Below are 230,686 nucleotides of genomic sequence, written 5' to 3' on the forward strand. Positions count from 1 at the left end.
AATAAGCAGCAATTTAAACTAACTACGCCTGAGATTAATCCACAGCGCACGGTGGCTTGGAGCGGCGCGTATGTTAACGAGGTAGATCAGGGCCTGCTAACCACTTTAGGTATTCCAGTTTATTTAGAAGATGACTTTATCGGCTCAATTAATCTGGATATGAAGCTGTCGTCTCTGGCGAAACAAATTCGTACCTACTTTAGAATGCCGGGTACAGTAATTTTGCTCGATCAACGCAATAATATTGTGTCTCACAGTGACTTTGATTCAAGCGAAATGAACCGTGTATACCACATTAGCCAGCGCATTCCATCTGAGCTGCACTCATTGTCCGAGCAGGAGCTGTTTGAAGCTAACGAAGGCATCTTACGTAACGGTTATTATATTCACGCGATTGCGCTGCATAACGCGCCTTGGCGCTTACTGTATTTGCAAGAAAAAGACGAGCTATTTAAAGACTCTTGGGAAAAGCTGCAGCTTACCTTCTTGATGGTTGTTTTAGCGCTATCTGTTCTGGTTACCATTGTGCACTGGCAAACTCGCCGCGCATTCGTTAGCCCTGCATCGCGACTACTGTCGCACCTTGATGCTTGCTCACAATCACCAATAAAACCACCGCAGCAAATTACTCCCGGTTGGGAGCCGTGGTTTGCCTTGGTTAGCCGCATTTTTGATGAGAACGAGCAATACACCAAAAACCTTGCTGAGCAGAACAAGCGCCTTGATAACTTGGTTGCCCGCCGTACTCAACGTCTACGTGAATCGACCGAGCGTCGAGAGCGCGAATTTGCATTGCTGCGATCCTTAATTGACTCAATTCCAGAGGCGATTATCTTTAAAGACAAAGAAGGTAAATACCTAGGCTGTAATAAGTCTGCTGAGCGCATGCTAGGTTTTACCGAGTCTGAAATTATCGGTTTGACTTCGGTTGAGCTTGATAGCCCAGAGCAAGGTCAGCGCGGTCTTAATGAAGATAAGCGCGTACTGCAGGATAAAAAACCATTCCGCTATCAAGAGAAGATTGATATCTCTGGTAAGCCAATCTTATTCGACACTCTGAAACTGCCGTTTTATAACCGCCGTGGCGACCTGCTTGGTTTGATTTCGGTATGGCGTGACATTACCCACGAGTATGAGTCTGCTGAGCAGTTGCGCTTGTCTGAAGAGCGTTACCATTTGGCGATGGATGCGGTAGAGGACGGCCTGTGGGATTGGTATTTAGACTCAGAGCAGATCATTTGCAACCCGGCGTTTTACTCTATGCTTGGCTATCAGCCAAATGAGTTCCCGGCGCTAATGAGTTCTATTGATAAGCTGATTTCGCCTGATGATTTAGACCGAGTGCAAGAAATGCGCGGTAAGTACTTAAACGACCCACAAGGGGCGTATGAAGTAGAGTTTCGTATGCGCGGTAAAGATGGCAGCTACTTGTGGATCTTATCTCGTGGTCGTGCGGTCGAGTTTTACGAGACTGGCGCAGTCAAACGTATGGTCGGTACTCACAAAGACATTACCCGCCAGAAGAGTAACGAGGTGGCACTGCTTGAAGCTAAGCAGGATGCAGAATCGGCCAACATGTATAAGAGTGAATTCCTGGCGAACATGAGTCACGAAATTCGCACGCCGATGAACGCCATTATTGGTATGTTGCAGCTGGCGCAGCGCACTCAGCTAACGTCGCAGCAGCAAGATTACCTTGATAAAGCTGGCTTCTCGGCGCAATCGCTACTGCGCATTATTAATGACATTCTCGACTTTTCGAAAATTGAGGCGGGTAAGCTGGAGCTTGAAAGAGTATCGTTCCCGCTCGATAAAGTGCTTGATCATGTTATCGACATGAACGCCATTAAGGCGCAAGAAAAAGGCGTTGAGCTGCTGCTTTATGCACCGGTCACTGCTGGTCTGATTCTTAATGGTGACCCGCTGCGTTTAGGTCAGGTATTGATTAACTTGCTATCTAACGCAGTTAAATTTACCCAGGAAGGTGAGATTGAGCTGGGCTGCGAAGATGTGGGCGAGCGCGATCACCGCATCACCATGAAATTCTGGATCCGCGATACTGGTATCGGTATCAGCAAAGAGCAGCAAGCCAGTCTGTTTGATGCTTTCTCGCAAGCGGATGGCTCTACAACACGTAAATACGGTGGTACAGGCCTAGGTCTATCAATTAGTAAACATCTGGTTTCTATGATGGGCGGCACTATGGAAGTAGAGTCTGAGTTAGGTGTCGGCTCAACCTTTAGCTTTACCATTAGCTTTGAAATCGCTGAAGAAAATACTGCTGCGCCGCTAGTGGTGCCAGAGCAGCTTAATAATCTCACCACGCTTGTGGTAGACGATAACCCAAGTGCGCTGCAGATTTACTCGTCGGTAATGGAAGACTTTAGCTTTGATGTCGCCACTGCTAGCAGTGGCCAGCGCGCATTGGATATCTTGCAAAAGCAACATATCGACTTGCTATTACTTGACTGGATGATGCCAGAAATGTCAGGCCGTGATGTGCTAGATGCCTTAGATGCCATGGTGGCAGATGGCCGCATTGCTAAGCGCCCTGTGGTGTTCTTAATGACAGCTTATACTTCTGAACCACTAGAAGAAGAGGTCGAGCAAGACTCAATTCACGCCGTGTTGCAAAAGCCATTTAAAGCATCTGCTCTGTTTGATGAAATCATCACTGCCTTTGCTAAAGAGCCTAAGCTTAATGCGATACCGGTAAGGGAAGAGCCTACTGAGGCGACTGACTCAGGTTTAGTACTGCTGGTGGAAGATAACTTTATTAACCAGCAAGTGGCTTCAGAGTTGTTGAAGAGTGCAGGTTATGAAGTCGTGCTGGCGGATAATGGTCAAATCGCCCTTGATTTGATTGATACCCGCCCATTTGATGCCGTGTTAATGGATATTCAAATGCCAGTGATGGATGGTTTAACTGCGGCGGCTGAGCTGCGTAAGCGCTACTCGCCAGAGGAAATGCCGATTATTGCTATGACAGCGCATGCGATGTCAGGCGATAGAGAAAAGAGCTTAGCTGCGGGAATGAATGCCCATATTACTAAGCCAATTGTATTGACTGAGCTGTTCGAAACCCTCACCCACTGGATTGAGTATAAGAACAACGCCAAGGGTTAAGGCCAGCTGTTAACATTTGGGTCTCAGTAACAATTGGGTCAGAGTAAAATGTTAACTGCAAATATTAACAAAGGGGTTGTAGCCAAGCTACAACCCCTTTTGCTATCTATGACATTGCGGATCTATCTCGCTATCAATAATAAACTGCCAATAACTAACCGCCGACAACGAGCGACACCGCAATCACTGACATCATTACGCCTACAAGAAATTCCAGTATTTGCCATGATCTTGGCTGCTTAAATAACGGCGCGAGAAAGCGCGCGCCATAAGCTAGTGAGAAAAAGAATACCAAAGATGCCAATACAGCTCCGGCGCCAAACAAGAATTCATCTGGCTGATATTGAGTCGAGATAGAGCCAAGCAACACCATGGTATCGAGGTACACATGCGGGTTGAGCCAGGTAAAAGCGAGGCACATTAAAATGGCTTGCATTGGCGAGCTAGCCGACTTGTCATCAGCAACCAGCGCATGCTTGCTGGTAAATGCAGATTTAAAGCTCAGTAAGGCATAAACACTGAGAAACAGCGCGCCGCCATAGCGGGCAAAGACTTCAATTTGCGGAAACTGGTTCACGATAGCGCCAAAACCTGCCACCCCTAAGCTAATCAGAATTGCATCAGAAATTGCACACACCAATGCGACAGCAAACACATGTTGTCGTTTTAATCCTTGCTTTAATACGAATGCATTTTGCGAACCAATAGCGAAAATAAGTGACAGGCTAAGGGTAAAGCCGGCGAGAAATGTGGTCATAAATAATGTCAGTTGGGTTTGTTGGTTAACTGATTAACTATTAAATTAAGCGCGTTAGTTTAGCTTTGATGAATGTTGTGAGCAATGTAAGGCTTATAGTGAAGGTTTGAATTTTGATACTCTTTATATCAAAGTTGTAATATCCCGCCTTACATCAGCCAAATGAGGGGTTTACTCTGACCCAACTTAAGCGCCTTATGATGATAAACCCCTGTGAGATTGCTAAAATACGCGGCAGATTTATTTATGAGTGTTAATTATGTCAGCCGATCAAACGCGAGCAAGTGCCATAGCGGCGCCAAAAGCCACAGCGACGAAAAAGGCCACAGCTATGCAAGAAACAGCGCAGGAAATCCAAGATGTATCGTTTGCTCAATTAGACTTGCAGCTGCAACTGATGGCGCGTTTGAGTGATATTAATTACCTCAAGCCGACACCTATTCAAATAAAGGCCATCCCAGAAGTGTTATCTGGTAAAGATTTACTTGCTGGCGCGCAAACCGGAACTGGCAAAACTGCAGCCTTTGCTTTGCCGATAATTAGCCGTTTGCTTGAGGCCGGCGAGTTAACTATTGCTGAGCAGGCTGACGAAGTTAATGGTAGCAGCGCTACGATAACCGCCATTGAGACAAATGCTCCCAAAGCCTTAGTACTTGCACCTACAAGGGAGTTGGCTGTGCAGGTTCAGCAAGCATTTGAGCAGTTTACACTAAACCTTGACGTGAATGGTCACTCACTAAAAACCGTGGTGGTTTATGGTGGTGTCAGCAGCGATAAACAAAAACAACAGCTTGCTGGTGGGGTTGATATTGTGGTGGCAACGCCCGGGCGTTTGTTAGACCTTAATCGTCAGCGTTTAGTTGATTTGCGTAAAGTGCAAACCCTAGTGCTTGATGAAGCTGACCGTATGTTGGATATGGGATTTCGCGATGAAATCATTGAGGTTTTAAAGCGTTTGCCAAAACAAAGGCAGACCTTGTTGTTCTCCGCCACACTTGATGATCGCATCTATAAATTCAGTCGCCGTCTGGTGCAATCGCCGAAAGTGGTTGAAGTGGCAAGTCGTAATCAAACCGCAGCCAAAATTACCGAGCGAGTGTTCAATGTCGATGCTGCTAAAAAGCAGCATTTACTCAATAAACTGCTTAAAGTTAACGATTGGTCGCAAGTGTTGGTGTTTAATCGCAAAAAACAGGACGTTGATGCAACGGTGAGCTTTTTAAATCAGCTCGGTACAAGTGCTGCCGCGTTTCATGCCGACTTGTCACAAGCTAAGCGCGAGCATGTACTGGCAGAATTCAAAGCGGGTGAAGTTAGAGTTTTGGTGGCGACCGATGTAGCTGCCCGTGGACTCGATATTGAGCAGCTTCCAGCTGTGATTAATATGGAGCTGCCATTTCAAAGTGCTGATTACGTTCATCGAATTGGTCGCACAGGCCGAGCGGGGCAAGCGGGCGAGGCGATCACCCTATTAAGTGTCGATGATGAGCCATTACTGATTAAGCTAGAGGCTTTGCTTGATAGACGTTTGCCGCAGCAATGGTATCCAGGTTTTGAGCCTGATTTAACCCAGGTTGCACCAGTAACCCGTAAGACTAAAAAGGGTTCGCTAAAACAACAAGCGAGAAAGGCCGCGCTTGCTCGCTCAGCTAAAAAACGCTAGTCGTGCTATCGACAAAGGGCATTGAGATACCTGCTATCTGACAGATTAAACTGAGTTTGATAATCCAGTTCAAGGAAGAGAAATGCGAAACAACGAGACATCTATTTTTGCAGATAATCAACTACTAGGCATTCATCATGCCGCGATTATTTGCAGTGACTATGCTGTTTCGAAAGCCTTTTATACCCAGATATTAGGGCTTGAGGTAATTGCAGAGAACTACCGCGCTGAGCGTGATTCATACAAGCTTGATTTACGCCTGCCTGATGGCTCGCAAATTGAGCTGTTCTCTATGCCAAAGGCTCCCGCGAGGCCAAGTTATCCTGAAGCACAGGGATTGAGGCATCTAGCGTTTAAGGTAAAGGATATTCACGCCTTTGTGGATTATCTCACTCAGCAAAATATCGCTGTCGAGCCAGTCCGCACTGACCCATACACCAATAAACTCTTCACCTTTTTTGCTGATCCAGATGATTTGCCGCTGGAGTTGTACGAGATAGAGTAATATTGAGCGCCTTAATGAAAGGCTTAAACTCAACTTTTAACCCACCCTTTAACCCAATAGATGAAGAAACGCTAATCAAGTGATAGCTTCTTTCACAAGCGTGAAAACGTTATTATAGCGACGTTTTTAATCCTGCTAATTTTGGAGACCAGGTACATCATGCAAGCATCGGGCTTTCTTCCCATTCTAAAGCGCATTGATCAAAGTAAAATCTTTCAAGGCTTCGTCATTTTTGTGATTGTCGTATCCGCATTATCTATTGGTGCGCATACCTACCAACTACCTTTGTGGCTTGAAAAAAGCTTATATATTCTCGATTTTGCCATTACTGGTTTTTTCTTATTTGAGCTGGTGATCCGCTATATGGCATCAGACAGCAATAAAGCGTTTTTCTCCAAAGGTTGGAATATCTTCGATACAGTGATCGTGATTGGTAGCCTGCTACCCGTTGGTGGCTCAACCATCTTGCTTGCACGTCTGCTACGAATATTTAGGGTGCTGCGTTTAGTGTCTATGGTGCCTGAGCTTAGAATGTTGATTAATGCGTTAATTAAAGCCATTCCACGTATGGCTTATATTGGCCTATTGATGTTCGTCATTTTCTATATTTATGGCGCAATGGGCAGTATGTTCTTTGCTGAGATAAACGACTTCCTATGGGGGGATGTCTCCATTGCCATGTTGACATTATTTAGGGTGTCGACCTTTGAGTCTTGGACTTCCATCATGTATGAGACCATGGAAGTTTACCCACTGAGTTGGATTTACTATTTAACCTTTATCTTCCTTACCACGTTCACTTTCTTAAACATGATGGTTGGCGCGGTGCTGGATGTTATGAGTGAAGAAACCCAGTTAATGCGTGAACAAAAACAAGCCGCGTTTGAAAAGCAGCAAGCCGAAGCTGGGATTGTTGTTGAGCCCAAGCCTGCTGTCGCTACAGAGGCAGATATTGTTAAGCTTAACGCTAAGATTGATGAGTTGACTGAGCTGTTGAAAGCGCAGCAGAAGTAGGTTTGTTTTTTCAAACTTGATTTGGATAGCATGTATTAGCACTCACCTGGGGGGATTAACATGTTGATTAGGCAATTGCTGCCAGCCGATTTTCAAGCTGTGATCACCTTGGGTAATTTGATTCATGGGGCTGGCTATTTGAATCAGGCGGAGCTGGAAAAAATATACCAGCAGGGCATTAAATGTGGCGTAAACGCCCATTTCGTGGCACTAGACAGTCAAACAGAAGAGCTCGTGGGATTCCGCTTAACTTATGCGCCGGGACAGTGGCCAAAAGATAGATGGTGCAGTATTGCTCAATGGGGCGTTGAGTTTGAAGATGTCTGTTATTTTAAATCTAACACCATCGCAGAGCATGCCAGAGGTAAAGGGCTGGGTGGTAAGTTGTTAGCCGCGTCAATTGAGGCAGTCAAAGCACAAGGCGCTAAAGCGGGTGTGAGTCATTTATGGCAACAAAGTCCAAACAACGCTGCAGTAAAATACTTCACTAAAGCGGGCGGGAAACTCATTAAGGTTCACCCCGAGCGTTGGAATCAGCGTTATGTAGGCGAAGATTATCACTGTGTGTTATGTGGAAATGACTGCCATTGTGATGCCTGTGAAATGCTCCTTAAATTCTAATTGGGGCACAGTAATTAACCTGATAGAGTGAATGGATAATCACCAAAACGGGCGACTTATGTCATATTATGATCCGTTAATCAGTTCATCTCCACAAGGGCAGCCTAATGCAAATAGCTACTGGGCTGACTCTATTTCATTAGGCCAATCTCAACCTAAATTAACCCAAACTCAGCAGTGTGATGTGGCCATTATTGGTGGCGGCTATACGGGATTGCTCACTGCATATTATCTGGCGACCGAGCATCATCTTGATTGCCATGTGTTAGAAGCTAATCAAGTAGGGTTTGGTGCCAGTGCTCGTAATGCTGGTTTTGTGCTGAAAGGCTCGGGGCGCTTAGGTTACGCTGCCATGGCTAAGCGCTGGGATTTAGCCACCACGCAAGGTATTTATCAAGAGTTTACTGAAGCGGTTGAGCGAGTTGAGTCCTTGATTGCGCAGCATAAAATTGAATGTGATGCCCAAGCCAATGGTTACATTAAAATGGCACATAATGCCAGGGCTATGCAGCAGCTGGTTCAGGCAAATGAGTTCATTAATCGTTTTCTAGGGCAAGATGCACATACACTCACGCAGCAACAATTGCATGATAAATACATGCGTAATCAGCAAGCCTTTGGTGCGTTAAGGGTCAAGCATAGCTTTGGTGTTAACCCGTTGAAATTACTCTTGGGCTATAAACAAGTTGCGCTAAATGCCAAGGTGACACTGTCTGAGCATAGTTGCGTCATTGATTGGCAACAACAAGGTGGGCTGAATAGATTAATCACAGCGCAAGGGGAGTTACTTGCCAACAAGGTTGTTTGTGCTGGCAATGGTTATAGCTCGAAGCAACTTTCCCCGATCATCGATAATAAGTTTTTACCTATAATGAGTAATATTATTGTCACCGAGCCACTCACAACAGCGGAGCTCAATCAAGCAGGATTGCAAACCCACCAAGTGACCATGGATACTCGGATCCTGAAGTACTATTACCGTTTGTTACCTGATAATCGCATCTTGTTTGGTGGGCGAGGGGCAGTTTGGGGCAAAAATGCGAATGATGATGTCTATGCCAAGCGCCTTAAACTCGCGTTAGATAAGTGCTTTCCTATTTGTGCCCATAAAAAAGTTGATTATAAATGGCACGGGTGGATTGCAGCCTCTATGGATGACATGCCTCATGTTTATTTGGATGGTGATACAGCCTACAGTTTAGGCTACTGTGGAGCTGGTGTGTCATTTAGTGCCCAAGCGGCGTATCGTTTAGCGCAACAAGTAGCTGGTAAACAAGTGCCTGATCTGCCGCTTTATCAGCAGCCATTACCTGCAATGCCATTTGCTAACTTACGCAGAGTGGGTCAATGGGGGTATTATCATTATGGTTGGCTAAGAGATAGGTTGGGGTGAAGGTGAGCCTAGTGCTTTGAGCGCGGACTGACATGTTATTCCGGAATGTTCAATTGCATAGTCTTTCCCGCAACGCTTATTTCCACAGTCATTCCTGCAATGCTTTTGAGCGGGAATCTATGCACGCCACTTGTGATCGACAAGCAAAACTTGAATACAAAAAGCCCTTTAGTCTTGCAACTAAAGGGCTTTTGACAAGTTAAAACTAAGCTTTAACTCACTAACAAATAGCTACTAACAAACTAACCTTGACCATTCTCACGGGCAATCGCGCGGTAGGCGATATCGGTGCGGAAGTACACGTCATCCCAGTGAATAGCATCAACTAGCTTGTAAGCGCCAGCTTGTGCTTCAGTGACCGTATTGCCTAGTGCAGTTGCACATAATACGCGGCCGCCAGCGGTAACGATATGGCCATCTTTACTTGCAGTACCAGCGTGGAAGACTTTAGCGTCGTTGTTACCTAGGTCTAAACCTTCAATCACATCACCTTTGTTGTAGGCTTCTGGGTAACCGCCTGCTGCCATAACCACACCAACAGCAGCGCGTGAGTCGAACTCTGCAGTTACTGTGTTTAGCTCGCCGCGTGTTGCCGCTAGGCAAAGCTCAACTAGGTCTGATTTTAGGCGCATCATAATTGGCTGAGTTTCTGGGTCACCAAAGCGGCAGTTGTACTCAAGTACTTTAGCGCTGCCATCTGGCGCAATCATCAAGCCTGCGTATAGGAAACCTGTGTAAACATTACCTTCAGCTGCCATGCCATCAACCGTTGGGCGGATAACATTGTCAATGGTCCAATCGTGAACGGTTTGAGTTACCACTGGTGCTGGTGAGTAAGCACCCATGCCACCTGTGTTAGGGCCGTTGTCGCCGTTGTCACGTGCTTTATGGTCTTGGCTTGATGCCATTGCCAAAATGTTTTTGCCGTCAACCATCACGATGAAGCTTGCTTCTTCACCTTTTAGGAATTCTTCGATAACAACGCGTGAGCCCGCTTCGCCAAACTTGTTGCCTGCTAGCATGTCTTCAATGGCAGCGTCAGCTTCAGCTTGATCTTGGGCGATAATTACGCCTTTACCTGCTGCAAGGCCGTCAGCTTTGATCACGATAGGGAAGCCAGTGCTTGCCGTAACTTCAGTGACATACGCTTTTGCTGGTTCAATTTCAGTGAAATTTGAGTAAGCGGCTGTCGGGATGTTGTGACGAGCTAAGAAGTCTTTAGTGAAGGCTTTAGATGACTCAAGCTGCGCTGCGCCTTGTGTTGGGCCAAAAATAGCAAGACCTGCGTCGTTGAATGCATCAACCACACCTAATGACAGTGGTACTTCTGGGCCAACAATGGTTAGCTCGATTTTATTGTCTTTGGCAAACGCCACTAACTCAGAAATAGCTTCAACTTTAATGCTGACATTTTCTAGCTTTGGTTCTAGTTCAGTACCCGCGTTACCTGGAGCGACAAATACTTTGGAGACTTGCTGTGATTGGGCGGCTTTCCACGCTAGTGCGTGCTCACGTCCGCCGCTGCCTATAACCAATACCTGCATGTTAATTCCCCTTGAAGGCTTAATTTTATTGAATTCTATAAACGAAAAAAGCAGACCCTGAGGTCTGCTCTAGTCTTGCTTTATTAGTGACGGAAGTGACGCATGCCGGTGAATACCATCGCCATGCCGTGCTCGTCTGCCGCGGCAATGATTTCTTCATCGCGGATTGAACCTCCTGGTTGGATGATGCAGCTAATGCCTGCTGCTGCCGCTGCGTCGATACCATCGCGGAATGGGAAGAAGGCATCAGATGCCATTACTGAGTTCTCAACCACTAGACCTTCGTCAGCTGCTTTAATGCCGGCAATTTTCGCTGAGTAAACGCGGCTCATTTGGCCTGCGCCTACACCGATTGTCATGCCATCTTTGGCGTAAACGATAGCGTTAGATTTAACGAACTTAGCCACTTTCCAGCAGAACATTAAGTCTTTTAGCTCTTCAGCGGTAGGCTGACGCTTAGATACCACTTTAACGTCGTCTAAACCAACCATGCCTTGGTCGCGATCTTGTACTAGCATGCCGCCGTTAACGCGCTTGTAGTCTTGGCTTACTGTTTTGGTGTCCCACTGACCGCACTCAAGTAAACGTACATTAGCTTTTGCTGCAACTACGTCACGAGCGCCTTGGCTGACGACAGGTGCGATGATGACTTCAACAAACTGGCGATCAACAATCGCTTTAGCAGTTTCAGCGTCTAACTCTTGGTTAAAGGCGATTATGCCACCAAATGCTGAAGTTGGGTCAGTTTTGAATGCGCGGTCATAGGCTTCAAGAATGTTGTCGCCTAGTGCTACACCACATGGGTTAGCGTGCTTAACGATCACACAAGCTGGTGCGTCGAATTCTTTCACACACTCAAGTGCTGCGTCTGTGTCAGCAATGTTGTTGTAAGACAGTGCTTTACCCTGCAGTTGTACTGCGCTGGCAACAGAGGCTTCGTCAATGTTGCTGTCAACATAAAACGCGGCTTTTTGGTGGCTGTTTTCACCGTAACGCAGGTCTTGCTTTTTAACTAACTGAGTGTTGAAAGTGCGTGGGAAGCTAGAGTCTTCATGACACTCGTCTTTTGAGTGTGCTGGCACCATAGTACCGAAGTAGTTAGCAATCATGCCGTCATAAGCGGCAGTGTGTTCAAATGCTGCAATTGCTAGGTCGAAACGCGTTTCTAGCGTCGTGCTACCTTGGTTTGCTTGCATTTCTGCAATCACGCGATCGTAATCTTTCGCGTTAACAACGATAGTGGTGTCTTTGTGGTTTTTCGCAGTAGAGCGAACCATAGTAGGACCACCGATGTCGATGTTCTCAACTGCGTCTTCTAAAGTACAACCTTCTTTGGCAACAGTTTGCGCAAATGGGTATAGGTTAACTGCCACTAGATCGATAGGTTTGATGGCGTTTTGCTCCATCACAACTTCATCGATACCGCGACGACCTAAGATACCACCGTGTACTTTAGGGTGCAGAGTTTTAACACGACCGTCCATGATCTCCGGGTGACCTGTGTAGTCAGAAACTTCAGTCACAGGAATGTTGTTGTCGGCTAGCAGTTTAGCTGTGCCGCCAGTTGAAAGTAGTTCAACACCTTGAGCGTGCAGCGCTTGTGCAAACTCAACGATTCCAGTTTTATCAGATACGCTTAACAGCGCGCGACGAATAGGTCTGGCATTATTCATGTAGGTACAGGGTCCACTATTGGTAGTTTAAAGTTTGTTTTAGCTTAAAGATCTTTCGCAAAACTCAGTTGAGACTCAGTAGAGTAAATAAGTGAGCTTTGCCAAAGATCTTCTCTATGCCCAGATTTCGTTTTCGTTGTTATGAGGTGAGCCTTCATTTAACCGTCATCTAAGGTGGCTATTGTCAGGCGCGCGTATTTTATCTCAATCTTCACAGTTCCAGTGAATTTATGCGTGATTTCACAATATTGAAATCAGAACAACAAATATGATGTTATGTCGCAGTTCAACCCTTGACCTTAGATTAAACTCCAAGGTTTATACTGGCGTAAATTCGAGTGGTTTTGCTCGGAGAATTGAGGCGTTTAAGCGCTTAACTAAACAGAGGGTGAGTACATCATGTATCGCATTGGTGAACTAGCAAAAGCTTGTGACATTAAAACGGATACGCTGCGCTTTTATGAAAAGCATGGTTTGTTGACGCCATCGCATCGTTCAAGTTCTGGCTATCGTATGTATACCAAAGACGATGAAGCCAGGCTCAAGTTTATTCTGCGTGCCAAAGCGGTGGGCTTTACCTTAAACGAAATCGCTGAGCTGTTGTCGATTGAGCTAGATAAATCTAACTGGGCCTGCGCCGATGTAAAAGGTTTAGTCGATATTAAGCTTGCTCAGGTTCAAGCTAAGATTGCTGAACTCACGCATTTTTCTACCTCATTACAAAGTTTGTCAGATGCCTGTTGTGGCGGACCTGAAAGCGCCGAGCATTGCTCAATTCTTGAAGCGCTAGAGTCTTGCGACAACATGCAGTTATCGCCAGCAGCAGCCGCAGAGCTGTCGGAGAAGTAATATGTTAGTGACTAATTTTATCAATTTGTTTTTAGAGTCTGCGCCCTGGTTGCTATTGGGCTTAGTGTTAGCCGGGCTGTTAAAGGTGTTTGTGCCAATGGCATGGATGCAAAAGCAGTTAGGTGGTCATGGATTTAAAACCGTGATTAAAGCGGCGATTTTAGGTGCGCCGCTACCATTGTGTTCATGCGGGGTTATTCCTGCCGCAGTGGGGCTACGCCGCTCTGGTGCGTCGAAAGCTGCAACTACTTCATTTTTAGTGGCTACCCCTGAAACTGGCGTAGATTCGGTGTCGGTATCTTATGTGTTACTTGGACCATTTATGGCGATAGTGCGTCCGATTGCTGCGGTGACCAGTGCCGTAGTAGCTGGCTTGCTAGTCGGGCGCGATGATCGTGAGGAGCAAGATGATCGCAAAGTACAAGATGACCGTGATGAGCAAGCCAAAGCCGACTCAAGCCAAAGCGCTTCGTCAGTAGTGAATAGCCAGCCTGCCAAGTCATGCTGTGCCAGTACAAAGCAATCTGCAAATGTGATGCGTATGACCAAGGCTGAAGATTCACCGCTGTTAACACCTGTGACTGCAGATGGGCAATCAACCGCCGCAGCACAATCACAAGCAAAGGCTTCATCATGTTGTGGCAGCAAACAACAACAGGCAAAGACTTCATCATGTTGTGCTAGCAATTCAGCGAAAGTCGCGACTGACGAGCAGCTACAAGCACAGTCAACGAGCAGCTGTTGTAGCACCAAAAGTGATGTAGCAAACAACGAGCAAACAGATAGCTGCTGCGCCTCAACTCAGGATGTTGCAACTGAGCTTAAAGGTGAGTCGATAATTAGCCGTATTGGTAAAGGTTTGCATTATGCGGCGACAGATCTTGTTCGCGATACAACCATTTGGCTGTTGATTGGTTTGTTCTTCGCCGCATTAGTACAAACCTACGTACCTGCAGACTTCTTGGCCAAATGGGGCGACGGCATTCTTGCTATGTTAGTCATGGTGCTTGTGTCGATCCCTATGTATATCTGCGCGACGGCATCAACGCCAATTGCAGCGGGTTTACTGTTAGCTGGCGTGTCGCCAGGTGCTGTGCTGGTGTTCATGATGGCAGGGCCAGCAACGAATATCGCTACATTAGGTGTAGTGACGAACGAGCTAGGTAAACGTGCATTATTTGGCTATTTAGGTGGCGTATTAGGCGTGGCGTTAGCAGCTGGTATGTTAGTTAATTACCTTGTTGCCAGCTTTGGATTTGAGGTGATGCCGCAAATTGGTCATGAACATGAATTATTGCCTCAAGGCGTGGTGATGCTGTCAGGCGTGGTGTTAGCTGCACTCATGCTAAAAGTGCTATGGGACAAGCTGCCGCGCAAGCAAAAAACAGACAGCTGCTGCTCATCGTAAATGCCAAGGTTGAGTACTTATGTTAGCCGTTGGAGTGAGTGTTGTTAATAACTTGCTTACTCATTGTTCGACCTAAGCATATTTTGTAAGCAATAATCTAATCCTTTGAAAACCCCTAACTTAAAATTTTAAGTTAGGGGTTTTATGTTTAAGCGTCATCTAAACCAGCCTCCCTTTGTCGAACTTTTACTCTAATTTTATTCGCTATATTTTTAAGTTGCTAATAAATAAGCACTTTAAGTATCTTTCAGCAATTGAAATATTAGCTTTCGATTATTGAAATTTCGTTTTATGCACTGTGTAAATAATTGTGCTTTAACTGAAATTTAAGGTTCGCTTAAGGTTTGGTGTGGGCTTGAAACGTAAGTGTATGAAATTATAGGTTTAGTTTTCTTAAGGTTTTTGGGTTAACAAATGGTTTAATTTTTGTTTGTGGGTGGTAATTCATGTTTCTGGCATAAACAATCATTCACAACTTCGTCACGTGACTCTTATCGCAACCCTATTTGGGCAAGTTTTATAGAATTGTCATTGGGAGATACTCATAAAGAGGTATTAAGAGGATGAAAACGATGAAAAGATTTAGCCAACACAGAATCGCCTTTGTGGTTGCTTCGGCACTCGCTCTGGCGGCTTGTAGTGGTGAAGATGGTAAAGACGGCAAAGATGGTGAAAATGGTGAAGATGGTGTGAGCCCGACTCCACCTGTTGTCGAGGTTTCTGAAGTTACTGAGCTTAATTATGTGAGTCACATGATTGAAGAAGGGCAGGTAACTGTGGAGTTCAACGCTACTGATGAAGCAGGCCTAGTCATTAACGGTTTAGAGCAAGTGGGTGTATCTGTATATCTTGCCGCGGTTACTGACAATGGTATCCAGCGCAGTCGTGATGGCACTGTAGGTGGCTCAGCTGATTTAGAAACTGAAGGCGCAAGCTTAACCCTGTTAGACAATGGTAACTACGAGTTTGTTGCACCTATGTCGGCTGTTCAAGCGGATACAGACGGTATTGTTCGCTTAACTGTTGGTGATTTAAGACGTGACCCAGGTCCGATTGCTGCAGCAGGTATGCTGGTTCATAAGCCTGAAGAAACGATTCACACTACAACAACAGAAACATGTTACTCATGTCACGTTGACTTTGCGACGTCTGACATCCGCCATAACTATTATGTTGTTCAAGATGTTGATGGCAATACAGACTTCGTGGGTAGCTGTTTAGTTTGTCACAACAACGTAGCACGTGATGTTGCTGAAGACGGTTCATCTCTCGACACTGGTGGTTATGCTAAGTTAACGATGCAAGCCATGGGTCATATCAATCACCAGAAGTTTGAAATGGACTTCCAGGTGACTAACTGTTTCACCTGTCACGCAACTGAAGTCATGAATACCAATATTACTGGTAACGGTTGTAGCGACTGTCACGGTACTAATACTGAATCTGTAATGGCAATGGCTAAGAGCTCGCCTGCATACACTAGTGACACAAGCAGCTTTGACGTTCGCCAAATGCACGCAGATATCTCAGCGTTAAATGAGCGTAAAGCTATCCGTGCTCAGTACAGTACTACAGCGAGTGCACCATACTATGACGATACCTATACCTATGATGATGGCAATGGCTATGCTGGTACCGGTGGTTATTGTATTGACCTTAAGCTTTGGGATAACGCTACTGACACACCAGTACAAGTAAACATTAAGAACCTTTACGATGCTGGCGAGCTAGCCTATACCGGTGCTTACATTGATGGATATGATCTAGAAACTGGTTCAATCGTTGCACGTGCGATTAGCCGTTATGACACTGGCCTAGGCTACTATGATCGTGAAGATGGAACCCGCTCAGTTTGTTACACCTTCATCGACTTTGGCGACCAATCTGGCTTTGCTCACCTAGCAGGTAGCACGCGTCTAACCTTTAAAGATGCAGGTTGGATTGACTCAGACAGTGAATACGGTGTGTCATTCACTAGCTTTGCTGGTATTTCAGAGCTAACTGTATCGGCGGACCCTGCAGTGCCGCATACGCTAGTTGATATCAATGAAGCTCATGGTCGTCGTTTCATCATTGACAATGAAGCATGTACTACTTGTCACAACAATGAGACTAACTATCATAAGAATGGTTCGTACAATGCTGGTGGTCAGGACTGTGTAGCATGTCATAACAATGGTTACGACCGCAATGCTGCTAAGTCTGCTCCAGGCTTTGGCCCTATGATTCACAGCATGCACTGGGGTGTGGGTAACGCACTATCAGGCAACAAGGGTCAAGACGAAGATGGCAACAACATTCAAAACTCAGCGGCGAGCTTAAATGCTGATAACTGTGTGTCTTGTCATAGCAATGGTATCGACATGGACGCAATTCCAAATCGTTACATGCTGTCTAAGTCGCTTAATGATGGTACTTCTGGCGTGATGACAAGCCCTGTATTAGCAAACTGCTCTGCATGTCATGACTCAGAGGCTGCGTTAAACCACATGATGCAAAATGGCGGCGAGCTAAACACAGTGAAAGGCGATGGCTGGTACACAGTACCTACCGCTGAGTCTTGTGCTACTTGTCACGCGACCGGTAAATCATTCGGCATCGATAAGTACCACGTGTTTGAGCGTTAACTTAGCGTAGAACTTAACTCCTGCGGCGCTTCTCTACTAACCCATGCCGCAGTGAGTTAGGCAATATCTAGAGAACCTTACCTTGTGATTTTATAGGGAGCTTTTGCTCCCTTTTTTTGTTTAAGGCGCATTACTGAACTGCTCAATTTTTGTTAGTCAATTGATGCTCATCAAGTTAACTAATGGTAAAACTGGCTTTTGGGGTGGATTTTTAAGTTAAGTTTAATCTTAATATTATTTTAACCAAATAAGCTATTGAAATTTATATACATATTATTCCTCGCTGCAGCCTTAAGTCTCAATTAATCTTGCTAGTTTGCAACCTGTCTCATTATTCCCATAGAAAGCTGATAACAGTTTGTTATATGGCTGTTTTCACGTGATTTTGCTCGCAAATCCATCCCCTTTGCTTATTTAGACTTATTCGCGGGAGATACTCACTAAGTAGTAATAAGAGGATGAAACGATGAGAGAGTTTAACAAGTGCAAAGTCGCATTTGTCATAGCTTCGGCAATGGCAATTGTTGGCTGTAGCGGGGAAGACGGTAAGGATGGTATTACGCCTCCGCCACCATCGTCTGGCACCTCGTTAGAAACCAGTATTAACATGATTTCCCATAGCCTTGATGAGGGTATGGCGACATTTGAATTTGAAGTCACTAACGAAGATGACAAGCTCGTTTCTGGTCTGCAAAAAGCCAATGTTGAAATAGCTGAGCTGACTGAAAAGGGTATTGCCCGCAGCCGCGATGACTTTGAAGGTGAGCGTGCTGGTGGTAATGCTAGTGAATCGACAGCAGGCGCTAGCTTGACTGAGATTGAGACTGGTCGGTATGAGTTTATTGCACCAATGGAAAACATTAACGCGGCTACTGAGGGCATTATTCGTCTTGCGGTAGGTGGTAGTGAAGCCATTGCTAAATCGCGTTATACCATTGTTGCTAAGTCTGAGAATGTGCACACCACAACTACTGAGACTTGTCAGGGCTGTCACGTTGACTTCCACGCATCTGATATTAAGCACTCTAGCTATACAGCCATTAACGCCGACGGTGAAACTGATTTAGTTGCCGGTTGTTTGGTATGCCATAACAATGTTGAGCGTGACCACGGTGGTTATGCCCGCAATACTATGCAAAAGCTAGGTCATATTAATCACCAGAAGTTTGAAAAAGACTTCACTCCAACCAACTGTTATACCTGTCACGCTGAGCCTGTGATTAACACGAGTATTGCTGGCAATGGTTGTAGTGATTGTCACACAAGTGAGGTGTCAGACAATGCTATGGCGATGATGGCAAGCGGTGAGTTTGATGCACGTGAGTTCCATGCTAAGTCGCAGCATATTGGCTTAGATGAGCGCATTACTATCCGCGCTGAGCATACCACTGAGCTTTCAGCTATCTACATGAGCATTGAAGGTGAGTACTGTACTGATCTTAGCTTATTCAAAGGTGAAGAGCTGCTTGATATTGAAGCGCTATACGCTGATGGCACCCTAAGCTATGCCAGCACATACATCCATGGTTACCATAATGAGTCTCTAGTGGGTCGTGAGTCACGCACTTACAATGAGTCTTACAAAGGTGATGGTACCAAGACTTTCTGTCACCCTGTGCTTGACCTAAATACACCGCAAATTATGGCAAGCTCGCGCTTGACCTTTAAAGGTGGTAACTGGGTTGATGAAGATGGAAAGCATGGTGTGTCATTCACGGCTTATTCACCTGTTAGCTCTTTGAGCGATTTAGGTAATGTGATGGACTATGACCGCCGTCATTCTGTGACTGCAGATAGTTGTACTACCTGTCACAACAACGAGACTAACTACCATAAAAACGGTAGCTATGCGGAAGGCGGTTTAGACTGTGTGGCTTGTCATAATAATGGTCAAGACCGCAGCGCCAAAAACTCAGCTCCTGGCTTTGGCCCTATGATTCACTCAATGCACTGGGGTGTAGGTTCATCAGCTGTTACTGGCGAGCCAAACTCTGCAACTGAGCTGGCAGCTGAAAATTGCGTAGCGTGTCATGCTGATGGTATTGAGCTTGAGGCTATTCCTGATCAATACATCCGTGCTAAAGCTTTCCACAACGGTGACAATACCAAGATGGCAAGCCCAATCATGGCTAACTGTGTTGCCTGTCATGACTCTGCACAAGCTATCAACCACATGGAGCAAAACGGTGGTGAGATTGATGCTGAAGTTACGCCAGACTGGTACACACAGCCTACTGGTGAGTCTTGTGTAACCTGTCACGCTGAAGGTAAGTCTTTCGGTATTGATAAGTTCCATGTGTTTGAGCGTGACTAAACCAAACACAGATTTGCATTTGGGTTATTAGGCTCAAATCAGCAACAGCCTAAAAGGGAGCGATTGCTCCCTTTTTTACGTTGTTTGCGGTACAGCTCTTAGTACACCTTTTACTTGCGTTATGCTTGGCTAATGTTTCGTTAGCTACTACTATGGTCGCCAGCGCAAAAGCGGAATGACATTGGAGGGTGTAAATGTCCTTAACCTGGCATAATCTTGCCTTTAACCAGTTATCACTCGATAACCTTTATGACCTGTTAAAACTGCGCGTGGATGTATTTGTGGTTGAGCAGAATTGCCCTTATCCAGAGTTAGATGATAAAGACAGAGACAGCCAAACTCGGCACCTATTTGCCACCAATGAGCTGGGTAAAATTGCCTGTTATAGCCGCGTGTTAGCGCCGGGTATGAGCTATGTGCAGGCCAGTATTGGGCGAGTCATTGTCGCGCAAGACTTTCGCGGCGCTAAGCTTGGTGTACCCTTAATGCAAAAATCAATTGCTATTGCGTTAGATGCTTGGCCCGATGCTGGGATTCAAATTGGTGCGCAGCATGCGATTGAAAGCTTTTATCAAGAGCTAGGCTTTGTGGCGGCATCTGAGATGTACCTAGAAGATGACATTCCGCATATCGATATGATTTATCAAGGCGACAACTGCCCTGGTACAGGGCGCTCAAGTTAAGCTGATGTTTTGACTAAAACTCAATACATTAAGGTTGCGATCATTATCTGAAATTATAAATAAAGGACTTACTAGGATGGACTATAAGATCAATACGTTGCAGCTTGTTTGCGTTGCACAGTTTACTGCTAAAGCTGGTAAGCGAGAAGAGTTAGTGGCGGCATTAGCGGCGCTTATTCCTGATACTCGCCGCGAAAGTGGTTGTATTCGTTATGAGCTAAATGTCAGTCTCGATGACGATAACAAGGTTGCTTTTGTTGAGAAGTTTGTTGACCGTGAAGCGTTTGATAAACATTGCGCCAAAGATGCCATTCAAGATTATTTCCACAATGTGATGCCTGAATTGGTCGAGTCACATCATGTTGAGGTATTTAACCAGGTTATAGCTTAACGCTCTAAAGTGATTAGTTGTGGTGAGAGTCCAATAAAAATGCGTGTTGCTTTAAGCTTCACGCATTTTTTGTATCTGATCGGCATAGTAGCCTGTGGCGATCAGCATTAGTGCTGCCTAGTGCTCGCGGATAGTAATTTTTGGTCTTAGGTCGACTTCGCCATCAGCATGGATCACCGCAATATCTTCTTGCTGCTTAACGACAGCTAACGGGCCTTTACGGGTTTGGCGCACAAATAGTAAACGGTAACCGAAGCGGTGCAGATCGTAGAGAGCGACTTTCTGATCTGCCGTGGTTAACTCCCAAAACTCTTCGTTTGTAAACGAGGTGTCGCGACGTTCGTTTAACTGGTAAGCGACTTGGTTCATAATAGCTGTTACCTGTGTTCTTATAGTTGTTAATTAAAGGTTAACGCCAGCTAATATAGCAATAATTACTAGCTTGTGTAGTATTTTTAAGCAAAAAGTATGAGTTTGTCATGCAAATAACACATATATTTAATCAGTATGCGCGCCAGTTAACAGCAAAGGGAAAATTGTGATCCAGTACATTGAGCCAGTATTCCGTCCGCCGTCGGAGTGGAAGTCACTTATTCTGCAAGTCACTAATGGCTGCAGTTGGAATAACTGCAGTTTTTGCGACATGTATACCCAGCCACAAAAGCAATTTCGAGCGCAAAAACTCGATAAGATAGAAGCTGACATCATCGCTGCCGCGCAATCTGACGCGCCTATATCTAGGGTATTCCTTGCCGATGGCGATGCCATGACGCTGCCATTTAATCGCCTAAAGGCCATTTGTGAGCTAATCAACAAACATCTGCCTAGTGTTACCCGAATTAGCAGCTATTGCTTGCCGCGTAATCTAACCAACAAAACCGTTGAGCAATTAATACAGCTTAGAGAAATGGGGCTGTCGCTGATGTATGTTGGCTGTGAAAGCGGTGATGATGAAGTGCTTAAACGTATTCAAAAAGGTGAAGACTTTACTTCATCATTGGCGGCGCTAGATAAAATCAAGCAAGCTGGAATGAAGTCGTCCGTGATGATCTTAATGGGGCTAGGCGGCACAGAATTATCTAAGCAACATGCTATTGCCTCTGCGCAGCTAATGAACGCTGCTCAACCTGAATACTTATCTACCTTAGTGGTTACCTTGCCGTTAGGCACAGTGAAAATGGATGCCGCCTATGATGGCGAGTTTACCCTGCCTGATCAGCGCGGCTTGTTAGAAGAGATGCAATTGCTGCTCAGTCATCTTGAGCTTGATAAAACCATATTCCGCTCAGACCATGCCTCTAACTATCTAGTATTAAAAGGTGTGTTAGGCAAAGACAAAACTGCCTTGCTCGGTCAGGTAGAGCAAGCGTTACATGGCATGGTGCCATTAAGGCAAGAGTGGCAGCGAGGGCTGTAGCCTAGTTGATGTTGTTGAAACAGTCGGTGTCTTTGATGCGGTTGAGGCCGAGATGAATACAGTGCATTTGAGTCTCAAGAAACGTCAGCCAATGTAAAACCATGTAAAAGCGCTGCAAACTTGGCGATGCTGGGTTAATTTAAACATAATGCTAACAATGTAAAGGGCGTCTCGTAATCTTTATTCAGGTGCCTTTATTTTAGGAGTCGTTATGTCTGTACATGGGGTGATTGCGGTTAATCGCTTTGGTTATGGCGCTAAGCCTGGCGAGCTTGCTAAAGCGATAAGCAATCCACAAGGGTTTCTAAAACAGCAGCTAAAGCAGCCTGAATTTAACCGCGTGTTGCCATCAGCATCTGAGTTAATGCAAAAGCTTTATCAGCAGCGTCAGCAAGCGAAAATGCTAGAGTCAAAAAAGCAAGAGTCTCAGAAACAACAGACACAAAATAAAGAGTCAGCCACATCACCTTCAAATAATAACCAAACTAAAAAGCCGCCTAAGGTGCAGCAACAGGCTTATCGCGACTTTTGCCAGGATAGCTTTAAGGCTGCGGTTAAATCCGATAATAGCTTGAGCTGGCGATTGTTAGACTTCTTTTCAAATCATTTTAGCGTAACTGCCCAAGGCCCTGTGATGACGGCGCTCGCGCCCACGCTAGAGCGGGAAGCGATTGCGCCAAATCTGTTCGGCAGCTTTGCCGACATGCTTGATGCGGTCGTGCATCACCCCGCAATGTTGGTTTACCTCAATAATCAACAATCATTTGGCGTTAATTCAAAAATTGGTAAACGCAAGGGCAAGGGCTTAAACGAAAATCTCGCTCGTGAAATTCTCGAGCTGCATACTCTTGGCGTTGACGGCCCTTACAACCAGACTGATGTTATCGCGCTGGCTAAGGGGATTTCTGGTTGGAGCGTGTCAAATAAGTCTAAACACAGTGGTCGTAATGGTTTTTTCTATCGCGATGCAGGGCATGAGCCTGGCAGCCAGCAATTAGTCGGTAAACGTTTTGGCCAGTCTGGTGAGGCTCAGGGTAGAGCAATGTTGAAGCACCTTGCCTTACACCCAAGTACGGCAAAATTTGTTAGTTATAAGCTTGCCAAACACTTTATTAGTGACGAGCCCGAGCAAGAGTTAGTTAATGCTTTAGTTGCTCGCTGGCAACAGACACAGGGTAATTTGAAGCAAGTGGTTGAAGCGCTAATTGAGCATCCACTTGCTTGGCAAAGTGAGCGGGCTAAATTTATAACACCAAGAGAGCATTTGATTTTTGCTCACCGAGTTACTGCAGCTCCCTTACCAAAAACACGCAATCTGATTGGATTATTAAATCAGCTTGGGCAGAGACCATTTAAAGCCGGCTCACCTGCAGGTTATGGCGACACTGAAGGTGACTGGTTAAGCGATAAAGTGATGATTGACCGTATTACCTGGTCACGCATGCTCGCCGCCAAAGTGAGTAAACTTGATGTAAAACAGCTTATTGAACAAGTTTGGGATGAGCAGTTAAGTCAACGCTCTTATCTCAGTATTACTCGTGCTGAAAGTCGTGTTGATGCCATTACCTTACTGCTAATGAGCCCTGAAACACTGAGAAGGTAAGCGGAGATGACGATGAATAGACGCGATTTACTGAAGCTGTTTGGTGGTAGCTTAGTGGTTATGCAAAGCCCGCAATTACTCATTAGCTCTGCAAATGCAACAAGCTATAGCAAAACTGAGCAGCCATTATTTATCTGGGTGATGCTCCGAGGGGCGCTGGATAGTTTGCACACAGTAATTCCTGAGTTTGATGAAAACTATATCAAGCATCGCCCTAAGCTCGCTAAGCAGCTCGGCACAGGGTTGCCGTTAGAGAAGGGGTTTAGCTTAAACCCAGCATTAGCTGAGCTGCATAGCTGGTATCAAAATAGTGAGTTGCTGCCGATTGTGGCGGTAGGTAGTGGTTATCATGGTCGCTCACATTTTGACGGTCAGGATTTTTTAGAAAGCGGGCAATCGAAAGTAAACTCTAACGCCATAGATACCCATTCAGGGTGGTTGGGGCGCACCTTGCAGATGTCTGCCTATCATCGTAAAGCCATTGCGATCGATCAAACCGTGCCGATTAGTTTACGTGGTAGTGATGACGTCAATGCCTGGTATCCGTCAAACGCAAAAGACGTGGGCGATGATATTTATAGTGCGTTGATGAACATGTATCAGGATTCACCCAAATTAAGTATGAGTTTGCAAAAGGGTTTAGAGCTGCAAAAAAATGCTATGGCTCAGCAGTCCGGCAAACAGCGAACCAAGTTTGCCAATCTAACTAAGGCCTGCGCTAATCTTTTGCTTGCTGACAACAAGTTAAGCTGCGCCGTGTTAGAGCTAGGTGGTTGGGATACACACAATAATCAGCATGGGCGTTTAGCAAGACAACTCAAAGAACTAGATGATGGACTGGCATCTCTTAAGGCTCAGTTAGGTGAGCGTTGGCAACATACGGTTGTAGCCGTTGCCACAGAGTTTGGCCGCACAGTTAAAGAAAACGGCACCGGCGGCAGCGATCATGGCAGTGCAGCTTGTATGCTACTAGCTGGCGGCGCAATAAAAGGCGGCCGGATACTCGGTGATTGGCCAGGGCTTGCCAAAAGCGAGTTGTTTGAAGGACGTGATTTGATGCCTACATCAAATTCTCTGCAATGGTTGGCAACCGTACTAGCCCAGCATTGGCAAATTAAACCTGCGCATATGCCAGCGTTATTTGGTGGTTTGCAGACTTACAGTGAGCAGCTAGTGTGAAGCTTTCGTGGTCTAAAAGGCTTACTGCAACAAGCAGCAAGCCTTATTTGATATGACGCAATAATCGAATCTCAATACCGAACACTACGGTTGTTCTTTGGCAGTTAGCAGCAGGCACTTAGCAGCAGGCAGTTAGCAGTCGCCACCACCTCCGCCACCGCAGTCTCCTCCTGAGCTACCGTCACCATAGCTAGTGTAACTTGCCCCATAGGTGCCAGTGCCACTTCCTAGTGAACCGCGCCTGTTAACTTTGCTATTAGATGACTTGAGGTGAATGATAAAAGCACAAATCAGTGCGACAACGGCAATGAGCAGTATGCCCCAGGCGCTAACATCGTTAATGTCTGCGATCGCTAATTTGGTACCTGCAAAAGCCAGTGCTGCTCCTAAGATTAATAATGCATACTTCATGTCTTCTCCTTGACCTGAATGAGTGATGGTCTTCAGTCTACACTATTTATCACAAGCTCAAGCTGCTTATCCTGAACTCAGGCTGTTTACCCGAGCGACTAACTTTCGCTATTTGCCACATATTTGAGCGGACAAGGAATGGTGATGTTAGCTGCTTGCAAGGCATTAATAATCGCTAGGTTAGTTTGGTATTTAGCTTCAAAATACTGCGGCGTTGGCACCCAGTAACGAATGCCAATTTCAATACCTATGCTATTAAATCCGTTTACACCAACCAATGGCTTTTGCTGTTGGTTTACTAGCTCTGCATTAGCTAATTGCTGCTCAATAATACTGATAGCCTGATTGGTATCAGCTTGATATTCGACATTTAGCTTAGTTTCAACCAGCTTGTATTCAAATGAGTTGTGTAAAATTTCGCCAACAATATGCTTGTTAGGAATACTGATACATTCACCTTCTTCATTGGTCAGTATGGTCAGCCCGAGTTTAATTTCTTTAACCACGCCAGCAACGCCCTTAATTTCAATGGTGTTGCCCACGACAAAAGGGCGAGTCACGATAATAGTGATACCCGCTGCATAGTTGGCTAGCATACCTTGCAGTGCTAAACCTGCACCTAATGATGCTGCACCAATCGCTGCCACCATTGGGGTAACGCTAATGCCCAGTTTACCTAAGCAAATGACCCCGACCATTACAATAATCACAATGCGAATTAGGTTGGAGGTGAAGGTGGTTAAGGTGACATCGATATTGTGTTTGGTCAGCAAGTTGGTGACCAGATTGGAAACTTTGTTGGCGACCCAAAGGCCGATAAGAAAGATAAGTACAGCGCCAACAAGCTGGAAACTGTATTGCACCAAAAATTCTAAAATGAAGTCGTAAGCATTCTGTAATTGTTGAATTTCTTGGTTTAGGCTTGGCTGATCCATTCGATGTTCCTTTATCGCAATCAAGCGGAAAATATGCCTGTGATGATAGCAAGCTTTAAAGCTAGGATCTAAATCTAGCTTGAGTATTTACCCTAGCTTTGGTTTGGGTTGGATCAAGTCTGACCTATTATGAATGTAGACTTAAAACGAGCACTCAATAATCATTGCTGTGAGTTGCTTCAAGCTCTATTCTAAGCGCGCTGTTATGGGGCTGAAATTAGGTTATATTGAGCGTTTAGGTCTATTGTCTAGCAGCAATACCGCATTTGCTGCTTATTACGGAAATAGTAAAATTAGTGAAACTCAATTTCGCGAATTAATTAAGGGTTAGCCATGTTGAAAACTGTGAGTCATTGTTTGGTTGCTTTAGCGCTTTTTGTCGGCGTTGCCGGTAAGGCCATTGCATTAGAAGCGGGTGAGAAGTTAGCTGCGTTAGCGCTTAATGATCAATTTGAGAAACCTTTGCAGCTAGAAGAGCAAACCCAATACTTGTTGTTCAGTAAAGACATGGCTGGCGGTGAAGTCGTGCAAGAGGCGTTAACTGAAAACCCAGTGGCGGCAAGTGGCAAGCTAGTCTACTTCGCCGATATTAGCGGTATGCCATCGCTAATCGCGCGTTTTGTGGCTATCCCTAAGATGCAGGATTATGACTTTGTACTTGGGCTTGATAGAGAAGGTGAGGTGACAGCAAGTCTACCTGTAGAGGAGAAAGCCGCGACCTTAATTGAGCTTGATAACTTCAAAGTGAAAAGTGTTAGCTTTTTTGAAAGCGCTGATGAACTTAAACAAGCATTGAAATAGGCTTCGAAGCCTTAGTGCTAGTCAACTTAGTTTGACTTAACTTAATTTTACTCAGAATAGAAAAGGACGCTTATGCGTCCTTTTTTGTTTTAACTTGCGCTGTGTTTTCACTAGTTTTGATGCTTCAGCAAGATGGCGTAAATCTCTTCTTTAAGGTGTAACTTTTTAGACTTTAGTAATTTCACATCTGGCGTAGTGTCACTACTCGCATGAGCCTCTTGCTTTTTGATTTCTTCATCTAGACGATTGTGTTCGTCGAATACTTTAAGGAAGTGGGCGTCAGTGGTTTTTAGTTTAGTGATCAGCTCGCGATGCTCTGGAAACATAGGCAACTCCTGTTAGGTTATAGATCAAAGTTAAAGCGAAGACTGTTAACTTCAGACTATGCTTATCCAGTCAGGTTTAGCTTGATTTACATCAAAATTTTGTTTGTTTTTTGTTAATGGATTTGGCGTGTTACTTACTCGTGTTCGCCTTAGTACACAAAACCTTTAGTGAATGATTAGCAAGTGAAAAATGCGAGTGGGATAGTTATCTTTTGAGCCTATAACTGTCATTAGCTTGTCATGATATATCGCGAACATTCAAACTAGCTAAGTCAACTTGTGTGATCCAGTTAACCTTTTTATGGTGTAGACTAAGTTAAAGTTTCGTGAACGGTCGTTTCAAAAATAAGATAATAGGGGTTCAACATGTCTGATGTATTTCACTTAGGATTAACAAAAAGCATGTTAGATGGTGCCACTTTGGCAATTGTGCCGGGTGATCCTGAGCGGGTTAAACGCATCGCAGAGCTGATGGAAAATGCCACTTTTCTTGCCAGCCACCGTGAATACACCTCATACCTAGCTTACATAGATGGTAAGCCTGTGGTTGTGTGTTCAACAGGTATTGGTGGGCCTTCAACGTCGATTGCTGTTGAAGAGCTAGCCCAGCTAGGAGTTAATACTTTCCTTCGTGTAGGCACAACAGGTGCAATTCAACCACATGTTAACGTGGGTGATGTGATTGTGACTCAAGCATCGGTGCGCCTTGATGGTGCCAGCTTGCACTTTGCGCCGCTAGAATTCCCTGCTGCAGCAGACTTTGACTGTACTACTGCCATGGTTGCAGCGAGTCGTGATGCTGGTCTTGAGCCTCATATTGGTATCACAGCCTCATCAGATACTTTCTACCCAGGACAAGAGCGTTATGACACAGTGTCTGGTCGCGTAACTCAGCGTTTTGTAGGGTCGATGAAAGAATGGCAAGCCATGGGCGTACTTAACTATGAGATGGAGTCAGCTACGTTATTTACCATGTGTGCGTCGCAAGGTTGGCGCGCAGCTTGTGTTGCTGGTGTCATTGTAAACCGTACCCAGCAAGAAATTCCTGATGAAGTGACCATGAAGCAAACCGAGACCAGTGCGGTGTCGATTGTTGTTGCTGCGGCGAAGAAACTACTTAGTTAAGTTTTCATAAGTCAGCGTCATAACCAAAATCAATGTTATGACTAAAGTTAGCGTTACAAATAAAAGGTGCCTCGGCACCTTTTTTGTTTTGACCCCTAAACCATCTACTTCAGTCGGTGGTTATCATCAATTAGGCTTTGCCTATAACTTTTAGTGTGCTTCAGATCTGGCTAACACAAAGCCACGTTCGTCATAAGGTTTTAATACCCTAGATGTTTTCCCCTGAATAACTTCATCTATGGTTTGCAGATAAAACTTTGCTTAAAGAGTTGCTATAAGGGCATCCTTTTATAGAAAAGATATTTATTTAGCAAATAGCTCATTATTAGTTATACTGTATAAATATACAGGTATTTGTGATGACTAATTTAATTGAGCTACTTCAACATCAGCACCTTGTGTGGCAGGGCTCAGCTCAGGTTGCTCCTAAGGCAACAACGACTGGGTTTACTGAGCTAGATGAGCATTTGGCTGGTGGTTTTCATACGACAGGTGTGACTGAAATTCAGAGTGAGTCAGGTGTTGGCGAGCTGCGTTTGCTTATGCCTGTTTTGGTTGAGGCAAAAGTGCAGCAACGGTTAATTGTGTTTATTGCTCCTCAAGGGCTGATTTCGGCGCAGGCGCTTGCGGCTCAAGGTATTGAGCTAGATAAGGTGCTGACCATCTATCCAAAAGATCAGCAGCAGGCACTGTGGACTGCGGAGCAGTGTTTGCGAAGTGGTGCTTGCCATAGCGTGTTGATGTGGAGTTATCAAGCGCTTGAAATTCATCATGTTAAGCGTTTGCAGGTGGCAAGTGAGACCGGTAATTGCCGGCAGTTTATTCTACGTGAGGGTAAGGCTGAGTCGTTATCGCTACCTTTTGATTTAAGCCTATCTTTACAAACCCATGCTAAGGGCGTGACGGTAAAAATTAATAAGCGTAAGTGCGGTTGGCCGTCTGAGGCATTTCACATCAATATGGTTGATCGCTGGCCAAGCTTAACTCAGCAAGCACTGCCAGATAATTTAATCCCATTTCCGCAAGTGCAAACTGGTTAGTATTGCGAGAGTATTATGGCTTTGTGGTTGTATCTTCACTTTCCTTCTTTGCAGCGCGACACCTTGTATCATGATTGCGAGCTGCCGTTGATCATTGTTGATGGCAGACAAAATGAGGTGGTGCAGTTAACGAGCGCGGCTAAGCAAGAGGGCATACAGCTGGGTATGGGTTTAGGTAGCGCGGCATCCTTATGCACTAGTTTACAAGTCTTACCTTATGATGAAGCCACCGAAGCTAAAACGCTTAAGCAAATCGCCCGTTGGCTGTATTTGGTAACGGCCGATATTGCCCTTTATCCACCAAATGGTTTGCTAGTTAAAGTCAGTAATATGCTGACCTTGTATAAAGACTTAGGTCAGTACTGGCAAAAGTTGCAGAGCCATTTAAAGCACTTTGCGGTGGAGTTTCACTACTGCACTGGTTTATCGCCTTATGGCGCACGTATGTTGGCGCGAAAGGGGATTAATCAGGTCAGTGACAATAAAGACTGGCTTAACGCTCAGGTAGCTAAATGCGCCTTGATTGAGTCCGATCTTGAGCCTAAAGCCATTACCAGTTTGCAAAAGGTTGGAGTGCAGCAATTTAGTGACTTGTTGCGCTTACCGCTGGCTGATTTATCCAAGCGTTTTAATCTTAATGTGGTTAATTATATTACTCGGCTTACAGGCACGGTTGAGCACAAGGTTGAGTTTTACATTCCTGCCGAGGCTTTTGAGCAATATCTTGAGCTTTATTATGAAGTGTCGAATTTACAGTTTCTAGAAAAGCCCATCACCAAGCTTTATAAGCGACTCGAAACCTATTTAAAACTAAGGGACAAGCTAGCTTGTGAGTTATTAATTACTCTGCATCAGCGTGATAAAGATGATCTGCAATTAACAGTAGCTGCGGCGCAAGGTGAGTACAAAGCCAGTAAGTGGTGGCAGCTAACTAATTTGTGCCTGGAGTCGGTTGATCTAGCCGCGCCTGTGATTGGCGTTAGCGTTAAGGCAAGTCGGGTGGTGAATCAATACGCTGAGCGTAATGATTTATTTCAAGGCTCTCAAGGCAGCCTTAGCGCCACTGAGTTAGTATCGATTTTAACTGCTAAATTAGGCGAAGATAGAGTGCAAGGACTTAGCATAGGTCAAGACCATCGCCCTGAGCTGGCAAATCAGCTATGCCCACCTTTTACGGTATCGAATGAGTTAAATGGTGATATTCCCCTACGCCCCAGCGTTATGTTGGCAACGCCTGTTGCGCTCAATGAACATGTGACCTTACAGCCTTATCCTGAGCGAATTGTCACCGGCTGGTGGGATAGCCAGCAAGCTGTGAGAGATTACTTTATTGGCCGCAGTGATTCTGGTCGCTGGCTGTGGTTATTTCGTAATGCAGATAAACAGTGGTTTGTGCATGGAGTTTTTAGCTAATGCACTATCCCACTTCTCCTTTAGCGCACTATGCCGAGCTGTTTTGTCAGACTAACTTTTCTTTTTTACGAGGGGCTTCTCACCCTGAGGAGTTAGTGATCCAGGCACACTTTTTAGGCTATCAAGCACTCGCCATAACCGATGAATGCTCGGTTGCGGGTGTCGTGCGGGCGTACAGTGCAATTAAAGAGCATCAACTAGATATTGAGTTAATTGTCGGCAGCATGTTGTGGCTTGATAACGACTTACAAGTGGTGCTGCTGTGCCCTAATCGTCAGGCCTATGGCGAGCTGTGTCGGGTGATCACCAATGCCAGGCGACGCAGTGACAAGGGCAGTTACGACCTACAAAAGTGGGATTTGATGTCGTTGAAGCACTGTTTGGTGTTATGGCTGCCCACTGGCAAAAAGGCCGATCTTGAATGGGGACAATGGCTTGCTAAGTATCATGATGGTCGCTTATGGCTTGGGCTGCAGCGGCGTTTACTTAATAATGACCAAAGCTATACCGAGCACAGTCTGAGTTTAGCTAAAGAGCTAGCGTTACCAGTTACTGCCTGTGGCGGCGTGCTATTTCATAATGCCAGTCGCTTACCACTGCAGCACACACTCGCGGCAATTAAGGCCAGTTGCAGTGTTAGCGAGCTTGCCCATACTCGCTTGCCTAATGCAGAGCGGGCGCTGCGCTCTATTTCTAAAATATCCAAACTGTTTAAGCCGCAGTGGTTGGCTGAGTCTTGCGACATTGCCAGATTGTGTGAGTTTAAGCTCACTGAGCTGCGTTACGAGTACCCAGCAGAGTTAGTTCCGCAAGGAGCAAGCGCCATTGAGCATCTTAAAGAGTTAGTGGCGAAAGGCATTGCACTGCGCTTTCCTGAAGGGGTCGATGCCGATATACAAGCCACCATAGATAAAGAGCTCAAGCTAATTGAAGAGCTGGATTATCCGTTTTACTTTTTGACTATTCATGATGTGGTGATGTTTGCCAAGAGTCAGGGCATTTTGTATCAAGGGCGCGGCTCAGCGGCGAATTCTGTGGTGTGTTACTGCCTAGAGATCACCTCGGTTGACCCAAGGCAGATTGATGTATTGTTTGAGCGCTTTATTAGTAAAGAGCGCGACGAGCCGCCAGATATTGATGTCGACTTTGAGCATGAGCGACGTGAAGAAGTGATTCAATATATTTATCAAAAATATGGCCGCGAGCGCACAGCACTGGCTGCAACCGTGATCAGCTATCGCCTTAAAAGCGCTATTCGTGAAGTGGGTAAAGCGCTAGGTATTAGTCTGACTCAGCTTGAGTTTTTTATTAAAAACATTAACCGCCGAGACAGCTCCCTTGACTGGCAAACCCAGGTGTCCGAGTTAGGGCTTAACCCTGAGTCGACTAAGGGAAAGCTGTTTATTCAATTGGTGAATGAAGTTCGCGGTTTTCCGCGCCATTTATCTCAACATGTGGGCGGCTTTGTGATTTCGGCTGGCCCCTTGTATGAGTTAGTGCCAGTTGAAAATGCCAGCATGCAAGACCGCACTGTGATCCAATGGGATAAGGATGATTTAGAAACGCTAGGCTTGCTTAAGGTCGATGTGTTAGCGCTGGGCATGTTGAGTGCTATTCGTAAGTGCTTTCAGCTAGTTAAGCAGCACTATCAGCGAGAACTGTCCATTGCGGGGATTACCCGGATGCAAGATGATGCCAACGTGTACCGGATGATCCAGCAAGCCGATACCGTAGGCGTGTTTCAAATTGAGTCGCGGGCACAAATGAGCATGCTGCCAAGGTTAAAGCCTGCTAACTATTATGACTTAGTGATTCAAATTGCCATTGTCCGCCCCGGCCCAATTCAAGGGGACATGGTGCACCCGTTTTTAAAGCGACGTGACGGCATTGAGCCTATTGAATACCCGACAACTGAGGTCAAAGCCGTGTTGGCGCGCACTATGGGAGTACCGATATTTCAAGAGCAGGTGATCAAGCTGGCAATGGTGGCAGCAGGGTTTAGTGGTGGTGAGGCTGATCAACTACGCCGCGCCATGGCTAGCTGGAAGAAAAACGGCAAATTAATGCAGTTTAAAACCAAGTTGATTGACGGCATGCGCGAGCGGGGTTACTCACCTGAGTTTGCCAATCGTTTGTTTGATCAAATACTTGGCTTTGGTGAATATGGTTTTCCCGAAAGCCATTCAGCCTCATTTGCTGTGCTAGCTTACGTGTCGTCCTGGCTTAAATATTATTATCCTGAGGTGTTTTACACCTCTTTGCTCAATAGTCTGCCCATGGGGTTTTACTCGGCATCCCAACTTGTACAAGATGCTAAGCGCCATAATATTCAGATACTTCCTGTGTGTGTAAATGCTTCCTTATATGAGCATCAAGTGGTGGATTATCAAGGCGATAAAGCCATGCGTTTGGGCTTTCGCATTATTAATGGCTTTTCAAAGCAGGCGGCACAATGCCTAGTTGAATATCGCCCAGCACAAGGCTATCAATACGCAAGTGATATCAAAAAGCTGGGTATTAAACGTGATGCCATTGCACAGCTTGCTAGCGCTGATGCTTTTCATGGTATATCCGGCAATCGTTATCAAACGCGCTGGCAATTGATGGATAGCGAAGATGAAATGCCGCTGTTTACACAAATCAGCAATCAAGATGAGTTTGATTTTGGCCCAAGTGAGTTTGATACCCTTAATGAAGACTACGCCGCCACTGGGTTAACTCTCAATAAACACCCCATTTTGTTAATGGAACAAGCTGGGTTATTGGATAAGTTTACCCGTATGAGCGAGCTTAAAACGAAGCCGCATAAATCACTGGTGACCATAGTGGGTTTGGTCACGGGTAAGCAAGCGCCGGGCACGGCGGGCGGGATTACCTTTATGACCCTTGAAGATGACACGGGGAACATTAATGTAGTGGTGTGGTCAGCAACATCGCGCGCGCAGAAACAGCCGTATATGACCGCAAAAATCCTTAAAGTAAAAGGAATATTAGAGCGCGAAGGCGAGGTGGTGCATGTTATTGCGGGTAAGTTGATTGATTTGACCCATGAGTTGCAATCTCTAAAAACGAAATCGCGCGACTTTCATTAGTATTTATCATTATCCATTAGCACTTATTATTAGCCATCAGCACTTATCATTAGCAGCGCTTGCGATAGTAGGAGTACAGCAGACATGTATAACAGGCAAAAGAGCAGTCGCCGCAATCGGCCTTACAGCATAAAAAAGACCAGCATTAAAGATGAGAATATCGATAGGCAAATTATTGTTATTCACCGTGCTATTGCGCATAAACTGTTGCAACAGCCTGAGCTAGCAGAGCAGGTAAAGGCGCGTTTAGAAGCGCAACGTGAAGAGGGTAAGCTAGGTTATAGCCATTATATTACTTGGGTATCCACGCTGGAGTTAATCGACCAAAGTGAAGTGTTCATTAACGCACTAACAGAAGATTCACCTAAGATGCGCAAATTAAGACGCAGAACCCCATTTACCGGTATATTAACTGAAGCAGAGCGCGTCGCCGCGTTAGAGCAAGATGCTATTGGCGTGATAGCGACTCGGGATTTGTCAGGGTTGTTTTAGTTTTAACTTTTGTCTTTGTACGAAAGCTCTTGTTCCGCTAACTGTTACCAGTGTGCGCTATCGTATAATGACAATAATGCTAACAAAAACGGGCTTGTCATTGCTGACAAGCCCGTTTTCTGCAAGCTAAGAATTGCTTCTTAGTTCATGCCGTATTTCTTTAGCTTTTTGCGTAGAGTACCACGGTTGATACCTAGCATGTTCGCTGCGCGAGTTTGGTTACCGCGAGTGTGCTGCATGATGATGTCTAGTAATGGTGCTTCAACTTCGCATAAAACCATTTCGTAAACTTCAGAAGCTTCCTGACCGTCTAATTGAGAGAAGAAGTTGGTAACTGCACGCTTAACTGCGTCACGTAATAATTGTGGTTTGATAGTACCGTTTGCGGTTTCGATTTTACCTACGGTAAGTTGGTGAACTTCTGTGTTAGTAGTCTGATCAAACATTCTATTCTGCTCTTTATTTTCTAAACTAATTCATCAAAATAACGTTCTATAAGAGAACGTTGCGCAGCGGCATCTTCTAACCGATTAAACTCGGCGCGAATTTGGCGCTGATCTTCATTATTTAGGTACCATCCGATGTGCTTTCTAGCAAAACGGACACCCTTAAATTCGCCATACAAGTCGTATAATTTATCCAGATGTTCAAGCATCACAGTGCGCTGCTCTTGCATCTCGATTGGCGACAAATGGTTACCTGTTTCCAAGTAGTGCTGGATTTCTCTAAAAATCCAGGGCCTTCCTTGAGCACCTCTTCCAATCATGACGGCATCAGCACCCGTATAATCCAGCACATATTTGGCTTTCTCTGGGGTGTCGATATCACCGTTGGCAACAACTGGAATCGAGATATTCTGTTTTATTGCTTTGATTGTGTCGTACTCGGCATGGCCTTTGTACATGCACTTGCGCGTTCGACCGTGAACTGCCAGTGACTGAATGCCACAATCTTGGGCAATCTGGGCTATTTGAAGACCATTACGGTTTTCTGGATCCCACCCGGTGCGAATCTTCAAGGTTACTGGTACATCAACTGCAGCGACCACAGCTTGTAAAATGTCTTTTACTAGCTCTGGACTTTGCATCAATGCAGAACCAGCAAGCTTTTTATTCACTTTCTTAGCAGGACAGCCCATGTTGATATCAATAATGTGCGCGCCTTGCTCAACGTTTAATTGAGCGGCGTTAGCCATTAACTCAGGATCTGCACCCGCGATTTGAACTGAGCGAATACCTTCTTCACCAGAATGCATCATGCGCTGGCGGCTTTTATCTGTATCCCAAACATCAGGATTAGATGAAAGCATTTCTGATACTGCTAAGGCTGCACCATAGCGTAAACAGAGGTTTCGAAAGGCTTGATCGGTGACACCTGCCATTGGTGCCACGATCAACTGATTGCTCAATTGATAAGGGCCAATTTGCATTGTGAAGCTCACCTTGCTCGTCAAAGGGGCGCTATATTATCCGTTTTTATCCAGCTTGAAAAGGTTAATAAATGACCTAAATTAAACTTTTTTGCTTGACTTTTAACTGAGGACGAAATTAGACGAGCAATTTGTGAAATATGTTGGCTTTTGAGGGCTGGCGGGCGTTGCAGAGTGAATTTTTTGTTGAATTTGTTACTCAAATCGCCCAAATCACCAGCAAAACTTTTTATTCACCAAAGTTGAAATTTGCGTGCTTGGTCAAAATTTAATCTTTTATACCTAGGCGCCAAGCTGTTGGATGGAACGCTAAACGGTTAGTTTACTAAGTGAGGTAGCATATTGAAGTCGCAGAACAAGCAAACCGGCGTTATTTTTTGTTGAGTCACTCAAATTAGTGAGTAACAGGTATGCGGCAGCAAAATTAAAGAGTAATGGCTGATAAGTTGAAAGGCGTGAGGATCATAAAGGGCACGGAATGTGCCCTTTGTTTTACTCTGGACTTAGCTAACTAATTATTATGCTTTACGCACACCGTTGAGTCGGCTCCAGTCATCTTTGTGAGTGGCTGGCTCCATCTCAAACCATTGGCTATAGAACTCTGATACTTCGTCTGCTTGTTCTCTCAATAAACCTGATAGTGCCAGCAGTCCACCAGGTTTAACTTTTTCGGCAATAAGCGGCGCTAAATCTTTTAGCGGGCCCGCAAGAATATTGGCAACTAATACATCTGCTTGTAAGTTCTCTGGCTGATCTTCTGGAAGATATAGCGCAAGTTGGTCGACAACATCGTTGCGCTCAGCATTTGCTTTAGAGGCTTCAATCGCCTGATGGTCGATATCAACCCCTGTGACTTTTTTAGCGCCTAATTTAATTGCCGCAATAGCCAGAATACCCGAGCCACAACCAAAATCGATGACTTCTTGTTGGCTTAAATCAACACTATCTAACCACTCTAAACACAGTGCGGTAGTTGGGTGAGTGCCTGTACCAAAAGCAAGACCTGGATCGAGAATAACGTTGACTGCGTTTTCATCAGGGATTTCTCGCCAGCTTGGGCAAATCCATAAACGTTCACCAAACTGAATTGGGTGGAAGCTGTCCATCCATTCGCGAACCCAGTCTTTGTCTTCGACTTGTTCAACCTTGTGCTCGAAGTCTTTACCTAAAAACGGCATAGATTCTAAAAACTCAATCGTTGGCGCTAAATCTGTGCCCGCATCAAATAGCGCGATGACAACAGTGTCTTGCCACAGTGGGGTTTCGCCAAGCTTAGGCTCAAAGATAGGCTCATCTTGCCCGTCTTCATAAGTGATTGCGACCGAGCCTTGGTCCATTAGTAAGTCGCCAAGCATGTCAGCGTGATCTCTGTGGGTGTGAATGCGAAGTTGGATCCAGGCCATGGTTTTTCCTACTAGTGATTAGCGTTAGCAATTTAGGTTTTGCAACTAAGGTTTTGCGATAAAGGCGGCATTATAGCGCCATTTTGGCTTAGCGCCTAAAAACGATATGCGCCTTAAAGCGATAAAGCTTTCGAATAACTGTAAGCTAGCCCAGTCATAAACCTAGAAGAGCAAGACACTTCACTGAGTATATAAAGTGTGAACTGCATGTTAAGTGTTCTGTAGCATATATATTCATTTTGGGTGAATAATAAGCGATAAGATGCGGATTTTCATGGGTAATTGGTTAAACCAAAGCAGATTTGTCTGTGATCCATGTCTTGTTGTCTAAGTTGCACTGGTGAAGTTGATCACGCTTTAACTAAGGCTGCCCTAATTAAGTATGCTGAATTGTTATGCTCTTACCCCCTAAAATTCAAACACGTTGAGCATGCAGCTATGGAAGTGAGGCATAAGCACAATCAATTTGCACCCTTATATAACGGAATGTTTTCACATCCGGTGTGGGCTGCAAGAGCAGACAGGGCGCAAAGTATCACTGGGTTACTACTCGGACTATTTATTATTGTGCACCTGCATTTTGAGTCTAGCATTATGCTAGGTAAACAAGCGTTTTATACAGTAGTTCAATTTTTGGAAGGTGGTATATTTAGCGAATCGGGTCATGGATTTCCTATTCTGACTCAGGTGTTCTCTGTATTCATGCTGTTGATTGTGATGCTGCATGCCTTATTTGCCTTGAGACGCTTCCCCACGCAAATCAAGCAATGGTTCAAGCTGCGTGAGCAGATGAATGTTATTCCTCATCAAGACACCAAAATCTGGTTTTGGCAGATGCTAACCGGGTTCATCTTGTTCTTTTTAGTGCCTGTACACCTCTTTACGCTTATCGCTACACCAGATATTGGGCCGCACTTATCGGCCGAGCGAGTGTACCACGACAACGCCTGGTTATTGTATCTGGTGTTATTACCTGCAGTGGTCATTCACGCCATGTTTGGCTTGTACCGTGTTGTCATCAAGTGGGGCATTTTTAGCAATCGTGTAGGTCTGCTAAAACTTGCCAAAGTGATGGTGGTGTATTTGATTGCGTTAGGCATTGCCAGCCTAGTGACCTATTTAGTCATTGGTCATGGCTTAGCGTTACCCGTTGTGCCTTACTCTGGCGTTTAATACAAGGACATAGTAATGAAGATTATATATACAGATGCCCTGGTTGTTGGCGCTGGACTTGCTGGGCTTAGGGTTGCTATTGCTGCAAAAGAGCGTGGACAAGACACACTTGTATTGTCGCTGATCCCAGCTAAACGGTCTCACTCTGCAGCTGCCCAAGGTGGTATGCAGGCAAGCCTTGGTAACACAGTTAAAGGCATGGGTGATAATGAAGACGTACACTTTCAAGATACAGTAAAAGGCTCTGACTGGGGCTGCGATCAAAATGTAGCTCGTATGTTTGCCCACTGCGCACCAAAAGCTGTGCGTGAGTTAGCCAACTGGGGGGTGCCATGGACGCGCATCACTAAGGGCGACCGTCAGGTGATTGTTAACGCTGAGAAGGTAACGATTACTGAAGCCGAGCAGGCTCATGGCTTAATTAATGCCCGTGATTTTGGTGGTACCAAAAAATGGCGCACCTGCTATACCGCAGACGGTACAGGGCACTCGTTACTATACGCGGTGGATAATAAAGCGATATCAATGGGCATTCCCGTTCATGAGCGAGTAGAAGCGCTTAAGATTATCCATGATGGTGAGCGCTGTCATGGGGTGATTGCTCGCTGCCTGATCACTGGTGAGCTGCGAGCCTATATTGGCAAATCAACCACTATAGCAACTGGTGGCTACGGACGAATTTATGAAGTATCGACTAATGCAATTATTTGTGAAGGTATTGGCCAAGCATTGGCGCTAGATACTGGCGTTGCCACCCTAGGTAATATGGAGGCGGTGCAGTTCCACCCTACTGCCATCGTGCCTGTTGGCATCTTGACCACAGAGGGCTGCCGCGGTGATGGCGGTATTTTGCGAGATAAAGACGGTTATCGCTTTATGCCTGACTATGAGCCAGAAAAGAAAGAGCTGGCATCGCGTGATGTGGTGTCACGCCGCATGACCGAGCACATGCGCAAAGGCAAAGGGGTTGATAGCCCTTACGGACCGCATTTATGGCTCGATATTACCTTGCTTGGTCGTGAGCACATAGAAACCAATCTGCGTGAAGTCAAAGAGATCTGCGAGAACTTCTTAGGCATTGATCCTGCCGTTGATTGGATCCCTGTGCGCCCAACTCAGCACTATTCTATGGGCGGCATTCGTACCACTCCTGAAGGGCAAAGCCCGCAACTTAAAGGCTTATTCAGTGTTGGGGAAGCAGCCTGCTGGGATATGCACGGCTTTAATCGCCTAGGTGGCAATTCATTGGCTGAAACCGTGGTTGCAGGGATGATCATTGGTAAGTATGTAGCAGATTTTTGCGAGCAAACGCCGCTTGAAATCAACACCAATCTAGTCGATAAATTTGCTGCAGAAGTGGATCAGGAAATCACTGAGCTATTGACCCATGAAGAAGGCGAGTCTGCATTTGCCCTTAAACAGCAAATGCAGCGCATTATGATGGACAGTGTTGGGATTTTCCGTAATGGTCCTGAGCTTGAGCAAGCTGTATCTGGGCTGAGTGAGTTACTTAAGCGCGCAAGTAAAATTACCCTCAAATGCAAGAAACGTCATGCAAACCCTGAGCTGGTAGAAGCCCTGCGGGTTAAGCGAATGATAAAAGTTGCGTTAACAGTTGCCTGTGGTGCGAAGGCTCGCACCGAAAGCCGCGGTGCTCATTCCCGTGAAGACTACCCACAACGTAACGACAAAGACTGGTTATGCCGTACATTGGCATCCTGGCCAGATGCTAACGCGCTTGAACCAACGCTTAGCTATGAGCAGCTTGATGTAATGCAAATGGAGCTACCGCCAGGATATCGTGGCTATGGCGTTGATAATGCCATTGCCCATCCTGATACCGCTAAGCGGGAAGCACAGATTGCAGAAATTGTCGCCCAGCTGGGTGAAGAGGCCGACAAATACCAAAAGCAGGCGGCATTAATGTCATTTGACCTGCCAGAGGCGCTGCGCCCAGGTAATCAACGTTTGTCTGATAACGAGCTAGCAGAGGGATAACTATGACTCAAGCAAATCAAACCCAGGCGTTAGCTCAGGGACGTAAACTGCGTTTTGAGATCTTTCGCTACGATCCGCAAGATAAAAATGACAAGCCGAAAATGGTGACTTATGAGCTTACTGAAGCGCCAGGTATGACAGTATTTATCGCGCTTAATCTACTGCGTGAGCAACAAGACCCGTCGCTGCAATTCGACTTTGTTTGCCGCGCGGGTATTTGCGGGAGTTGCGCTATGGTGATCAATGGCAAACCAACATTAGCGTGCCGTACCTTAACCGCTAACTATGGCGATGGCGTAATTAAACTCATGCCGCTGCCCGGTTTTGAGTTAATTGGTGACTTGTCGGTTAACACGGGTAAGTTTATGCGTGAACTTGCTGAGCGCTTGCAGTTATGGCTACAACCTTTGCAAGATGAAGCCAATATTCATCGCCTAGAAAAACCAATGGCACCAGAAGAAGCAGCAAAATTGTATGAGCTTGAACGTTGCGTAGAATGTGGCGTGTGCGTGTCAGCATGTGCAACCAAGCAAATGCGCGATACCTTTGTCGGCGCGGTAGGCATGATGAAGCTAGCCCGCTTTGAGCTTGATAGTCGCGATGCTCGCAGTGCAGAGGATTTTTATCATGTTATTGGTAATCAAGATGGTGTATTTGGCTGCATGACGTTATTAGGTTGCCAAGACAACTGCCCGAAAGATTTACCCCACATGCAACAAATTGCTTATTTACGCCGTAAAATGGCAACCACATTGGTTGAGCATGAACGCATTGCGGTGGTTAATCAGTAATTCATTAATAACTTATCAGTAATTCGTTAGGGCTTCGTTTTGAAGCCCTAAATATTTCTGTAGTTGAGCGCGGACTAAGCAAGCTTAGAAAGTTGCATCAGCTCAGCAAGGTTACTGACGTTAAGCTTGAGCATTAACTTCGCGCGATGGACTTCAATGGTGCGTACGGCGACACACAGTTCGTTGGCCATTTCTTTGTTAGTTTTGCCCGCTACAATTAGCGAAAAAATCTGTTTTTCTCGTTTTGATAACCCTTCAATCAGCGCTTTTTGAGCTAGCTGATCATATTGCTGCTGGCTGTATGTTAATCCTTTAGCAATCGCGCTTGCTAACGCTTGCCCGTCGACAGGTTTTTGAAAAAACTCAAACGCGCCGCTCTTAAGGGCTTCGACAGCCATAGGCACGTCACCGTGAGCGGTGAGAAAGATAACCGCTAACGGGCTTTGTGCTTGAGTGAGGCGTTTGTGCACTTCTGGGCCGCTAAATCCTGGCATTCTGGCATCTAAAATCACGCAACCAACTTGAGCTAAATCTATCTGCTCAAGGAATTGCTCGCCACTGCTAAAGCAAGTTAGTTGGTAGTCAAAACCCTCCATTAGGAAGCTAATTGAGTCCAAAATGGCTTCATCATCATCGACAAGGTAAACAGCTTGGTTATTCATAGGTTCGCCAAACACTTCATGAGAGGTAATTGATAAGTATCGCAAATAAAACAAATACGCGACTTCATGTGGTAAAAGTTGGAGGCGAGTCACGTAGGTGTGCTTGAGAACGCAGTAAGCTGATTTGGGGTACTTAATTAAACTTGAGGGATTAAACAGTGGTTCGCGCCTTGATTGGGTTGTTGATGCTTTTAATGGCATTGCCGGTGTTTGCTGATAAGCGAGATCTATACGTAGGTGTGCTTGGCAATTGGGGATATCAGCAGGCTATTGAGCGTTGGTCACCGCTAATGCAATACCTGAGCGAGCAAGTGCCAGGCACGCAGTTTCATGTCTACCCTGGTGAGTTTGAAGAGCTTAACCGCGCGATGGCGTCGGGCAAAATTCAGTTTATTGTCACCAATCCGGGGCAGTATCTATTCTTATCAAATCAATACCCTTTATCCTGGTTGGCCACTATGCGCTCAAGGCGTCATAACGGCGCAACATCAGCCATTGGCTCAGCCATTATTGTTCGTGCAGACAGTGATTACCGCACGCTTTACGACCTCAAAGGTAAATCGATCGTCGCCAGTGGGCCGCACGCATTAGGCGGGTATCAAGCAACCGTGGGGTTAATGCAAAAACGTGGCATGGACCCACAACACTTTTTCAAACAGATTAAGTTTTTAGGCTTTCCGCTAGACCCTTTGTTATATCAAGTACGTGACGGCAACGTTGATGCCGCCATTACCCCTTTATGTACCCTTGAAGATATGGTTGCAAAAGGGGTGATCAATGAAAAGGACTTTAGGGTATTAAACCCGAGTAGGCCTGCAGGTTTTGATTGCCAGTGCAGCACTAAGCTGTATCCAAACTGGTCATTTGCCGTAATTGAGGGGGTCGATACCCAAATCACTAAGCAGGTTACACAAGCTTTAATGGGCATATCGGCTGAGCACCCCGCAGCGATAAAAGCGCAGTTTATGGGTTGGACATCACCAGTTAGTCAACTTGGTGTTATTCAGCTCTTCAGTGAGTTGCAAGTAGAGTCAAGTAAACCCAATTATTGGTCGGTAATTCTGGGGTGGCTTGGTGAAAACCGCTACTGGGGCGTGTTTGCTATTTTGCTGTTTGTCGTGGCGACGATATATCACTTGTGGATTGAGTATCGCTTTCATCAAAAGAGTGAGTCATTAGTCGAATCCGAGCGACAGCTAAAGCGGCAGGAAGTCGCCCTAGAAAAGTTACAAAGTACAGCCATTATTGGTGAAATTGGTGCTGGCCTTGCTCACGAGATTAACCAGCCAATTGCTGCTATCACCAGTTACAGTGAAGGAGCAAAGATGCGTTTGCAACGCCAGCAGCAGTTAGATATCCCGGATATTTTGCTGTTGCTCGATAAAATTCACAGCCAGTCAAAGCGAGCAGGGGAAGTTGTGCACCGCATTCGTAGTTTGCTTAAACGCAGAGAAGCAGTGATGGAAGACGTCAATATCCTAACCTTAGTGGATGAGAGTTTATCTTTGTTGAAACTTGAGCTTGAGCAGCGAGATATTCAGATAAAAACTCATTTTAAAGGCGAGCCGTTTTTCATCACCGGTGACAGAGTTGGTTTATTGCAGGTACTAATAAACCTGATTAAAAACAGTGTAGATGCTCTGAGTGATGCTGAGTTTAAAGGCAAGGGAATGATTGAGATTGGTATGCATTTTAAAGCCGAGCAGGTTGACCTTAGCATTAAAGATAATGGCCCAGGGCTAAGTGAGGAATTTGCCACCCTGCTTGCTACCTTTTATACCACTAAAGCAAATGGATTAGGACTTGGCCTAGCAATTTGTCAAGAGGTGGTCAATGAACATGAGGGTGTTCTCTTACTTGCAAATAACACGGATGAACGCGGCTGTAAGGCTCAGATTTCATTGAAAAAGCGCGGCAGCCACTCTCCTGTTGTAGCCTAGTTTCCCTTCAATAAGTAACGCGTTTGTGAATGAAGTCACAAACGCGATAATACGACGTACGAAATGTGGTTTACCACAATATTCAAGTTCTCATACCTCATTGACAATGAGTTAAGCCTAGAAGTTAACCATAGCTTGGTGTGCTTCTAGAGATTTATGTCAATGGGGAGAGAAAGTATGAAACTTGATCGGCGAACCTTTATTAAAGGAGCTGGAGCGAGCACAGCAGGTTGCATGTTAGCAAGTTTGCCTGGCTCAATTGCGGCATTAGGTGCGGGGCCTGTAAGCGGCAGCGCTAAGCATGTTGCCAGTATTTGCGAGATGTGCTCGACGCGCTGTCCTATTTCTGCGCGAGTTGTTAACGGGCAAAACGTATCGATTCTTGGTAACGACAAAGCAAAATCATATGGCGGTGCAGTATGTGCCCGCGGCGGTGCTGGCCATAGTTTGCTGTATGACAAGCAGCGCATTGTAAAACCATTAAAGCGAGTCGGTGAGCGCGGCGAAGGCAAATGGCAAGAAATTGATTGGCAAGAAGCCTATGAAACCATTGCTAAGAATCTTAATCGCATTAAACAGCAACACGGTGCTGAGTCGGTTGCTTTCTCGTCAAAATCAGGCTCGTTGTCAAATCACTTCTTTCATCTAGCAAAAGCATTTGGTAGTCCAAATACCTTTACCCATGCAACGACTTGCCCTGGTGGTTATGTGGTTGCTGCCAAGGCCATGTTCGGCTCTAAAGCCAAGCGTGATTTAGGTAACTCAAAATACATTATCAATTTTGGTCATAACCTGTATGAAGGTATCAATATGACCGAAACCCGCGGTTTAATGAAAGCGCAGAGCGACAAGGGTGCCAAGTTAGTGGTATTTGAGCCAAGATTCTCTATTGTTGCCGATAAGGCTGATGAGTGGCATGCAATTAAGCCAGGCACTGATATCGCCGTAGCTCTGTCAATCTGTCATGTACTTATTCGAGACAATTTGTATGACCGCGAGTTTGTGGAGCAATACGTTGAGGGGTTTGACGATTTTGCCAAGGAAGTCGAAGCCTACACACCACAATGGGCTGAAGCGATTTGTGATGTGCCAGCTGAAGATATTCGCCGCATTACTCATGAATTAGCGGCCGCTGCGCCGCATGCGGTTGTCGACTTTGGCCACCGCGCGACATTTACCACCGAAGAGTTTGAGCTGCGCAGAGCGCTGTTTGCGGCCAATGTCCTTATAGGCAATATTGAGCGTAAAGGTGGTCTGTACTTTGGTAAGAAAGCTAAAAAATACAACGAGTTTGCTGGTGAAATGGCAGCACCTGTATTAGTAAAACCTGGGGTGAAAAACTTACCTAAGATTGAAGCTAAGCGCATCGATATGGTCGATGAACAGTACGCATTGATATGGTCATCTGGCGGTATTTATCAGTCCATTTTAACCGCAGCATTAGAAGCACAGCCTTATCAGCTGCGAGCATGGGTAATGAGTCGTACCAACCCAATGCAAACCATGACAGACAGAGCCAAAGTCGTTGAAGCGCTTAAGGCGATGGAATTTGTGGTTGCCTGTGATGTTTATGTAAGTGAGAGCGCAGCCTATGCCGATATCATCTTGCCTGAGTCAACCTATCTTGAGCGTGATGAAGAAATCGCAGATAAATCGGGTAAGAATCCTGCTTACTACGTGAGGCAGCAAGTGGTTGATACCATTGGCGATACCAAGCCAAGTTGGCTGATCTGGCAGGAGTTAGGTCATCAGCTAGGCTTATCGCAATATTTCCCTTGGGAGAACATGCAAACATTGCAGTTGTTCCAAGTTGGTAAAGACGCGGCCTTGCTTTCTAAAGTCAAGCAAGATGGTTGGGTAAGCTTTGGTAAGCCGCTGATGCTGCGTGAACCTAGCATGGTTAAAGCATTTACAGCGCAATATCCGAATGCAAAACCCGTTGATGCCGATGGCACCTATGCCAGTCAATTATCGTTTAAAACTCCAAGCGGCAAGATTGAGTTGAGCTCAAGTAAAGTGGAGAAAATGGCGCCAGGGCGTGGCGTGATCAAATATCGCGAAGTCACCATGAAAAAAGCTGATGAGTTGTTTTTCATTCAAGGTAAAGTCGCCGTGCATACCAATTCTGCTACTCATAACGTCCCTATGTTGGCGAATTTAATGTCTAACAACGGCGTATGGATCCACCCTGTGACAGCCGGACACTTAAAAATCGCCTCTGGCGATAAAGTCCGCATATACAACGACACTGGTAGCGAAGAAGGTCATGCGCTAGTGACTCCGGGCATTCGTCCTGACACGGTTTTTGCCTATATGGGCTTTGGTTCTAAAAACAAAGAGCTGTCTCGTGCTACTGGGCGTGGCGTACATTGCGGCAACTTACTGCCTCATGTTATCTCACCTGTGACAGGTATGAATTTACACACAACCGGCGTCAAAATTGCCAAGCTTTAATCGGAGTTCATTATGACTAAACGTTATGTTCTTGTGCACGATGAAAACAAGTGCATTGGCTGCCAGGCTTGTAATGTAGCCTGTCGAAGCGAAAACAATGTACCTGAGTCGGTGACCCGAATTCAGGTGCGTATTGAAGGGCCTCACGGCAACTTCCCTAACTTACATTTTAAATATAATCGCGTTTCTTGCGAGCAATGTGAAAACGCACCATGCGTTAAAGTATGTCCAACAGGTGCAGCCTATGTGGCGGATGACGGCATAGTTTCGATTAACGAGAAAAAGTGCGTCGGCTGTCTGTATTGCGTGGCTGCATGCCCTTATAAAGTACGCTTTATTAACCCGGATACTAAGGTGCCGGATAAGTGCGATTTTTGTAAGAAAACGCGTCTTGCTCGTGGCGAGTCTCCAGCATGCGTTAGTGTGTGTCCAACCGATGCCCTTTGTTTTGGCGATGCTAACGATCCTCAATCAGAAGTCAGCCAGCTATTGGATACCAAAACCAATTATCAGCAAAAGGCTAATCTGGGCACTCAACCAAGGGTTTACCGTATTCCTAGCCGCAAAGGAGGGATCAAAGCATGAACAATATTTGGGGCTCAATGGAGCAATATGATCCAGTCGTCTGGAACTGGATAATCGCGGTCTATTTATTTATGGCAGGTTTGTCAGCTGGTTCTATGCTGGTGGCGATCGGACTTAAATGGTACAAGCAAAGCCGCGGCTTACCCACAGAAGGTTTACCTGTGGTAAAGGCTGCAGCGGTGATAGCACCGGTCAGTATCTGTTTAGGTATGGCGTTATTAGTGCTGGATTTAACTAAGCCATTTGAGTTTTATCATATCTTGCTCAATTACAATTTAACCTCGGTAATGGCATGGGGGGTGATAGCGCTTTTGGTCTACATTCCATTAGTGTTTGTATTCGCAGGTTTAGTATTTGAGGAGCCCATTCGTCGCTGCGTGCCGGCACTAAACGGTGTGCTCAAGGTTTGTCGCTCGCTAGAAGGAAGTCTAAATAAGCTCATTTTTGCATTAGCGCTATGTGTTGGTGTGTATACCGGTTTCCTATTGTCGGCGATGATCAGTTATCCAATCCTCAATACCGCGGTGCTGCCAGCGCTGTTTTTAGCTTCGGCGCTATCAGCAGGCTCTGCAGGTAATATTCTGGTTGCTACCTTGTTCTTTAGTAAGAAAGAGTCAGACTGTATTGAGCAGGTGCATCGCATTGAATATCCGGTTGCCTTTAACGAAGCGCTTTGTCTAGTGCTGTTGTTTGTCGGTTTGAATTTTTCTGGCCCTGCAGCACAAGCGGCGACATCAGCAATCACTTCGGGTGCTTGGGCGAGCGTATTTTGGCTAGGAGTGGTTGGTTTGGGGTTAGTGGTTCCTTTAAGTGCGAGTTTATTCGCGCCGCAAAGCTGGAAGCACTCAAAAGGCTTTTTGGTTACGGTATCGTGCAGCACTATTCTAGGGGTATTAGCCCTGAGACACTTTGTAGTGTATGCCGGTCAAAGTTACATCAGCTAGAAGGTTCTGTACGATTAATTGACTTATCGCAGTAAGTGATTACTAACGTAGAACGCTAGGTAATATTGACACCAGCCAACAGAGTAAGGATTAAAACAAAAGCCGCTGTTAGTTTGACTAACAGCGGCTTTTTAGTGTTCAGTGCTTAAAGCTGCGCAAGCGGATAACGCTTTGCAAATATTAAGATTTAGCGCGTTTCATTGCTGTGAAGAACTCATCGTTAGTTTTGGTCATTGCCAATTTATCGATAAGGAATTCCATTGCGCCCACTTCATCCATTGGATTAAGGATCTTACGCAGAATCCACATCTTCTGTAGCTCGTCGTTAGTTGTTAGTTTTTCTTCACGGCGAGTACCAGAGCGGTTAAAGTCAATCGCTGGGAATACACGTTTTTCAGCAGCTTTACGAGATAAGTGCAGTTCTTGGTTACCTGTACCTTTAAATTCTTCGTAAATCACTTCATCCATCTTAGAGCCAGTGTCGACTAGCGCGGTGGCGATGATGGTTAAGCTACCGCCATTTTCAATGTTACGAGCCGCACCAAAGAAACGCTTAGGACGGTGCAGTGCGTTAGCGTCAACACCACCGGTAAGTACTTTACCTGATGATGGGATAACAGTGTTGTAAGCACGTGCTAAACGGGTAATTGAGTCAAGTAGGATGACTACATCTTTCTTGTGTTCAACTAGGCGTTTGGCTTTCTCAATTACCATTTCAGCAACTTGAACGTGGCGAGACGCTGGTTCATCGAACGTTGACGCAATTACTTCACCGTTAACGAGGCGTTGCATCTCAGTCACTTCCTCAGGACGTTCGTCAATTAGCAGTACCATTAATACAACTTCTGGATTGTTGTAGGTAATGCTTTGAGCAATGTTCTGTAGTAGTAGCGTTTTACCCGCTTTAGGCGGTGCCACAATTAGACCACGCTGACCTTTACCGACTGGAGAACATAAGTCCAGAATACGTGCAGTAATATCCTCAGTTGAACCATTACCACGCTCCATACGCAAACGGTCTTCTGCATGCAGTGGGGTTAAGTTTTCAAAGAGGATTTTAGTGCGAGAGTTTTCAGGCTTGTCGAAGTTAACTTCTGAGACTTTTAGTAGCGCGAAGTAACGCTCACCATCTTTCGGAGGACGGATTTTACCGAAAATGGTATCACCGGTACGCATGTTGAAGCGGCGGATTTGGCTTGGCGATACGTAAATATCGTCAGGACCTGCTAGATATGAACCGTCGGCACTTCTCAAGAACCCGAAACCGTCTTGGAGGATTTCTAGAACGCCGCCACCGAAGATGTCTTCACCGCTTTTAGCATGAGCTTTTAGGATTGAGAAAATAATGTCCTGCTTGCGAGAACGGCCCATGTTTTCAAGTTTCATGCTTTCGGCTAATGAAACCAGGTCAGATATCGAGGTGTTTTTTAATTCTGTTAAATTCATGAGTAGGAGGTCTTGTGTTACGCGACAAAGCTTACCGCGATCAATCAGTAAGATTTAATAGAACAGTTTTGTGATTGATGTGCGGAGAAATGGGTTAGTTGGAAAATCTGCTGAATAAATTAGCACTATCTGGGTAGTACGTCCAGATTTTTAAAGACAAAGTAGCACAAATTGTTCACAACTTGCGCTACTTATCACTTTAACTTGTCGTTGAGACAGGGATTAGACTTGAGCGTCTACAAACTCTTTAAGTTGAGTTTTTGAAAGTGCGCCAACTTTAGTTGCGACTAGCTCACCGCCTTTGAACATAAGCAGTGTAGGGATACCACGTACACCGTACTTAGCTGGAGAAACGTTGTTTTGGTCAACATTTAACTTAGCTACAGTTAGTTTACCTTCGTACTCTTGAGCTACGTCGTCTAGGATTGGGGCAATCATTTTACAAGGACCACACCACTCAGCCCAGAAGTCTACCAGCACTGGTAGTTCTGATTTGATGACGTCGTTTTCAAAGCTATCGTCGCTCAAGGTTACAATTTTATCGCTCATGTTGTTCTCCAGAATTGGTACCATTGCTAGTTTATTAATGGCTTACCATGTATATTGGGTCAGTTAAATCGCTTTTCAAGTGACCAAGTGAAATATCCGTTTATAAATGACCGGAACAATGTTTAAAAATATTCCGATTAGTGCAACAAAGTTGTTGCAATTTAATAGCACGGATGAACAATGACGCTATTTCAAACGAAAGTTTCTTTTTTTGCAACCCTAAATAGGGGGCAAGGCTCATAACGAAAGGTTATGAGCCATAATGCTACGAGCTAGGTGCCATGAGCCAAAAACATTTATCGACACAGAAGTTTGCTGAATTTCCACTTAATCCTAAAGTGCAAGCAGCATTGAACGAGAACGGCTTTGAATTTTGCACGCCAATTCAGGCGTTATCTTTACCAGTTTTATTGCAAGGCAAAGATATTGCCGGTCAGGCGCAAACGGGTACCGGTAAAACTATGGCCTTTTTGGTCGCCACCTTTAACCACTTGCTTACGGTTGACGCGCCTGAAGGTCGAGCGCCTACTCAGCCTCGCGCAATCATTATGGCGCCCACTCGTGAGTTGGCGATTCAAATTGCTAAAGATGGCAAGTTGCTAGCGAAACATACAGGTTTAAAAGTCGGCATCGTTTACGGCGGTGAAAGTTATGAGACTCAACGTGAAGTGCTTGATAAAGGCGTTGATATTCTTATTGGTACGACTGGCCGTATTATCGATTACGTTCGCCAAGGCGTAATTAGCCTTAATCATATCCAAGCTGTGGTGCTTGATGAAGCTGACCGCATGTTTGACCTTGGCTTTATTAAAGATATCCGCTTCTTGTTCCGTCGCATGCCTGACGCTAATGCGCGCTTGAACATGTTGTTCTCTGCGACGCTTTCAATGAAGGTACAAGAACTGGCGTACGATCACATGAACGATCCTGAAAAGGTTGAAATTGCGCCACTTGAAAAGACGTCTAAGAATATTAAAGAAGAGCTGTTCTATCCGTCGATGGAAGACAAGATGCGCTTGCTACTGAGTTTGATTGAAGAAGACTGGCCTGAAAAAGCTATTGTCTTTTCAAATACCAAACACAGCTGTGAGAAAGTCTGGTCATGGCTTGAGGGTGACGGTCACCGAGTCGGTTTGCTTACCGGAGATGTGCCGCAGAAAAAGCGTATTCGCATTCTAGAGCAGTTCACTAAAGGCCAATTAGATTTATTGGTTGCCACCGACGTTGCAGCCCGCGGCCTGCATATCTCTGATGTGTCGCACGTTTATAACTATGACTTACCAGATGACTGCGAAGATTATGTACACCGTATTGGTCGTACAGGCCGCGCTGGTGCTAAAGGTGTGTCGGTGAGTTTTGCCTGTGAAGAGTATGCGCTTAATTTGCCTGCTATTGAGCAGTACATTGACCATGCGATCCCAGTGAGTAATTACGATCACGAAGCTTTACTTGATGATATTCCACCGCCAGTGCGTATTCATCGCAAACATCCAACCACGCGTACTCGCGATGGTGCAGGTAGCCAAGGTGCTCATCGTAGCGGCGCTAAACGCCCACAACGTCACCGCAGTCGCCGCCAAGCATAATTAGCTCATAACACTGACTCTCGCCTCGCTAGAGTCAGTGTTTTTTTATATCCGTAAAAAATTTGTTTCATACCAATTGGGATAAATACGTGAGCAGAGATTACGCAGGAAAAATCGCGTAGAACAAGGTAGAAATTGCAGCTAGCTAGTTGCTCTACCTACAAAATTTCTAACGACGTTATACGTGATTTTCACCAGTAAGAATGTTCACATACTTGTGCTGATTGGTATCAAGGGTAAGAGAACAAGAATACGCCATGTCATCAGAACTCTATGCAGCAATTACGTTAGGCTCTAACAGCTTTAATATGTTGGTAGCGCAGACCATAGATGCTAAGCCAACCATCATTGCTAAGTATAAGCAAAAGGTGCGTCTGGCTGAGGGGATCAACGCTGATGGTGCGTTGTCAGCCGATGTCATGCAGCGCGGTTTAGATTGCCTTGCCATGTTTACCCAAAAGGCAAATGAGCATCAAATTAAGGCGGCTAATGTTGCTGTGCTGGCAACAGCAACGCTGCGCAGTATCAACAATGCTGACGAGTTCGATACTAAGGCTAAACCGATATTCCCATTTGCCATTGAGATCATTACAGGCCAACGTGAAGCTGAGCTAATTTATCAGGGCATGACGGCAACAACCAAGGTTCAGGGGCGGTGTTTAGTCATCGACATTGGTGGTGCCAGCACTGAGTTTATTGTTGGCGAAGATAAACACGTGCTTTTTAAAACCAGTGTTGCCATGGGTGGTGTGCGCTTTAATCAAAGCATTTTTACCGAGCAGCCCTATGCACTTGCGCACTTTGAGCAAGCAAAAGAGGCTGTGAGGCTTGCGCTTGGTGATGAGCTCAGCGCGATACGAGAGCTTGGCTGGCAGCAGGTACTTGGCGCATCTGGTGCAGTGCAGACCTTGATGACGCTGCAGCGAAATCGCGGTAATGCAGAGCTAATTGATTCAGCATTACTTGAGCAAGTCCGTGATGAAGTGATTGCTCAGGGTAAGCATGATATAGCGCAAATAGAAGGCGTTGATGCTGAGCAAGCACCGACATTAGCCGCTGGCGTTGCCATCTTGCTTGCCTTATTTGAATTGCTTGATATCAAGCAACTCGACCTTGCTGGCGGTGCACTACGTGAAGGTGTGTTGCAGATGTTGGCTGATAGAGTCTCATAACATCTGCCAACGAATTACTCGTTTTTCAAGTGGCAGTTTTGCCAAAACCTATGTTCGCCCTAAAAATCGAAAAGCCTGACATAAGTCAGGCTTTTTTCTTTTTCGGCTACTTTGCCTTACGCTACAGCTTTAGTCAGCTAAAATCTGGTACAAATCACCTTCTAAAGAGTCCGTTGGGCTCTCGACAATAGTGCCAATTTTCTTATCGTCTTGATGGACAATAAAGGTTGGAATTCGGGTGAATTCATATTCTGCGGCTAAACCTTCTGGGTCTTTTTTGCTGCGATCGATGCCAATGTATTTTACCGTGATGTTCGGGTTGTTTACCTCGTTTAGAATGCGCATGAAGCGCGGCGTCTCACGGTGGCAATCTGGGCACCAAGTACCAATAATTACCACGATGTCCGTTGGTTTATCGATATTCTTTAGCTTAGCAATAATTGCCTGATCAGCTTGGTATTGCTGATATTCCTCAGCATAGCCTGGTAGCTGCTGCTCAATTTGTTGTTGGCTAACAATTCCTGTGATAATCACTTCTTCAGTCTCCTCACTACAAGTGGCAATAAAGCCTTTGTTGGTTTCTGCGTCGAATGCACAGCCGCTGCCAGCAAAACTTGGTACAGCGAATAGTGTGGATGATAAAAGTAAAGCGCTGGAAACGAAAACAGTTTTAGTGATTTTTTGCATAAGTTCTACAACTTCTTTAAAAGAAACTTTACCTATTATTCAATCACTGTACATGCTAATTAAGAAGTAATCGATGAACGATTTGTAAGCTGTATCACTAAAAAAAGGGAAGCATCAGCTTCCCTTAATTTTGATTTCATTTTGTTATCACACTATTTAAAAAACTGTGATATCAATGGTTTCTCTTTGAGTTTGCGTCCTAGCGTGCTTAACCTTGGTCTTCTTTTAACCACTGTGCAGCTTGCTTAGCAAAGTAAGTTAAAATGCCGTCAGCGCCAGCGCGCTTAAAGCAAAGTAGTGATTCCATTACAATTGCTTTTTCGGCTAACCAACCGTTTTGAATTGCTGCCATGTGCATTGCGTACTCACCACTTACCTGGTAAGCAAACGTTGGTACAGCTAGTTCAGTTTTCACACGGCGAACGATATCAAGATATGGCATACCAGGTTTAACCATTACCATGTCAGCGCCTTCTTGGATATCTAAAGCCACTTCGTGAAGTGCTTCATCGCTGTTAGCTGGGTCCATTTGGTAGCTATGTTTGTTGCCACCTTTTAAGTTGCCCGCTGAGCCAACTGCATCGCGAAATGGACCATAGTAGTTTGATGAATACTTAGCTGAGTAAGCCATGATTTGGGTATTAACGTGTCCAGCTTCTTCTAGCGCTTGGCGAATAGCGCCAATGCGGCCGTCCATCATATCTGATGGCGCTACCATATCAGCACCTGCTTCTGCGTGTGAAAGCGCTTGCTTGACTAGAATCTCAGTGGTGACATCGTTAAGAATATAGCCGGTATCGTCGATGATGCCGTCTTGACCGTGAGTAGTAAAAGGGTCAAGTGCAACGTCGGTCATCACACCTAGTTCTGGGAAGGCATGTTTTAGCTCACGCACCGCACGTTGTACTAGTCCTTCTGGGTTGTAGGCTTCTTCGGCCATTAATGACTTTTTCTCACCTGGTGTTACCGGGAATAAAGCAATTAAGGGAATACCTAGCTCAACTAGCTCTGCAGCTTCTTTTAACAGTAAATCAATAGAGTAACGCTGCACGCCCGGCATAGAGGCAACTTGCTCAGTGCGGTTGTTACCTTCAAGAATGAACATTGGGTAAATCAAGTCATTGACTGATAACTGGTTTTCAGCCATTAAACGGCGGCTAAAGTCATGTTTACGCATGCGGCGCATTCTGCGCTGAGGGAAAGCACTAGTTATAAGATTCACTGTCGACTCCTGTTCAATTTATTCTGTTGTTTGCTCAAAGTAACAAACTTTATTTCGGCCACTGCGTTTGGCGTCATATAAGGCTTTATCAGCCTGATCCAGCAGCTGCATTGGATGAGTCTCATCTTCAATGATAGCTACGCATACGCCAATACTAATGGTCAGTGGGAACGATTGCCCTTGCCAGTGAATTTGTAACTCACTCACAGCTTTGCGCATTTGCTCTGCCACTACCATGGCACCTTGTTTGGTCGTGTTCGGCAGTATGATAGCAAACTCTTCGCCGCCAAAACGTGACACCAGATCGGTTGGACGTTTTATTTGTGCAGATAATGTTTTAGCAATTGCTTGAATAGTGCTGTCGCCAGCAAGGTGACCATATTGATCATTGATAGGCTTAAATTTGTCAATATCTACCATCAATAATCCCATTGGGGTTTGTTGACGGCGACTGATACGCCCTTCAGCAACCAGGCGCTTGTCAAAGGCGTGGCGGTTTTTAACGCCAGTGAGCGGATCTGTGGTGCTTTGCTCTGTCAGTTTTTGATTGACGTCATTTAGCTCGCGTAAAGTTACTTCGAGCTCAAGGGTGCGCTCTTGCACCATATTCTCTAGGCGCTCATTGGTCTCTTCTTCAATGCGAACTGCTTCCTCGCGGTTTTGGCGAATACGCTCGGCTTGCTCTAAGGCTTTCTGTTGAATGCGCAACTTATCTTTACGCTCTTCGTTGTAGCGAATGGCCAGCACTGCCGCCATGATAATGACTTCAAAGGTTAACCCGAAGGTAACAGGTGTTTGCAGCTTCCAGTTTAGATCGAGAATACCAAAGTACAATAAGCCGCTAACCATACCGCCCGTTAGCAAACCTAAGCGAGCAATAAAGTACAAGGTGGCATTGCGAATACCGCTAAGTGATTGCACGAGTGCCACTCCCGCCATCCAACTCAGGGTCACCATGATGGTGATAAATACGATATACAAACTCACGCTATAGTCGATAAGTGGCAGTAATAGGCTAAGCGCTAGTGAGCTGACGGCCAGAATGCGACAGGTACGTAGCATATTGATATTACGGTATTTAAGCTGCAGGACCTTTTCGGTGAACATTAATGAAAATGCCAGAATAATTGGCAATATAATGATTAACACGTGTTGTTGCAGCTTAGGTGACTCAGGCCAAATAAATTGAAAACCAACCCCGTGCAAAGTGATGATCATCAATGAGATACCTAGCACATACCCACAGTAGTAACTGTAGCTATATGAGCCTGATGCCAGTGCGATAAACAAACTGAAAACAGCGATAGCGAGCAACATACCTATTTGAATGCCATGGAGTAAGTTGCTGCTTTCCATGGTTTCAGTTAGATCATTTGGCGACCACAGGGTCATCGGCAAGTTCATATTGCCTTTGGTGTCGATACGTAGGTAAAAGGTGTGGGTTTGCTGCGGCTCAATGTCAAAAGGATAAAGGAAGATGTTGCTGTGCAGCGGCCTTTGATTGAAAGGCAAGGTATCACCCATGCGTTCAAAGTTAGTGATTTTGCCATCAATGAAATGATACAGCTTAATACTATCAAGCAGTGGGTTATCTAGGGCAATAATTCGGGATAACATCTCATCATCTGGATTGTATATGCTCATGGCGACCCAGATGTTTTTCACCCCAATCCTGTGGTTGGCATCTTGTTTTAGCGCCTGCCATTGGCTAATGGGTTCCGATAAAATGGAGGGTAGTTTACTTATTTCTTGGGTTTTATGAATATACAGCCAGTCTTGTAAATCGATTTTGGTGATTGAGTCAGCGGTTAAGCGCAGTGGGACAAAGCTTGCTTGAGGCGACGAAGCTACCTTTGGGCTGTGTTCGATTTGGTTTGCCGCATTATGTTTGGCAGTATTGATGTTATCAGGCGCAGTAGCCTGTGCCCAAGTTGCAAAAAATCCTATCCATATCGTGATGATAAATAAACTAACTAGCGCAAAAAGTCCTTTAGCGTTCAACCCGTTGTGTCTCCAACACAGTATCTTCAAGATTAAAAAATGCTTGGCTATTATCATAGCAGTGTTTAGCCAATTGTTCAGGGCATTGATCGCGTAACTTTGCCATAGTTTCAACAATATAGGGTAAATACTGTGGCAAGTTCTTACTCGATTTTGGTTTAGGGCGCATGCTTCTTGGCAGCAAGTAAGGGCTGTCAGTTTCTGCCATTAGGCGGTTGTTTGGGATCAGTGGAACTAACTGTGCTAATTCCTGGCCGCGGCGTTCATCGCATATCCAACCTGTAATACCAATATACAAGTCTTGCTGTAAGCACGCTTCTAGTTCAACTTGAGTGCCAGTAAAACAGTGTAACAGTGCTCTAGGCAGCTCAGGTCGGTAGTCCTTGAGGATATCAATAAAGTCATCGTGCGCCTCACGGCAATGCATTAACACTGGCATGTTAAGCTCACAGGCGATTTCAAGCTGTTTAGCAAATACGTCTCGCTGCAGATCTCGCGGTGAAAAATCGCGGTTATAATCCAGGCCGCATTCACCAATTGCAACTACCTCAGGTTTTGCCGCCAAGGTTATGATGCTTTGGCGGCTATGCTGATCCCAATCTTTAGCATGATGTGGATGCACGCCCGCAGTGCTGAACAGTTTTCCGGGGTGGGCAGAGCAAAGTCGTTGAGACTCGATGCTCTCATCGATATCGCTACCGATAACAATCAAGGGAGACACACCCACATTAGCCGCGTCACTAATCACACTGTCGATATGGTTAGCTAATTGCGGGCTTAGGATGTTCACCGCGATGTCGATATGCTGCACCACTATTTAACTCTTTTTACTCTCGTGGTGCTGTTGCGGTCTTCAACGCCAAGATTAAATGAGCCAAACATCCCTGTTTCAATGCTGACAACTTGCCCTGGTTTTAACTTGTAGCGGCGAGATTCACTCTGTTTCCATACCTGCCCATTATCTAACGTAATAATAAAGGCGTCATATGGGTCTTTTTTTACATTAACTATGGTGGCGGAGATTTTCTCAACCTCCTCTTCTACTTTCTTTTTGAGGCCAAACTCTTGCTGCTGGCTAGTGATTGATTCTGATACTGAAGCTGTGCTTACCGAGGCTGTATTTGCAACAACTACTGGCGGGGCTTGTTCGGTCGAGTTTGCAACTGGTTGAATGGACATAGTGCCCACTGAAGCTGCTAGCTTGTCGTAACAAATTAGCCTATCTAATTTATCTTGTACGCCACCACACTGAATTAGTTGTTGCTCTAACGAGGTATTTGCCAACACTGGCATGGCACAAAAAGAAGTGATAAATGCGGTGGTTATCCAACGAAGCTTCATAAAAACCGTCCTGTTGTTTTTGTTATGGCATAAAAAAGGGTGGAAACCCACCCTTTAGATAACGCGATGCTTGTTATGTCAGCCTGATTACTGATTAAGAATCCTCACTTGCGGTGGGCTCTTCTTCGTCATCGCCTTTGGGTGTGTACATCCTAGCAGCAATCAAACCGCCTTCAAATAGCAGTAGCATAGGAATTGCCAGCATGGTTTGCGAGATAATGTCAGGCGGTGTTAACAGCATGCCAATAACAAACGCACCTACGATAATGTAAGGACGTTTTGTTTGTAGCTCTTGTGGTGTTGTCACACCTGCCCAGCAAAGTAGTACCACAGCAACTGGGATTTCAAAGGCTAAACCAAAGGCAAAAAACAGCTTTAAAATAAAGCTTAAATAGCTGCTTATGTCGGTTGCGACTTCAACTCCCTCTGGAGCTACACTGGTGAAAAAGCCAAAGACCACTGGGAACACCACGTAATACGCGAATGCTATACCAAGATAAAACAGCAGTGTACTACTGACGAGCAATGGCACAACTAAGCGTTTTTCGTGCTTATAAAGTCCAGGGGCGATAAACGACCAGATTTGGAATAACACATAAGGTATTGCCACAAAAAATGACAGTACTAAGGTTAATTTAAACGGCGCAAAGAACGGCGCTGCAACGTCTGTGGCAATCATGCTGCCGGTTTCTGGCAGAGATTGCATCAATGGCGTTGCGACATATTGATAGATATCGTTCGCCCAATATACGGTGGCGACGAATACTAGCAATACGCTGGCAATTGCTCTTAGCAGCTTGGTTCTTAATTCAAGCAAATGACTAATAAGAGGTTGCTGTTGCGACATGAATTATCCGTTAGGTTTTGAGCTAGTCTCGCTGTTGTCAGCGCTTTTACTCGAGGTTTCCTGAGTATCGCTTGCCGTAGATTTTGGCTTGATACTAGGTGTAGTAGCTGATGAGTCATCGTCAACTTGGTAAGGACGATTAACCGATTGAGCCGCTTCTTTTAGTTGGTCGATAGACTGTTGCAACTCAGGAGAAAGGTTAGATAAACCTTTGTTTTCTGCCTTTTTCAGATCTGAGTGTAGCTGCTCAATCTGCAGCTCTTGCTCCAGTTCATCTTTAACAGAGTTAGCCATGCGTTTCATCGCACGGATCCAACCTGTGATTGAGCGAACTGCGACGGGTAATCTTTCGGGGCCAAGTACCACTAGCCCCAATATGCCTATCAGCAGCAGCTCCATAAAGCCGATACCGTCAAACATAATCGATTACGCCTGTTCTTTATCCTTAGACTCAGGCTTTTTTTCTTCAGCCTGTTGTGAAGTTTGTGCAACTTCTTTTTCTTCTAGTGCTTTTTTGTCTTCGTCAGACATGGCGTTCTTGAAGCCTTTCACTGCCCCACCAAGATCACCACCAAGCGAACGTAGTTTCTTCGTTCCGAATAGTAATACGACAATTAACGCAATAATAAGAAGCTGCCAAATACTGATGCCGCCCATGAAGATTTCCTCTTAAAAAATGAGATGTAATTTGTTACTTAAATTGTCAAACAATGGCAACTTTCGTTACTGGGGTAAGATGATAGTGCCAAATAATTTAAGTATTATGAACTTCTAATAAATAAGTGCTAGCTAAAATTTACGATTCTTTGGTCTAGATCTCCATCCGACCAGCCATAACACCGTACCTAAGCTAATGCTTACATAAGCTGGCCATAGTGTAACGCTTTGAGTAAATAATATTGTGCCACAGATCAACAATACGGCAGAAGTGATTAATAGATATTGGCTTTTGTGAGATTTTTGTTGGAAATTCAGGTATCTATCTAACATTTGTTGCTGGGTTCCCAGCAGTTTTCGGCCCATTTTCAGGTTATCGATAACCAGTTCAGGGATTTCCGGAAGCTTATCGGACCAATAAGGGATATTGGCTTTTACTTTATTATACATAGCTTTAGGGCCAACTTGCTCCGACATCCACTCTTCTAAAAACGGTTTTGCTGTTTGCCAAAGATCAAGTTGTGGGTAGAGTTGCCTTCCTAAGCCTTCGATATAAAGTAAGGTTTTTTCAAGTAATACCAACTGTGGTTGTACCACAATGTCAAACTGACGCGCGGTTCTAAATAGCTCAAGTAGCACGTGACCAAATGAGATTTCATCAAGCGGCTTGTTGAACATAGGCTCACACACAACTTTAACAGCTTGTTCAAACGCCAGCACATCGGTGTTTTCAGATACCCAACCTGACTCAATGTAAAGCTGAGCAATGCGGTGATAGTCGCGGTTGAAAAAGGCTAAGAAGTTCTCTGCAAGGTAGCGCTTATCTTGTTCGGTTAAGGTACCCATAATCCCGCAATCGAGCCCGATGTAATAAGGGTTTTCTGGGTGCTCCTCGCTAATGAAAATATTGCCAGGATGCATATCAGCATGGAAGAAGTTATCGCGAAATACTTGAGTGAAAAACAGTTCAACGCCGCGTTCAGCCAGCAGTTTTAGGTTGGTCCCCTGGGCTTTTAATGCGTCAGTGTCAGATACAGGAATACCATAAACACGCTCCATCACCATCAGGCGAGGGTAGCAGTGTTCTTCATAAACGTAAGGTATGTATAGCGCATCTGAATCGAGGAAATTATTGCGCAGCTTGATGGCGTTTAAAGCTTCAAGTTTGAGATTCAATTCACCCAAAATTGTTATTTGGTAGTCTTCAATGACCTCTGCAGGACGTAGACGGTTGCCTTCACCCAAAATACGCTCAAGCATGTTGGCGCCTTGAGACATCATCAGTAAGTCTGCGCGGATTTTTTGTTCCACATTTGGGCGCAGTACTTTCAGAACGACTTCTTTACCATTGGACTTTAAGGTTGCCGTGTGTACTTGCGAGATAGATGCTGATGCTAGAGGTGTCTCATCGAAGTTATCGAATAGTGATTCAATGGGCGCTTTTAGCTCTTCCTCGATGGCTTGCCTTGCTAAGGCGGAGTCAAAGGGCGGTACCCTGTCTTGCAGCATAGCGAGTTGGTAAGCCCACTCGTCATCAAGCAAGTCTCTGCGGGTTGACAGCATTTGCCCAAGCTTGATGTAAACCGGCCCGAGCTCTTGCATCGCCAGTTTTAGGCGCTCAGCTGAGGTTTTGTCTTTGTGCTTGTTGCGCAGCCAGAATAGGCTGGCGCGAGCCATACGGAAATACCAAGGCGCTTTGTGTTTAGAAATGAGGTCGTCTAAACCATAATTGAGAATGGTTTTGATGACTTGATAGCCGCGCTTGATACTTGCAATGGTCATGAATGTCCTTTTTTATCGTGTAGCTTGTCCTTGAAGAGCCTTAAATTAGCGAGCAATTATCAATGCTAACTGAATACAATTAACTTAGTCGCCGGGTCAGCAGAGTGACTCTATTAGCTAGCGATTCTGCATCTTTACTTAGGTCTTCAAGGTTGTCGCAAAAGTGCAGGTATTCAATTTTGTGCACAGCGACTTTATATTCTTCTGTTGCTAATTGCCCTATATGATCCAGGCTTTTACCAAATACCTGTTTCGCCGATTTCGCTAACCATTTGCTGTGTTCTGTGAGCATATGGGTGGGGCCGTCACCAACATATTTCGACAGAGGCTCGGCAATATCAAAATCTATGTGCTGTACAAAATGGCTGAAGGTTTGCAACAGTTGGATATCGCCTTCTAAGCGTAATTTATCCTGCTTAATCAACTCGGTGAGGTTAGCGCCTTCCTTAATTTGATATAGCGTCGAGGCATCGGCATCGACCCGAACATCGACCTCACCTTCATAGCGGCTAAGTACTTGAAGTTGCTTAGCAAACACCAAGTACATTGGCCAACTTAGTTGACTCAGCTGAATGCAAAACACCTTACCATGTAGGTTTTTTAGTTTGGCGTAGTCCATCTTTGCTTGGGTAGGCAGAGCAGCAAAGGCGGTTTCAATTGCGCTGCATGTGAGCAGCGCGAAATGGTTTAACGCCATTAAAACTTATACCCACGGTGTAAGGCGACAATACCATCAGTCATATTGGTGTAATCCACTTGCTCAAAACCAGCATCAAGCATCATTTGCTTTAGTGTATCTTGATCTGGGTGCATGCGAATCGATTCAGCCAGATACTCGTAGCTTTCTGCATCTTGAGTGATAGCCGCGCCCATTTTGGGTAGTACTTTGAAGCTGTATAAGTCATACACTTTACGCATGACTTCATGCTTTGGCTTAGAAAACTCAAGCACTAGTAATTTACCACCTGGCTTTAGTACACGTAGCATTGAGCGCAAAGCTGCGTCTTTATCTGTTACGTTACGCAAGCCAAATGCGATAGTAATAATGTCGAAATGATTATCAGGAAATGGCAGTGCTTCGGCATTAGCTTGTACGTAAGATACGTTATTCACTATGCCTTTATCGCGCAGTTTAGTGCGACCAACTTTTAGCATTGAATCGTTAATGTCGGCTAACACCACTGAGCCAGTGTCACCCACGATACGTGAGAATTTTGCGGTTAAATCACCCGTACCACCAGCTAAGTCAAGAATGTTCATACCAGGGCGCGCAGCGGCGGTTTCAATGGTGTGACGTTTCCATAGACGGTGAATACCGAATGACATCACGTCATTCATAATGTCGTACTTGGCGGCGACTGAATGAAACACGTCAGCAACTAAGTCGGCTTTTTTCTCTGCTTCGACAGTTTTATAACCAAAGTGGGTGTTTTTTGAATCGCCCTCAGACATGGGTCATTTCCTATTTTTTTAAAAATATGTGGTGCGAGTGTATGCCATTGTAACAAGATGCTGAATCTCTGTGCATTGAGATTGTGATGATAATCAATGGTGCTTAAACCAATATGAGTGAGCCTTGGCTCCGACTTTGGTGTACTCTCGCGCTATTTTGTTTGTTGGCTTATGCCACCAACATAAATGGTTACGCTAAATTTTGTGCATTAGACCACAGTCAACAAGCAAAAATCCAGCGCATGTAGCTTCTGATGTTTGTACGTAAGCTAGCTCAATTTAGCTTGCTCACGTCCTTGGATATATGAATAAATCAACTCGCTCAGTGCTTGGCTTACATCTCTAGTACCCGCTGCTTCGCCTGCGTCATGACAACTTGGTGCGGCTTCGGCGATATGGCAATAAGCAGCCGGAGATTTTAGCGCTAGGTAATAGAGATAGTGGCACGCATCGCTAAGTGGAATTCCTGCCATTGTTGATGCACTACTTGGCATCTTATTAATGGCATCCACATCTAACTCAACACCTACAGGACTGCTCGTTTGATTAAGCTTACTAACTGCTTGCTTGAGTGCGTCACTAAAACCAACTTCACGACGAACCCAGATTTGTTGATAGGTGTGCCATGAACCGCCAAAGACGCTAAGTTGTTCTAGTGTCGCTTCGCTGTTTTTTAGCTCATGCAGCCCGAGGACATGATAGTGATTTAATGCGCCGCTAGCCGCGGCATAACTAAAACCATTGCCACTATGGCGGCCTTCTTTAGGACGAAAGTCACTGTGTGGGTCAAGATTAATTGCGGCGAGCCCTTGATTGTAATGCTGTTTGGCCGCGTTGAGGATGGGCAGAGCATTGTTGTGGCCGCCGCCAATAATAATTGGCTCAAGACCGGCCTCAAAAATAGCGTGAATAATCGGCTCGACCTGTTTATCTAATTCGGCCGTTGCAGCGCGCAAAGCATCCACCTGATTAGCTTCAACTTCACTGCTGTTAACTTCGCTGTGCTTTACGTTTGGGGTAAGCTGGATTTCACCCATGATTAAGCACTGTTTACCTGATAAAAAGCGATTGGATTGTAAGTTTAACCATTGCTGCATAGCCGCTTGAAATGCGTTACTGGCACCGCCGCGCCCCAGGTTTGCTTGCGGGCCAACATCTTCTGCAATACCAATGATGGCAAAGCGCGCCCCTTGGGTTTTAGCATTAGACAGAGCGTTTGTAAGCTCTGTATTGGTATCAATTAACTGCACTTGCTGGCCAAGTCGCTGTTCACCCGAACGTTTGCAAAGAGCTTGGTCGATATCAGACTGAGTATAGGGAATTAGCATGTTACATCCTTGAGTTGTGCTCGCTGTTTTTTGTCAGGGCTATGTTATTGTCAAATCACTGCATAGAAACAAAGCTAATCGTTGGGGCAGCAGTACTCAGCGACAGTGTAAAGCACTACAAAAAAAGCCAGCAAAGCTGGCTTTTAATCATTTACGTGCCGCGTTATCGCGCCAATTTTAACTAAAGCGTTAGTCAATATCTAATGCTTCAGGCGATAAGATAATGCCGGTGTTGTCAGCATAAATGTGATCGCCAGGCAGGAAGGTCACACCGCCAAAGTTAACCGGAATTTCAACTTCGCCAACACTGTGTTGATCAGCGCCAACTGGAATAGAGGCGAGTGCCTGAATACCAATATCGAAATCTTCCAATGCATCAACGTCGCGCACGGTGCCGTAGACGATAATGCCTTCCCAGTTATTGTTAACGGCTGTTTCTACAATAGCGGCGTCTAGCAGGGCACGGCGCAGTGAGCCTCCACCATCAACTAGGAGTACCTTACCCTCACCATCTTCTTGAAGTGCTTCGGCGATAAGACCGTTGTCTTCAAAACACTTAATTGTACTAATTGCACCACCGAAAGAGCTGCAGCCACCAAAATTGCTGAACATAGGTTCGACGACATCGACCACATCAATATACATATCGCATAGTTCTGAGGTGTTGTATTCCATAGATAACTCCTAGTGATTAGCGAGGTAATCCTCTGCTATATAAGGCAAAGTTAAATGAATTATATGAGGTTTTGCTGAAAATAAAAGAGGTATTAATCACGGCTTAGTGGTCAAGGTTTTAATTATTTGTTTACTATTTGGAACTCTTTGTTTTATTATTAAGACGAAAACGTGATTTTTGAGTAATTTGTTTTCACAAATTGCGGTTTGAGCCTCTGCTCGCCAGTCAATCTTGCTTAAATCCGTTTTCTAGTTACGTACAGGTTTGCCTGGGTACAGTGCGGTTGATGCTGTTGGGGGCAATTTTGAGTTTGCTTTAGAGGCACGGACCCCTCGTTACGCTTATGGATGGCAGAGAGCCTGAAAGAGGTTCTTATGGAAAATATTAATAACGTTGAATTATTGGGTTATCTTGCGTCGGTAATGGTAGCAATATCTTTAATGATGAAAGATATCATTTGGCTGCGTTGGATTAATTTTATCGGTTGTGCACTGTTTACCGTCTATGGCTACGCCATTGATGCATGGCCGGTTGCAGGGATGAACGCCTTTGTTGCTTGTATCAACATCTATCACCTAACTAAGATTTACCACGGTAAATTTACTCAAGCGCAAACTGCTTGAGGCTAAACGCTACACGAATACTTTAAAGCTCTAATCGCAAAGGTTAGGGCTTTTTTGATCTGCGAGCCTTCTTCAACGTCGCATATTGCTGCTATCTAGGTCTTTTCTCTAGCTCATTTTCTGTGAGAGCCAGTTGTTCTCCCTCGACCATTTACTGGACACTTGTCATAAATGTTTAGGCAAACTGTCATTTACTAGTCATTGCTCATTTTTATCTTGTAAGCATAACTAAAGGCTTGCTGTTATTTAGCCAGAATATGGGTTATCCAAGCGAAGAAGCACAAGCTTCAGGCAAGGTTGCAAGCAAGGAGTGAGCGATGAAGCAACAGTTAGGGTACTGGGATCAGCAGTGGTTTTATAAAACGGTTAATTTTGCGCAAATGCGTGATTTACAAGCTCTTGCGCTGCGCATCTCATCAACCGGCAATGGGCCGCTTTATGTTGTCGCAGCGCTGGCACTGCTGCTTATTCATGAGCAAGGCAGCGCGTTCTTTTACGCTGGCATGGTGAGCTTTGCCATCGAATTACCACTTTATCTGCTGCTTAAAAATGCTATTCGCCGTACGCGGCCATGTCATAGTCTCGCTGGTATTAGTGCAAGCTTTGAGCCATCTGACAAGTTCAGTCTTCCCTCGGGTCACAGTGCTGCGGCGTTTGTCATGGCGAGTTTGGTTTATTGGTTTTTTCCTGTGATGGCACCACTTACTTTTGCTTGGGCTAGCTTGATTGCCATATCACGGGTGATGTTAGGCGTGCATTACCCGCTCGATATTGTCGCGGGTATGAGTTTAGGAATGGGCTCAGTTTGGTGCGCTTATAACCTGTTTCACTAGCAAGCAGACCGGAGCTTAGCAGGTCAGGCACACGATTAATCTATAGATAAAACCGTCCAGTCATATAGCAATAGATTAGCAAAAGGAATACGAGTTAATGAATCTACTCTATGGTGTTCAAGGCACAGGGAATGGCCACATCAGCCGCGCGCGAGTGATGGCAAAGTCACTTGCAAAGCAAAATATCAATGTCGATTTTCTATTTTCTGGTCGTGACGAGTCGCAGTATTTCGATATGCAGTGCTTTGGTGATTACCAAACTCGAAAAGGCATGACCTTTGTCAGCGACAAAGGTCGCATTAGTTACCTAAAAACGGGTAAGCATAATTTATTGTCGCCAATCCGCACCGAGGTGAATCAATTAGATTTATCTGAGTACGATTTAGTGCTTAATGATTATGAACCTGTATCTGCCTGGGCGGCTAAACGTCAGGGAGTAAAATCGATTGCGATAAGTCATCAGGCTGCACTTAAGTACCCGGTACCTAAGCGCAGCTCTAGTTGGTTTAATGATTTATTGATTAATCATTTTGCCCCAGTGGATGTATCGTTAGGGTGTCACTGGCATCATTTTGGTTATCCAATCTTGCCGCCTTTTGTTGACGTTGATCATCTAGGTGTCGGTGATAGTAACAAGGTTTTAGTTTACCTTCCGTTTGAAAGCGCTGATGAAATCGTCGCCTTTTTACGAACTGTCGACAGCGTTGAATTTATTGTTTATCACAAACAAAAACCATCTTTACCCTTGCCTGAACATATTCAATGGAACGGGTTTGATCGTGACGGTTTCAAACGTCATATGGCGCAGTGCAGTGGAGTGATTGGTAATGCCGGGTTTGAGCTTGCAAGTGAAGCCATGGCGTTAGGGAAAAAGCTGCTGGTTAAGCCTCTTCTTGGGCAATTTGAGCAATATGCTAATGTAGCGGCCTTAGAATTACTGGCTGCAGCTGAGAGTATGGCGTCATTGGACTTAACTGTACTCAAGCGCTGGTTAAAAAAGCCATCACCTGCACCGATTGATTACCCTCAAGTGGGGGATACACTAGTGAATTGGATTCTCGCTGGTGATTGGCACGATACAAGAAGCTTGTGTGATGACCTATGGAACCAAGTCGAGTTACCCGACAACTGGCGTAAAAAGCAATAGGATGACTCAGTAAAAAGCAAAAAAGCACACCTATGTGTGCTTTTTGCGATGAGGGGGGATGTCAACTAATCGTATTTACGCAGTCATTGAATGGCGTGAATGCAAAATCTCCAGCAGTTGATCTTCAAGCTCAAAGCGAGATTCCATACTTTGTGCTAGTGAAGATAGGTCTCCATCAAGTTGATAGAGGGTTTTCTCGTCTGCAATTTCGGAGTATTTGTCGTTAAAGTCTAATGCTGTGTCAGTGCTTTTGCTGATCTGGGGCAGTAGTAGTTGCGCTGTGTTATGGCTTTCTGCGCCATGTTTCTCACAAGCAGACACTACATTGTTGTATACCTCAAAGTGGCCTTCAGAGACATAATCAACCAGTTGCGCACAGAACTGTTTAACTTCATCTACAGTTGGCAAGGTTTTGTCATCGCGGGAGTAGGGTGCTAAGCCTGCAAGCATAAAGTACTGAATTAACAGCTTACGCCTGTGGTTAAGCCACTGGTCAATCAGTTTGTTTGAACCGCCCCATCTTTGCTCAGCTTTCTCTAGTTTAGTCAGCATGACACACCCCGCTCGGCAACTTTCTCATAACATCTAATGTATTGAAAAATGCCTGTAGTGATCAACTGTTTTATCGCAAAAATCACTCAAATACAGTTTAAGCAAATGTGTCTAATGATGCAGTATAAAGTCGTATGTTGGAATTAAGGCAATAAAAAACCCAGTGATAGTCGCCTATCACTGGGCAAGTAAAGATACGTTGGGCTCGATTTATCGGGCTTCTTGATTGTTCTTGCTAGCGCACAGTTTTTATATCAAAGGCTTTGTTGTGGTGCAACAGTTTAAAGATTAATTTTGTCGTTTTACGCAAAAGTAGGGGGTTTTGTGAGCTTGTTAAGCCTATGTGTGCTATTTGCGCGGGAGATTTAGGGATTGCTCACATAAATTTAGCTTGAGTGGTTACATTAATCACGTAAGTGCTAAACTACGCGCCAGCGGATATCACAATAAGTAGGAAGAAAGCCAAATGGCAGAACTAAAGAATGATCGTTATTTACGCGCTTTATTAAAACAACCTGTTGATAGAACTCCTATCTGGATGATGCGTCAAGCTGGTCGCTATCTACCAGAATACAAAGCAACTCGTGCTGAAGCGGGTGATTTTATGTCGCTTTGTAAGAACCACGACTTAGCGTGTGAAGTGACGCTGCAACCACTACGTCGCTATGACTTAGACGCCGCTATCTTATTCTCAGATATCCTAACTATCCCTGATGCGATGGGCTTAGGCTTATACTTCGAAACTGGCGAAGGCCCGCGTTTTGAGCGTCCAACCGACACTATCGACGCCATCAAAAAGTTAGCTGTACCTGATCCAGAGGACGAGCTTGGCTATGTAATGAAAGCCGTAAGCACGATTCGTCGTGAACTTAAAGGTGATGTGCCACTAATTGGTTTCTCTGGTTCACCATGGACACTAGCAACTTATATGGTTGAAGGTGGTTCAAGCAAAGCGTTTGAAAAAATTAAGAAAATGGCTTACGAAGAGCCAGCAACGCTGCACCTATTACTAGATAAACTAGCTGACTCAGTGACTTCATACCTAAATGCTCAAGTCGCTAACGGTGCGCAATCGCTAATGATCTTTGACTCTTGGGGCGGCGCATTATCTCACCACGCTTACCGTGAGTTCTCACTGCGCTACATGCAAAAAATCGTTGATGGTTTAACTCGCCACGCTGACGGTCGTCAAGTACCTGTGACGCTGTTCACTAAAGGTGGCGGTTTATGGCTTGAAGCAATGGCTGAAACAGGCTGTGACGCACTAGGTTTAGACTGGACTGTTGATATTGGTGACGCTCGCCGCCGTGTAGGTGAGAAAGTTGCACTGCAAGGTAACATGGATCCATCTGTACTTTATGGTACACCTGAGCGTATTCACCAAGAAGTTGACCAAATTTTATCTTCATACGGTGAAGGTACTGGTCACGTATTTAACCTTGGTCATGGTATTCACCAGCATGTTAATCCTGAGCACGCTGGCGCATTCATTAACTCTGTACATGAGTTATCGCCTAAGTATCATAAGTAGTAACAACCTGTACTAAAGATAATCATTGCTGAAAAGCAGTGATTTGAAAGCGAGCCAATAGGCTCGCTTTTTTGTGCTCATTTTTCATCTTTTTTACGTATTAAGACGTTAATGCTTGCTGAGTATTGGCAGGCTATGAGTTGCAACCTATTAAGGTTGTTAATAGTATCTAACTATAAATTGAACTTCATTTTATAGATATTATAGTTGACCCAAAAATTGAGAGAGGACAAAGCGATGAAAATACCACTTATTATTAGTCTGGTTTGTATAGCGGTTTTCTTAGGTTTAATCATGGGAGGTGCCCATACCGTCTATGTCGCTTATGGTGACACCATCACCGGTCAATACGCAGTGGCTGGCCTGATATGCATCATGTGGGGCGCACTGATCGCAGCATTTGTTAGTCCATTTGTGCCGAAATTACTACGTAGCTATAAAGAAGGTTAAATCAGGTCCAGACTGATCTCACCATGGCTGAGCTTATCAAGGGTGAGTTCATCTAGAGCGCTTCAAATTAACGACGCATCAATGAAAGGGGAGTTTAAGGCCCCCCTTTTTAGTGGCTAGCATTTAGTGGTTAACTAACCAGAACTAGATTATTAGCTGCTCAATTTAATCAGTAAGATTTAGCACGCAGCTTTTTGGCTATTTTAAGGCAAGCTAAGGGCTGATTTAGGGCTGCTAAGTTCAATTAAAAACTGGCTACCTTGTCCTGGTGAGCTGTGAATATCAATCTTACATTTTAGCAGCTGCAATAATTGCCTGACGATGGCGAGTCCGACACCCAGTTGTGGCAGGGTTTGGTTTTGCTCAAAGCTCAAGCTTGCTTGTTTACGCTGCTGAGAAAGCGACAATTGCCTTAATGCTTCAACCTCATGTTGATGCATACCTGAGCCAGTATCTTCCACTGTGAGCCATTGCTGCTCGCCAACGTGCTTGGTGTATAAACGGATCTCGCCGCCTTTAGGTGTGTAGCGTAGAGCGTTGTCAATAAGGTTACTTATCACCCGGCGCATTAATTGCGGGTCAGTTTCGACAATTTGCTGCGGCTCAATATCAAATAACAAGCTAATCTGCAGTTTGTTGGCTCTTGGGGTAAATGTGCTGTGCAGCTCATTGGTTAATTCAATCAAATATACGGGCTTTATTTGGGCGTTAATCTGGCCGTTTTCAAGTGCTGCTAGCTCAAGTAGCTGGGCTAGCAATTGCTGAAGTGTCTGCCCCGAATTAGCCGCATATTGAATCAATGCTGTATCTCGCTCGCCTTCTGGCAAAATCAGCCAGGTATCTATGTAACCAAGTAGTGCGGTTAGCGGCGTTTTTAAATCGTGAGACAGGTGCAACAGAAAGTCATGCTTTGCTTGTTGCTGGCGCTTAACTTGTTGTTGTTTTTGTTGAATTTGCGCGAGCAAGTCATTGATATGGCCTGTTAACTCAGTAATTTCACTGCTACCTAAATGGCGTTTGGGCAGGGCTAGCTTAGCTTCCGAGTTTTGATGTTCCCGGCTGTTATTTTCTAGGCTTTGGTGTGCTAAAGCTGGGCTTTGTGAGTCTTGAATGCGCAGGTGATTAAGATCTTTTACTAGACGGTCGATTGGGCGAGTGAAGTATCGTAGCAACATAACAAATAGCACTAATGCAAAGATAACCCAAAAACCGATAGTTGCACCCCAAAGCTTGGGCTGATTTTCAGCGCTGATCATGGCTTGCCAGCTGTCGTAATCTTCACCACCAATAATGACGTATAAATAACCGCTATGCAGTCCGTCTTGATTGATGAGTTTGCTTACTGAAAATATTTTCTTGGTGTCGAGTGAACGCGGATCTGTGCCTAAAATCGGCAATTCGCTGCCTGCGAGAAAGGATTGAATAATCCCCACATCCACGCGTTTACGTTTAATTTTTTCTTCTTTGGCGTCGTAAGCAATCACTTTTCCATCTGGGTCGAGGGTATATATCTCAAAGCTAGGTCCTAGTAGCATAAAATCATGGAATGCCTCTTTTAATGCGGCGTCAGAGGTGATCCCTTGGGACAATAAAGGGTTGATGTGCGCCATATGATCGGCAAGCTCACGATGCAGGTTTTGCTGCACCTGATCGCGGCTAAATTCATGGTTAAGTTGCAACCACTGCCATAGCGCCATAAACAGTGCGAGTACGATAACGGTGGCAGTGATAAATAAGCGGCTAAAGAGTCGGTTCATATTCGCGCTCGCATACATTTAAGCTAGAACTGAGCTTTAGGCTAGCTTTCAGTGGTTTTAATGGGAGGTCGTTTTCACTAGTGAGCCATCGCTTCCGGTGGTGAGAATTTATAGCCCACGCCCCAAACGGTTTTAACGAACTCTGCCTCACCGCTGCATTGCGATAGTTTGCTACGCAGGCGGTTAATATGGCTGTTAACTGTGTGCTCATAGCCTTCATAGCTGTAACCCCATACCGCCTCAAGTAGTTGATTGCGGCTAAATACTTGTTGCGGGTGTTTGGCCAAAAACAGCAATAAGTCAAACTCTCTGGCAGTGAGTTCGAGCTCACTGTCAAAGGCAGTCACTTGTCTGGTGGTCGCATTAATACTGAGCCCGTTAAACGCCACTTCTGCTTGTTGCTCTGTTTGCACTACGCCGCGTCTGAGCAGCGCTTTAACTCTGGCGCGCAATTCAAGCACGCTAAATGGCTTAATTAGGTAGTCATCCGCGCCAGCTTCTAACCCTAGGACTACGTCCGCTTCTGAGTCTTTCGCGGTGAGCAGCATAATCGGCATCGCCTTACTCTGTTCGCGCAGCTGCTGACATAGCATAATCCCGTCACCATCAGGCAGCATGCGGTCGAGTAGGATAAGATCTATACGCTTACTCTCAAGTATCTGTATTGCCTGCTTTAGTGTGCTGGCGTGACATACCTCATAGTTCATTGACTTGAGGTTAAGCTGCACCAGCTGGGCTAAATCTTGCTCATCTTCGACCAATAAAATGCGCTGTGTGGTGTGTCCGTGTTGTGCGGTTGCGTTCATCCCGATCTCTCCGGCCTGTGTTTATCAGCATAAGCTCATAGACAAGCAGACCTGTATCGAGCGCAATAAATTTCAGCGTGATGAAAAATAAACCGATTGGTTTTGGGAAGCGGTAAACCAAGCGGTAGATTTCATCACGCCGAAAATGCACTAGTTAAGGCGTAAAAAGTCAGCTTATTGAGTTCGGGTGATGGTGACTTTAATCGCTGGGTTATCAAAACGATGTGATGGCGTCAGCACTGAGTCTGCTAAACCGTCATACATAGAGATAACGCCTGGGTGAATATGGATAAAATCGACATCATCCCGCGCTGCGTTATAGCCCTCACCGCCATCAGCTGGTCCTGGCAACGTGCCTTTGGCTTCACTGTTGGCTTCGGTGCCTGCGTCATACACCCTAAGGGTCATGCTACTTGGCATATTCACTTCTAGCTGACTTAAGTCGTAATTATTTACCCCAGCAAACGCATCGTTAGTGTTAACTAGCATGGTGGCTAAACTCACGCTCGCGACATCATCTTGCTCAATGCTAAAGCTTAATGTTTCTGACATGCCCGGCATAATTACCCCGGCGCCAGTTGTGTTACTGGTGAGCTCGCTAATTGCTGCTAGGTCACTGGTGTCACCGCCTTCAGCTAGCTTTTCAAGTGCTACTGAAGATGCTTGTCCTGCCATCCACAGTTGCATGTCAGCACTGTGCGTTGCTACAAAAACTGGCGATAGTGGCTGATTAGCCGTTAAGTTACTTACCGCGATTTCATAAGAGAGCATCACGGGTGGCGTTGGCTCTGGGTCATTATTTACCACAACATCATCATCGTCGTGACCACAACCTGCTAGTAGTAGGCTAGATAGCAAGGCTAGCGCCAGAGTGGGTTTGATTGACTCATGTGAAAATTTCATATGGCCTCCTTATTTTACGGTAACTACCACTTTGGCTACTGGGTTTAACCAGCGATGAATACGGCTATCAAGGTCACTGGCACCGCCAGCTGGATCTGTATCACCCAACACGCCCGGATGAATGTGCACATAAGTATTGCCTGCACCATCCATTACACCTGTACCATTCGCGCCGCCGTCACCGCCTGGTGCAGCAGGAATTCCTGGTACGCCTGACATGCCGCCGCCATTGATGATTTCATCATTGGCTTCAGTACCTGCATCATAAGCATTCAAATAAAACGTGTAGCTGCCTGCTTCAGTAGGGATTTTCCAGCTATCGAGACCAACAAATGCATCGTTTGTTGGCAGCAGCATGGCGACAATAGACAAGTACATGTTGTCGCCAGTATCTAGCATGACGTCATTTACGCTCATGCCTGGGGCAAGTAAACCACCAGCAGGGTTTGCACTGGTGACCCCGCTTGCACCCATAACTGCGGCATCTAAGTCACTAACATCACCACCTTCAGCCATTTTTTGTAGAGCGGCTGTAGCTGTGTCGCCCACATGGAATAGATGGCTATCACTGTTGTGCGCTGCAATAAGTAGAGGGGTGAAATGATTACCATGGGTGAGGTTGGTAACACTGACTTCGATTTCTGCAGCTGAGCTCGCCATGCTGACTAAACCTGCTGCTAACAAGCTGGCGTTGATTAGTGTGCGTTTCATAACCTTTCTCCTTGTGTTTAATTGCAATCAAGTATGAGAAAGGGGTATCACTGGTCTATCGCTAAATTATCACAAAAGTTTAACAACTGGATTTAACGATGAAAATCAGTAGGATAGAACCACTTATTTATGGCGAGAAACCTGCAATAGTCGTCGTTTGAGTGTATGTCGTTCTTATTTGTGACAACTGTTTGTGGTTCGAAAATAGCTAGGCTCTAGGCAAGATTGATTATACTTGTCATACAAGGCTGTCACGTGTGGTAAAGGAGTACCCGATGAAAGAATATCATTCCCAGATTGTGAAATTGGATAGCGATATCGCCCAATTGCAATATCAATATAGACGTTTAAAGTTGTTGAGACTTTTCATACTGTCACCGATGATTTTGGCTTTGATTGCTGCGATTATTTACAAGTGGCCGCAAATATCTGAGGTGATAGCAAGCTGGTTAACAAGTTACAGTTACTAACTGTTCCATTTTTCCGGTAGGTGAACCTTGGTGTTCACCTTTTTTGTGCCTCTATTTAACCAAGATAGCGCCACGATATAGTTATAAGATTGAACTACCTATGCAAAAGTTAACCTGAGTTAACTGACAGCATAAGCTGAGTTAGATTAGAATAGAGCCCATTAATCGTTAGCGAAAGAGCTATTGCATGCATGTACATATTTTAGGGATTTGCGGCACATTTATGGGAGGGCTTGCCCTGCTTGCCCGAGCTATGGGACATAAAGTCACTGGCAGTGATGCCAATGTGTATCCGCCGATGAGCACCCAGCTTGAAGAGCAAGGTATTGAGCTTATTCAAGGGTTTGACCCGCAGCAGCTTGGCAAAGAAGGTGAAAACCAGCCTGATATTGTGGTTATTGGTAATGCCATGAGTCGCGGTAATCCGTGTGTTGAAGCTGTGCTTAATCGCGGGATTAAATATACCTCTGGACCGCAGTTTTTATCTGAGCATATTTTGCCTAATCGTTGGGTATTGGCGGTATCGGGCACCCATGGTAAAACCTCAACTTCAAGCATGCTGGCATGGATTTTAGAATACTGTGGTTACGAGCCGGGCTTTTTGATTGGCGGGGTGCCACAAAACTTTGGCGTGTCAGCGCGCCTAGGTAACTCACCCTTTTTTGTGGTTGAAGCAGACGAATATGACAGCGCTTTTTTTGATAAGCGTTCTAAGTTTGTGCATTACCAACCGCGCACACTTGTGATCAACAATCTAGAATTTGATCATGCTGATATCTTCCCCGATCTTGCCGCTATTCAACGTCAATTTAATCATGTTATTCGCACCGTGCCAGGGCAAGGCAAAGTGATTTGGCCTAAAGATGTTGATGCAGTAAAACTGGTGATGGAAATGGGCTGCTGGAGTGAGCAAGAAACCTATACCCGCCAAGCTCCCGCTCGAGTTGAACAGCAAAAGCAAGAGCAAGGGTGGCAAACTAAGCTGATCGCAGATGATGGTCATGAGTTTGAGGTTTGGTTTGATGGTGAGCCTCAAGGCATACTTAACTGGCAACTGATTGGTCAGCATAACGTCGAAAATGCAGTGATGGCGATTGCTGCAGCACGTCATGTGGGCGTTGCACCAGCTCAAGCTATTGAGGCTTTAACTGAGTTTTCGCCGCCAAAGCGCCGCTTAGAATTGCTTGACACTGTCAATGGTATCGCAATTTATGATGATTTTGCCCATCACCCAACCGCTATTGAGACGACCTTACAAGGGCTGCGCGCCAAAGTAGGTAAAAGCAAGGTGATAGTGGTGCTAGAGCCAAGATCTAACACCATGAAACGCGGTATTCACAAAGACACCTTAGCTTATTCTTTTCGCCTTGCTGATAAGGCTTGGTTGTATCAAGCTGGCAATGTTGATTGGGATATCGCAGCACACATGTCGCATGCTGAAATCCCAGTTATCGTACAAACAGATATTGATGCCATTGTTGAGCAAGTAGCTAGCCAGGTGAGTCCAGGTGATACCATTGTGGTGATGAGTAACGGCGGTTTTAATGGCATTCATCAAAAACTGATAAGCGCGATTGCTGGCAAATAGCAATTAACTTTAGCCATTAACAGTAGCTCATTAAGCTAGTTTGTTATCTACTACGTACTAGTAGCTAGTAGCTAGTAGCTAGTAGCTAGTAGCTTATAGTTCAAGTTGGCTGTAACTGCGCTTGAGTTAAGCTGGTATAAATATAGTAAGTAGCGACAGCAGGCTCAAGTTGAGCTTGTCTCGTTAAGCAGGAAATTTCATGGGATATAGAAAAGCCGATAAAGCCATTAGTCTTGCCTGGACAGGGGCTTCAGGCGCACCTTATGGTCTAAAGCTACTTAGCTGTTTGCTTGCAGCTGATTATCAGGTGTTTTTAATGATTTCGAGCGCTGCGCGCGTGGTGCTCGCGACTGAGCATGGGCTGCAACTCAGTGCCAATAGTGATAAAGCACAAGCGCAATTAATGGCGCATTTAAGTGAAGATATGCCATCGCAGCAAGGCTTGGGCGAATTGGTGGTGCTAGGCAAAGATGAATGGTTTTCGCCGCCAGCATCAGGCAGCGCAGCACCTAAGCAAATGGTGGTGTGTCCATGCTCAACTGGCACCTTAGCCGCCATTGCCACTGGTATGAGCAATAATTTGTTAGAACGAGCTGCCGATGTCGTGATAAAGGAGCGTGGCCAATTAATACTGGTTCCGCGGGAAACTCCTTTTAGTGCCATACACTTAGAGCATATGTTGAGTCTAACTCGTAACGGCGCGACCATTATGCCTGCAGCACCTGGGTTTTATCATAATCCCAAATCGGTTGAAGATCTGGTAGACTTCATGGTTTCGCGAATTCTCGACCATCTGGGGATCGCACACTCACTGACGAGTCGCTGGGGTTACGGACAGTCTCAGGCTCATGATATTGAAAACTGAGAAACATATGAAGCACACCATTGAAGAGATGATTTCTACCCAAGAAATCGACACCATGTTAGACGATTTAGCGCAGCGTATTAATGAACGCTACGGCGACAGTGAGCGTCTATTAATGGTTGGCCTGCTTAAAGGCTCTGTCGTATTCATGGCTGATCTATGCCGCCGCATTAAAGGCCACGTTGAAATCGACTTTATGTCTGTGTCTAGCTATGGCAATTCGATGACCAGTTCACGTGATGTTAAAGTGCTAAAAGACATTCAATCAGATATTGCCGGTCGTGATGTACTGATTGTTGAAGACCTGATTGACTCAGGCAATACGCTTAATAAGGTGCGCGAAATGTTATTGCTTCGTGACCCGAAGAGCTTAACTTTGTGTACCCTGTTAGATAAACCAGAGCGCCGTGAAGTTGATGTACCTGTCGACTTTATTGGTATGAGCATTCCTGATGAGTTTATCGTTGGCTATGGTATCGATTATGCCGAGCAGTATCGTAACCTGCCTTACATTGCCAAAGTTATTCCATTAGAGTGATAAAAAAGCGTAATTGTTAAAGCTCCCGCTCATGCGGGAGTTTTTGTTTGTTGTAGTAGAGGGAATTTTCATGGGCGAGCGCGCCAATGCATTAGTAATAGAAGGTCTAAAAAAGACCTATAAAGGTGGAGTTGAAGCGGTTAAAACCCTCAACCTCACGGTGGAACAAGGCGATTTTTTTGCATTGCTTGGGCCAAATGGTGCGGGTAAATCGACGACCATCGGCGTGATCAGCTCGCTGGTGCAAAAAAGCGCTGGCAGTGTGCAAGTGTTTGGCTATGACATTGATAAACAATTAGAGCAAGCTAAGCTGCAGATTGGTCTCGTGCCGCAAGAATTTAACTTTAACCAGTTTGAGAAAGTGCTGCAGATTGTAGTGAATCAGGCTGGCTATTATGGTGTTAAACGTGATGTTGCATTGGAGCGAGCGAAAAAGTACTTAACCCAGTTAGATCTCTGGGATAAGCGCGACTCACAAGCGCGTCAGCTTTCGGGCGGAATGAAGCGTCGTTTGATGATTGCTCGCGCGCTAATGCATGAGCCGAAACTGTTGATTTTAGATGAACCTACTGCTGGCGTTGATATTGAGCTGCGCCGCTCAATGTGGGATTTCTTAAAACAAATCAACGCCGAAGGTGTGACGATTATTTTGACTACTCACTACCTTGAAGAAGCGGAGATGCTGTGTCGCAACATAGGAATTATCGACCAGGGTATGCTGGTGGAATGCACGACTATGAAAGCACTTCTTAGCAAGCTCAACATGGAAACCTTTATTCTTGACCTGCGAAAAGATATTAGCAGTGCGCCGGACTTAGGCGACATTCGTTGCCGACTGGTGGATGCTCACACGCTAGAAGTGGATGTGGCTAAAGATAACAACATTAATGATGTGTTTAGTTTATTGTCTGCTGCCAATATCGAAGTATTGTCGATGCGTAATAAAGCTAACCGTCTGGAAGAGCTATTTGTTGAGCTAGTTGAAAAAGCCAAGGAGGCAAAATAATGAATCAGCTGTATTTGATTGCCTTTAAGAGCATTTTAACTAAAGAAATTAACCGTTTTACCCGTATTTGGGTGCAAACTCTGGTGCCGCCAGCCATCACCATGACGCTGTATTTTCTGATTTTCGGTAACCTAGTTGGTAGCCGTATCGGGCAAATGGGCGGCGTGAGCTACATGGAGTTTATTGCGCCTGGTTTAATCATGATGTCGGTGATCACCAACTCGTTCTCCAATGTCGCATCATCATTTTATAGTGCTAAGTTTCAGCGCAACCTCGAAGAGATCATGGTGGCACCTGTGCCGCATTATGTGATGATTGCAGGCTACGTAGGCGGCGGTGTTGCCCGTGGCTTGCTGGTGGGTTGCATCGTTACCCTGGTTGCCATGTTCTTTGTTGATATCACCTTGCATCATGCCGGATTGGTGCTGCTTACAGCGTTTCTAACCTCAGTGCTGTTCGCTTTAGGCGGTTTGATCAACGCGGTATTTGCCAAAAGCTATGATGACATCAGTATTATTCCAACCTTTGTCTTGACGCCATTGACCTACTTGGGCGGGGTATTTTATTCGTTGTCATTACTACCTGATTTTTGGCAAGGTGTGTCTGCGCTAAACCCTGTAGTGTATGTGATTAACGTGTTCCGTTACGGCTTCTTAGGTTTTGCTGACATGAGCGTGCCTTTGTCCATTGCCATTATGCTTGGCTTTTGTGGTGCGCTATGGTTTATTGCTTACTATTTGATTTCACGCGGCATTGGCCTGCGTAGTTAATAGTAAATAGAAATAGTTCACGACTATTGCAAACAAAATCAAAAAAGAGCGCCTTGGCGCTCTTTTTTGATTTTGGTCACTTATATTATTAACACGCTTTTGTTATCTTGATTCATCTGCTGCTTAAATGATTGTTTTTATTATAAGTTAGTGGACTAAATATCAGTTTTATTTTTCAGGGAAAAGAAATGAAAAAGTTACTAATGTTGCTGTTGCTTGGCTCTATTTCAACTACGGCAACTGCACGTGAAGATATCCAAGATTTTTCAATCAATGAGGCTATGGCTATTAATAAGATTTCGTCAGCAATTGGTGAAGGCGTTGAATTTTATTTTGCCGGTCAACAACATGGCGCCATCGTTAAATCTCTCGGCGAGTTTAAAACCAGTAAAAAGACTAATGCGTTCGGTAAAAGTGATTTAAAGGCATGCCAGTGGGCATTTGCCTCTGCAATGAAGTCGCTGAAGCAGCGCGCTCAAAAAGAAGGTGGTAATGCGGTTGTTAATATCCGCTCAAACTATGATAACCATCAAACCAGCAGCGCTGAGACTTTTAAATGTGGTGCAGGAAATGTTATTGCTGGCGTCGCGCTTATTGGCGATGTGGTGACGTTAGAGAAGTAATTTTCACGGCAGATTTAGCAAATAGAGCGCCTTTGGCGCTCTTTTTTGTGGGCGATTGTCAGCTTGTGTTATTTGAGCTTAATAATGGCTAGTCGTTGACTGGTTTATTAAGAACGGGTAGACAATAGCAAGAAATATCAAAAATGCTGATTGCCGATGTTTTAACTTTGTGGTGAACAAAACAACTAGGCTACCCAAGAAATGATGTCGGTTAGACATGACTTATAGGTAGCCGCAATTAAAACATTTGCAGGAGAGCATCATGAAAATTACTTCTAAAGTCACCATCAATAAATCAGCAACTGAGATGTGGAAACTGATTGCCCATGACTTTGATAAAGCCTATTTATGGATGGCGCCAATCCCATTTTCTAAAGCCATTGCACCGGGTGGCAGCAAGCTTGGTGCGCCTATGGTGGGGCGGATGTGTGATTTAACCGAAAAGCCTAATGGCCCCCAAGTTAAAGAGGTGATTACTCACTATAGTGAAAGTGCGAGAACGCTAAGTTTTGATGTGCTGCCGATTAATAACCCGGCAATTATTCCCATTAAGCAAAATCATGTTGCTATGTCTGTGCGTGAGATAAGCCCGACTCAATGCGAGGTGAGCTGGACAGCCTCGCCACAACTTAAGTGGTTTGCTTATCCTATGTACCCTTTGCTTAGGCTGATGTTTCCAAAAGTTTTTGCTAAGTTATTGCGTGGATTGAAAGACTATGCAGAGAACATTGAACATCAGCCGCGTCAAATGTCGGCAGTTGTTTAATGAAATGGATAACCTGGCTAGGAGGCATAATGCAGCGATTTTTTAATAGTATCGACTTTATTGAACAACACCTAGATGAAGCGATAAGTGTCCACCAAATTGCTGCCGCCTCGCATTATTCAACCTATCATTACAGCCGCATTTTTAAAGCGTTAGTGGGTGATACGCCTAAAGAGTATTTAAGAAAGCGCAGGCTAACTCTTGCAGCAAAACGATTGCTTACTGAGGATGTCGGTGTACTAGAGGTGGCAATAGATAGTCAGTTTGACTCGCAAGAGGCTTTTACAAGGGCATTTAAGGCGCAGTTTAATATGACGCCAGCTAAGTACCGCAAGCTTAATGAGCCTTATCGCTTGCTGTATCGGCGACCTTTTACTGAGCAAGATCTTGATTACCTGCAATCGCGTATTTCGATGGAGCCAGAGATAATTCAGCGCCCCGCAATGAAAATTGTTGGCATTGCAGCAGAGTATGACGATGGCGATTTAAGCTTGCCTAAGTTGTGGTCGGCCTTTCGTCCCTACCGTGACAGTGTTGCCAATCGAGTAGGAAGTGATTTTTTTGGCATATATGAGTCGTATCAAGAGGCTGATGATAAAACCCAGTTTGTATATATTTGCTCGGTGGAAGTCAGTAACTTTGATGATGTGCCTGAGCAGATGATCACTCGTGAACTTGAGGCGCAAACCTATGCGCAGTTCACCCACGTAGGACCTATCGCGGAGCTAGAAAGTACTCTGCGCTACATTTGGGGGAGTTGGTTGCCAAAGAGTGATTACGAATATGCCGACAAGCCAGATTTTGAGCTATTGCCAGCGAGCTTTAATAACGAAGACCCACAGAATAAGATCTATTTAAATATTCCTGTGATTAGAAAAACACTTAAGTTCGCTGACTAAATTTACTGTTGATAATGATACTTAGTAGCATTTAACAAGTTTTTAATGTTTAATATAGCGCTATTATTTTAGTAAGGTTTTAAGTGACGCAGGAAGTATCATGACAAATACAGCTCAACTGGCATTGGATAGACTGGCTATTGGTGTCTCAGCACTGTGCGCCGTGCATTGTGTCGCCACACCGATTTTACTGGTGCTGATCCCATCTTTGTCTGCATTGCCAATTGCTGACCATCATTTCCATGAAATGCTCGTTTGGGTGGTACTTCCAACTAGCGCAGTGGCGGTTACCCTAGGTTGTAAGCGCCATAAAGATACTAAAGTGTGGTTACTTGCATTAACGGGGTTAGCAGTCTTGGTGGTGTCGGCTTTCTTTGGTCATGATTTTCTAGGCGAAGTCGGCGAAAAAATCGCGACCTTAATTGGCGCATTGATTGTTGCGCTGGCGCATTGGCGTAATTTTAAATTGTGTCGTAAAAAGCAATGCTGCGACTAATTCATTTTTGTTTGTTATCGTCAAAGCCCCGCAAGTAAGAGGGGCTTTGTTTTAGTTGGTTTACGCTCAGTTAAGTTAGTGCATCGGATGAGCGTTATGCCTTTACTTGTTCAAGTTTATTTTCGATCCATCGATTGGCTTGATTTAAATCAGTAAACATCTGAATATTCTCGGCCTGCATAGATGGTGATTGATTTTTGAGAATAGTAGCCATGATCTTAGCGTTAAATACTACTGCTTTAGCGTGCATATTGTTGTCTTCCATCCACACATTGTATTCATCTAATACTGCGTAAGCTTCTGGCGTACCCCCTAATACTCCGCGGTTGTCGGCTACAATGCCAAAAGGTTTGCCATTTAGTCGTTTTACCTGTTCCATGACAGCTTGGGTATAGGCGGTAGCACCAGCTTCGTTATAAGAGCCTGTCATTTTTGTGCAGATTAAATTGCCTGTTACTTGAATGGTGAATTCGCCGTGAGCTGCTTCTGGCATAAGGTACCTCTACTGCTTGTTTGCTCTGTGCAACTGGGCACAATTTCTTTTAGTTTTAGCGTTATTTTGTTTGTACAGTGCTTTGGCTATAGAGCGAAGACTGCTGTGATGGTCTTTTGGGTTTTCGTTTTATTTTTAGTGCGATTGATATTTTTATCACAACTAAAGCATTGTTGAAAATGCCTCTAATTAGGCAGCAGCATCTTGTAGAAACTAAAGCTAGGTTTAGGTCATATGTTAAGCGCTATTGGCATTTCTTTACCCCAGATCCACGTTTGAAACTAATCCAGATTAGATGTATTTCCTTTTTACGGCAGTAATTATTTTAGTGGTACAGCTATTTTCATTCGAATTTTACGAATTAAAAGTGCGGTTTTATGCGCTTTTTATTCGTATTTGTGGTTGCTAATCTAATTTCATCGCAAATATTGAGCATGCTTACATTGACGCATGCGCAGGAGGAAGAGTGATGAAATTACTTGCTAAATTTTCAGCCCGAGCGGCGATGGATGGTGACGGCGTTAAAATTCGTCGTATTGCCGATTTTGGCAATACACGCTTTGACCCGTACTTAATGATTGATGAGCTTAAATCAGATGACGAGTCGGACTATATGGCTGGGTTTCCACCGCATCCTCACCGCGGCATCGAAACTTTTACCTACATTCGTAAAGGTGGTTTTGAGCATAAGGATCAACTTGGCAATGTTAAGCAAATCAAGGCGGGTGATGTGCAATGGATGAGCACTGGGCGTGGTGTCGTGCATTCTGAAATGCCCATTGCTGATAGTGACCATGGGCTACATGGTTTTCAAATTTGGTTGAATATGCCAGCCAAAGATAAGATGCGGGCGCCGCAGTACCGCGACTCAAGTGAGCAACAAGCGCAAGTTTTGACCTATAAAAATGGGGCAAGTTTAACGCCGCTGGCGGGAGATTGGCGCTTTGCAGACCAACCTGAATCAACAGTTTCAGCCATCATTAGCCAAAGTGGCTACGACGGGAAGTTAGCTGCACAGCTTGCAGGAAATGCGGCGATTGCCGATGTGAACTTAGCTGCGAATGCGAGCGCTAAATTGAACCTATCGCAGTATGGTGCTGTGAGTATTTATGTCTATAGCGGCGCAGTTATCGCAACTTATCAGGGCGAGGAAACTCGCTTTGCTGACGGTCAATTGTTGGTTGTCGATAGTGCAGAGTTAGTTGAGCTAGTTGCCGCCAACGATGGCGCAGGGGTATTGGTGCTTGCCGGTGATCCCATCAATGAGAAGATTGTGCACATGGGGCCGTTTGTGATGAATACTCAGCAACAAATTCAGCAAGCGATTGCCGATTATGAGTCGGGTAAGTTTGGAACTATTGATTAAGGATTAATTGGATTTACTAGATTAACTTAAGCTTTATGATGTTGAGGGCAGATAACGCTTATCTGCCCACTTTCAGGTTAGTCTTCTTTTTCGAATAACTCCATTAACCCTAGCAAGGCGGCATATAAAACTGAGCCAACAGGCCACGCTATCCAAGTGATACCCCAGTTCATTGTCCATAAGCTCCAACCTAAATACACGGCGACTAAAAGAGGCCAGTAGAAGGCTGCTAGTTTTTCGGCGCGCTTAGCCCGCTTGCTCTTTTCTTTGTTAGCAAAACTTTCTTTAAGAATATTATTGTAGGCATCAAATGTTGCTGAAGCAGGTGATACAACGAATATGCCTGTTGATATCATGATCATAAGTACTACCATTAGCATTAAAATGGTATCGGATTGGCTGTTGAGAATAGCGCCCAACATTAACGGCATAAAGCTAATGATAAACAGAAATATACCTATAGATAATCTGCGGTTGTAAGCGGGTTTGTAGCTTTCTAACTTTTCTTGAAACACGCTGTGTACGCCGTAAGATAATTCAAATTTCTCGTTGTCAATTAACTCAATATCCTTATCAAATTGATTGGTTTTGAGGAAAAAACTCACAGCGATTGAGACTAAAACTAAAATAGCCACCACGCCTGCTGCTGCCGCAATATCACCGGTCATGCCCATACGGCCCGTCTCAGCCATTGCCAAGAAAAAAAACAGCGGCACGACTGAGCAAACACATAATATGGCGCCTTTAGTGTTGATGTTAGCTATCTCAATTTTGCTTGCCACGTATCTCGTCGCTTCTTCAATTGTTACCTGATGAAGGTTGGCATCCTGATGGCTACTTTGTGAGCTTGGCTCAAAGGTGTCATGTTCATCTTTTAACAGAAAGTCAGTTGACACCTCAAACAACTCTGCCAACATGATGATTCTGTTTAAGTCAGGAATGCTACTTGCACTCTCCCACTTGGAAACAGACTGTCTTGATACATTCACTTTTTCAGCTAACTCTTCTTGCGACCAGCCTAATTGCTTCCTTAGTTTGATTATTTTGTCCGCTAATATCATCTGTGATTATCCTTGGTCAGTAATGTAGCCATCACAATAGAAAAACGATTGGTTGCACACTAGCAAGCTCAGTTGGTTTTTTGTCAACCAGTGGTTGCGAATGTAATAAGTTTATAAAAAATATCATGTTTTAATTATGTGGTAAGGTATTTTTTTCTGTCTTAATCGCGTGCTTTTGAGCTGTAGTTATAAGGGCCTGCTGACCTTTCAAGATTATTTTTGCAGCTGCTTGTTGGAAATTTATACAAGGCAACGACTTTGATGTGTGGTTGCTCCACATGATAAGTCGTTAACGCAGTAGAAATGACAACAAGCGCTGCCTGAAAGGTTCGTTTAAAAGCACTTTACTCTTTGTTGCGAGCGAATTTGTTTAGGTGACTAGACGTCATCGCTCGCGTCGCGATTAAAGTGCTTTTAATTCGAACAAATTCTAATCAGCAAAGATCAACAGGCCCTAATGCTGAGCCTAATTATTACCTCAAACTTTCTTGTTAGAGTATCTAAACTTCAACCTAGCTTGCTTGGTTTTTAAACTTATATTCGCGCTTTTGTCAGAGGACTTTGCTTGAGCTCAATTATTGGCTTGCCAACAGTCAAACTGTTTTGCCGATTACGAATTTAAGCTCAAGCCTCGGCATCAAAATCGGGCATTCATTGCTAAGACTTGTTACAATAGCAATAGACGACCAAGGTTGGCGCTATCTAAGCCTAATTTGCCTTGGTCTTTTTGTTTTTGCCTGATGGTAAAGTGAGTTTTGTTAAGGGGGATATGTGAGTCAATCAACTAACCAAGCGGCGTCGAGTTCTTTTGCATCTTTGCAGCTAAAGCCGGATTTACTCGCCAACCTCGAAACTATGAACTTCACCCAGATGACCCAGATTCAGGCTGAGAGCTTGCCAGCTATTTTGTCGGGTAAAGATGTGATTGCTCAGGCCAAAACCGGTAGCGGTAAAACCGCAGCATTTGGTCTTGGGTTGCTGAACAAGCTCAATGTAAAACGCTTTCGTATTCAAACCATTGTGTTGTGCCCGACTCGTGAGCTGGCCGATCAGGTCGCTAAAGAAATCCGCACACTAGCGCGCGGTACCCACAACGTGAAGGTGTTGACCTTATGTGGTGGTGTGCCAATGGGGCCGCAAATTGGCTCGCTTGAGCATGGCGCACATATTATTGTTGGTACTCCTGGGCGTATTGTTGACCATCTTGACAGCGGGCGTTTGAACCTAAATAACGTCAACATGTTGGTGCTTGATGAAGCCGACCGCATGTTAGAAATGGGTTTTCAAGATCATCTTGACCACATTATCGCCCAGATGCCGCAGCACCGACAGACGCTATTATTCAGCGCAACTTACCCTGAGCAGATTCAAACTATCGCTGAGCAAATTATGGTTAAGCCAACCATGGTTAAGGTTGAGACGACCCACGATGATGTCACCATTGAGCAGCAGTTCTTTGAGATGCAAGATGGGCAAAATCGGATTGAGGCGTTAGAGCTATTGCTGCTAGACAAGCAGCCTAGTAGCGCTGTGGTGTTCTGTAATACCAAGCGCGAAACTCAAAAAGTCGCAGACAGTCTTGCTGATAAAGGCTTTAGCGTTTTGGCGCTGCACGGTGATTTAGAGCAGCGCGATCGCGATAAAATGCTGCTGCAATTTGCCAACAAGAGTGCGCGTATTCTAGTGGCGACTGATGTTGCTGCCCGCGGTTTAGACATTGATGAGCTAGATGCCGTGTTTAACTATCAAATTGCTTATGACACTGAAGTGCATATTCACCGCATTGGTCGTACGGGGCGCGCAGGTAGTACTGGCGTGGCGTACACCTTCTATAACCTAGAAGAAATGTACAAGATCACAGCCATTGAAGATGCCATGAAACTTGAGGTATCTCCAAAAGCGTTACCCGATATGAGCGTGTTAACTAAACAGCCGCTGCAGGCGGAAATGGTCACCATTCAAATTGACGGCGGTAAGAAGCACAAGCTGCGCCCAGGTGACATTGTTGGTTGTCTAACGAATGGCAAAGAGATTGCGGGTAACCAGATTGGTAAGATTAAAGTCACCGATATTCGCTCGTACGTTGCTGTGCCGCAAGCTTTGGCTAAGACTGCGCTCAACAAAATCACTAAAGGACGCCTTAAAAACCGCACCTTCCGCGCCTGGTTTGTATAATACCAATTAACACAAGTATGTGATCATTCTTACTGGTTAAAATCGCTTATAACTTCGTTAGAAATTTTGTAGGTAGAGCAACTAGCTAGCTGCAATTTCAGCCTTGTTCTAAGCGATTTTTCCTGCGTAATCTCTGATCACTTATTTATCTCAATTGGTATAAAGCTGATTAGCGTTAAGATTATTCGCTTTAAAGGTTATTAGGACCTGTGGCTTGTTTATTAAGCATGGGCATACATTAGCCCTAGCTTGATTGCACTGAGCAGCGCCACATAGCAACCGATAGTGATTGAGCGGCGTCTTCGTTTAGTAAACACCTCTTTGATGACAACACTCGTTGATTCAGCTGAGTGTTCAAGCAACTGGCTGCGCCATAGGAGCAGCCAGGATATCGATAGCTGATATTGCTGACCTTGGTAGCTAAAGTTAATCTTGCGCTTTGGAGCGAAGTAACTAAAGCTTCTCACTACAGTGACATGGCTATTGTCACTGTTGTTCCCTTCTTTGCTGACTTTCCTATGTTCACCGACGTTTAGAGATATCGCGCTGGTAAAGCGGTCATAACGAAATGACCACTTTTGATTGTTGATTATATGAATGGCGCTATCAAACCGGTTCCACATGATTTGTTCAGTCGTTACTCACCATCTTCACTTGAGTCTTGGGTATTCTTGGCTTGGTATTCGGTCAGCATATAAATCAAGGTGCCTTGCTCAGAGCCTGCAAGATAAGACCAACTGCTGGTGCTGCGGTTTTCATTGAGGTTGCGAAAGCCATTGGACACTTCCATCCAGGCTTGGGGCGCAAGCTCAAAGGCGCGAATTTCGCAGGTATTCTGTTTGCAGCTGATGCTGTCGATTTGAATGTCGCCGCTTAGAGGGTGCTGGTTAATCGCCGTTAAAATTTGCTCTTCTTCAGTTGTAGCCCAATATTCATCGCGCTTGCTTAAATGGTGTTTTTCGTAGGCTTTCACTATGTCGCCAGATTGGCTGGCAATCACATTAGCAAATGGCTCTGGTGTCCATTGTTTAATGCTATCTATCGGCAAAGTGTAAGGTTCATCTTTAAAGGGCGATTGCGCGCTGGCGCCTCGCTCGTTGAACTGTTGGTTTTCTTCAACGGCAATTTCAACTTGTTGTTCTAACAATCCCATTGAAGATTGCATTGATGCAATTAGCGCGTCTTTATCGGCAAGCTGTTTCTGCAGGGCAATGATTTGTTGCTGCAGCTGAGCAATGCTTTGGGTTTGTAAACTGCTATCTGGCTTGTCATCAACCTCAGGAGCTATTGCTTGAATAGTGCCAGCTGGCGTGGTTTGTTTTAGTTGTGCTTTGCCTATTTGTAAGCCGACGAAAAGGCTGCCAAGCGCTAGGATCAGCCCGGTAATAAAAACGGTTGAGTGCTTCATTTTGCTTCCATGAACTGTCATTCCTGTTGTTACTTTGCCGTAAAACATCAGTGCTTGCAATTTAGCCATTAAAATTGACTAGTATCGCTATATATAATTATTCGAGTTTGAAAACTAGCTTTAATTCAATAATTTGGTGAATTTAGCTTAATCTTATCTATGATTAAAATACCAGCAATCTACAATCGTTAATTTAATCTGCGAAGGCGAACTATGAACAAGCTAGCGCTATCCCATATAGATAAAGCTGTCGCCTGTTTGCGCGAGCAAAGCCATAGCGTTATTAAAAACGTGTTGGCTATGTCGAATGTGCCATCTACTCAGTTGCAACAAGCGATGGCAAAGCTTGCTGCTCACGGGCGCATTGCATTTCATTTTCATCCCGACAGACTCGATAGCCGTGGGCTGACAGTTGCGCAAGGATTGTTGAAAGACGGCATCTATAAAAGTCAGTTCGAAACCCATACCTCAAATGGACATTTATCGCCTGAGCTTGGTGGTAGTCGCGATCATTGGGAGAACGAGCTGTTTGGTAACGCTTATTCTGGCATTAAACATCGGCCTAAATATGGCGCACTAGATCTCGGCTTAAGCAGCTTTGGACCCGCGCCTCGTTTTGGCAGTTGCTATTTATTGTCTAAGCCTAAGCTGTTAAATAGCTGCAGTTTTTGCTATCTCGACTCTTATCGACTGCCAAAAGAAAGGGGTACCCTCAATTGCTTTGATGCTGTGCTTGCTGCACTTTTAAGTGAAGCCTTTGAGCGCCAATCTGCCATAGGTAAAGACCCATTAACACCGGCGCAGTTAGTTGAGCATTTATGTCATCTTGATAAGCGCAGTAAGCTAACAGATATCAAAGGCGGTGGAAGTAACCTAGACCATTACATCGAGGCGCAGGTGCATGCGGATGTATCTCTGGAGCAGGATATTGATTTACTGGTTATCGACCCAAGCTATAAAGGCACATCAATTGGTGAGCAGCTAGCAACCGTTGCAAGAGTGTATCAACTTGAGCTGACTTACCACAGCGGCTATCGAATGGCGCTTGCAGACGTGCCGGTTGATTTTCGCGGCCCAGATATGCCTCAAGTTGCCACGTACTGCTTAGGTTTAGAGGAGCTTAAGAGTGAAGAGCTTAATGACGATGAGCGGCAAATACTCACACCATATAAGCTTGGTCAGGCTTCACTTCAATGTGAGCAGCATCTTCCTGCCTGGCAAGAGCGCACCGCACACAGGCAGCAACAACAAAACCTCAAACTACTCTGGCACGTGCTGGTCAAATTTGGGTCAGAGTAAACACCTTTGAACTAGGAATTTATTAGGTGCAGACTCTTAATTTGGCGAGCGCTATAGTGTCGCTAGTTTAGCTTCACCTTAATTAAGGCTTAACTCGTATGTTGACTACCTGCTTACCTCTCACATTCAGCTAGTGGTTTATGTGAGTTAGTTAACACTTATGTGTTTTTTGGTGTTAACCCAGCATAACTATTGCGATACTTTCGCGATAATCGCCCGCCTACTTATTTAGGACGTTATGGATAAGTCGTTAGAAAAATCTCTCACCCAGTGGCTTAGGGGCCAAAAAAGCGCCTGTGGTCACTTCCTTAAGCTGTCGATCTTATTAGGTATTCTCAACGGTTTTGCCATTGTTGCTCAGGCCTATTGTTTAGCCACTATTCTCGATGGCGTTATTATGCAGCAGCTGGCGGTATCTGAGTTAAGTCACTATTTTATTTCGCTAATTGGCTTGTTTGGCCTGCGCGCGATATTGGCTTGCGGGCGCGAGCGGGTGTCGTTTGAAGCGGGCAGGCGCTTACGTGAGCATATTCGACAGGCTGTGCTGCACAAGCTGATCGCTTTAGGGCCAGTGTTCATTAAAGGTAAGCCAGCAGGGGCGTGGGCAAGTATCGTGTTCGAGCAGGTGGAAGACTTGCATGATTTTTATGCTAAGTACTTACCGCAAATGATCCTAGCAGGTTTTATTCCTATCACTATATTGGCCTGTGTGTTTCCTCTCAATTGGGCTGCAGGGTTAATCTTGCTGGCCACTGCGCCGCTTATTCCGCTGTTTATGATCTTAGTTGGGATGGGCGCAGCTGATGCCAATCGCAAAAACTTTACCGCATTGGCACGCTTAAGCGGTCACTTTATGGATCGCCTGCAGGGAATGGCAACCCTCAAGCTATTCAACCGGGCTGAAGCAGAGCTTGGCAAGATAGAGCAGGCATCAGAGGATTTTCGTACTCGCACCATGGCCGTGCTGCGAATGGCATTTTTAAGCTCGGCTGTGCTGGAGTTTTTTGCCGCGGTGTCAATCGCCGTGCTAGCCGTTTACTTTGGCTTTAGCTATTTGGGTCATCTCAATTTTGGTCACTATGGGGCTGGAATTAGCCTGTTCACAGGCATGTTTGTGTTGATCATGGCGCCTGAGTTTTATCAGCCCCTGCGGGATTTAGGTGCACATTATCATGCGAAGGCGCAAGCCATTGGTGCAGCAGAGTCCTTAGTTGACCTATTGGAAACGCCCGAGACTTATTTAGCGAATAGTAGCAGTAGCCCAGATAAAGACATGTTGAGCACGCCGCAGGATCAAATCGACCTAGCTACTGTTGCGATTACTGCTACGGATTTAAAAGTCTTTAGTCAGGATGGTGCGTGTCTGCTTGGGCCTGTGTCATTTGAGGTGAATACGGGTGAGCATGTGGCTGTGGTTGGCCCAAGTGGTGCGGGTAAAACTAGCCTGATTAACGCACTGCTTGGCTTTTTGCCATATCAAGGCTCACTAAAGATTAATGGTGTTGAGCTAAAGCAAATTCCATTGGCTAAGTGGCGTGCACATCTTGCTTGGCTCGGGCAAGACCCACAGCTATTCCACGGCACGCTGCGAGATAATGTCGCGCTAGCTAACCCTGAGTTAACTGACGAGCAAATTTTGAGTTTGCTTAGCCGTGCTCAGTTAGCTGATTTTGTTGCTCAGCATCATCAAGGGTTAGATGCGCCTATTAGCGATCAAGCGGCAGGTGTTTCGGTTGGTCAGGCGCAGCGTATCGCTTTAGCGCGCGCATTTGCGCAAGATGCCAGTATCTTTGTACTTGATGAGCCAACGGCGAGTTTAGATAAGCACAGTGAAATGCAAATAATGCAATCGATCAATCAAGCCATTAGCGCTAAAACCTGCATCACAGTCACTCACAGGCTCGATGAGTTAAGCGACATGCACAAAATTTTGGTACTTAGTAAGGGAAAGCTAACTCAGGCTGGCAGTTATCAAGAGTTGGTTGTCGATGAGGCGGGTTTATTTGCGCGGCTTGTGGCTGACAAGGAGGGGGTGTAATGCGAATTCTACTGCCTTTTATAAAGCTGTTTAGCCGTCAATGGGTCATGATGGGCGTGGGCTTATTGCTGACCTTTACCACGTTAGTGACAGGGATAGGTTTATTGTCGTTGTCGGGCTGGTTTTTATCCGCCACCGCTGTGGCTGGTTTAACCGTAGCAGCAGCTCAAGCGTTTAACTATTTCACACCTGCAGGTGGAGTGAGGTTTTTCTCCATCGCCCGAACTGCGAGTCGCTATGGTGAGCGCCTTGCGACTCATGAAGCCACCTTTAAGCTACTAACTGAGTTAAGAGTATGGGCGTGGCAAAAGCTATTACCACTATCGGCTAAAAACCTACAGTCGCTGCGCCAAGGTGACATGCTTAATCGCCTAGTGGCAGATATTGATACCCTTGATCATTTATATCTGCGTTTGCTCACGCCTATGGCGGCATCACTATTGATGATTGCTGGGCTGTACGCCTTTATCGCTTGGTTTGATATGGCCATTGCCAACGCGCTTTGCAGTGCGCTGCTTGCCGTGTGGCTAGTTGTGCCTGTGGTGTTCTATCAACTGGGGCGCAAACCTGGCGAGGTGTTAATTACTAGCCGTCAACACTACCGCGTTAAGCTGCTCGATATTATTCAAGGACAGGCAGAGCTGACCTTGTTCAATGCCAATAAGCGCTATCAGGCTGAACTAGTCAAATCACAACAGGCATTATTTGATGCGCAAGCGAAAATGGCGACGATTACCGGGCTAAGTCAGGCGATGGTAATTGCTGCCAATGGCGCGATTGTGACTTTGATTTTGTTTATGGCAAGTCAAGGAGTAGGAGAGTATGTACCGCCAGGACCTATGATGGCGATGGTGGTGTTTGCCGCGATGGCAACCTTAGAAATGCTGATGCCAATAGCTGGCGCATTTCAGCATTTATCGTCAACTGTGTTGGCTGCGAAACGCTTAAATCAGGTCACTGCTCAGCAAAGTGATATTCAATTTCCCCTGCAACCGACTAGCTCATCGACCGAGAATAGCGCTTCTACAAACTCACCCGCCGTGAGCCTTGAGTTAAGCGGAATTCATTTTGCTTATAATGGGAATCACTTAGAAAGCGTAGTTGATAACAACAAGGTACTAAACGGTTTGTCGTTAACGCTTAATGTTGGTAGCAAGGTGGCTATTTTGGGGAAAACTGGCTGTGGTAAGTCGAGTTTGCTCAACCTCATCACCCGTCAGTGGCAGGCGCAGGCGGGCAGCATCAAGCTAAATGACCAAGCTATCGAGCAGTTTACTGAACAGCAGCTGCGCCAATCTATGACTTTGGTTAGCCAACGTATTCATCTATTTGCTGGTACATTGCGTGACAACCTAGCCATAGCTATGCCTTATGTAAAAGGCGAGAAGCGCAAAGCCCATGATGACAAGTTTGTCGCCGTGCTTAAGCAAGTTGGCCTTGATACATTGTTAGAGGCTGACAAACCTTTGGATGTGTGGATTGGCGAAGGTGGCAGGCAGTTATCAGGAGGTGAGCGCCGCCGCATTGGTGTGGCTAGAGCTTTGCTGCGCGATGCACCCTTGTTGTTACTTGATGAGCCAACTGAAGGGTTAGATAAGGCAACCGAGAGAGATATTATGGCCTTGCTGTTAGACTTTGCTCGTCACAAAACCTTGTTAATGATCACCCACAGACATACCGCATTAGAGCATATGGATGAGATTTACCATATGGACGGCGGTCAATTACAAGCTAGTGTCTGATGACTTAGCTTGCTTACAGGCGAAAACATCAGTCAAAAGTACATAAGTTACTGCTAAATAAAGCAGTTTTTGTATTTAATACTACAAAAATGGCCGTAAATCGACGTTTTTGCATGACCATGGTCACAATTAGGCTGGGGTTTGATGTATTAAAATTACAAAAAGCGCTGGTAATGTGAACTCGATCAGGAAAAGTTTTTAACAAGGAATTAAAATTAGCCCATCTATTTTATCAGGATGGTGATTTTAATGGCGAGTTTTGCAAAACCCGTTATCACGATCAAGCGTGGTTTGGATATCCCGATTGCGGGTGAACCAAGCGCGCAGCTTGATGTGGCAACTCCACCCACCCAAGTTGCATTGATTGGCGAAGAATACGTTGGTCTTAAACCTACCATGGCAGTCGAAGAGGGCGACCATGTAAAAAAAGGCCAGTTGCTATTTGAAGACAAGAAAACCCCAGGCGTAAAATTTACCGCGCCAGCAAGCGGCGTTGTCAGTGCAATCAATCGCGGTGAACGCCGCGTATTACAGTCGGTTGTTATTGATTGTGATAGCGAGCAACAGGCGCTGAGCTTTGATGCTGTTGACGATGTCAGCAAGCTAGATAAACAACAAGTAGTTGATAACCTTGTTAACTCTGGCTTGTGGACAGCGCTGCGTACTCGCCCATTTTCGCGCGTTCCGCAACTTGACGCTGAAGCCGCTGGCATTTTTGTTACCGCTATTGATACCAATCCATTGGCTGCAGATCCAAGACCGATTATTGCTGCAGAGCAAGCTGCTTTTGAAGCTGGTCTTAAGGTGCTTACCAAGCTTACCAGTGGTCAAGTTTATTTATGCCAAGACGATAAAGCGCCGTTAATTGAACAGACAATTGACGGAGTTGAGTTATATCCGTTTGCAGGTGTTCATCCGGCGGGCCTTGTCGGTACTCACATCCACATGCTGCTGCCTGTGAGCATTGAACGTCAGGTATGGCATTTGAACTATCAAGACGTTATTGCTTACGGCAAGTTGTTCTTAACTGGCGAGCTTTACACCGACCGTGTAGTTACTCTAGCTGGTCCAAACGTGCTTAAGCCTCGTCATGTGCGCATGCAAATGGGTGCTAAACTATCTGAGCTGGTTGCTGGTGAGTTAAACGATAGTATATCTCGCGTAGTATCAGGCTCTATCTTATCGGGCCATACTGCAGTAGATACTTATGACTACCTTGGTCGCTTCCATATGCAAATATCCGTGCTGACAGAAGATTATGGCCAGCAAGTCCTACCTTGGGTAAAACCTGACAGTGAAAAGTTCTCGCTAACTGGCTTGATGATGTCTGGCTTTAGCCGCACCCGTAAACTATTCCAATTCACCACTCATGCTGGTGGCTCTGCGCGCGCCATGATGGCCTTTGGTCAGCTGGCACGGGTGATGCCGCTAGATATTCTGCCAACCTTGTTAGTGCGCGACCTTGTTGTGCGTGATACTGATGAAGCTCAGCTATTGGGCGCGTTGGAGTTGGATGAAGAAGACTTAGCCTTGTGCACTTTTGTGTGCCCAGGTAAGTACGATTTTGGTAAAGAGCTACGTGCTTGTTTAGACATTATCGAGAGGGAAGGTTAATGAGTAAGCAAGATAAAAAACCAAACGTACAAGACAGCTACTACGCTCATGGTGGCTCAATGCGCGCCTATTTGCGCTCGTTGTGGATTGCCCACGGTCGCAGCACCAAAGGTCGCGTTCATGTACGTGACGCCATCGATGTAAAACGTACTATGCACATTGTCGGCATGTGTCTGCTGCCTGCTTTGTTTTTTGGTATGTACAACTTAGGCGTGCAAGCGCAGGTGGCCATTGTTGATGGTGCAAGCCAATCAACAAGTTGGCAGCTGTTTTTATTTAACGCCATTTTTGGTGAGCTAACTGCGGAGTCTGGCTTTGTTAGCAAGTTCGTTTATGGCGCCAGCTTTTATGTCCCTATTTACCTAATCACGCTTGTGGTTTGCTTGTTCTGGGAAGTGGTTTTCGCTCGGGTAAGAAGGCAAGAGCTGCACGAAGGCTTCTTCGTAACCGCACTCTTGTTCTCGCTCATTTTGCCGGTATCAACACCGCTGTGGATTATTGCCCTCGGTGTCACCTTTGGCGTGATTGTCGCTAAAGAAATGTTTGGCGGCATGGGTTATAACTTCTTAAACCCTGCGCTGGCAGGTTATGCCTTTATTTACTTTGGCTACCCAAGTGAAGTCGCTGCTATCAGCCAGTTTGTTGCGGTTGATGGTTACTCTGGTGCGACGACTTTAGGCATGGCTGCTGCCAGTAAGAAGATGATTTTTGCTGACACTAGCTGGTACAGCGTGTTTAGTGATGCTAATTGGTGGAACAGCTTTTTAGGTTTTGTTCCTGGCTCAGTTGGTGAAACCAGTACGCTATTACTGCTGTTGGGTGGTGGTATTTTACTGCTAACCCGCGTGGCAGATTGGCGTATTGTCGCGGGCGTTATGCTTGGCATGATTGCGACTACGGTTATCTTTAATCTGGTTGGCTCTAACAAAAACGCGCTCTACGCGATGCCGTGGACTTGGCATTTAGTCACAGGTGGCTTTGCCATCGGTATGATGTTTATGGCGACTGACCCAGTGACGGCCTCGTACACCCGTAATGCTAAATATGCTTATGGCGCCATGATTGGTTTCATGACCATTCTTATTCGCTGCATGAACGCTAAATTGCCTGAGGGCATTATGCTGGCGATTTTGTTTACCAATCTATGGGCACCGATTTTCGACTACTTAGTGGCGCGCGCCAATATCAAGCGGAGGCTTAAACGTCATGGCATTAAATAAAGATTCAGTGCTAGGCACCATGGTGTTTGTTATCAGCCTTAGTCTTGTTTGCTCATTTATGATCACAGGTACCGCAGAGGTGCTTAAAGAGCGCAAGCTGGTGAAAAAACGCAATGAGCTACAACAAATTGTGCTTAGTGCAGCAGGTGTTGACAGCAATGCGGGCAATTTTCAAACTCTGTTTGCCGACCGTGTTAAACCTAAGCTGTTAACCCTAGAGACAGGCGAGCTTAGCGAGCAAGAAAACATTCTTGATTTTGACGAGCGTATGGCAGCAATTAACCCTGAAACTTCAACTAAGCCTAAAAAAGACTTAGCTAAAATCAAGCGCCGCGCTAATCAAGTGCGTGTGTTTGAGGTGTATGACGAGTCAGGCAAGTTATCTCGCTTGGTGCTACCAATTTACGGTAAAGGTTTATGGTCAATTCTTTATGGCTATGTGGCAATAGAGCCAGACTTTAATACCGTTGGCAGTATTACCTTCTACGAGCATGGTGAAACTCCTGGCATTGCTGATTTTGTGACTGATCCTGACTGGTTAGGTAAGTGGCAAGGTAAGCAAGTATTTGATAACAAAGGTAAGGTTGCCATTAAAGTGATTAAAGGCGGCGCGAAAGAGGGCGATGTTCACGGCGTTGATGGCGTGAGCGGTGCGACTCGTACCGGCGTAGGTATTCAAAAGGCGGTGCATTTCTGGTTTGGGCCAGAGGGTTATCAGCCTTACCTTAACCAGCTTGCTAGTGCGGGAGGTCAGTAATGAATAAAGTGATTACCAATAAAGACTTATTGCTCACGCCAGTATTCACTAACAACCCTGTTGCTATGCAGGTGTTGGGTGTGTGTTCGGCGCTGGCAGTCAGTAACTCAATGCAAACCGCGCTAGTGATGACGCTGGCAGTCACCTTTGTATTGGTGTTTTCTAACCTCATCATCTCCACCATTCGCAATTTCATCCCTAATAGTGTGCGGATTATTGCGCAAATGACGGTAATTGCCTCTTTGGTGATTATTGTCGATATGGTGCTGCAAGATGTGGCCTATGAGTTGTCAAAGCAGCTATCTGTATTTGTCAGCTTGATCATCACCAACTGTATCATCATGGGGCGCGCAGAAGCCTTTGCGATGAAGTATCCACCGCATTTGGCACTGGTTGACGCTGCAGGTAACTCTTTAGGTTATGGCGTGATTTTACTTGGTGTTGCCTTTGTGCGTGAGCTACTGGGTAAAGGCACCTTGTTTGGCGCTGAGATATTCAAAACCGTGGAAAACGGTGGCTGGTATCTTGCCAATGAAATGTTCACTTTGCCGCCAAGTGCTTTCTTCTTGATTGGCGTGATGATCTGGGCAATTCGCGTTGTTCAGCGTAAGCGAGGTTAATCATGGAACATTATATTAATTTATTTATTCAGGCCGCGTTTATAGACAACATGGCGCTGTCGTTCTTCCTAGGTATGTGTACCTTCTTGGCGGTATCGAAAAAAGTCTCAACTGCTTTTGGCTTGGGTATCGCTGTGATTGTTGTCATGCTGATTGCTGTGCCTGTGAATCAGCTCATTTACGTCAACCTATTAAAGCCTGGCGCACTGGCATGGGCGGGTATGGCTGAGCTTGATATTAGCTACTTAAAGCTGATCACCTTTATTGGTGTGATTGCTGCACTGGTGCAGATCCTAGAGATGTTCCTTGAGCGTTACTTGCCAACCCTGCATCAATCGCTAGGTATTTTCTTGCCTCTGCTAACCGTAAACTGCGCTATTTTTGCTGGCGTGTTGTTTATGAGTAACCGCGACTACAACTTAACTGAGTCAGTCGTATTTGCTGGCGGCAGTGCCGTAGGTTGGGCTGTTGCCATTGTGTTGTTGGCAGGTTTGCGTGAGAGAATGAAGTTCCATGCAATTCCAGACGGATTGCAGGGGATCGGCATTACCTTTATCACCACAGGGCTAATGGCACTTGGATTTATGTCATTTGCTGGTATTTCGTTGTAAGGCGCGCCTTACTCGTTAATGCATTATTAGAAGGTAGATTAAATGGAAATGGCAATTGGTATCGGCATGTTTACCACTGTGGTATGTGTGTTGGTTGCGGTGATTTTATTCGCCAAAAGTAAGCTGGTGAATACTGGCGATGTCACCATTGGAATTAATGGCGATGACGACAAAAGCCTGCAAACGCCAGCGGGTGAAAAACTGCTAGGTGCGCTAGCAGGTAAAAATATCTTTATTCCATCGGCATGCGGTGGCGGTGGCACCTGTGGCCAGTGCCGGGTAACTGTAAAATCTGGAGGCGGTGATATTCTGGCGACTGAGCTTGAGCATATCACCAAAAAAGAGGCTAAAGAGGGCTGTCGTTTAGCTTGTCAGGTTGCGGTGCGCACTGACATGGAGCTTGAGGTCGACGAAGAAATCTTCGGCGTTAAAAAATGGCAGTGTGAGGTTGTTTCTAACAATAACCAGGCGACTTTTATTAAAGAGCTACTGCTTAAAGTGCCTGAAGGCGAAGAAGTATTGTTTAAGGCGGGTGGTTATATTCAAATTGAAGCACCAGCCCATGAGGTAAAATACAGCGACTTTGATATTCCTGCAGAGTATCGCGACGACTGGGAAAAATATGGTTTGTTTGACCTTGTATCGAAAGTTGATGAAGACGTGCTACGCGCCTACTCAATGGCGAACTACCCAGAAGAGAAAGGTCTAATTATGCTGAACGTGCGTATCGCAACACCGCCAGCAGAGGGTTTACCGCCGGGGCAAATGTCTTCGTACATCTTTAACTTAAAAGCCGGTGATAAGGTCACTATCTCAGGGCCATTTGGTGAGTTCTTTGTAAAAGAAACTGACGCTGAAATGGTATTCATTGGCGGTGGTGCAGGTATGGCGCCGATGCGCTCACACATCTTTAATCAGCTTAAAGGCGTTAAAACCAAGCGTAAGATGAGTTTTTGGTATGGCGCGCGCTCTAAGCGTGAGATCTTCTATCAAGATCATTTCGATAAACTGGCTGCAGAGAACGAAAACTTTGAGTGGCATGTGGCTCTATCAGATCCCCTTGAAGAAGATAACTGGACTGGCTACACAGGCTTTATTCATAACGTGCTGTATGAGAATTACCTCAAGCAGCATAAAGCGCCAGAAGATTGCGAGTTCTACATGTGTGGCCCTCCAATCATGAACTCATCGGTTATCAATATGCTAGAAAGCCTAGGTGTTGAACAAGAGAACATCTTACTCGATGACTTTGGTGATTAGAGCTTAGCCTTAAAGCAAATGAAAAAGACGACCTTGGTCGTCTTTTTTGTTTTGCCTCTAAACTACGGCTTGAGTGGGCGGTTATCATCAAAAATGACTTTGCTTGTTATGTTCAGTTATCTTCAGGGCTTTTAGCTCTAATAAATAGCTCACGTTACAATGACATTTAAAGCACACAGCGAGCTCATCCCTATGAAATCGACGAAAGCATCTATTTTTTCAAGACTTTAAATGTCAGTGCGACTGAGTGCTATAGGAGTTTTAGATTTGTCTAGGTTGGGGGAAATAGTTTCTGAAGGTGGTTGGTTTTTGAATGAACTTTTGCTACGTAAACATATAGCGTACTTTTGGACATAAACCGGCTAGAACATAAGCTAAGTGTTACTTGCTGTTAAAGCAAAGCTTCTATTATCTATTTAACAGTCTGCCCTGAACTCAACTCTTGTTGTCCGATGATTTAACTAAACGCCGCCAGCTTATCGGCGAGCAAATGCATTTGTTTGTTGCTGACGATTTCTACACTTTGCTGGGCGTGCATTGAGAAATACAACATAGCAGCGGCAACTTGTTGATGCTCAATGGGTTTGACTGTAAGCAACGGTCCGCGAAATATTGGGGCAAGGTAGCGTGATGCTGATTGACCTATATCTTCTAGTATTCTTGTTTCGCTGCGCTTTCCTAGGAGTAAACTGGGGCGCAGTATCACCACATGTTGATAGCCAAGCGCTATTACAGCTTGTTCTGTTTCTCCTTTAATTCGATTATAAAATACTTTTGATTCTGCGTTTGCGCCATGAGCGCTGACGAGCACCAGTTTATTAGCGTTTGGGTTCATTTGAATAACACGTGAAGCGATATCAATTATGGCTGTTTTATCCACAGCAATGAATGCTTCTTGTGAGCCAGCTTGTTTAATGGTTGTACCTAAAGCGCAATACAGAGTATCGATCGGCTCATCAAGCTCAAGATTGGGGAAGTCGGCTATTTCAGCTTTAATGAAAACCACCAAAGTTTGTTGGGATTGTTTAGGTGCTTCAGCATACTGAGATAGCCATTGTGGTTGACGCCGGCCTATGACAAACACGCATTTGTAGCGCTGTAGCTCAATAAGCATTTTTAACATGGCACTGCCAACCAAGCCAGTGGCACCAACAATTGCCGCATTCATAGATTACCTTTTGTGTTCATGTACTCAAGCTGCAAATTTTAAGCTCTGTTTGCTGTTAATTAAATATGATCTTTCATAATAGCTTTGTTAGCTTAGATGCATCGCTTTTAATCTAGAGCCTATCACTAAACTCAAGTGCTCTTGCAGCTTTTAGATGTAGTGCTTGAGTTGCTGTTAGTTGCTCTCGTGAATTTATATGCTCATTCAAACTTGAAACACTGAACAACACTGATTTCCGATAACAAGAAAGATAAATAAACTAACAAGGAATTGTCATGAGTGAACAACACTTACCGCTAACGGATTTTATTGAGTACCCACAAGATGAAATGATCAAACGCGCCGAGGACAACTATCAGCACGTTAAGCGTCGCCATTCTATTCGTAAGTTTTCAGACCGTGCGGTACCTCGTGAAATTATCGAGCAATGTATTTTAGCGGCAGGCACAGCGCCCAACGGGGCCAATCATCAGCCGTGGCATTTTGTAGCAATCAACAACCCTGACGTGAAGTCGCAGATTCGTGAGCAAGCAGAAGCTATTGAGCAAGCATTCTATGGTGGCCGTGGTGGTGAAGAGTGGTTAGATAACTTAAAGCCTTTAGGCACCAACGCCAACAAGCCCTATTTAGAGCATGCCCCTTGGTTAATTGCCGTGTTTACTAAAAAGCGCAGTGAAGATAATGGGGAGCAAAAGCAAAATTATTATGTGCATGAATCCGTCGGTATAGCGACCGGCTTTTTACTGCAAGCGTTGCACAATGCAGGCCTTGGCACCTTAACCCATACGCCAAAACCGATGAGCTTTTTATCGAAAGTGTGCGGTCGCGATAACGATAATGAGCGCCCATACATGCTGATTGTTGCTGGCTACCCCGCTGAAGATGCCACTGTGCCAGCACATGCGCTTGAGAAAAAATCGTTAGAAGAAATCTGTGACTTTTTATAGCTGCTCAAGCCGTTGGCTGTGACAGGTTTCAATTGGCTTATAAAGCCAGTGGGAACATAAGGAATAGTCACAGCTAAAAGGGCAAGCAAGGGGCAAAAGCTAGAGCCAGCAGCTAGAAACAAGAGCCAAGAGCCACAAGGAGGAGTCATGAACTTAAGCCTGATAACCAGTCATAACCGAGAGCGGCTACCTTTGCTAGTTTTGGCTGTGATAAGTCTGTTTTGGAGCTACTTCTACCTGGCTGATAGTGCGTTAAATGACTTTGGTCAGGATAGACCAGAATGGCTGCTATTAGTCGATGTGTTTATTACTGTGCCTTTGATTTGCTTTGTTTGTATTCGTGACACTAAGCAGGCAGCCCTTAAGGTCTTGGTATACTGCTCGCTGCTAATTTTGCTTGGTAGCTTTATTATTCCTGAAACTGAGAAACGTATCTGGCCTTGGTTTGAGTCACTGCGATACGCGCTCGTTGCTGGTTTTGTGTTGTTAGAACTGCTCAGTATTGCAACTGTGGTGTGGGCGATCAAAGCCGCGTTTACTCGCGAACAAGATTTAGATCAAGCAATCAAAGATTCTATCTTCCGCTATTTTTCCGCTGTGCCAGAGGCAGTGGGGCGTTTGTTGATGGTGGAAACCAGAGTGTGGAGTTATCTGCTTTTCGCTCACAAGGTTAAACCGCAGCACTTTGAAGGTGAGCAGCATTTTTACAGTGATTTGAAAGATGGTACTCAATCAAATCAACTTGGTTTTATCATGATTATGTTGTTTGAACTGCCAATTGTGCACTTGTTACTTCACTATATGGTTTCGCCTTGGGCTGCCACAGTCATTAGCGTATTAACCTTGATTGGTATGGTATTTTTTATTGCCGAATATCGCGCGCTAGGCAAGCGGCCGCTATCGCTAGGTCGTGATAAGTTGATTGTGCGTTACAGTGTGGGGAACCCTCAATACATTGCTTATAAAGATATTGCTGAGATTAATTTTAATAAGGAGTATATAAAACGCGGCAAAGGTATTAAGCGTTACAACCTGACCGGCGCACCCAATGTTGAGCTGGTCCTTAGCTCTGGCGACAAGGTGTATTTAGGTGTTAACAACCCAGGCTCACTTGTCGACGCGCTTAATCATTTGCGCTAACTGCCTTGGTACTTGTTTTAATACTTGTCATGGTCATCGGTAGCGTTGACCGGCAATGCCTTTAAGCTTTCACTCATCAAAAGACCTATAGCCTGTAAAACTTAGCTGACAGCCAATGTTTGCCTAAGTTATGAAGATGTCATAGTGCGTGATAATTTAGGCGCATAAACAATGCGCCTAATTCCTTTTAAGCTATCTATCAACAGCGAATACAAAAATAATAATCTGGTGCGCATTGACCTATACGCATACTACAAGGAGTAGCAGAACATGGCGTGCCCTCTTGGTCATAAGTCAGCCCCTACAAGCGATGCCGCATCATCAGCCTCGCAACCTACAGCTAATTTTCGTGAGATGGAAGCTTCTATCCACACCGATTTTAAAGACGATATGTCTTATGGCGATTACCTCAGTCTTGAGCAAATTTTATCGGCGCAGCATCCACTGTCAGATCAGCACGATGAAATGCTGTTTATTGTTATCCATCAAGCGAGTGAATTATGGCTAAAGCTTGCCGGACATGAGCTTACTTGCGCCGTAGGTAACTTGCAGCGCGGTGAGTTTGGTCATGCATTTAAGGTGATCTCACGAGTCAAACAAATCCTCAATCAGCTGACACAATCTTGGAATATTTTGGCGACACTCACGCCAGTTGATTACTTAAAATTCCGTGATGCTCTAGGTCATTCGTCAGGTTTTCAGTCGTATGGCTACCGTAAAATCGAGTTCTTGCTTGGCAATAAAAATGCGCAGTTGCTAGAGGTGCACAAGAGTAATGACGTCATTTATCAAGAGCTAAAACTAGTGCTTGAAGCCCCAAGTCTGTATGACGTGTGCATTGCAACTCTCAAGCAAAAAGGCTTTGCAATTGATGATATGCAATTGAACCGTGATGTGACTCAGCCTTATCAAACCAATGCCTCAGTGCTTGAAGCTTGGAAAGGTGTGTACTTAAACGCAGATGAGCATTTTGAACTGTATGAGCTGGCAGAAAAGCTGGTGGATATTGAAGATAGTTTCCAACAATGGCGCTTTAAACACATGTACACAGTGCAGCGCATTATTGGTAATAAAGCGGGCACAGGTGGTTCATCGGGTGTTGAGTTCTTGAAGAAGTCGCTTGATATCAGTTTCTTCCCCGAGTTATTTGAGCTGCGTACTCAGTTGTAATCGCAGCCATTAGCACATAGCTATGAACCATATAAATAGGGAATTATCCATGTCAAGATTAACCGCTGAGCAGCTACAGGCTCACTATAGCGACTTTAATGTTAGCGAGCGTATTTTACTCTCAGGTCATTCACATCAAGCCTGGCCTGATGCTGCCCGTCAAGGCGTGCTGCAGTGCTATGACGATGCTGCCAAACATGTTGATGAAAAGTGGGGCGCAGCGCTTGCTAAGGCTGATGAAGTGCGTGACTTTTATCGCACACTAATGGGCGAGGCTAATGGCCAAATCGCGCTAGGCTCATCAACCCACGAGTTGATATTGCGCTTTATGTCAGACCTTGATTATTTCAAGCAAGCCAAAGCCAGTTCACGACCGCTGAAAATCGTCACTACAGACAGTGAGTTTCATTCGCTGCGCCGTCAATTGCAGCGTCTACAAGAGTTAAACTGCCAGATTGAAGTTGTGCCGGTTGAGCCTAGTGACACACTGGCTATGCGGGTGATTGATAAGCTAGACAATCAAACCGATGCTGTGATGTTATCGGCGGTATTCTTTAATTCAAGCCAGATTTTTCATGATGTGGGTCAGGTTGCTAAAGCGGCTCACAATCTGAATATCCCTTGTTTAGTTGATGCTTATCATGCACTTAACGTGGTGCCGTTTAACCTGCAAACCTGGGAGCTAGAAAGCGCCTTTGTGGTTGGCGGCGGTTATAAATACTGTCAGGCGGGTGAAGGCAATTGCTTTATGCGTATTCCTGCTGACTATCAGGGGAGCCCTGTTATCACAGGTTGGTATGCAGAGTTTGATGTGCTTGATCAAGCGCCTGGCAAAGTGGGTTATGGTACAGGGCAAGCAGCATTCGCGGGCTCTACTTACGACCCTACAAGTCACTACCGTGCAGCAGCTGTGTTCGACTTTTTAACTGAGCAACAGCTTGATGATATTGAGCTAAGACAAATTAATCAGGCGCAAATTAAACGTTTGTGGCAGGGTATTGAAGCAATTGGTGAAACTCGCTGCGGCTTGATTTTGCCAAAGCATAGCCTAGGTGATAACGCAGGTTTCTTGTCACTTACCACACCAAAAGCCTCGCAGTGGGTGAAGCTGCTGGCGCAAAATAACGTATTAACAGATAGCCGCGGCGATCAATTGCGTTTAGGCACAGCGCCTTATATTACCGATAAGCAAATCGACACCGCGCTAAACACCATAGAGTCATTGGCGCCAAAGTTGGTTTAATCGTTTGCTGTCGCATTGTTAAACTTAAACCCAACCTTGACGCCATAAGGTTGGGTCTTTTAGTTGTCTCCAATCAATTGCTAATTCTTCAGCGTTATACTCTGCACGCAATATACACAAGCTGACTTTTTGGTCTTCGTCATATTCAACCTGACAAACACTGAAGTGTTTGAGTTTGTTAACCGGTGTAGAAGCGGTCCATTTACTATTGAGAAGTTTTTTAGGGTGGACTGGATTCATGAATGTACCTCTTTTTCAATTAATGCCAGTTTCATTCAGACATAAAAAAGTGCTTGCTGGGTGGGCAAGCACAAAGGTGATGATTAATGACGTCTGCTCAGAGCGAGGTATTAGTTTGCCTTTAATGACAAGTACAACCAAAAGTACTGTGCGAACAAAACTTATTACGTTTGTACTTAACATTGAGATCAAGTAAAACTAATACCAATCGCCAAAACAAATTAACTCAAGGTTCAAATTGAATAATCATCAGCAGGGAACTTTACAAAAGTCTCCTAGGGCTACATCTCAGCGTTAAAGTCATCAAGCAAGATCACACCAAATGGTGCACCACCTCCCATGTTATCAACCGCTGCAACACCATAAATGCCGCCAGCTTCAAGCGTGACATCAAGTGGACCAATTGCGACTGTTTTAGTGCCGGCAACGGCGACTGAAATCGTGTAGTTGCCCGGTGCAATTGAAAGGCTACCTGACGCCGTTTTAAAAGGTACTGAGGTTAGCGCTGGTGTCGCCTCTGAAATGTCAGCTGAATCTGTTAGGTAAATATCGACTTCCGGTGCGCTGTAAGCACTATGAAGTACATTAAGTTTAGCTTCAGTAGCAACGCGGCGAGTGTCTTCCATCAGCACTAGCGGTTCAATCATGTCATCAGACAGTGAGCCAACTGCAAAGGCGCTGTAGCTCATGCCAATCATCGGCTCGATTGGCGCTTTATCGATGACCACTACGCTATTGTCGGCGTCGGCTGCAACTGTCACTGTGTGCATGCCCTCTGGGATATTCACATATGGAGTGAACGCTTTGAACGCCAACATATCAACCGCTGGAGAGGTCGCGTCATCTAAAAATACGTCAACTTCAGGCGCATCAGCAACCGCGTGAATAACACGTAAATCAGCGCCGCTGTTTGCATCGTTCACAATAACTTGGCCTTCAACTAATGCGATGTGCAGGGCTACTGGTGCATCACCTGACCAGGTATTGGTGATGGCACTGACGAGATAATCTGTCATATCACCAAGAGTAATAGTGCCAGAGTCGTAAACTACATCTTTCATGCCTGAAGCCGTGATACGGATTTGATAGTCACCCGTTGCTAGCTCTAATTGTTCGCTATTGTCCATGTAGTTAGCGCTGAGTGTTGGCGACATCATGTCGATATCTGCACCTGGCTCAGTTACGTAAATGTCGACAAGACCGACATCTGCCGCGGCGTGAAGCACTTGCACGCGAGCATAACCGCTAGCGATGGCTGCCATTGGGTTAGCGATTAGTTTTAACGCTAAAGTTTCTTCTGCCACACTACCAACAGCGACGGCGGTGTATTCCATATCCGCTTCTGTACTTAGATTAGTCTCAAGTACCGTTGCCGTGGTTCCGTCAGCAAGAATCGCGTCTACGTCAATATCATAAGATGCTGTGTCGACTTGGATAAGTCCACTCGACATAGCGTAATCGACATCTGTAAGTAATTGACTACCATTGACGTTTACATTGACCTTTGGTGCGTCGCTACTGGCATGGATGACTCTTACATATGCCATTGTCTGCGGTTCGTCTTGTTCAATTGTAATTACGTCGTTGTCGTCATCGCTACAACCTGCAAGCGCGATAAGTGAAGCAGCTAGTGCAATTGGGTAAATCCGTTTCATGGGATAATTCCTCTTAAAGGCTTTATTGGAGCCATTGGTTGAAAATCGTCGAGGAATCTATACGCCTTGGTTTTTTGAAAAGTTCAAAAAATCTACATACTTGTTCGATCTAGGTGTTAATTAGGCCGTATTGAAGTTAATAAAAAACCTTAGCAATGAGTCGCTTGTGATAAACTTGAACTTGCTGAAATTTGTTGATTATCGCCTTTGTTTAATACAGCTTTTTGTTGTTTGGTTTATTGTTATCAGGTTTTGGTTACTTGATTTTTGTTACTTGTATTTTGTAACTTTTTTATGTTGTTGAAGGGAATAACCTTGCCGCACTCTAGTTTGAATCAGTCAGCTAAGCGATACCGTGTTGCCAGTATTAATCTGTTTAATTTTATTGAGCCACCGGCAGCGTTTTATGACTTTGAAAACATTTATACCCAAGCGCAGTGGCAGGGTAAGTTAGCCTGGTTCTCTGATTGGGTAACGTCAGCAAACCCAGACATGATTGGCTTTCAAGAAGTGTTTAGCCCGCAGGCGTTAGCAGCCTGGGCAAAAGACAATGGTTACCCACATTTTGCAGTAATTGATGAGCCAACATTGGTCAATGATTACACCTACAAAAACCCTGTGGTGGCGTTTGCATCGCGCTTTCCTATCACTGACTTTGGCGAGGTTGGTATTGATAAGGATGCCTGCGAGCTAATGGGATTAAGCCGTGATTTTGGCTTTAGTCGCAAACCACTCAGGGCAACGGTTGAACTGCCAGAATTTGGCGCGCTTGATTGCTATGTTATCCACTTTAAATCTAAGCGGAATCAATTAGATGATAACCTCGAATATCGAAGTTCGATGACTGGTGCTGCGGAGTTTGTTGCTAAACAAGTACTTGGGAAATGGGGCGCAAGCCTGCAGCGTGGCAGTGAGGCAACAGCGCTTTATTATGCCATGCTCGCACGCCGTTTTGAGTCGACAAATCCGTATGTATTGATGGGCGATTTTAACGACAAGCTGGCCAGTGATTTGTTTTCGGCTTTTCGGCAATCGCAGCGAATTTTCCGCAGTGATATTAGTGATGCAAACCTTGCTAAACAGTCAGATACCGAGCTTAAAGCGAGTCTGCAGCAGTTTGCGGTGTTTGATAGTTACGAGCTGCATTTCCAAGGAGCGAGATGTAATAAAACTCTGGCGCAGGATGAGTTTGAAACTAGCCTTGATGAGCTTAATCAGCTTGAGTCACATAGTGCTTCCCAGCGCAGTGCAACGCACTACTACGGTAATGTCGGCTCGGTGTTAGATTACATTTTAGTGTCGAGCGAGTTTAATCCTGCTGCGCTGCAAAATCTTGCTCAGGTGGTGGATTATCAAACCTTTGATCGTCATTTGATTAAGCCAGATTATGAGCGTGATAAAGACAGTACCGATCACGCTCCGGTGATGATGACTTTTGAGCTTAGGCGCTAGCGTTTGCACCAATAGCCTTTCACAACGCCGCTGTCCTCCAGTGCCTTTAATCAAGCGCTATTAATTAAGATCCTTTAAGAAAGCCCTTCAGTCATACGCCGTAAAACTAATAGCGATGACCTAAGGTTGCAGCTTAGCTTTCATATCGATACAGCGGTGTTCTTCCTGTCTTGCCTCACGCAGTGCTCGCACTGTCATTGCGCTCAACTCTTGGGAGTGATTAATGGCTTGAGTAAGTCGCTCAATGTTGTCTGAGCTACAGGTCAGTGGGATTAAGCTTTGATTGAAGCTACGCATAAACACGATACCTTTTTGCTCAAACTCATTTAGCTCATCTAATCTTTGCTCTGCTGTCGCCTGACTAAAGTGCTTTTGCTCACTAGGGTATAGCGCATTCATCGCAATACGTTTTTTGGCAAAGCTTAAGCTATTGTCGTGCTTAATTCGGGCTAACCATTGGCGTTTGGCATTGGCATCTGGGCGACTAACCTCGGCAGCAATTGCTGCTTCTTGTCCAGCAGCCGAATTATCTTGTCTACGCTCTTGAGCGAGCCAGCGCTTGCTTGTTGGAGTAGCAAATCGATTTAACTGTTTAATGATTTGCCAGCGAGTAGTCTGATCTAGCTCTATTCCAGCAATTTGCGTATGGCCACGCAGTAAGTCATCTAAATGGTCCAACGCTTGACTGTATTGGGCGAACTGAATGTAAGCATTAAACCAGCGGCGTTGAAGATCACTATCAGACTTGTTCTGCATTACCATGCGCAGGCTCATTTGCCCTAGCGCTTTGGTCACTTTGGCGCTATACGCTTTGTGACTGGGCGTCATTCTATCGAGATAGATTTTTGCTTGTTTTAGGTTGGCAATCACCTGGCTGAGAATACTGTAGTCAGTCTCAAGTGGTACGTTGACCATGGCGACATTAATGTAGCGGTCGATACCAATATTGCCGTCAATCACACTGTCCCACATGCTTTGCCACAGCATAGAGCGTAATAATGGATCTTTGATATTGCTTAGCTGCGCAGTTGCTGTGTTAAACGAGCGCTTATCTAGGGCGACTTTGACAACCCCCCAGTCGTTGATATTTGGATAAACTAAATCAGGGCAGCTAGTGCCTATAAGCTCTGGTACTGAAGTGCTCTCACCTTGGTAGGTGACTGTGATGAGCTTTTCTTTATCAATTCCGTGTCGATGCTGATTAAACAAACCCACTTGCACTTTTTGTTCTCTGAGCGTTGGTAACTCATCACTTGCGGCGTACTGTAGTAGATTGAATTCGCTAATTTTACCATTGCCACAAACGTATTCAGCGCTAATGGTGTTAGTGCCAGCATGATATAGCCAGTCTTGTGTCCACTGACTTAAATCGCGCTTAGCAACGGTTGCCAGGCTGTTGATGAAGTCATCTAGGGTAGCGTTTTGGTAGCTAAATTGGCTTAGATAGTAGTTTACACCCTGGCGGAATGTTTCATCGCCCAGCAAGTACCTTAATTGTTTGAGTACAGATGCACCTTTTTGATTGGTAATTGCATCTATGTTATCAAACGCGTTAAAGCTCGCTGGCGCTGGCATTTCTATTGGGTGAGTGGTTACTAGACTGTCTTTAAAGTACGCGCTTTGTTTGTCAGTAGCATAAAAGCTGCGCCAGACATTGCTAAACTCGGCGTTTTCGCTCAGTGCTAGCGTGCCCATGAATGAGGCAAAGGACTCATTAAGCCATAATCCATTCCACCACTTCATGGTGACGAGGTTGCCAAACCATTGCTGTGTCACCCCTTGCATAATTGCGCCAGCAAGACTTTGCTTTTGGGTGTTGGTCATTTGCCCTTGATGTAAGAAATGTTCTTCCGCAAAGGTGGTGACCGCCGCGTTTTTTATCGCGCCTTTGTTTGTTGTATCAGAGGGTAAATCTGGTACTAAAACCTGATCGTACTTTTTAAACGGGTATTCAATAGCGAAATAGTCGTCAAAAAACGCTAGTCCTTGTTTGGTATACGCAAACCAGTCTTGATGCGGTACGTGCTCTGCAACCGACTGGCGGGCGAATAGGCGTATTGGGTATTTGCCGCTGCTGTCCTGCCAGATGTGATAAGGACCGGCATGCATCGAAAAGTTATGCGGGCTCAGCTTTGGCGATTGTGGGAATACCCAGGTATTGCTGCTGCCATTATCAATTACCTGAGTTTTGCGCATGGTGCTGACCACCTGCCAGTCTTTGGGCGCATTTACGCTAAGGGTAAATTGTGCTTTAAGATCGGGCTGGTCAAATACCGCAAACATTTGCTGCGCGGCAGCTGGTGCAAAGTGGGAGTACAGATAAACTTTACCATCAACAGGATCAACAAAACGCTGCAGACCTTCAGCCTTGGTGTTGTAAGCGCGATTGAATGTGACTTCAATGCTGTTGCTGCCACTGTTTAGTAAGCCAGTGTTGAGTTTGAAGTAGGCACCATTGTAGTTAGGGTAAATGCGCTTGCCGTTAATCACAAAAGATTCGATTTGCGCCTGAGTTAAATCCAGAGTGAGTGGCGTGTCTGTATGGGTAAGGTCAAAGTTAATTTTGGAGCTTGCGCTAAAGCGCGCTTCGTTAGTGATATCAAAGGTTAAATCGTAGCTTACATTACTAATTACCTCTGAGCGCGCCGTGGCCTGTATTTGGGTAATGTTGGCGCTTTGGTCACGCTCAAGCAGTGACGTTGGCTGGGTCGCCTGACAGGCAGTTAGTAAGCTAGCGGCAAAACAAAGGCTTGCTGTAATCGATAGGCGCTTAAGGATGTTAGCCGTCATTGGCTGTTGGCTTGATTGGCAATATGTGTGCTGCTGGCGATGCGTATTATTATCATTATTAGGGCGCGTCACGGCTTTCGTCCTGATTAGTAATGCTGCGATGAAAGGCTTTTGCTCTTTCATCTGGTTTAGCTTTGCTCTTTTATCTGGTTTTGCTTCTTTCTCGAGTGCCTCAAATTAACATAAAAAAAGCCGGCATAGGCCGACTTTTTAGCAATCTTTTTAGCTCGCTATAAGATTAACGGGCGTTATAGGCCAAACAGTGATTTAGATTTACCTTTGCGGATTTCTTTCTCATCCTGCCATTCAATCAGGCCTGTTTCTAAGTCCATCAAACGCATGGTCATTTTGTAGTACACATCTTTGGTGCTGCCCGCTTCTTTTACGATGCTAGATAGGTTGCCGTATAGCATGTATTGGGCACCAATTTGACGACCAAACTGAATCGCTGTGCTTGGGTCAACCATGCCTGAGTTGTTCTGGTAGTCCAATTGTTTACGTACTGATTCAACCTTGCTCATGTCGATGAAGCGGAACTTACCAGAGCGTAGCAGCTTAGTGCTGACGGTGTCAGTGATTGATTCAGTATCAATGTGCTCTGAAGTTTTGTTTTTAATTTTATCAACAAAGATAATTGGGCGTTCGTTTTGCGTAATCGCCACAATTGGTGGGAAGGTCAGCATGCTATCAACCATCTTTGCTGAGATGGCTTGAAGATCAGTTGAACCAAAGTTCTCATTTACTGTTTCAACTTCAGTTGCATCACCGTATTCCACTTTCGATTGACACGCACTTAGGCCTATTACAGCGGCTAAAACAAATATGACTTTCATGTGTTTCATAATAAATTCCATTGGTGATTCAATTGGCTAAGTTAATTGCAAAGTTTAATTGCATTAGGCTATTCGGCAAACGCTAAATAACCAAAGTGATAATCAGCAAACATTTAGATCAGATGATTATCGAATAAAAACGGGTATGATTGCCAGTCTCTATAACCCAAATTAATGTTGCTCGGCTGGGTTGTACTTTGACAACTGTCGCTGGTGCATTGGCAACCTGCACTTGATATTCGCCAGCATCAACAAATTGACGCGCTATTTGTGCTTGTTGTGGCAGAGTTAACCAACTACGGCGATCGGCTTGCTCTGAAATCACATTAAAAATTTGCATGGCAATCGCACCGGCATCAGAAGTTTGATTGTAGCGTTTGCCATCAGGGTTTGCGCGAGCGTTCATTTCCGCTTTGGCTGCTACGCGCGCTGCTTGACGTAAAAGTATCGCTGGAAGCTCTTCTTTTAGCGCGTTATAAGCTAGGGCATCAATATTGGCGATGGTGTCTGCGCGTAGCACTGTACCTAGTCCACTAATTGCAGTTTTGCTTGTTGGCGCAGAGCGAGGCTTGTAAGTAGGAATCGATGCGGTTTGAAAGTTTCCATCGATAGTAAAAGGGACTGTTAGGCTATCTTTTACTGGCGCAAAGCCACGCTCAACCATAAAAATGACCTGCCCTTGGCCAGCCTTAGGCAGCTTCGCTTCGCCCCAGCGTTTTTTAAATTCGTCGTATTGTGGCATCGACATTTGTTTTGCTAGGCGCACCAAATCTTGTTGCAAAAACTGGTTATCAGGGGAGATCTGCGCTGCCTTGCGGTAGTCAATAAAGGCATCGTTTGGCTCGCCTAAAAGCTCGTGCAGCAGACCAGTGGTGTAGTAGCTGTAGGCATTTAAGAATGAACTTGTCACCGTACCAGAAGCACGGCTTAGCTTTTTCATCTCAGCATTGACCGTCCCGTTTGCCATTGCTTTGACTGAGTCTTGTGATTTTTGGTAACGGCTTTGCTCACTGGCCTGTAGTTGATTGCTTCGGCGTACCTCAACTAATGCGCCTTGTGGATCGCCCATTAACAAATAGTTAAGCGCCTGGTACTGATGCAGCATGATACGCTCATAGCCTGGGCCGCGATAGGGAATGGCGTTATCGTTGAGAATGATACTACTGGCAGTCGCACCTACATCGCTGGCGCTGATGGTGGCTCTGTCGTCAAAATCACGATAAGCCGAAATTGCGCGCTCATAGTAAGTCTTACTGGACTCAAAATCGCCATAAATTTGCGCGATGCGCCCAGACTCTTGTGCATACAAAAGGCCGTCATTAGTGTCGATATTTTCGGCAAGCTCGGCCAATTGGGAGCTTGCTTGGTCATTACTTAGCTGTGCCTTGTATGGTGCTATCTGCAACGGATAACTAATAAAGATACTGTTGAAGGCACAGCCACTTAGCGTCAAACAGGCTAAGCACACTTGCAGCAGTTGTCTCATTAATAGTCCTTATGGCAATTGGGTGGGCGAAAAAATAGCTAATAAAATAGTGGCTAACAATACAGCAGAGCATATTACCCCGCATCACTAGCATTTTTAATAATGCGGTGGCGGTGTTTCTTCTGCTTGAGTGGCAATGTTGCTTGGTTCCATCGATTTTAGTTTATCGACTAGCAGCACCAATTGGCGCTGCTGCGTTGCCACTAGCTCGTTAAGCTTAATCACTTCCTGATTTAATTCTTCAATGGTCATATCTTGGAAGGCGATTTTACTTTCTAAATCTTCTAGCTTGTCCCACAGTTGTTGCATGCTTACCTCAAAAATAGCGCTCTATTGTCTGTGCAGTGTGTCTCTGTTGTGCGGCTTTCTATGTAAAACCGTTACTTAGGAGAGAATGTTTCCAGTAAGCCCTTGCTACTAAAGCTGATTATTTTGTCGGGCTGAGTCATTGCTACAGAGTATACTACAGCGCCTCGGTTTTTCGTGGTTTTAGTCACTTGAGCTTGCCATTTGCCTAGCAGTTGACCAGTTTGGCTGTCCCATAGCATCACATCTTTAGCGGGTGTTCCTGTCAGTAACTGGCTATCGTTACTGACAAATTTAGCGGCACTAAAGTTGATTTGTCTGCGCTTAATATCCAAGGAAGATATTTTTTTACCATCACCTGATTGCCATATATTGGCATTGCCTGTGATGTCGCTGGCAAAACTGCGAGTACCGGCGTTATTTAGTAGCACTTTAGTGATGCGAGAGTCTAGCTGCCACTCCTGTAGGGGTTGTCCTGTTTGGGTTTCCCATAAAATCACTTTGCCATCATTACCGCCACTAAGGGCAAGGGTGCCAGCGGCATTAATTGCGACACTATTGATTTTTTCCTGATGACCTAAAAACTCAATCAGTTTATTTTGCACAACTGACAGCGACATGACTGAGCCATTGCTCAAACCAACTAAGGTATGGCCATTGTCTGCAATAGTGATGCTGCGTGCTGTTGCAGGTAGGCTCCACCACCCAACGGCTTGTCCGTCGTTTATCTGCCAAATAACTAGTGAGTCTTTGGTCATGGATGCTGCAAATTGGTTGTTCGGCGAAATTGCTACGTCAATAACGTCGTTAGCCTGGTTCTCTTGACCGTGATTCCAGTTGTAGCGAGGGCTTTTTTGTTTGAGATCCCACAGCTGTAAACCGGTGTTTGCCGTGCTAATTAAAAGCAATTGTGCGTCTTGGGATAGGTCGGCATTGTAGACAGCATCTGTGGTGATGGCTTGAAATTCTTTAGTCTTGGGTTGGCAAGCCATAAGTGTGAGTGCACAACAAATAAGCAAAAGAATGCGTGGCATGAACTTGCTCCTCAAGTTGGTGTCCTATAGCTATCTTGTTGGAAATAGTTATTAAATCAAACTGCTTGTTGTTTAGGACCCTTACCTTAGCAAATATTAATGATTGCGTATTGGTATAAGCCTGATAGTTAGTATAAAGTGGCTGATTAACATTTCACTTAAATAGCTCATTTATTTGAGGTATGAACAAATAGTAACCCTATTAATTGCTGAGGAAGCTTTAATGAAACCTTTTTATAAACTATCGCTAGTAGCATTGGCCGTTGTTGGTTTAAGTGCGTGTAACCAAGAGCAAGCGGCTAAGCCTGTTGAAGCTAAACTAGAGTTAACAACAGAAGCTCAAAAAGAAGCTTACAGCGTAGGTGGCTCAATTGGTAAGTACATTTCTGGTCATATCAAAGAGCAAGAAGAGCTTGGTATGCCTATTGATCGCAAGCTGATTGTTAAAGGTTTTGAGCACGGTTTGAACGACGAAATGAAGCTGACCGAAGAAGAAATGCAAACTGTGTTACAAGCGCTTGATCAAAAGCTAAACGAAAAGCGTCAAGCTAAAGCACAAGAGCTAGCTGCAAAAACTGTTGAAGAAAGCCAAAAGTACCTTGAAGAAAACAAGGCTAAAGAAGGCGTAACAGTGACTGAATCTGGCCTTCAATACGAAGTGTTAGTAGCTGGTGAAGGTGATAAGCCGAACGCAGAAGATACTGTTGAAGTTCACTATCGTGGTACGTTAATTGATGGTACTGAGTTTGATAGCTCATACTCTCGCAACCAGACTGCTAAGTTCCCACTTACTCGTGTCATTCCTGGTTGGACTGAAGGTGTACAGTTAATGTCACCTGGTGCTAAGTATAAGTTCACCATCCCATCAGAGCTTGCTTATGGCGAGACTGGTAGTGGCTCTATCCCACCAAACTCAACACTTGTTTTCGAAGTTGAGCTAATCTCTGTTGCTAAGCCTGAAGTACCGGCTGAGCAGTAATTAGTGAGAGCTCGATTAGCTTAAATTGAGTCGAGCTTTACTACTAAATGAAGGGCGCTTAGCGCCCTTTTTTGATCCCATTAAATAGCAATAAGTTAACAGTCGAATGACTGACTTTTAGCGCGTGTCGTAGATTTGGATTACAATGACAGTATTGGTTAATCACGAGTTCGGTTAACAGCTTTTAATCAAAAACATTAAGCTTGGATATATCATGGAGTATGAGTTTCGTCGTAATCGCTTAGAAGGGACTGTCTTCGCGGAATTTAGCATGGAGCACGTGGTATTAGGGCGCTGGTTTAGTGAGGAGCTAGGCAGTGACGTGGCTTTAATCAAGCACGTTTTAGCTCAGGTATTATTACTGCAATCAGGCTCGCTTGAGCATTGGCGGCATGTTGGTGGTGATCTCACTATTGATTTAGACCGAGAGCAGGTACGAGTTTTCGCCAATGTGATGGCTCAAGATGAGGAGCTTGAACTTCAAGAGTCGATGTCACTTTACAACGCTGAGTCTGAATCTTTTTGTGGACTGGAAGATTTTGAACAAGTGCTTTTGAGCTGGCAAGCATTTATTGAACAAGAGTAACTGCTAAACATCTACTAGCTTATAGTTAAAAAAAACCGCCATGCAAGGCGGTTTTTTAGTATGAGTTTAGTTAGTGTTCTTAGCTAAGAGCCTTAGCCAATGTTGCGCGAACTTTAGTGATTCAAGTAACGCACAGCCATTTCAGTACGAGACTTAGCGTTTGCTTTGCGCAGTAAGTTCTTCACATGAACTTTTACCGTGCCTTCACTGATGTGCAGGTCCTCTGAAATTACGCGGTTACTCTTACCTTCTGCCAGCTCTTTAAGAATTTGCAGCTCTCTTGGCGTTAAGCTTTCAATCCATTGCTCATCTTCTGACGCGTTTTTCAGCTCGTAAATATACTCTTCAACTGTATCGCTGACTACGCGATGACCAAGCATGGCTTTCTTAAGTTGCTCAAGTAATAGATCCGGCTCTGTATCTTTAAGTAGGTAACCGTCTGCACCTGCTCTAAGTAGGCGGATGACATCTTGTTTGGCGTCAGACACAGTCAGGATCACAATTCTTGCTGTTACGCCTTCTTGACGTAGTGCATTTAGGGTATCAAGGCCCGACATACCTTTCATGTTTAGGTCGAGCAGCACAATATCTGGCTCGTTGTCTTGCAACATATTAAGCGCATCTAACCCGCTGCCTGCTTCTCCGAACAAGTTGAAATCTTCGTCGGATGAGATAAGTTCACAAATACCTCGGCGAAGTAAAGGGTGGTCATCGACGACCAACACTGAATATGGTTTACCCATTTAGTGGCTCCTGCTGCGGTGGAAAACTAAGATTCACGGTTGTACCTCCTTCCATATTACTATGAAAGTTGACCTTACCGTTAAGTTTGTTTGCTCTTTCATGCATGATCCCGATGCCAAAGTGCTGATCTCGCTCTTTAATATGCTCGATGCCTTTGCCGTTATCACAGATAGAAATGTTTGGATTGCCTTTGTCATCTACATGACAACGAATGACGATTTCACTCGCGTTGGCGTGCTTAATTGCATTAAGCGTGGCTTCACGAGTGATCTGCAAGATATGAATGTGCTGTTTAGCTTGCATCAAATGTGGCGGCAGTTTGTAATCCAGTTCGATGTCTGCCTTGGTTTGACTTTTTAGCTGTTCAAGCATGACCTCAATACCGTGTTTAAGATCGGGTTCTTTAATGGTGAGCCTGAATGTTGATAACAGCTCTCGTAATTGGCTGTATGCCGTGCTTACGCCAGAGTTAATTTCGTTAATTTGCTTTTCAACCTCTTCGTTCATGCCGTGGCGCTTTAACGATTTTGTCAGCAAGTTAACCTGAATTTTCAAAAATGACAGCAGTTGTCCTAATGAGTCATGCAGTTCTCGTGCAATCACTGCGCGCTCTTCCATTAACGCCAACTGCTGACGTTCCTCGGTGGCATTGTGAATGGTAATGGAGCGGGTGAGCATCAAGGCGAAGTTTTCAAATAACTGATGGTTTGGGCGCTTATCTGAAATCACTTCAAGTTGACCAAGTTGTCTCTGGTCAATCATTAGCGGGAAAGCCACAGATTTATAGTTGTTATCTTCTGGCCAACCGCCTTGCGCTTCAATGACATCGCTGGTCTCGTCAGTGTGTTCAATCACAATGCGTAAGTGTGAGATGCGCTCGAACCGTTTTAATTGGTCAAGTGACTCTTTTAGCGTCTTGTACTCAAGTTGATCGGCGTGCAGGTTGACTAAGCTGTCATACAAGAAATTGAGCTCGTTGTTGGTACGAGTTAGCGCTAAGGTTTTTTCATTGACCTGACCTTCAAGATCTCGGTATAGAGTCGATAGTTCTGTGGTGATTTTTTTCAGTGCGCGGCTTAACGCCGTAAGCTCAATGTATTCCGTTTTAGGCATATCAACATCAAATACACCTTTAGAGATGGTTTCAGCGCTGTTCATTAAATGCTTTAGTGGCTTTACAACTTTTTTTCGCGTGTATGAAACTGCAAAGATTGCAATTAATAGCATTAATATCAAACCACTAACTTGACTGATGACCAGCCAGCGCAGTTTGAGTGCGGCAAACTGCTCCATCTTTAATACCAAAGTATCAATTGTGTCGACAAAGTCTTTTAAGCTGTCACGGTAACTGGTTAAATCTTTTGTCTCGATGAATTTTCTCATGCTTTGCCAGCGCTCGATTACCAGCAAATATTGGTCAGATAACTGTTCTGGTGAATACCAGTTAAGTGAGCGCTGCAGTGCTTCAGAATGCAGAGTTTGTTCAAAAAAGATAATTTTTTCAGGGGTTGTTTCAGGTTTGTTTTGAGCAGCCAGCATGAGTCGGTAGCTCTGCATCCGCAATGAGCCTGAGGCGTTAATGGCTTTTGCATCACCAATGCTAATCGACAAATTCAAGATGGCATAAAGCGCCAAACTTGAAGAAAGCAAAATGAATACTAACATTAACCCTAAAATAGTTGAGGTGAGACTGCCGCGTTTAATCATGAACTGCCTTTATTAACAAATTTAACGCCTCGAGTTTACTTAAATTTGCCCCAAAAATAGAGTAGTTTATGCGGTAACTTACATTAGCATTCGCTTGTGAATGTTAAAGGATTTGTCAAAATGTGATTTACAACACGTTTACATTTTGATCTGGCGCAAGTTTCGCCTGCTATACCCCCTTAGGGGTATATAAAAATCTTAGAAAAACTATAATTTTGACAGTGTATGGACGTGCTATTAGTTATAAAAATATGTAACACGGAGAAACGGTGATGATGAAGATGAACGCAAAAAAAGCTGCTTTAAGTGCAGTGATTGCTGCAGCACTTATGGCTTCAGGCGCTTATGCAAGCGACAAGACTGAGCCAAGAAGTGAAGTATATAAGAAGAAGTATTCGGCACAATTTGAATCTTGGCACGCTACTGGCGAAAGCGAAGAAATTGTAGATATGCTTGAAGAAGTACCAGAGCTAGTCGTTTTATGGGCTGGTTATGGTTTCGCTAAAGACTACAATGCGCCACGTGGTCACATGTATGCGGTAGCAGATGTCCGCAATACATTACGTACTGGTGCACCAAAAGATGCTACAGACGGCCCAATGCCAATGGCATGTTGGAGCTGTAAGAGCCCTGACGTACCTCGCGTAATCGAAGAGCAAGGTGAAGATGGCTACTTCTCTGGTAAGTGGGCTAAAGGCGGCGCTGAGATTGTAAACACTATCGGTTGTGCTGACTGTCACGTTAAAGGTTCACCAAAACTACGCATTTCGCGCCCTTTTGCTGAGCGTGCATTAGAAACTATCGGCACTCCATTTGATAAAGCTTCTCGTAAAGACAAGCAATCAATGGTTTGTGCTCAGTGTCACGTAGAGTACTACTTCGAGAAGACTGCTGATAAGAAAGGTTTTGTTAAGTTCCCTTGGGATATGGGTACCACTGTTGAGCAGATGGAAGCCTACTATGACGCAATGGACTTCACTGACTGGACTCATGCAGTTTCTAAAACGCCAATGCTTAAAGCACAGCACCCTGGTTATGAAACTTGGAAGCTTGGTGTACACGGTAAGAACAACGTAACTTGTACTGACTGTCACATGCCACGTGTTGCAAAAGCAAACGGTAAAGGTAAGTTTACTGACCATAAAGTGGGTAACCCATTCGACCGCTTCGAAGAGACTTGTGCATCTTGTCACACTCAAAGCAAAGAGTTCATGGTTAACCTGACTGAAGAGCGCAAGCACAAAGTTGCTGAGCTTAAAGCAAGTGCTGAAAAGCAACTTGTTCACGCTCACTTCGAAGCTAAAGCTGCTTGGGATGCTGGTGCAACTGAGAAAGAAATGAAGCCAATCCTTATGGATATCCGTCACGCTCAATGGCGCTGGGATTATGCAACAGCTTCTCACGGTGTTGCAGCTCACGCAGCTGACGAAGCGCTGCGCATCTTAGGCACTGCAGTCGATAAAGCGGCTAACGCTCGTCTACAACTAGCTCAGCTATTTGCTGTTAAAGGTGTTAAGCAACCAGTTGCGTTACCTGATATCTCTACCAAAGCGAAAGCACAAGCTGCACTTGGTATGGACATGAAGAAGATGAATGCTGAAAAAGAAGCGTTCAAGAAGAACATGTTACCTAAGTGGGATGCGGAAGCTAAAAAACGCGAAGCAACTTACAAGTAATCACAGCTTTAAATTTTAAAGCGTTATGATTACCAAGAGGCCCTCATCATGAGGGCCTTTTTATTGGGTGTCATTTAATGTTAACCAATACATGTATTTGAACACTCTTACCGTTTAACTCTTAGTTGTTAACATAGCTTGTAACTGTGCTAAACATGTTGAGAGTAGAGTTGTTCGCTCGCGGCTATTCCAGCTTTGTTCTTGGCGCTTTTTCTGCGAAACCTCTGAAATCTGATTTATCTTGATCGGTATAAGACAGCCTTTTGGAAGCCAGCCCTACTTTTTAGTACTTCCTCTTAATACACCCTTAATTTTTAGCCCCAAACTCATGGTTTATTCGAGTGTAGTCAGTCCTAAACCCGACTGCTCACTACCTACACTGTGCACATAGTCAGTGCAGATGTTCCCAATGAGCCGTTTTCTTCTCGATTTGCACCAAAAAATCACATTTGTTGAAAATTTATGCACTCAATTGGTGCTGCAGTTTTGTTCTAAATCAGTGCGAATTATTAAAATTGCATATTTATTATGGATTTACATAATTGGTCTAATGATTGAATAGTTGACTCCAAGTGTGAATATAAATTTAAAACAACAATTTTAATTTTGGAGGTCGGGATGAAACTCGTCAGCGCAATCATCAAGCCATTTAAACTCGATGATGTCCGTGAAGCCATTGCAGGCATGGGTATTGAGGGTATGACAGTGACTGAAGTAAAAGGCTTTGGGCGTCAAAAAGGGCACACAGAGCTTTATCGTGGTGCTGAATATCAGGTCGACTTTTTGCCAAAAGTAAAATTAGAAATTGCGACTAAGGCTGAAAACCTAGATGTCTTGGTTGAAGCTATCACGTCGGCTGCACATACAGGCAAGATTGGTGACGGCAAGATTTTTGTGACTGATTTAGAACAAGCTATCCGTATTCGTACGGGTGAGCACGATAACGAAGCGCTTTAAGGGGGAAGCAATGGAAGAACTAACAAAATTAGGCCTAACCGTAACTGAGTTACGATTCGCCCTTGATACGTTTTATTTCTTAATTTCTGGTGCACTAGTGATGTGGATGGCGGCAGGTTTCGCCATGCTAGAAGCGGGTCTGGTTCGCTCTAAAAACACCACTGAAATCTTAACTAAGAACGTTTGTCTTTATTCAATCGCTTGTATTATGTATCTCATTCTAGGTTACAACATTATGTATGTTGATAACGCTGAAGGCGGTATTTTACCAAGCTTTGGCTCATTAATTGGTACGCAAGCTGAAGGCGCTGATCATGCTCTAGAGTCTGACTTCTTCTTCCAGGTGGTATTTGTTGCAACCGCAATGTCTATCGTATCTGGTGCAGTTGCAGAGCGTATGAAGCTTTGGGCTTTCTTAGCATTTGCAGTAGTACTGACTGGTGTTATTTATCCAATTGAAGGTTACTGGACTTGGGGCGGTGGTTTTGTTGCTGAGGCTGGTTTTGTTGACTTTGCAGGCTCTGGTATCGTGCACATGGCGGGCGCGGCAGCAGCCATTTCAGGTGTACTGCTGTTAGGTGCTCGTAAAGGCAAATATGGTCCAAATGGTCAGGTTAATCCAATTCCAGGCTCTAACTTGCCAATGGCAACCTTAGGTATGTTTATTCTATGGATGGGCTGGTTTGGCTTTAATGGTGGTTCTCAGCTGTTGGTTTCTGACGCTGAAAACGCAAGTGCAGTGGCTAAAATCTTTGTTAACACCAACTCTGCAGCAGCCTTTGGTGCAGTAGCAGCGCTGATTGTGTGTAAAGTAGTTTGGGGTAAAGCAGACCTAACTATGATTCTAAACGGGGCGCTGGCAGGTCTTGTTGCTATTACTGCAGACCCACTATCTCCATCTTTAGCAATGGCTGGCGTGATTGGTGTGGTTGCTGGCGGTCTGGTTGTATTCTCAATCATTGGTTTTGATCGCATTAAGATTGATGACCCAGTGGGTGCGATTTCTGTTCACGGTGTAGCTGGTTTCCTAGGTTTAATGCTTGTACCTCTATCAAACGCTGATGCAAGCTTTGGCAGTCAGTTGTTTGGTGCAGCCGTTATCTTTGGCTGGGTGTTCGCTGCTTCAACGGTAGTTTGGTTAGTGCTAAAAGTGACCATGGGTATCCGTGTTACTGAAGAAGAAGAGTACACAGGTATGGATGCATCAGATTGTGGTATTGATGCGTACCCTGAGTTTGTAAGCATTAAAGGTGCGAGTTAGGCTAACGCTTCAAACTTAAATGATAGAAAACAGGGCTATTGATAGCCCTGTTTTTGTTTTCAACCCCTAATCCATCTACTTCAATAGGTGGTTATCACCGAGTCGCCTTTAACTGTAATTTTTAGTGTTCTTCAGAAGGTGCATTCTTCACTTGGATGATTTTTAGGGCGTTATCCACCAAACTGAGCTTTGGCTCACCACGCGCTACAAACCTGAAGGCGGTTATATTTACCCTATACTTGTGCTAACTTTTAATCACTAGGATGGTTTAAAGGAGGATATGGGATGCTATGTAAGCACTTTGGTCTGCTGGCTGGCCTCGCGTTAGCGGTAATGACCTTGAGCATGAGCAAGGCTTATGCTGGCCAGGTGGTTGTGCGTAAATCCTCTGAGCCATTTGATGCTTTCGCTATTCGCGACCATGTTCGTGAGTTACATCAATGGAAAGAATCTATCCGTTTTCAAGAGCAAATCAAGATAATTCAATCATTACCAGTGGGTTGCATTACCGTGGTTACCCCTTACCGTTACTATCATTGTGGGCTTAACTTTTATCGGCCTTATGAATACAAAGGTATAACCCACTTCGTACAAGTCGACCCGCCAATTCAAGTTGAGTCGCCACGTTAAAAATAGCGGGCGTATTTAATCTTCTGTAACAAAGTTGGTGTTACTGCGCTGCTCGTAACCTTTGGCGATAAATCGGATTGTTGACTAGGCTTAAGTCAGGCTTTCTCATAAGGGAGGCGGTATGACAAGTCTAAAAAACGGTGCTTGTAAGCAAATCAATTCATTAATTGATACATTAGTCAGTCACATAACTAGCGCAACGTCGAAGGTTTCAATAAGCATTTTACTGTTAGCGAGTGCCATACTCTCTGGTTGTCAGTCAACTGCAAAATCTACTCCAGAGCTGGATGTTGAATCACTATTCTTTGACGAGCACTTTGAGGAGCAGAGTGTTGCTAGTGTGGAAGAGATTTTTCGCCTACCCAATGATTTCAAGTCACAAGTCACTTCTGAATTTCGCAGTGCTAAGCTTAAACAAGGAGTTAATTTTTCCGCTAACGAGTGGCTAGCAGAGTATGTTGGTGCCCAAGAGGGCGCGTTTGAATATCGTGACCACTATACGCGCAAAGCGTCAATAACCGCCTTAAATCGTCAGGGAAATTGCATGTCACTAGTGGTGCTTTCTGCCGCATTGGCAGAGCAATTTGATGTCCCTGTGAAATTCCAAGATATTGAAGTTCAGCCCATTTGGGATAAACGGGGTGGTTTTTATTTAGTAAACGGACACGTGAATTTGCGTTTATTGCCAGTGAGAAAGGCTAATCGAATTTCGGTTTCAGAAAATGAAGTTTTGGTGGACTTTTTACCTGAGCGGGCGGTAAGGGCTTACAAGGCGACAACGGTTAATAAACAAACCTTAGTTGCAATGTACTATAACAATGTGGCTGCAGAGGCGCTAGTAGATGGTGATTATGACCTTGCCTATGCGCTAGCAAAAGCCGCTATACGTCAAGATGCCAGTTATGTTCCTTCTATAAATACTTTAGCGGTGATTTATCGCCACAAGCGTATGAATGATAAGGCAGAACTCGTTTACCGCGCAGCATTAACTCAGGAGCCGGAAGATCTGACTACCCTGTTTAACCTCGCGCTTATTCTAAGTGAGCAAGACAGACTCGATGAGTGGCATCAAGTACATAAAGTGTTGGAGCTCGCTAGGATCAATAATCCTTTTTACTATTATGACATGGCGCAGCAAGCATACTTTGATAAGCAGTATCATGAAGCGCTAACCTGGTATAAACGTGCTGTGGCGAAAGCCGATTATCGTCATGAGTTTTATTTCGGGCTTTCAAGAGCCTATTGGGCAACGGGTGAGCAAAGGCTAGCCAAAAAGAATATGGCAAAAGCGTTAGATTTAACCCGAGATGACGAGTTTAAGAGTCGTTATCAAACTAAGCTTAACGCGATGCGAGCTCAATAGGATGGCCTTACTGCAAAAGCCCATTCAAGTTCAGTAATCTGCTTGTAAGATTTGTTGGTATTGAGGCGTGGCTTTTAGCAAAGTTATCGCCTCATCTATTTGTTTGGCGACTTCGCTGTCGTAGCAGCCGATAATCCTGGGGGCTGGCTTGAAGAGGTTTGTCTGAGTGACAAGTTGCTTGGTGTCTAGTTTCCCGACTAATAGTTTGCTGTAGTATTTAAAGATTTTCTCTTCCATCACAATCGCCTCTACATGGCCGTTAAACAACATGACAACCTGGCCTTTCTGATTGCTGAGCTCTTCATAATTCGAGTGCCGCGCCACCATGTTTTCATATTCTTCTCCAAGAAACTTCTTGGCGTTTTGAAATCCGCTCAATGAGTACCTTAATAGATCTTCAATTGAAGCAACCTCAAGCTTAGAGTTTGTAAGGTAAAACAAGGCATTTTGATATTCAATTAAGCTTTGAGTGAAGTGGAGGCCATCTGCATCTGCAGGAGCGTTAATAATACAGTCGATTTGTTGTGTGTTTACAAGACGTAAAGCTCTTAGGTTGGGTGCGAATACAATGTGATCTAATTCAATGCCTTTTTGATTGAGCGCGGCAACTAACAGATCGTATTGGATCCCTCGGTGTTGATGAGCAAAGAAAAATGGCTCGATGCTATTACTCGTGGTGAAGCTATACGATTTGCTTTGGCCGACAGTTGGAGTTGCTTCGTTAGCAAAAACTGATGTTATTGCAGTTGGCAGATGGTATAGGCTGATGAAAAGTAAGCTAATAATGAAAAAAGGCTTTGGCATGTTTTAGTCTAACTGTTTCTTTGTTAGTTCAAGTATAACCGCTAAATATAAGTTTGAGCTTAATAACGTCCTATTTGAGTCACCAATTAGAGTATGAGATAAAGTGTTTGGTTTGATTTTTTAATCTAAATAAATCAGTGTTTTAAAAACTTATTTTTACTATTAGTAATCTTTGATTGCCAAAGTTGTTATAACTGGTTTAGATTGACGCTATTACTTAACAGAATTGCCGTATTCTGTTTAGGTAAAGTGCATTTTTTCAGTAAGTGATTTGCCAGACCGGAGTTGTTGTATGTATTACCAAAATGATGATGTAAGAATTAATGAAGTGAAAGAGTTGCTTCCACCTGTGGCGATTCTTGAGCGATTTCCGGCCTCTGAAAATGCTTCTGAAACCGTTTTTAAAGCAAGAGACAGTATTCATCGTATTTTGAATAAAAAAGATGATCGTTTGCTGGTGGTGATTGGTCCATGTTCGATTCATGATCCTGTTGCTGCACTTGATTATGGGCGTCGCCTGGTTGAGTTGCGAGAGCGTTATCAAGACCAGCTTGAAGTGGTAATGCGTGTTTACTTTGAAAAGCCAAGAACGACTGTTGGCTGGAAGGGGTTGATCAATGACCCTTATATGGATAATAGCTTTAAGTTAAACGATGGTTTACGCACCGCTCGCAAGTTACTTGTTGATCTTAATGACAGTGGTATGCCAACAGCAGGTGAATTCTTAGATATGATCACGCCTCAGTATGTTGCTGATTTAATGTGTTGGGGCGCGATTGGGGCTCGTACTACTGAGTCACAGGTTCATCGTGAGCTAGCGTCAGGTTTATCGTGTCCTGTTGGCTTTAAAAATGGTACTGACGGCACAATTAAAGTTGCGATTGATGCAATTGGCGCGTCAAGTGCTCCGCATCACTTCTTGTCAGTGACCAAGTTTGGACACTCTGCAATTGTATCAACCAAGGGTAATCCTGATTGCCATATCATCTTGCGCGGTGGTAAAACGCCAAATTATAGTGCTGAGCACGTTAAGGTGATCACCGAACAGCTCGAGCAGTCAAAGCTTGAAAGCAACATCATGATTGATTTTAGTCATGCTAACAGCAACAAAGACTATCGTCGTCAAATGGTAGTTGCTGAAAGTGTATCAGCACAGATCAGCGAAGGTAACCATTCTATCTTTGGTGTGATGGTGGAGAGTCATCTTGTTGAAGGACGTCAGGATATTGTAACGGGTAAAGAGTTGGTTTACGGACAAAGCGTGACTGATGCATGTATCGGTTGGGATGATACTGAAAAGCTGTTGCAGCAATTGAGTGATGCCGTTATTGCTCGCGGTGAAGCCGTTTAATTTATCGTTTTGAAAGCATTAAAAAAGGCGCATTATGCGCCTTTTTACTAGTAAAACTGAACAAGTTAACTCTTAGACTCATCGACTGCCAAAAACTAACGTTTGGTTTGCTCAGCTAAGTATTCATTGGCTTTCGCCAAACTGCCAAAGGCTGAAATCAAGTTATTACGACCTTTATCTTGTAACTCAGGATTTCCAGACTCAATCATCATCCACACCCACGTTTGTATTAATTGAACTGGTGGGTACTGCACTTTGGTGGTGTCCAACATAAAGCTTCCTAATGATTCAAAGATTTAGCTTTTCATAGAGCAAAAGCTACAACTAATTCGACTGCAGAGTATCAAATTCTTTAAAAACTGATAACTCTAAAACATCGCAAATCTAACCTTGTTGAAAAATAATTTTCAAAAATAGCACTTAGGTATTATACGCAGACTAAAGGATTAAGTCTAAAGGTGTATCGGCTACTTTCTACCTAGTGAGCTTAAATCAAGGTACCTAGTTAGAAAGTTTTTTTAAATAATTGTTTGAAATAGTTAAAGGTTAGTGCCTTTAAACTGGGGTAATATGAGGTCTTAACGCTTAGTGTGTAAATATTGGTAATTAAGAGGTAATAGGGATGAGACCAACGGCATACATTGACGGACCAGTAGGTAAGCTTAACTGGAAAGTATTAGTCATGCTCTGGCCGTATCTTATTGAATTTAAAGGTCGAGTCACTCTCGCGCTACTTTGCTTAGTCATCGCAAAGCTTGCCAATGTAGGCTTGCCTTTCATCTTAAAAGAGCTGGTAGACTCCCTTGATACCTCAACTGTTCAACTGGTTGCCGCACCTATCGCATTAGTTTTTGCCTATGGAAGTTTACGTTTTCTAAATGTCATCATTGGCGAAGTGCGAGATACCTTGTTTGGCAGGGTAACAGAGCGCGCGATTCGTAGACTTAGTCTTGGCGTATTCAATCACCTTCACGTGCTTGATCTGAGTTATCACCTTGAGCGCCGCACTGGCGGTTTATCGCGAGATATTGAGCGCGGCACTAGTGGCGTTAGCTTCTTAATGCGCTTTATGGTGTTTAATATCGTGCCAACTCTGCTAGAGATAGCCTTGGTGATCGGTATCTTCTTTTTCCAGTATGGTTGGTTGTACGCCATTATCACTTTGGGGGCGGTAGCCGCCTATATTGGATTCTCCATTGTCGCAACTGAGTGGCGTACAAGTTATGTCCGTGATGCAGCCATTGCTGATTCAAAGGCTAATACCCGTGCGGTTGATAGCTTGTTGAACTTTGAAACCGTTAAATACTTTAATAACGAACAGCGAGAAGCCGAGCACTACGACACCGCGCTTGGTCAATGGGAGCAGGCAAAGCGTAAAAATCGCTTATCATTATTGGTGTTAAATAGCGGTCAGGCGCTTATTATTGCCGCAGCAATGACTGCAATGATGGGCTTTGCCATGTATGAGGTTATTGATGAAACCATGACTATTGGTGACTTTGTGCTGATTAACGCATTTATGATGCAGTTATTTATGCCGCTCAACTTTTTGGGTTTCGTATATCGCGAGATCCGCGGCGCTTTTGCCAATATTGAGCGTATGTTTGATATTTTGGATATTTCGCCGCAAGTCACAGATAACGCTGATGCGAAAACTATACATATTCAGCAGGGTGAGATCAGCTTTGAGCAAGTGGAGTTTTGTTATCAACAGCGCGAGATTTTAAAGCAGGTTACCTTGAATGTGAGTAAAGGCAGGAAGGTAGCAGTTGTTGGTGATAGCGGCGCGGGCAAGTCGACCTTAATTAAGTTGTTATACCGATTTTACGACGTTAACAGTGGCCGTATTTGTATTGATGGCGTGGATATTCGCGATATGAGTTTAGACTCTTTGCGTAAAGCTATTGCCATTGTGCCGCAAGATACAGTGTTATTTAATCGCTCAATTTATGAAAATATTCGTTATGGTCGCCCTGATGCAAGCGAGCAAGAGGTTAAGCACGCGGCTAAAATTGCTCACTTAAGTGAGTTTGTTGAGTCACTTCCAGATAAATGGGACACCAAAGTGGGAGAGCGTGGTTTAAAATTGTCTGGGGGGGAAAAACAGCGCGTATCGATTGCTAGGGCCGTGCTTAAGCAAGCGCCTATTATGGTATTTGATGAAGCAACGTCATCACTAGATAGCCGCTCGGAGCAAGCGATATTATCAGCAATTAAGGACGCTCAAAGGGGGCATACAAGCCTTGTTGTGGCCCACAGGTTATCGACCATTGTAGATGCCGATTTAATTGTGGTGTTAAGTGGTGGGCAAATTGTTGAGCAAGGTCAGCATCACGGTTTATTACAACAAGATGGTCTATATGCAAAATTGTGGCGAATTCAAAATGAATCGTAGTTGTATGAGCGCTAACTTATAAGCTGAGATGTTTGACAGACAACTTGTAGCAATTTTTAACAAGCCATCTCGATTCTTTGGCGATAATGGGTATAATTATCCGAAAATAATAAAGTCATACATCGGTATGTCAGTGTTGCTGACATGGATTGGAGGAACAGGTGCAAAATATTGCATTAAAAGCTGCCTTGGAAGGTACTCAACACGAAGTTACGACAGACTGGTTTGCGATTAAAGCCATGCTTGAGAAACGTGAAGTGCCAGCGTCAGATATTCAAAATGTGTACAATGAGCTTTGTGCAGGCTTAATTGTTACGACTCGCGGCTTAACTCTATCTAAAATTAACGATAATGATAGCAGTGATGTGATTAAAAGTGCTGATGATGGAAAAGATATACTGGTTTGATTAAGCTTGCTTCAACTACTTCCTTTGCCAACTAACACACACAATTTTTTGTTGATGAACAGGTCGATTATCCGGCGCTAACCGGGTAATTTTACCTTTTTCATAACATATCTTTTCTCCTTCCAGCTCAGACATGCGACTACAACTTTGGCAAGTTAGCCCCATAACTTTATCTGTAACGAGCGGTGTGTCAGTTTTTGTGCTCAAAGTCTATCCTTAATGGAAAATAGTGATCTACATCAAAGTTTATTGTACAGAAAGTGCATTTTAGAGCAATAACTAAACTTAAGTTCTACCTAAAATTAGATAAAGCACATCACACTTCTTACTACCTAGTTTTAACAAGCTATACAAACTTATAACTTAAGTAGTATCAACTAGACTTTAGTTTAGGGTTTGCTAAATCTCAAATATTTAAATTAATAAAGTTGTTTATAAATTGGTCGATAATAGAGTTAAGCAATAAAACACGCCCTAAAAGGTGTTGTAGTGATTGAGGTAGTAAGCCATGGAAATTAAACAGACAAACCAACCTAAGGTATCGGCGACAAATAATGTTGATACCGATGCCGGTAAAGCGGCAAGTTCAGCTGCGTCGCAGACTACCAGAAGCGAGCAAACTGGGAGTGTTCAGACGGTACGTCAAGTGACCAAACAGATGCAAAATAGCAGCATTTTAGCCGCGCAAGAAAGCGTGAGTATAGCTTCTGGCGATCAGTCAATGGCATTACTTTATCGCGCAGCGATTGAGGCCATTAATGAAGAACTAGCACCAACCTTAGGCGAAAATGCCATTCAAAAAGGTGTAGAGGCTGGCGTCGATTACACGCCTGAAGCAACGGCTGAACGTATTGTTTCCTTTGCAACCAATTTCTTTTCTGTACATCAAGGGCAAACCAGTAATCTAGAGTTTAACGAACAGCTTGATGGCTTTATGGAGATTATTTCTGGTGCAATTGACCAAGGCTTCGAAGAAGCTAAAGAAATCCTTGATGGTTTAAGTGTACTTGATGGTGATATTGCAGCAGGCGTTGAGCAAACCTATGAATTGGTGCAGCAAGGTTTAGCTAAATTTAGAGAGCAAACTCTCGAAGCCAATCAGCCTTCGCAAGACACTCCAGTAGATGAGGCTAATGCCCAAGCGTAATTGTACTTTGTAGTAGCGGTACAGAGTCATAAATGCGTTGAGTCATAAAGCTGAAGTCATTTATGCCATTTAACTTGACCACTACAAACTGGGGAAATGGCCCATTGGATTGACACAGACAAACGCAATAAAAACAAAGTCATTAGGCATAGTTGAGATAGACTTTCCAAAATGAAACATACGTCCTAATAAAGCCACCAGCCGCTAAACCTCGTTTTCTTTCGAGCCTGCCTGTTTCCCATACCTTTTCAACAACTTGCTACTTCGCCTGCGGCTCGTCCGCTTACCACCAGCAGCTTGTCTGCTCACCTAAAATAAAGGTAGAAAAAGGTGTCACACTTTCCTAAAAAACACGTGATATTATAGGGTAGAAAGCACATTTTCCTTATCAAAAATCAACCACTTATGTTGGAAATAGCTGTCACACTTTCTACTAAATACAGAGGTATTATTATGTAGGCAGCGAAACGGGGCGCGCCAGCGCCACGTCCACCCCCACCCCCCCTTGCTTACACGGAGCGCTATCCTCCAAGCAGTCCACATTCGACACCCGCTTAGCACCCTCCCCATCTTTGACGACTGGCTGACGCCTTTTCACTGACACATAGACGGACTGACGAAACACCTTTGCTGTGGGCAGAGGCGAGTAGTTGGCATCCGTTGTTTTGTGCTTGGTGACTTGCAGCTAACGCAGCTTTCTGGCTGGTGGGGCTGGGACAACACACGCACATACGTGCGGCACACCCTGTTTATTTGTCAGCTACCCACAGGAGCTTGGCAGAAAAATAGCAGACTGTTTTTAAATGACATTTCACCCTATGCCACTTATAGCCCTTTGTTTTAAAAGCAAAAGGGGAAAGCGGTTTACGGGAGAATACAAAATATCAATTCTTGACAGGCACAGAGAGCCTACACCACTACAAAGCACACGAGATAGCAAAGCTACTCGCTTACGTGGCTGGGCTGGGCTTGAACACGGAGCTATGTGTTTATGGCTAAAAAGTCCGCACCTTGAAAAAAGCTTGCGGATGTTGCGGATTATTTGGCGAAATCGCCCTGTAACCCTTGATACACCTGCCTTTCAAGAAGTCCGCATTTAAGGCTATTACATACTGCGGATTTTACAACTAACCAAAAGGAACACTGATTATGACCAAATGGAGATCTTCAAAGGTAACACTTTATACGCGCAAGAAACTTCAACAAAAGCAACAAGATGACGCTGAAACCAAAGAGCTGGTGGAACGTCTGAACTTGCTTTATCGACAACAACCAACCAAGGAGGATTAACCCTCGATGCGAGATAGACATACATTCAACGGGACGCGACAAGTTCGCGTTTCTGTTTACGGTGATGACATTGCCGACTTACAAAACATTGCTGACAAGGCAGGCGTTGATACGCTGGCTAAAGCAGTTAAATACCTGATTGAACAACATTTAGTAACCCAAAGCGGTTTAGGGAGTGAGGATGCTACAACAGACAAGCGATAAACGATTACACGTAAAGCCAGTTAGCTGGCACATCGAAAACAAGCGAGAGTTCAAGCCTTTACTTGAGGGCTGGATTAGCGAGGGCGAGACGATGCTTTTTTATGGCGCGTCAGGTTCAGGCAAGAGTTTGTTTGCTTACAACTTTGCTGTTGCTATCGCTGGGGACAAAAGCGAATGGTTAGAGCAGCCTTGTGCTACGGGCGTAAAAACACTTTACGTTGATGGTGAAATGGCAACTAACACAGTGGCGCAAAGGGGTGAAGCCTTGGGACACCACGACAACATTGCCTATTGTTCAGTGCCTTGTATGGACGGGACTTTCAACCTTTCAAAGCAAGAGGACAGAGAGTTGATTTACGCTGAAGTACGAGAGAATGACCACCAGCTTGTGATTATTGACAACTGCCGAACCTTGTTTGCTATGGCTGACGAGAACAGCGCCGAGAGCTGGACACCTGTCAACGAGCTTGCTTTACATTTACGCCAACTTGGATGCGCTGTGATTGTGATACACCACACTAACAAGTCTGGGGAGTATTCAGGTAGCAGCAACGCGATTACTGTATTTGACCGAACTTGTTGTATCGAAAAGAACGGCAGCGAAACCGACACCCACCAGCAGTATTGGAACTTGTCCGCTGGGATAAAGTCAGGTCGAGACGGCAAAGGCTGGGGACGCTGGTTAGCCAACGGTTGCTTTGTTATTGGCGAGGATGGTTTAGAGATGATGGATTTCAGCAAAGCCAAGCACGAACAACTGAATGCGATTTACCAACAGCTTTCAGGTTTAGACAAAGCAGCACCAACAAAAGCAAGAATAAGCATCGTCAATGACACGTTAGCCGCTGGGATTGGCAACAACAGAACACTTTCAAACCTTTGGGAACACACAAAAAATTGGTGGGCTTTCTTTGAGGACGAGCTACACATCACTGACAAAAAGAGTATGGCTGCTTGGCTAAACTCGCCTGTGTTGCCAGACCTTGACGAGCAAGGAAACTTTATACCCTTGACCAACCCCAACAGCGTCTTTGACGCCCAACCTGTTTTCCAGCATTAGGAGGTGGATTTATGACTGAACTTGAATGGCTTGAAACTTGCGGATTAGAAAAAGTGGACATCAAGCTAAAATGCTTTGACCACAAAGGCAACGAGACTTGGGTGATACCTGATGCGCTGATGGTTGGTGAGAACGCCAAAGGCGAGAGCGAGGTGATTTACATCGAATACAAGAACGGCTTGAAGCTTTCCACTGACGGCAGGAACAAAGGCAAACCCGCTGCTGAAAAGAAAAAAGAAGATTACATCAACAACCAATGGCTATCGCCCGCAAGGGCTAAAAAAGCTGCCACGATGGGGTGGAACCACTCGATTTACAAGTTTATTTCGATGAAACAGTGTTGGGAAAAAGAGACGCTGAACGTGGAAAAAGACGAGACCAAGCTTTCAGACTTGGAGACTGGTGCGCCTGTCACAAACTTTCGCGTGATTGTCGTTGACCCCAAAATGAACCGCCACAAGAACGACCCCACTTACCAAAGGGACGTGTTGAGCAAGGGCACGAATGCTGGGGTGGAGTTTATGACCGATTTAGAGGTTGAACAGGAGTTGGAGGGTTATCTTCAAATGAACTAAAAAGTCCGCATTGATAAAAAGCGTTGCGGATTTCTTGGCAACTTTTAACTATGGCAGTCTTTCTTGCTACTCGGAAACCCAACCCTGACGGGCACTTGGGGAAAAGTCCGCAAATAACACTATTACATACTGCGGATTTTTAGGTTGCGGATTTTTGCTTGTGGACTGTATGAAGCAAGCCCTTTCAAACTGCTCACTGTTTCTGACTGTATTATCAGTGAAGAACAGCCCCCTGTAAAAGCAGGGAAAACACCCTGTAAACAGCCGTATTTACGGGCATCTACGGAAACCTACCCCCCCTTGCCCTAAAACATTACTAACGCCTTACCACGGCTCGCTACGGAGCTGTGAGGGGCACTTTTACACTCATTATGGAGGAATAATACTTATGACTAAACTTACACAACTTCAAAAAGAACTGGCTAAAAAGCTGCCGATGCTAATGGATACTATTAATAGTGAACTGGGCTTGCCTAAAGGCTCTACTCTGTTCGACATCACGCTGAATCCCAAAGGCACAGACAATCCTGAATGGGTGGTTATGGACGAGTTCCCCAACTACCAACAGAGCATCCACACTGGGCTGATACGTAGCCGTAAAACACATCGACTATTATCACCTACCAAAAGCGGGTATGTGTCACTAATGAAAAATGGAGTTAAGCACCACGTCAAACAAGGGTACTAAGGCTCAAAAATATGTCTTATCAATTCACCCCATATCGTTTAAACCTCTAAGGCTCTGAACAATAGCTGTGATATAAAGTCGATGCAATGTTAGATTGTGATAACTCAAGCAGCACAGAGCTTGCTACCACTTGACCAGCAGCTATGCCTTGGTGGTATGCGTAAACCTCAGGATTTTTTGACATTCTAACTAAGTGCTTTTCTTGTTTTAGAATATTCATGCCAGCCATTTCTGCAAACTTGAAACAACGAGCATGAAGTTTTTCATCTTCTATATTGCTAGCTTGAGCTGATACTGTGAATAGCGATATTGAGGCAGCTAAAATAAGTTTTTTCATCATAATATGCCTGTGCAAAATTGATTTATTTTACACCACAGCTAAAAGTTGTACGGATATAATCAGAGTCAATCGTATGATTATAATTTAGTTCGATTTTCTCAACGTTAGTTACTTTGTGTCCTCTGAGCTTTTCAGCTATTTCATTGCAAGTGTGGCTTGCCAAAGGAGCATATGAGGCACGTAATTCTTTCACAAGAGCGTCACGATCTAAAATCACTGAATCAATTACATTGTAGTTATATTGAATATGGAGTTGACTAAAGATTAGTGCTGCCGTGACGCTTTCAACAATTGTTATTTCATCAATTTTAGTGCCAGCAATTGATTCATTTATATGATTGCCCAGCGCCACTACTTCACGTTTGGTGATCTCAATTGCTTGGACTGATAACGAGATAAAAGTCAGTACGATAATTAAGATAAATTTTTTCATTTGCAGCACCTTTGGATGAATGGGTTAAAAGCATATGTAACGCAGCTATAACTATTCAGTGAAAAAGGCAATGTAGTTGAATGAGCTGAAATAAAACAATTAGTATCTATTAAAAATATTGATACATTTACTGAATCGGTTGGTTGTCTGATAGCCTGCCTAACCCCATCCCATCTTCGATGTGTTGAATACCACTTACTTTGACGTGATTCTTGCCTGAAACAATACACTGGTAAAGGGTGTCATCGTGAGTAGCTACTTCAACCCTTGTTGTAAATCCCCCCATACTGACTATACGCACAGACTTGAACGAGGCTTGTAATAACTTGTGAAACTTCACTGCTGGTTGCTGACTTTCGGTCTGTTCCAACTCATCTAACTTCACTTCATCCCACAGCTTATTTAAAGGCTCGTCAAGAGGCTTGAATGGACGCTGCGCGAGCTTTGCCTCTAACTCTGACACTTCATCTTCAAGTTGTAGCATCGTTGATTCTAAAGCGTCTGAATGACGTTTAGCTAACTTCTTGGCATAGCCGATGATGCGCGCTTTCTTGTCTGCTATTTCCTTTTCTAAATCAACTTCTTTACTTGCTTTTGGGAATACATACATTTTAGCCATTGCTAACACAGCTAAATCTAATCTTGTGCCCTTTATCGACCCACCCATACAACTTGAACCCACCTGTATTCTATTGCCACAAAGGAAAGATACACCTTTGTTTTTGCGATAGTTCATCACCATGTTACAGCCACAAATACCACAGACAAACACACCTTTATACCTGTTGTAATAACCACTATTGACAGGCTTGCTTGTTCGCTGCGCTCGGAGCTGTTTGTATTCATCTACTTGTTCCGCTGACAAAAGAGGTGGGTAGTAGTGAGGCAAGCTTGTTCCTTTTATTGTGTGAGTGCCTAAAAACGCATCATCATTATTGCGAGTTAGGAAATTATTTACACCACCATACGTGAACTTGCGAGGCAAGCCTTTAGAGTTTACCCAATCTGTAATCTGCTCCACTGTCCAGCCTAAAAGCCACTTTGTAAGCATATCTTTAGCCACTGTGAAATAGAGAGGGTGCTTATCGACTACGCCTTTAGACGTGTCTACCCAGAACGGGTGTCTATTGCCATTGTGTATCGCTATTGCTAATCCTGTAGTGGGACAACGCTTACCTTTGTTATGGGCTTCAACTGCTAATAAAGCTGCTTGGCTTACGCGCTGGCTTTTCTTCTTGCTTTCCTCGTGACCTAAACCCAAAGACAAAACAAGCATAATGACATCTACCATTAAGTTAGGGCTGCCACTTGTGTAGAGCCTATTATCCATTGTGGTGTAAATGCCTATACCAGCTGATAACACTGACAAAAGCAAAGGCGTGGACTTGTCCACTGATTGCCTTGATAGCCTGTCAGCGTTGCTTACTACTATGACGCTGCCTCTTGCTATCTCACCTGATTGGACAAGGGCTAACAAGTCACCCAAAGCAGCATCCAAGTGCTTGCCGTGAAAAGCTGATTTACCCTCGTCACTAAAAGAGCGCTTATCTATTGGCAAGTTAAGATCGTGGCTTATTCTTTCAAGCTCTTGTGTTTGTTGCTTTAAACCACTGCCGCTTACTTGCTTCACTGACGAAACACGACTATAGCTAATGAGGGTTGGTTGTGTCATTTGACTGTAACGCAGCTATTCGCTGCTACTCCTGCTTAATGTGAATGAGCAGCAAAGCTGCGATAGATTGGTACATGGATTATCATACGGTTTACTATACTCAACTATGCCTTTTTTATGTATCTGATTTCGTCAGTGATACTAGGGCCTGTTGATCTTTGCTGATTAGAATTTGTTCGAATTAAAAGCACTTTAATCGCGGCGCGAGCGATGATGTCTAGTCACCTAAACAAACTCGCTTGCAACAATGAGTAAAGTGCTTTTAAACGAATCGTTCCGGCAGCGCTTGTTGTCATTTCTACTGTGTTAACGACTTATCATGTGGAACAACCACACATCAAAGTCGTTGCCTTGTATAAATTTCCAACAAGCAGCTGCAAAAATAATCTTGAAAGATCAACAGGCCCTAGACATAAAGCTTAGCGTTAACAGCCTCATTTCAGGTTGAAAAGCGCTATAAACATTAGAATAAGATTAAGGAGCGCTTATGTGGACAACAGGTAAAGTAATTGCGAAGCAAAACTGGAACGATAAGTTGTTCTCATTGCGTATTGAAGTTGATATCGCCCCTTATATTGCTGGGCAGTTTATTAAGCTCAGCCAAATGCAAGGTGATAAACGGGTAGCGCGTGCATATTCTTTGGTCAATGCACCTGATGCGCCTTATGTTGAGGTGCTTGCTGTTGAGGTACAGGATGGACAGTTGTCACCTAAGCTACATGAGCTAGAAATAGGCGATGAAATTGAAGTCTCCACTAAGGCAACTGGTTTTATGACGCTCGATGAAATCCCAAGTGGTGCCGTGCAGGGCAGCGATTTATGGTTATTAGCCACAGGTACTGCTGTTGGGCCATTTGTTTCTATGCTGTCAACAGCTGAGCCCTGGAAAAGGTTTGAGCGTGTACTGCTAGTATATGGCGCTCGTTTTATCGATGACCTAGCGTATCTAGAGCAATTAAAGGCAATGGAATTACAATATCCACAGCAATTTAAGCTTGTTACCTGCATTACCCGCGAGCCAAATCCAGATGGCTTAACTAGTCGTATTCCTCAAGGTTTGTTAAGCGGTGAAATTGAGCGTTATCTAGGTGTTGAAATCACCCCAGATGATTCCCAAGTAATGATCTGTGGCAATCCCGATATGATTTCTGAAGCGCAAAGCTTGTTGCTTGAGCGGGGCTTGGCGAAGAATTTACGTCGAGCACCAGGGCAAATTACAGTAGAAAAATACTGGTAATCACCTAATTTGTTTTGGATTTAAACTATCATCGCTGTTTAATTGACCATCAATACTATTAACTTTTAACCGTTAATTATTGCCAGTGAAGCAAGGATCAATTATTCTTCACGAATTGATAATTGTTATCATTTTTAATTGGTCTTCAATTTGAATTATTACTTAAGTTGGTTAAGCTGTTGCTAAAGTAACTGTTTAAGTTGATTAGGATTTTTCTGAATAAGGTTGGTTTCTGAACTTGCGCAAACACTGGCGTTTTTCAGTGTTAGTTGCTAATGAAACAGCCCGGTAACACGAACGGATATTCCCATCTGTTTGAGGTGATAATCCTGGACCAATTTAACCACTTATACCGAGTATTTAAGGGAGTAATTAATAATGAAGCTTTTAAAAAGCATTGCAATTTTAGGCCTAGCGAGTGTCGCTGGTGTGGTCAATGCAGCTGAGTCTTTAACCGTTTATTCTTACCGTCAAGCCTTCTTAATCGATCCGATCCTAGAAAAGTTTACCCAAGATACAGGTATCAAAGTGGATGTGGTGTTCTCTAAAAAAGGCATCGCAGAGCGAATTCAACGCGAAGGTCAATTATCGCCAGCCGATGTGGTACTGACTTCAGATTTCTCACGCTTAATGGAACTAGTTGAAAAGGACTTAGTTGCACCCGTTAGCAGTGACGTGATCAACGGCAATATTCCTGCACAATACCGCGCGCCAGACAACACTTGGTATGCCTTAACTCAACGCGTACGTAATGTTTATTCGTCACGTGACCGTTTAGGTAAGCTTGATATCAACTATGAAGATTTAGCCGCACCAAAATACAAAGGCAAGATTTGTACTCGCAGTGGTAAACATCCATACAATGCTGCACTTGTGGCTTCTATGATTGCTCATCACGGTGAAGCTGAGGCGAAAACTTGGCTGCAAGGCGTGAAAGATAACCTAGCCCGTAAGCCACAAGGTAATGACCGTGCACAAGTTAAAGCGGTAAAAGAAGGCCTATGTGATATTGCCATCGGCAACAGCTACTACCTAGGTAAGATGCTAGCTGACCCTAAGCAAGTAAGCTGGGCTGAATCGGTATTCTTAAACTTCCCTAATCAAGCTAACCGTGGTTCACACGTGAATGTTTCTGGTATGGTGTTAGCTAAGCATTCAAAAAACAAAGATAATGCGATTAAGTTAATGGAGTTCTTAACTTCAAATGTGGCGCAGCAAGCATACGCAGAAGTGAACTATGAATACCCAGTTAACCCAAGCGTTAAACCTTCTAAACTGGTTGCTTCATGGGGCGAGTTTAAAGCTGACGCACTACCAATTCACAAATTAGCTGAGAATCATCAAGCGGCAATCAAGTTGCTTGATGAAGTGAAATTCGACCTGTAATTGCCCTTTAATTAAAAATGGTTTAATAAAACTCAGTTATTCTGGCGCACTTTGTTTTATAGTGCGCCAGCAAAACGGATAACAATATGATTTTAGGCTTAACCAGAGGCTGGTCGCTTACTGGTTATACGATAGCGGCAATTATTATTTTGCCGCTTTTTGCACTTTTACTGCAGGCAGCAATGCCGGATGAGGAAGTCTTTTCTCATCTTTATGATACGGTTCTCCCAACCTACATTTACAACAGCTTGATGCTGATGTTATTGGTTGGTTTCGGCTCTCTAATTATCGCCATTCCCGCAGCCTGGTTTGTTGCTCGCTGTGATTTTCCCGGACGAAAACAATTTCAGTGGTTGCTGCTACTGCCACTGGCGATGCCCGCTTATATCGTTGCTTACGTTTATACTGACTTGTTTGATTATGCTGGCGTGGTGCAGCGCACGCTGCGTAGTGTGTTTGAATGGCAAACACCTCAAGATTATTACTTTCCAGAAGTGCGCAGCTTAGGCGGCGCAGCCATTATGTTGTCGCTTGTGCTGTTTCCCTATGTTTACTTATTGGCTCGCACTGCATTTATGGAGCAGTCGTCTAGCTTATTGCATGCGTCACGTATTATGGGGTGCAGCCCATGGAAGAGCTTTTGGCGCTTGGCCTTACCTATGGCAAGACCAGCCTTGGCTGTCGGTGTTGCGCTAGTCGCCATGGAAACCGCAGCTGACTTTGCGACCGTGAGCTACTTTGCTGTGCCGACCTTAACCACGGCTGTTTACGATACCTGGCTGGGCTACGGCAGCTTGGCGGCAGCGGCAAAGCTGTCGACAATTATGCTGTTGGTTATTTTTGTGATGGTTGGGGTTGAGCGTTTTGCAAGGCGCAAACAAAAACTGTTTCAGCGCCAGTCAGACTTTAATGAAGCAGACAGATACTTGCTAACAGGCTGGAAGAAGTTTGCAGCGACCGGGTACTGTTCGCTACTACTATGGTTTGCCTTTATCTGGCCGTTCGCCATTTTGTGCCAGTACGCGTTTGACTACTTTGAACAAAGTTGGAGCGCAGAGTTTTTCGAGTACAGCTTGAACAGTCTTTACATCGCTGCGCTTGTGAGCTTTATCTGTGTAGCATTGTCGTTGCTATTGATGTTTATTCGCCGTATTAGCCCGCGCTCGATGGACTCGCTGCCCTCGCGCTTAAGTAGCACAGGTTATGCAATTCCCGGCACTGTATTAGCCATTGGCGTGTTATCACCGCTTACTTTACTCGACTTTTCAATCAATGATTTATATCAGTACTTTGGCGCACAAGGCCCTGGTTTGTTGTTTACCGGCAGTGTGTTCGCCCTGGTATTTGCTTTTTGTGTGCGCTTTATGGCGATAACCATTGGCAGCATTGAGAACAGTTATAAGCGCATTTCGCCATCATTAGATATGGCCAGTATTACTATGGGACAAAATCCTAAGCAGTTGTTGTGGCGAGTACACCTACCACTACTGAAAAAGGGTATCTTTGCTGGCGCGCTGTTAGTGTTTATTGAAAGCATGAAGGAGTTGCCCGCAGCGCTATTGCTAAGGCCTATCGGCTTTGAAAACTTAGCTACCTATGTTTTCCAGTATGTATCTGATGAGCAGCTGGAGCTAGGCGCGCTATCTGCCATTGTGATTGTGCTGGTTGGTTTAATTCCGCTTATCTATTTGAATCGTTCCCTGGAGCAAAAGAGCTAAATGTCTACGTTAACCATTGAAAATGTCTCAAGTGCTTACGACGGCGAGCTGATCTTAAAAAAGCTCAATCTAACCCTAAAGAAAGGCGAGATAGTCGCACTACTTGGGCCAAGTGGTTGTGGTAAAACCACACTACTAAGAGCAATTGCAGGCTTGCAACCCATTACCCAAGGGCGCATTGCTATCAATGGCACTACCTTAAGCGATGAGGGCATATTTGTACCGAGTGAGCAACGTGGCATAGGGATGATTTTTCAGGACTATGCGTTGTTCCCACACATGACAGTAGCTGACAATATTCTTTTTGGCGTAAATGGCTTGTCTAAAGCGCAGCGTCAGCAGCGCTTGCATGAAATGCTTGAGTTAGTGAAGTTAACTGACCTTGGTGAGCGTTATCCTCACGAGCTTTCTGGTGGCCAGCAGCAAAGGGTATCGATAGCCCGCGCATTAGCTTATGAGCCAGATGTGTTGTTGTTAGATGAACCGTTTTCAAACATCGATAGTCAAGTGCGCAGTGAAATGATGTTAGAGATCCGCCAAATCCTTAAGCAGCGTAACGTAAGTGCTGTGTTTGTCACCCACAGTAAAGATGAGGCCTTCGTATTTGCAGACAAGCTAGCGCTATTTGAACACGGCGCTATCGCCCAGTTTGGTCTAGCAGAAGACTTGTATCACCAACCAAATAGCCGCTATGTGGCAGAGTTCTTAGGCGCAAGTAATTACCTTAATGTTCAGCAAGTTAACGGTCAGCGTTTATCCAGTGTGCTAGGTGAAATGATCACAGACCAAGTTATTGATATTAATCAGCTAGGCTTTGGTAAAGGGCAATTATTGCTGCGCCCCGAACAATTACAAATTGAAGCCAGTGAACAAGGTAATGGTGTGGTGCGAGACAGACGCTATATTGGCACGGCTTGCCAATATTGGGTTGAAGTTGAAGATCAAGTATTCGAAGTTCGCAGCTCAGAATTGAACCTAAAACCGCAACAAAAAGTGCAATTGACTGCTAAAGTTGAGCCCATGGTGATATTTTAGAGTCGACGTTTGTCCTAATGTTAAAAGTGTGAGATATAGCTATGTATTAGCAAAAGCGGTAAGTTAGATTCTCATGTTGGGTTAAGCCCTATTTTTTATTATTGCAGTTTTAGTTACTTAGGCCGACATAGATAAGGTGGTAGATCTCAAAATGGATAATCAAACTATGCCTCGTGAACAACTTGGAATATGCGCTGAGGGTAACCTGCACAGTGTGTATTTAATGTTTAACGTCAATGAGGGAGCCGAAGCTCAACTGCGTGCATCGTTGGCTAGCGTAGCTCAATATATTTATGAGTTGACGGATCAATTTTCAGACAGCGCCTTTAACGGCTTTGTGGCGATTGGTGCAAACTTCTGGGACAGCTTTTATCCGCAAGGTCGCCCTGCATTATTAAAGCCGTTTCCATCGATGCAAAAAGATAATCGCGATGCCCCAGCGATTGAGTTTGATTTATTTGTTCACCTGCGTTGTGACCGTTTTGACATCTTGCACTTGGTTGCCAATGAAATTAACCAAATGCTAGAAGATAGCGTTGAGCTAGTTGATGAAGAGCGCGGCTTTAGATTTATGGACAGCCGCGACCTGACAGGCTTTGTTGATGGCACTGAAAACCCTAAGGGTCGCGGCCGTCAAGAAGTAGCGTTAGTTGGCGATGAAGACGAAGCATTCAAACAAGGCACCTATGTGCACGTACAAAAGTTTGCCCACAATCTAAGTAAGTGGAATCGCCTGCCAGTTCGCAAGCAAGAAGACATTGTTGGCCGAACGAAGGAAGACAATATTGAATACGCAAGCGAAGACAAGCCACTGACCAGTCACATTAAGCGTGTGAACTTGAAGTCGGCTGAAGGTAAGTCGTTAGAGATTTTGCGTCAAAGCATGCCTTATGGCTCGGTAAAAGAACAAGGACTGATGTTTATCTCAGTTTGCCGCACACCAAGTCATTTTGAAGAGATGCTTAAGAGCATGGTGCACGGTGACGAGCATGGTAACTTTGACCACCTAATGAACTTTACTAAAGCGCTTACTGGCTCGTCGTTTTTCGCGCCATCATTAGATTTTTTACTGCAGTTTGAGCAGGGTTAAAGTGTAAAGCCCTATTTAACCGCGCTTAAAGTAGATATAAAGCAATGCCTAGGCATTGCTTTTTTGTTGCCTTGAAGCCGCGAAATCTTGATACATGAGTTGTAATTTGGCCTGAAGATACCAGTTTGGCGTGATTGGAATGCACTGTGGCGTGATTGGATATGAAATGGCGTGAATGAATAGCATAAAATTTGCTCATCGATTGGCGCAAATGCCAACTTGGTGACGACAATGGAGAGCAAACAAATGACACAAGCAAAATCGAAAGCAGGTACAGCGTTGGTGACAGGTGCATCAAGCGGTATAGGTCTCGAGTTAGCAACAATTCATGCTGAAAAGGGAGGTGACCTTATTTTGGTGGCCCGCTCCGAAGGCAAGCTAACTGAACTTAAAACCGAGCTAGAGAAGCGCTATCAGGTAAAGGTTGAGGTTATTGCATGCGACTTATCAGAACCTGACTCGGCAAACGCGTTATTTGAGCAAACACAGGCAAAAGGTTTGCAAGTAGATGCGCTTATTAATAATGCTGGTTTTGGCGGCCACGGTTTGTTTCATCAGCGAGAGTTAAGTGCAGAGCAAGCTATGATGCAGGTAAATATGATCACATTGACCAATCTGACACACCTTTACTTACAAGGAATGGTTGAGCGAAATTACGGTAAAATTTTAAATGTGTCTTCAACCGCATCGTTTATTCCTGGTCCGCTTCAGGCGGTGTATTACGCGACGAAAGCTTATGTAACCTCCTTCTCACAAGCATTGGCGGAAGAGGTTAAAGCAAACAATATTACGGTTACAGCACTGTGCCCAGGCGCCGTTGCCACTGGCTTTGTTAAAGCTGGCGATCTTGAAGGGGTAGAGATTTTTGATAAAGCCAAAACTCCGCGTTCGGTGGCTGAATGTGGCTATCAAGCCATGCAACAAGGTGAGTTAGTTGCCTTTAATGAGTCATCTCTTAAGTTTATGCTTAACTGGATTACACCACTTCTGCCTCGCAAGCTGGTACTTAAGTTTTCGCGTCAGGCAATGGAAAAGTCGAGTTAATATATCAGCTAACCGTGGAGCCAACTGCAATGAAAACAGCCAGTAAATTTAATATACCGAGCAATTGGTTGGTGCTATTTAACGATTTAGGGCTTGAGCTTGAGCAAATTCTTGCATTCAGTCAACTCCCTGCTGGTTTGTTTAAAAGGTCAAAGGTGCAGCTAACGCCTGAGCAGTACTTTCAATTATGGATTGGGATCGAGGCTGCTGCAGAGGTCGCTAATATCGATATTGCACTCAAGTTTGCCGAGGTTATGAGTTTTGAGCAGTTTGATGCACCAATTTTTGCTGCGATTTGCAGCCCTAATCTCAATGCCGCAGCCAGCCGACTAAAGCAATTTAAACCGCTAATAGGGCCGATGATTTTGGACATAGAGCAAACAGTGCAATATACAGAGCTATCAACACGCTGTTATGGCCATAGTGGTAAGCTGCCTAAGGTACTGAGTTTAGTTGAGCTGGTGTTTTTTACTCAGCTTACCAGGCTAGCGACGCGCCAGCACATTAAACCAATTGATATAGTCGTGCCTGAGCAATTGGATGATATGCAGGCTTACGAAGATTATTTTGGCTGCAGTATTCGCCAAGGTGTGCAAACCGCGATTAAGTTCAGCGCCAGCGATGCTAAGGCGCCGTTTTTAACCAGTAACGAAACCATGTTGCACATGTACGAGCAAGGGCTAGTTGAACAGTTAGAGGCTATCGGCGCAAAGGACTCAACTTCTAGTCTGGTATTTAGTTGCTTGCTTGATTTGTTGCCTCAAGGGAAATCTGCCATTGATGATGTTGCAGCAGAGCTGGCAATGAGCAAGCGCACTTTGCAGCGAAAACTAACCGAGCAGGATTCAAGTTATCAGTTGGTGCTTAAACAGGTACGCCAACACTTAGCCGATTATTATTTGGAGCAAACAGACCTGCCGTTAATCGAAATTTCGTTCTTACTCGGGTTTAAAGAGTCGAACTCATTTATTCGGGCATACAGTGGTTGGAGTGGAGTATCGCCAGCGAGAACTCGGCATTAGTTGATACTCTTTCCTGCGTTAGAAACTAAAAAGCCACCTTGGCTAGACTCACTTAGACTAGAGTAGGGTGGCTTTCTCAATTGTGTTCAGACTTACTCGCTGTAGTTAAACAGTGATTTAACCGTCTCTAGCGTGTCATCAATGGTGGTGATATTTGATGGTGAGATGAAGATGGTGTCGTCACCAGCAATCGTCCCCAAAATACCTTCTGGCTTACCGATGGAGTCTAATAGGCGTGCGATTAACTGCGCTGCACCTGGGCTGGTGCGTACTACAATCATCGCCTGGTTGTGGTCAACATCGAGCACTAGGTTTTTAAGCGGGCTACCGGCCGTTGGCACGCCTAATTCTGCTGGTAAGCAGTAAACCATTTCTTGCTTAGCGTTACGTGTGCGTACAGCGCCAAACTTACTTAGCATGCGCGATACTTTAGATTGGTTTATGTTGCTGAATCCTTCCGCCTGAAGTGCGTTAACAATTTCACTCTGGCTACCAAAGCGTTCTTCTTTAAGGATCGCTTTAAAGGTCCTGACCAATTCATCCTGATTTTTGGTTGCTGGCATAATGTTAGTTTCTTCTTATGATTGTTATTCAAAAAACCGCTGTATTTTGAATAGAAATTGCATCAAAGTCAAGAATACCCCTTTGTTGGTGAATAAAAATTCACTGATTTAACTAAAGTGTGACAAGCGTTTGCGTGTGCAGTACACCTTTGTCGCAAAAATGCGTTACAAAGTGGACTAATTCTCAGTCAGCCTGCGTCACATGACGTAGATCATCTTTTGCCTTTGTATGTCTTGCTAGACTTGCCCCCGTCATTTTTTGCAAGTTAACAAATCAAGGTAAAGACATATGTCAACGCAAACCCCTTCAGTGTTTTCGCGAGCTTGGTCTCGATGGATGGCTGTTCCGCTTTGGATGCAAATTCTTATTGGTATGACGCTAGGTATTGCTGTTGGTGTCGGGCTTGGAGAAAGTGCAACTTACCTAAAGCCGATAGGAACTATCTTTGTTAACACTATTAAGATGCTTATTGTGCCGCTGGTGTTCTGCTCGTTAATTGTAGGTGTGACCTCCATGCAAGACACCGCCAAAATGGGACGGATTGGTTTCAAATCTTTCGTGTTCTACCTTGGCACGACCGCGTTCGCAATGACAATTGGCTTACTTGTGGGGCATATTTTGCAGCCAGGAGCTGGGCTAGATTTAGTGCAATCGGGCGTTGATGAAACCGTAAAGCAAGCGCCGTCGTTGATGGAAACCTTGATTAACATAGTGCCGACTAACCCTGTTGCTGCACTGGCTAGTGGTCAAATTCTGCAGGTGATTGTATTTGCGGTTGCGTTAGGTATTGCGTTAGTGCTGATTGGCGAGCGTGGTCAGCCAGCGATTAAAGTATTCGAAAGTCTAGCTGAAGCTATGTTCAAGCTAACTGACATGGTGATGAAGCTAGCGCCATATGGTGTGTTTGGTTTAATGGCTTGGGTTGCTGGAGAGTATGGTCTAGACATGTTACTTCCACTGATTAAAGTTATCGCTGCAGTTTACATTGGCTGTGTTTTACATATCGTAGGTTTTTACAGCGCTGCATTAGTCTTACTGGGTAAGCTCAACCCAGTGCACTTTTTCAAAGGCATTAGCAATGCCATTGTTGTGGCTTACACCACCTCAAGCTCGGCAGGCTCGCTGCCAGCTAGTATGAAGTGTGCTAATGAGCTTGGCGTAAATAAGAAGATCTCTAGTTTCGTATTGCCGCTAGGAACAACCATCAATATGGATGGCACAGCTCTGTACCAGGGCGTGACCGCTTTGTTTGTCGCTCAGGCTTTTGGTATTGATCTAACCTGGGTTGATTATGTCACCATTATTCTAACTGGGACTTTGGCTTCAATTGGCACAGCAGGTGTGCCTGGCGCAGGTCTAGTGATGCTAACTCTAGTATTAACCACTGTTGGTCTACCATTGGAGGGTGTGGCGATTATTGCTGGTATCGACCGCATTTTGGATATGGCGCGTACCACGGTTAATGTATGTGGTGACTTAACCGCAACCACCATTATTGCTCGCAGTGAAAATGAGCTGAACGTGCAACAATACCAAGCGGATACATCAAGCAAGGAAAGCTAACGCTAGAAAGTTGCAGTTAAGCATAATAAGCTCTGATTTCTGCATTCAAAACAAAGGCCGTAATATCGATATTACGGCCTTTATTATTTTGCAGGAGTGTCTGTTTTTATCTAGTAAATTCTTAGTTAATGTGACTGAGATTTAGTTAGCTCAAATAACACCTGACCTTGTGCATCAAGTAGGTACAGTTTGGTTTTAGCAAATTGATATTGGCTGACCTTAGGCAGTGAGTCCATGAACATCCGCTCTTGCTTCACTAGCCCATCAACACAAGCTTTACGGGTGCTGCCAAGACTTTGTAGAGTTAATTGCGTCTGTTGATACTCATAGCTGCCGCTAAAACGATTGCAGCTATTATTGCCTGACAATTGGCCGTCTTGTTCAAATGTGATTCTAGGCTTGCTGTAGGATGCAACTGGCTCACCTGCAATATCTGTTACTGACCATTGTCCAGACAAGGTTTCAAATAGCTGCTCGGCATTAACTGCAGTAGGTTGGTTTGAGCACGCTGTTAAGGCGACAACAAGTCCACTGACAGCTAAAAATTGTTTTATCATAAGGGCAATCCATCAAAGTCACGCGTTAGCGGCTATTTTAGCGATTGCTGCACCAAAGTGTAACTAGGCATCACAAACTAGCAGCTTAATTTATGTTAATTTAGGTGGCTAACGGAGCGATAGGCCATCTTCAGGGGAGTTTTAGTGAAAGTGTTTAAGATTCTTCATGTCATAGGCATCGTTATGCTGCTTGTTGGCGCAGGTTTGCTGTTGCTAAGTGACGTGTCTTTGCAAACTCAGGGAATGCTCATTACCGCTAGTTTAATTGGTGGTGGTTTATTATTAATGTCGCCTTTTCCGGTTGCGCTGTTTATTGAGTGGGCTCAAGCTCAGGATAAACAGGCGCAAGATAAACAAAAGCAGGATTAAGAGGCGCAAGACTCCTTAAATGACGAAGACCGCTAACAGCCCGCAAATACAATTTAAATGACTTATTCCAATATTCACTATCGTAATGCCAAGACTGCCGATATCGCGCAGCTATTAAAACTTGAGCAGCAACACCTTAATGATGAGCTGTCGCAAGCCGGCTCAATGGCTGCCAATATGATGCAGGGACAAGCGCTAACTAAAGTGCAGCTCACCAAGTTGATTGATGAGCATGTGATTGCGATAGCTGAGCTGCGCGGCGAGATCATAGGTTATGTGATTGCTGCGGATTGGTCGTTTTATACCGCCAATGAAAAACAAACTAAGCGCTCTCAATCATCCATCTATCAGTACATTAGTGCAAAGTTACCTGAACTTAGTCTAGATGGCAGAGCGCTAACGACTAACAATTCATGTCAGTATGGCCCTATTTGGGTTGCGCCGAGTGTTCGTGGAGCTGGTGTGTTTCAAAAGCTGGTGGAGTATTTATGCCTGCAGCTTACGGCAAATTATGATTATCTTGTGGCTTATATTGCTGAAGACAATGAGCGCTCATTTGCCGCGCATACCAACAAAGCCAATATGCAGGTGATTGACTTCATCAGTTACCAACAAAGCGACTATTATCTATTGGCACGAGCAACTAGTACTGAGGGTGAGAAATGAACCAATTTACCAAGCTGTTTGCCCCGTATTTAGACTTAACCCTATCAGCCTTTGATAATGCCAAGCTAGTGGCCTCCGTATTAACCGAAGCAGGTGAAACGTTTCAGGTGATGGAAGCTGAGCTTGTTATGGGCAGTGTCGCTAGTAGCGCCAATAACACCACTATAGGTGATGAGTCAGAAACTGAATCGAAACGATATTATCTGGTTCGTTGGCAGCAAACTCATATTGTTTGTGGTTTGATTAATGCTTATCAAGCAAGCCTGAGATTGATTGCCGATGATGAAGTTGTTCAGGCGAGTCAGTTAATTGAAGTACCGATTTTAAATATGCAGCAGTTGCAGTTTATGTGCATGGAAAGCGCGCATTTTGATCACTGCTAATAAGCTGGCAGCACGTTAGAAGTTAAACGTGCTGGGGTTATTACCCACAGCCTTTGAAGCTCATCAGGGTCAAGTTAGCTTGACCTTTTTTGTAGGTGAAAAACTTCTGTTGTATCACACTCGGAGTCGCTTGTTCTGCCCCTTCTTTTGTATCTGTACTCTCTGCATTAAGCTGCTCAACATCTACACGCTCAAAGCCGTAACGCTGATAAAAGTCATTTAGCTCAGGTGAGCAAAATAAAAAGCTAGGCTGCGCGGCCAGCTTCTCCTGCACCAAGGTTAGCAACTCGCCGGCGATACCTTGGTTGCGAAAGTCTTTGTGGGTGACTAAACCAGTTAATAGTAAATTGCCTTCATATGGTCGCAGGCGCACCGCAGCGACTATTCTTGGTTGCATGTCTGCTTGGTGTAGCAGCGAAAAAACAATCAGTTCTGACAGCGCCGGTTTTGCATAGGCGAGTTGCTGACGATAAAAGTGCTTGAGCTGCGACCAAAGCATTTTTTGTGCTTGAGTTTGCAATTGGTTGTTATTTGCAAGTGTTAACCAGTTATGGGTTATTGAGTTTACCAAGAGTGTGATTTCGCCTGTCTCACTAAGTTAAAGTGTGATTGTTAGTGATTAATTTTAATGATATTTTCTTGATGGTACCTAGCATGAATAAGGATCATCTATGCGTTTTTTGCCAGTTATTTTATCACTAACCTTAACCCTTGTGATAAGTGGTTGTAGCGGCCTTGTCAGCGAACATGGCTCAAAGAAGCAAGTCTCTAGTTCACTCGTCAATTATCTGTATCCCGATGAGGCGAGTCGCCAGCAATTATCTCCGGAAATTCCAACCTTAAGTTTACCCATGCGCGTTGGGGTAGCCTTTGTTCCTGCAAATAGTTCTTCGGCGAGCAGTCAGCTTAACAGCGCTGAGCAGGTAAGACTGTTAGATAAAGCTAAGCAGGCATTTGTTGGTCTGGAGTATATTGAGCGCATTGAGACTATTCCATCGGTTTACTTGTCTAAAGGCAGTGGTTTTGAAGCGTTAGAGCAGGTTGGACGGCTCTATGACATAGATGTGATTGCTTTAGTGTCATACGATCAGGTGAAGCAATCTTATGAGAATAATATGGCGCTGTTGTATTGGACAATTGTTGGCTTGTATACCATTCCTGGCAATGAAAACAGCACGCAAACCTTTGTTGATACTGCGGTATTTGATATTAAAACCCGCAAGATGCTATTTCGCGCTCCGGGCATAAGCAAGCTTGAAGACAGTTCAACTGCCATTGGTAAAGATAGAACCTTAGACGAAATAGCCATGCAGGGCTTTAACCTTGCCGTAGACGATATGGTGGTGAATCTAGAAGACGAGCTCAGTCGTTTTAAGACCCGTGTTAAACAAGAACAAGTCGCCAAGGTGGAGCGCCGAGAAGGCTACAGCGGTAGCGGCGGATTCGGGTTGGTGCTGTTTGGTTTGTTGGCGCTTGTGATGCGCGGGCGCGGTTCATTAACCTAAAGGACTAACTAACCTGAACTCGGGGTAAGGAAGTGTCAATGGTCGTTCTGTCTTGAGTGATACCTAGCATTAAGTTTCTAGCGAGATAGTTTTGTTAAGCTCAAGGCGAAGCTACGCGTCAATAGCTAGCCTATTGCAAGTAGCTTCAACGAAGAAATGGGCAAAAATAGCCGTTAGAAACCGATTTATTATCCCGAGCTCAGGTTAACAATCTCAGCTGATGCCGCGCGCGAAAACTTTAGGGGATGCGTGCGATAACTGAGAAAACTTAGATTTTAGTTATTTTAAACTGCCTTTCAATATGTAAAACACCAGCCGTTGAGCTGGTGTTTCTGTTTTGGTGACAGGAATGCTTGAATTAAAACGCTACACCTTCGGCTTCGGTGGCATCCGTAAACACTTCAGCTTGCAGGTATGCATAAGCTGCTTGGCGGGGTGTCATGTCGGTGTATTTGTCATCGAGTAAGCTAACGCTGAAGCATTTGCAGTCGCGTCCTTCGTGATAGCGCTCTACTTCAGGCTTTCCATTAGCAAACGTCTCTTCGCTCATAAAGATGCTGACAAAGAATGTGCAGAGCTTGCTACCGTGAGTAGAACTAGACAATTGATATTCATTGCTTGGCTCTGACTTCTCTAGGCTTGGGTCATCAATCACTTCAACGCGTTCTGATAGCGTTGTGTTGTTACTCACGTTTAGTTCACTGATGACTGCTAATGCATTTGTCAGTGTAATGCCGCTCGCGAGTGTGATGCTTGGTAGTACTAGTGCCATTGTGGCCTCCTATGGTTAGTTGATTATTCTTCGGTACAAACTAATGAAAGGTTTTGATTCGTCGTTGAGTAGCTGCCGTGGTAACGGGCATGCGAGATGACTTTGATTCGATACTCAAAGTCGTCAGTCGAGGTGTTGTTGTCTGTTATCGTTTGTGAGCCAGTACAATGGCTGTTAACTTCCCAATGACTAAACTCGCCGTCATACTCCCAGCTAACTGAGCCAGTGAATGTGCCGCTGGCTATCGTTCCCCAACTACCAGAGCCAATCTTGCGTTGTAGCTGCCAACTTAGTTTTGGTTGCGTTGGGTTATTTGGCTCGCTCGCGTTTTGGCTGCGTCCACCGAGATAGTATGAAACGACGATTTGTTTGGTTTTGCCGTTGGTGCCGAATGGGCCGATTGAAACTGGGTAGCCTCCTGCGGTGTACGTATTCTTATCAGATGTGGCGCTTGATGTTTTCAACACGCCTGCGCTTAAGGTGCCGCCAAAATAGGCATCGCCATCTGCTGCAAGGTACGTAATTGCGTTAGACTTTTTAAGCTGTGTCCAGTTCGGCTCACCGTTAGACAGTAGTTTCGGACCATACCACTCGATTAAGCCGTCAGGACCGAAAGCTTCTGCAGCTTGCACTTTCATGTAGCCTGAGCCAACAAGACGCACCTGACCGCCCTCGATGACTGGCGAACTCAGCTTAACGCCAGCTCTTAGCTGCTCTGTATCAACAGAACCGGCTGCTAGCTCGTTAACAGTGAGCCCGCCGTAAAAACCGATGCGTGCTTTTAGTACATCAAACAAAGCGCTGGTGCCGACGAGATTGTTAATCAGCGCTTCATCAACAAGCAGCTCATTGACTGTAAGTTTGCTGATAGCCGCGATTTGAGCCTTGAACGTGTTGACCAGTGCCGAGTCAGCAAACAGTGCACGCATCATGGCTTCTGAAACACTAAGCTTAGTAACGTCAATAGCCTGGGCTGCAATAGCTTGCGCAGTTAAGCCGCCAACGTTGGCAAACTGGATGATGGCTTGATTGACGAGTAACTGATTTGCCAGCAGTTTCTGCACTAGACCTGTGGTAGCAGTAAAGTTACCCGCTGCTACATCTGCAACAGCATTAGCGTTGTGGGTGTTCTCAGCTACTCGCCACACATCAACGTGGGAAATTTTGAGCGCGCCAGCATTGCTATCAATGCTCTTAACCGCAACTTGCAAAGCTACATTGACCGTGCCAGCTGGTGTCACCGCTGAGATTTTCTCAGCATCACGAATAACGCCATCTTTAATGATCATCGAGCCATCAATTGCGCCCGAATACCCAATAACTTGGTTGTTCGCATCCCAAAACTGATACTGCAGATAAGCAAGTGTCGAACTTGCCAGGTTGCATAAATAGCGCACTTTGCATAGTAACTGCTGACCTGCACCGACTTTTAACCGATACAGGGTATGCGTTTGCACCACTTTATATACGTTCAGCTGAGCAGGTTGAATATTCAGGTGAACTTCATCACCAAACACACCATCAATTTGTTCAATGCTCGCGTTTGTCCAGCTTTCAGCTTTGCCCTGGTACTGGATAGAAAAGTCGTTATCAAATATCAGCGAGTTCGACTGAATACCTGCCAGCGCATACTCATTTGATTCTGTCACCGCATTGGCGGCTTTAGTTGACGCATCTGCAGCTGCGGCAGTTATCGCCACATCATTAGCCACGCGGCTATCGTTATAGTTGGTTTTGTCTGCACCACTGGCGGGAACTTCTGTCCAGTTGTTACCAAGCTTTTGTGCATCAGCTGGCATGCCTGCTTGATTGCTCCAATGGGAGTAATCAAGGCATTTAGCATATTGTTTCGGATAGTTGCTCTCAGTGATATGCGGCGAATCGGTCACATCGAATATTGATACCAAATCAACCAAAATGCTGCAGTTAGGTGGAATGTTACTGCACCAAAAACGAAAGCGTGCCTCGTTAACGCTTGGCGATGCAGACATATCAATGATGCCGGCAAACTGTCCCCACTCACCACTGTTAAGCGAAACAGCCTGATAGCCTGATGCATGCTGCACATTACCTAGTGAGTTGTAATACGCTCTGCAGCTAGGATTGCTAAAGCCAATCGGCTTAACCCAATAGGTCACCAGAAAGCGACCGCCTGGACGCAGCGCAATTGGGTAGTTGCGACCGTAGCTGCTACCCAAGGTAAAGTACGCACCTGCACCATAGCCAGATGATTTAGTCACTACCTCTAAGCATTTCTCACCTGTATAACCACCAGTAGCAATAACGGTCACAGTTTGCGCGTTGCCTGAAAGCCCCATACTTGTGTCAGCGGGAACGGTCTCAAAATCGCCACAACCTGGGTCAATCATATTCACAAAGGCTATCGCGGCAGCATCCCGAGCAGCATCAGCTTTAGCTGTGGCATCTATTTCTGCAGCTTTAATTGCTGCTTGCTCGGCAGCATCGGCCTTGTCTTGCGCATCTTGAATAGCTCGGCGCTCTTCATCACTGACTTTGCCATCTGCATAGGCTTTAGCTTTTACCTCAGCAAGATTAGCCTCGGCGGCAGCAAAGTCTTGAGCTGCTTGCTGAGCGGCGGCAGACTTTTCGCTGGCATCAATGGCGGCTGTGTTAATCGCGGTTTCATTATCAAGGCCATCAGAGTTACTTAAGCCTGTTTTTACTGCGTCAATGCCATTACTGTTGTAGCGCGAACCCACTGCCACAAGGCGGTCGCTAGCTAACAAGGTAAATGGCTCAGGTGCAGTGGTATTGCCATGGGCGTACCACTGCTTAGTGTCTAAATCATAGGTGGCGCAAAATAGACGCTGCTCATGTGAGCCACCAGGTGCAAACGCTAGGTGGTCGCCAGTAAATCGTGATGTAGGCTGGGTTTCGCTAAATAACACATAGAAGATACCGCGATAGCTGTGTGAACCCTCAAACGGGGTGTTTAATGTGAAGTTTGGAAACGTGTGCTTATCGCCGTTGGCCGTCATCACATAACCGCCACCAACACCGATTTCGCCTACATCTTGATTTTCAGTGCCACCCACACGGCGGTTGGCAAAAAAGGTTAACGTGCCTGCGGTGTTTTTTAGCCCCTCTGGTATTTCAAGGGTGTTATTTAGCCTGCTATCAGACAGCGCGTTCTTAGCCGCTTCACTAATGGCATCCAACTTTGCCTGGTTAGCTTTGTTTTGCGCATCTTGAATCGCCCGCTGCTCAACTGCAGTGACTTCTGTATCAGCATGGGCTTTAGCTTTTACCTCAGCAAGATTAGCCTCAGCGGCAGCAAAGTCTTGAGCCGCTTGCTGAGCTGCCGCTGATTTTGTACTGGCATCTGATGCCGCTGTTTCAATAGCGACTTCATTGTTAGTGCTGTCTGTTAATGTCCAAACATCAATGTTTGACACTCTAAAGTAGCCACCGGCACCAACATTGTTTCGGGCGACTAACTGCAGCTCCACACTTGCCACGCCGACTGGCAACTCTGAGCTAATGTGCTCGGCGGTGTGGATCATGCCATCATTGTTAAACTTGCTATTGGGTACGCCTTGGATGTGGCCAACTAAAGAGCCAGCTTCATTCAAACATTTGTACTGCACATAACAATCATTACCAGAGACTAAGCTGTTAACGTATTGCAACTTACAAACTAGCTTGTCACCTGGTTTAGCTTTTAAGCGGTATGCACTCGATGTGTAAGCTAGATTATATTCATCACTGCTACATGCTATAGCTAAGTGACGCCAATCAAGCCCGCCAAAATTACTGGTTTCAATCGTGCCTTTGCCAACCCATGACTCGCCAGTGCTTTGCTCAATGGCAAAATTGCTGTCAATCACCAGCGAGTCACTTTTCGCGAGGGTGACGGCCTTGCTATTCGCGTTAGCTTCAGCCTGATTCGCCTTAGCTGTCGCATCAAATGCAGCGTTAAGCTCGGCTGCTGCAGCGGCTAGGCTGGCTTTTGACTGAGCGCCGCTTGGGGTTTCACCGCCTAAGTCGGCTGCATCGATACCATTGTCGAGCAGTTTTTGCGCTGTGATTAAGTCGTTGGCAAGCTCTGGGTCAGTAAGTGCATCTTGCATTGCAAGAATGTCTTTGCTGGCATCATTGGGCAGCTTGCCATCGGCAAGGTTATCTAATTTGGCTTGTTCTTCTTCGGTAAACACATCACCGATTTCAACGTCAATCTTCGACCATTTGTAGTCTTGCCAATTGCCTGATGGGGTGGATGTTTTCTTGTCTGTGGCGATACCGCGCCAGGCTTTGCCTTCACCTATCGCTTCTGAGGTGGTGAAGCCGGTGCCTTTGTCATCGTCAGCGAACGCCCACCAAACATGTTGATTGAACTCGCCACCGATGAGGTCAACGATGTTGCTGTTATCGCTTGAGGTTGAGATGCCAACGGGGCCGAACCAGTCACTCTGGCCGTAGTCGTTAATGGTTCGCGCCCATAAATAGTAGAGGGTGTTAGCTGCGCGGCCATTCCATACCACTTGCTTGCCTTTGCCGAGCATTTCAGCGCTCGTTAAATCAGTGTTTAAACTGCCTTTAACTTCAAATTCAGTGGTGCTTGCAATGGTGGCAGAGGTTTGTGGGTGAAGCGTTAAGCTAAGCGCGTCTACGTCGGCAACAATGCCGGTGACGTTTGGCGGCATAGTGGCGGTGAGTGATACTACTGCAGGCACGTTTGAGCGCGCGGCAAACATGTTAAGCGCCCAGATGTATACTTTATAGTCGCCAACATCTAGCTTAGGGATTTGGCACTCGGTGCCATTCACAGGCGTTGAGTAAACTTGGTTGTCTTGGCCATCAAGCACGCTAACTATATAAGTGTAAGTGCTGTTGCCCTCAAGCTGTTGCCAACTCACTTTACCCTGCCAATTGCCATCATCTGCTTGCGGCTGCCAAACTACGTTTTTAACTGTGCCAACGTCTGTTGGACTTGGCAGGTTAGTGTTTGGTGCGAGGTCTTTTTCTGTATAGCTGCCCTTTTCGAACTCGTATAGCTCGGCAGTCGTTTCGCGCAGTACCAGGTTAATACTCTTGCCATATTCAAACGGCCACGAGGTCACTACGAACAAACCATCGATACCCGCCGTTGGCAGCTGCACGCGCACCACTTTACCGACCGATACCGCAAGACCAATCATGTTGACGGGCATAGTGATTTGCATGCCAGCGCGGTTCATCTCTAAGTAGAGTTTTGCCAGGCGCTGCGCTGTCCACTGCGACTGGGTAAATGGCAGGTCAATGTCGTGGTCGATGTACTCGCCGTTGTCCTCTGCTCGGTAATAGTCGTTTTCATGTGGTGGGAAGTCGGTTGGTTGATAGTAATTATCAGGGTCAACGAAGGTGCCGCGAATAGCGTTACATAGCTCGCTGCGCGGGGTGTATGGGCGAATATCAACATTACCCGCAACATCATCTTCGGTTAGCGTGATGACTTCTGGCCCTTGGAACACACCGGCATATAAATGGTACTGACCAGAGATATACACTTGCGTGCCCGCACCGGCTGATAGCAGACTTTCTAAAATAGAGGATGGCGATTTGTCATGGCTGTATGTGCCGTTACAGGTATAGCGCTTTTCAAACTCATCAGTTTGATACTCAACGAACTCATCACAATCGTTTGCTGCCAGCGCATAACTCTCGACATTAACTTCATCGAGTGTGGCACCCACACCTGACTCATTTAGCGTGTAGTCGAGTACACAAAGCGCCCAGTTATCTGACCACTCCCACGTTGATTGGTCATCAATACGGTGGCTACCGCTGCCGCCTGCTGTTGTATCTAAGCGTGGATCATAAACCTTTTTACCCTTCACCAGGGCTTTGATGTTGGGCACACCGTTGGGGAATACTTCTGGGTCATATGACAGGCGCGCATAAATGTAGGTGATGCCATAGCCAATGTGATCCTCTGTCCAAATGCTTGAATCAGCAACAAGGTTAGCATCTGCTGTGGTTTGGTCACCGAGGTGCATTTTAAGCCGCGCTTTACTGCGATACTTAGAGCTTAAGCCGGTGCCTTTTTGCCAGGCGACTTCATCACCAAAATATACTTTCTCGATGGACTCACACTCATGGCCAACGAGCGGGATAACAAGATGCAAGTACTTATTGTCTTCTCCCGTTTCTTCCGCATGAGCCAAGATGCCAGATAACATACCAGTGCCGTATAAACCGCGCCTAGGCTCGGCAGGGCTGCGGATCATTTGCTGTTGTGAGTACGCCTCATTACTAAAGTCGCCAGCATCAACGTTAGGCGTTAACGCGTAAGTGGCAGCAGCTGCGCCAATACCAATGGCAATCGCAGCTGCAGTACTCACTACACCCGCTGCAGCATAGGCAGCGGCAACCCCGACTATGACTGGTGGCATGGCAACCTCCACCCTTGCTCAACAAGGTTGACTGGCAGTTGGGATAAGCCTTCCTCACTAACCGCATACACATTACTGCCTGCAAAAATGCCTAACGCCTTGGGGTGACGTGGCGGCTTAATCAGCACAATGTCACCGCGCTTTAGTTGTAGGCGGCCAACGGGTTCGCCTAAATAGTGAGTCGCGACATCAGCCACACACTTAAAGCCTTTTTTACTCAGCAAGCGCTTAGCGCCAATGGCGGTTTTGTAGCGTCCAACAAAGTCGGCGGCAAAGTCTTGCTTGCTGGCCGCTTTAATCCATTTGGCAGCGAATAGGCAGCAATCATGCTCGCCCCAGGTGAACGGGGTTTGCTGATGGCAGTTAATAAATTCGATTAATGTCATGTGCGCACCTTAGTTTTGATACTGTCTGCGGCCAGAATTGCCACCACCGCCACCGCCCGACGGGGTTGATGCTGGCACGCCCCAGTTGATTTCCTTCTCGGCCATCTGCGACACGCTTTCTAAGAAGCGGTCACCTGGGTGGGCGGCTTTTTGGTCGGCGTCGGTAAAGCGGCGGTTGCGCGGGTTCTTCCAGTCCACGCCACGTGAGTTAATGTCCAATTGAATGGTGGCGGTCTCGCCAATCTGAGTGTTCATCACATCCATGCGGCCTTTAAAGAGCACATCTGCAGCAACAATGTTGCTGTATGCATCCAGCGCGGCCAGATACAGTGCGCCTGGGCGGTTTTGATACTTCTCACCCAAGGCGGTTGAAAGTAGGGATTTAGGAATGCCTGAAAGCGTAAAGCGCAGGCGATCAGGATTGACTTTGTTGCCTTGCTTGACTGCGCCCACTTTGCCAAGAACGCCCACGCCTTTGTAAACATTGCCGTTATACAGGGCATCGCCGACGCCACTATGAACACGTAAAAAACCTGATTCGAAGTCGAACTCAGCAATGAGGATGGCGCTAATATCAGCGCGGCGCAGATACTGCTGCAGTTCAAAAGATGCAAAGTTGATCATGTAGATAAATCCTCGACAAACGCTAAGGTCATGGTTGATAGCACTAGTTTTTTAGTGGAGCGACGCGGCGCTTGGTTGTTGTCTTTGAGCATGAAGATGCCGCTTGCCTTGGTGGTGATAATGGCGCTGCCATTGGTTGGTGCGTAACGCACAGGCGCTTCAACAACTAGCGTGCACAGGCCATTGCCATCGGCTACGGCATCTGCAACCACTAACACGCACTGGTTGCCAATCTGGCAATAATCACCGGCTTTTAGAAAGGTTTGCGAAGGTGTGCAGCCACGAATGTTAATGCTGCTACCAAGCTGACCAGCGCCATCAATCACAGGCGTGCCACCTGCAGTACCTTGGGGCGTAGCAAAGCCATGATCCCAAAGCTTAATGCGCCCAGCTGAGCCACGTAATTGCGCCACTAATGCAGTAAGTCTTGCTGCTTGAGCGCGGCTTAGGTTGGTAAAGCTCAGCTCGACTTGCCACTGGGTACCAGGCTTGGTAAGCGTTTGCACCGTCCCGTTGAACGGGTTTTTAAACACTTCTGTGTTAGGCACCAAGCGCCAGGCTGCTGTGGTTGGGTAAATGTCGTCAGGAAATAAAAGACTCATCATTAACCCCTTGCGCGGTAGACATCACCGCGTTGATTAATGTTGTCAACGACCGCTTTGGTGGTCAGGTCAACTAACTCGGGCAACACTTCTTCAAGCTGCTCTGCTTTCGACTCATTCTCAACCACAATGGTGTTGCTCTGATGAATGACAACGCCGCCATTGGTAGCACCACCGCTGGCATTGGCTTCCATGGCGCGCATGAGTGTTGCCTGCTGCTTACGGGTGTAAATGGTCTCACCACCATCAAGCAAATAGGTACCTTCTCGCGGGATAGTACCGCCGCCGTGGAACTGGCCAATGATGCTAGGAATAAGCGCCATGCCTGCCAGCATTGCCGCCATACCTGCCATTGCACTGCCGCCCCAGGATGCCATGGCAGAGGTCGCTGCAGCAGGTGCCATACTGGCAGTTACAGCTGCACCAGTACTGGCTGCTGTCGCCGTGGTAGTCGCTGCAGTGCTGACTGCTAAGCTTTGATCTAGCGCTGCAGCGATTGCGCGCTGCGCCATCCATTCCACCAGCATCTGTACGGCTGCTTTACCGACGCCTTTTAGCAATGACTGGACGCCTTCGCCAAAGTCTTGGGCTTCAAATAATGCATCGGCAGTCACTTGACCAATACCAGATGAAAAGCGATCAATGCTGTTTTCCCAAAGCTGATCAAAGTCCATGGCCACGCCGCCGTTAATTTGCTTCATCGCTTCAGCATGGCGCTGCTGCTCGGCTTCAATCAGTAAGTTAATCTGGTTGCGCTTTAAGGCTTCAGTTTCTGGGGTTTGCTCTAACTCAGCATTCAAAATACCGAGGTTTTGATCATGCGTTTGCTGCTCTGCATATGCAGGGTCAAGCTGATTGCGCAAGTCACTAAAGCCGGTGTCTTCTTGATAGGCATTTTTTAACGCATCGAGTAACGCCTTTTGGCGCTCAAGCGGCACATTGGTTTGCTTAAAATAGGCTTGTAACAGCTTTTGCTTAGCGGCCATCTCATTGGTGGCTGCAGTGGTTGGGTCAAGCGCGGCAAGCAAGGCTTTGATTTCAGTTGCCTGGGTTTTGGCAGCAGCTGCCGCTTGCTTCTGGGTATCCACAGCTTTAGCGGCAGTCAGAATTTGCGCATTAATTTCAGGGTCTAAGTCTTTAAGTGCGCCGTGTTCGATGGCATAACGAACTTTGGCCGCTTCTGAGGTTTCACCCAGCAATGCACTTTGTTTTGCGTAGTTATCCAGCAGGGTTTGTTGCTGCTTGGTAATGGTCGCGGTGGCCGCTGGGTCTGGTGTGGTATTGGTTAGCTCTGGTAAGCCGACATTAAATAGCTTTTGTTGGGCTGCGCTGGCATCGTTTAACTGAGCTTCGAGTGTAGCAATGTATGATTTTAACTGTTCAATGCGCTTAACACTGAACATAACCGCAGAATCTGAACCAGAAAAACCTGACTTTATAAGGTCGTCAATTTCGGCCTGGGAGCTAGCAATTTCATCGCGGTACTCCTGCATTTTAGTTGATAACTTACTTACGGCTATGCTGCGCTGCGCATCGTTCATGGTACCTAATTTGTCATTGAGCTTATCAACCTCACTCGCCAGCCCCTCCATTGGATCTTTTGCTTCACTAGCTTGATAAGCTAAATAGCCAATGCTCGATGCAGCGATGAGTGCTAAGCCAGCAGGGCCACCCGCTAACGCCATCACCGAGTTCATCGCTTTAGTCGCAACAGTTGCACGTTTCTTAGCTGCGGTAACTGCATCGGTTGCCGCGAGTAAACGTGCCTCAGCGGCAATGGCTTGGCCAGAGGTTAGTACTGCAGCACGTTGTACGCTTGCTCGCTGCAATTCAGCCTCCGCTGCAGCAATAGCCGCGACGCGAGCAGCTTTATCTGCAGCAATGTCTCTAATGGTGGCCGAGGTTTTAGTGTAGAGTGCTGCAGTCACGCGACCAAGCACAGCAACCACACTCACACCCAATACGGTTTGCAAGGTATCAGCGTTGTCAGTTAACAGCTTAATGCCATCGGTAATGGTACCGAGCGCCAAGCTAGTACCGTCATTAATCGGCTCTTCAAATGCCACCAACATTTGCTGATACTCGTTGGTCATTTGGTTCATCTGCGCTGAGATGTTAGCGCCTGTGGCCGCTGCTGCGCCGTCGTATTCTTCCAGGGCTTTAATTAAAGTGTCGCGGAACATGTCACTGGTCACTTTGCCGGTGTTGATCATCTTCCTAAACTCACCAGTGGATACACCCGCAGCCTTGGCAATCTTGTTGATCAAGTTGCCCATCGGCTCTGTGACCTGGTTGAACTCTTCAGCGCGCACCACACCACTGGCTAATGCTTGCTGCAAGCCATACATGGCTTGGTCAAGTTGAGTGGTACTAGCACCCGTTGCGCTTTGGGCGTTTGATAAGCCCTCAAGTAATTGCTTGGCTTGGGTTTGGGTGACTAAGCCTGCATCTTGCAGCGTAAGCAGTTTTGAATAACCATCAGCGAGCGGTATCAACTCTTTACTGTGGCGTGAGGTTAAGTCGATAAGAAACTGCTCGTTAGCGGCATAAGCTGCAGTGCTACCCGATAACCCCTCAAGGCGAGTACGCACATCCTGGAACGCGGCTAAATCGTTAGTAACTTTTTGTGCGAGGTTAATACCAGAAAGACCAGCAAATGCGCCAACAGCCATGTGGCTCATGTGCTTGAGGGTGGTAGCAGTTTTATTTGATTGTTGCTCGACTTTACTGAGACCAAGCGCGGCACTCGCGCCAGCTGTTTGCGATTTATTCAGCTGAGTATTAAGATTAGAGACAACTTTTTCAGTCTGGTTAACGGTACCTACAAGCTGTTTACCGTCTGCAGTTAAGGTAAGTGCTACTTTTAAATCGCTCATAATCTACCTTGGAGTATTAATGGATTTCATCATGATGCTAGGCTTTCTGGTTTGCTTTATTTGGTGCTGCAGCATGATTGGTAAAATTGCCGTATGGTTTTTATTCCCTAAGGATTAACTGGCACGGTTATTCAACTTCTCGTTTGTTAATCGAGCGACCTCATTACCAATCAAACGCAACTTCAAATAATCTTCTGCTTCAAACTCTCGGCCACTCATTTCGGCATCAGCCTTCACCGCTAGTACGTCCAATCCCTCACAAATTGCTATCCCTGCGCCGTATTGGTAGCGCATTAGGTCTTGTACCTGGATGAACCACTCAACTGCACTTTGGTGTTCATCCCAAAACTCAAATGGCTCAGGCTCCTTGGCTACTGGGGGCGTCACCCCCAGCTTGGCCATTTCGTCATCAAGTTCCTTTTGCTCGGCTTTAGTCAGGTGGTCGTTGCGATAGAGGGCGCTAATGCCCTCTAGGAGTTTTTTCGCGCGGCTTCTCCGCTGTTAGCCTGGCGATACGCAGTAAATACGGCGTCAGTAAATGGCGCATGTTGATACAGCTTTTGGCGGTTAGCCGGTGTGTCTTTAAGTGGTTGCTCTTTGGTGTCGCTAATACCGCTAAAGCCTTCCAACACGGCATCAAGCAACTTGTTGGTGCCGTCGGCAAGCTTTGCCTGGTATTCATCTACAGGCAGTAAGTTAAGGTCTAGGGTGATGTCTGCACTGATGGTTTTACCGCCATCTTGGGCAATTTTAATCGTGGCAGGCCAGTCTTTTACTTGGCGGCGTTCGGTGAATACAAACATGGTGTGTCCTCTAATGGTTTCGGTTATGGGCTATTTTGTTGTTGCTTTTAGCGCTATTTGGTGACGAACTGATCGCCATTGCCGATTGGGCGCAATGGGATTTCGTAGGTTAAGGTACCGTCTTGCTCGCCATACTCAGGGCGACCTAGCTGCATCTTGGGCACAATGTGCTGCACCTGGTTGCCAACGGGGCCATGGGTAAACTCGAATGGCAGTACGGCAGTATTAAGGGCAAACGGGTCAAGCTCGCCTAGGCTGGCAGCTTCAATCACCATTTTGCCGCTTGGGGCATAGTTAGGGATGATCACTTCTTCATGGCCAACGTATTCCTGGTGCACCACTTCGTTGCCCTGGTCATATTCATAACTGAGCAACTTGATGGCGTTGCCATCTAAGGTGCAGGCACTGTGCTCCACGCCCACCTTCAGCGGTGTTTGCCAAGCGCTAAAGTCGGTTGGTGGCATGGCTTCTGCTGATACCGGCACAAATAAGCCGGTGAAGTTGAACATTAACTGCGGGAACTCTTTGGCTTTAGGGCCAATTTTGAAGCTACCGCGTGCGCCCACTAAGGAGTGCAATACGCCATCTAAATAGAAGTAGATGGTCAAACTGGCAGTGCCTTCATCGTCAATGGTCATCACCACGTTGTCAGCATTTGTGGTGGTTTTACGCAAACAGGCATCCATTAACTGCGCCCAGGCTGGGGCTTTGTTGGCGGTGCCAGAGCCTGACCAGTCCACGCCAAATTCAAGGGTGACATAGGTATCGGTGGCAATTTCGGCGCTGTTACCCAGTACGCCGTTGTCGTACTCAAGGGCAGTGTTTTCACCTGCCATAGGCACAATTTTTACGTCGCGGCACATGGCTGGGGTTGGGGTTTCACCGGCAAAAATCGCATCAAGACCATAGATGGTCTCAGTGGCAAATAGCACGGTTTTTTTAGCGAATTTTCGGGCCATGGCGGCGCTCCTTAATTTGTCTTGCTTGTGTTAACGCTCAGCATTAGTAGCTGTTTGCATCTTCGGTGTACTCAGTGGCGAAGGTGTCTAACCAGGCCACATAGCTGCCCTTAATTTGGCGCAGACTGCCACTTACTAGGGTTAATGGCTCGGCATCAGCTGTGGGCGTAAAACCAAACAGCAATTCACGCACCCTTGCACGCAGTGGGGTTAAGTCTTTGTGCTGGCCGTTCTTGCTGTCGGCCACTATCAACACCCCAATTTGGCAGCGCACGGTTTGCAGCGCTGGGGCATTGGTGCCGCGCACATCAGCAAGTGCGGTCTCACTAAGCTCGACCACATATAAAGCAGGCTTTTTTTTAGGGCCTTTGCTAGCTGTGCCAAGCTCAGACAACTGCAGTAATCCTTCAACTTGACGCCATAGCGTTGGGTACTTGGCAGTGCCTTGGCTTAGGTGGGCAATAATGGGCGCGGTAAGAGACTCCATTAGATGAACCCCTTAGCACTGTCGCGCGCAAACACTGAGCCTGCACTTTCAATTTGCGGCAGGTCAGTGGATGTGGCGCTTTCACCAGCGGTGTCTACGCCAAGACTGATTTCACCCTTTGATACCTTCACTAAGAAGCGCTCAGCATCCTTAAAGCGCTGCTGAACGGCTTCGTGAGCTTCCTCGTCATACAGCTTGTAGCGAGCAATTTCACAGCATAGGTCTGCCAGCACTGGCAGTGCATTGGTCATGGGCAGTTGGTAACGGCCAGCTAGGTAGCCGTCAATCAAGGCACTGGCTGAGGCCAAGGCGGTATCGAGCACGTCGCTAACGATACTGCCCTGGCTGCCGTCTCTGTCGGTGAGGTCGATAAGCTCTTGCTCACCAAAGCGGGCAACCATGTCTTGGGTCGTGGCGTAGACGCTAGCCATTACTGAGCGTCCTCTTGCTCTTGGGCTAGCTCTTGCTCTGACTCAGCACCTTGCTCGGCTGCTTGCTCAGCTGTTTGCTCAGGCGCATCAGCTTCAGCAGTAGCTTGGGTTTGGTAGTCTTGCCACATAGCATCACGTTCAGCAGCAGATACCGGCTTTTGCATCAGCTCGCCAAGGGCATCACATTGCGGCTTCCCTGAGCTGGTGAAGTGGTCTTTGTTGTGCGGGTCTAACTTGGCAACAGCCTGAGCAAAAGTTAAGCCCAGTACCACATCATCCAATGGTGTTTGGTTTTGCAGTGCTTTGCCCGCATCAATTTCACGCGCTGGTAATTGCTGCTCTTTAGTACTGACTTTAAGACGTGGGTCAGCTTTGAGCGTTTGCAGCTGCGCGTCGGTAATGTCAGCAGCGGGATACTCGTTTTCGCCATTACAGAGCACAAGTCCAGCACGGCGGTAACCAGTATGGGCGAGACAATGAATAATGATGAGGCTAATGATCGTAGACATGTCATGGTTTCCTCTAATGAATAAGTTGGTGGTGATGCTGCGCCTTAAGCACATAGCACTTAAGCGCAGCATCAGGCTTTAGGGAGTGATTACAGGTAATCAGCGACTAACAGCCCAACACGGCCCTTGAGTTCGTTGGTGCTGTTGGCATCCAACTCACGCTCAAGCATGCGGGTCGCCTCTTTCTCAAGCTCTGGCGGCACCACCAACAGAGTTGGCTTAATACCCAGTTTGCGGCCACCGTCAGCGGTGAACTCACGCATGCGCTTGATTGAGTCCCACATGTTGTCAGCATTAAGCTCACGCTTGTTGGCAAAGGCCATTTGCCAGAAACCAAAGCCTGCAGCGTCACGACAGTCCACGCCGTAGCGATACTGCTTGCTCATAAATACCGCTTCATCATCGGCCTTGGTCATGGCAATGAGCTGCGGTGCTTTACGCTGCTGAAAGATGATTGGCTTGATGGCTTTGGAGGTATCGAGCAAGAACCAAGCTGGGCCACTATAGGTACCTGATTCATCTACCATGTTGGCGACGGAAGTATCAGCACCTTGGCCATCGGCCTGGTCGTTCACAGGGTGGTCTGTGTCAAAGAAGTTTTGCCCGTCATAACAAAGAGTGGTGAAACCTGCAGCTAACAGTGGGAAGCATGACTCATCAGCATGGATGGCTGCCGCACGGCCCATTTCAGTGAAAATAGGCGCGTAAACACCTAGGTTGTCATCTTCAATGTCGTTGCGGTCAACGCCCACTGTGGCTTCATAGTCTTCGTTAACAATGGTGTAACCATGGGCTTGCATTGACTTAATGGTGCGATCGCCAACCCACTTTTTCAGGCTGGGGAACTTACCTAACCAGCCATAGGTGTTACTGGCGGTGGTAGACTTGATCACAGTGGCAATTTTGCTGAACTGTGGCATAGCTTCTGACTTACCGGCTTCAAAGTTCTTTTGATAGCCAGTAAACAGATTGGTGAGTAGCGTTGGAGTGACAATCGCCATGGTATTGCTCCTAGTTGTTGATATTGAAAAGGTGTTTTAAATCGTTAAAAGCGTTGGTAACCCTTAGGTTTTAAACTCTTTGGGGTCGATACCCAGCTGCTCAGCCACATACAACTGCTCATCGGTTAACTGTTCGTCATCAATGTGTTGCTGTTGGCCTTGGCTTTGCTGTGACTTCAGCGCCACCACGGCTACGCGGTTATCTAGCATCGACTTAAGTGCGGCAACGCCTTGCTGCTCAGCAAACTCGGTGAGAAATTCATTTTCAGAGGCCAAAATCTTGTCGGCATTGTCTTTCAGCAACTGCTCAACGCTTTGCTGCTCGCTGCCGGCTTTAAGCACAGCAATCTCTTGCACGCGTTCGTCATAGAGCTTCATAGGCACGTACTGAGATAAATCGACCTTGTTGCCGTCGGTTTGCTTAGCTTTTAGCGCGGCAACGGATTCACGGGCGGTGTTTAGCTCTGCTTCTAAGTTGCCAGCTTGGTCGGCTTTGGCCTTAAGCGCGGCAATGGCCACTTTGGCTTTTTCATTAGCCGCCTTTAGCGCGACTTCATTAGATAAGTCGCCAGCTTCTTCAATGCCGAGCATGCTAAGCAGTAACGTCAGTGCTTCATTCATGGTGGAGTCTCCAGTTGGGTGTTGGGTTGATGGTTGGGAAACGCGTTTTAATGCGGCAATGGCGTTCATGCCATCCAGGGCTGGGGCATTGGTGAGCGCGATATGCTTTAACTGAGTTGGGCGGCCTGTCACTCTGTCGTAGGCAAATACTGCAGAGGCAAAGCGGTACTCTTTATCAGCAATGAACTGCTTGGCTTTATCAGTCCAGTTAATGTTGTTGGCAAACACGCCTTCACCTGGCACATACTCCAAGTCTTTAAACCAACCCGCGGCAGGTGCTGGCTGACCATTGGTTTCGGAGTGAATGGTTTGGTGCTCGTAGTCAAAGTGGTAGTCATTGGCGCGCAGTGCGGCTTGCGCTTTTAGCGCAGCAAAAGCATGCTCATCCATGAGCCAATGTCCCTGTAGGGTGTCCACTTTGCGACCATCATCAGGAGTAAAGACGCCATCTGGCAGAATTTGCACGCGGTTGCTGTTTTGCGTGTCAATTTGCCCAACAGAGAAACTCAGCACTGGCAGGTCGCTGTGGTGTTGTGCGCTAAGGACGGCTAAGCCCAAATGTGAAGTTTGTGTTTTCATGGCTTCATCATGGCGCGATGAAACCCTAGGCTGTATTAACCTGTGTTAGTAAAACAAATGGGGTGAGTGTGGATCAAAACGCATGGGCTGCTAAAACTTGCATGCAGATCAAATTTATAAAGCGTTTATAAATTCCTGTGAGCGCTTATAAGACGATGCGCGACTAATGACGGCTAAAATAAGTTTGCGCGGCTTAAAACGCCGCTCAGTGCGTTTAACTTTAATCTGATAAACCTTGATAAAGGGCGGCCTGCAGGTGGGCGGTAATGATGTCGGCCACCTCTTGCTCCTCAAAGGGGGCTATGCCTAAGAACTCACGCTGTGGCATCTCTTGACTGCCGAACATGCTCTTAGCACTGGTGACACCACCAAACTGATGGATAGCTGCGTACTCCTGGTTAGAGCCAACTTGCAGTAGATCGCCAAACAGCTGGTAGTGAATGGTATCTGCCAGGGTACCGCTCTCGGTTAAGATACGATCGCCGCGCTTTTTGCGCTCAAGGGTGACTGAGCTTAGCTCTGGCCATGGGGTGCCATCGGGGGCTTGCTGATCAACAAAGCGCTGCTGCGTGCTCTCAACTAGAAACTCACCAACATCAGCAAGGGCTGGGCTTAGGTTGTCAGCTTGCCTAGCCAAGCGAGCAAACGCAGCCTCTGCAATGGTGCCGCCCTTAACCTCAACTTTAATGAATGTGCCCGCCATCTTGTTCCCTCGATTGATTATTGTTTATACTAGTTGCAGGTGGATTAATTCGGTTGCGGTGTGGCGTGAGAATTAATTGCCGGTGTAGCTATCACCACACGGATAACAGGCACTTCAACTTACCTTCAGTCATTTCGATGTTCATCTGCTGAATACAACAAACTGCCACGTCGCTGCTTATTGAGATAACTACCAGGCTTAAATGGGATGAACGTCCACGCCTCAATGCGCCCTTTAACCACTTGCGCCACCAGTAGCAAACTTTTGTTTTTACCCGCTTTCACTACCTTGATGTATCTCAGCCTCAGCTCCACCTTGCCTGTACCTATGTGCTTTTCAAATACCGCCCATACTTCTTGCGGGGTGGAGATCACCTCACTTAGCAGCGGGATAAAGCGCGAGCGGTGCAAGTCTTTGCTTAGGTGCTCAACTAACGACTCGCTATTGACATACACCGACAAGCTATCAATTGGCCCTGGCACCACCATCTCTGTGCCAAAGGCTTTGGTGACGGTATCACGCAGCTCATTAATGCTTTGAGCTTCTTGAGCTAAGGCGGTGCTTGAGGGCACGACTGGAAGCTGTTCAATCAGGTTAAGTGACTGCCAAGAGTGGTTAGTGAGGCTTTGCCAGGCATCGGCTTTTTGTGCCTGCCACTTTTGCATTTGCGCTGTGGTTAATCGCTGACCTAGGTTTGCCTGGCCAACGTTATAGTCAAAGCCAGGGTCAATGCCCTTAGGCACTTGATGCACTTCACCTGTGGCTTTGTTTGTCCAGTCGCGCACGCCGTCATTGGGCGCTTGACTGACTTTTAACTTTTTCCTGTCCATTTGAATTTGGCTCACGCCGTATACGCGGCACTTACAGCCCCAGCCGTTTTGCGGAAAGTTGGTGTCCCACCAAGGGTGGTCTTTTGGCAAAATGGTGCCATGCCATTTCAGATGCAACTCGCGCGGTACGCGGCTATCACCATGAGCATACCGCCAGTATGGGAACTGCTGCAGCTGCTGCCAACGGCCTGCGTTGTAACTCTGGCGCATATTGGTGGAGTAGATAACATTCGCCCGCCATGGGGCGCTGCCAGTATGTTGCCAGCCATGCTTAGCGACAATGTTTTTAAACTCGGTTTGAAACCAGGTGAGTGATTTACCATCGGCAATGGCAGCATCTACCGCTTTGCGCATATCGTTGAGTAAGTCGTGCTTCATTGCGCCTGCCACTACGAACGCCCTGGCATGACTGCCTTGCCAAATATCATCCCAATGCTCGGTAGGCAGATTAAGCTTGTTACGAAAGAAGTTGATCTGCTGAATGAATGGCAGCGAGCCAAAGTAAGCATTAGCCGGCATATCAATTACCCTCGCTGACATCATATCGGCCCACTAGCTCAGCGGTGGCCAAGGCCACTTGTAGCGTCTCGCTAATGTCGTCCATATCAAGATCAAGTGATGCCAGTTGCTCCTGCAGCTGCTCTAGTGACTCAGCGTTATTCACCAACTGTTGAATGTCGTTGGTGAGTACATCCAGCACAGGCAGCGCCTCAGCGCCGAGTTTGTTAACGTACATATCCAGGCTGTCGTCATCCTCTACGCCTGCGCCTTGTTTTAAGATGGCAAGGTTGCGCTTAATGCTGTTGTGCTTGAGTGCGGCTTTGACCGCCTCCTTCCGTGCCCGATCAGCCCTGTCTAATGATTCATCTAGCTCTGTTGTCACACCTTGAGCACTCGATGCCTGCAGTACTGGCTCGCCTTGTTTGGCCTCGGGGATCTGCAGTTTCTCATGTGCCCAGGTTACAGGAATTTGCAAGCCTGCTTCAGCCAGCCTTGGCAATGACTCGGCATAAGCGCCAATGTCTTCTGCCTCTACTAAGTCAAACTCAAAACGCGGGGCGCGCAGCTCACTGCGGTAGCTCTTGCCGTTAAGCATGTACATGGGTAGCACTAGGTCACGGCTTAAGGTATTGGCGATTTGTTTTAGGTCTGAGTCGCGCAGCTCTTGGCGCACTTCGTTGTGTACATTGCCAAGCGCATTGGTTGAGCTTTTGCCGTCGGCCTGTGATGTCAGCGTGCCGCCTAGAATGGCTTTAGAGATGGTTTTCTCTTGATGACCGATCATGTTTTCAAACGGGTTGCTGTCGCCATCTGCTGCCTTCTCAAAGTCAATCTCCATCCCTTTGGGGATGATGCCACCCGCGTTATGGCCAATACTCATAACGGCATTGAGCAAGGTGCGCTTTTCTTCAGGGTTAGCGCCGCTAGGGTACTTACCCAAACGCAGTGGCAAACCATAGATCTCAAGAAACTCTGCCCAGTCGCGCATAGAGAAGTTTTTAAACAGGAACGGCCAGGCAAGCACACGCACTAAGCCATTGCGTGCCTGATAGCCAGATTTCACCTTATGGGTGTGCTGTATCCAGCCAAAGGGGTTGAGGGCTGCGCCGTTAGCGGTATTGTCCCTTAGCCTTAGCTCATTACGGTTTTCACCTACTTGCTGAGCCGGGTGAGTCATAAACCAGCTTGGGTCACGATGCTCTATGCCGCGAGGCAGCCACAGCTCGCCCTGGCGCTGCCAAATGATTTCACTATTTGAAAAGCCTTTTAAGATGGCGTCTGACATATCAAAGATGGTGTCATCTAAAAACAGCATGTCTTCAAACTGCTGCTGCAGCATTTCACAGTCACGCTTCTCGCCAGCTGTGGCGTTACGTGGCGGCGTAATCTTCCAGTCCACACCTAACAGGGCGCGGCGTCGCTTTTGTAGCTCAGAGAAGATATGGCCGTCTTTCTCTTCCATGTCTTCGGCTAACTCACACTGCGCAATCAGGTCGCCACGGGTAGCCGCTTCAAGCAGCGCTGCCAGTTTGCTTGGGGTAAGGCCGCTACTTGGGTGGTTAGCATAGTGGGTGCGCAAGTGGCCAAGCTCGGCCTCATCGGTTTGCACCTTGGTTAAGTGCTTAACCTTGTAACGGGTGCCGTTCTTGTCGGTTTGGTGAACTGCCATTAGTAGGCTCCTCGCTCATAATTATATTGATAGTCGTCACTGTGGTCTGGGTAGCTGTGGTCGCGTTCGCTTAAGCTGGCGCTGTCGAAGGTGCGTTTTTTACTGGGCAATGGGGTGAACTCAATCACGCCACCTTCCATCCAGCTGGCGCGCACGGCCATGAGTAGGCCCACGGCAAAGTCGCCGTGGCGCTGCAAGCCTGTAACACTGCTTTTGTCTGAGCCTTTATCGATTTTGGGCGTGCCGTTGACCACCTTGATTTTGCCCATGTCGTCAACAATGTCCTGGTGGCGTGGTATTTCTAGGTTGAGATCTTCAAACTCGGCTTTGAGCTTTGGCATCCACTCGCGGTACCACTTGTCGTTTAGCATCACCTGGTCAACCATATCGGTGCCATAACGCAGCATGGCAGCCTCTGCTAAGTAGCCGCCGTTACCTGTGGCATCAAATGACATGCCCCGTAGGCGCGGCAGGCGGTCACACAGATAGAACAACACCTCACGCTGGGCATCATAAGGAAGCTTGCTTAGCTCAAGCACAAAAGGCACTCGCTTGCTCAAATCTGGCCTAATCTGCAGTGGGCAGAAGATAGATAAGTCACCCTTGCGGGCAAAGTCTTCACCAAAGGCGTGGTGGCAGCTGGGGTCGAGTTTGTCTATGTGCAGCTGGATTTCTTCACACCATTCTCGCACCTGAATATGCCTGTGCTGCTCGCTCCAGGTCTCAAAGTCTTTAGGGGCTTCTAACGTGATGATAGGGATAGAGCCATCTTTAACCATGGCCTCTTCAATCAACACCCGCTTGATGTAAGTACCACCGCCTTTTTTGGGTACGCAGTAGTATTCTTCTAGGGCATCTTCTTCGGTGGCCGTGGCTTTGAGTAAGCCTTGCTTCCATTCATCCTCAGCTTGTTGGCTCCACTCAATCTTGCGAATTTGGCAAATACGCTTATACAAGCCCTCAGCACAGGCATCATCAAGGGTAATGCGGTGAACGCTGTAGGCTTTTTTACCTGCTCGGGAGTCGTTAATCAGCTCGTTAAACAGGTTATCTGTGCCGTTGTGGGTTGAGATTAAGCGCACCTTTGCGCCCCACATGGTGAGTGCGTTCGCCGCTTTTAGTACTTCTGCTAGGCGCTCATGGAATGCGGCCTCATCAATGGTGACGTTACCCTGCATACCACGTAGGTTGCTTGGATTAGATGATAACGCCTGAATTTTAAAGCCTGACTCAAAGTAGATGGCAAAAGTGAGAATGTCTTTGTCGCCATCTGCATCACGAAATATCTCTTCTTGAATTTCACCTGCAGCTTTATTGAATGCCTTGGCCCACATGGCAGCAGCATCAATGAATTCGCGCGCCATCTCTTTGTTTGAGCCAACATAGAAATGGTTAGTCCCTCCTGCGCTGCGTGAGGCAGACGCCGCCAATACCGCATCAGCCGCTTCTGCCCAGGTTAAACCTGTACGGCGAGACTTCTCAGCAATTTTGAGTTGAGACTCATCGGCTATCCAACGCTTTTGGTAGCCAAGCAGTAGCTCATTGGGGTCGAACGGCGTGAGCGCGTCCGATACCGCTTGTGCGATTGGGTCTTGGTTTAGCGCTTGGTTGAAATCAGGCTTACTCATCAGGCAATCCCCAATATCTCAGCTTTGAGGGTGTTAACAGCGCTTTGGGTTAACCCAGCCTGCTGCGCAACAACTTCAGCTGCATTCGCCGCTTCTTCAGCAAAGGCTTTGCGAATTTCTTTCTCGCGCTTGTGGCTGGCCATTGCCGCTGACTCAAGGCGCTGCACTGCAAGCATGGCATCTTTAATCATGCCCACGTCTGCTGCTTCTTCGTCTTCGTTAAGTAGCGCTTTAAACAGCTGCGAGCGCGCCATCTCAAGGATAAGCTTGGTCACTTCACCGGTGGGCTTATCACCAAGCTCTGCAGTCCATACCTGGGTGATTTCACGCATCTCGCGCAAGCTCTTGCCCACGGCTTCCATCTTGGTGGCATAGCGATTCAGGCCACTGCGACTCAGTTTTTGCTTGTCATCTAACCCAGCAGCTTCAATCAAGGCATTGATTTCATCGAGTAAATCAATCTGGTCGATTGAGCCATCACGTAAGCCTGCATCCAGGTGTTTGCGAATGTCATCAGGCAACATGTCTACCTTAGAGCGACGGCCACGGGTTGGCTTATCTGGCTTATCACTCATAGCTACTCCCCAGCGCGTGGGCGCTTAACACCAGGCACATGGGCGCGGCCAGTGGCGACGTCTTCACCGCGTGCGGTTAGCATGGCTTTTTGCGTGCTCTCCACCGTCTCAACTGTGATCAAGCCTTGCTCGGCTAACCACGACAGCTGAGTGCGCAGGGCATCGCGGCTAATGTCGAGGCCGTAGGCATCAAGGCCATCTTGCAAAATTGACTCATTCAAGTCATAGCCTGGTACTTCGCTCAGCAAGCGTAAGATCACCAGTCGCTGATGCTCGTTAATGATGGTTTTCAGGGCCATTAGTCATTCCTTAATTCATTCTCTAGTAGCATGTCGGTCTTGCGCTCAAGGCGGGTAACGCCCTCTTGGGTCGCACTGATAGTTTCAGTTAAGCCACTTAGGGTTTTGTCCAGGCGGTGGACTTCCTCTTTGGTCGGCAAGTGCTTCATATCCGCTTGCACCTTGGTTAACTGCTCAGCATGGTCGCTAACCTTGTTGCTCAGCTGGTCGTGGTCTTTCCTTGGAGTAAAGCGAATGTGGAACCAGGCAAACAGCCCCACGAACGCCAAATACACAACTGCGGATATCCACTTGAAATTGACGTTAATAAACTCAACGAACTCAGCCACGCTTACCTCGCAATTTTTTTTGTTCGTGTTCGTAGTCAAGCTGGCACTCAATGCAGCGCTTGGCATTGGGCACTAGCACTAAACGCTCTGTGCCAATGGGCGCATAACAATCAATGCAGGTGCGTTGTTGCCAGTCGTTTCCATGGTGCGCCGTGTGTTGCAGCTGGCGCTTAATGGCGCTATCACGCTGGCGCTGTTCAAGCTCACAAGCTTTATCGATAACATCTGTCATCACTTGGCCTCCTTGCTCTTGGAATATGGGGAGTTTGATGGGTTGGCAAGTAGCTGGCTTTTGTCTTGACTGCCTTTGGATGAACCAAACCAGAAGTTGAGAATCTGCGGAATAGCGGCAGTAAGCACCCCAATCACGGTGCCGAGCATGCCAAACAGTAAAGGGTTAATTTCAATGCCCTGAGTGGACCCTACGGCGTAGTAGGCCAATAAGCCGGTTACTAGGAAGTAACCGACCACGAACAAGGCCGACAGCACGATTTGCGGCAGGCTGTTTTGGCTAAACATGGTGCGTGCGCTGGCGCGATCGTTAAACTCCAACTCTTGCTCTTTAATATCTAGCTCTTTCATCTTGGTTTTTAAGTCGGCATCGATGCTTCTAAGCTTCACTAACTGCTCAGGGCTGGCATTTTGAATTTGCTTAGCCAGTGCTTCTGGCTCGCTTTCATCTGTGCCCAGGGCTAACTGAATAGCGCTAATACCCAGTGCAGCCCATGGGCCACCAATAATCTTGCCAGCCAGTGGCGCAATGGCAGATACCGTTTGTTTTAAGTCGAGATTGTCAAACCAGCTCATGGTGGCTCCTTGGTTGTTGTAGTTTGTTACTAAGGCTTTGACTAAGCGGCTAGTGCTAAGTGCTTGGCTAAGAGAGCATCAATATGGTTACTAGGGTTAAGCCCCAGGCGAGATTGCACGCGACTACGGCGCAAACAAAGCCCTCAAGCCAAACAATACGGCGACTTTCTGTTTCAGCATTGGCAGACATGGTTTACTCCTAAGCTCGATTGAACAGTTGATGAATTTCATTGAGTGCCTGACGCGCTACGCTGGGTGTGCGCTGGCTGGTTTGGGCGCGTTGCTTTAGCAAGTGGGCGTTAATGTCTATCGAGTTAACAGACTGCCAACCTTTGCGGAAAGCACTTTGATAAGTGGCGTTGTGGCTATGAAGCGGCACAGCTGCAGTTGACATACCAGCAAGCTCAGCGGCTAGGCGGCGCTGCCTGCCTGCATCTTTGGCGCGTTGGTAACGGGCGTTAAGACTCATACAGCCCTCCGCGATTGCCAGCCTTGCCAGCTGTAACGGTTAGCAGCCTGATAAATGGCGTACTGCAGCTTGGTGATACGATGCATCCAACCCAGCAAGAACACCGCTTGGCTTGAATCATTCATCACTATGCGGGCGTATTTACGGTTACGGCGAGCAAGATAGTCAGTAAGCAGGTCGTTAAAGTTGCATTTGTTGATGGCTGCCAGCGTGTTAGGGCCTATTAATCCGTCTGGCTTGGCTTTAACCGCGCGTTGCAGCATTTCAATGGCATTACGTGCGCCATGGTTAACAGCTGCGTCAAACACCGCCATTGCCAGCACATTAGGCAGTTTGCCGCATTGGCAAACTTGCCAGTAATCGCGATGGTAAATGCGATAAGCCTTTTCAATGGTCAGGGTGCCAAAGTCGAGGTGCGGGTAAGCTTTGCGGCTAAGGCCAAACAGGGTTTCACCGCCACGGTCAGCCTTGTGGTTGGAATAGCCACCTTCGGCTAGCAGCACATACTCAAAAGCGAGTTGGTAAATTGGACTATAGCGGGAGTCACCACCGTGGGGGATGTGGTTGTTATAGTAACGCCCATGTAGCGGGGTTGTACCCATGAAAAAAGCTCCAGCACATTCAACATATTGATAGTGTGCTGGAGCTTGTTTGTGAGGTTAATTAACCTGTGTTAGTAAAGATTAGCTTGGGTTTACTTTTTCTCGATACCTGCATCTTTTCTACGCTGTTCGATTTCATACTCAATTCGTTCAAGCTGTATAGCGAGAAGTGAGGACGGCAAACGCAGTGATAAAATGAAAGCCACATTGGCTAAAAACAGATATATATATTCGATCACGCTCTGATAATTGGCGAGCTTACCTTTAAATAGAATTGACAGAAAAATGAGAGCCAACACCCATAGATACAGCAAAAACAGCCATTTATGGCGCATCAAACGGTTATAAGTTCGTTGATATGCAAGCTCTGCCTTGCGCCAACTCCCACTTGGTAGGGACTTGGGGTCACCAATTAGGGTGATAACAGCCATCAACACACCGGCTAATACAGTGAACACTGTAACGATAAGTGTTGTGGCCGAGTCATTACCATGAACTAATGGTTGAGCGAAGTAGCTACCGAGAATACTCCAAAGGATTACAGCTATGGCTAAAGAAACTTTTTGCCCGTCTATGCTGCTCATTACTCCTCCAAAATTCCCTCTGCCTCTATCTCTTTATAATACAGGCATAACTTGTCCCACGCATCACCTTTCATTAATGACTTACCCAGGACGTTTATCTTAGCCTTTCCGTTTACTCGCACCTGGTCAGGAGTTAAAACTTTATCTGTATTTGTGATAATGCTGAAACCAGGGGCTTCTTCATCTTCAATTAAAAGCTTAGCTGATTGCTCAAGCCTTTCTTTACCTACTTCACCAAAACCTTGAATTTTTTTGTTGTCTTTAGACCTTGCTTCGTTACCGTCAAATGACAAGGCGACTTCAATGTTTAGGTTCTCTTTGTCATCAATGTCTTTAAGAGTGTCATCTTTACTGAATATCGCTTTAGCTTGCTTAGCGGCATGCGCCAGAATACTGTCAACAAGGTTATTCTTTCTATCAAGTCGCTGTTGTGTGGCATCAAATAGTGAGCAGCCTAGCGAGATTTTCTTCACACCTTCACGTTTGATTATGGCTATTTTATCTACGTTAGCTACAACGACCAACTGCAGTGTCTCGCTTTCGATCACGTGTAGGCCATGCTCTAAAAGAAGCTTGAAGTACTTAGATGCTAAAGACTCACGAGCGTTTGATGTACATAGGACTACGTTGTTATCTTTGATGTAAACAAAAGCCTCACCATCAACAAAGTCCTTTCCTGCTGGCGCACCTTCTTTGTCTACATCGGACTGTTCAGCAGTCTTATCGGTTACAATAGTTGACGTATCCTGACCTGGCGTATAGGTGGTAATTTGCATGCATAGGCCACCATCACGCACATCATAGTTTGCACAACGGACTTCAGTACCATTACCTCCGGCAAAAGTTATTTCACCAACGCTATCGGTGTCTTCCAACGTATCAAAAAGCATTTCCTGCAGGGTGCTATCTAATTCTAACAAACCAAAGTCAGCGCGACGGTAATAGAGTTTTTTCTCTTTGGTTGGAGCTTTATCTTTTTTTGCCATATTCAACTAAGTCCAGGGTAAGTGATTAAGAGTAATTATGATTTTGCGGCCATCATTTGACGTATAGCGATGAGGTTCTTGCCCATATGCGCGATAGCCATGAGTATTGCGGTGCCTAGGATGGCTTCGAAAAAGACGGCAAGGCTAATAAGCAACCCTATAGGGTTTGCTTGCTTCACTGTCGAACCATATTGGCCAGGTGATTCAATAGACGCAAAACCATCAAAAATGAAAAAGCTTGCCAAGAGCATCACAGCTAAATGCACCCAAGCTAAGCTCATCAAGAAGTTTGCGTTGTCCGCACCGAAGTCCTCTTGCGGAGTAACAGACTTAGGCTTGGCCTCTACTGGGCGGCCATACTTGTGGTCATCGAGATCTTGTGGCCAATCGTTGACGCTTGGGGTTGCGCCCATCTCAATGGCGGCATCAAAGGTTTTGCGTGACGAGCGAATAATGTCTAACAACTCGCCGTTGTGCCATATCGCCATTTTGTCTTGAGCATCTGATAGCGCCAGCTCTACTTGGTTAAGTGGGTATGTAGAATCAGTTTCTCGGTTGTGGAGGCCGTCGGCGTTGATGTGCCAGGCTAGTTTGTTACTCATAAATCATCCTTGTAAATATTGAGCCAGAGCTAAAACCCCACCTAGAGCGGTAACAAAGCCAAAGGTGAATAAACCGATGGCTTTAGTGAGGGTTAGTTGTTTTTTTAATAGGTACTGTATTTCTTCCATTTGCGCTTGTTCTTTTTCCACGCTGAAGCGTTCAACCTGGCGCAGCGACTTCTCGATTGATGCAAACTCGCGCTCTAACGTTCTTAGCTCGCTTTCTTGTGCAGCGATTTTTTGGTGAGCGTCGGTGAGCTGGTAATCAGTATCCGTTCTCAAGTCTTCCGATAACTGTAGCTCGTCTCGCAATAGCGTGATGCTTTGCTGCAAGTGTTTAATATGTGCTGTTAGTACGATTGTGTCTTGTTCGTAGAGGTAACACTTTGCCCGCTCGAAGTCTCTTTGCTTGATGGCATGATAGCGCCTCCCTTCGTGGTCTATTGGCACATCGCAATGAGTTGCAACTGAGTTCCAAAGGCTACGAGTGTGTTTTTTCTTGGGATAGTCGCCAGTGCGATCAAGCATGTCGTTAATTAGCGAGGAAATAACTTTCTTTTGGCATGCGGTTAATGGCTGATCATCTTCGCGATGCTGCGGGGTCGCTTCGTTATCCTTGGATTGAGCGATAAAAATGAAGTTGCCGTTTCCGTGGCATTGTGTTCCTGAGCCGTGATTGGCGGTGTGGCTGTTGGCAGGTTCGTCATTTCGAACCTCATCAGGTGGTTGCCCCAGTATGCCATTAAGCTGATTATTCACTTCATCCAAATTGAACTTATTTACAAGTCTATCCGCTAAGTTATTATTGTCTTCCATTCATTACTTCCGTACAGCTACAACTAAATTCTTTTATGCTGCAAACAGTTTGATAACCTTGGCTCCTAGCTCCACGCTATCTAACTCTTGTTGCTCATCCTTGGCTTTCTTCAGCATTTGATAAATTTCCATTGCTACAGGGTAAACCCGCTCTGGGTGAGCCAATGTACGCCCACTGCGGTGAATAAACTTGGCAACGGTTTCTATGGCTTGCTCTTGCAGGTAAAAATCAAAGTCATCGGTATCTGAACGCATACCTGATATCACGTATTCAGTATCACATCCTAACTGTCTTGCGAGAGCTAGATACTCAATATCTGGCTTACGCTTACCAGTCTCATAATTAGACTGGCTAAGCTTTTTAACGCCACAGCGCTCTGCAAATTCGGTTTGACTCAACCCTAAACGCACCCGTTCAGATTTCAATCTTTCAAAAAAAGTATTCATTTATATACAAATGCTATTGACAGTATGCGAATGCATACTTATAGTTACCTCACATTGTTTACGAACGCCCACCCGTAAACACCGTTAACAATGAGGATTAAATCATGAAAGCCCAAGAAATCAAAGACAAACTAAGAGATCTAGGTATCACTCTTTCAATTCTGGAAGAGGCCACTGGGATTAAACGCTCCCATTTCAGCCAAGTAATTAACCATCACAACAAGTCTATGAAAGTAGCGACTACGGTTGCCAAAGCCATTGGCGTACCCGTTGAGCAAGCATTCCCCAATCATTTTGAAGTCGCGAACAAACGTAAAGCAGCTAAGGTCTTACGCCAGCAAGCGGTTGCTGAAGTTCGCGAGCGCCTGGCGTCTTAACCAACCGTGGCAATAACAGCCATTTGATTAAGAACTGACTCAAGGCTTCATCAGATAATTCGTCTAATTGGGAATGTGCGTAATGACTAACACAACAACCGCTCGCTGCACGCAGCAAGATAAAGCGCAAGCATTGCAGCAGGGCAGTATCTTCGACCCAAACTCCCCATTGCACTACTTGTTGCCTTTGTGCAGGCCGCAACTGCGACAACTGCAACAGCCGCATGCGCAAACTCACCACATTGAGTTTGACCGTCTCACTGCTGACGTGGTGAACGTTGACCTCCTCGACCCATTCCGCAAGCGTGACCTGCCTCAGCGCATAGGGTTCGCCGAGCCAGCGATACAGCGCTTTCGTGTACATGTTCGTATCAATCAGCCTCTTGCTCATAACAACACCTCGTCGTTTTTAATTGATTACCGCGACTTTGCCTGTATTCAAGATGGAACAAACCAACTGACTTGCATAGATGCAGAACAATTATTTGTTTGGAACGGCGTTGCTAAGGAGCTTTCTAATGCCTGCTAGAAATTGGAAACGCCAGGTACCTAGCTCACTGACGCATGCACTGCGCCTTTGCAAAGAGCATGGCAAAGAGAAGCAAAACCTATCGGTAGAGCGTATTAGTGACCGCATGGCCAGCTCGGTAGACACGCTTTATAAGTGGCTAGGCAATGGCAACATGCCTGTTAATCAGCTGATTAACTATGAAGCCATTACCACAGGGAATAGCCGCTGTGGCCGCCCGTTTGTTACCGAGTACTTAGCCCACTCACATGGTTACTTGTTGGTGAAGATGCCAAGCGCCCGTAACGCTGAGCATACTGATGTGATTGAGCTGAACATCTACATGCAGCAGTTTGTGGCAGAGCTACTTAGCCTGCAGAACGGTGACATTGAAGCTGACGAAGTGCTTAAAACCGCTAAGTCGCTCCTGCAAGACATTGCCCACCACCACAAGCAGATAGAGCAGCACGACCAACCGCAGCTGGATTTAGTAGCCGGTGATTTAGCTGGAGGCCGCCATGAATAACCCTGCCAATAAAAACAGCTACCTAAGCGACCAAGTTCAACGCACCCTAAAAGTGATTTTGGCGCTGACTGGCAATGAGGTTAAAGGCATTAGCCCTGGCGAACTGGCTAAGCGCACCGATATTTCACCAGCCAACATTACCCGCGTGCTAGCCAATTTAGAACACGCTCAGTTTGCACAGCGTTTACCGCAAGACAGTAGCCGCTGGCGGCTCGCCCCCAAGCTGGTGCAAATAGCCAATACCGTGTCACTCAACCTAAACCAAGCCCAGTTGCAGCTACAGCAAGACCAGCAGAACTACAGCCTGTTAGCTGACTAACCCTAAGGAAACCACCATGTTTACAGCCCATACAAAAGTCATAGATCTATCTGAAATTCGTCAAAACGCGCAGGTTTTAGGCGGCTGTCATGCTTAGCCGTGAACAGGTCGAGCAGCTAGCACTGGCAACAACCAAGCAGTTTTTGGTCGATTGCCACGCCAACAAACCTGCCCAAAAAATAGCTGCACTTGAGGTGTTGTGTTTAACCGTAGCCGCGTACCACTTGATGCATGAGCGCGGTAACAGCGAACAGCCACCAAGGCTAAATGGCAACACCAAGATGTTAACCCGACACATTTTAAAGCTGACCAAACGCGCTCGACTGCAACATGAGCAACAAGATCAGCAACACGACGACAAGGATTCAAAATGAGCAAGCAAGAACAAACATTAATCAGTGCCGAGCAAGAAACCGCGATTGTAGAAACCAAAGAGGTTTTGGCATCTAAGCAAGATGTACTGCTAAAGATTGGTCAAGCACAGGCATTCAACTTTGCAGCAAAACTACTGACCGTCAGTGAATTGAAGTTGGTTGCTGACATCAAGGAATCCAAGGCATACAAGGGTTTAACTTACACTGGTGCCGATGAAAAACTACTGACCGTCAGTAATTGGGGTGAATGCTGCAAGCACATTTTAGCATCTAGCCAGCAACATATTGATGAACGCCTCAATAACCTTCAGCTATTTGGTGAAGAGTTCTTTGAAGCCTCACAAAACATGGGCCTTGGCTACCGCGACTTACGCAAGCTGCGCCAACTACCTGAAGCTGACCGCACCTTGGTTATTGAAAGTGAAGCCATTGATAGCGGCGACAAAGAAGCGGTGAAAGACTTAATTGAAGACCTCACCAGTAAGCACGCCAAAGAGAAAGATGAGTTAAAAACCCAATTAGCAGACTCAGAGCAATTAGCCGAAGTACGCAGCGGCATGCTGCAAGATATTAATACCCGCCTGAATAACACCACTGAAGAGTTACTGCAGTTGCAAGAGCAGCGCAGTAAAGGCCCACAGCCTGAAGACTGGGCTAAGCAAGTGCATGAGCTGAACAGTTTAAGCACCACCTTAGCAGCACAGGCCATTGAGCTGACCGACAAGCTTGATGAAGTGTCTGAGCTAATTAACACCGCCGATATTGCCGCTGAATATAGCGAGAAAGCCTTAGAGCATATGGCTGTGGTGCAACTGCACTGTGTTGACCAACTGTTTTTAGCGGTAAATGCGCTGTCAATGGAAACCCGCAATCGCTTTGAATACTACGTGACCCGTAGCCGCCCTATGTATAGCGAAGAAGAGATACTGGCGCTTGAGCAAGAAGCGGAGGCGCGTGGTTAACTATGGCGATTAACACCCCTTTAGATCTCAACCTACAAGAGAGCTACCGCGAGTTAGCGGAGCAGCTAGAAGCAGCCCCCTTTGGTGATCGAGGGGCGTTACGTAAAGCCTTTGAAAAAATGCATGGTGTGTCGTCGCACACTGTATATCGCCAGCTAAAGCGCATTGGCTGGCAAGCTGAGCGTAAAAAGCGAGTTGACGCTGGCACTACTTCGATAGATGAAACCACCCTACAAGAAATCGAAGCTGTGACCCGCATGAGTCAGCGCGCTAACGGTAAACACACGTTACCGACCACGGCAGCAGTATCAATGCTAGCGGGCAGTGGCCGAGAGATTAACCTTTCGACCTCACGCATTAATCAGTTGCGACGCCAACGCAAGAGTACAGCTAAAGACCAGCGTCAAGCATCACCGCACCAACAGTTACGATCGCTATATGCCAACCATGTGCATCAGGTTGACCCATCATACTGCTTGCTTTATTACGCGCCGAACGGCGAGCAGAAAGTGCAGAAGTTTGTTGATGAGTCAGACATGTATGCCAACAAGCCTGAGAACCTAGAGAAGATTAGCAACCTAAAATGCTGGCGCTACGTGTTAACTGACCATTACAGCGGCGCGATTATTGTGCGCTATTACCAAAGCCGTGGTGAGACCAGCGCTAACCTTTGGGACTTCTTACTTTACTGCTGGCAAGAGGTGGATGGCCGAGTGTTCCGTGGTGTGCCTGATATTTTGGTATGGGATAAAGGCTCAGCTAACACCAGCGGCGCGATTAAAAATGCCCTTAACTCACTGCAAGTTGAGCATATTGCCCACATGGCCAAGAACCCGCGCGCCAAAGGCCAGGTTGAAAGCTGTAACAACATTGTGGAGTGCCACTTTGAGAGCCGCTTACGCTTTGAGCCTGTTAACAGTGTTGAAGAGCTAAATGCAGCAGCTGAGCGTTGGTACAACGCCTGGAATGCCAACCTATTACCGCAGCAAGATAGCCGCTTAACTCGCCGTGGCATGGCAAACAAGATTGCTCGTTATGAGCTGTGGCAAACCATTTTACGTACCCCAGATAAATTGCGCGAGCTGCCACCAATTGAAATTTGCCGCTATTTACTTAAGTCAGAGCCTAAGCCTAAGAAGGTAAACGGCAACCTTGAGATTAGCTTTAGGCATCCATCGGCTAACCGCTCGCTGCAGTACTCAGTAAGAGATTTGGCCTACGTGGCCGTTGGCGAAAAGGTTGCTGTAGCGCCGCTTTACTACGGCACCTGCCAAGTAATGGTGACGATTACAAATACCCTTGGTGAGAGCTTTAAGCATGTATTAGAGCCTAAAGAGTTTGACGAAGCGGGCTTTGATGTAAATGCGCCTGTTTGGGGCCAAAGCATTGAGGCTATGCCTGATACAGAAGTTGAAAAACGCAATAAAGCCGCTGACGCCCTGGCTTACCCTGACATGACGCAGGAGCAGATTAAGAAAGCCAAAGCGAAGCAAGTTACCCCATTTAAGGGCGAAATCGACGCCCACTCACACCTCAAAGACATTGAAATGCCGACATTCATGCGCCGCGACGGCGTTGATATTGAGCTAACCGAAGAGTTTAAGCCTGCAGAACGTAAGCCCCTTAGCCGCATTGCCGCTAAGCGCTTGATTGTGGCGGAACTGGGCCGACCGCTTGAGACACATGAAAGCGAGCGCATAGCTCAGTATGGCGATTTGTTCGATGAGGACATTAGCGGCGTTGTAAGTGAGTTATTACAGCCTGCTAACCCACTGAAACTTGTGAAATAAGGATAAAACCATGAGACGAGAAATAACGATAGGCGAGGTGTTAAAACGCAATGGCATAACAAGCATGAAACTACTCCGACAGCTAAATGAAGATGGCTGCGAGGTTGGCCGTTATTCGGTACGTGCTCTCGCTAGTGACAACAAATGTCCACGCAATGCATCTGGCACCCAGATACGCCGTGCAATGGAAAAGCTGTTGGGCAATAGGGCAAAAGAGGAGGAGTTAAATACGATTTTTAGCGATCCATCAATGAAGGGGAATGATTTGGACATTCAAAAACCCGTGTTCGGGGTGATTGATTTCTTAATTAAGCATGGCATTAGCCAAAGCAAGCTAATCAATGCCCTAAAAAACCATGGCTTAAAGCTGTCGCCAGCGGCAATGAGTCAGGCATTGCGCCACAACGTATGGCCAAAAACTGTCACACAGGAGGAAATTGTAACTGCAATAAACCATGAGCTAAGCCAGTACGGCAGCAAAGAGGAACTAAGCAAGTTGTGGGATGTACGCGCTAACGGCGTGGTTCTACCAACTGATACTGCGCCTGAGACGCCCTCTGCGACTGGTAAACCCACCATTATTTTTGAGCAACCGGAGCCTGAAATGCTACATCAGAGCACGTTACGCCACTTTAAATTGTCTCGTCATCCTTTTGAGAACGAGATCCGCACGGAAGCGGACTTATTTATGAGCCAACAACAAACCTTGCTACGCGAGGCCATGGTGCAAGCCAGCCTTGGCGGCAGCATTCTTGCCGTGATTGGTGAGTGTGGTGCGGGTAAGTCAGAAGTCCGTAAGGGCTTTTTAGAGTACATCCACCGCAACCACCCTGAGCTGTTTGTGATTGAGCCAACGGTCATCAATAAAAAGCGCTTAACGGCGGAAATGATTTTTGATGCGCTGGCTGAAGAGCTGCAGATCAATAACCTGCCCGTTGGGCTTGAGCGCCGTGCTCGTAAGGTTGAAACCGCGCTTAAACGCAGTGTTAAAGCTGGCAACAAGCATGTGCTGGTGATTGAGGAAGGCCACGATTTATCGAACGAAGTGCTTAAGTACTTGAAGCGTATCTGGGAGTTAACAGACGGCTTTAACCGCTTAATCAGCATCGTGTTAATTGGTCAGCCTGAGCTGGCGCAGAAGCTATCGCCTTCTAATTACGACATTCGTGAGTTTGCTCGCCGCTGTAACGTGATGACAGTGCCGCCATTGGCGCGTGGCATTACCGATTACATTGCTCATAAGTTTGCTTGTTGCAATGTGAACTACTTGAGCGTGATTGAGACTGACGCGATTGACGAGCTGCGTAGCCGCTTACAAGCCAAGGTGAGCTATGGCCTAGCAAGCCGCGCCGACGAGCACCAGGACATGAGTTACCCGCTAACGGTTAATAACTGGCTGGTGAATGCGATGAACATGGCGGCAAACCTGGGTGAGCCTGTGGTTAGCGCCGACATCATTAAGGAGCTGAAATGATTGCAAGTAATCAACAAGTGTTAAACCAGCTTGAAACGGCAACGCGCTGCGCCGCTGTGCTTGATAAGCGCGGCGTGGCAATTAAAGCCATCGACATTAAGGGCCGTCGGCCAGCAATAGAAGTAGACAACTGCAATGCACTGCGCCAGTTCAAGCCAGCAGTACATGCAATTGAGAACGTCAACGGCCAACGCAATGAAGTGCTAACAACTGAGGTTTACGGCGCTGAAGTGTTCTGGTCAAAGCCTGTGGAGCTGTAGGGGGAGTTATGTGCAACTGTTTTGACGAGAACCTAGCTCGGGTAACAGAGCATTTAAAAGACAGAATCAGCGGAGAATTTACCGAGTTTGAAGCTGATTGGAAAGACCAGTCATTCTTCCTAGACGGTAAGAAACACGTACCCGTTAATCCAAAAATTAAATATAGCTACCGCCTTAAGAAGAAAGATGGGACACCGCGAGCAAACAAAACTAATCACGAAGTATCTATGGTTGCTCGCTACTGTCCTTTCTGTGGCGAGGATACTCAAGCAGATGAGGCTGATTAGGGGCAGATATGAAATACGGTGAAATAAGCAGTTTTGATGTTACAGCAACATGCCCGTTCTGTGACGAACAAACAGAGGTGACACGGAGTGAGTTAGCAAACAATGACATTGTTTGTATGCACTGCGACGAATCATTCAAAGTAATTTTAGACGAGTAGGAAAACAATAATGAATAACGTACCTGAGGGTTATAAGCGCGACGCCAAAGGCAATTTAGTGGCAATGGACAACATTGCACCGTTAGATTTAATCCGCGATGAAGTGGTAATTGGGTTAATCAAACTGGCTGAAGAGCAGCAAGACGAGCTGCGCGACTTCAAGCTGTCAATGATGACCGCATTCAACGACTTTGTTGAGCTATCGGCCCAGGAATACAACACCAAGCTTGGCGGTAAGAAAGGCAACATCACACTTCACAATTTTGACGGCACCATGCGCATTCAGCTGGCCGTGAGCGAGCAGCTGCGCTTTGACGAGCGCTTGCAAGTCGCTAAGCAACTGATTGATGAGTGCATCCACGATTGGTCGGACGGCGCTAACGATCGCATTCGCACCTTGGTTGAGCATGCATTCCAGGTGGATAGTGAGGGCAAGGTTTCTACCGCTCGCATTATGGGCTTGCGCAAGCTGGATATGGACGATACGCGCTGGGATAAAGCGATGAAAGCGATTGCTGATTCTATCCAGGTGACTGATAGCAAGTCTTATATTCGCTTCTACAAACGCCGTGACCTCGACAGCGCTTGGGAGCCTATCTCACTTGATATTGCAGCGCTATAAGGAGGCTGGAATGGCTAAACCGACTAAACCTAAGTCATGGTATATCAAGATGATCCATATCGGTAAAAACAAACTGATGATGGATGATCAAAGCTATCGCGCAAATTGTGTAGCTTTAACTGGCAAGGCTTCATGCCTAGATATGACCACTGCAGATTTAGCTAACGTGCTTGAGTTCATGAAGTCGAAAGGCTTTAAGTTCAAAGCAACTAAGGCTAAAGCGACAAAGGACAAGCAGCCAACGCCGCTTGATAAGCTGCGCTCTGTTTGGATCAGCATGAGCCGTGGTGGCTTCCTTAAAGATGGTAGCGATGCGGCTTTGAATAAGTGGTGCCAAAGTCAATCAAAGCGCCTGAACGCTGGTGAACCTGTGGTCAAACTTGAGTGGCTAACACCGCGTATGGTTCATGCGCTGATTGAGCAGCTAAAAAAGTGGCACATGCGTATGTTGACCGATGCAATCCGCGCCAACTTCAAGTTAGCGATGCAGTTAAGCCAGGAAAGCGCGCTAACACCTGAAGCTTATGAGGAGTTTTTGGGCTATGCCAATGGTCTACTCATTCCTGATGGCTATAGCGATTTGCTGGCGCTGCATGAGACGTTTGCGGCGATCGTATCGTCAACCAAAAACAAGGCTGTAAATAAGTAGTGGTATTGGCCCTACTTATATATAAGTGGGGCCAGCTTTAATCGGGAGGCATCAATGAGTTCTAAAGAGCGTTCGGCGGCACTGTTAGTTGAGATGATCAGCAATCTCGAAGCGTTGCTAATAAAAGAAGGGTTAGAGCAAGAAGATGCCACGCGTGTTGCTCAAGAAACCGTTGACCAGGTTCGCAAGGACTTCGGCGGTGAGCAGTTCTACTTTCCTCGTGGTGATAGCCTGGATGTCAGCCTGTCACATCATAAAATCTACGCTAAGTTTCGTGGCCACAATCATGTCGAGCTAGCAAAAGAGTTTAACGTGAGCGTGACCCATGTTTACCGCATCGTCAAAACCATCACAGACCTAGAAAAAGCTCGCCGCCAACCTGAGTTATTTTAACCAGTTTTAAGCAGCGAGCCTGTTTTCACTATTTGAAACACCTTTTAATATGCTGTTCCATCTATTTCCACCAGTTCCCGCCTAATCCCGATATATTCGCACACTTACTGGTATAGTTTTCTCTCTCTAGATCACTCAGCAACAAAAAAACCGCCATGCAGGCGGTTTTTTTAATCCTAGGCAGTGGTCTTTATAGACCTGCGTCTGCGCGTAGGATTTCAGCTTTGTCAGTTTTCTCCCAAGGGAACTGGTTACGACCAAAGTGACCGTATGCTGCAGTTTCTTGGTAGATAGGACGAGCAAGATCTAGCATAGCCGTTAGACCATAAGGACGTAGCTCGAAGTGCTCACGTACTAACTTAATAAGTATGGCTTCTGATACCTTACCAGTACCGAAAGTTTCGATGCTGATAGATGTTGGCTCAGCAACACCAATTGCGTAAGAAACTTGGATTTCACAGCGATCAGCAAGACCAGCTGCAACAATGTTCTTAGCAACATAACGTGCTGCGTATGCGGCACTGCGGTCAACTTTTGATGGGTCTTTACCAGAGAATGCGCCACCACCGTGACGTGCCATACCGCCGTAGGTATCAACAATAATCTTGCGACCAGTTAGACCACAGTCACCTACAGGGCCACCGATAACGAAACGGCCAGTTGGGTTGATGAAGAACTTCGTATCTTTGTTTAACCATTGAGATGGTAAAACTGGCTTGATGATGGTTTCCATCACGCCTTCGATTAAGTCGTCTTGTGAGATTTCTTCTTTGTGCTGAGTTGAAAGCACAACTGCATCAATACCCACAATCTTACCTTCATCATATGCAAAGGTAACCTGGCTTTTCGCATCTGGGCGTAACCAAGGAAGTGTGCCATCTTTGCGCACTTCAGATTGACGCTTCACTAATTGGTGAGCGTAAGTAATAGGTGCAGGCATTAATACATCAGTTTCATTGCTTGCATAACCAAACATTAGACCCTGGTCACCCGCGCCTTGCTCGGCTGGGTCGGCACGGTCAACACCTTGGTTGATGTCTGGAGACTGTTTACCAATCGCGTTTAAAATAGCGCATGAGTCAGCATCAAAGCCCATGTCTGAGTGGGTGTAGCCAATTTCGCGAACGGTTTTACGGGTAATTTCTTCGATATCAACCCAAGCAGAAGTGGTCACTTCGCCACCCACTAATACCATGCCTGTTTTGACATATGTTTCACACGCAACGCGAGCTTTAGGATCTTGCTCAAGGATTGCGTCTAGTACCGCATCAGAGATCTGATCGGCGATTTTATCTGGATGACCTTCTGATACAGACTCAGAGGTGAACAAGTGCTTTGCCATAGTCGGAAATTCTCGTTTTAAATCATTTGAACGTGTAGAGGTATCTACATCTAGACGTCTATTCTAGATTAATTTAACAATGATGACACCCCCTCTATACGAATAAATCCTGAGAATTGTGCAATGGTGCATAAAAATTAAATTAAGCCAAAACAGCGTTTTAGTAGCAGGCTGAATAAGTCTTTGTTCTACAAGCGTTAGTGTTTTTGTTAACGGGACGTATCAATGTGAGTGTGCGAGAAAATAAACAATGTAAATTTTGTCTTTGTGGATAAATGGCTAAATTTGGTAATTATTAGTTTACAGCCTTGGACATTAGTTGGGGTTAGAGCGTTGGTTGGATTTAGAGCTCTAGGTGGTCTTCGAGTATTGGTTGGCTTTTAAGCGTTGCCAACTAATCCAGTGATTATGGTTTTGGACAGGCGTTACTGGGTGCTAATAAACCTTAACCCAGGATAGTAAATAACCTGAACCCTGGAAAATAAATCGGTTTCTAACGGCTATTTTTGTCCGTCTCTTAGCAAAAGAGGGCGTTAAAGATACTTGCAACAGACTAGCGATTGACGCGTAGCTTTTCCTTGAACTAAACAAAACTATCTCGTTAGAAATATTAAGCTGGGTATAGCACCATTCTAGAGCGTTATTGACACTTCCTTATCCTGAACTCAGGTCAATGAATAAAGCCCCTTCGCTTCAGCCCTGTATTATTGTTCCTCTAACAGACCCTAGCTATTTAGTCAGTGTTTTTTGGAGTAAAAGCTCTGCATTTCAAAGCAAGTGTTAGCTATTTTGTTAACGGGAACGATTGCCAAACTGCCTTTTCTTTATTCAAACTTTTAATTTTCTACTAAATTTAAAAATGATTTATAACAGCGAGTTATCTCTTGTGTTCGGTTTGCTTTTCGCTTGTCATAATAAAATCATGTTTAAATAATGTTGCAAACCAAATTGTTGGGTGCTAACTTTTGTAACAGCTAAATGTTACCGATAACAATTTGGTGTTATAAAGTGATTTTGATGTACGCTTTCAGATTATGTCGGTTGAGATAAAAAACATAAAAACTCAATAATGACCTAGCCCTGTGGGGGGGATATGAAAAAAAGTACAAGACTAAGCCCTAGCATAGCTGCGCTTGCAGTTGCGTCTGCTTTAGGCACGATTTCAATGGCACATGCGCAAGATGCAACCGATCAAGCTCAAGCTGACGAGCCAATGGAAGTGATTGCGGTAAAGGGTATTCGTAGTAGTTTGTCGCGCGCTCAAGATATCAAGCGTACATCTGATGGTGTAGTTGATGCGATTTCTGCTGAAGATATGGGTAAATTCCCAGATACCAACCTAGCTGAATCGCTTCAGCGTGTTACTGGTGTGTCGATTGATCGTAAAAACGGTGAAGGTAATCAGGTTACTGTGCGTGGTTTTGGCCCAAGCTTTAACTTGGTGACCTTAAATGGCCGTAGCATGCCGTTTGCTGACTCGCCAAAGCAAGAAGGCGCGGGTGGCACACAAAACCGTAGCTTCAACTTTGACCAAATCTCCTCAGAGTCAGTCACTGGCGTCAATATTTATAAAACGGCTAAAGCTGATATCGCATCGGGCGGTATTGGTGCTACGGTCGATATTCAAACCGCTAAACCATTTGATTATGGTGAGTTCAAATCCGCATTTAGCGTAAAAGGCAATGCAGACACTTCCGTTGATAAGGGCAGTAGCGTCACACCTGAATTTTCTGGCTTGGTGAGTGATGTATTTCTTGACGGCAAGTTAGGTCTGTTGGCAGCCTACTCATACTCTCGCCGTGATTCCGGGCAAGAAATCATTGCGTCAGACGGTTGGTTACGTCAAACGGCGGGTAACTGTGAGCTTGGCTTTACCACCTCAATTGATAACTGTGGCGGCAATGTAATTGATGACAGTGCTAGCACTAACCCAAATGGCACCATTTGGTTACCGCAGAACTTCAATATGGACTTTAGTAACCACGAACGTGTGCGTCAAAATGCGCAATTTGTGGTGCAGTTTGCGCCAAACGACAACATTGTCGCTTCGCTTGATTACTTCTTATCTGACTACCAAAACACGGTAGAGCGTTACCAAACCGCGCACTGGATTGGTAACTGGGTTCAAGGCGCAACCGATGCCAATGGTACTATTGCCAAAATTCACAATGGCGCTGGTGGTACCGACTTTATTGGTTATTACGATGAGCTAGAAACCCTTAACGACTCAATTGGTTTTAACCTAGATTGGCAGCTAAGCGACAACCTAAAAGCCAACTTTGATTATCACCATTCTGTGTCGCATGCTCAGCCAGATGGCAATTTATCTGAAAAGTCGATTTTACTGACTAACGCAGATTTTTTCTGTGCTACTTCAGACCAATGTTATGCAGGCCAGTTCACCCTTGATTACAGTCAGGGTACGCAGCTGCCTATCTTAAACGACCCTGCACAAATGGCGGAGCATGGTTTCGATGGTTTAATTCACCACCTTTATGATGCTCATGGCACGCCGTATGAAGGGCTCAACCCTTACGATCCTCGCGTGGTACGTGGCAACTTGGTCATTGGCCGTGGTAACGAAGTAGAAAACACCATTGATCAGTATCAACTTGACTTTGAATGGGTTAACGACAGTGATGACGCGCTGGCAAGCATCAAGTTTGGTGCAGGCTATGTTGACTTCCAGTACGACACCACATGGCGCATGAATTTCACTGGTATTGCGGGTTATACGCCAAATGCTGATGATTTAACGCTAGTTGAGCGCGGTGATGTGGGCAGTGCATTCTCAGGGCATCAATCGCTATTTAGCCACTTCTACCAGTGGGATGTCGCTAAGATGTATTCAGAGCTTGAGCAAGCAGGCTTTAGCTTTAACCCTGAGGTTTACAACAAAGTAAACGAGGCGACGACTTCAGCGTATGTACAGTTTAACTTCCAATCTGATTTTAACGGCATGCCGCTAAATGTTGTGACTGGCGTGCGTTATGAACAAACCGATGTGACGGGTACCACGAATCAGGTAACACCTTATGCACTGCGTTACGTAAGCTTAACTGAGCTACGTTCACAGTTTGATGATGTACCTGTATATGGTGAAACCACAATTGATGGTGATTACGCCTACTTCTTACCAAATCTGGATGCCAGTATAGAAGTGTATGATGACGTGATTGCGCGTTTCTCGGCTGGTCGTAGTTTAACCCGTAATGACTTAACGGCGCTGCGCCCAGCGGTGAGTCTAGCTAACTCTCGCCCAAACGGTCCTTACCTAGCTTACCAAGGTAACGCGAACCTGAAGCCTTATGTCTCTGACAACTTAGACCTGTCGCTAGAGTGGTACTACGCGCCGGGTAGCTATGCCTCGATTGGTTACTTTAAAAAGTGGGTTGATAACTATATTGCTAACGAAACCACCTCAGGTCCGTTATACAACGCTGATGGTGTCGCGTACACCGACCCTAGCCAAGGCGATTTAGCGGCAGCAGGTTGTAATGCAAATGGTGAAGATGTACCAGCTTGTGATGGCACTAACGTACCTAATTCACCAATTATTGATTGGCAGATCACGACACCGGTTAACCGCGAGTCTGCAGAAGTTGACGGTTTCGAGATTGCAGTGCAGCACCTGTTTGATGATACCGGCTTTGGTGTACAAGCTAACTTCACTTATGTAAATGGTGATATTGAGTACGACATTTATAAAACCGAGCGCCAAACCGCGCTTACCGGTTTGAGTGACTCTGCGAACCTGGTTGCCTTTTATGAAAACTACGGCTTCCAGGCACGTTTGGCCTACAACTGGCGTGATAAGTTCTTATCGAGCACAGATCAACTCCGTGCGCCTGATGAGCCGATTTTCACTGAAGAGTACGGCCAGCTAGATGCCAATGTGAGTTACGACATCAACGACAACTTCACTGTGTTTGTTGAAGGTTTGAATCTTACTGATGAGTCACTGCGTATGCATGGCCGTTTTGAGAATCAACTTGTTAGCGCACAGTCATTTGGCCCCCGATTCAGCTTCGGTGTTCGAGGTAGCTTCTAAGTCATGAGCTAATGCTACAAAGCCGCTCCGGCCAAGGTTGGAGTGGCTTTTTATTGGCTTTTCCTTGCTAATTATCATTCCAAAAAAAAAGTATAACATTTTGTTGTTACCGGTAACATCTGTGTGCTAGTTTAGTGTTAAATCAATGTTACGGTTGCATCGGTGTAAGGAGCTGACGTGTTTTTAGGAATCGATTTAGGTACCTCTTGTATCAAACTGATTGTGATGGGTGACACTGGGCGTGTCACAGCAACAAAGAGCGTTGCGTTAGAGGTGTCTCGTCCTCAAGCGCTTTGGTCTGAGCAATCACCACAAAGCTGGGTTGACGGCCTGTATCAGGCGATGGACAAGCTGGCATACGACAAAGCACTCGATGGTCTTCAGGCAATTGGCTTATCAGGGCAAATGCATGGTGCAACCTTGTTAGACACTCAGGGCAAAGTACTTCGTCCAGCTATTTTGTGGAACGACGGTCGCAGCGCTGAGCAGTGTCAGCAAATAGAGCAATTAGTCCCTAACGCCAGACAGATTTGCGGTAATCAGGTGATGCCTGGTTTTACTGCACCAAAGCTGCTGTGGACCAAACAATTTGAGCCGGCAGTGTTTGAACAAGTGGATAAGGTATTACTGCCAAAAGATTATTTACGTTATGAGCTAACTGGTGAATTTGCCTCAGACCTATCTGATGCGACAGGCACAGTATGGACAGACGTTGCCAAGCGTGACTGGAGTGATGAGCTGCTAGCGGCGACAGGCCTGAGTCGCGAGCACATGCCAAAGCTATATGAAGGCAGTGAAATTACCGGTTTCCTCAAGACTGAGCTTGCTCAGCGTTGGGGCATTAAATCGGTGCCGCTGGTTGCAGGTGCAGGAGATAACGCTGCTGGTGCTATTGGTGTTGGCATCATCAAACCAGAACAGGCGATGTTATCGCTAGGTACTTCAGGGGTGTACTTTGCGGTGTCTGATGGTTACCACGCTAACCCAGATCAAGCCGTGCACAGTTTTTGTCATGCGCTGCCAAACACCTGGCATCTTATGTCTGTGGTATTGAGCGCTGCCTCATGCCTTAGCTGGTTAGCCCAGTTAACTGCAACTTCAGTGGCTGATTTATTACTTGAGCTACAGGCGCACAAACAACCTCTTAGTGATGAAGTGATGTTCTTGCCTTATTTAAGTGGTGAGCGCACTCCCCACAACAATCCTTACGCAAAAGGCATGTTTTTTGGCATGAGCCATAGCACTAGCCGTGCAGACTTGACCAAGGCCGTACTTGAAGGCGTGGGATATGCCTTTGCCGACGGAGCCGACAAATTACATGACTCAGGCGTGATGCCAGCTGAGGTATCGCTGATTGGTGGCGGGGCTAAAAGTCCGCTATGGCGACAAATGCTTGCCGATATTTTGGGGCAAAACCTAGTGTACCGAGAAAGCGGTGACGTTGGCCCAGCGCTAGGCGCAGCAAGGTTAGCTCAGTTAGCTGTTACTGACGCCAGCATCGATGATGTGTGTCCAGTACCAACGCTGCTTGGTGAATATCAAGCTGATCAAACGCGCTATGAACGTCACCAATTACGCCGAATTAAGTTCAGCGAGCTATATCAGCGAACCAAAGATTTACTTTAACGAATAACAAGGTGCGGCGCAGCACCGCAGATAAGATTACCTGGAGGAAACAATGAGCGAATTTTTTACTGGGATTGACAAAATTCGATACGAAGGCCCTGAATCAACTAATCCGTTAGCGTTCCGTTACTATGACGAAAACCGTGTGGTGCTTGGCAAAACCATGAAAGAGCATCTGCGTTTTGCCGCATGTTACTGGCATAACTTCTGCTGGAATGGTTTCGATATTTTTGGTGCTAATACCTTTGACAGGCCATGGTTGGAATCTGGTGATGCGCTAGAGCGTGCCAAGCAAAAAGCCGATGTGGCTTTTGAGTTCTTTAGCAAACTTGGTGTGCCTTATTACTGTTTCCATGATGTGGATGTTGCGCATGAAGGTAACTCAATTAGTGAGTATTTGGCTAACTTCGCGGCGATGGAAGAGGTGCTAGCTCATAAACAAGAGCAAACCGGAATGAAGCTTCTTTGGGGCACTGCGAATCTGTTTAGCAACAAGCGTTATATGTCGGGTGGCGCAACTAACCCAGATCCTGAAGTCTTTGCTTATGGTGCAACTCAAGTGTGTACGGCGCTGGATGCAACCAAGCGCCTAGGCGGCGAAAACTATGTACTGTGGGGCGGCCGTGAAGGCTATGAAACACTACTTAACACAGACCTTAAAAAAGAGCGCCAGCAGTTTGCCCGCTTCCTAGCAATGGTGGTGGAGCACAAACACAAAATTGGTTTTACCGGTGACTTGTTGATTGAGCCAAAGCCGCAAGAGCCAACTAAACATCAGTATGACTATGACACGGCAACTGTGCACGGCTTCTTATGTCAGTACGGGCTTGAGAAAGAGTTTAAAGTCAACATTGAAGCAAACCATGCCACACTCGCTGGCCACTCATTCCATCATGAAATTGCCAATGCCTTTGCACTTGACGTGTTTGGCTCAATTGACGCTAACCGTGGTGATCCACAGCTGGGTTGGGATACGGATCAGTTCCCAAATAGCGTGGAAGAAATGACCCTGATCATGCATGAGATCCTTAAGGGCGGTGGCTTTACCAATGGTGGCTTCAACTTCGACACTAAAATTCGTCGTCAAAGCATTAACCCAAATGATCTATTCCATGGGCATATTGGTGGCATGGATACCATTGCCGTGGCGCTATTAAAAGCGGCTGATATGTTTGAAGAAGGCAGCTTGTCACGCAATGTAGCTAGCCGTTATGCCAATTGGGATGGTGAGCTTGGGCAGCGTATCTTGTCTGGTAAAGTCGATTTGGCAGGTTTAAAAGACTACGCCACTGCTAGCAAGCTTGATCCGCAACCAGTTAGTGGAGAGCAGGAACGTTTAGAAAATTACGTTAACCGTATCATTTTCTAATTGCACGTTCCGTCACATGGTACTGACAATCCTCAAACTAGGTAGGTCGCTAGATATTGTCAGTATCATGATTTGAAGGTGATGTAAGTAAAAATGCTGGCATGATTAGGGCCTGTTGATCTTTGCTGATTAGAATTTGTTCGAATTAAAAGCACTTTAATCGCGGCGCGAGCGATGATGTCTAGTCACCTAAACAAACTCGCTTGCAACAATGAGTAAAGTGCTTTTAAACGAATCGTTCCGGCAGCGCTTGTTGTCATTTCTACTGTGTTAACGACTTATCATGTGGAACAACCACACATCAAAGTCGTTGCCTTGTATAAATTTCCAACAAGCAGCTGCAAAAATAATCTTGAAAGGTCAGCAGGCCCTATAGCCAGCATTTTGACCAAGTTGTACATTTTTCCTTAGCCGTTAACTCGTTTAACGGTTTTTTTATCTGTAAATCAGGCTGCTAGTTCAGGTTAGATTAGGAGGCAAGGATGACGGACAAACTTTCGTCTAGCTGGGTCATTGCATTTGTTGTGTCATTGGGTGGGTTTATCTTTGGCTTTGACGCCTCTGTTATCTCAGGGGTGATTGGCTTTGTCGAGCAAGAGTTTAATTTAACCAGTTGGCAGCAAGGCTTTGTAGTTAGTGCACCGACACTCGGGGCGATTTTGGCAAACTTTGGCGCAGGGTATTTTAGCGATCGCTTAGGGCGCAAACCTGTGTTGATCATCATTGCCATCTTATATTCCATCTCAGCGCTGCTATCCGCCTTTGCTTTTAGCTACAGCATGTTAGTGCTTGCTCGCTTTATTGGCGGTTTAGCCTTTGCGTCATTAATTTTAGGGCCCTTGTATATTGCCGAGATCTCTCCTGCGGCCAAACGTGGGCGTTTTGTTTCCCTTAATCAGCTCAATATTATGATTGGTTTTAGCGCCGCCTATTTTGCTAACTACTTCATACTTAAGCTGGCTCAAGTGGATGTTTACCTACTTGATTTAGTTAACTTTAAACAGCACATTTGGCGCTGGATGTTAGGTATTGAAGCCGTGCCTGCCATTATCTACGCGTGTTTGCTTGCCTTTGTGCCGCGTAGCCCAAGGTGGCTAGTGTTAAATAACCGTCCAAAAGAAGCGAAACAAATCCTAGCCAGGATGATGCAGCCAGAGGAGGCTCAGCGTCAGTGGCAAGAGATCAGCGCCAGTCAATGTAGTGAGCAACTACCGTTAAAGTTGGGGTTGTCTAAGGTGTTTAGCAGCAAAATGCGCATGGTATTAACCATAGGTTTGCTGGTGGGCATTATTCAGCAGATCACTGGTATCAATGCGGTGTACTTCTATGCGCCTACTATTTTTGAGCAAACCGGTATTGGTAAAGATGCAGCGTTTGCTCAAGCCGCGATGGTCGGTGTAGTCAACTTGGTGTTTACTATCATCGCTATGTTATTGATAGACCGTTTAGGTCGTAAACCCCTGATGATAATAGGCTTAATTGGGGTGACTGTGAGCATGTCGGTCTGTGCTTACGGTTTCTCACAAGCACAATACGACCCGAGGCTGATCCTTGGGGGGATTTTAGGTTTTGTTGCTTCATTTGCCATTTCTCTTGGACCTGTAATGTGGGTGCTGCTGTCAGAGATTTTTCCCAATAATATTCGTGCGTTAGGGATTGCCGTGGTTGGCGTGATTAATAGTGTCGTCAGTTATATCGTGCAGCTGTTATTTCCATGGCAGCTTGAGTATCTCGGTGCCAGTGTCACCTTTGCAATATATGCAGGTTTTGCCTTAGTGGGTTTGTTACTTGTAAGCCGAATCTTACCTGAGACACGCGGCGTATCATTGGAGCAGTTAGAGCAACGGTTGACTCGCGAGCAGGCTTACGCCTAAGGAATAAATATGAAACAACTAAATTGGGGAATTATTGGAGCAGGGCGCATTGCCCAGCAGTTTGCTGCAGATATAGCCTTAGTCGATAACGCTCATCTATATGCCATCGCCGCGCGCGAACTTAGTCGAGCGCAAGCCTTTGCTGCTGACTATCAAGCAGAGCAGGCCTATGGCAGTTACGAGCAGTTGCTTGACGATCCTAAATTGGATGCCGTGTACATTGCCACGCCCCATAACTTGCACTTTGAGCAAGCTAAGGCGGCAATTTTGGCAGGAAAATCAGTATTATGTGAAAAGCCATTTACCATATCGCCCCTTGAAGCGCAGACTTTATTTGAGCTAGCACAGCGTGAGCAAGTCTATTTGATGGAAGGCATGTGGACCTACTTTTTGCCAGCAATTCAAAAAGCGAAAGCTTGGGTCGAGCAAGGGCGTATTGGTAAGTTACGCCATATTAAAGCTGATTTTGGTTACCCTATTGAGTATCACCCTAGACGCCGCGAGTATGATGTTAATCTAGCAGGCGGCGCTTTGTTTGAAATGGGCATTTATCCTATCGCGCTCACCCACCTATTTTGCAAACAAGCACCGCAATCGCTGCAAGTGGACAGTACATTGGCGCAAAATGGCGTTGAAGATGATGTATGCAGTTTGCAGCGCTTCGGGGATGTCAAAGCGATGCTAGGTACATCATTTAAATGTCGTTTAGGTAATAAGGCTTATCTGATTGGTGAGCAAGGCTATATTGTTATTCCTGACTTCTTTCGCGCCAGTGAATGTGCACTATATCAGATTGATGAATGTCTCGAAGAGTTCAGTGCGCCTCATCAAGGCCACGGCTTTGAGTATGAAATTGCTGCTGTTACCGATGAAATCCTGCAAGGTAAGCTCACCTGCGCTGTGGTGACTCCTGAGGATACGCTGGCATTTCAGCAACGAATTGCTGAAATGCGCGCGCTGTGTTTGTGTTAGGTTTCTGGTTAAGTATGCGCTAGGTTTGAACTGAATAGTATCTAGGCATTGATGCAATAAGCCCAGATGAGTGAGTAAACTCGTCTGGGCTTATGTTTTTGAGGGGAGGGTAGTTCAGAGCAGTCGATTCAGGCTGTGAATGACATTGGCTTTGTTTTCGGTACTAACCTCTAACCTCAATCGTTTCGCTGGTGGAAAAGCGGTAACGCATATTGCGATAAACGCATATGTCAGTGATGTCTTCTGGGGTTCCCTGAGGCGCGCTGCGGTAATTAGTCGACACGCGGTACTTGCCAGTGACAGGTGTGACCTTATGCCAGCAGTGGCCGTGCAGCAACACTAGAGTGCCGGCCTTAGGCGTTAAGGTGACCACATCATCCTCGGACATAGGTTGCGCATTGCTTGGTAATAATCCGGCTTTATGGCTGCCTGGCATGACTTGAGTCAGTCCGCCTGTGTGCTCGCTAATATCCATGGTGTAAACCAAGCGATTCAAATTAAATTGCTCAGGGTTTTCTGGTGGGCAGTCTTGGTGCCAGGCCTGGCCTTTAGTGCCTTGTTTGGAAAACATCACCATGGAGTATTGGGAATACCAGTCGTCGCCGAGTATGGCTTTGGTCAATTCACTCAGCAAAGCGTGGCGATTAACTTCGCTAAACAGGGCTACGCCTTCACGCTCAGGAAACCAGGGGATAACCTCGGTATCAGCTTGGCTGAGAAACTCATCGTTATGTAAGAATTCTGGGCTCATACCAAAATGATCGAGGATCGCTTCATTGCAGTCTTGCATCAGTTGTTTATCAAAAAAGTTATCTAGCACTAAATAACCATCACGTTGAAACTGCGCGACTAATTGTTGGATATCCATCACTGTCCCCTTGTTATTCGGCTTGAATCCACTTTTGTGGATTACTGATTTGTTCTAACCATTTTTGCTGTATGTATGGATTTGCTTGAACGCGCGAGTCGCCCCAGTTACCGTTGCGGCAGTCATCATTGGGTGGACTGGCATCCTCGGCGCAGTGCCACATACCTTGGGTTTCCCAGTGGGTATTGATATAGGCAAGTGCTCGTATTACGTCTTGGTTGGCGTAGATAAAGTCGAATAGGGGTTGATACCAGTCTTGCCAAAGCTGCTCGGCGCTTATTGGTTTTTGGGTGTTTTTCTGAATATAGCTGTGGGTCAGAGCGCCCGTTCGGTAGGCTTGCGGCGCAGCCTCTGCAATCAAAATAGGTTTTTGTTTGTGACGGGCGAACTGCAAGATTTGTTGCTGAGCAAAGTCGGGGGTATATGGCGGAGTGTATGCCCATTGCTTTAGGTCGCGGTAGAACACCGACACACCAATCCAGTCAACATACTCATCGCCTGGATACCAATCATTTAAATGGTTTTTGTTGTTAAAGCTGTATTGCGCCCTATTGTCGCCAGCTATCGTTGGATCTGGCCAGGCTGCGCTTTGCCATACGGTGGCTACATTATCTAGGTTGCGCTTATTGAGGTGACTGGCAACACGTTTAAAGGCTTGCTTATAGCTGCTAGGTGAATAGCAGTTCCATGGGCCGTCAAACTCGTAGCCAATGCGTAAAAACACTTGTCTTGGGGCAAGGCTTGTGAGGTAGTCAGCAAGCTTAGCGATTGAGGCATCATAGGCGCCTGATGCAATATTCTCGCTGTGGTTAACGTCGTTACAGCTATCGAACGCAAGACCAATGGCTAACGCTGCCTTAGGTGCTTTACTGAGTGTTTTGCTAAATGATACTTCGCCAGAATTCCAATCAGCGCTTTGATAAACCGCCGGCAGCGCTATGTTGGCATCAGCGGTTTTGAGCGTGGTGTACAAGGTCACGCCTTCTAATTTGTCTTGCGGGATCGCTTGTTGATACTGGGCAATCGTGTCTGAGTCTTGGCCGACAAAAAGTAGCAGCTTATTGTCGGCGGGCAATAGTTTAGTGTGCGCGGGTAGCAAAGCCGCTTTAGCCGTATCGTTAACAGCACTGGCGACATTAGTTTTGTCTGCATGATTACTACCCACATCAATTGGCTTAGTGCTTGCGCAACTTGTCGAGACTGTCAGTAAACATCCTATCAATCCAGTAAGCTGTAACTTGGTTAGCATGGTATCCCCTTGTTATTGCCATGATTGTAAAAGCAACGATCACTTAAATCAGTGCATCATGCGCTTTTCTTACATCGACACTTTTCGCTTCGATATTTTTCACTTCGATATTTTTCACTTCGATATTTTTTATTTAAAAATTTCTTGTTAGCGGTAACAATTTAGCAGTGGATTTATTGCAATAGCAAGTCTAATGTTAATTATGTGTTACTGGTGGGATGGGTTTTCAAATAGAAATACGGCCAAATCTAAACCCTAAATCAAAATGAATTACTGTGTGTGTTTACGCTATTTTGTTGATTGTTAATGGTTATTTTCTATTTTGATAATGCGAGTAAAACTTTTTCTTACAATATGATGTTACAAGGGTTACTCTTGTTGCCTTGTAACATCGAATAATTCATTTATTCAATCAAGGAAATCGATTGAGATAACAATATGGCTTCAGCGAAAACCAAAAGTACCATCCAGGATGTGGCCCAATTAGCGGGCGTGTCAAAAATGACGGTGTCACGCGTGTTGAACAATGACGCTAAGGTGAGCGATAAAACCCGTGAGAAAGTGCAAAAAGCTGCAGCATCACTGAATTATTTGCCTAATATTTCTGCCAGACGCCTGGCTAGCTCAAAATCGTATTTTATAGGCCTGCTGTATGAAAACCCCAGTGAGGGTTATGTTAGCCAGTTTTTGTTATCCGCGTTAAAGAGCTGTCGTCAACGTGGTTATCACCTAGTGGTTGATGAGTGCCAAGGTAGTGAGCAAGAAAAGCTACAAATTACCCGTGACTTAGTTGAACAAACCCGTGTAGATGGGGTGATATTGTTACCGCCATTTTGTAATAACTTACAGGTACTAGCATTACTTGATGAGTTGAAGGTGCCCTATGTGCGCGTGTCACCTGATGCCAATTTAGAAGTGTCACCCTTTGTATGTATGGATGACTATCAAGCAGCATTCGACATGACAAACCACCTCATTGATCAGGGGCATCAACAGATTGGCTTTATTGTTGGCCATCAAAACCTAGGTGCCAGTCGCTTGAGGTATCAAGGCTTTTTAGATGCGATGCGCTCAGCGCAACTTGCTGTTCCGCCAAGTTTTATCGAGCAAGGGCAATTTAGCTTTAAATCAGGTTTGCAGGCAGCTGAGAATATGCTGAAACAAGATTTACGACCGACCGCGATTTTTGCCAGTAATGATGATATGGCAGCCGCTGTGGTGTCGGTGGCAAATTCATTGAGTTTACCCGTACCAGAAAAGCTCAGTGTGGTGGGGTTTGATGATACACCTCTGGCGACCACCATTTGGCCGCATCTCACTACAATTCGCCAACCCATTACTGAGATGGCTGAGCAAGCCATTGATTTGCTTACTTCTGGGCAACTTACTTTGCCGCCAAGTCAGCGCTTGTCAGATCTGCGCCATGTGATTGAGTTTCAGTTAATGCAGCGAGACTCAGTTAAGCATCTGTAACATAGAGATAAAAAGCAGCGAAGGCTGCTTTTTTTGTACCTGTATTTCTATGTGCTCAAAAGCTCAAACCGATTATCTTCACCACAAAGATGTTGACGAAATGTTATTTGTGCAATATGTTGTTTGAAGTTCAATGTTAGCGGTAACATTGGGCGTTATTACCAATTAGATTTATTGATTAGGTTTATTCACTTTAAGGACAACAGCGATGGTTAATCCTATTTTGCCCGGTTTTCACCCTGACCCAAGCATAGTGCGTGTGGGCGAGGATTATTATGTCGCTGTGTCTACATTTGAATGGTATCCGGGTGTACAAATCTATCATTCGACTGATTTGGTTAACTGGCAACTGGTTGCTCGGCCACTCAATCGCGCCGCACTATTAGATATGCGCGGCGCACCAGACTCATGCGGGGTTTGGGCTCCATGCTTAAGTTATGACAATGGCAAGTTTTACCTGATTTACACTGACGTAAAACGCTTTGATGGTAATTTTAAAGACACGCCAAACTACCTTACCTGTTGCGACACCATTGATGGTGAATGGAGTGAGCCAGTTTATTTAAATAGCAGTGGTTTTGACCCATCTTTGTTTCACGATGACGATGGTAAAAAATGGTTGCTGAACATGATTTGGGATCACCGCCCAGATCGCACCTTCTTTGGCGGCATTGTATTGCAGCAATACGATGAACAAGCTAAAGCCTTGGTTGGTGAGCGCAAACTCATTTTTAAAGGCAGTGAGCTTGGCTTTACTGAAGGGCCGCATTTGTACCGTCACAATGGCTATTACTATTTGCTCACCGCAGAGGGGGGCACTGGCTACAATCATGCCTGTACTATGGCTCGCTCAAAAAGCATTTTTGGCCCTTACGAGTTAGACCCTAATGACCATATCGTGACCTCAAAAGATGCGGCGCACCATCCGCTGCAGCGCAACGGCCATGGCGACATAGTGCAAGATGAGCAGGGCAACTGGTATTTAGTGCACCTCACCTCAAGGCCACTGGCCAACGGCCGCAGCCCACTGGGGCGCGAGTCAGCCATAGAAGCCATTCGTTACACAGATGATGGTTGGTTTAGACTTGCCAGCGAAGGGCAGTTAGCTCAGCTCACGCCGCCTGGGCTAACTAGCTCGCCTGCACGTGACTATTCGCACTATGAAGATTTCAGTGGCTCGCAACTGCCGCAAGCTTTTCAATGGCTGAGAACGCCTTATCCTGAGAATTTCTACCGTATTGCAGATAGCAAACTCATCTTAAAAGGCAAGCAGTCGCTAGGTAACAGTTTTGAGCAAGCCTTGATCGCAAGACGTCAGCAGCACTTTAATTTTACCGCGCAAACCTGCGTTAGCTTTTACCCTGACAGTTTTCAGCAGCAGGCGGGGTTAGTGTGTTACTACAACAGCCATAAATTCCATTATCTGTATTTGTCTTTTGATGAGCAACTTGGCTTTCACCTTGATGTGATGAGTTGTCTGGGCGATCAAAGCTTAAGCGCACACTTCCCTATTTTTGATGACCGCATTGCCATTGAGCGCGGCGCGAAAATACACCTGAAAGCCGTGGTTGCGGGAATGCAGCTAGAGTTTGCCTACTCGCTTGATGGGAATACATGGCACAGCGTCGCTAAGCTTGACTACAGCATTATTAGCGATGAAGCAGGAAAAGGTGAGGGAGCGAACTTTACCGGCGCCTTTGTTGGCATGTGTTGTCAGGATTTAACTGGGCGTGATTTCGAAGCCGAGTTTGATTACTTCAGTTATCAAGAAGATCACGCATAGCGGTGCACAGTATCTAAAAAAACAATAACAAAGGTATACCAATGCTAACTGTCAGAGAAAAGGTTGCTTATGGCCTAGGGGACACCGCCAGCAATATTGTATTTCAGGTTGTCGTCAATTTTATGGTGTTCTTCTACACCGACGTATTTGGCATTTCCGCTGCGGCTGCAGGTACTTTAATGTTAGCCGTGCGCATGCTAGATGCCGTGACCGATCCTGTGATGGGTGGGCTTGCTGATCGCACCCGCTCTCGCTTTGGTCGCTATCGTCCTTACTTACTGTATTGTTCAATTCCTTATGCCATTTTGGCCGTGCTTGCTTTTAGCACGCCTGATCTATCAGAGAATACCAAGTTAGTTTATGCCTATGTAACTTACGCAGCCTTGATGACAGTTTATACCGTTATCAATATTCCTTATGCGGCCTTGGGTGGTGTGTTGTCAGATGACCCTAAAGAGCGCGCCTCGATTCAGTCTTATCGGTTTGCACTGGCGATGACTGGCGGCGCAATCGTCACGGCGTTGACCTTACCTATGGTTGAATACTTTGGCAATGGTGATGAAGCTTATGGCTTTACTATGGCGCTAGGCGTGTTATCTGCCTTTGCTGTTGTGTGCTTTCTAGTTTGCTTTGCCTTTACCAAAGAGCGTACTGAGCAAAATACTAGCCGCAGTCAAGTTACTGCCAGTATGTGGCAAGATCTCGCGTCACTTAGACATAACGAGCAGTTTTTAATGTTACTGGGTGCAGCGTTTTTCTTGTTAGTGCTGGTGTCGATGCGTGGCGCGGTTGCGCCCTATTATGTGACTTACTTTTTAGGTCGTGAAGACTTAGTCAGCACCTTTATCACCTCGGGAATGTTGGCCTCGTTAGCGGGTGCGTTGGCGACCATGTGGTTGAGTCAGCGAGTATGTAAAGTAAAGCTATTTCATTGGGGGACGCTAGGCATCATAGTGTTCCATGCGCTGATGTATTTTGTGCCAGCCGATCAGCTGTTGCTTTGTTTTGCATTAATGATGATTGCACAGTTCTCACAAATGATTGTGGTGCCACTAATGTTCTCTATGGTGCCAGATACAGCGGACTACGGCGCGCTCAATACAGGCCGGCGGATCATGGGTATGAGCTACTCAGCCCATTTGCTGGCAATTAAGTTTGGTCTCGCCATAGGCGGAGCAACCGTAGGTTGGCTATTAAGCTACTTTGGCTATGTTGCTAATGCTGAGCAAACCCCGCATGCACTGCACGGTATCGTGCTGATCTTCACGTTAGTTTCAGCAGTGTGTGGCATTGGCGTTTATTTGAGTATGCGCAGCTACCGACTGACTGAGCAAAATATGTTGCAATTAGTCGAAGCTAACCGGTAATTGAGCTGCTTACGGTTAATCTTATTGAGGTTTGTGCGCATTAGTGGCGACAAATCGTAGATAAAGGTTAGCTAACTCAACAAACTAGGTGAAAATTTCCCAATTAGGCAAATTTAAATTTGCGTCCACTAGGGCATTTAGGCGAAAATATGCCCCCGAAAATTGCTATAGCGAAAGGATCGCCGCGCATGTCGGAGTCCTTTCTCTAGTGCTAAAGAAAATACCTCAATTCAAGCAGGAGAGAGCATGTCATCTCGTAAAGAACTCGCAAACGCTATCCGCGCTCTGACTATGGATGCCGTACAAAAGGCAAACTCTGGTCACCCAGGCGCTCCAATGGGGATGGCTGATATTGCCGAAGTGCTATGGAACGACTTCTTAAAGCACAACCCAAACAACCCTGAGTGGGTTGATCGTGACCGCTTTATCTTATCGAACGGCCACGGTTCGATGCTTATCTACTCTCTACTGCACCTAACTGGCTACGCACTGCCAATTGAAGAGCTTAAAAACTTCCGTCAGTTGCACTCTAAAACGCCAGGTCACCCTGAGTATGGTTACACCCCAGGTGTTGAAACCACTACAGGCCCACTAGGCGCTGGTATCAGTAACGCTGTTGGTATGGCGATTGCTGAGAAAACACTAGCAGCACAGTTTAACAAGCCAGGCCACGATATTGTTGACCACTTCACATATTGCTTCCTAGGTGATGGCTGTTTGATGGAAGGTATCTCGCATGAAGCTTGTTCTTTAGCAGGTACTTTAGGTCTTGGTAAGCTGATTGCTTTCTGGGACGACAATGGTATTTCTATCGACGGTGAAGTAGAAGGTTGGTTCACTGACGACACGCCTAAGCGTTTTGAATCTTACGGCTGGCACGTAATTGCTAACGTTGATGGTCACGACAGCGATGCGATTGCTAAAGCGATTGCGCAGGCGAAATCTGTAACTAACAAGCCAACGATGATCTGCTGTAAAACGACTATTGGTTTTGGTTCACCAAACAAATCAGGTAGCCACGACTGTCACGGCGCACCATTAGGTGATGCTGAAATCGCAGCGGCACGTGAGTTCCTAGGTTGGAATCATGACGCATTTGAAATCCCAGAAAACGTATACGCGGGTTGGGATGCAAAAGATGCAGGTAACACTGCAGAAAGCGCTTGGAATGACAAGTTTGCTGCTTATGAAGCTGCGTACCCAGCAGAAGCGGCTGAATACAAGCGCCGTGTAGTGACTGGTGAACTGCCAGCTGAATTTGAAGCAAAAGCTAATGCCTTCATTCAAGAGTGTCAGGAAAAAGGCGAAGCCATTGCGAGCCGTAAAGCATCACAAAATGCTATTGGCACCTTCGGTGCTATCTTACCTGAACTACTAGGTGGCTCGGCTGACCTTGCAGGTTCTAACCTAACGCTTTGGTCTGGCTCTAAAGGTATTCAAGATGACCCTGCCGGTAACTACATCTTCCACGGTGTACGTGAATTCGGTATGAGCGGTATCATGAACGGTATCTCACTACATGGCGGTTTCATCAACTATGGTGCTACTTTCATGATGTTCATGGAGTACGCGCGTAACGCAGTACGTATGTCGGCGCTTATGGGTCTACAAAACATCTTCGTATACACCCATGACTCTATTGGTCAAGGTGAAGATGGCCCAACTCACCAACCGGTTGAGCAGCTAGCTAACCTACGTATGACGCCAAACATGACTGTATGGCGCCCATGTGACGCAGCTGAAACTGCTGTTGCTTGGAAAGCAGCGATTGAAAACCGCAAAGCACCAACGTCTTTAGTATTTAGCCGTCAAGGTTTGCCTGCGCAGCAACGCAGCGGTGAGCAACTAGCAAACGTAGCTAAAGGTGCATACGTGATTGCTGATTGTGAAGGCACAGCTGACCTAATCTTGATTGCAACAGGTTCTGAAGTGCAACTAGCACTAGACTCAGCCAAAGAGCTGACTGCACAAGGTCAAAAAGTACGTGTGGTTTCTATGCCATCAACTAACGTATTCGACAAGCAAGATGCGGCTTACAAAGAGTCTGTACTTCCTGCTGCAGTAACTAAGCGCGTGGCGATTGAAGCGGCGCACGTTGATTTCTGGTACAAGTACGTTGGCTTTAATGGCGCGGTTGTCGGTATGACCACCTTTGGTGAGTCTGCTCCAGGCGGCGAGCTAATGAAGCACTTCGGCTTTACTGTTGAAAACGTAGTAAATACGGTTAAAAGCCTAGGTTAATTGCCAAGCTAAATAATCGCTAAAAGCCTTATTTTGTTAGCGACAGCTTGATGCAAATTTAGCGTTAGTCTGTATAATAGCGGCCAGCATGCAAATGCTGGTCGTTTTTTTATCTGCATTTTTACTCACTTGATGGAACGTGAATGATCCGGGTCGCAATTAATGGTTATGGTCGTATAGGCCGCTCTATTCTCCGCGCTTTGTATGAGTCGGGGTTGCGTCATCAAATTCAAATTGTCGCTATCAATGAGTTGGCAAAGCCTGAAGCTATTTGCCACCTTACCCAGTACGACACCACTCATGGCCGTTTTCAAACGCCGGTTAAGCTCAAAGACAATAATCTCGTGATTGGCGATGACGTCATTGAACTGTTCAATGAAGCAGATGCCAGCAAACTGCCTTGGCACAAGCTAGATATTGATATTGTTTATGAAGCCTCTGGCGCGCTCGCCTCGCGCAGTGACTGTGAAGCTCACGTTCAAGCGGGGGCAAAACAAGTGCTTGTAAGCCACCCATCTTCAAGCGATGTCGATGGCACTATCGTTTATGGCGTGAATCATGACTTACTCAAAGCTGAGCATACCGTGGTGTCTAACGCCTCATGTACCACTAACTGTGTGGTACCAGTGCTAAGCATTTTAGATGAGCACTTTGGGGTTAAAAGTGGTGCGATTACCACTATCCACTCTTCAATGAACGATCAGCAGGTAATTGACGCCTATCATGATGACTTGCGCCGCACCCGTGCAGCTGGGCAGTCAATTATTCCAGTAGATACTAAACTTGCCCGTGGTATTGAGCGCATTTTGCCGCACATGCAAGACATGTTTGAGGCGATTTCGGTAAGAGTGCCGACCATTAATGTTACCGCGATTGACTTGTCAGTAACCCTTGATAAACAGGTCGATATTGAAAAAGTAAACAGCGTTTTAGAGCTGGCGTCTTATGGCCGCTTTAACGGTATTTTAGGTTACACAGATGCGCCGCTAGTATCGTGTGACTTTAACCATGACCCACGTTCAAGTGTGGTTGATGGTACCCAAACCCGTGTTAGCGCTGGGCATTTGGTGAAACTATTATTATGGTGTGACAACGAGTGGGGCTTTGCCAATCGAATGTTAGACACCAGCTTGGCGATGATCCAAGCTAAACGAGCAGCCCAATAGAAAATGAATTCAAAACAAAGCGCCTTCGTTACGTCGGCGCTTTGTTATAAAAGCTTTATTTTAAAACTACGAAGGAAAGGCTAATTATGGCAATTATCAATATGAGTGACTTAGATCTGCAAAATAAGCGCGTGCTTATTCGTGAAGATCTAAACGTACCTGTGAGTGACGGCAAGGTCACCAGTGATGCACGTTTACGCGCATCACTACCAACCATCAAGCTAGCGTTAGAAAAAGGCGCTGCAGTGATGGTGATGTCGCACCTAGGCCGCCCAACTGAGGGTGAGTTCAATGCTGAGTTCTCAATGCAGCCAGTCGTTGACTACCTAAATGATGCCCTTGATTGCCCAGTGACATTAGCGAGTGAATACCTAGAGGGTGTTGAAGCAAATGTTGGCGAAGTGGTTGTTTTTGAAAACGTACGTTTCAACGTAGGTGAGAAGAAAAACGACGAAGCACTAGCTAAAAAATTAGCCGCACTTTGTGACGTATACGTAATGGATGCCTTTGGCACCGCGCACCGCGCGCAAGCATCGACTCATGGTGTTGGTCTACACGCACCAGTTGCATGTGCTGGCCCATTACTAGCTGGTGAGTTAGCGGCATTAGGCAAAGCACTAGATAACCCAGCGCGCCCTATGGTAGCGATTGTGGGTGGCTCAAAGGTATCGACTAAGCTTACGGTACTTGAAAGCCTATCAACTAAGGTTGACCAGTTAGTGGTTGGTGGCGGTATTGCCAATACCTTCGTTGCGGCGGCAGGTCATAAAGTGGGTAAGTCTTTATTTGAAGCCGATCTAGTTGATGAAGCAAAACGCTTAGTGGCCAATGCACAAAGCCGCGGCGGTGACATCCCTGTACCTACAGATGTTGTGGTTGCTGGTGAGTTTAGCCCAACGGCTGACGCAACGCTTAAGAGCGTGACTGAGGTTGCTGACGAAGACATGATTTTCGACATTGGCCCAGATAGCGCTGAAGCACTGGCTAAAATCATTGAAGCCGCTGGCACAGTAGTTTGGAATGGCCCAGTTGGTGTATTTGAATTTGACCAATTTGGTGAAGGTACTAAGCGCATCGCTCAAGCGATTGCAGACTCAAGTGCGTTCTCAATTGCAGGCGGTGGTGACACCCTAGCAGCGGTAGATAAATATGATATCGCTGACAAAGTTTCCTACATTTCTACTGGTGGCGGCGCTTTCCTAGAATTCCTAGAAGGCAAAGAGTTACCAGCAGTAGCAATGCTAGAACAACGTGGCAACTAGGGTCTGTTGACCTTTCAAGATTATTTTTGCAGCAGCTTGTTGGAAATTTATACAAGGCAACGACTTTGATGTGTGGTTGTTCCACATGATAAGTCGTTAACGCAGTAGAAATGACAACAAGCGCTGCCTGAAAGGTTCGTTTAAAAGCACTTTACTCTTTGTTGCGAGCGAGTTCGTGTAGGTGACTAGACGTCATCGCTCACGCCGCGATTAAAGTGCTTTTAAAATCGAACAAAATCTAATCAGTAAAGGTCAATAGACCCTGTGCTACGAGTACAAAATTATAATAATTAAATAAAAACCGTCGATTAGCCGCTTAAAGGGTGAGGGGAACTTAACGCTTTAAGCGCTAAATCGATATAAAAATCAATCCAAGCGATAGCGACCTAGGTGAGAAATCACCCTATTATTGGAGAAAAAAATGGCTCTTATCTCTCTACGACAAATGCTTGATCATGCTGCTGAGCATGGTTACGGCGTTCCTGCGTTTAACGTTAACAACCTTGAGCAAATGCGTGCAATTATGCAAGCAGCTGAAGCGACTGACAGCCCGGTAATCGTACAAGCATCAGCTGGTGCACGTAAGTATGCGCGCCCTCAGTTCCTTAAATACCTTATGAACGCGGCGCTTGAGCAGTACCCAGATATCCCTGTATGTATTCACCAAGACCATGGTACCGACCCTGACATTTGTCAGCGTTCAATCCAGCTTGGTATGTCATCAGTTATGATGGACGGCTCACTAATGGCTGACGGTAAAACGCCAGCATCTTATGAGTACAACGTAGACGTAACGCGTCGTACAGTTGCTTTCGCGCACGCTTGTGGTGTGTCGGTTGAAGGTGAAATCGGTTGTCTAGGTAGCCTAGAAACGGGTATGGCAGGTGAAGAAGACGGTGTTGGCGCAGAAGGCGTACTTAGCCACGATCAACTGCTAACTACCCCTGAAGAAGCTGCGCGCTTTGTTGCTGATACTCACGTAGACGCACTAGCGATTGCTATTGGTACTAGCCACGGTGCATACAAGTTCAGCCGTAAGCCTACCGGTGACGTGCTACGTATCGACCGCATCAAGGAAATCCACGCACGTATTCCTAACACTCACCTTGTAATGCACGGTTCATCTTCAGTGCCACAAGAGTGGTTAGAAATCATCAACCAGTATGGCGGTGCGATCCCTGAAACTTACGGTGTACCACTAGAAGAAATCGTTGAAGGTATCAAGCACGGTGTACGTAAAGTGAACATCGATACCGACCTACGTCTAGCATCTACTGGCGCAGTACGTAAGTTCCTAGCTGAGAACCCAACTGAGTTTGACCCTCGTAAGTTCCTTAAAGCATCGATGGAAGCTATGGCTGACATTTGTACTACTCGTTACGAAGCGTTTGGTTGTGCGGGTATGGGTTCTAAGATCAAGCCTAAGTCGCTACAGGCGATGTACAAAGCTTACCAAGCTGGTGAGTTAGACCCACAAATCAACTAACCCTTGTTTGTGTATTGAGATTGCTTTTAGTTAAAAGCAATGTGAAAACCCGCAGGCTAAATGCGGGTTTTTTGTTTTTTAGAGAAGCTACAATCATCTACAACTGACATCAGATTAGTAGCAGCTTGCCCCACGCCTTTTTCGCCGCATATTGTAGGTTCCTCTGCTTCATCAAGCTGTATTAAAACTAAACAATACTATGAAATTATCACTTGTCTTGGTGATGTGATTGCTGCATTATTGCCGCCCTTTTTTCGCTCAACAAATCAGCAGATTTATATGGGCGCTTAATTGCCATAAGCACTTTAGTTTTTGACCCGAATTGGTACGAGAGATACATGCGCCCTCAGTCTGATAAACCATTATCACTATTCGCTTTAACCTGGCCTTTGTTCATTGATTTTGCGCTGCATTTTCTAACTGCGGCGCTTAATACCATGATGATAAGCCGAGTGTCGTATCAAGGCGTGGCGGCGTTGTCTGTGGGCAATATGGTGCTCGAGCTGTCAATTACCTTGTTTAGCTTTGTCAGTATTGGTGCCACAGTTGTGATGACTCAATATTTGGGGGCTAAAAATAAAGCGGCAGCCAGTCAGGTGGTGTATTCCGCTATGGGTTTCAACCTGCTGGTGGGCGTGGCTGCTGCGGCTGGAGTATTGCTGGGTGCAGGTTTTATCTTGCAACTAATGAATTTGCCTGAGGAGTTGATTGCAGATGGCAAGTTATACCTGCAAATTGTTGGTTTATGTTTAATACCTGAAGCGATGGCGATGTGTATTGCTGCGGCCATGCGCGCCCATGGTTTCACTCAGCAGGCGATGTGGGTTACCTTGCTGATGAATATAGTCACCTTTGGCGGTAACTTGCTGCTGTTATATGGGTGGTTTGGTCTACCACAAATGGGCGTAGCAGGTGTTGCTATTAGCACTGTAGTTGGGCGTTTGTTGGGCATAGCGTTAATGGTGTACCTGTTCTTGTATTACACCAAAATTCCGTTGAAATTGAATGAGATTCTTCAGCCTAAAAAAGACATGCTTGCTAAGGTGTTTCATATCGGTTTACCGGCAGCAGGTGAAAACGTGTCTTGGATGCTCCAGTTTATGGTGGTGACCTCATTCGTTGGCTTGATGGGTGATAAAGCCTTAGCTGCACAGTCGCTATATTTTCAAATCTGTATGTTTATTTTGTTGTTTGGTTTATCAATTGGTATTGGTAACGAGATCATGGTGGGGCACTTAATTGGTGCTAAACGATTCAACTGCGCCGAGAAACAGATGTACCGTGCTTTAAAAATCGGCTTAGCGTTGACCACCTTGGTTGCCGCATTAGCAGCCTGGTTAGGTGGCGGTTTAGTGGCGTTATTTATTGACGATAACGACATCTTGTTGATGGTCGGACAGTTGTTTTTGCTCACCTTGGTTATGGAGCCCGGGCGAACTTTTAATTTGATAGTGATAAATGCACTAAGGGCCAGTGGCGATGCTCGTTTCCCATTCTTTATGGGGTTGTTTTCTATGTGGTGTATCGCGGTGCCCGGGGCGTATTTCTTCGGTGTTTACCTCGATATGGGTTTAGTCGGTATTTGGATAGCGCTAGCGATTGATGAGTGGACTCGCGGCCTTGCTATGTTGTTGCGCTGGCGTACAGGGTTATGGCGAAGCAAGAGTTTGATTCATGCCTAAGCTTGCAGCAAGGCTGCAAGCGTGGATTCGTTTAGAGTAAATAACCTATTCGTATGCTTTATCAATAGGGCCTGTTGCTCTTTCAAGATTATTTTTGCAGCTGCTTGTTGGAAATTTATACAAGGCAACGACTTTGATGTGTGGTGGTTCCACATGATAAGTCGTTAACGCAGTAGAAATGACAACAAGCGCTGCCTGAAAGGTTCGTTTAAAAGCGCTTACGTTCGTAGCTAAGAGCTCTGCGTTGTGAGCCACTTGTTTAGTTGACTAAACTGTATAGCTCGCGTCTTGATTAAAGTGCTTTTAATTCGAACAAATTCTAATCAGCAAAGAACAACAGGCCCTAGTAGTTTTTCAATTTGTTATTCAAAATGTTAGTATTCGGTTCGATTTTTGGGGCGATTAGAAACATTTGTAATTAAAGGAATGATGACATGAAAAAACTGCTACTTGCTGCGGCGATTTCTTTTGCGATGCCGTTTGCTGCTCATGCAGGCGCAGACTTTGTTGAAGGTGACAAAACTTGGGCTGGTGAAGCTGAGCTAGGTGCGACGCTAACAACAGGTAACACTGACACTTCTTCTTTAAAAGGTCGTTTAGGTCTTAAGCATGAACTAGGTAACTGGGAAAACCAGTACGTACTAGAGGCGCTATATAAAGAAGATACAGATGTCGTTACTGCTGAGCGCTATTATGGCGGTATTCAAGGTGATTACCAGATTAACGACAACAGTTATGTGTTTGTTAATACTAACTTAGAAAAAGACCCGTTCACCGGTTTTGACTACACCTCTAAGTCTGCAGCGGGTTATGGTCATAAATTTGTTGATAATGGTACAACCCTGTTTAAAGCTGAAGTCGGTCCTGGTTACATTTACCAGCGCTTAGATGATGAGTCTGCTATAACCGAAGGCGTTGAGTCAAAAGACAGTATAGTTGCGCATGCGGTAATGAACTTTTCTCATAAAATTAGTGACACCTCAACCTTCAAGCAAGAGTTTATTGCTGACTGGGGTGAGAAGTTAGACGGTCGCTCTGAAACCTCTATTACTGCAAACATTGTTGGTGCATTAGCGATGAAGTTTGCGGTTGTTGTGCGTTACAACAGTAAACCAGTGGAAGGCAAGAAGAGCACTGATACAGAAACGAATATGACGTTACTTTACGCGTTCTAATCTCTGCTTAATTCGGGAACGATATGCAAAAGCTGACTTTAAGGTCAGCTTTTTTGTGGGTTGATGAAGATAAATCAATGCTTGAAGTTAGCTTGTTCGCGTTCATTAGATCAGCGGGCTAGTAATAATACGCTTGCTCTGTTTGTCCTGGGTTTGTTGCTTTGCCTCTGCTGGAAGATAGATGGTAAGTTTTGCCGCTAGCGCTTTAAAGTTAAGAGGTTTAAGCAGGTAGCCAGTAACGCCAGATTGAATAGCCTGCAGGATATGGGACTGTTCATTGTGGGAGCTTATGATGTACACGTCGGTCTCTAATAGTTGTTCGCTGACTCGAATGTCTTTAAGTAGATCTAAACCTGTTTTGCCTTCCATTTCCCAGTCAGTAAGCACTAACTGATAGGGTGCTTTTTTCTTAGCTGCATCGAGCAACATCGTTAACGCGCGCTCAGCGCTTTTCGCCATATCTACCTTGGTGAACCCCATTTCTACAAGTATTTTAGTCGTTACCTGTAGCATTGAGTCTGCATCATCCACTATTAATATTCGTGGCATGGAGTTTACGTGAGGCTGTTTATTGAGCTTATTTAGCATCATTTTGATTTTATTATGTACCGATACCAAATTGATCAACACCTGCTCTTGCTCTTCATCAAACTCATTTTCGCTGCAGGTGATCATGGCTCGTTGAGCATTAATTGACTCGACTAGTATTCTTTTTAAACAGTGCGCTTCTTTTTGTGTAAACATGCCGTTCTCTACAGGCTAAATATTAATCTATACAGCTGTTTTTACTCATGATTACAAAGTGTAACGTATGTAAAACAGTAAGCTGTGCGGATTGTTAGTGTATGAAAGGTAAAGCTTTTGTTAATTAAAGGTAGTAGATAATTTGTCAGTATGCTAGGCGGTAAAGCTGTTAACGCTAAATGAATTTTGTTAATTCAGTCTTGATCACACTTGGTATATATAGGATTGGATATACTTTGTCACAAGGTGTAATTGTTGTAATAAATAGGTATAAGCAGCTGACTTATGTTCTCAATAACGAAATTATTTTGAGAGTATTAGCAAAGGCTTAAGGTAATAAACATGCAGATTGGTGGCTGTTGGTTCGATATTAAGGCTAAAACCTTAAATAATCGAATTAATAAGAAAACTTGGTCGTTAGACGATAGAGCATTTTGGATACTCTCTGAAGTGGTAAAATGTCGCGGCCAAGTTTTGTCTTTAGCAACCTTTAAGCATCCACATCTTGACGAGTCGGGCAATGCCCCACAAGCCCTCACCGAGGAGCAAATCGCCGAAACGATCTCTGTATTGCATTACTACTTGGGCGATGAGCATATTTGCTTACTAGAGTATATGCCTACTCGTGGGGTAGTACTGCATCATCGTCATACCCATCAGCACACAAAGGTATTGGATAACCCTAATGCAGTTATGTCGCTAGGTCAGTTTGTGGCTATTGTAATGGTGCTGCTGTGTGCGTTGATGTACATGTATTCGGGTATTCGTAGTTCAGTATCGAATGATGTTGATTTTAGCGTACCCATTTATGATCGTAGTGGCGCTTTTACTCAATTGCATATTTATACCGATCCCGCGAATCACGAATTTATTGAGTTTCATAAGGCTAATATTGTTGACCACTTATCTCAATGTGAGTCTTTGCCATGGGACACCATTGCCGCTTCCTTATCGAAAGATAGATTCACCATTAACTTTGTGTTGAAGCGGGTACTGGACGACCGCTGGCAATTCCATAATGTGAAGGTTTTACGTGAGGTGGAAGGTGAGCGCTTCTTTACTCTAGATTGGTTAAAAGAGGTGAATATCTGTGAGTAAAACTTTGTCGCGCTATTCAAAGCAAATCAACGACAAGATATTGCTGGTTGTCGGCTTTATCGCAGGTTTGCTATTGATTTATTTGGTCCTACAGCGCTGGGCTGATAGCCGCGAAATCTATCAGTTTGAGTGTCAGGCAGAGGCTTATAAAGTCGATATCGCTTCGCTTGATGGTGATCCGCTTCGAGGGAATTTGATTCTTAAACTTGAAGTGCGTGAGCAGCACTTAGTGTTGACTTATTATTCAGCGTTTGAAGAGACCATTCGCGAGTTCGTGGCATTTGAAGGTGAGTTGCAAGAGCTAGAGGTTGGCTCTATGACCTATAAAATCGACTTTGAAGCAATCGAAGTGAATTTGCAGCCTAACAGTCAGCTTTATCCCTATCTTACCAGCGAGCTAGACATGGCTGACAAGAGCCTAGCTTATGGTTATAAATTTACTCAGCATTTAAGCGTAATAGACATGGATAGCAAGCTTAATTTTATGCTAGTTAAGTTTACCCCAAGCGCAAGTTTATGGGCCTGCTCCCGCTTAAACCTGCCTAAAAAGCCTTGATATTACCACGTAAACTAAGTTGGTTTAGCTGTAGCAATTGGTTACAGCTTACGCTTAGTCGATGATATAATAAGAGTTCCTAGCGGGTTAACCAAGAGGAAAGCTTTGACCAAAGTTAACATCAAGCAAGAAGAATCCTTATCTATTAAATTCAGCCATCAACTATCGGTGGCGGATCAGCGCACCCTAGACTTATATTTTTACCTTCCCACCGAAATGGGGATCTCTGCCGATACCCTAAACGAAGAAGAGTACTATCACGCGAATATTATTGGTAGGCGTTCATACTTTTCAGATGCTCTGCATTTGCCGCTCGTACAATCACGTTTTGTTAGCCTTAACAAGCGAACCCTTGAAGAGTTCAGGTTGTATTTAAACCTGTTTGCTTACCAGTTTGCCGTAGCGATCGAGACTGATGCTAAACAGGTAAGGCAGCTTACTGAGCCTGAAGAGTTTTACCCGGCATTGTTGGAGCTAAGTGAAAGGGCACGACAGCTATTGAAAAAGTTTCGCCGTAATGAGCCTGAACAAGACAAGTGGCAGTCGTACTTTGGGCATGCAGACAATTATCTGTCTTGGTTTTGTGAGCAGCAGCTTTTAAAAACACTCTCTACCAGACCTCGCAGCGCCGAGTTTGCCGATGTTAAAGATCAAGTGGTGCAATATTGTCGCAAAGAAAACAACTACCGAGAGCTGGAGCGTAAGTACAATTCACAACGCACTAGAGAAGATGCAAACCGTATCTCGAATAAGATGTTGTTACTTAGGCGTCTAATTCAACAAGGGGTTGTACTTAAAGAAGATTTGAAAGTGCTGGGCGTAGGGCTAAAGAAGTTTGTTACAGGCTTAGCGACTGGGCTCGTGATGATTGTGGTGTCAGCGTTGATTATTAAAGCGCAGGGCTTTTTTAGTGGCTTAACCTTGTCGCTCATTATGGCGCTGTCAGTTATTTACGCATTCAGGGAAATCTTTAAAGAAGATATTCGCAATGCCATGTGGCGCCTCATCCAACGTGGTAGACCAAGATGGAGCCGTACTTTAACTGACACTTCAACCAAAAAGCCAGTCGCGAGGCAGTTGATATGGCTGGAGTTTTTGCGGCCTAAAGATATTCCTAATGCAGTATCGCTAATTATGAAACATAGGCATCGGCAGAATAAGGTTGAATCTGAGGTTCTGCATTACCGTATCCAAAGTAAGGTGAACACTAAGGAATTTGCCGCGGGTTATACTCAGTTCCAAGAGCAAGTTGTTTTTAGCTTAATTCCCTTTGCGCGCCACCTAGAGCGGGGCAAGGCAAAAATTTACAGTGAGCAAGATGGCAAGGTCAGTAATGAGTCTGTTGAGAGACGTTATCAGGTGAATCTGGTGGTCGCGCTGAAGGATGGTAAGCAGTCAGTTGAGTACGCCCGCTATAAAATCACTATGAACCGTTCGAGCATTGTCGAGTTAACAGAAAGTCGCTTGCCTGATGAGTTAAATGCGGTTTAATGTTAGCGATAAGTAATAAGAAGGATGTTAACGCTAGCTTGCATTAACACCCTTAATTTATGGCTTTAACCATCTATCGACATAGGCCGTGTAAACGCCTGACAAATATTTTGATCGCCCGATTGCTTGGCGCGTCTAAGTGCAACTTCTGCTTTGGCTAAATATTGCTCAAAGTTCTGTGGTTCAAGGTAGCCGGCAATACCGATATCAATTCCTTCGCCCAGCTCATTTTCTTCCAGCAGCTTGATGCAATTAATCGCGTACTGATGGGTTTGGGTGGCGTTGGTTTCAGGTAAGAAGATTAACAGTTTGCCTAGTTGCCAGCTTACTAATTGGTACTGGCTTGGAATATCCACTAACAGTGCCAGTTCAATCTCTTTTTGGCGCTTCTCAATTTGATTGATGTCGCCCATATGGCTAAACAAACCGTCGGGGTTTATGTCAATCAGCATCAAGTTAGACTGGGCTCTAGTCGATTCAGACAGCGTATTAAATTTGTCTTCAAAGTCGCTCATGCGCATGACAAAGTTACCTACCTGGCCGATGATGTTTTGTCCCTTGCTGTTGGCAGAACTTGGGTTTGCCTCTTCAAGAGTAAATACCAAATAGTCGATTTCACCGTCTTGGTTTAACTGGCAGTTGATTGTCAGACGATAGCTTTGGTCAAATCTCGCTTTAGAAAACGGCAATAATTGTGCTGACCAACTACCTTGGATGGGCAATGCTGTCATAATGTTATGCCATTGGCTTTGTAAATCCTGGCCAAGCAACGCCATAATATTACGCTCAGGTGACTCTGCTAGCCCCATCACTTTATTAAACTGCTGGTTGAATTTTAAGATTTTGCCATCAGCATCTGTTAGCGCGATAGGTACAGCTGCATCGGCGAGCATTTTATAGCGGTTTGCCTGGCGCTGACTCTTCGCGAATAAGCTCATATCATAGAAGGTGACAATCCAATGGCGATCATTAGTAGGCTCCAAACTAATACACAAGTGGAATAAACGCTTTTCATCGTTATTAAGCCTAAGCTCTCCAGTCCAATTCTCGCCTTTATTCACGATAGTATTAATTTCTTGATATACCTGCTCTGGGATATTGAAAATACGCTGCAGTGTACGGTCAACAATTTCTTCCTCAGGCAAGTTTACATATTTGTATGCCGATTGGTTTGCTGTAACAATACGACCGTTACGGTTGATGAGCATGCAGCAGTTTTCACTATTAAATAACCCATTGGCAAGGTAGATGCTGTTGACCTTGGCTTGCCCTTCAAGGTTATAGAGCTGCCTGAGTATGACTAGAAGCGATGACAATAAGCTAATCACTAAACCCACTGCAATTAACACTAACTTCCATTCAAAGAACTTATCGGCGATGTCGGAATGACGAATGTACGACAAGGTGTAGTACTCGCGCTGAGCCTCTGCCTGGTTAGATACTTCAATTTTTAAAAACACAAAAGTGGCTTCATTACTATGGAACTGGCCATAGTTATTTTGCGCCATGTTTTGCCAAAGCTCAGGATAAGACTGGGCGATACTTGAGCCTAAAGTATCAGGCATACCTTTTAATGGCCTAGGTTGACCGGCGCCAGCATATAAAAAACCTTTAGTATCAAGCAGCAGTAGCGGTGAAGCCTGGTCGAAGAAGGCCGGTTTTACTGACTGCAGCATTTTAATAATCGAGTTGTAAGTAACTAGGTACCCTTTAATGCTTTGGTCTGGGTTTTCTATCCAAGCGAGTTGATAAACATATGGTTCAAGCACCCCATTTATTGGGGTAAACGCCATGGGTGATGAGTAAATCTCATTCCCACCAAAGGCGCGGTTTGGATCCATCACTGATGGAGGTAATGTTAGGTCGATAAACTCGTCTGAGCTGGAAAACTTGAGCTTACCTTGAGGGCTAAACAAGGCTACGCCAAGCAACTCTGGAATGTTACGCGACAATGAGTCCCATTGGGTGATAAGGCGCTGCTTTTTGTCTGCAGTTGGGTTTTCAAGATACTGTCTTAGCAGCTCGCCGCGGGAAAAGGTAATGGTACGGAATTTAAAAAAGTCGGTTCGTTCACTGGTTAAGGTGCCAACCGTTTGTAATTCGCTATAACGTTGCTGCGCCCAGTCATCTTGCAAGCTGCGCTCACCAATTGAGATAAACATGGCGGTAGCAATAATAATGGAAATATTGAGTAGCAGTAGCTGGCTCGCAAGTGACAGGACCTGTTTACGAGTCCAGCGAACTTTCTGCGATGAAATAAGTAGTGCTTTAGACGACTTAGTGGCTTTTTTGCGTTTAAACATGGAATTTCAGCAAGCACAAATTGATATGCGGCATACTAACATGACGTTGAGATATTGACGAATTTTGCCATATATCTAACTGTTAGTATTTGTTTAATCGCCAACACTTGCTCAATAGAGCAACATCTTTACCCAACTACATCTAAATGCCGATGCTTAAACGTGCAACCTGCACGTTCTACGATTTCACGGCAGTTATCGATGTTTACCCCTTCAAGGCCGTCAATGGCACTTACTTGCACATCCTTAATATACTTAGGTGCAAGCTCTATAAATTCTAATAGTGCGTTATAGGAGTGAGCCAGCTTAGGTTGGCAATGAGTCTGGTAACTTTGCTCGCTATCAGCATTGAGTGAAATAGACAGGCTATCAACTACTTCGGCGAGATCGGGTAGGATATTACGGCGGTGGAATAAATTACCTAAACCGTCGGTGTTGACACGCACTTTACCACCACGGGCCTTAATGACCTGAGCGATGCCGATTAAGCAGGAAAGGTTGAGTGTTGGCTCGCCATAACCACAAAATACGTACTCATCAAACGAAGTGACATCACCAAGTAGCGGGATCACATCCTCCGCTGTCACTGTCTTATTCAAGCTAAGCTCAAACTCATGAACCTGTTTACTACCGTTTTGTTTTGGGCAAAATTGGCAGCGCAGCGTGCAGCGACCAGTAATATTGAGATAGCGACTGTTGCGAATGTCGTAAACCAGTGTCGCGGTATCAGCAGTGTTCGATTGAGTATTAGGCATGTACTTTTTGCTACAACTAAAGTGGGCGTATTAATTTAAAAGCTAGACTTTACTGCTTTAAATGTTTGGGCCTTAGCGCGAATATCAGGCGTAAATTGTAGCGATTAACGGGGACTCGTTCTGTTGCCTTGCTCTCAAACATACATAAAAAAGGGCTAAGCCGTTAAAGTTTACTGGCTTAACCCATTTATCTTGGCAAAACTGAAGCTCTGCTTATTTGTCTTTAGCAATTAGTCTTTAGCTGAAAGTGTCACGCCTTGACTGGTAAGTTCGGCAGTTTCAGCGTTAACTTGAGCTGGTAAATCTTCAGCCCAAGGCCACCACCAATGCCAGAAGCGATTCAGCATATGTTTGGTGTCATCCAAAATGATGTATAGCACTGGTACCAACACTAAGGTCACCACGGTTGAGAACAAGATACCAAAGGCAAGCGATGCGGCCATAGGGATCACAATCTGAGCCTGCAGGCTTTGTTCCATCAAAATAGGCGCTAAACCAACGAAGGTGGTTAATGAGGTTAAGATAATCGCCCTAAAGCGGAAACAACCTGAATCGATAGCCGCTTTTTTAATGCTCTCGCCTTGAGCGCGAGCGCGGTTAACAAAATCAACCAAGATTAATGAGTCGTTAACCACCACACCTGCCAGTGCGACAATACCGCAAAGGCTAAGGACGCTCATTGACAGGCCAAGCATAAAGTGACCCACCAGTGCGCCAATCATACCAAATGGGATAACCGACATGATAATTATAGGTTGGGTGTATGACTTCAGCGGGATAGCCATCAACGCGTAAATGGTAAACATGGCAAAGAAGAAGCCTTGCATTAAACCTACCATAGCGTTTTGTTCATCAAGACTGCTGCCATCTAAAGATGAGGCTACTTCAGGATAGCGCTGAGTAAGTTCAGGCAAGAACTGCTCCTGAATTTCCTCTACCACTTTTGATGGCTCAACTTTATCTTTGTTGACGTTCGCATTAATCGTAATCGCGCGCAGACCATCTACACGGGTGATTGACGCATACGAATCACCTAAATCGATTTCAGCAACCGTTGAAAATGGCACCGAAGCACCGTTAGGTGTGCGGATCATCATATTTTCAAGGTGACCAATAGTGCGACGCTGCTCAAGTGGATAGCGCACCATTACTTTTACTTCTTCTTTGTTGCGTAAAATACGCTGGGCTTCAAAGCCGTAGAAGCCATAGCGAACCTGACGAGCTAAGTCAGATAGGCTTAAACCCTGGGCCTGTGCTTCTGGTTTTATGTTGAGCCGGATTTCCTGGCTGCCCGATGAAAAGTTATCTGAAATATCAAATACGCCTTCATAGTTTGCTAGCTTGGCTTTTAGCTCTTTCGATGCCTGCCCTAATTGATCAAGATCGTTTGACGTTAAACGAAATGACAGAGCGCCACCTTGATCGTTGGTACTGGCACTAATATTTAGCTTTTTGACTGCTGCTAGCTCTGGTAGCTGCTTACGCCAGGCTTCAGCGATTGCTACTCCATCAATTTCACGGTCTTCAGCCTTGGTAAGTTCTGTGAAAATGAATGCTGAACTACGAGAGTTAAGGGCGATGAAGCTGTGTTTAACGACTTCGCTTCCGTATTCATTTTCCATTTTCATATTCATCGAATACAGTGAGTCTTCGATTTGCTGAAGCACTTTTAAGGTGTTTTGCTCTGAGCTGCCTTCCTCCATTTCAAGCTGAACCTGAATGAAGTCAGACGGAATATCTGGGAAGAATACCCAGCGTACTTTACCACTTGCAACTAATGCCATCGCAAGGATCAACACGCCGATAAAAGTCGCAACAGTGGCGTACCTATGCTTAATAGCAAACTCAAGGAAGTAGCGGTACTTGTTATGAATAAAGTACTGCAGTTTGTCGTTCAGGCCTTGTTTAAATCGTGAAAAAGGATTTTTGCTTGGGCCTTTTGGCTTGTTAGATACCTTCATATGTGCCAAATGAGCCGGCAAGATTAACTTTGACTCTACCAGTGAGAAGGCAAGACATAAAATCACCACCATGCCAATTGATTGCCAGATGATCCCCATAGGACCCGACACCATCAGCATAGGCACAAAGGCGGCGATAGTGGTCAGCACCCCGAAGGTTGCAGGCATAGCAACACGCTTAACGCCTACGACTACATTCTCTAGTGAATGGCCTTTTTTCTCCACTTCACTATAAGCACTTTCACCCATTACAATCGCGTCATCGACCACGATACCTAGCACCAGAATAAAGGCAAATAGGGTTAGCATGTTGATTGACATACCAATTGGCTCAGTTGGCATTAATAGTAATGAGCCAAGGAAACATACAGGTAGACCCATCATTACCCAAAACGCCAGTTTAAGGTCCAGAAACAGCGCAAGGATAATAAATACCAGTAAGGCGCCGTAAAACATGTTTGATAACATCATGTTTAAGCGACCTTCGAGGTAGTGGGTTAGATCTCCCCAGGTATCAAGCTCAACGCCTTGTGGGAGTTTGTCTTTTTTGGTGGCAATGTAGTCTTTTACCTGCTCAGAAATAGCCAACGCGTTTTGGTCGTCAATGCTCAATACTTCAATAATGGCTGCAGGCTTACCGTTAAAGCGGGTATAACCGATGCGTTCTTCAAAGCCATCTTTAATATCAGCGACTTGCGGCAGCATCACCCGGCTACCATCGGCACGGCTACTGACTACAATGCGAGCAAAATCTTCACCTGTATATGCCTGACCTTTAGTGCGCAGCAAGATGTCGCCATCTTCAGCGCGGATAGAGCCGCCAGGTAAGTCGATAGACGAGCGCTGCACAGCTTGCGCAACTTGGTCGAAAGTAAGGCTGTATTCTCGAAGCTTGTCTTCAGATACCTCAATTGAGATCTCATAGTCACGCACGCCAGCTACTTTGGCGCGGGTTACCGCGGGTAGCGAGGTAATTTCATCGCGAATTTGCTTGGCGGTTTCTTTCATTTCGTGCTGGGTCATATCGCCATACACAGAAATCCAGATCACGTTGTTTTCAGGTTTTATCTGGTAAAGGTTAGGTTTTTCAATATTGTCAGGAAAGGTTGAAATGGCATCAACGCGCAGCTTTGCTTCATCAAGTACTTTTTGCACATCGTAGTCATCTTCGACTTCGATGGTCACCGTACCAGAACCATCGCTCGCTACAGACGTGACCTTCTTGATACCCGTTACATCTTGAATTGACTCTTCAATCTTGATGTTAATGCCTTCTTCAATTTCTTGCGGCGCAGCGCCTGGGTAGGCAACCTGAATATTGATTAGGTTCAACTCAAAGGTAGGGAATACTTCTTTATTGATGATTTGCGCGCTAAACAAACCACCGACAATCAGCAATACCATGAGCAGGTTGGCCGCGACATTGTTACGGGCAAACCAGGCAATAATTCCTTTTTGGCTTTCCATTAATCGTTACCTTGCTCTTCTTTAGTGTCAGATTGAGTGATTGCAGCGTCATCTTCAGCGACTTGCTCGATTAACTCCTCTGGACCTTCTTCACCTAGCACTTTGACTTGCTGACCGTTTTGTAGCGAGTTGTTGCTGGAAACCGATACGCGCTCGCCTACCTTTAAACTGCCTTTAATGTAAACATTATCGACGTCGGTGCGCACGATATTGACGTCACGAAGCTCTACAGTGTTGTCGTCTTTAATGATAGTCACAGAGTCATCTCGCACCACATAGCGTGGCAGTTTGACAATTCCATCGACCGAGCGCCCTTTGATTACTGCGTTAACGAAGCTGCCGTACTTTAGCGGCAATTTTCTGATATCAGATTCTTGCTGCATGTATGGATCATTCACTTCAGCAACCAGATAAACCATACGGTTTTGCTCATCAACCACATTTTCGTTACGCACAATTTTACCTAACCAGCTTACTTGCTTACCGGCTAAAGATGCTGTGAGGGTTACGGTGGTTTCAGGTTTTTCGATTGACTCAAGATAAGCCAGATCCTTATTAGGCAGTGGCAGACGTACCTCTGCAATACCGATATCGTAAAGCTCACCTAGCTTAGTGCCTACAGTGATGTACTGACCTAAATCAACGCTGCGGGCCTTAATGATACCGTCAAATGGTGCACGAATAACTGTGCGGTCTAGATTGCGCTGGGCACGGGACAATGCTGCTTGAGCTGATTTAACATTGGCTTGCTCTTTCTTTAATTGTGGAATACGAAGGCCAAGCTCAGGTGCCACACCACCATCGAAGTCTTTAAACTCAATTTTAGCTACTTCACCGCGAGCAATCTCTTCATCTAGGATTGCTTTGGCTTGTGCGAGTCCCGCTTGTGCTTGCATTAGATCTGCCTGATAGTCAGAGGGCTCTAATAACGCCAGTTTTTGGCCTTTTTTAACAATGCCACCGGCAACAAAAGCAGGCGCAATTTCTAAAATACGTCCTTGAACCTCGGTAACGAGTTGCGTTTTGTGTTTAGGCTGAACTACACCATATGAAGGTAGGTTAAGGGACACTGTTTGCGGCTCAACACTGATGACCTCGACTACAGGTAGCACGGTTGTTTCTTGCTTTTTCTCAGGCTCTTGTTTTGTGCTCAGTAAGATCCCTGCTAGAGCAACAAACACAAAGATGATTAAGAAAGGTAATAGAAAGCGGAATAGTTTTTTTAACATACTTAATTATGTATCCGTACGAGTTTAGCGCTTTTAGAAAGTGTAGTCGCTGTGGCCTTTTTGTCCTGACAACTCAGCCAAGCGTATTTGACTCTATAAATTAGCAGAGTATACGTTTATACAAAACGGCTATTTTGTAAAAAAATGCATGAATTGAACATATTTAACTACCAGAATTTAATACAATTTAGTGCGCCTTGTTACTAGCTTGTTGGGGAGAATGGAAGCTGAGTAAAAGCTCAATTAGTGAGTTTGTTGGTGAATTTGACTTTGTCCTAGGTGTTAATCGCGCAAAGCGGTATTAGCTTCGATAATGTGGGTGATAATGCAGAGCGGTATAGTGATATGTATTCGTTAGATTTTTTAGCTTTTTACTGACGTAAGTGGGTTGCTTTTTAAGCAAAAAACCTTGAGCAATTTATATTACTCAAGGCTTCGTTATTCTGAGATTGTCTTTAGCTGATCAAAGTTAAATCATTTTTTCGACTTTTTAGGCTTCTTGGCTTTCTTCTTCGTGCCTTTGGCTTTTTTCTTGGTCGGTACGCGTGCTTCTTTGTTATTGGGGCGCAGTGATTCGATGATACGACGTTTTAACGGCTGTTCAATATAGCGCTCAACCTTGGCAACTATGCGCATATCGTGCGCCTCAACCAATGAGATAGCCGTGCCTTTGGCGCCAGCACGACCTGTACGGCCAATTCGGTGAACATAGGTGTCAGCTGAGCGAGGCATGTCATAGTTAATCACGTGACTAATGTCTTCTATGTCGATACCACGTGCGGCAACATCGGTGGCTAAGAGTACATTGACCTCGCCTTTGGTAAAGCTACCTAAAGCTTGGAAACGTTTCTTTTGCTCCATGTCTCCACGCATAAACGCACATGGGATACCCGCTTGGCGCAGTAAACCTTCAAGGCTAGCAACAACCTCACGAGTTTTTACAAACACAATGGCGCGTTTAACTTCTTCTTGCTGCAGTAGATTGCATAGCAAGGCAAACTTGTGCGATTGATTATCAGCTAGGTGGATCCACTGGTGGATTTTGGCTTTCTCGCTACGAGGTGCATCGTCAATATCAATCAATACAGGTTCAGTTAGTAGCTCGCGTGCAAAACGGTTTACTCCACCACCTTCAAGGGTTGCTGAGAACAACATGTTTTGCTTGCGGCCTTGAGCTTCAATCGCAATAGACTGCACGATTGAAGAAAAGCCCATATCTAGCATACGATCAGCTTCATCAATAATTAGTTGCTCAACTGATGTGGCATCAAACAGCTTTTTGTCCAGATATTCGTGTAGACGACCTGGGGTGGCAATAAGGATATCAATGTTGCCTTCAAGCGCTTCTTCTTGTGGTGCGTAAGGCACGCCACCTGTAATTAAACCAATATCGAGGTTTAAGTTGGTTGCCAAGTGACTGGCGTAGCGATGAATTTGGCTAGCAAGCTCACGGGTAGGGCTTAAAATAAGCACTCGCGCTTGACCTTTGTAGCGACGTGGAAAGTCGACTAGGTGCTGCATTGCAGGCAGCAAGAAGCTTGCAGTTTTACCTGTTCCAGTGGGCGCGCGGGCTAAAATGTCCTGCTGCTCCATTGCAAGCGGAATTGTTTGCTGCTGAATGCTGGTTGGGGTTTTATGGCCCATCGCTTTTAGGGACTCAAGAAGGCGATGGTCAAGTTCGAAATCTTCAAATAACATGGACATGTCTCACTGGAAACTAGCCGAGCAGTATAACTTATCTGCAGTGTTTCACTAAAGTTTTAAGTAAAAATCGCGGCAAATTTGCTGCATTTGTTGGCTGTAAAGACCATTTTTATCCTGGATGTGCATATGCTGTTGCAATAACTCAGTAGCATGCGCTGCTAATTCGCCGCTCTTACGTTGCTCTTCAGCGCAAGATTCATGACGTAAACACAACAGAACTCGGCTTGGTGCTTTATGGCTTACAGTGGAAACATTAACCCGTTGCGCCAGTTGCAGCTGAGTGTTAGCCATAGCCATAGTAAATGCATCAAGTGACTCACTCGGCAGCACTAAGCTTGCTAAGCCTTTTTCTGCTAACAAGGTTTGAACGTGTTGCAATAGCTCGTTGAAACTTAAGCTGTTAGTGTGTCTGGCGTTAGCGCGCCTGAGTTCCTGAGTTTGCGGGCCATTGTCAAAGTAGGGTGGGTTACATAGGATGTGGTCGAACTTGCCAAGCCCATGCTCGCTACCTATGGCTGCGTTTAGCACGCTAACTTTATTGGGCCAGGGGGAGTTTGCCACATTGTGCTTTGACTGCGCTGCTGCGGCTGCATCGATTTCAACCGCTGTGATAGCAACTGATTCGTGAGTTCGCTGCGCCGCCATCAAACTTAATATGCCGCTACCACTGCCTATGTCGAGAATGCGTTTGATGCTTTGCTTATCGCTTGGTGTACCCGCAAGCAAATCTTGCTGCAATGGTGCCCATGCGCCAAGTACTACCGCATCTGTGCTCACACGCATACCGCACTTGTCATCATCGATATGAAACTGTTTAAAGGTAAAAGGCATTCAGGCATTCAATTTGCTGCTGGTCGTTGCCGCGCAGTTTACCTCTATCTATTAACTGAAACTAGGGGGCTTAATGCCGCGGCTTGTTTGTTGCAAACTGGGCGTTAATGTATCGCTATAGTTACTGCTCTGTATTGGTTGTTGAACGCTTTTTGGTGTTTTTGGTTGGATGTACTGTATCAACTTGTTTGCAGCGAATATCTTTGTTATTTGTGTCTGCTACTGCATTACAACTTGAATAAACCTGTTGGGTTAGACTGCTTGCGTAAGCTAAATATGCATAGGGTTTGACTAGGTTTTCTATTCGACTTGTTGCCAAGGAATCATGAGGGCGGGTTGCCTAGTTTACGCATCTTGCAACAACTAGGCGCTAGATTAAATGCAACGAATCACTTAAGTTAACAAAATACTTACAAGAAGAAATAGGAAACACAGCGTGCAAACCAGCCAAATGACCCTAACCGATACGTTAGGATTGGGTTTTATGACTTTCGCCTTCTTTTTAGGCGCAGGTAACCTTATTTTTCCTCCTTTTGCGGGCATGATGGCCGGCGAAAACATGTCTCTAGCTATGCT

The 230,686-nt window shown here is 45.5% G+C and carries 213 protein-coding genes (2 of these 213 only partly in view); 119 read left to right on the forward strand and 94 right to left on the reverse strand.

What is annotated here, in order from left to right:
• Positions 1-3,126, forward strand: partial view of a response regulator gene (locus G3R49_RS11715; RefSeq protein ID WP_130600741.1) — the 3' portion only. 582 nt of this gene lie to the left of the window's left edge; 3,126 of the gene's 3,708 nt are visible here — the last part of the coding sequence; its start codon lies off the left edge, out of view; it ends in the stop codon at positions 3,124-3,126.
• 154 nt (positions 3,127-3,280) lie between these two features.
• Here G3R49_RS11715 and G3R49_RS11720 read toward each other — a convergent pair whose 3' ends face one another.
• Entirely contained in the window at positions 3,281-3,883 is a 603-nt protein-coding gene (locus tag G3R49_RS11720; RefSeq protein WP_167869791.1) for a LysE/ArgO family amino acid transporter, read from the reverse strand.
• Between the two features lie 331 nt (positions 3,884-4,214).
• On the opposite strand from G3R49_RS11720, the gene G3R49_RS11725 reads away from it, so the two are divergent.
• The 5 genes from G3R49_RS11725 (at position 4,215) to G3R49_RS11745 (ending at position 9,079) form a co-directional block, all read left to right on the forward strand.
• Positions 4,215-5,546, forward strand: coding sequence for a DEAD/DEAH box helicase (locus tag G3R49_RS11725; protein WP_167869932.1), 1,332 nt, complete (start codon positions 4,215-4,217; stop codon positions 5,544-5,546).
• Positions 5,547-5,628: 82 nt separating this feature from the next.
• Positions 5,629-6,051 carry a VOC family protein gene (locus G3R49_RS11730; protein ID WP_130600745.1) on the forward strand — a complete coding sequence of 141 codons (423 nt, stop codon included), beginning with the start codon at positions 5,629-5,631 and terminating at the stop codon, positions 6,049-6,051.
• 159 nt (positions 6,052-6,210) lie between these two features.
• Positions 6,211-7,065: an ion transporter gene (locus G3R49_RS11735; protein ID WP_167869792.1), complete on the forward strand. Its 855-nt coding sequence runs from the start codon at positions 6,211-6,213 to the stop codon at positions 7,063-7,065.
• A 60-nt stretch (positions 7,066-7,125) separates the two neighbouring features.
• Positions 7,126-7,686 (forward strand): GNAT family N-acetyltransferase, encoded by a 561-nt coding sequence (locus G3R49_RS11740; protein WP_130600749.1) that lies wholly within the window; start codon positions 7,126-7,128, stop codon positions 7,684-7,686.
• 58 nt (positions 7,687-7,744) lie between these two features.
• Positions 7,745-9,079, forward strand: coding sequence for an FAD-binding oxidoreductase (locus tag G3R49_RS11745; RefSeq protein ID WP_167869793.1), 1,335 nt, complete (start codon positions 7,745-7,747; stop codon positions 9,077-9,079).
• A gap of 242 nt (positions 9,080-9,321) precedes the next feature.
• Here the strand turns inward: G3R49_RS11745 and purD are convergent, their stop codons facing one another.
• Both purD and purH read right to left on the reverse strand, forming a co-directional pair.
• Complete coding sequence (purD, locus tag G3R49_RS11750; RefSeq protein ID WP_167869794.1) at positions 9,322-10,623, reverse strand: phosphoribosylamine--glycine ligase; 1,302 nt, start codon at positions 10,621-10,623, stop codon at positions 9,322-9,324.
• Positions 10,624-10,706: 83 nt separating this feature from the next.
• Positions 10,707-12,296: a bifunctional phosphoribosylaminoimidazolecarboxamide formyltransferase/IMP cyclohydrolase gene (gene purH, locus G3R49_RS11755; protein WP_167869795.1), complete on the reverse strand. Its 1,590-nt coding sequence runs from the start codon at positions 12,294-12,296 to the stop codon at positions 10,707-10,709.
• Positions 12,297-12,695: 399 nt separating this feature from the next.
• On the opposite strand from purH, the gene zntR reads away from it, so the two are divergent.
• The 6 genes from zntR (at position 12,696) to G3R49_RS11785 (ending at position 20,568) form a co-directional block, all read left to right on the forward strand.
• Positions 12,696-13,145 (forward strand): Zn(2+)-responsive transcriptional regulator, encoded by a 450-nt coding sequence (gene zntR, locus G3R49_RS11760; RefSeq protein ID WP_130600755.1) that lies wholly within the window; start codon positions 12,696-12,698, stop codon positions 13,143-13,145.
• Between the two features lies 1 nt (position 13,146).
• A complete protein-coding gene (locus tag G3R49_RS11765) occupies positions 13,147-14,553 on the forward strand; it encodes an SO_0444 family Cu/Zn efflux transporter (RefSeq protein ID WP_167869796.1) in 1,407 nt (468 codons plus the stop codon).
• Between the two features lie 572 nt (positions 14,554-15,125).
• The gene (locus G3R49_RS11770) at positions 15,126-17,180 is read left to right on the forward strand and encodes a cytochrome c3 family protein (RefSeq protein WP_130600759.1); all 2,055 of its coding nucleotides are present in this window, start codon (positions 15,126-15,128) and stop codon (positions 17,178-17,180) included.
• A gap of 466 nt (positions 17,181-17,646) precedes the next feature.
• On the forward strand, positions 17,647-19,494 hold the full coding sequence (locus tag G3R49_RS11775) for a hypothetical protein (RefSeq protein WP_167869797.1): 1,848 nt from the start codon (positions 17,647-17,649) through the stop codon (positions 19,492-19,494).
• A gap of 194 nt (positions 19,495-19,688) precedes the next feature.
• On the forward strand, positions 19,689-20,177 hold the full coding sequence (locus tag G3R49_RS11780) for a GNAT family N-acetyltransferase (protein ID WP_167869798.1): 489 nt from the start codon (positions 19,689-19,691) through the stop codon (positions 20,175-20,177).
• A 76-nt stretch (positions 20,178-20,253) separates the two neighbouring features.
• Positions 20,254-20,568: a putative quinol monooxygenase gene (locus G3R49_RS11785; protein WP_167869799.1), complete on the forward strand. Its 315-nt coding sequence runs from the start codon at positions 20,254-20,256 to the stop codon at positions 20,566-20,568.
• A gap of 117 nt (positions 20,569-20,685) precedes the next feature.
• Here G3R49_RS11785 and G3R49_RS11790 read toward each other — a convergent pair whose 3' ends face one another.
• Positions 20,686-20,937 carry a hypothetical protein gene (locus G3R49_RS11790; protein WP_130600767.1) on the reverse strand — a complete coding sequence of 84 codons (252 nt, stop codon included), beginning with the start codon at positions 20,935-20,937 and terminating at the stop codon, positions 20,686-20,688.
• A gap of 166 nt (positions 20,938-21,103) precedes the next feature.
• Here G3R49_RS11790 and G3R49_RS11795 point away from each other — a divergent pair, with 166 nt between their 5' ends.
• From G3R49_RS11795 to G3R49_RS11805, 3 genes are all read left to right on the forward strand, one after another.
• The gene (locus G3R49_RS11795) at positions 21,104-21,985 is read left to right on the forward strand and encodes a radical SAM protein (RefSeq protein ID WP_167869933.1); all 882 of its coding nucleotides are present in this window, start codon (positions 21,104-21,106) and stop codon (positions 21,983-21,985) included.
• Between the two features lie 211 nt (positions 21,986-22,196).
• Positions 22,197-23,588, forward strand: coding sequence for a DUF1800 family protein (locus G3R49_RS11800; protein ID WP_167869800.1), 1,392 nt, complete (start codon positions 22,197-22,199; stop codon positions 23,586-23,588).
• Positions 23,589-23,600: 12 nt separating this feature from the next.
• Positions 23,601-24,767 carry a DUF1501 domain-containing protein gene (locus G3R49_RS11805; RefSeq protein WP_245335356.1) on the forward strand — a complete coding sequence of 389 codons (1,167 nt, stop codon included), beginning with the start codon at positions 23,601-23,603 and terminating at the stop codon, positions 24,765-24,767.
• A 132-nt stretch (positions 24,768-24,899) separates the two neighbouring features.
• Here G3R49_RS11805 and G3R49_RS11810 read toward each other — a convergent pair whose 3' ends face one another.
• Together G3R49_RS11810 and G3R49_RS11815 are read right to left on the reverse strand one after the other, a co-directional pair.
• Positions 24,900-25,178 carry a hypothetical protein gene (locus tag G3R49_RS11810; RefSeq protein ID WP_167869802.1) on the reverse strand — a complete coding sequence of 93 codons (279 nt, stop codon included), beginning with the start codon at positions 25,176-25,178 and terminating at the stop codon, positions 24,900-24,902.
• A 98-nt stretch (positions 25,179-25,276) separates the two neighbouring features.
• Positions 25,277-26,113 carry a mechanosensitive ion channel family protein gene (locus G3R49_RS11815; protein ID WP_130600775.1) on the reverse strand — a complete coding sequence of 279 codons (837 nt, stop codon included), beginning with the start codon at positions 26,111-26,113 and terminating at the stop codon, positions 25,277-25,279.
• A gap of 333 nt (positions 26,114-26,446) precedes the next feature.
• On the opposite strand from G3R49_RS11815, the gene G3R49_RS11820 reads away from it, so the two are divergent.
• Entirely contained in the window at positions 26,447-26,914 is a 468-nt protein-coding gene (locus G3R49_RS11820; protein ID WP_130600777.1) for a hypothetical protein, read from the forward strand.
• A 110-nt stretch (positions 26,915-27,024) separates the two neighbouring features.
• Here the strand turns inward: G3R49_RS11820 and G3R49_RS11825 are convergent, their stop codons facing one another.
• Positions 27,025-27,240, reverse strand: a complete 216-nt coding sequence (locus G3R49_RS11825) for a YdcH family protein (RefSeq protein ID WP_130600779.1) — start codon at positions 27,238-27,240, stop codon at positions 27,025-27,027.
• A gap of 366 nt (positions 27,241-27,606) precedes the next feature.
• Between G3R49_RS11825 and udp the strand changes: the two genes are divergently transcribed.
• The 5 genes from udp to G3R49_RS11850 all read left to right on the forward strand — a co-directional run bounded on the left by udp (position 27,607) and on the right by G3R49_RS11850 (position 34,402).
• Entirely contained in the window at positions 27,607-28,365 is a 759-nt protein-coding gene (gene udp / locus G3R49_RS11830; RefSeq protein ID WP_130600781.1) for a uridine phosphorylase, read from the forward strand.
• A gap of 359 nt (positions 28,366-28,724) precedes the next feature.
• Entirely contained in the window at positions 28,725-29,405 is a 681-nt protein-coding gene (gene imuA / locus G3R49_RS11835; protein ID WP_167869803.1) for a translesion DNA synthesis-associated protein ImuA, read from the forward strand.
• A 15-nt stretch (positions 29,406-29,420) separates the two neighbouring features.
• The gene (locus G3R49_RS11840) at positions 29,421-30,818 is read left to right on the forward strand and encodes a DNA polymerase Y family protein (RefSeq protein WP_167869804.1); all 1,398 of its coding nucleotides are present in this window, start codon (positions 29,421-29,423) and stop codon (positions 30,816-30,818) included.
• Positions 30,818-33,910, forward strand: coding sequence for an error-prone DNA polymerase (locus G3R49_RS11845; protein WP_167869805.1), 3,093 nt, complete (start codon positions 30,818-30,820; stop codon positions 33,908-33,910). Before G3R49_RS11840 ends, G3R49_RS11845 begins: the two co-directional genes overlap by 1 nt.
• A gap of 84 nt (positions 33,911-33,994) precedes the next feature.
• A complete protein-coding gene (locus tag G3R49_RS11850; RefSeq protein ID WP_167869806.1) occupies positions 33,995-34,402 on the forward strand; it encodes a hypothetical protein in 408 nt (135 codons plus the stop codon).
• 140 nt (positions 34,403-34,542) lie between these two features.
• Here the strand turns inward: G3R49_RS11850 and fis are convergent, their stop codons facing one another.
• The 3 genes from fis to prmA form a co-directional block, all read right to left on the reverse strand.
• Complete coding sequence (gene fis, locus G3R49_RS11855; RefSeq protein ID WP_011635942.1) at positions 34,543-34,848, reverse strand: DNA-binding transcriptional regulator Fis; 306 nt, start codon at positions 34,846-34,848, stop codon at positions 34,543-34,545.
• Positions 34,849-34,868: 20 nt separating this feature from the next.
• The gene (gene dusB, locus G3R49_RS11860; protein ID WP_167869807.1) at positions 34,869-35,831 is read right to left on the reverse strand and encodes a tRNA dihydrouridine synthase DusB; all 963 of its coding nucleotides are present in this window, start codon (positions 35,829-35,831) and stop codon (positions 34,869-34,871) included.
• 518 nt (positions 35,832-36,349) lie between these two features.
• Complete coding sequence (prmA, locus tag G3R49_RS11865) at positions 36,350-37,234, reverse strand: 50S ribosomal protein L11 methyltransferase (protein ID WP_167869808.1); 885 nt, start codon at positions 37,232-37,234, stop codon at positions 36,350-36,352.
• A 486-nt stretch (positions 37,235-37,720) separates the two neighbouring features.
• Between prmA and G3R49_RS11870 the strand changes: the two genes are divergently transcribed.
• The 3 genes from G3R49_RS11870 to G3R49_RS11880 are packed head-to-tail and all read left to right on the forward strand — an operon-like array spanning position 37,721 to position 41,196.
• Positions 37,721-38,407 (forward strand): fumarate reductase cytochrome b subunit, encoded by a 687-nt coding sequence (locus G3R49_RS11870; protein WP_165399018.1) that lies wholly within the window; start codon positions 37,721-37,723, stop codon positions 38,405-38,407.
• 15 nt (positions 38,408-38,422) lie between these two features.
• Positions 38,423-40,405, forward strand: a complete 1,983-nt coding sequence (locus G3R49_RS11875) for a fumarate reductase flavoprotein subunit (protein WP_167869809.1) — start codon at positions 38,423-38,425, stop codon at positions 40,403-40,405.
• A 2-nt stretch (positions 40,406-40,407) separates the two neighbouring features.
• Positions 40,408-41,196 (forward strand): fumarate reductase iron-sulfur subunit, encoded by a 789-nt coding sequence (locus tag G3R49_RS11880; protein ID WP_130600795.1) that lies wholly within the window; start codon positions 40,408-40,410, stop codon positions 41,194-41,196.
• Between the two features lie 74 nt (positions 41,197-41,270).
• Here the strand turns inward: G3R49_RS11880 and G3R49_RS11885 are convergent, their stop codons facing one another.
• Complete coding sequence (locus G3R49_RS11885; RefSeq protein ID WP_167869810.1) at positions 41,271-41,858, reverse strand: response regulator transcription factor; 588 nt, start codon at positions 41,856-41,858, stop codon at positions 41,271-41,273.
• A 158-nt stretch (positions 41,859-42,016) separates the two neighbouring features.
• Here G3R49_RS11885 and G3R49_RS11890 point away from each other — a divergent pair, with 158 nt between their 5' ends.
• From G3R49_RS11890 to nrfD, 4 genes are all read left to right on the forward strand, one after another.
• Entirely contained in the window at positions 42,017-43,798 is a 1,782-nt protein-coding gene (locus G3R49_RS11890; protein ID WP_167869811.1) for a sensor histidine kinase, read from the forward strand.
• 177 nt (positions 43,799-43,975) lie between these two features.
• Complete coding sequence (phsA, locus tag G3R49_RS11895) at positions 43,976-46,252, forward strand: thiosulfate reductase PhsA (protein ID WP_167869812.1); 2,277 nt, start codon at positions 43,976-43,978, stop codon at positions 46,250-46,252.
• A gap of 12 nt (positions 46,253-46,264) precedes the next feature.
• Entirely contained in the window at positions 46,265-46,837 is a 573-nt protein-coding gene (locus G3R49_RS11900) for a 4Fe-4S dicluster domain-containing protein (protein WP_130600803.1), read from the forward strand.
• Positions 46,834-47,781 carry an NrfD/PsrC family molybdoenzyme membrane anchor subunit gene (nrfD, locus tag G3R49_RS11905; protein WP_130600805.1) on the forward strand — a complete coding sequence of 316 codons (948 nt, stop codon included), beginning with the start codon at positions 46,834-46,836 and terminating at the stop codon, positions 47,779-47,781. Before G3R49_RS11900 ends, nrfD begins: the two co-directional genes overlap by 4 nt.
• A gap of 180 nt (positions 47,782-47,961) precedes the next feature.
• Here nrfD and rho read toward each other — a convergent pair whose 3' ends face one another.
• Both rho and trxA read right to left on the reverse strand, forming a co-directional pair.
• A complete protein-coding gene (gene rho / locus G3R49_RS11910) occupies positions 47,962-49,227 on the reverse strand; it encodes a transcription termination factor Rho (protein ID WP_130600807.1) in 1,266 nt (421 codons plus the stop codon).
• A 222-nt stretch (positions 49,228-49,449) separates the two neighbouring features.
• Positions 49,450-49,776, reverse strand: a complete 327-nt coding sequence (gene trxA, locus G3R49_RS11915) for a thioredoxin TrxA (protein ID WP_130600809.1) — start codon at positions 49,774-49,776, stop codon at positions 49,450-49,452.
• 281 nt (positions 49,777-50,057) lie between these two features.
• Here trxA and rhlB point away from each other — a divergent pair, with 281 nt between their 5' ends.
• Together rhlB and G3R49_RS11925 are read left to right on the forward strand one after the other, a co-directional pair.
• A complete protein-coding gene (gene rhlB, locus G3R49_RS11920; protein WP_130600811.1) occupies positions 50,058-51,362 on the forward strand; it encodes an ATP-dependent RNA helicase RhlB in 1,305 nt (434 codons plus the stop codon).
• A 257-nt stretch (positions 51,363-51,619) separates the two neighbouring features.
• Positions 51,620-52,534 carry an exopolyphosphatase gene (locus tag G3R49_RS11925; RefSeq protein WP_130600813.1) on the forward strand — a complete coding sequence of 305 codons (915 nt, stop codon included), beginning with the start codon at positions 51,620-51,622 and terminating at the stop codon, positions 52,532-52,534.
• A gap of 129 nt (positions 52,535-52,663) precedes the next feature.
• Here the strand turns inward: G3R49_RS11925 and G3R49_RS11930 are convergent, their stop codons facing one another.
• From G3R49_RS11930 to rraA, 13 genes are all read right to left on the reverse strand, one after another.
• Positions 52,664-53,221 carry a thioredoxin family protein gene (locus G3R49_RS11930; protein ID WP_130600815.1) on the reverse strand — a complete coding sequence of 186 codons (558 nt, stop codon included), beginning with the start codon at positions 53,219-53,221 and terminating at the stop codon, positions 52,664-52,666.
• A gap of 208 nt (positions 53,222-53,429) precedes the next feature.
• Complete coding sequence (hemB, locus tag G3R49_RS11935; RefSeq protein WP_130600817.1) at positions 53,430-54,443, reverse strand: porphobilinogen synthase; 1,014 nt, start codon at positions 54,441-54,443, stop codon at positions 53,430-53,432.
• A gap of 18 nt (positions 54,444-54,461) precedes the next feature.
• On the reverse strand, positions 54,462-56,444 hold the full coding sequence (locus G3R49_RS11940; protein WP_242620209.1) for a diguanylate cyclase: 1,983 nt from the start codon (positions 56,442-56,444) through the stop codon (positions 54,462-54,464).
• The gene (locus G3R49_RS11945) at positions 56,434-57,258 is read right to left on the reverse strand and encodes a TatD family hydrolase (RefSeq protein WP_130600821.1); all 825 of its coding nucleotides are present in this window, start codon (positions 57,256-57,258) and stop codon (positions 56,434-56,436) included. Before G3R49_RS11945 ends, G3R49_RS11940 begins: the two co-directional genes overlap by 11 nt.
• On the reverse strand, positions 57,258-57,785 hold the full coding sequence (locus G3R49_RS11950; protein ID WP_242620210.1) for a hypothetical protein: 528 nt from the start codon (positions 57,783-57,785) through the stop codon (positions 57,258-57,260). Before G3R49_RS11950 ends, G3R49_RS11945 begins: the two co-directional genes overlap by 1 nt.
• A gap of 94 nt (positions 57,786-57,879) precedes the next feature.
• Positions 57,880-58,632, reverse strand: a complete 753-nt coding sequence (tatC, locus tag G3R49_RS11955; protein WP_130600823.1) for a twin-arginine translocase subunit TatC — start codon at positions 58,630-58,632, stop codon at positions 57,880-57,882.
• Between the two features lie 3 nt (positions 58,633-58,635).
• Positions 58,636-59,052, reverse strand: coding sequence for a Sec-independent protein translocase protein TatB (tatB, locus tag G3R49_RS11960; RefSeq protein ID WP_130600825.1), 417 nt, complete (start codon positions 59,050-59,052; stop codon positions 58,636-58,638).
• 6 nt (positions 59,053-59,058) lie between these two features.
• A complete protein-coding gene (gene tatA / locus G3R49_RS11965; RefSeq protein WP_130600827.1) occupies positions 59,059-59,289 on the reverse strand; it encodes a Sec-independent protein translocase subunit TatA in 231 nt (76 codons plus the stop codon).
• 132 nt (positions 59,290-59,421) lie between these two features.
• Positions 59,422-61,071, reverse strand: coding sequence for a ubiquinone biosynthesis regulatory protein kinase UbiB (gene ubiB, locus G3R49_RS11970; RefSeq protein ID WP_130600829.1), 1,650 nt, complete (start codon positions 61,069-61,071; stop codon positions 59,422-59,424).
• A 79-nt stretch (positions 61,072-61,150) separates the two neighbouring features.
• Positions 61,151-61,768 carry an SCP2 domain-containing protein gene (locus G3R49_RS11975; RefSeq protein WP_167869813.1) on the reverse strand — a complete coding sequence of 206 codons (618 nt, stop codon included), beginning with the start codon at positions 61,766-61,768 and terminating at the stop codon, positions 61,151-61,153.
• Positions 61,768-62,523, reverse strand: coding sequence for a bifunctional demethylmenaquinone methyltransferase/2-methoxy-6-polyprenyl-1,4-benzoquinol methylase UbiE (gene ubiE, locus G3R49_RS11980; protein WP_130600833.1), 756 nt, complete (start codon positions 62,521-62,523; stop codon positions 61,768-61,770). Before ubiE ends, G3R49_RS11975 begins: the two co-directional genes overlap by 1 nt.
• A gap of 269 nt (positions 62,524-62,792) precedes the next feature.
• Positions 62,793-63,851 (reverse strand): formimidoylglutamase, encoded by a 1,059-nt coding sequence (locus G3R49_RS11985; protein WP_130600835.1) that lies wholly within the window; start codon positions 63,849-63,851, stop codon positions 62,793-62,795.
• A gap of 189 nt (positions 63,852-64,040) precedes the next feature.
• Positions 64,041-64,526: a ribonuclease E activity regulator RraA gene (gene rraA / locus G3R49_RS11990; protein ID WP_130600837.1), complete on the reverse strand. Its 486-nt coding sequence runs from the start codon at positions 64,524-64,526 to the stop codon at positions 64,041-64,043.
• Between the two features lie 375 nt (positions 64,527-64,901).
• On the opposite strand from rraA, the gene G3R49_RS11995 reads away from it, so the two are divergent.
• The 3 genes from G3R49_RS11995 to G3R49_RS12005 all read left to right on the forward strand — a co-directional run bounded on the left by G3R49_RS11995 (position 64,902) and on the right by G3R49_RS12005 (position 67,130).
• The gene (locus tag G3R49_RS11995) at positions 64,902-65,150 is read left to right on the forward strand and encodes a YgjV family protein (RefSeq protein WP_130600839.1); all 249 of its coding nucleotides are present in this window, start codon (positions 64,902-64,904) and stop codon (positions 65,148-65,150) included.
• A gap of 317 nt (positions 65,151-65,467) precedes the next feature.
• Positions 65,468-65,983, forward strand: coding sequence for a phosphatase PAP2 family protein (locus G3R49_RS12000; RefSeq protein WP_130600841.1), 516 nt, complete (start codon positions 65,468-65,470; stop codon positions 65,981-65,983).
• 97 nt (positions 65,984-66,080) lie between these two features.
• Positions 66,081-67,130 carry an MJ1255/VC2487 family glycosyltransferase gene (locus tag G3R49_RS12005; protein WP_167869814.1) on the forward strand — a complete coding sequence of 350 codons (1,050 nt, stop codon included), beginning with the start codon at positions 66,081-66,083 and terminating at the stop codon, positions 67,128-67,130.
• 75 nt (positions 67,131-67,205) lie between these two features.
• Here the strand turns inward: G3R49_RS12005 and rsd are convergent, their stop codons facing one another.
• Complete coding sequence (gene rsd / locus G3R49_RS12010) at positions 67,206-67,682, reverse strand: sigma D regulator (protein WP_130600843.1); 477 nt, start codon at positions 67,680-67,682, stop codon at positions 67,206-67,208.
• 466 nt (positions 67,683-68,148) lie between these two features.
• Between rsd and hemE the strand changes: the two genes are divergently transcribed.
• Together hemE and G3R49_RS12020 are read left to right on the forward strand one after the other, a co-directional pair.
• Positions 68,149-69,213 (forward strand): uroporphyrinogen decarboxylase, encoded by a 1,065-nt coding sequence (gene hemE, locus G3R49_RS12015; protein ID WP_130600845.1) that lies wholly within the window; start codon positions 68,149-68,151, stop codon positions 69,211-69,213.
• A gap of 237 nt (positions 69,214-69,450) precedes the next feature.
• A complete protein-coding gene (locus G3R49_RS12020) occupies positions 69,451-69,663 on the forward strand; it encodes a hypothetical protein (RefSeq protein WP_130600847.1) in 213 nt (70 codons plus the stop codon).
• A 203-nt stretch (positions 69,664-69,866) separates the two neighbouring features.
• Here the strand turns inward: G3R49_RS12020 and G3R49_RS12025 are convergent, their stop codons facing one another.
• The 4 genes from G3R49_RS12025 to G3R49_RS12040 form a co-directional block, all read right to left on the reverse strand.
• Entirely contained in the window at positions 69,867-71,420 is a 1,554-nt protein-coding gene (locus tag G3R49_RS12025) for a sensor histidine kinase KdpD (protein ID WP_167869815.1), read from the reverse strand.
• Between the two features lie 77 nt (positions 71,421-71,497).
• A complete protein-coding gene (locus tag G3R49_RS12030) occupies positions 71,498-72,226 on the reverse strand; it encodes a response regulator transcription factor (protein WP_130600851.1) in 729 nt (242 codons plus the stop codon).
• A 174-nt stretch (positions 72,227-72,400) separates the two neighbouring features.
• Positions 72,401-73,129, reverse strand: coding sequence for a spondin domain-containing protein (locus G3R49_RS12035; RefSeq protein WP_130600853.1), 729 nt, complete (start codon positions 73,127-73,129; stop codon positions 72,401-72,403).
• A gap of 9 nt (positions 73,130-73,138) precedes the next feature.
• Complete coding sequence (locus tag G3R49_RS12040) at positions 73,139-73,840, reverse strand: spondin domain-containing protein (protein ID WP_130600855.1); 702 nt, start codon at positions 73,838-73,840, stop codon at positions 73,139-73,141.
• Between the two features lie 657 nt (positions 73,841-74,497).
• Between G3R49_RS12040 and mpl the strand changes: the two genes are divergently transcribed.
• The 9 genes from mpl (at position 74,498) to G3R49_RS12085 (ending at position 81,861) form a co-directional block, all read left to right on the forward strand.
• Positions 74,498-75,898: a UDP-N-acetylmuramate:L-alanyl-gamma-D-glutamyl-meso-diaminopimelate ligase gene (mpl, locus tag G3R49_RS12045; protein WP_130600857.1), complete on the forward strand. Its 1,401-nt coding sequence runs from the start codon at positions 74,498-74,500 to the stop codon at positions 75,896-75,898.
• Between the two features lie 199 nt (positions 75,899-76,097).
• Positions 76,098-76,763 carry a flavin prenyltransferase UbiX gene (locus tag G3R49_RS12050; protein WP_130600859.1) on the forward strand — a complete coding sequence of 222 codons (666 nt, stop codon included), beginning with the start codon at positions 76,098-76,100 and terminating at the stop codon, positions 76,761-76,763.
• A 7-nt stretch (positions 76,764-76,770) separates the two neighbouring features.
• Positions 76,771-77,301 carry a hypoxanthine phosphoribosyltransferase gene (gene hpt / locus G3R49_RS12055; RefSeq protein ID WP_130600861.1) on the forward strand — a complete coding sequence of 177 codons (531 nt, stop codon included), beginning with the start codon at positions 76,771-76,773 and terminating at the stop codon, positions 77,299-77,301.
• Between the two features lie 70 nt (positions 77,302-77,371).
• On the forward strand, positions 77,372-78,307 hold the full coding sequence (locus G3R49_RS12060; protein WP_130600863.1) for an ABC transporter ATP-binding protein: 936 nt from the start codon (positions 77,372-77,374) through the stop codon (positions 78,305-78,307).
• Positions 78,307-79,077 (forward strand): ABC transporter permease, encoded by a 771-nt coding sequence (locus G3R49_RS12065; RefSeq protein ID WP_130600865.1) that lies wholly within the window; start codon positions 78,307-78,309, stop codon positions 79,075-79,077. The genes G3R49_RS12060 and G3R49_RS12065 overlap by 1 nt, the downstream gene beginning before the upstream one ends.
• 188 nt (positions 79,078-79,265) lie before the next feature.
• Complete coding sequence (locus tag G3R49_RS12070; protein WP_130600867.1) at positions 79,266-79,700, forward strand: excinuclease ABC subunit A; 435 nt, start codon at positions 79,266-79,268, stop codon at positions 79,698-79,700.
• A gap of 262 nt (positions 79,701-79,962) precedes the next feature.
• Positions 79,963-80,466, forward strand: coding sequence for an SRPBCC family protein (locus G3R49_RS12075; protein WP_130600869.1), 504 nt, complete (start codon positions 79,963-79,965; stop codon positions 80,464-80,466).
• Positions 80,467-80,495: 29 nt separating this feature from the next.
• Positions 80,496-81,365, forward strand: coding sequence for a GyrI-like domain-containing protein (locus G3R49_RS12080; RefSeq protein ID WP_130600871.1), 870 nt, complete (start codon positions 80,496-80,498; stop codon positions 81,363-81,365).
• Positions 81,366-81,465: 100 nt separating this feature from the next.
• Positions 81,466-81,861 (forward strand): MerC domain-containing protein, encoded by a 396-nt coding sequence (locus G3R49_RS12085; protein WP_167869816.1) that lies wholly within the window; start codon positions 81,466-81,468, stop codon positions 81,859-81,861.
• Between the two features lie 94 nt (positions 81,862-81,955).
• Here the strand turns inward: G3R49_RS12085 and G3R49_RS12090 are convergent, their stop codons facing one another.
• Positions 81,956-82,354, reverse strand: a complete 399-nt coding sequence (locus tag G3R49_RS12090) for a hypothetical protein (RefSeq protein WP_167869817.1) — start codon at positions 82,352-82,354, stop codon at positions 81,956-81,958.
• 469 nt (positions 82,355-82,823) lie between these two features.
• Here G3R49_RS12090 and G3R49_RS12095 point away from each other — a divergent pair, with 469 nt between their 5' ends.
• Entirely contained in the window at positions 82,824-83,720 is an 897-nt protein-coding gene (locus G3R49_RS12095) for a pirin family protein (protein ID WP_167869934.1), read from the forward strand.
• A 77-nt stretch (positions 83,721-83,797) separates the two neighbouring features.
• Here G3R49_RS12095 and G3R49_RS12100 read toward each other — a convergent pair whose 3' ends face one another.
• Positions 83,798-84,781: a helix-turn-helix domain-containing protein gene (locus G3R49_RS12100; protein ID WP_167869818.1), complete on the reverse strand. Its 984-nt coding sequence runs from the start codon at positions 84,779-84,781 to the stop codon at positions 83,798-83,800.
• Between the two features lie 771 nt (positions 84,782-85,552).
• On the opposite strand from G3R49_RS12100, the gene dbpA reads away from it, so the two are divergent.
• Positions 85,553-86,956, forward strand: a complete 1,404-nt coding sequence (gene dbpA / locus G3R49_RS12105) for an ATP-dependent RNA helicase DbpA (protein ID WP_130600879.1) — start codon at positions 85,553-85,555, stop codon at positions 86,954-86,956.
• 221 nt (positions 86,957-87,177) lie between these two features.
• Here the strand turns inward: dbpA and G3R49_RS12110 are convergent, their stop codons facing one another.
• Both G3R49_RS12110 and G3R49_RS12115 read right to left on the reverse strand, forming a co-directional pair.
• Positions 87,178-87,579, reverse strand: coding sequence for a hypothetical protein (locus G3R49_RS12110; protein WP_167869819.1), 402 nt, complete (start codon positions 87,577-87,579; stop codon positions 87,178-87,180).
• A gap of 14 nt (positions 87,580-87,593) precedes the next feature.
• On the reverse strand, positions 87,594-88,364 hold the full coding sequence (locus tag G3R49_RS12115; protein WP_167869820.1) for a hypothetical protein: 771 nt from the start codon (positions 88,362-88,364) through the stop codon (positions 87,594-87,596).
• A 213-nt stretch (positions 88,365-88,577) separates the two neighbouring features.
• On the opposite strand from G3R49_RS12115, the gene G3R49_RS12120 reads away from it, so the two are divergent.
• The 9 genes from G3R49_RS12120 (at position 88,578) to nqrF (ending at position 99,525) form a co-directional block, all read left to right on the forward strand.
• Positions 88,578-89,663, forward strand: a complete 1,086-nt coding sequence (locus tag G3R49_RS12120) for a DUF3626 domain-containing protein (protein ID WP_167869821.1) — start codon at positions 88,578-88,580, stop codon at positions 89,661-89,663.
• A 238-nt stretch (positions 89,664-89,901) separates the two neighbouring features.
• Positions 89,902-91,701, forward strand: coding sequence for a cysteine/glutathione ABC transporter permease/ATP-binding protein CydD (cydD, locus tag G3R49_RS12125; protein ID WP_167869822.1), 1,800 nt, complete (start codon positions 89,902-89,904; stop codon positions 91,699-91,701).
• Positions 91,701-93,443: a cysteine/glutathione ABC transporter ATP-binding protein/permease CydC gene (gene cydC / locus G3R49_RS12130; RefSeq protein ID WP_167869823.1), complete on the forward strand. Its 1,743-nt coding sequence runs from the start codon at positions 91,701-91,703 to the stop codon at positions 93,441-93,443. The genes cydD and cydC overlap by 1 nt, the downstream gene beginning before the upstream one ends.
• Before the next feature lie 249 nt (positions 93,444-93,692).
• Positions 93,693-95,057: a Na(+)-translocating NADH-quinone reductase subunit A gene (locus G3R49_RS12135; protein ID WP_167869824.1), complete on the forward strand. Its 1,365-nt coding sequence runs from the start codon at positions 93,693-93,695 to the stop codon at positions 95,055-95,057.
• Positions 95,057-96,277, forward strand: coding sequence for an NADH:ubiquinone reductase (Na(+)-transporting) subunit B (locus G3R49_RS12140; RefSeq protein WP_167869825.1), 1,221 nt, complete (start codon positions 95,057-95,059; stop codon positions 96,275-96,277). The genes G3R49_RS12135 and G3R49_RS12140 overlap by 1 nt, the downstream gene beginning before the upstream one ends.
• Positions 96,264-97,034 carry a Na(+)-translocating NADH-quinone reductase subunit C gene (locus tag G3R49_RS12145; protein ID WP_167869826.1) on the forward strand — a complete coding sequence of 257 codons (771 nt, stop codon included), beginning with the start codon at positions 96,264-96,266 and terminating at the stop codon, positions 97,032-97,034. The genes G3R49_RS12140 and G3R49_RS12145 overlap by 14 nt, the downstream gene beginning before the upstream one ends.
• Positions 97,034-97,654: an NADH:ubiquinone reductase (Na(+)-transporting) subunit D gene (locus G3R49_RS12150; RefSeq protein WP_130600897.1), complete on the forward strand. Its 621-nt coding sequence runs from the start codon at positions 97,034-97,036 to the stop codon at positions 97,652-97,654. Before G3R49_RS12145 ends, G3R49_RS12150 begins: the two co-directional genes overlap by 1 nt.
• A gap of 2 nt (positions 97,655-97,656) precedes the next feature.
• Positions 97,657-98,265: an NADH:ubiquinone reductase (Na(+)-transporting) subunit E gene (nqrE, locus tag G3R49_RS12155; RefSeq protein WP_130600899.1), complete on the forward strand. Its 609-nt coding sequence runs from the start codon at positions 97,657-97,659 to the stop codon at positions 98,263-98,265.
• Positions 98,266-98,307: 42 nt separating this feature from the next.
• Positions 98,308-99,525 carry an NADH:ubiquinone reductase (Na(+)-transporting) subunit F gene (nqrF, locus tag G3R49_RS12160; protein ID WP_167869827.1) on the forward strand — a complete coding sequence of 406 codons (1,218 nt, stop codon included), beginning with the start codon at positions 98,308-98,310 and terminating at the stop codon, positions 99,523-99,525.
• A gap of 457 nt (positions 99,526-99,982) precedes the next feature.
• Here nqrF and G3R49_RS12165 read toward each other — a convergent pair whose 3' ends face one another.
• Entirely contained in the window at positions 99,983-100,693 is a 711-nt protein-coding gene (locus tag G3R49_RS12165) for a nucleoside-diphosphate sugar epimerase (RefSeq protein ID WP_167869828.1), read from the reverse strand.
• A gap of 275 nt (positions 100,694-100,968) precedes the next feature.
• Between G3R49_RS12165 and G3R49_RS12170 the strand changes: the two genes are divergently transcribed.
• The 4 genes from G3R49_RS12170 (at position 100,969) to G3R49_RS12185 (ending at position 105,193) form a co-directional block, all read left to right on the forward strand.
• Positions 100,969-101,640 carry a nitroreductase family protein gene (locus tag G3R49_RS12170; RefSeq protein WP_210147205.1) on the forward strand — a complete coding sequence of 224 codons (672 nt, stop codon included), beginning with the start codon at positions 100,969-100,971 and terminating at the stop codon, positions 101,638-101,640.
• 147 nt (positions 101,641-101,787) lie between these two features.
• Positions 101,788-102,780: a hypothetical protein gene (locus G3R49_RS12175; protein WP_167869829.1), complete on the forward strand. Its 993-nt coding sequence runs from the start codon at positions 101,788-101,790 to the stop codon at positions 102,778-102,780.
• A 270-nt stretch (positions 102,781-103,050) separates the two neighbouring features.
• Entirely contained in the window at positions 103,051-103,950 is a 900-nt protein-coding gene (gene kynA / locus G3R49_RS12180) for a tryptophan 2,3-dioxygenase (RefSeq protein WP_167869830.1), read from the forward strand.
• 49 nt (positions 103,951-103,999) lie between these two features.
• Positions 104,000-105,193, forward strand: coding sequence for an aminotransferase class V-fold PLP-dependent enzyme (locus tag G3R49_RS12185; protein ID WP_167869831.1), 1,194 nt, complete (start codon positions 104,000-104,002; stop codon positions 105,191-105,193).
• A gap of 24 nt (positions 105,194-105,217) precedes the next feature.
• Here the strand turns inward: G3R49_RS12185 and G3R49_RS12190 are convergent, their stop codons facing one another.
• Positions 105,218-105,433: a TIGR02450 family Trp-rich protein gene (locus tag G3R49_RS12190; RefSeq protein WP_167869832.1), complete on the reverse strand. Its 216-nt coding sequence runs from the start codon at positions 105,431-105,433 to the stop codon at positions 105,218-105,220.
• Between the two features lie 281 nt (positions 105,434-105,714).
• The gene (locus G3R49_RS12195; RefSeq protein ID WP_167869833.1) at positions 105,715-107,088 is read right to left on the reverse strand and encodes a DUF4397 domain-containing protein; all 1,374 of its coding nucleotides are present in this window, start codon (positions 107,086-107,088) and stop codon (positions 105,715-105,717) included.
• A gap of 315 nt (positions 107,089-107,403) precedes the next feature.
• Here G3R49_RS12195 and G3R49_RS12200 point away from each other — a divergent pair, with 315 nt between their 5' ends.
• A complete protein-coding gene (locus G3R49_RS12200; protein ID WP_245335357.1) occupies positions 107,404-108,540 on the forward strand; it encodes an endonuclease/exonuclease/phosphatase family protein in 1,137 nt (378 codons plus the stop codon).
• Positions 108,541-108,660: 120 nt separating this feature from the next.
• Here G3R49_RS12200 and pepN read toward each other — a convergent pair whose 3' ends face one another.
• From pepN to G3R49_RS12225, 5 genes are all read right to left on the reverse strand, one after another.
• The gene (gene pepN / locus G3R49_RS12205) at positions 108,661-111,402 is read right to left on the reverse strand and encodes an aminopeptidase N (protein WP_348633927.1); all 2,742 of its coding nucleotides are present in this window, start codon (positions 111,400-111,402) and stop codon (positions 108,661-108,663) included.
• A gap of 176 nt (positions 111,403-111,578) precedes the next feature.
• Positions 111,579-112,172 carry a penicillin-binding protein activator LpoB gene (gene lpoB, locus G3R49_RS12210; RefSeq protein ID WP_165399019.1) on the reverse strand — a complete coding sequence of 198 codons (594 nt, stop codon included), beginning with the start codon at positions 112,170-112,172 and terminating at the stop codon, positions 111,579-111,581.
• Positions 112,173-112,281: 109 nt separating this feature from the next.
• The gene (locus tag G3R49_RS12215) at positions 112,282-113,649 is read right to left on the reverse strand and encodes a COG3014 family protein (protein WP_167869835.1); all 1,368 of its coding nucleotides are present in this window, start codon (positions 113,647-113,649) and stop codon (positions 112,282-112,284) included.
• A 96-nt stretch (positions 113,650-113,745) separates the two neighbouring features.
• The gene (locus G3R49_RS12220; RefSeq protein ID WP_167869836.1) at positions 113,746-113,958 is read right to left on the reverse strand and encodes a SlyX family protein; all 213 of its coding nucleotides are present in this window, start codon (positions 113,956-113,958) and stop codon (positions 113,746-113,748) included.
• 71 nt (positions 113,959-114,029) lie between these two features.
• Positions 114,030-114,989: a WD40 repeat domain-containing protein gene (locus G3R49_RS12225; protein WP_167869837.1), complete on the reverse strand. Its 960-nt coding sequence runs from the start codon at positions 114,987-114,989 to the stop codon at positions 114,030-114,032.
• Positions 114,990-115,212: 223 nt separating this feature from the next.
• Here G3R49_RS12225 and fkpA point away from each other — a divergent pair, with 223 nt between their 5' ends.
• Both fkpA and G3R49_RS12235 read left to right on the forward strand, forming a co-directional pair.
• Positions 115,213-115,968, forward strand: a complete 756-nt coding sequence (gene fkpA, locus G3R49_RS12230) for an FKBP-type peptidyl-prolyl cis-trans isomerase (protein WP_130600925.1) — start codon at positions 115,213-115,215, stop codon at positions 115,966-115,968.
• 214 nt (positions 115,969-116,182) lie between these two features.
• Positions 116,183-116,554, forward strand: a complete 372-nt coding sequence (locus G3R49_RS12235) for a YacL family protein (RefSeq protein ID WP_167869838.1) — start codon at positions 116,183-116,185, stop codon at positions 116,552-116,554.
• A 113-nt stretch (positions 116,555-116,667) separates the two neighbouring features.
• On the opposite strand, the gene G3R49_RS12240 is transcribed toward G3R49_RS12235, so the two are convergent.
• Together G3R49_RS12240 and narQ are read right to left on the reverse strand one after the other, a co-directional pair.
• Positions 116,668-117,297: a response regulator gene (locus tag G3R49_RS12240; RefSeq protein ID WP_130600929.1), complete on the reverse strand. Its 630-nt coding sequence runs from the start codon at positions 117,295-117,297 to the stop codon at positions 116,668-116,670.
• Positions 117,290-119,005 carry a nitrate/nitrite two-component system sensor histidine kinase NarQ gene (narQ, locus tag G3R49_RS12245; RefSeq protein ID WP_167869839.1) on the reverse strand — a complete coding sequence of 572 codons (1,716 nt, stop codon included), beginning with the start codon at positions 119,003-119,005 and terminating at the stop codon, positions 117,290-117,292. The genes G3R49_RS12240 and narQ overlap by 8 nt, the downstream gene beginning before the upstream one ends.
• 269 nt (positions 119,006-119,274) lie before the next feature.
• Between narQ and nrfA the strand changes: the two genes are divergently transcribed.
• The 5 genes from nrfA to G3R49_RS12270 all read left to right on the forward strand — a co-directional run bounded on the left by nrfA (position 119,275) and on the right by G3R49_RS12270 (position 124,892).
• Positions 119,275-120,681: an ammonia-forming nitrite reductase cytochrome c552 subunit gene (nrfA, locus tag G3R49_RS12250; protein WP_130600931.1), complete on the forward strand. Its 1,407-nt coding sequence runs from the start codon at positions 119,275-119,277 to the stop codon at positions 120,679-120,681.
• 618 nt (positions 120,682-121,299) lie between these two features.
• Positions 121,300-121,638, forward strand: a complete 339-nt coding sequence (locus tag G3R49_RS12255) for a P-II family nitrogen regulator (protein ID WP_130600933.1) — start codon at positions 121,300-121,302, stop codon at positions 121,636-121,638.
• Positions 121,639-121,648: 10 nt separating this feature from the next.
• On the forward strand, positions 121,649-122,899 hold the full coding sequence (locus G3R49_RS12260; RefSeq protein ID WP_130600935.1) for an ammonium transporter: 1,251 nt from the start codon (positions 121,649-121,651) through the stop codon (positions 122,897-122,899).
• Between the two features lie 285 nt (positions 122,900-123,184).
• A complete protein-coding gene (locus G3R49_RS12265; RefSeq protein ID WP_167869840.1) occupies positions 123,185-123,529 on the forward strand; it encodes a hypothetical protein in 345 nt (114 codons plus the stop codon).
• A 121-nt stretch (positions 123,530-123,650) separates the two neighbouring features.
• Positions 123,651-124,892 (forward strand): hypothetical protein, encoded by a 1,242-nt coding sequence (locus G3R49_RS12270; protein ID WP_167869841.1) that lies wholly within the window; start codon positions 123,651-123,653, stop codon positions 124,890-124,892.
• A gap of 30 nt (positions 124,893-124,922) precedes the next feature.
• On the opposite strand, the gene G3R49_RS12275 is transcribed toward G3R49_RS12270, so the two are convergent.
• Complete coding sequence (locus tag G3R49_RS12275; protein ID WP_167869842.1) at positions 124,923-125,696, reverse strand: ABC transporter substrate-binding protein; 774 nt, start codon at positions 125,694-125,696, stop codon at positions 124,923-124,925.
• A gap of 292 nt (positions 125,697-125,988) precedes the next feature.
• Here G3R49_RS12275 and aroG point away from each other — a divergent pair, with 292 nt between their 5' ends.
• Complete coding sequence (gene aroG / locus G3R49_RS12280) at positions 125,989-127,047, forward strand: 3-deoxy-7-phosphoheptulonate synthase AroG (protein WP_167869843.1); 1,059 nt, start codon at positions 125,989-125,991, stop codon at positions 127,045-127,047.
• Positions 127,048-127,142: 95 nt separating this feature from the next.
• Here aroG and G3R49_RS12285 read toward each other — a convergent pair whose 3' ends face one another.
• Positions 127,143-127,319: a hypothetical protein gene (locus G3R49_RS12285; RefSeq protein WP_130600945.1), complete on the reverse strand. Its 177-nt coding sequence runs from the start codon at positions 127,317-127,319 to the stop codon at positions 127,143-127,145.
• A 350-nt stretch (positions 127,320-127,669) separates the two neighbouring features.
• Here G3R49_RS12285 and G3R49_RS12290 point away from each other — a divergent pair, with 350 nt between their 5' ends.
• The 8 genes from G3R49_RS12290 to G3R49_RS12325 all read left to right on the forward strand — a co-directional run bounded on the left by G3R49_RS12290 (position 127,670) and on the right by G3R49_RS12325 (position 134,813).
• Positions 127,670-129,442, forward strand: coding sequence for an ABC transporter ATP-binding protein/permease (locus G3R49_RS12290; RefSeq protein ID WP_167869844.1), 1,773 nt, complete (start codon positions 127,670-127,672; stop codon positions 129,440-129,442).
• A gap of 161 nt (positions 129,443-129,603) precedes the next feature.
• Positions 129,604-129,849 (forward strand): hypothetical protein, encoded by a 246-nt coding sequence (locus tag G3R49_RS12295; RefSeq protein ID WP_130600947.1) that lies wholly within the window; start codon positions 129,604-129,606, stop codon positions 129,847-129,849.
• A 508-nt stretch (positions 129,850-130,357) separates the two neighbouring features.
• Positions 130,358-130,996 (forward strand): DUF5610 domain-containing protein, encoded by a 639-nt coding sequence (locus G3R49_RS12300; RefSeq protein ID WP_167869845.1) that lies wholly within the window; start codon positions 130,358-130,360, stop codon positions 130,994-130,996.
• 1,149 nt (positions 130,997-132,145) lie between these two features.
• Entirely contained in the window at positions 132,146-132,286 is a 141-nt protein-coding gene (locus G3R49_RS12305; RefSeq protein WP_167869846.1) for a hypothetical protein, read from the forward strand.
• Between the two features lie 6 nt (positions 132,287-132,292).
• The gene (locus tag G3R49_RS12310; RefSeq protein ID WP_167869847.1) at positions 132,293-132,490 is read left to right on the forward strand and encodes a hypothetical protein; all 198 of its coding nucleotides are present in this window, start codon (positions 132,293-132,295) and stop codon (positions 132,488-132,490) included.
• Positions 132,468-133,550, forward strand: coding sequence for an AAA family ATPase (locus G3R49_RS12315; RefSeq protein ID WP_167869848.1), 1,083 nt, complete (start codon positions 132,468-132,470; stop codon positions 133,548-133,550). Before G3R49_RS12310 ends, G3R49_RS12315 begins: the two co-directional genes overlap by 23 nt.
• Before the next feature lie 11 nt (positions 133,551-133,561).
• A complete protein-coding gene (locus G3R49_RS12320) occupies positions 133,562-134,125 on the forward strand; it encodes a hypothetical protein (protein ID WP_167869849.1) in 564 nt (187 codons plus the stop codon).
• Positions 134,126-134,513: 388 nt separating this feature from the next.
• The gene (locus tag G3R49_RS12325; protein ID WP_167869850.1) at positions 134,514-134,813 is read left to right on the forward strand and encodes a hypothetical protein; all 300 of its coding nucleotides are present in this window, start codon (positions 134,514-134,516) and stop codon (positions 134,811-134,813) included.
• Between the two features lie 46 nt (positions 134,814-134,859).
• On the opposite strand, the gene G3R49_RS12330 is transcribed toward G3R49_RS12325, so the two are convergent.
• From G3R49_RS12330 to G3R49_RS12340, 3 genes are all read right to left on the reverse strand, one after another.
• The gene (locus G3R49_RS12330; RefSeq protein ID WP_167869851.1) at positions 134,860-135,153 is read right to left on the reverse strand and encodes a hypothetical protein; all 294 of its coding nucleotides are present in this window, start codon (positions 135,151-135,153) and stop codon (positions 134,860-134,862) included.
• Positions 135,154-135,175: 22 nt separating this feature from the next.
• Positions 135,176-135,586 (reverse strand): hypothetical protein, encoded by a 411-nt coding sequence (locus G3R49_RS12335; RefSeq protein ID WP_167869852.1) that lies wholly within the window; start codon positions 135,584-135,586, stop codon positions 135,176-135,178.
• A gap of 127 nt (positions 135,587-135,713) precedes the next feature.
• On the reverse strand, positions 135,714-137,258 hold the full coding sequence (locus G3R49_RS12340) for a recombinase family protein (RefSeq protein WP_245335358.1): 1,545 nt from the start codon (positions 137,256-137,258) through the stop codon (positions 135,714-135,716).
• Between the two features lie 487 nt (positions 137,259-137,745).
• On the opposite strand from G3R49_RS12340, the gene G3R49_RS12345 reads away from it, so the two are divergent.
• The 7 genes from G3R49_RS12345 to G3R49_RS12375 all read left to right on the forward strand — a co-directional run bounded on the left by G3R49_RS12345 (position 137,746) and on the right by G3R49_RS12375 (position 145,790).
• Positions 137,746-138,495, forward strand: a complete 750-nt coding sequence (locus G3R49_RS12345) for a ferredoxin--NADP reductase (protein WP_130600949.1) — start codon at positions 137,746-137,748, stop codon at positions 138,493-138,495.
• 378 nt (positions 138,496-138,873) lie between these two features.
• Complete coding sequence (locus G3R49_RS12350) at positions 138,874-139,881, forward strand: Fe(3+) ABC transporter substrate-binding protein (protein WP_167869854.1); 1,008 nt, start codon at positions 138,874-138,876, stop codon at positions 139,879-139,881.
• Between the two features lie 86 nt (positions 139,882-139,967).
• The gene (locus tag G3R49_RS12355) at positions 139,968-141,599 is read left to right on the forward strand and encodes an iron ABC transporter permease (RefSeq protein WP_167869855.1); all 1,632 of its coding nucleotides are present in this window, start codon (positions 139,968-139,970) and stop codon (positions 141,597-141,599) included.
• Positions 141,600-142,634: an ABC transporter ATP-binding protein gene (locus G3R49_RS12360; protein ID WP_167869856.1), complete on the forward strand. Its 1,035-nt coding sequence runs from the start codon at positions 141,600-141,602 to the stop codon at positions 142,632-142,634.
• Between the two features lie 151 nt (positions 142,635-142,785).
• Positions 142,786-143,724: a Dyp-type peroxidase gene (locus tag G3R49_RS12365; protein WP_130600957.1), complete on the forward strand. Its 939-nt coding sequence runs from the start codon at positions 142,786-142,788 to the stop codon at positions 143,722-143,724.
• Positions 143,725-143,970: 246 nt separating this feature from the next.
• Positions 143,971-144,768: an SDR family oxidoreductase gene (locus G3R49_RS12370; protein ID WP_167869857.1), complete on the forward strand. Its 798-nt coding sequence runs from the start codon at positions 143,971-143,973 to the stop codon at positions 144,766-144,768.
• A gap of 29 nt (positions 144,769-144,797) precedes the next feature.
• On the forward strand, positions 144,798-145,790 hold the full coding sequence (locus G3R49_RS12375) for an AraC family transcriptional regulator (RefSeq protein ID WP_167869858.1): 993 nt from the start codon (positions 144,798-144,800) through the stop codon (positions 145,788-145,790).
• Positions 145,791-145,882: 92 nt separating this feature from the next.
• Here the strand turns inward: G3R49_RS12375 and argR are convergent, their stop codons facing one another.
• Positions 145,883-146,353 carry a transcriptional regulator ArgR gene (argR, locus tag G3R49_RS12380; RefSeq protein WP_130600963.1) on the reverse strand — a complete coding sequence of 157 codons (471 nt, stop codon included), beginning with the start codon at positions 146,351-146,353 and terminating at the stop codon, positions 145,883-145,885.
• A 289-nt stretch (positions 146,354-146,642) separates the two neighbouring features.
• Here argR and G3R49_RS12385 point away from each other — a divergent pair, with 289 nt between their 5' ends.
• Positions 146,643-147,917, forward strand: a complete 1,275-nt coding sequence (locus tag G3R49_RS12385; protein ID WP_130600965.1) for a dicarboxylate/amino acid:cation symporter — start codon at positions 146,643-146,645, stop codon at positions 147,915-147,917.
• A gap of 125 nt (positions 147,918-148,042) precedes the next feature.
• Here the strand turns inward: G3R49_RS12385 and G3R49_RS12390 are convergent, their stop codons facing one another.
• On the reverse strand, positions 148,043-148,474 hold the full coding sequence (locus tag G3R49_RS12390) for an META domain-containing protein (RefSeq protein WP_167869859.1): 432 nt from the start codon (positions 148,472-148,474) through the stop codon (positions 148,043-148,045).
• A 144-nt stretch (positions 148,475-148,618) separates the two neighbouring features.
• Here G3R49_RS12390 and G3R49_RS12395 point away from each other — a divergent pair, with 144 nt between their 5' ends.
• The 3 genes from G3R49_RS12395 to G3R49_RS12405 are packed head-to-tail and all read left to right on the forward strand — an operon-like array spanning position 148,619 to position 149,892.
• The gene (locus G3R49_RS12395) at positions 148,619-148,843 is read left to right on the forward strand and encodes a hypothetical protein (protein WP_130600969.1); all 225 of its coding nucleotides are present in this window, start codon (positions 148,619-148,621) and stop codon (positions 148,841-148,843) included.
• A gap of 57 nt (positions 148,844-148,900) precedes the next feature.
• Positions 148,901-149,509, forward strand: a complete 609-nt coding sequence (locus G3R49_RS12400) for a GNAT family N-acetyltransferase (RefSeq protein WP_167869860.1) — start codon at positions 148,901-148,903, stop codon at positions 149,507-149,509.
• On the forward strand, positions 149,506-149,892 hold the full coding sequence (locus G3R49_RS12405) for a hypothetical protein (protein ID WP_167869861.1): 387 nt from the start codon (positions 149,506-149,508) through the stop codon (positions 149,890-149,892). Before G3R49_RS12400 ends, G3R49_RS12405 begins: the two co-directional genes overlap by 4 nt.
• A gap of 40 nt (positions 149,893-149,932) precedes the next feature.
• On the opposite strand, the gene G3R49_RS12410 is transcribed toward G3R49_RS12405, so the two are convergent.
• Complete coding sequence (locus G3R49_RS12410; protein WP_167869862.1) at positions 149,933-150,391, reverse strand: GNAT family N-acetyltransferase; 459 nt, start codon at positions 150,389-150,391, stop codon at positions 149,933-149,935.
• A 172-nt stretch (positions 150,392-150,563) separates the two neighbouring features.
• Between G3R49_RS12410 and rhlP the strand changes: the two genes are divergently transcribed.
• Positions 150,564-151,397 carry a rhombotarget lipoprotein gene (gene rhlP / locus G3R49_RS12415; protein ID WP_167869863.1) on the forward strand — a complete coding sequence of 278 codons (834 nt, stop codon included), beginning with the start codon at positions 150,564-150,566 and terminating at the stop codon, positions 151,395-151,397.
• Positions 151,398-151,755: 358 nt separating this feature from the next.
• Here rhlP and G3R49_RS12420 read toward each other — a convergent pair whose 3' ends face one another.
• From G3R49_RS12420 to G3R49_RS12565, 31 genes are all read right to left on the reverse strand, one after another.
• Positions 151,756-152,169 carry a hypothetical protein gene (locus G3R49_RS12420; protein ID WP_167869864.1) on the reverse strand — a complete coding sequence of 138 codons (414 nt, stop codon included), beginning with the start codon at positions 152,167-152,169 and terminating at the stop codon, positions 151,756-151,758.
• Positions 152,170-152,192: 23 nt separating this feature from the next.
• A complete protein-coding gene (locus G3R49_RS12425) occupies positions 152,193-158,561 on the reverse strand; it encodes a hypothetical protein (protein ID WP_167869865.1) in 6,369 nt (2,122 codons plus the stop codon).
• Entirely contained in the window at positions 158,546-158,947 is a 402-nt protein-coding gene (locus tag G3R49_RS12430) for a hypothetical protein (RefSeq protein WP_167869866.1), read from the reverse strand. The genes G3R49_RS12425 and G3R49_RS12430 overlap by 16 nt, the downstream gene beginning before the upstream one ends.
• Before the next feature lie 9 nt (positions 158,948-158,956).
• On the reverse strand, positions 158,957-159,571 hold the full coding sequence (locus G3R49_RS12435) for a hypothetical protein (RefSeq protein ID WP_167869867.1): 615 nt from the start codon (positions 159,569-159,571) through the stop codon (positions 158,957-158,959).
• A complete protein-coding gene (locus G3R49_RS12440) occupies positions 159,568-160,173 on the reverse strand; it encodes a hypothetical protein (RefSeq protein WP_167869868.1) in 606 nt (201 codons plus the stop codon). The genes G3R49_RS12435 and G3R49_RS12440 overlap by 4 nt, the downstream gene beginning before the upstream one ends.
• Before the next feature lie 2 nt (positions 160,174-160,175).
• Positions 160,176-163,049: a tape measure protein gene (locus tag G3R49_RS12445; protein WP_167869869.1), complete on the reverse strand. Its 2,874-nt coding sequence runs from the start codon at positions 163,047-163,049 to the stop codon at positions 160,176-160,178.
• Between the two features lie 114 nt (positions 163,050-163,163).
• Positions 163,164-163,451 (reverse strand): DUF1799 domain-containing protein, encoded by a 288-nt coding sequence (locus tag G3R49_RS12450; protein ID WP_167869870.1) that lies wholly within the window; start codon positions 163,449-163,451, stop codon positions 163,164-163,166.
• A gap of 68 nt (positions 163,452-163,519) precedes the next feature.
• A complete protein-coding gene (locus G3R49_RS12455) occupies positions 163,520-163,852 on the reverse strand; it encodes a hypothetical protein (RefSeq protein ID WP_167869871.1) in 333 nt (110 codons plus the stop codon).
• Positions 163,853-163,905: 53 nt separating this feature from the next.
• The gene (locus tag G3R49_RS12460; RefSeq protein WP_167869872.1) at positions 163,906-164,811 is read right to left on the reverse strand and encodes a hypothetical protein; all 906 of its coding nucleotides are present in this window, start codon (positions 164,809-164,811) and stop codon (positions 163,906-163,908) included.
• A 43-nt stretch (positions 164,812-164,854) separates the two neighbouring features.
• Positions 164,855-165,298: a hypothetical protein gene (locus tag G3R49_RS12465; RefSeq protein WP_167869873.1), complete on the reverse strand. Its 444-nt coding sequence runs from the start codon at positions 165,296-165,298 to the stop codon at positions 164,855-164,857.
• On the reverse strand, positions 165,298-165,729 hold the full coding sequence (locus G3R49_RS12470; protein WP_167869874.1) for a gp436 family protein: 432 nt from the start codon (positions 165,727-165,729) through the stop codon (positions 165,298-165,300). The genes G3R49_RS12465 and G3R49_RS12470 overlap by 1 nt, the downstream gene beginning before the upstream one ends.
• Entirely contained in the window at positions 165,729-166,238 is a 510-nt protein-coding gene (locus G3R49_RS12475; protein ID WP_167869875.1) for an HI1506-related protein, read from the reverse strand. The genes G3R49_RS12470 and G3R49_RS12475 overlap by 1 nt, the downstream gene beginning before the upstream one ends.
• An 89-nt stretch (positions 166,239-166,327) precedes the next feature.
• Complete coding sequence (locus tag G3R49_RS12480) at positions 166,328-167,239, reverse strand: Mu-like prophage major head subunit gpT family protein (RefSeq protein WP_167869876.1); 912 nt, start codon at positions 167,237-167,239, stop codon at positions 166,328-166,330.
• 63 nt (positions 167,240-167,302) lie between these two features.
• A complete protein-coding gene (locus G3R49_RS12485; protein WP_167869877.1) occupies positions 167,303-168,439 on the reverse strand; it encodes a phage protease in 1,137 nt (378 codons plus the stop codon).
• 220 nt (positions 168,440-168,659) lie between these two features.
• On the reverse strand, positions 168,660-169,142 hold the full coding sequence (locus G3R49_RS12490; RefSeq protein ID WP_167869878.1) for a phage virion morphogenesis protein: 483 nt from the start codon (positions 169,140-169,142) through the stop codon (positions 168,660-168,662).
• A 125-nt stretch (positions 169,143-169,267) separates the two neighbouring features.
• Positions 169,268-170,491, reverse strand: coding sequence for a PBECR2 nuclease fold domain-containing protein (locus tag G3R49_RS12495; protein WP_167869879.1), 1,224 nt, complete (start codon positions 170,489-170,491; stop codon positions 169,268-169,270).
• Position 170,492: 1 nt separating this feature from the next.
• The gene (locus tag G3R49_RS12500) at positions 170,493-172,142 is read right to left on the reverse strand and encodes a DUF935 domain-containing protein (protein ID WP_167869880.1); all 1,650 of its coding nucleotides are present in this window, start codon (positions 172,140-172,142) and stop codon (positions 170,493-170,495) included.
• Entirely contained in the window at positions 172,142-173,770 is a 1,629-nt protein-coding gene (locus G3R49_RS12505; RefSeq protein ID WP_167869881.1) for a terminase family protein, read from the reverse strand. Before G3R49_RS12505 ends, G3R49_RS12500 begins: the two co-directional genes overlap by 1 nt.
• Positions 173,770-174,345 (reverse strand): DUF3486 family protein, encoded by a 576-nt coding sequence (locus G3R49_RS12510; RefSeq protein ID WP_167869882.1) that lies wholly within the window; start codon positions 174,343-174,345, stop codon positions 173,770-173,772. The genes G3R49_RS12505 and G3R49_RS12510 overlap by 1 nt, the downstream gene beginning before the upstream one ends.
• Before the next feature lie 2 nt (positions 174,346-174,347).
• On the reverse strand, positions 174,348-174,644 hold the full coding sequence (locus G3R49_RS12515) for an ArsR family transcriptional regulator (RefSeq protein WP_167869883.1): 297 nt from the start codon (positions 174,642-174,644) through the stop codon (positions 174,348-174,350).
• On the reverse strand, positions 174,644-174,973 hold the full coding sequence (locus G3R49_RS12520) for a DUF2730 family protein (RefSeq protein WP_167869884.1): 330 nt from the start codon (positions 174,971-174,973) through the stop codon (positions 174,644-174,646). Before G3R49_RS12520 ends, G3R49_RS12515 begins: the two co-directional genes overlap by 1 nt.
• Positions 174,966-175,205: a TraR/DksA C4-type zinc finger protein gene (locus G3R49_RS12525; protein WP_167869885.1), complete on the reverse strand. Its 240-nt coding sequence runs from the start codon at positions 175,203-175,205 to the stop codon at positions 174,966-174,968. The genes G3R49_RS12520 and G3R49_RS12525 overlap by 8 nt, the downstream gene beginning before the upstream one ends.
• Positions 175,205-175,780, reverse strand: coding sequence for a hypothetical protein (locus G3R49_RS12530; protein WP_167869886.1), 576 nt, complete (start codon positions 175,778-175,780; stop codon positions 175,205-175,207). Before G3R49_RS12530 ends, G3R49_RS12525 begins: the two co-directional genes overlap by 1 nt.
• Before the next feature lie 67 nt (positions 175,781-175,847).
• Positions 175,848-175,970 (reverse strand): hypothetical protein, encoded by a 123-nt coding sequence (locus G3R49_RS20245; RefSeq protein ID WP_280954607.1) that lies wholly within the window; start codon positions 175,968-175,970, stop codon positions 175,848-175,850.
• A 9-nt stretch (positions 175,971-175,979) separates the two neighbouring features.
• On the reverse strand, positions 175,980-176,249 hold the full coding sequence (locus tag G3R49_RS12535) for a hypothetical protein (RefSeq protein WP_167869887.1): 270 nt from the start codon (positions 176,247-176,249) through the stop codon (positions 175,980-175,982).
• A complete protein-coding gene (locus G3R49_RS12540; RefSeq protein ID WP_167869888.1) occupies positions 176,246-176,851 on the reverse strand; it encodes a glycoside hydrolase family 108 protein in 606 nt (201 codons plus the stop codon). The genes G3R49_RS12535 and G3R49_RS12540 overlap by 4 nt, the downstream gene beginning before the upstream one ends.
• A 92-nt stretch (positions 176,852-176,943) precedes the next feature.
• Complete coding sequence (locus tag G3R49_RS12545; protein WP_167869889.1) at positions 176,944-177,435, reverse strand: hypothetical protein; 492 nt, start codon at positions 177,433-177,435, stop codon at positions 176,944-176,946.
• Positions 177,435-178,421 carry a hypothetical protein gene (locus G3R49_RS12550; protein WP_167869890.1) on the reverse strand — a complete coding sequence of 329 codons (987 nt, stop codon included), beginning with the start codon at positions 178,419-178,421 and terminating at the stop codon, positions 177,435-177,437. Before G3R49_RS12550 ends, G3R49_RS12545 begins: the two co-directional genes overlap by 1 nt.
• A 35-nt stretch (positions 178,422-178,456) precedes the next feature.
• Entirely contained in the window at positions 178,457-179,023 is a 567-nt protein-coding gene (locus G3R49_RS12555) for a hypothetical protein (RefSeq protein WP_167869891.1), read from the reverse strand.
• A gap of 3 nt (positions 179,024-179,026) precedes the next feature.
• On the reverse strand, positions 179,027-179,839 hold the full coding sequence (locus tag G3R49_RS12560; protein ID WP_167869892.1) for a hypothetical protein: 813 nt from the start codon (positions 179,837-179,839) through the stop codon (positions 179,027-179,029).
• Positions 179,840-179,872: 33 nt separating this feature from the next.
• Entirely contained in the window at positions 179,873-180,286 is a 414-nt protein-coding gene (locus tag G3R49_RS12565) for a helix-turn-helix domain-containing protein (RefSeq protein WP_167869893.1), read from the reverse strand.
• Positions 180,287-180,390: 104 nt separating this feature from the next.
• On the opposite strand from G3R49_RS12565, the gene G3R49_RS12570 reads away from it, so the two are divergent.
• From G3R49_RS12570 to G3R49_RS12630, 13 genes are all read left to right on the forward strand, one after another.
• Positions 180,391-180,663, forward strand: a complete 273-nt coding sequence (locus G3R49_RS12570) for a helix-turn-helix domain-containing protein (RefSeq protein ID WP_167869894.1) — start codon at positions 180,391-180,393, stop codon at positions 180,661-180,663.
• Positions 180,664-180,745: 82 nt separating this feature from the next.
• Positions 180,746-181,192: a hypothetical protein gene (locus G3R49_RS12575; protein WP_167869895.1), complete on the forward strand. Its 447-nt coding sequence runs from the start codon at positions 180,746-180,748 to the stop codon at positions 181,190-181,192.
• On the forward strand, positions 181,182-181,697 hold the full coding sequence (locus tag G3R49_RS12580; RefSeq protein ID WP_167869896.1) for a flagellar protein FliT: 516 nt from the start codon (positions 181,182-181,184) through the stop codon (positions 181,695-181,697). The genes G3R49_RS12575 and G3R49_RS12580 overlap by 11 nt, the downstream gene beginning before the upstream one ends.
• On the forward strand, positions 181,690-182,016 hold the full coding sequence (locus G3R49_RS12585; RefSeq protein ID WP_167869897.1) for a MarR family transcriptional regulator: 327 nt from the start codon (positions 181,690-181,692) through the stop codon (positions 182,014-182,016). Before G3R49_RS12580 ends, G3R49_RS12585 begins: the two co-directional genes overlap by 8 nt.
• An 89-nt stretch (positions 182,017-182,105) precedes the next feature.
• Positions 182,106-182,390 carry a hypothetical protein gene (locus tag G3R49_RS12590; RefSeq protein WP_167869898.1) on the forward strand — a complete coding sequence of 95 codons (285 nt, stop codon included), beginning with the start codon at positions 182,106-182,108 and terminating at the stop codon, positions 182,388-182,390.
• The gene (locus tag G3R49_RS12595) at positions 182,387-183,352 is read left to right on the forward strand and encodes a hypothetical protein (RefSeq protein ID WP_167869899.1); all 966 of its coding nucleotides are present in this window, start codon (positions 182,387-182,389) and stop codon (positions 183,350-183,352) included. Before G3R49_RS12590 ends, G3R49_RS12595 begins: the two co-directional genes overlap by 4 nt.
• A 2-nt stretch (positions 183,353-183,354) precedes the next feature.
• Positions 183,355-185,142, forward strand: coding sequence for a DDE-type integrase/transposase/recombinase (locus G3R49_RS12600; RefSeq protein ID WP_167869900.1), 1,788 nt, complete (start codon positions 183,355-183,357; stop codon positions 185,140-185,142).
• Between the two features lie 10 nt (positions 185,143-185,152).
• Positions 185,153-186,616, forward strand: a complete 1,464-nt coding sequence (locus G3R49_RS12605) for an ExeA family protein (protein WP_167869901.1) — start codon at positions 185,153-185,155, stop codon at positions 186,614-186,616.
• Entirely contained in the window at positions 186,613-186,876 is a 264-nt protein-coding gene (locus tag G3R49_RS12610; protein WP_167869902.1) for a hypothetical protein, read from the forward strand. Before G3R49_RS12605 ends, G3R49_RS12610 begins: the two co-directional genes overlap by 4 nt.
• An 8-nt stretch (positions 186,877-186,884) precedes the next feature.
• On the forward strand, positions 186,885-187,163 hold the full coding sequence (locus G3R49_RS12615) for a hypothetical protein (RefSeq protein ID WP_167869903.1): 279 nt from the start codon (positions 186,885-186,887) through the stop codon (positions 187,161-187,163).
• 168 nt (positions 187,164-187,331) lie between these two features.
• Complete coding sequence (locus G3R49_RS12620) at positions 187,332-187,943, forward strand: DUF3164 family protein (RefSeq protein ID WP_167869904.1); 612 nt, start codon at positions 187,332-187,334, stop codon at positions 187,941-187,943.
• A gap of 10 nt (positions 187,944-187,953) precedes the next feature.
• A complete protein-coding gene (locus G3R49_RS12625) occupies positions 187,954-188,592 on the forward strand; it encodes a gp16 family protein (RefSeq protein ID WP_167869905.1) in 639 nt (212 codons plus the stop codon).
• Between the two features lie 54 nt (positions 188,593-188,646).
• Entirely contained in the window at positions 188,647-188,985 is a 339-nt protein-coding gene (locus G3R49_RS12630; protein ID WP_167869906.1) for a Mor transcription activator family protein, read from the forward strand.
• 190 nt (positions 188,986-189,175) lie between these two features.
• On the opposite strand, the gene metK is transcribed toward G3R49_RS12630, so the two are convergent.
• On the reverse strand, positions 189,176-190,327 hold the full coding sequence (gene metK, locus G3R49_RS12635; protein ID WP_167869907.1) for a methionine adenosyltransferase: 1,152 nt from the start codon (positions 190,325-190,327) through the stop codon (positions 189,176-189,178).
• A gap of 1,093 nt (positions 190,328-191,420) precedes the next feature.
• Between metK and G3R49_RS12640 the strand changes: the two genes are divergently transcribed.
• From G3R49_RS12640 to G3R49_RS12660, 5 genes are all read left to right on the forward strand, one after another.
• Positions 191,421-194,378 carry a TonB-dependent receptor gene (locus G3R49_RS12640; RefSeq protein ID WP_167869908.1) on the forward strand — a complete coding sequence of 986 codons (2,958 nt, stop codon included), beginning with the start codon at positions 191,421-191,423 and terminating at the stop codon, positions 194,376-194,378.
• A 177-nt stretch (positions 194,379-194,555) separates the two neighbouring features.
• On the forward strand, positions 194,556-196,004 hold the full coding sequence (xylB, locus tag G3R49_RS12645) for a xylulokinase (protein WP_167869909.1): 1,449 nt from the start codon (positions 194,556-194,558) through the stop codon (positions 196,002-196,004).
• Positions 196,005-196,056: 52 nt separating this feature from the next.
• Positions 196,057-197,373, forward strand: a complete 1,317-nt coding sequence (gene xylA / locus G3R49_RS12650) for a xylose isomerase (RefSeq protein ID WP_167869910.1) — start codon at positions 196,057-196,059, stop codon at positions 197,371-197,373.
• Positions 197,374-197,855: 482 nt separating this feature from the next.
• A complete protein-coding gene (locus G3R49_RS12655; RefSeq protein WP_130600987.1) occupies positions 197,856-199,247 on the forward strand; it encodes a sugar porter family MFS transporter in 1,392 nt (463 codons plus the stop codon).
• A gap of 9 nt (positions 199,248-199,256) precedes the next feature.
• Positions 199,257-200,219 (forward strand): Gfo/Idh/MocA family protein, encoded by a 963-nt coding sequence (locus G3R49_RS12660; RefSeq protein ID WP_167869911.1) that lies wholly within the window; start codon positions 199,257-199,259, stop codon positions 200,217-200,219.
• Positions 200,220-200,382: 163 nt separating this feature from the next.
• Here the strand turns inward: G3R49_RS12660 and G3R49_RS12665 are convergent, their stop codons facing one another.
• Together G3R49_RS12665 and G3R49_RS12670 are read right to left on the reverse strand one after the other, a co-directional pair.
• Entirely contained in the window at positions 200,383-201,087 is a 705-nt protein-coding gene (locus G3R49_RS12665) for a phytanoyl-CoA dioxygenase family protein (RefSeq protein ID WP_167869912.1), read from the reverse strand.
• Between the two features lie 13 nt (positions 201,088-201,100).
• Complete coding sequence (locus G3R49_RS12670; RefSeq protein ID WP_167869913.1) at positions 201,101-202,336, reverse strand: glycoside hydrolase family 26 protein; 1,236 nt, start codon at positions 202,334-202,336, stop codon at positions 201,101-201,103.
• 438 nt (positions 202,337-202,774) lie between these two features.
• Between G3R49_RS12670 and G3R49_RS12675 the strand changes: the two genes are divergently transcribed.
• From G3R49_RS12675 to G3R49_RS12715, 9 genes are all read left to right on the forward strand, one after another.
• Positions 202,775-203,809 carry a LacI family DNA-binding transcriptional regulator gene (locus G3R49_RS12675; RefSeq protein WP_130600995.1) on the forward strand — a complete coding sequence of 345 codons (1,035 nt, stop codon included), beginning with the start codon at positions 202,775-202,777 and terminating at the stop codon, positions 203,807-203,809.
• Between the two features lie 208 nt (positions 203,810-204,017).
• Positions 204,018-205,592 (forward strand): glycoside hydrolase family 43 protein, encoded by a 1,575-nt coding sequence (locus G3R49_RS12680; RefSeq protein ID WP_167869914.1) that lies wholly within the window; start codon positions 204,018-204,020, stop codon positions 205,590-205,592.
• 41 nt (positions 205,593-205,633) lie between these two features.
• Positions 205,634-206,959, forward strand: coding sequence for a glycoside-pentoside-hexuronide (GPH):cation symporter (locus G3R49_RS12685; protein WP_167869915.1), 1,326 nt, complete (start codon positions 205,634-205,636; stop codon positions 206,957-206,959).
• A gap of 246 nt (positions 206,960-207,205) precedes the next feature.
• On the forward strand, positions 207,206-209,200 hold the full coding sequence (gene tkt / locus G3R49_RS12690) for a transketolase (protein ID WP_130601001.1): 1,995 nt from the start codon (positions 207,206-207,208) through the stop codon (positions 209,198-209,200).
• A 143-nt stretch (positions 209,201-209,343) separates the two neighbouring features.
• A complete protein-coding gene (epd, locus tag G3R49_RS12695; protein WP_167869916.1) occupies positions 209,344-210,366 on the forward strand; it encodes an erythrose-4-phosphate dehydrogenase in 1,023 nt (340 codons plus the stop codon).
• Between the two features lie 86 nt (positions 210,367-210,452).
• On the forward strand, positions 210,453-211,628 hold the full coding sequence (locus G3R49_RS12700; protein ID WP_167869917.1) for a phosphoglycerate kinase: 1,176 nt from the start codon (positions 210,453-210,455) through the stop codon (positions 211,626-211,628).
• A 421-nt stretch (positions 211,629-212,049) separates the two neighbouring features.
• Complete coding sequence (gene fba / locus G3R49_RS12705; protein WP_167869918.1) at positions 212,050-213,114, forward strand: class II fructose-bisphosphate aldolase; 1,065 nt, start codon at positions 212,050-212,052, stop codon at positions 213,112-213,114.
• Positions 213,115-213,452: 338 nt separating this feature from the next.
• Complete coding sequence (locus G3R49_RS12710) at positions 213,453-214,796, forward strand: MATE family efflux transporter (RefSeq protein WP_130601007.1); 1,344 nt, start codon at positions 213,453-213,455, stop codon at positions 214,794-214,796.
• A 434-nt stretch (positions 214,797-215,230) separates the two neighbouring features.
• Entirely contained in the window at positions 215,231-215,971 is a 741-nt protein-coding gene (locus G3R49_RS12715; protein ID WP_130601009.1) for a YdiY family protein, read from the forward strand.
• Positions 215,972-216,076: 105 nt separating this feature from the next.
• On the opposite strand, the gene G3R49_RS12720 is transcribed toward G3R49_RS12715, so the two are convergent.
• The gene (locus tag G3R49_RS12720; RefSeq protein ID WP_130601011.1) at positions 216,077-216,715 is read right to left on the reverse strand and encodes a response regulator; all 639 of its coding nucleotides are present in this window, start codon (positions 216,713-216,715) and stop codon (positions 216,077-216,079) included.
• Positions 216,716-217,057: 342 nt separating this feature from the next.
• Here G3R49_RS12720 and G3R49_RS12725 point away from each other — a divergent pair, with 342 nt between their 5' ends.
• The 3 genes from G3R49_RS12725 (at position 217,058) to G3R49_RS12735 (ending at position 219,860) form a co-directional block, all read left to right on the forward strand.
• The gene (locus G3R49_RS12725) at positions 217,058-217,813 is read left to right on the forward strand and encodes a hypothetical protein (RefSeq protein WP_130601013.1); all 756 of its coding nucleotides are present in this window, start codon (positions 217,058-217,060) and stop codon (positions 217,811-217,813) included.
• Positions 217,806-218,369: a hypothetical protein gene (locus G3R49_RS12730; RefSeq protein WP_130601015.1), complete on the forward strand. Its 564-nt coding sequence runs from the start codon at positions 217,806-217,808 to the stop codon at positions 218,367-218,369. The genes G3R49_RS12725 and G3R49_RS12730 overlap by 8 nt, the downstream gene beginning before the upstream one ends.
• A gap of 105 nt (positions 218,370-218,474) precedes the next feature.
• Positions 218,475-219,860, forward strand: coding sequence for a hypothetical protein (locus G3R49_RS12735; RefSeq protein ID WP_167869919.1), 1,386 nt, complete (start codon positions 218,475-218,477; stop codon positions 219,858-219,860).
• A 65-nt stretch (positions 219,861-219,925) separates the two neighbouring features.
• Here G3R49_RS12735 and G3R49_RS12740 read toward each other — a convergent pair whose 3' ends face one another.
• The 6 genes from G3R49_RS12740 to G3R49_RS12765 all read right to left on the reverse strand — a co-directional run bounded on the left by G3R49_RS12740 (position 219,926) and on the right by G3R49_RS12765 (position 230,110).
• Positions 219,926-222,163: a PAS domain-containing protein gene (locus G3R49_RS12740; RefSeq protein WP_130601019.1), complete on the reverse strand. Its 2,238-nt coding sequence runs from the start codon at positions 222,161-222,163 to the stop codon at positions 219,926-219,928.
• A 128-nt stretch (positions 222,164-222,291) separates the two neighbouring features.
• A complete protein-coding gene (locus tag G3R49_RS12745; RefSeq protein ID WP_167869920.1) occupies positions 222,292-222,918 on the reverse strand; it encodes a TatD family nuclease-associated radical SAM protein in 627 nt (208 codons plus the stop codon).
• 230 nt (positions 222,919-223,148) lie between these two features.
• Positions 223,149-226,346 carry an efflux RND transporter permease subunit gene (locus G3R49_RS12750; protein WP_167869921.1) on the reverse strand — a complete coding sequence of 1,066 codons (3,198 nt, stop codon included), beginning with the start codon at positions 226,344-226,346 and terminating at the stop codon, positions 223,149-223,151.
• Positions 226,346-227,575, reverse strand: a complete 1,230-nt coding sequence (locus G3R49_RS12755; RefSeq protein ID WP_130601025.1) for an efflux RND transporter periplasmic adaptor subunit — start codon at positions 227,573-227,575, stop codon at positions 226,346-226,348. The genes G3R49_RS12750 and G3R49_RS12755 overlap by 1 nt, the downstream gene beginning before the upstream one ends.
• Before the next feature lie 474 nt (positions 227,576-228,049).
• Positions 228,050-229,273 carry an ATP-dependent RNA helicase SrmB gene (srmB, locus tag G3R49_RS12760; protein ID WP_130601027.1) on the reverse strand — a complete coding sequence of 408 codons (1,224 nt, stop codon included), beginning with the start codon at positions 229,271-229,273 and terminating at the stop codon, positions 228,050-228,052.
• Positions 229,274-229,327: 54 nt separating this feature from the next.
• On the reverse strand, positions 229,328-230,110 hold the full coding sequence (locus G3R49_RS12765; protein WP_167869922.1) for a tRNA1(Val) (adenine(37)-N6)-methyltransferase: 783 nt from the start codon (positions 230,108-230,110) through the stop codon (positions 229,328-229,330).
• Between the two features lie 436 nt (positions 230,111-230,546).
• Here G3R49_RS12765 and brnQ point away from each other — a divergent pair, with 436 nt between their 5' ends.
• On the forward strand, positions 230,547-230,686 hold the beginning of the coding sequence (gene brnQ / locus G3R49_RS12770; protein ID WP_348633928.1) for a branched-chain amino acid transport system II carrier protein. Its footprint extends 1,183 nt past the window's final position; 140 of the gene's 1,323 nt are visible here — the first part of the coding sequence; the start codon lies at positions 230,547-230,549; its stop codon lies beyond the right edge, outside the window.

The organism is Shewanella sp. WXL01, from assembly GCF_012263345.1.
Taxonomy (GTDB): Bacteria; Pseudomonadota; Gammaproteobacteria; order Enterobacterales; family Shewanellaceae; genus Shewanella; species Shewanella maritima.

Excerpts from the sequence above, each read along its gene's own strand:
- G3R49_RS11720 (WP_167869791.1), bottom strand. The coding sequence starts at position 3,883 with ATGACCACATTTCTCGCCGGCTTTACCCTTAGCCTGTCACTTATTTTC.
- G3R49_RS11725 (WP_167869932.1), top strand. The coding sequence starts at position 4,215 with ATGCAAGAAACAGCGCAGGAAATCCAAGATGTATCGTTTGCTCAATTA.
- G3R49_RS11730 (WP_130600745.1), top strand. The coding sequence starts at position 5,629 with ATGCGAAACAACGAGACATCTATTTTTGCAGATAATCAACTACTAGGC.
- G3R49_RS11735 (WP_167869792.1), top strand. The coding sequence starts at position 6,211 with ATGCAAGCATCGGGCTTTCTTCCCATTCTAAAGCGCATTGATCAAAGT.
- G3R49_RS11740 (WP_130600749.1), top strand. The coding sequence starts at position 7,126 with ATGTTGATTAGGCAATTGCTGCCAGCCGATTTTCAAGCTGTGATCACC.
- G3R49_RS11745 (WP_167869793.1), top strand. The coding sequence starts at position 7,745 with ATGTCATATTATGATCCGTTAATCAGTTCATCTCCACAAGGGCAGCCT.
- purD (WP_167869794.1), bottom strand. The coding sequence starts at position 10,623 with ATGCAGGTATTGGTTATAGGCAGCGGCGGACGTGAGCACGCACTAGCG.
- purH (WP_167869795.1), bottom strand. The coding sequence starts at position 12,296 with ATGAATAATGCCAGACCTATTCGTCGCGCGCTGTTAAGCGTATCTGAT.
- zntR (WP_130600755.1), top strand. The coding sequence starts at position 12,696 with ATGTATCGCATTGGTGAACTAGCAAAAGCTTGTGACATTAAAACGGAT.
- G3R49_RS11765 (WP_167869796.1), top strand. The coding sequence starts at position 13,147 with ATGTTAGTGACTAATTTTATCAATTTGTTTTTAGAGTCTGCGCCCTGG.
- G3R49_RS11770 (WP_130600759.1), top strand. The coding sequence starts at position 15,126 with ATGAAAAGATTTAGCCAACACAGAATCGCCTTTGTGGTTGCTTCGGCA.
- G3R49_RS11775 (WP_167869797.1), top strand. The coding sequence starts at position 17,647 with ATGAGAGAGTTTAACAAGTGCAAAGTCGCATTTGTCATAGCTTCGGCA.
- G3R49_RS11780 (WP_167869798.1), top strand. The coding sequence starts at position 19,689 with ATGTCCTTAACCTGGCATAATCTTGCCTTTAACCAGTTATCACTCGAT.
- G3R49_RS11785 (WP_167869799.1), top strand. The coding sequence starts at position 20,254 with ATGGACTATAAGATCAATACGTTGCAGCTTGTTTGCGTTGCACAGTTT.
- G3R49_RS11790 (WP_130600767.1), bottom strand. The coding sequence starts at position 20,937 with ATGAACCAAGTCGCTTACCAGTTAAACGAACGTCGCGACACCTCGTTT.
- G3R49_RS11800 (WP_167869800.1), top strand. The coding sequence starts at position 22,197 with ATGTCTGTACATGGGGTGATTGCGGTTAATCGCTTTGGTTATGGCGCT.
- G3R49_RS11805 (WP_245335356.1), top strand. The coding sequence starts at position 23,601 with ATGAATAGACGCGATTTACTGAAGCTGTTTGGTGGTAGCTTAGTGGTT.
- G3R49_RS11810 (WP_167869802.1), bottom strand. The coding sequence starts at position 25,178 with ATGAAGTATGCATTATTAATCTTAGGAGCAGCACTGGCTTTTGCAGGT.
- G3R49_RS11815 (WP_130600775.1), bottom strand. The coding sequence starts at position 26,113 with ATGGATCAGCCAAGCCTAAACCAAGAAATTCAACAATTACAGAATGCT.
- G3R49_RS11820 (WP_130600777.1), top strand. The coding sequence starts at position 26,447 with ATGTTGAAAACTGTGAGTCATTGTTTGGTTGCTTTAGCGCTTTTTGTC.
- G3R49_RS11825 (WP_130600779.1), bottom strand. The coding sequence starts at position 27,240 with ATGTTTCCAGAGCATCGCGAGCTGATCACTAAACTAAAAACCACTGAC.
- udp (WP_130600781.1), top strand. The coding sequence starts at position 27,607 with ATGTCTGATGTATTTCACTTAGGATTAACAAAAAGCATGTTAGATGGT.
- imuA (WP_167869803.1), top strand. The coding sequence starts at position 28,725 with ATGACTAATTTAATTGAGCTACTTCAACATCAGCACCTTGTGTGGCAG.
- G3R49_RS11840 (WP_167869804.1), top strand. The coding sequence starts at position 29,421 with ATGGCTTTGTGGTTGTATCTTCACTTTCCTTCTTTGCAGCGCGACACC.
- G3R49_RS11845 (WP_167869805.1), top strand. The coding sequence starts at position 30,818 with ATGCACTATCCCACTTCTCCTTTAGCGCACTATGCCGAGCTGTTTTGT.
- G3R49_RS11850 (WP_167869806.1), top strand. The coding sequence starts at position 33,995 with ATGTATAACAGGCAAAAGAGCAGTCGCCGCAATCGGCCTTACAGCATA.
- fis (WP_011635942.1), bottom strand. The coding sequence starts at position 34,848 with ATGTTTGATCAGACTACTAACACAGAAGTTCACCAACTTACCGTAGGT.
- dusB (WP_167869807.1), bottom strand. The coding sequence starts at position 35,831 with ATGCAAATTGGCCCTTATCAATTGAGCAATCAGTTGATCGTGGCACCA.
- prmA (WP_167869808.1), bottom strand. The coding sequence starts at position 37,234 with ATGGCCTGGATCCAACTTCGCATTCACACCCACAGAGATCACGCTGAC.
- G3R49_RS11870 (WP_165399018.1), top strand. The coding sequence starts at position 37,721 with ATGTTTTCACATCCGGTGTGGGCTGCAAGAGCAGACAGGGCGCAAAGT.
- G3R49_RS11875 (WP_167869809.1), top strand. The coding sequence starts at position 38,423 with ATGAAGATTATATATACAGATGCCCTGGTTGTTGGCGCTGGACTTGCT.
- G3R49_RS11880 (WP_130600795.1), top strand. The coding sequence starts at position 40,408 with ATGACTCAAGCAAATCAAACCCAGGCGTTAGCTCAGGGACGTAAACTG.
- G3R49_RS11885 (WP_167869810.1), bottom strand. The coding sequence starts at position 41,858 with ATGAATAACCAAGCTGTTTACCTTGTCGATGATGATGAAGCCATTTTG.
- phsA (WP_167869812.1), top strand. The coding sequence starts at position 43,976 with ATGAAACTTGATCGGCGAACCTTTATTAAAGGAGCTGGAGCGAGCACA.
- G3R49_RS11900 (WP_130600803.1), top strand. The coding sequence starts at position 46,265 with ATGACTAAACGTTATGTTCTTGTGCACGATGAAAACAAGTGCATTGGC.
- nrfD (WP_130600805.1), top strand. The coding sequence starts at position 46,834 with ATGAACAATATTTGGGGCTCAATGGAGCAATATGATCCAGTCGTCTGG.
- rho (WP_130600807.1), bottom strand. The coding sequence starts at position 49,227 with ATGAATTTAACAGAATTAAAAAACACCTCGATATCTGACCTGGTTTCA.
- trxA (WP_130600809.1), bottom strand. The coding sequence starts at position 49,776 with ATGAGCGATAAAATTGTAACCTTGAGCGACGATAGCTTTGAAAACGAC.
- rhlB (WP_130600811.1), top strand. The coding sequence starts at position 50,058 with ATGAGCCAAAAACATTTATCGACACAGAAGTTTGCTGAATTTCCACTT.
- G3R49_RS11925 (WP_130600813.1), top strand. The coding sequence starts at position 51,620 with ATGTCATCAGAACTCTATGCAGCAATTACGTTAGGCTCTAACAGCTTT.
- G3R49_RS11930 (WP_130600815.1), bottom strand. The coding sequence starts at position 53,221 with ATGCAAAAAATCACTAAAACTGTTTTCGTTTCCAGCGCTTTACTTTTA.
- G3R49_RS11950 (WP_242620210.1), bottom strand. The coding sequence starts at position 57,785 with ATGAAGCTTCGTTGGATAACCACCGCATTTATCACTTCTTTTTGTGCC.
- tatC (WP_130600823.1), bottom strand. The coding sequence starts at position 58,632 with ATGTCGCAACAGCAACCTCTTATTAGTCATTTGCTTGAATTAAGAACC.
- tatB (WP_130600825.1), bottom strand. The coding sequence starts at position 59,052 with ATGTTTGACGGTATCGGCTTTATGGAGCTGCTGCTGATAGGCATATTG.
- tatA (WP_130600827.1), bottom strand. The coding sequence starts at position 59,289 with ATGGGCGGCATCAGTATTTGGCAGCTTCTTATTATTGCGTTAATTGTC.
- ubiB (WP_130600829.1), bottom strand. The coding sequence starts at position 61,071 with ATGACCATTGCAAGTATCAAGCGCGGCTATCAAGTCATCAAAACCATT.
- G3R49_RS11975 (WP_167869813.1), bottom strand. The coding sequence starts at position 61,768 with ATGGCGTTAAACCATTTCGCGCTGCTCACATGCAGCGCAATTGAAACC.
- ubiE (WP_130600833.1), bottom strand. The coding sequence starts at position 62,523 with ATGTCTGAGGGCGATTCAAAAAACACCCACTTTGGTTATAAAACTGTC.
- G3R49_RS11985 (WP_130600835.1), bottom strand. The coding sequence starts at position 63,851 with ATGCTAATTCCCTATACTCAGTCTGATATCGACCAAGCTCTTTGCAAA.
- rraA (WP_130600837.1), bottom strand. The coding sequence starts at position 64,526 with ATGGAATACAACACCTCAGAACTATGCGATATGTATATTGATGTGGTC.
- G3R49_RS11995 (WP_130600839.1), top strand. The coding sequence starts at position 64,902 with ATGGAAAATATTAATAACGTTGAATTATTGGGTTATCTTGCGTCGGTA.
- G3R49_RS12000 (WP_130600841.1), top strand. The coding sequence starts at position 65,468 with ATGAAGCAACAGTTAGGGTACTGGGATCAGCAGTGGTTTTATAAAACG.
- G3R49_RS12005 (WP_167869814.1), top strand. The coding sequence starts at position 66,081 with ATGAATCTACTCTATGGTGTTCAAGGCACAGGGAATGGCCACATCAGC.
- rsd (WP_130600843.1), bottom strand. The coding sequence starts at position 67,682 with ATGCTGACTAAACTAGAGAAAGCTGAGCAAAGATGGGGCGGTTCAAAC.
- hemE (WP_130600845.1), top strand. The coding sequence starts at position 68,149 with ATGGCAGAACTAAAGAATGATCGTTATTTACGCGCTTTATTAAAACAA.
- G3R49_RS12020 (WP_130600847.1), top strand. The coding sequence starts at position 69,451 with ATGAAAATACCACTTATTATTAGTCTGGTTTGTATAGCGGTTTTCTTA.
- G3R49_RS12025 (WP_167869815.1), bottom strand. The coding sequence starts at position 71,420 with ATGAACCGACTCTTTAGCCGCTTATTTATCACTGCCACCGTTATCGTA.
- G3R49_RS12030 (WP_130600851.1), bottom strand. The coding sequence starts at position 72,226 with ATGAACGCAACCGCACAACACGGACACACCACACAGCGCATTTTATTG.
- G3R49_RS12035 (WP_130600853.1), bottom strand. The coding sequence starts at position 73,129 with ATGAAATTTTCACATGAGTCAATCAAACCCACTCTGGCGCTAGCCTTG.
- G3R49_RS12040 (WP_130600855.1), bottom strand. The coding sequence starts at position 73,840 with ATGAAACGCACACTAATCAACGCCAGCTTGTTAGCAGCAGGTTTAGTC.
- mpl (WP_130600857.1), top strand. The coding sequence starts at position 74,498 with ATGCATGTACATATTTTAGGGATTTGCGGCACATTTATGGGAGGGCTT.
- G3R49_RS12050 (WP_130600859.1), top strand. The coding sequence starts at position 76,098 with ATGGGATATAGAAAAGCCGATAAAGCCATTAGTCTTGCCTGGACAGGG.
- hpt (WP_130600861.1), top strand. The coding sequence starts at position 76,771 with ATGAAGCACACCATTGAAGAGATGATTTCTACCCAAGAAATCGACACC.
- G3R49_RS12060 (WP_130600863.1), top strand. The coding sequence starts at position 77,372 with ATGGGCGAGCGCGCCAATGCATTAGTAATAGAAGGTCTAAAAAAGACC.
- G3R49_RS12065 (WP_130600865.1), top strand. The coding sequence starts at position 78,307 with ATGAATCAGCTGTATTTGATTGCCTTTAAGAGCATTTTAACTAAAGAA.
- G3R49_RS12070 (WP_130600867.1), top strand. The coding sequence starts at position 79,266 with ATGAAAAAGTTACTAATGTTGCTGTTGCTTGGCTCTATTTCAACTACG.
- G3R49_RS12075 (WP_130600869.1), top strand. The coding sequence starts at position 79,963 with ATGAAAATTACTTCTAAAGTCACCATCAATAAATCAGCAACTGAGATG.
- G3R49_RS12080 (WP_130600871.1), top strand. The coding sequence starts at position 80,496 with ATGCAGCGATTTTTTAATAGTATCGACTTTATTGAACAACACCTAGAT.
- G3R49_RS12085 (WP_167869816.1), top strand. The coding sequence starts at position 81,466 with ATGACAAATACAGCTCAACTGGCATTGGATAGACTGGCTATTGGTGTC.
- G3R49_RS12090 (WP_167869817.1), bottom strand. The coding sequence starts at position 82,354 with ATGCCAGAAGCAGCTCACGGCGAATTCACCATTCAAGTAACAGGCAAT.
- G3R49_RS12095 (WP_167869934.1), top strand. The coding sequence starts at position 82,824 with ATGAAATTACTTGCTAAATTTTCAGCCCGAGCGGCGATGGATGGTGAC.
- G3R49_RS12100 (WP_167869818.1), bottom strand. The coding sequence starts at position 84,781 with ATGATATTAGCGGACAAAATAATCAAACTAAGGAAGCAATTAGGCTGG.
- G3R49_RS12110 (WP_167869819.1), bottom strand. The coding sequence starts at position 87,579 with ATGTGGAACCGGTTTGATAGCGCCATTCATATAATCAACAATCAAAAG.
- G3R49_RS12115 (WP_167869820.1), bottom strand. The coding sequence starts at position 88,364 with ATGAAGCACTCAACCGTTTTTATTACCGGGCTGATCCTAGCGCTTGGC.
- G3R49_RS12120 (WP_167869821.1), top strand. The coding sequence starts at position 88,578 with ATGAACAAGCTAGCGCTATCCCATATAGATAAAGCTGTCGCCTGTTTG.
- cydD (WP_167869822.1), top strand. The coding sequence starts at position 89,902 with ATGGATAAGTCGTTAGAAAAATCTCTCACCCAGTGGCTTAGGGGCCAA.
- cydC (WP_167869823.1), top strand. The coding sequence starts at position 91,701 with ATGCGAATTCTACTGCCTTTTATAAAGCTGTTTAGCCGTCAATGGGTC.
- G3R49_RS12135 (WP_167869824.1), top strand. The coding sequence starts at position 93,693 with ATGGCGAGTTTTGCAAAACCCGTTATCACGATCAAGCGTGGTTTGGAT.
- G3R49_RS12140 (WP_167869825.1), top strand. The coding sequence starts at position 95,057 with ATGAGTAAGCAAGATAAAAAACCAAACGTACAAGACAGCTACTACGCT.
- G3R49_RS12145 (WP_167869826.1), top strand. The coding sequence starts at position 96,264 with ATGGCATTAAATAAAGATTCAGTGCTAGGCACCATGGTGTTTGTTATC.
- G3R49_RS12150 (WP_130600897.1), top strand. The coding sequence starts at position 97,034 with ATGAATAAAGTGATTACCAATAAAGACTTATTGCTCACGCCAGTATTC.
- nqrE (WP_130600899.1), top strand. The coding sequence starts at position 97,657 with ATGGAACATTATATTAATTTATTTATTCAGGCCGCGTTTATAGACAAC.
- nqrF (WP_167869827.1), top strand. The coding sequence starts at position 98,308 with ATGGAAATGGCAATTGGTATCGGCATGTTTACCACTGTGGTATGTGTG.
- G3R49_RS12165 (WP_167869828.1), bottom strand. The coding sequence starts at position 100,693 with ATGAATGCGGCAATTGTTGGTGCCACTGGCTTGGTTGGCAGTGCCATG.
- G3R49_RS12170 (WP_210147205.1), top strand. The coding sequence starts at position 100,969 with ATGAGTGAACAACACTTACCGCTAACGGATTTTATTGAGTACCCACAA.
- G3R49_RS12175 (WP_167869829.1), top strand. The coding sequence starts at position 101,788 with ATGAACTTAAGCCTGATAACCAGTCATAACCGAGAGCGGCTACCTTTG.
- kynA (WP_167869830.1), top strand. The coding sequence starts at position 103,051 with ATGGCGTGCCCTCTTGGTCATAAGTCAGCCCCTACAAGCGATGCCGCA.
- G3R49_RS12185 (WP_167869831.1), top strand. The coding sequence starts at position 104,000 with ATGTCAAGATTAACCGCTGAGCAGCTACAGGCTCACTATAGCGACTTT.
- G3R49_RS12190 (WP_167869832.1), bottom strand. The coding sequence starts at position 105,433 with ATGAATCCAGTCCACCCTAAAAAACTTCTCAATAGTAAATGGACCGCT.
- G3R49_RS12195 (WP_167869833.1), bottom strand. The coding sequence starts at position 107,088 with ATGAAACGGATTTACCCAATTGCACTAGCTGCTTCACTTATCGCGCTT.
- lpoB (WP_165399019.1), bottom strand. The coding sequence starts at position 112,172 with ATGAAACACATGAAAGTCATATTTGTTTTAGCCGCTGTAATAGGCCTA.
- G3R49_RS12215 (WP_167869835.1), bottom strand. The coding sequence starts at position 113,649 with ATGAGACAACTGCTGCAAGTGTGCTTAGCCTGTTTGACGCTAAGTGGC.
- G3R49_RS12220 (WP_167869836.1), bottom strand. The coding sequence starts at position 113,958 with ATGCAACAACTGTGGGACAAGCTAGAAGATTTAGAAAGTAAAATCGCC.
- G3R49_RS12225 (WP_167869837.1), bottom strand. The coding sequence starts at position 114,989 with ATGCCACGCATTCTTTTGCTTATTTGTTGTGCACTCACACTTATGGCT.
- fkpA (WP_130600925.1), top strand. The coding sequence starts at position 115,213 with ATGAAACCTTTTTATAAACTATCGCTAGTAGCATTGGCCGTTGTTGGT.
- G3R49_RS12235 (WP_167869838.1), top strand. The coding sequence starts at position 116,183 with ATGGAGTATGAGTTTCGTCGTAATCGCTTAGAAGGGACTGTCTTCGCG.
- G3R49_RS12240 (WP_130600929.1), bottom strand. The coding sequence starts at position 117,297 with ATGGGTAAACCATATTCAGTGTTGGTCGTCGATGACCACCCTTTACTT.
- narQ (WP_167869839.1), bottom strand. The coding sequence starts at position 119,005 with ATGATTAAACGCGGCAGTCTCACCTCAACTATTTTAGGGTTAATGTTA.
- G3R49_RS12255 (WP_130600933.1), top strand. The coding sequence starts at position 121,300 with ATGAAACTCGTCAGCGCAATCATCAAGCCATTTAAACTCGATGATGTC.
- G3R49_RS12260 (WP_130600935.1), top strand. The coding sequence starts at position 121,649 with ATGGAAGAACTAACAAAATTAGGCCTAACCGTAACTGAGTTACGATTC.
- G3R49_RS12265 (WP_167869840.1), top strand. The coding sequence starts at position 123,185 with ATGCTATGTAAGCACTTTGGTCTGCTGGCTGGCCTCGCGTTAGCGGTA.
- G3R49_RS12270 (WP_167869841.1), top strand. The coding sequence starts at position 123,651 with ATGACAAGTCTAAAAAACGGTGCTTGTAAGCAAATCAATTCATTAATT.
- G3R49_RS12275 (WP_167869842.1), bottom strand. The coding sequence starts at position 125,696 with ATGCCAAAGCCTTTTTTCATTATTAGCTTACTTTTCATCAGCCTATAC.
- aroG (WP_167869843.1), top strand. The coding sequence starts at position 125,989 with ATGTATTACCAAAATGATGATGTAAGAATTAATGAAGTGAAAGAGTTG.
- G3R49_RS12285 (WP_130600945.1), bottom strand. The coding sequence starts at position 127,319 with ATGTTGGACACCACCAAAGTGCAGTACCCACCAGTTCAATTAATACAA.
- G3R49_RS12290 (WP_167869844.1), top strand. The coding sequence starts at position 127,670 with ATGAGACCAACGGCATACATTGACGGACCAGTAGGTAAGCTTAACTGG.
- G3R49_RS12300 (WP_167869845.1), top strand. The coding sequence starts at position 130,358 with ATGGAAATTAAACAGACAAACCAACCTAAGGTATCGGCGACAAATAAT.
- G3R49_RS12305 (WP_167869846.1), top strand. The coding sequence starts at position 132,146 with ATGACCAAATGGAGATCTTCAAAGGTAACACTTTATACGCGCAAGAAA.
- G3R49_RS12310 (WP_167869847.1), top strand. The coding sequence starts at position 132,293 with ATGCGAGATAGACATACATTCAACGGGACGCGACAAGTTCGCGTTTCT.
- G3R49_RS12315 (WP_167869848.1), top strand. The coding sequence starts at position 132,468 with ATGCTACAACAGACAAGCGATAAACGATTACACGTAAAGCCAGTTAGC.
- G3R49_RS12320 (WP_167869849.1), top strand. The coding sequence starts at position 133,562 with ATGACTGAACTTGAATGGCTTGAAACTTGCGGATTAGAAAAAGTGGAC.
- G3R49_RS12325 (WP_167869850.1), top strand. The coding sequence starts at position 134,514 with ATGACTAAACTTACACAACTTCAAAAAGAACTGGCTAAAAAGCTGCCG.
- G3R49_RS12330 (WP_167869851.1), bottom strand. The coding sequence starts at position 135,153 with ATGATGAAAAAACTTATTTTAGCTGCCTCAATATCGCTATTCACAGTA.
- G3R49_RS12335 (WP_167869852.1), bottom strand. The coding sequence starts at position 135,586 with ATGAAAAAATTTATCTTAATTATCGTACTGACTTTTATCTCGTTATCA.
- G3R49_RS12340 (WP_245335358.1), bottom strand. The coding sequence starts at position 137,258 with ATGACACAACCAACCCTCATTAGCTATAGTCGTGTTTCGTCAGTGAAG.
- G3R49_RS12345 (WP_130600949.1), top strand. The coding sequence starts at position 137,746 with ATGTGGACAACAGGTAAAGTAATTGCGAAGCAAAACTGGAACGATAAG.
- G3R49_RS12350 (WP_167869854.1), top strand. The coding sequence starts at position 138,874 with ATGAAGCTTTTAAAAAGCATTGCAATTTTAGGCCTAGCGAGTGTCGCT.
- G3R49_RS12355 (WP_167869855.1), top strand. The coding sequence starts at position 139,968 with ATGATTTTAGGCTTAACCAGAGGCTGGTCGCTTACTGGTTATACGATA.
- G3R49_RS12360 (WP_167869856.1), top strand. The coding sequence starts at position 141,600 with ATGTCTACGTTAACCATTGAAAATGTCTCAAGTGCTTACGACGGCGAG.
- G3R49_RS12365 (WP_130600957.1), top strand. The coding sequence starts at position 142,786 with ATGGATAATCAAACTATGCCTCGTGAACAACTTGGAATATGCGCTGAG.
- G3R49_RS12370 (WP_167869857.1), top strand. The coding sequence starts at position 143,971 with ATGACACAAGCAAAATCGAAAGCAGGTACAGCGTTGGTGACAGGTGCA.
- G3R49_RS12375 (WP_167869858.1), top strand. The coding sequence starts at position 144,798 with ATGAAAACAGCCAGTAAATTTAATATACCGAGCAATTGGTTGGTGCTA.
- argR (WP_130600963.1), bottom strand. The coding sequence starts at position 146,353 with ATGCCAGCAACCAAAAATCAGGATGAATTGGTCAGGACCTTTAAAGCG.
- G3R49_RS12385 (WP_130600965.1), top strand. The coding sequence starts at position 146,643 with ATGTCAACGCAAACCCCTTCAGTGTTTTCGCGAGCTTGGTCTCGATGG.
- G3R49_RS12390 (WP_167869859.1), bottom strand. The coding sequence starts at position 148,474 with ATGATAAAACAATTTTTAGCTGTCAGTGGACTTGTTGTCGCCTTAACA.
- G3R49_RS12400 (WP_167869860.1), top strand. The coding sequence starts at position 148,901 with ATGACTTATTCCAATATTCACTATCGTAATGCCAAGACTGCCGATATC.
- G3R49_RS12405 (WP_167869861.1), top strand. The coding sequence starts at position 149,506 with ATGAACCAATTTACCAAGCTGTTTGCCCCGTATTTAGACTTAACCCTA.
- G3R49_RS12410 (WP_167869862.1), bottom strand. The coding sequence starts at position 150,391 with ATGCTTTGGTCGCAGCTCAAGCACTTTTATCGTCAGCAACTCGCCTAT.
- rhlP (WP_167869863.1), top strand. The coding sequence starts at position 150,564 with ATGCGTTTTTTGCCAGTTATTTTATCACTAACCTTAACCCTTGTGATA.
- G3R49_RS12420 (WP_167869864.1), bottom strand. The coding sequence starts at position 152,169 with ATGGCACTAGTACTACCAAGCATCACACTCGCGAGCGGCATTACACTG.
- G3R49_RS12425 (WP_167869865.1), bottom strand. The coding sequence starts at position 158,561 with ATGCCACCAGTCATAGTCGGGGTTGCCGCTGCCTATGCTGCAGCGGGT.
- G3R49_RS12430 (WP_167869866.1), bottom strand. The coding sequence starts at position 158,947 with ATGACATTAATCGAATTTATTAACTGCCATCAGCAAACCCCGTTCACC.
- G3R49_RS12435 (WP_167869867.1), bottom strand. The coding sequence starts at position 159,571 with ATGATCAACTTTGCATCTTTTGAACTGCAGCAGTATCTGCGCCGCGCT.
- G3R49_RS12440 (WP_167869868.1), bottom strand. The coding sequence starts at position 160,173 with ATGAGTCTTTTATTTCCTGACGACATTTACCCAACCACAGCAGCCTGG.
- G3R49_RS12445 (WP_167869869.1), bottom strand. The coding sequence starts at position 163,049 with ATGAGCGATTTAAAAGTAGCACTTACCTTAACTGCAGACGGTAAACAG.
- G3R49_RS12450 (WP_167869870.1), bottom strand. The coding sequence starts at position 163,451 with ATGGCCAAGCTGGGGGTGACGCCCCCAGTAGCCAAGGAGCCTGAGCCA.
- G3R49_RS12455 (WP_167869871.1), bottom strand. The coding sequence starts at position 163,852 with ATGTTTGTATTCACCGAACGCCGCCAAGTAAAAGACTGGCCTGCCACG.
- G3R49_RS12460 (WP_167869872.1), bottom strand. The coding sequence starts at position 164,811 with ATGGCCCGAAAATTCGCTAAAAAAACCGTGCTATTTGCCACTGAGACC.
- G3R49_RS12465 (WP_167869873.1), bottom strand. The coding sequence starts at position 165,298 with ATGGAGTCTCTTACCGCGCCCATTATTGCCCACCTAAGCCAAGGCACT.
- G3R49_RS12470 (WP_167869874.1), bottom strand. The coding sequence starts at position 165,729 with ATGGCTAGCGTCTACGCCACGACCCAAGACATGGTTGCCCGCTTTGGT.
- G3R49_RS12475 (WP_167869875.1), bottom strand. The coding sequence starts at position 166,238 with ATGTCTACGATCATTAGCCTCATCATTATTCATTGTCTCGCCCATACT.
- G3R49_RS12480 (WP_167869876.1), bottom strand. The coding sequence starts at position 167,239 with ATGGCGATTGTCACTCCAACGCTACTCACCAATCTGTTTACTGGCTAT.
- G3R49_RS12485 (WP_167869877.1), bottom strand. The coding sequence starts at position 168,439 with ATGAAAACACAAACTTCACATTTGGGCTTAGCCGTCCTTAGCGCACAA.
- G3R49_RS12490 (WP_167869878.1), bottom strand. The coding sequence starts at position 169,142 with ATGGCGGGCACATTCATTAAAGTTGAGGTTAAGGGCGGCACCATTGCA.
- G3R49_RS12495 (WP_167869879.1), bottom strand. The coding sequence starts at position 170,491 with ATGCCGGCTAATGCTTACTTTGGCTCGCTGCCATTCATTCAGCAGATC.
- G3R49_RS12500 (WP_167869880.1), bottom strand. The coding sequence starts at position 172,142 with ATGGCAGTTCACCAAACCGACAAGAACGGCACCCGTTACAAGGTTAAG.
- G3R49_RS12505 (WP_167869881.1), bottom strand. The coding sequence starts at position 173,770 with ATGAGTAAGCCTGATTTCAACCAAGCGCTAAACCAAGACCCAATCGCA.
- G3R49_RS12510 (WP_167869882.1), bottom strand. The coding sequence starts at position 174,345 with ATGAGTGATAAGCCAGATAAGCCAACCCGTGGCCGTCGCTCTAAGGTA.
- G3R49_RS12515 (WP_167869883.1), bottom strand. The coding sequence starts at position 174,644 with ATGGCCCTGAAAACCATCATTAACGAGCATCAGCGACTGGTGATCTTA.
- G3R49_RS12525 (WP_167869885.1), bottom strand. The coding sequence starts at position 175,205 with ATGACAGATGTTATCGATAAAGCTTGTGAGCTTGAACAGCGCCAGCGT.
- G3R49_RS12530 (WP_167869886.1), bottom strand. The coding sequence starts at position 175,780 with ATGAGCTGGTTTGACAATCTCGACTTAAAACAAACGGTATCTGCCATT.
- G3R49_RS20245 (WP_280954607.1), bottom strand. The coding sequence starts at position 175,970 with ATGTCTGCCAATGCTGAAACAGAAAGTCGCCGTATTGTTTGGCTTGAG.
- G3R49_RS12535 (WP_167869887.1), bottom strand. The coding sequence starts at position 176,249 with ATGAGTCTTAACGCCCGTTACCAACGCGCCAAAGATGCAGGCAGGCAG.
- G3R49_RS12540 (WP_167869888.1), bottom strand. The coding sequence starts at position 176,851 with ATGGGTACAACCCCGCTACATGGGCGTTACTATAACAACCACATCCCC.
- G3R49_RS12545 (WP_167869889.1), bottom strand. The coding sequence starts at position 177,435 with ATGAGCAGCATAGACGGGCAAAAAGTTTCTTTAGCCATAGCTGTAATC.
- G3R49_RS12550 (WP_167869890.1), bottom strand. The coding sequence starts at position 178,421 with ATGGCAAAAAAAGATAAAGCTCCAACCAAAGAGAAAAAACTCTATTAC.
- G3R49_RS12555 (WP_167869891.1), bottom strand. The coding sequence starts at position 179,023 with ATGAGTAACAAACTAGCCTGGCACATCAACGCCGACGGCCTCCACAAC.
- G3R49_RS12560 (WP_167869892.1), bottom strand. The coding sequence starts at position 179,839 with ATGGAAGACAATAATAACTTAGCGGATAGACTTGTAAATAAGTTCAAT.
- G3R49_RS12565 (WP_167869893.1), bottom strand. The coding sequence starts at position 180,286 with ATGAATACTTTTTTTGAAAGATTGAAATCTGAACGGGTGCGTTTAGGG.
- G3R49_RS12570 (WP_167869894.1), top strand. The coding sequence starts at position 180,391 with ATGAAAGCCCAAGAAATCAAAGACAAACTAAGAGATCTAGGTATCACT.
- G3R49_RS12575 (WP_167869895.1), top strand. The coding sequence starts at position 180,746 with ATGACTAACACAACAACCGCTCGCTGCACGCAGCAAGATAAAGCGCAA.
- G3R49_RS12580 (WP_167869896.1), top strand. The coding sequence starts at position 181,182 with ATGCCTGCTAGAAATTGGAAACGCCAGGTACCTAGCTCACTGACGCAT.
- G3R49_RS12585 (WP_167869897.1), top strand. The coding sequence starts at position 181,690 with ATGAATAACCCTGCCAATAAAAACAGCTACCTAAGCGACCAAGTTCAA.
- G3R49_RS12590 (WP_167869898.1), top strand. The coding sequence starts at position 182,106 with ATGCTTAGCCGTGAACAGGTCGAGCAGCTAGCACTGGCAACAACCAAG.
- G3R49_RS12595 (WP_167869899.1), top strand. The coding sequence starts at position 182,387 with ATGAGCAAGCAAGAACAAACATTAATCAGTGCCGAGCAAGAAACCGCG.
- G3R49_RS12600 (WP_167869900.1), top strand. The coding sequence starts at position 183,355 with ATGGCGATTAACACCCCTTTAGATCTCAACCTACAAGAGAGCTACCGC.
- G3R49_RS12605 (WP_167869901.1), top strand. The coding sequence starts at position 185,153 with ATGAGACGAGAAATAACGATAGGCGAGGTGTTAAAACGCAATGGCATA.
- G3R49_RS12610 (WP_167869902.1), top strand. The coding sequence starts at position 186,613 with ATGATTGCAAGTAATCAACAAGTGTTAAACCAGCTTGAAACGGCAACG.
- G3R49_RS12615 (WP_167869903.1), top strand. The coding sequence starts at position 186,885 with ATGTGCAACTGTTTTGACGAGAACCTAGCTCGGGTAACAGAGCATTTA.
- G3R49_RS12620 (WP_167869904.1), top strand. The coding sequence starts at position 187,332 with ATGAATAACGTACCTGAGGGTTATAAGCGCGACGCCAAAGGCAATTTA.
- G3R49_RS12625 (WP_167869905.1), top strand. The coding sequence starts at position 187,954 with ATGGCTAAACCGACTAAACCTAAGTCATGGTATATCAAGATGATCCAT.
- G3R49_RS12630 (WP_167869906.1), top strand. The coding sequence starts at position 188,647 with ATGAGTTCTAAAGAGCGTTCGGCGGCACTGTTAGTTGAGATGATCAGC.
- metK (WP_167869907.1), bottom strand. The coding sequence starts at position 190,327 with ATGGCAAAGCACTTGTTCACCTCTGAGTCTGTATCAGAAGGTCATCCA.
- G3R49_RS12640 (WP_167869908.1), top strand. The coding sequence starts at position 191,421 with ATGAAAAAAAGTACAAGACTAAGCCCTAGCATAGCTGCGCTTGCAGTT.
- xylA (WP_167869910.1), top strand. The coding sequence starts at position 196,057 with ATGAGCGAATTTTTTACTGGGATTGACAAAATTCGATACGAAGGCCCT.
- G3R49_RS12655 (WP_130600987.1), top strand. The coding sequence starts at position 197,856 with ATGACGGACAAACTTTCGTCTAGCTGGGTCATTGCATTTGTTGTGTCA.
- G3R49_RS12660 (WP_167869911.1), top strand. The coding sequence starts at position 199,257 with ATGAAACAACTAAATTGGGGAATTATTGGAGCAGGGCGCATTGCCCAG.
- G3R49_RS12665 (WP_167869912.1), bottom strand. The coding sequence starts at position 201,087 with ATGGATATCCAACAATTAGTCGCGCAGTTTCAACGTGATGGTTATTTA.
- G3R49_RS12670 (WP_167869913.1), bottom strand. The coding sequence starts at position 202,336 with ATGCTAACCAAGTTACAGCTTACTGGATTGATAGGATGTTTACTGACA.
- G3R49_RS12675 (WP_130600995.1), top strand. The coding sequence starts at position 202,775 with ATGGCTTCAGCGAAAACCAAAAGTACCATCCAGGATGTGGCCCAATTA.
- G3R49_RS12680 (WP_167869914.1), top strand. The coding sequence starts at position 204,018 with ATGGTTAATCCTATTTTGCCCGGTTTTCACCCTGACCCAAGCATAGTG.
- G3R49_RS12685 (WP_167869915.1), top strand. The coding sequence starts at position 205,634 with ATGCTAACTGTCAGAGAAAAGGTTGCTTATGGCCTAGGGGACACCGCC.
- tkt (WP_130601001.1), top strand. The coding sequence starts at position 207,206 with ATGTCATCTCGTAAAGAACTCGCAAACGCTATCCGCGCTCTGACTATG.
- epd (WP_167869916.1), top strand. The coding sequence starts at position 209,344 with ATGATCCGGGTCGCAATTAATGGTTATGGTCGTATAGGCCGCTCTATT.
- G3R49_RS12700 (WP_167869917.1), top strand. The coding sequence starts at position 210,453 with ATGGCAATTATCAATATGAGTGACTTAGATCTGCAAAATAAGCGCGTG.
- fba (WP_167869918.1), top strand. The coding sequence starts at position 212,050 with ATGGCTCTTATCTCTCTACGACAAATGCTTGATCATGCTGCTGAGCAT.
- G3R49_RS12710 (WP_130601007.1), top strand. The coding sequence starts at position 213,453 with ATGCGCCCTCAGTCTGATAAACCATTATCACTATTCGCTTTAACCTGG.
- G3R49_RS12715 (WP_130601009.1), top strand. The coding sequence starts at position 215,231 with ATGAAAAAACTGCTACTTGCTGCGGCGATTTCTTTTGCGATGCCGTTT.
- G3R49_RS12720 (WP_130601011.1), bottom strand. The coding sequence starts at position 216,715 with ATGTTTACACAAAAAGAAGCGCACTGTTTAAAAAGAATACTAGTCGAG.
- G3R49_RS12725 (WP_130601013.1), top strand. The coding sequence starts at position 217,058 with ATGCAGATTGGTGGCTGTTGGTTCGATATTAAGGCTAAAACCTTAAAT.
- G3R49_RS12740 (WP_130601019.1), bottom strand. The coding sequence starts at position 222,163 with ATGTTTAAACGCAAAAAAGCCACTAAGTCGTCTAAAGCACTACTTATT.
- G3R49_RS12745 (WP_167869920.1), bottom strand. The coding sequence starts at position 222,918 with ATGCCTAATACTCAATCGAACACTGCTGATACCGCGACACTGGTTTAC.
- G3R49_RS12750 (WP_167869921.1), bottom strand. The coding sequence starts at position 226,346 with ATGGAAAGCCAAAAAGGAATTATTGCCTGGTTTGCCCGTAACAATGTC.
- G3R49_RS12755 (WP_130601025.1), bottom strand. The coding sequence starts at position 227,575 with ATGTTAAAAAAACTATTCCGCTTTCTATTACCTTTCTTAATCATCTTT.
- srmB (WP_130601027.1), bottom strand. The coding sequence starts at position 229,273 with ATGTTATTTGAAGATTTCGAACTTGACCATCGCCTTCTTGAGTCCCTA.
- G3R49_RS12765 (WP_167869922.1), bottom strand. The coding sequence starts at position 230,110 with ATGCCTTTTACCTTTAAACAGTTTCATATCGATGATGACAAGTGCGGT.